209 protein-coding genes, 2 tRNA genes and 11 pseudogenes (2 of these 222 cut by a window edge) are annotated in these 224,827 nt (G+C 67.1%); 107 read left to right on the top strand and 115 right to left on the bottom strand.

Features of this window, described 5'->3' with window-relative positions; translation table 11 throughout:
• From trbG to EZH22_RS12090, 10 genes are all read right to left on the bottom strand, one after another.
• On the bottom strand, positions 1-586 hold the 5' portion of the coding sequence (trbG, locus tag EZH22_RS12135; RefSeq protein WP_203195860.1) for a P-type conjugative transfer protein TrbG. It extends 467 nt beyond the left edge of the window; the window shows 586 of its 1,053 coding nt (coding positions 1-586); it begins with the start codon at positions 584-586; its stop codon lies off the left edge, out of view.
• Positions 583-1,272: a conjugal transfer protein TrbF gene (trbF, locus tag EZH22_RS12130; RefSeq protein WP_203195859.1), complete on the bottom strand. Its 690-nt coding sequence runs from the start codon at positions 1,270-1,272 to the stop codon at positions 583-585. The genes trbG and trbF overlap by 4 nt, the downstream gene beginning before the upstream one ends.
• The gene (trbL, locus tag EZH22_RS12125) at positions 1,269-2,549 is read right to left on the bottom strand and encodes a P-type conjugative transfer protein TrbL (RefSeq protein WP_203195858.1); all 1,281 of its coding nucleotides are present in this window, start codon (positions 2,547-2,549) and stop codon (positions 1,269-1,271) included. Before trbL ends, trbF begins: the two co-directional genes overlap by 4 nt.
• The gene (gene trbK-alt / locus EZH22_RS12120; RefSeq protein ID WP_203195857.1) at positions 2,546-2,806 is read right to left on the bottom strand and encodes a putative entry exclusion protein TrbK-alt; all 261 of its coding nucleotides are present in this window, start codon (positions 2,804-2,806) and stop codon (positions 2,546-2,548) included. The genes trbL and trbK-alt overlap by 4 nt, the downstream gene beginning before the upstream one ends.
• A 9-nt stretch (positions 2,807-2,815) precedes the next feature.
• The gene (gene trbJ / locus EZH22_RS12115; protein WP_203195856.1) at positions 2,816-3,550 is read right to left on the bottom strand and encodes a P-type conjugative transfer protein TrbJ; all 735 of its coding nucleotides are present in this window, start codon (positions 3,548-3,550) and stop codon (positions 2,816-2,818) included.
• On the bottom strand, positions 3,547-5,976 hold the full coding sequence (gene trbE / locus EZH22_RS12110) for a conjugal transfer protein TrbE (RefSeq protein ID WP_203195855.1): 2,430 nt from the start codon (positions 5,974-5,976) through the stop codon (positions 3,547-3,549). The genes trbJ and trbE overlap by 4 nt, the downstream gene beginning before the upstream one ends.
• A gap of 10 nt (positions 5,977-5,986) precedes the next feature.
• Complete coding sequence (locus tag EZH22_RS12105; protein ID WP_203195854.1) at positions 5,987-6,259, bottom strand: VirB3 family type IV secretion system protein; 273 nt, start codon at positions 6,257-6,259, stop codon at positions 5,987-5,989.
• Entirely contained in the window at positions 6,259-6,588 is a 330-nt protein-coding gene (locus EZH22_RS12100) for a TrbC/VirB2 family protein (protein WP_203195853.1), read from the bottom strand. Before EZH22_RS12100 ends, EZH22_RS12105 begins: the two co-directional genes overlap by 1 nt.
• Positions 6,588-7,574: a P-type conjugative transfer ATPase TrbB gene (gene trbB, locus EZH22_RS12095; protein ID WP_203195852.1), complete on the bottom strand. Its 987-nt coding sequence runs from the start codon at positions 7,572-7,574 to the stop codon at positions 6,588-6,590. Before trbB ends, EZH22_RS12100 begins: the two co-directional genes overlap by 1 nt.
• 78 nt (positions 7,575-7,652) lie before the next feature.
• Positions 7,653-7,817 (bottom strand): hypothetical protein, encoded by a 165-nt coding sequence (locus tag EZH22_RS12090; protein WP_203195851.1) that lies wholly within the window; start codon positions 7,815-7,817, stop codon positions 7,653-7,655.
• A gap of 105 nt (positions 7,818-7,922) precedes the next feature.
• On the opposite strand from EZH22_RS12090, the gene EZH22_RS12085 reads away from it, so the two are divergent.
• The 3 genes from EZH22_RS12085 (at position 7,923) to EZH22_RS12075 (ending at position 11,262) form a co-directional block, all read left to right on the top strand.
• Positions 7,923-8,633 carry a hypothetical protein gene (locus EZH22_RS12085; RefSeq protein WP_203195850.1) on the top strand — a complete coding sequence of 237 codons (711 nt, stop codon included), beginning with the start codon at positions 7,923-7,925 and terminating at the stop codon, positions 8,631-8,633.
• Positions 8,634-8,671: 38 nt separating this feature from the next.
• Complete coding sequence (locus EZH22_RS12080; RefSeq protein ID WP_203195849.1) at positions 8,672-9,874, top strand: helix-turn-helix domain-containing protein; 1,203 nt, start codon at positions 8,672-8,674, stop codon at positions 9,872-9,874.
• Between the two features lie 278 nt (positions 9,875-10,152).
• On the top strand, positions 10,153-11,262 hold the full coding sequence (locus tag EZH22_RS12075) for a DUF3800 domain-containing protein (protein ID WP_203195848.1): 1,110 nt from the start codon (positions 10,153-10,155) through the stop codon (positions 11,260-11,262).
• A gap of 118 nt (positions 11,263-11,380) precedes the next feature.
• Here EZH22_RS12075 and dgt read toward each other — a convergent pair whose 3' ends face one another.
• The 8 genes from dgt to EZH22_RS12035 form a co-directional block, all read right to left on the bottom strand.
• On the bottom strand, positions 11,381-12,778 hold the full coding sequence (gene dgt, locus EZH22_RS12070) for a dGTP triphosphohydrolase (protein ID WP_203195847.1): 1,398 nt from the start codon (positions 12,776-12,778) through the stop codon (positions 11,381-11,383).
• 5 nt (positions 12,779-12,783) lie between these two features.
• Positions 12,784-12,972 (bottom strand): hypothetical protein, encoded by a 189-nt coding sequence (locus tag EZH22_RS12065; protein WP_203195846.1) that lies wholly within the window; start codon positions 12,970-12,972, stop codon positions 12,784-12,786.
• Between the two features lie 96 nt (positions 12,973-13,068).
• Positions 13,069-14,469: a hypothetical protein gene (locus EZH22_RS12060; protein WP_203195845.1), complete on the bottom strand. Its 1,401-nt coding sequence runs from the start codon at positions 14,467-14,469 to the stop codon at positions 13,069-13,071.
• Positions 14,470-14,624: 155 nt separating this feature from the next.
• On the bottom strand, positions 14,625-15,236 hold the full coding sequence (locus tag EZH22_RS12055; RefSeq protein WP_203195844.1) for a nitroreductase family protein: 612 nt from the start codon (positions 15,234-15,236) through the stop codon (positions 14,625-14,627).
• Positions 15,237-15,276: 40 nt separating this feature from the next.
• Complete coding sequence (locus tag EZH22_RS12050) at positions 15,277-15,843, bottom strand: 7-cyano-7-deazaguanine synthase (RefSeq protein WP_231711439.1); 567 nt, start codon at positions 15,841-15,843, stop codon at positions 15,277-15,279.
• Between the two features lie 23 nt (positions 15,844-15,866).
• Complete coding sequence (locus tag EZH22_RS12045) at positions 15,867-17,060, bottom strand: PfkB family carbohydrate kinase (RefSeq protein WP_203195842.1); 1,194 nt, start codon at positions 17,058-17,060, stop codon at positions 15,867-15,869.
• Positions 17,057-17,281: a hypothetical protein gene (locus tag EZH22_RS12040; protein WP_203195841.1), complete on the bottom strand. Its 225-nt coding sequence runs from the start codon at positions 17,279-17,281 to the stop codon at positions 17,057-17,059. The genes EZH22_RS12045 and EZH22_RS12040 overlap by 4 nt, the downstream gene beginning before the upstream one ends.
• Positions 17,282-17,516: 235 nt before the next feature.
• On the bottom strand, positions 17,517-18,332 hold the full coding sequence (locus EZH22_RS12035) for an endonuclease III domain-containing protein (RefSeq protein ID WP_203195840.1): 816 nt from the start codon (positions 18,330-18,332) through the stop codon (positions 17,517-17,519).
• Positions 18,333-18,360: 28 nt separating this feature from the next.
• Here EZH22_RS12035 and EZH22_RS32870 point away from each other — a divergent pair, with 28 nt between their 5' ends.
• Positions 18,361-18,723, top strand: a complete 363-nt coding sequence (locus EZH22_RS32870) for a helix-turn-helix domain-containing protein (RefSeq protein WP_408647696.1) — start codon at positions 18,361-18,363, stop codon at positions 18,721-18,723.
• A gap of 179 nt (positions 18,724-18,902) precedes the next feature.
• Here EZH22_RS32870 and EZH22_RS12025 read toward each other — a convergent pair whose 3' ends face one another.
• The 14 genes and pseudogenes from EZH22_RS12025 to EZH22_RS11970 all read right to left on the bottom strand — a co-directional run bounded on the left by EZH22_RS12025 (position 18,903) and on the right by EZH22_RS11970 (position 30,413).
• Positions 18,903-19,331 (bottom strand): CopG family transcriptional regulator, encoded by a 429-nt coding sequence (locus EZH22_RS12025; RefSeq protein WP_203195838.1) that lies wholly within the window; start codon positions 19,329-19,331, stop codon positions 18,903-18,905.
• A 5-nt stretch (positions 19,332-19,336) separates the two neighbouring features.
• On the bottom strand, positions 19,337-21,316 hold the full coding sequence (locus tag EZH22_RS12020) for a conjugal transfer protein TraG (protein WP_203195837.1): 1,980 nt from the start codon (positions 21,314-21,316) through the stop codon (positions 19,337-19,339).
• 23 nt (positions 21,317-21,339) lie between these two features.
• The gene (locus tag EZH22_RS12015; protein WP_203195836.1) at positions 21,340-23,079 is read right to left on the bottom strand and encodes a relaxase/mobilization nuclease domain-containing protein; all 1,740 of its coding nucleotides are present in this window, start codon (positions 23,077-23,079) and stop codon (positions 21,340-21,342) included.
• A 555-nt stretch (positions 23,080-23,634) separates the two neighbouring features.
• Entirely contained in the window at positions 23,635-24,723 is a 1,089-nt protein-coding gene (locus EZH22_RS12010; protein ID WP_203195835.1) for an IS110 family RNA-guided transposase, read from the bottom strand.
• 190 nt (positions 24,724-24,913) lie between these two features.
• Positions 24,914-25,615 (bottom strand): lytic transglycosylase domain-containing protein, encoded by a 702-nt coding sequence (locus EZH22_RS12005; protein ID WP_231711438.1) that lies wholly within the window; start codon positions 25,613-25,615, stop codon positions 24,914-24,916.
• Positions 25,616-25,733: 118 nt separating this feature from the next.
• Positions 25,734-26,279, bottom strand: a complete 546-nt coding sequence (locus EZH22_RS12000) for a S26 family signal peptidase (RefSeq protein WP_203195833.1) — start codon at positions 26,277-26,279, stop codon at positions 25,734-25,736.
• Positions 26,276-26,806: a DUF2840 domain-containing protein gene (locus EZH22_RS11995; protein WP_203195832.1), complete on the bottom strand. Its 531-nt coding sequence runs from the start codon at positions 26,804-26,806 to the stop codon at positions 26,276-26,278. The genes EZH22_RS12000 and EZH22_RS11995 overlap by 4 nt, the downstream gene beginning before the upstream one ends.
• Positions 26,803-27,057 carry a ribbon-helix-helix protein gene (locus EZH22_RS11990; protein WP_203195831.1) on the bottom strand — a complete coding sequence of 85 codons (255 nt, stop codon included), beginning with the start codon at positions 27,055-27,057 and terminating at the stop codon, positions 26,803-26,805. The genes EZH22_RS11995 and EZH22_RS11990 overlap by 4 nt, the downstream gene beginning before the upstream one ends.
• Positions 27,054-27,707, bottom strand: coding sequence for a ParA family partition ATPase (gene parA / locus EZH22_RS11985; protein ID WP_203195830.1), 654 nt, complete (start codon positions 27,705-27,707; stop codon positions 27,054-27,056). Before parA ends, EZH22_RS11990 begins: the two co-directional genes overlap by 4 nt.
• Positions 27,704-28,824: pseudogene (locus EZH22_RS11980) on the bottom strand (replication initiator protein A). Before EZH22_RS11980 ends, parA begins: the two are co-directional and overlap by 4 nt.
• 14 nt (positions 28,825-28,838) lie before the next feature.
• Positions 28,839-29,116, bottom strand: a pseudogene (locus tag EZH22_RS31750) (helix-turn-helix transcriptional regulator).
• A 140-nt stretch (positions 29,117-29,256) separates the two neighbouring features.
• Complete coding sequence (locus tag EZH22_RS11975; RefSeq protein WP_231711437.1) at positions 29,257-29,724, bottom strand: DUF2285 domain-containing protein; 468 nt, start codon at positions 29,722-29,724, stop codon at positions 29,257-29,259.
• A complete protein-coding gene (locus EZH22_RS31745) occupies positions 29,675-30,025 on the bottom strand; it encodes a transcriptional regulator domain-containing protein (RefSeq protein WP_231711436.1) in 351 nt (116 codons plus the stop codon). Before EZH22_RS31745 ends, EZH22_RS11975 begins: the two co-directional genes overlap by 50 nt.
• Positions 30,026-30,152: 127 nt before the next feature.
• A complete protein-coding gene (locus EZH22_RS11970; protein WP_203195828.1) occupies positions 30,153-30,413 on the bottom strand; it encodes a DUF2285 domain-containing protein in 261 nt (86 codons plus the stop codon).
• Between the two features lie 131 nt (positions 30,414-30,544).
• Here EZH22_RS11970 and EZH22_RS11965 point away from each other — a divergent pair, with 131 nt between their 5' ends.
• Complete coding sequence (locus EZH22_RS11965; protein WP_203195827.1) at positions 30,545-30,793, top strand: helix-turn-helix domain-containing protein; 249 nt, start codon at positions 30,545-30,547, stop codon at positions 30,791-30,793.
• A gap of 74 nt (positions 30,794-30,867) precedes the next feature.
• Here EZH22_RS11965 and EZH22_RS11960 read toward each other — a convergent pair whose 3' ends face one another.
• From EZH22_RS11960 to EZH22_RS11950, 3 genes are all read right to left on the bottom strand, one after another.
• Positions 30,868-31,194: a DUF736 domain-containing protein gene (locus tag EZH22_RS11960; RefSeq protein ID WP_203195826.1), complete on the bottom strand. Its 327-nt coding sequence runs from the start codon at positions 31,192-31,194 to the stop codon at positions 30,868-30,870.
• Between the two features lie 617 nt (positions 31,195-31,811).
• On the bottom strand, positions 31,812-32,246 hold the full coding sequence (locus EZH22_RS11955; protein WP_203195825.1) for a hypothetical protein: 435 nt from the start codon (positions 32,244-32,246) through the stop codon (positions 31,812-31,814).
• Positions 32,247-32,380: 134 nt separating this feature from the next.
• Positions 32,381-32,548 (bottom strand): hypothetical protein, encoded by a 168-nt coding sequence (locus tag EZH22_RS11950; protein WP_203195824.1) that lies wholly within the window; start codon positions 32,546-32,548, stop codon positions 32,381-32,383.
• A gap of 308 nt (positions 32,549-32,856) precedes the next feature.
• Between EZH22_RS11950 and EZH22_RS11945 the strand changes: the two genes are divergently transcribed.
• Positions 32,857-33,225: an MmcQ/YjbR family DNA-binding protein gene (locus tag EZH22_RS11945; protein ID WP_203195823.1), complete on the top strand. Its 369-nt coding sequence runs from the start codon at positions 32,857-32,859 to the stop codon at positions 33,223-33,225.
• Positions 33,226-33,288: 63 nt separating this feature from the next.
• Here the strand turns inward: EZH22_RS11945 and EZH22_RS11940 are convergent, their stop codons facing one another.
• The 4 genes from EZH22_RS11940 to EZH22_RS11925 form a co-directional block, all read right to left on the bottom strand.
• Positions 33,289-34,209, bottom strand: coding sequence for a DUF2493 domain-containing protein (locus EZH22_RS11940; protein ID WP_203195822.1), 921 nt, complete (start codon positions 34,207-34,209; stop codon positions 33,289-33,291).
• 315 nt (positions 34,210-34,524) lie between these two features.
• Complete coding sequence (locus EZH22_RS11935) at positions 34,525-35,574, bottom strand: DUF7146 domain-containing protein (protein WP_408647695.1); 1,050 nt, start codon at positions 35,572-35,574, stop codon at positions 34,525-34,527.
• 65 nt (positions 35,575-35,639) lie between these two features.
• A complete protein-coding gene (locus EZH22_RS11930) occupies positions 35,640-37,709 on the bottom strand; it encodes a ParB/RepB/Spo0J family partition protein (RefSeq protein WP_203195821.1) in 2,070 nt (689 codons plus the stop codon).
• 180 nt (positions 37,710-37,889) lie between these two features.
• A complete protein-coding gene (locus EZH22_RS11925; RefSeq protein ID WP_203195820.1) occupies positions 37,890-39,086 on the bottom strand; it encodes a DUF932 domain-containing protein in 1,197 nt (398 codons plus the stop codon).
• Positions 39,087-39,573: 487 nt separating this feature from the next.
• On the opposite strand from EZH22_RS11925, the gene EZH22_RS11920 reads away from it, so the two are divergent.
• The gene (locus tag EZH22_RS11920) at positions 39,574-41,925 is read left to right on the top strand and encodes a tetratricopeptide repeat protein (protein ID WP_203195819.1); all 2,352 of its coding nucleotides are present in this window, start codon (positions 39,574-39,576) and stop codon (positions 41,923-41,925) included.
• A 141-nt stretch (positions 41,926-42,066) separates the two neighbouring features.
• Here the strand turns inward: EZH22_RS11920 and EZH22_RS11915 are convergent.
• A pseudogene (locus EZH22_RS11915) lies at positions 42,067-42,671 on the bottom strand (IS3 family transposase); the annotation flags it as partial.
• Between the two features lie 285 nt (positions 42,672-42,956).
• Positions 42,957-43,841, bottom strand: a complete 885-nt coding sequence (locus EZH22_RS11910; protein WP_203195818.1) for a hypothetical protein — start codon at positions 43,839-43,841, stop codon at positions 42,957-42,959.
• 54 nt (positions 43,842-43,895) lie between these two features.
• Between EZH22_RS11910 and EZH22_RS11905 the strand changes: the two genes are divergently transcribed.
• A complete protein-coding gene (locus EZH22_RS11905) occupies positions 43,896-45,368 on the top strand; it encodes an LA2681 family HEPN domain-containing protein (RefSeq protein ID WP_203195817.1) in 1,473 nt (490 codons plus the stop codon).
• A 411-nt stretch (positions 45,369-45,779) separates the two neighbouring features.
• Here EZH22_RS11905 and EZH22_RS11900 read toward each other — a convergent pair whose 3' ends face one another.
• From EZH22_RS11900 to EZH22_RS11885, 4 genes are all read right to left on the bottom strand, one after another.
• Complete coding sequence (locus EZH22_RS11900) at positions 45,780-47,267, bottom strand: UvrD-helicase domain-containing protein (RefSeq protein WP_203195816.1); 1,488 nt, start codon at positions 47,265-47,267, stop codon at positions 45,780-45,782.
• Between the two features lie 232 nt (positions 47,268-47,499).
• Complete coding sequence (locus EZH22_RS11895; RefSeq protein WP_203195815.1) at positions 47,500-49,233, bottom strand: ATP-dependent nuclease; 1,734 nt, start codon at positions 49,231-49,233, stop codon at positions 47,500-47,502.
• A 17-nt stretch (positions 49,234-49,250) separates the two neighbouring features.
• Positions 49,251-50,417 (bottom strand): hypothetical protein, encoded by a 1,167-nt coding sequence (locus EZH22_RS11890; protein WP_203195814.1) that lies wholly within the window; start codon positions 50,415-50,417, stop codon positions 49,251-49,253.
• A 524-nt stretch (positions 50,418-50,941) separates the two neighbouring features.
• Positions 50,942-51,018: transfer RNA gene (locus tag EZH22_RS11885), tRNA-Arg, on the bottom strand.
• Between the two features lie 842 nt (positions 51,019-51,860).
• Here EZH22_RS11885 and EZH22_RS11880 point away from each other — a divergent pair.
• Positions 51,861-52,580 carry a HugZ family pyridoxamine 5'-phosphate oxidase gene (locus EZH22_RS11880; RefSeq protein ID WP_203195813.1) on the top strand — a complete coding sequence of 240 codons (720 nt, stop codon included), beginning with the start codon at positions 51,861-51,863 and terminating at the stop codon, positions 52,578-52,580.
• Positions 52,581-52,785: 205 nt separating this feature from the next.
• Positions 52,786-54,399 carry a phosphoenolpyruvate carboxykinase gene (locus EZH22_RS11875; RefSeq protein ID WP_203195812.1) on the top strand — a complete coding sequence of 538 codons (1,614 nt, stop codon included), beginning with the start codon at positions 52,786-52,788 and terminating at the stop codon, positions 54,397-54,399.
• Positions 54,400-54,486: 87 nt separating this feature from the next.
• Here EZH22_RS11875 and EZH22_RS11870 read toward each other — a convergent pair whose 3' ends face one another.
• Complete coding sequence (locus EZH22_RS11870; RefSeq protein WP_203195811.1) at positions 54,487-54,903, bottom strand: MucR family transcriptional regulator; 417 nt, start codon at positions 54,901-54,903, stop codon at positions 54,487-54,489.
• 547 nt (positions 54,904-55,450) lie between these two features.
• Between EZH22_RS11870 and msrB the strand changes: the two genes are divergently transcribed.
• From msrB to rsmA, 8 genes are all read left to right on the top strand, one after another.
• Entirely contained in the window at positions 55,451-55,906 is a 456-nt protein-coding gene (gene msrB, locus EZH22_RS11865) for a peptide-methionine (R)-S-oxide reductase MsrB (protein ID WP_203195810.1), read from the top strand.
• Positions 55,896-57,992, top strand: coding sequence for a S9 family peptidase (locus EZH22_RS11860; protein ID WP_203195809.1), 2,097 nt, complete (start codon positions 55,896-55,898; stop codon positions 57,990-57,992). The genes msrB and EZH22_RS11860 overlap by 11 nt, the downstream gene beginning before the upstream one ends.
• Before the next feature lie 210 nt (positions 57,993-58,202).
• Positions 58,203-59,378: an LPS export ABC transporter permease LptF gene (gene lptF / locus EZH22_RS11855; RefSeq protein ID WP_203195808.1), complete on the top strand. Its 1,176-nt coding sequence runs from the start codon at positions 58,203-58,205 to the stop codon at positions 59,376-59,378.
• Positions 59,375-60,475, top strand: coding sequence for an LPS export ABC transporter permease LptG (gene lptG / locus EZH22_RS11850; protein WP_203195807.1), 1,101 nt, complete (start codon positions 59,375-59,377; stop codon positions 60,473-60,475). Before lptF ends, lptG begins: the two co-directional genes overlap by 4 nt.
• A gap of 74 nt (positions 60,476-60,549) precedes the next feature.
• A complete protein-coding gene (locus tag EZH22_RS11845) occupies positions 60,550-63,027 on the top strand; it encodes an LPS-assembly protein LptD (RefSeq protein WP_203195806.1) in 2,478 nt (825 codons plus the stop codon).
• A gap of 496 nt (positions 63,028-63,523) precedes the next feature.
• The gene (locus EZH22_RS11840) at positions 63,524-64,432 is read left to right on the top strand and encodes a SurA N-terminal domain-containing protein (protein WP_203195805.1); all 909 of its coding nucleotides are present in this window, start codon (positions 63,524-63,526) and stop codon (positions 64,430-64,432) included.
• Entirely contained in the window at positions 64,432-65,580 is a 1,149-nt protein-coding gene (pdxA, locus tag EZH22_RS11835; RefSeq protein WP_231711435.1) for a 4-hydroxythreonine-4-phosphate dehydrogenase PdxA, read from the top strand. Before EZH22_RS11840 ends, pdxA begins: the two co-directional genes overlap by 1 nt.
• Positions 65,577-66,443: a 16S rRNA (adenine(1518)-N(6)/adenine(1519)-N(6))-dimethyltransferase RsmA gene (rsmA, locus tag EZH22_RS11830; protein ID WP_203195804.1), complete on the top strand. Its 867-nt coding sequence runs from the start codon at positions 65,577-65,579 to the stop codon at positions 66,441-66,443. The genes pdxA and rsmA overlap by 4 nt, the downstream gene beginning before the upstream one ends.
• A 298-nt stretch (positions 66,444-66,741) precedes the next feature.
• Here the strand turns inward: rsmA and EZH22_RS11825 are convergent, their stop codons facing one another.
• The 3 genes from EZH22_RS11825 to EZH22_RS11815 form a co-directional block, all read right to left on the bottom strand.
• On the bottom strand, positions 66,742-67,104 hold the full coding sequence (locus EZH22_RS11825) for a RidA family protein (protein WP_231711434.1): 363 nt from the start codon (positions 67,102-67,104) through the stop codon (positions 66,742-66,744).
• A gap of 70 nt (positions 67,105-67,174) precedes the next feature.
• A complete protein-coding gene (locus EZH22_RS11820; protein ID WP_231711433.1) occupies positions 67,175-68,590 on the bottom strand; it encodes a pyridoxal phosphate-dependent aminotransferase in 1,416 nt (471 codons plus the stop codon).
• 122 nt (positions 68,591-68,712) lie between these two features.
• Positions 68,713-69,717, bottom strand: a complete 1,005-nt coding sequence (locus EZH22_RS11815; protein ID WP_203195802.1) for an aminopeptidase — start codon at positions 69,715-69,717, stop codon at positions 68,713-68,715.
• A 335-nt stretch (positions 69,718-70,052) separates the two neighbouring features.
• Between EZH22_RS11815 and EZH22_RS11810 the strand changes: the two genes are divergently transcribed.
• The 6 genes from EZH22_RS11810 to EZH22_RS11785 all read left to right on the top strand — a co-directional run bounded on the left by EZH22_RS11810 (position 70,053) and on the right by EZH22_RS11785 (position 77,685).
• Entirely contained in the window at positions 70,053-72,149 is a 2,097-nt protein-coding gene (locus EZH22_RS11810) for a hydantoinase/oxoprolinase family protein (protein ID WP_203195801.1), read from the top strand.
• Between the two features lie 2 nt (positions 72,150-72,151).
• Positions 72,152-73,687 carry a hydantoinase B/oxoprolinase family protein gene (locus EZH22_RS11805; protein ID WP_203195800.1) on the top strand — a complete coding sequence of 512 codons (1,536 nt, stop codon included), beginning with the start codon at positions 72,152-72,154 and terminating at the stop codon, positions 73,685-73,687.
• A 68-nt stretch (positions 73,688-73,755) separates the two neighbouring features.
• Positions 73,756-74,706, top strand: a complete 951-nt coding sequence (locus EZH22_RS11800; protein WP_203195799.1) for a Bug family tripartite tricarboxylate transporter substrate binding protein — start codon at positions 73,756-73,758, stop codon at positions 74,704-74,706.
• A 65-nt stretch (positions 74,707-74,771) separates the two neighbouring features.
• The gene (locus tag EZH22_RS11795; RefSeq protein WP_203195798.1) at positions 74,772-75,215 is read left to right on the top strand and encodes a tripartite tricarboxylate transporter TctB family protein; all 444 of its coding nucleotides are present in this window, start codon (positions 74,772-74,774) and stop codon (positions 75,213-75,215) included.
• On the top strand, positions 75,203-76,708 hold the full coding sequence (locus EZH22_RS11790) for a tripartite tricarboxylate transporter permease (RefSeq protein ID WP_203195797.1): 1,506 nt from the start codon (positions 75,203-75,205) through the stop codon (positions 76,706-76,708). The genes EZH22_RS11795 and EZH22_RS11790 overlap by 13 nt, the downstream gene beginning before the upstream one ends.
• An 83-nt stretch (positions 76,709-76,791) precedes the next feature.
• The gene (locus tag EZH22_RS11785; protein WP_203195796.1) at positions 76,792-77,685 is read left to right on the top strand and encodes a GntR family transcriptional regulator; all 894 of its coding nucleotides are present in this window, start codon (positions 76,792-76,794) and stop codon (positions 77,683-77,685) included.
• A gap of 182 nt (positions 77,686-77,867) precedes the next feature.
• Here EZH22_RS11785 and EZH22_RS11780 read toward each other — a convergent pair whose 3' ends face one another.
• Both EZH22_RS11780 and EZH22_RS11775 read right to left on the bottom strand, forming a co-directional pair.
• Positions 77,868-79,097 (bottom strand): ABC transporter substrate-binding protein, encoded by a 1,230-nt coding sequence (locus EZH22_RS11780; protein ID WP_203195795.1) that lies wholly within the window; start codon positions 79,095-79,097, stop codon positions 77,868-77,870.
• A 191-nt stretch (positions 79,098-79,288) separates the two neighbouring features.
• Positions 79,289-79,969, bottom strand: coding sequence for a TetR/AcrR family transcriptional regulator (locus tag EZH22_RS11775; protein ID WP_203195794.1), 681 nt, complete (start codon positions 79,967-79,969; stop codon positions 79,289-79,291).
• A 136-nt stretch (positions 79,970-80,105) separates the two neighbouring features.
• Here EZH22_RS11775 and EZH22_RS11770 point away from each other — a divergent pair, with 136 nt between their 5' ends.
• The 5 genes from EZH22_RS11770 to EZH22_RS11750 all read left to right on the top strand — a co-directional run bounded on the left by EZH22_RS11770 (position 80,106) and on the right by EZH22_RS11750 (position 84,904).
• Positions 80,106-80,774, top strand: a complete 669-nt coding sequence (locus tag EZH22_RS11770) for an alpha/beta hydrolase (RefSeq protein WP_203195793.1) — start codon at positions 80,106-80,108, stop codon at positions 80,772-80,774.
• Positions 80,771-81,022, top strand: coding sequence for an alpha/beta hydrolase family protein (locus EZH22_RS11765; RefSeq protein WP_203195792.1), 252 nt, complete (start codon positions 80,771-80,773; stop codon positions 81,020-81,022). Before EZH22_RS11770 ends, EZH22_RS11765 begins: the two co-directional genes overlap by 4 nt.
• A 194-nt stretch (positions 81,023-81,216) precedes the next feature.
• Positions 81,217-82,011, top strand: coding sequence for an enoyl-CoA hydratase/isomerase family protein (locus tag EZH22_RS11760; RefSeq protein WP_231711432.1), 795 nt, complete (start codon positions 81,217-81,219; stop codon positions 82,009-82,011).
• Between the two features lie 21 nt (positions 82,012-82,032).
• Positions 82,033-83,196, top strand: coding sequence for an acyl-CoA dehydrogenase family protein (locus EZH22_RS11755; RefSeq protein WP_203195791.1), 1,164 nt, complete (start codon positions 82,033-82,035; stop codon positions 83,194-83,196).
• Between the two features lie 76 nt (positions 83,197-83,272).
• Entirely contained in the window at positions 83,273-84,904 is a 1,632-nt protein-coding gene (locus tag EZH22_RS11750) for a class I adenylate-forming enzyme family protein (RefSeq protein WP_203195790.1), read from the top strand.
• A 138-nt stretch (positions 84,905-85,042) separates the two neighbouring features.
• On the opposite strand, the gene EZH22_RS11745 is transcribed toward EZH22_RS11750, so the two are convergent.
• On the bottom strand, positions 85,043-86,716 hold the full coding sequence (locus EZH22_RS11745; RefSeq protein ID WP_203195789.1) for an electron transfer flavoprotein-ubiquinone oxidoreductase: 1,674 nt from the start codon (positions 86,714-86,716) through the stop codon (positions 85,043-85,045).
• A gap of 208 nt (positions 86,717-86,924) precedes the next feature.
• Between EZH22_RS11745 and EZH22_RS11740 the strand changes: the two genes are divergently transcribed.
• From EZH22_RS11740 to EZH22_RS11735, 3 genes are all read left to right on the top strand, one after another.
• Positions 86,925-87,305 carry an ester cyclase gene (locus EZH22_RS11740; RefSeq protein ID WP_203195788.1) on the top strand — a complete coding sequence of 127 codons (381 nt, stop codon included), beginning with the start codon at positions 86,925-86,927 and terminating at the stop codon, positions 87,303-87,305.
• Between the two features lie 123 nt (positions 87,306-87,428).
• A complete protein-coding gene (locus EZH22_RS32865; protein WP_408647694.1) occupies positions 87,429-87,683 on the top strand; it encodes a hypothetical protein in 255 nt (84 codons plus the stop codon).
• Positions 87,684-87,709: 26 nt separating this feature from the next.
• On the top strand, positions 87,710-88,297 hold the full coding sequence (locus EZH22_RS11735) for a uracil-DNA glycosylase (protein ID WP_408647693.1): 588 nt from the start codon (positions 87,710-87,712) through the stop codon (positions 88,295-88,297).
• A gap of 217 nt (positions 88,298-88,514) precedes the next feature.
• On the opposite strand, the gene EZH22_RS11730 is transcribed toward EZH22_RS11735, so the two are convergent.
• Both EZH22_RS11730 and pyk read right to left on the bottom strand, forming a co-directional pair.
• Positions 88,515-88,982 (bottom strand): CYTH domain-containing protein, encoded by a 468-nt coding sequence (locus EZH22_RS11730; RefSeq protein ID WP_203195787.1) that lies wholly within the window; start codon positions 88,980-88,982, stop codon positions 88,515-88,517.
• A gap of 180 nt (positions 88,983-89,162) precedes the next feature.
• Positions 89,163-90,680, bottom strand: coding sequence for a pyruvate kinase (pyk, locus tag EZH22_RS11725; protein ID WP_203195786.1), 1,518 nt, complete (start codon positions 90,678-90,680; stop codon positions 89,163-89,165).
• A 317-nt stretch (positions 90,681-90,997) separates the two neighbouring features.
• On the opposite strand from pyk, the gene EZH22_RS11720 reads away from it, so the two are divergent.
• The 5 genes and pseudogenes from EZH22_RS11720 (at position 90,998) to EZH22_RS11700 (ending at position 96,253) form a co-directional block, all read left to right on the top strand.
• Positions 90,998-91,342: a gamma-butyrobetaine hydroxylase-like domain-containing protein gene (locus EZH22_RS11720; RefSeq protein WP_203195785.1), complete on the top strand. Its 345-nt coding sequence runs from the start codon at positions 90,998-91,000 to the stop codon at positions 91,340-91,342.
• A complete protein-coding gene (locus tag EZH22_RS11715; protein WP_203195784.1) occupies positions 91,339-93,075 on the top strand; it encodes a fumarate reductase/succinate dehydrogenase flavoprotein subunit in 1,737 nt (578 codons plus the stop codon). Before EZH22_RS11720 ends, EZH22_RS11715 begins: the two co-directional genes overlap by 4 nt.
• A gap of 33 nt (positions 93,076-93,108) precedes the next feature.
• On the top strand, positions 93,109-93,342 hold the full coding sequence (locus EZH22_RS11710; protein WP_012114793.1) for a 4Fe-4S dicluster domain-containing protein: 234 nt from the start codon (positions 93,109-93,111) through the stop codon (positions 93,340-93,342).
• Between the two features lie 8 nt (positions 93,343-93,350).
• Positions 93,351-94,325, top strand: coding sequence for a HEAT repeat domain-containing protein (locus tag EZH22_RS11705; RefSeq protein ID WP_203195783.1), 975 nt, complete (start codon positions 93,351-93,353; stop codon positions 94,323-94,325).
• 309 nt (positions 94,326-94,634) lie between these two features.
• A pseudogene (locus tag EZH22_RS11700) lies at positions 94,635-96,253 on the top strand (alpha-amylase family glycosyl hydrolase).
• 3 nt (positions 96,254-96,256) lie between these two features.
• Here EZH22_RS11700 and EZH22_RS11695 read toward each other — a convergent pair.
• Together EZH22_RS11695 and EZH22_RS11690 are read right to left on the bottom strand one after the other, a co-directional pair.
• A complete protein-coding gene (locus tag EZH22_RS11695) occupies positions 96,257-98,116 on the bottom strand; it encodes a TRAP transporter large permease (RefSeq protein WP_203195782.1) in 1,860 nt (619 codons plus the stop codon).
• 258 nt (positions 98,117-98,374) lie between these two features.
• Positions 98,375-99,394: a TRAP transporter substrate-binding protein gene (locus tag EZH22_RS11690; RefSeq protein WP_203195781.1), complete on the bottom strand. Its 1,020-nt coding sequence runs from the start codon at positions 99,392-99,394 to the stop codon at positions 98,375-98,377.
• 213 nt (positions 99,395-99,607) lie between these two features.
• Here EZH22_RS11690 and EZH22_RS11685 point away from each other — a divergent pair, with 213 nt between their 5' ends.
• The 4 genes and pseudogenes from EZH22_RS11685 (at position 99,608) to glpK (ending at position 105,326) form a co-directional block, all read left to right on the top strand.
• On the top strand, positions 99,608-100,498 hold the full coding sequence (locus EZH22_RS11685; protein WP_203195780.1) for an IclR family transcriptional regulator: 891 nt from the start codon (positions 99,608-99,610) through the stop codon (positions 100,496-100,498).
• Between the two features lie 58 nt (positions 100,499-100,556).
• The gene (locus EZH22_RS11680) at positions 100,557-102,212 is read left to right on the top strand and encodes an acyl-CoA synthetase (protein ID WP_203195779.1); all 1,656 of its coding nucleotides are present in this window, start codon (positions 100,557-100,559) and stop codon (positions 102,210-102,212) included.
• 93 nt (positions 102,213-102,305) lie between these two features.
• A pseudogene (gene glpD / locus EZH22_RS11675) lies at positions 102,306-103,813 on the top strand (glycerol-3-phosphate dehydrogenase).
• Positions 103,814-103,839: 26 nt separating this feature from the next.
• Positions 103,840-105,326, top strand: a pseudogene (gene glpK / locus EZH22_RS11670) (glycerol kinase GlpK).
• 3 nt (positions 105,327-105,329) lie between these two features.
• Here glpK and EZH22_RS11665 read toward each other — a convergent pair.
• From EZH22_RS11665 to EZH22_RS11650, 5 genes and pseudogenes are all read right to left on the bottom strand, one after another.
• Positions 105,330-107,112: pseudogene (locus tag EZH22_RS11665) on the bottom strand (TRAP transporter large permease).
• Between the two features lie 641 nt (positions 107,113-107,753).
• The gene (locus EZH22_RS11660; protein ID WP_231711431.1) at positions 107,754-108,932 is read right to left on the bottom strand and encodes an ABC transporter substrate-binding protein; all 1,179 of its coding nucleotides are present in this window, start codon (positions 108,930-108,932) and stop codon (positions 107,754-107,756) included.
• Between the two features lie 60 nt (positions 108,933-108,992).
• Positions 108,993-110,438: a dihydroxy-acid dehydratase domain-containing protein gene (locus tag EZH22_RS11655; RefSeq protein ID WP_231711430.1), complete on the bottom strand. Its 1,446-nt coding sequence runs from the start codon at positions 110,436-110,438 to the stop codon at positions 108,993-108,995.
• Entirely contained in the window at positions 110,363-110,704 is a 342-nt protein-coding gene (locus EZH22_RS31740; RefSeq protein WP_231711429.1) for a dihydroxy-acid dehydratase, read from the bottom strand. Before EZH22_RS31740 ends, EZH22_RS11655 begins: the two co-directional genes overlap by 76 nt.
• A 14-nt stretch (positions 110,705-110,718) precedes the next feature.
• Positions 110,719-112,047: an FAD-dependent oxidoreductase gene (locus EZH22_RS11650; RefSeq protein WP_203195777.1), complete on the bottom strand. Its 1,329-nt coding sequence runs from the start codon at positions 112,045-112,047 to the stop codon at positions 110,719-110,721.
• A 127-nt stretch (positions 112,048-112,174) separates the two neighbouring features.
• On the opposite strand from EZH22_RS11650, the gene EZH22_RS11645 reads away from it, so the two are divergent.
• Positions 112,175-113,209, top strand: coding sequence for a LacI family DNA-binding transcriptional regulator (locus EZH22_RS11645; RefSeq protein ID WP_203195776.1), 1,035 nt, complete (start codon positions 112,175-112,177; stop codon positions 113,207-113,209).
• 3 nt (positions 113,210-113,212) lie between these two features.
• Here EZH22_RS11645 and EZH22_RS11640 read toward each other — a convergent pair.
• From EZH22_RS11640 to EZH22_RS11630, 3 genes and pseudogenes are all read right to left on the bottom strand, one after another.
• Positions 113,213-114,513: pseudogene (locus tag EZH22_RS11640) on the bottom strand (RsmB/NOP family class I SAM-dependent RNA methyltransferase).
• Positions 114,510-115,172, bottom strand: a complete 663-nt coding sequence (locus EZH22_RS11635; protein WP_203195775.1) for a 5'-methylthioadenosine/S-adenosylhomocysteine nucleosidase — start codon at positions 115,170-115,172, stop codon at positions 114,510-114,512. The pseudogene EZH22_RS11640 and the gene EZH22_RS11635 overlap by 4 nt, the downstream one beginning before the upstream one ends.
• A gap of 81 nt (positions 115,173-115,253) precedes the next feature.
• Positions 115,254-115,598 carry a hypothetical protein gene (locus EZH22_RS11630; protein WP_203195774.1) on the bottom strand — a complete coding sequence of 115 codons (345 nt, stop codon included), beginning with the start codon at positions 115,596-115,598 and terminating at the stop codon, positions 115,254-115,256.
• A gap of 131 nt (positions 115,599-115,729) precedes the next feature.
• Between EZH22_RS11630 and EZH22_RS11625 the strand changes: the two genes are divergently transcribed.
• Positions 115,730-116,224, top strand: a complete 495-nt coding sequence (locus EZH22_RS11625; protein ID WP_203195773.1) for a low affinity iron permease family protein — start codon at positions 115,730-115,732, stop codon at positions 116,222-116,224.
• A 40-nt stretch (positions 116,225-116,264) separates the two neighbouring features.
• Here EZH22_RS11625 and EZH22_RS11620 read toward each other — a convergent pair whose 3' ends face one another.
• On the bottom strand, positions 116,265-117,992 hold the full coding sequence (locus tag EZH22_RS11620) for an O-linked N-acetylglucosamine transferase, SPINDLY family protein (RefSeq protein WP_203195772.1): 1,728 nt from the start codon (positions 117,990-117,992) through the stop codon (positions 116,265-116,267).
• Positions 117,993-118,311: 319 nt separating this feature from the next.
• On the opposite strand from EZH22_RS11620, the gene EZH22_RS11615 reads away from it, so the two are divergent.
• Complete coding sequence (locus EZH22_RS11615; protein WP_203195771.1) at positions 118,312-118,842, top strand: gamma carbonic anhydrase family protein; 531 nt, start codon at positions 118,312-118,314, stop codon at positions 118,840-118,842.
• 175 nt (positions 118,843-119,017) lie between these two features.
• On the opposite strand, the gene EZH22_RS11610 is transcribed toward EZH22_RS11615, so the two are convergent.
• The gene (locus EZH22_RS11610; protein WP_203195770.1) at positions 119,018-119,677 is read right to left on the bottom strand and encodes a transglutaminase-like cysteine peptidase; all 660 of its coding nucleotides are present in this window, start codon (positions 119,675-119,677) and stop codon (positions 119,018-119,020) included.
• 242 nt (positions 119,678-119,919) lie between these two features.
• Here EZH22_RS11610 and EZH22_RS11605 point away from each other — a divergent pair, with 242 nt between their 5' ends.
• Together EZH22_RS11605 and EZH22_RS11600 are read left to right on the top strand one after the other, a co-directional pair.
• Positions 119,920-120,669, top strand: coding sequence for a rhomboid family intramembrane serine protease (locus EZH22_RS11605; protein WP_231711428.1), 750 nt, complete (start codon positions 119,920-119,922; stop codon positions 120,667-120,669).
• 175 nt (positions 120,670-120,844) lie between these two features.
• Positions 120,845-121,276: a CBS domain-containing protein gene (locus tag EZH22_RS11600; RefSeq protein ID WP_203195769.1), complete on the top strand. Its 432-nt coding sequence runs from the start codon at positions 120,845-120,847 to the stop codon at positions 121,274-121,276.
• 130 nt (positions 121,277-121,406) lie between these two features.
• On the opposite strand, the gene EZH22_RS11595 is transcribed toward EZH22_RS11600, so the two are convergent.
• The 3 genes from EZH22_RS11595 to EZH22_RS11585 all read right to left on the bottom strand — a co-directional run bounded on the left by EZH22_RS11595 (position 121,407) and on the right by EZH22_RS11585 (position 123,895).
• Entirely contained in the window at positions 121,407-122,045 is a 639-nt protein-coding gene (locus tag EZH22_RS11595; RefSeq protein WP_203195768.1) for a peroxiredoxin, read from the bottom strand.
• A 170-nt stretch (positions 122,046-122,215) separates the two neighbouring features.
• Complete coding sequence (pncB, locus tag EZH22_RS11590) at positions 122,216-123,508, bottom strand: nicotinate phosphoribosyltransferase (RefSeq protein WP_203195767.1); 1,293 nt, start codon at positions 123,506-123,508, stop codon at positions 122,216-122,218.
• A gap of 153 nt (positions 123,509-123,661) precedes the next feature.
• Positions 123,662-123,895 (bottom strand): YARHG domain-containing protein, encoded by a 234-nt coding sequence (locus EZH22_RS11585; protein ID WP_203195766.1) that lies wholly within the window; start codon positions 123,893-123,895, stop codon positions 123,662-123,664.
• Between the two features lie 267 nt (positions 123,896-124,162).
• Here EZH22_RS11585 and gcl point away from each other — a divergent pair, with 267 nt between their 5' ends.
• From gcl to EZH22_RS11570, 3 genes are all read left to right on the top strand, one after another.
• Entirely contained in the window at positions 124,163-125,938 is a 1,776-nt protein-coding gene (gene gcl, locus EZH22_RS11580) for a glyoxylate carboligase (RefSeq protein ID WP_203195765.1), read from the top strand.
• Positions 125,939-126,145: 207 nt separating this feature from the next.
• A complete protein-coding gene (gene hyi, locus EZH22_RS11575) occupies positions 126,146-126,925 on the top strand; it encodes a hydroxypyruvate isomerase (protein WP_203195764.1) in 780 nt (259 codons plus the stop codon).
• An 80-nt stretch (positions 126,926-127,005) separates the two neighbouring features.
• On the top strand, positions 127,006-127,884 hold the full coding sequence (locus tag EZH22_RS11570) for a 2-hydroxy-3-oxopropionate reductase (RefSeq protein WP_203195763.1): 879 nt from the start codon (positions 127,006-127,008) through the stop codon (positions 127,882-127,884).
• A 293-nt stretch (positions 127,885-128,177) separates the two neighbouring features.
• On the opposite strand, the gene typA is transcribed toward EZH22_RS11570, so the two are convergent.
• The gene (typA, locus tag EZH22_RS11565; RefSeq protein WP_203195762.1) at positions 128,178-130,007 is read right to left on the bottom strand and encodes a translational GTPase TypA; all 1,830 of its coding nucleotides are present in this window, start codon (positions 130,005-130,007) and stop codon (positions 128,178-128,180) included.
• A 192-nt stretch (positions 130,008-130,199) separates the two neighbouring features.
• Here typA and EZH22_RS11560 point away from each other — a divergent pair, with 192 nt between their 5' ends.
• Together EZH22_RS11560 and EZH22_RS11555 are read left to right on the top strand one after the other, a co-directional pair.
• On the top strand, positions 130,200-130,637 hold the full coding sequence (locus EZH22_RS11560; RefSeq protein ID WP_231711427.1) for a potassium channel family protein: 438 nt from the start codon (positions 130,200-130,202) through the stop codon (positions 130,635-130,637).
• A gap of 49 nt (positions 130,638-130,686) precedes the next feature.
• Positions 130,687-132,048 (top strand): PP2C family protein-serine/threonine phosphatase, encoded by a 1,362-nt coding sequence (locus EZH22_RS11555; protein WP_203195760.1) that lies wholly within the window; start codon positions 130,687-130,689, stop codon positions 132,046-132,048.
• An 86-nt stretch (positions 132,049-132,134) separates the two neighbouring features.
• Here the strand turns inward: EZH22_RS11555 and EZH22_RS11550 are convergent, their stop codons facing one another.
• Positions 132,135-132,635: a cupin domain-containing protein gene (locus EZH22_RS11550; protein ID WP_203195759.1), complete on the bottom strand. Its 501-nt coding sequence runs from the start codon at positions 132,633-132,635 to the stop codon at positions 132,135-132,137.
• 438 nt (positions 132,636-133,073) lie between these two features.
• Here EZH22_RS11550 and EZH22_RS11545 point away from each other — a divergent pair, with 438 nt between their 5' ends.
• Both EZH22_RS11545 and EZH22_RS11540 read left to right on the top strand, forming a co-directional pair.
• A complete protein-coding gene (locus tag EZH22_RS11545; RefSeq protein WP_203195758.1) occupies positions 133,074-133,679 on the top strand; it encodes a hypothetical protein in 606 nt (201 codons plus the stop codon).
• A 266-nt stretch (positions 133,680-133,945) separates the two neighbouring features.
• A pseudogene (locus EZH22_RS11540) lies at positions 133,946-136,896 on the top strand (EAL domain-containing protein).
• A gap of 12 nt (positions 136,897-136,908) precedes the next feature.
• On the opposite strand, the gene EZH22_RS32610 reads toward EZH22_RS11540, so the two are convergent.
• The 5 genes from EZH22_RS32610 to EZH22_RS11515 form a co-directional block, all read right to left on the bottom strand.
• Complete coding sequence (locus EZH22_RS32610; RefSeq protein ID WP_203195757.1) at positions 136,909-137,598, bottom strand: YcgN family cysteine cluster protein; 690 nt, start codon at positions 137,596-137,598, stop codon at positions 136,909-136,911.
• 36 nt (positions 137,599-137,634) lie between these two features.
• Positions 137,635-138,075 carry a hypothetical protein gene (locus EZH22_RS11530; RefSeq protein WP_203195756.1) on the bottom strand — a complete coding sequence of 147 codons (441 nt, stop codon included), beginning with the start codon at positions 138,073-138,075 and terminating at the stop codon, positions 137,635-137,637.
• A gap of 147 nt (positions 138,076-138,222) precedes the next feature.
• Positions 138,223-138,732 (bottom strand): hypothetical protein, encoded by a 510-nt coding sequence (locus EZH22_RS11525; RefSeq protein WP_203195755.1) that lies wholly within the window; start codon positions 138,730-138,732, stop codon positions 138,223-138,225.
• 272 nt (positions 138,733-139,004) lie between these two features.
• The gene (locus tag EZH22_RS11520; RefSeq protein WP_231711426.1) at positions 139,005-140,327 is read right to left on the bottom strand and encodes a GGDEF domain-containing protein; all 1,323 of its coding nucleotides are present in this window, start codon (positions 140,325-140,327) and stop codon (positions 139,005-139,007) included.
• An 88-nt stretch (positions 140,328-140,415) separates the two neighbouring features.
• Positions 140,416-140,817: a hypothetical protein gene (locus tag EZH22_RS11515; protein WP_203195754.1), complete on the bottom strand. Its 402-nt coding sequence runs from the start codon at positions 140,815-140,817 to the stop codon at positions 140,416-140,418.
• A 109-nt stretch (positions 140,818-140,926) separates the two neighbouring features.
• Here EZH22_RS11515 and EZH22_RS11510 point away from each other — a divergent pair, with 109 nt between their 5' ends.
• Entirely contained in the window at positions 140,927-141,841 is a 915-nt protein-coding gene (locus EZH22_RS11510; protein ID WP_231711425.1) for a diacylglycerol/lipid kinase family protein, read from the top strand.
• 15 nt (positions 141,842-141,856) lie between these two features.
• On the opposite strand, the gene EZH22_RS11505 is transcribed toward EZH22_RS11510, so the two are convergent.
• Positions 141,857-142,393, bottom strand: a complete 537-nt coding sequence (locus tag EZH22_RS11505) for an adenine phosphoribosyltransferase (RefSeq protein WP_203195752.1) — start codon at positions 142,391-142,393, stop codon at positions 141,857-141,859.
• Between the two features lie 205 nt (positions 142,394-142,598).
• Here EZH22_RS11505 and EZH22_RS11500 point away from each other — a divergent pair, with 205 nt between their 5' ends.
• On the top strand, positions 142,599-143,003 hold the full coding sequence (locus tag EZH22_RS11500; protein ID WP_203195751.1) for a VOC family protein: 405 nt from the start codon (positions 142,599-142,601) through the stop codon (positions 143,001-143,003).
• A gap of 132 nt (positions 143,004-143,135) precedes the next feature.
• Here EZH22_RS11500 and EZH22_RS11495 read toward each other — a convergent pair whose 3' ends face one another.
• From EZH22_RS11495 to petA, 3 genes are read right to left on the bottom strand one after another with little or no spacing between them, the layout of a single operon-like run.
• The gene (locus EZH22_RS11495) at positions 143,136-143,984 is read right to left on the bottom strand and encodes a cytochrome c1 (RefSeq protein ID WP_203195750.1); all 849 of its coding nucleotides are present in this window, start codon (positions 143,982-143,984) and stop codon (positions 143,136-143,138) included.
• 22 nt (positions 143,985-144,006) lie between these two features.
• Positions 144,007-145,281, bottom strand: a complete 1,275-nt coding sequence (locus tag EZH22_RS11490; protein ID WP_203195749.1) for a cytochrome b — start codon at positions 145,279-145,281, stop codon at positions 144,007-144,009.
• A gap of 36 nt (positions 145,282-145,317) precedes the next feature.
• Positions 145,318-145,845 carry a ubiquinol-cytochrome c reductase iron-sulfur subunit gene (gene petA, locus EZH22_RS11485; protein ID WP_203195748.1) on the bottom strand — a complete coding sequence of 176 codons (528 nt, stop codon included), beginning with the start codon at positions 145,843-145,845 and terminating at the stop codon, positions 145,318-145,320.
• A gap of 431 nt (positions 145,846-146,276) precedes the next feature.
• On the opposite strand from petA, the gene EZH22_RS11480 reads away from it, so the two are divergent.
• The 5 genes and pseudogenes from EZH22_RS11480 (at position 146,277) to EZH22_RS11460 (ending at position 150,399) form a co-directional block, all read left to right on the top strand.
• On the top strand, positions 146,277-147,515 hold the full coding sequence (locus EZH22_RS11480; protein WP_203195747.1) for a glycoside hydrolase family 64 protein: 1,239 nt from the start codon (positions 146,277-146,279) through the stop codon (positions 147,513-147,515).
• 41 nt (positions 147,516-147,556) lie between these two features.
• Positions 147,557-148,021 carry a tRNA (cytidine(34)-2'-O)-methyltransferase gene (locus EZH22_RS11475; protein WP_203195746.1) on the top strand — a complete coding sequence of 155 codons (465 nt, stop codon included), beginning with the start codon at positions 147,557-147,559 and terminating at the stop codon, positions 148,019-148,021.
• 71 nt (positions 148,022-148,092) lie between these two features.
• A pseudogene (gene hemF / locus EZH22_RS11470) lies at positions 148,093-149,105 on the top strand (oxygen-dependent coproporphyrinogen oxidase).
• 116 nt (positions 149,106-149,221) lie between these two features.
• Entirely contained in the window at positions 149,222-150,124 is a 903-nt protein-coding gene (locus tag EZH22_RS11465) for a hypothetical protein (RefSeq protein ID WP_203195745.1), read from the top strand.
• 56 nt (positions 150,125-150,180) lie between these two features.
• Entirely contained in the window at positions 150,181-150,399 is a 219-nt protein-coding gene (locus EZH22_RS11460) for a YodC family protein (RefSeq protein WP_203195744.1), read from the top strand.
• Between the two features lie 10 nt (positions 150,400-150,409).
• On the opposite strand, the gene EZH22_RS11455 is transcribed toward EZH22_RS11460, so the two are convergent.
• The 4 genes from EZH22_RS11455 to EZH22_RS11440 are packed head-to-tail and all read right to left on the bottom strand — an operon-like array spanning position 150,410 to position 153,214.
• Entirely contained in the window at positions 150,410-151,630 is a 1,221-nt protein-coding gene (locus EZH22_RS11455) for a CCA tRNA nucleotidyltransferase (RefSeq protein ID WP_203195743.1), read from the bottom strand.
• Positions 151,627-151,887, bottom strand: coding sequence for a DUF6111 family protein (locus EZH22_RS11450; RefSeq protein ID WP_203195742.1), 261 nt, complete (start codon positions 151,885-151,887; stop codon positions 151,627-151,629). The genes EZH22_RS11455 and EZH22_RS11450 overlap by 4 nt, the downstream gene beginning before the upstream one ends.
• A complete protein-coding gene (locus EZH22_RS11445; protein ID WP_203195741.1) occupies positions 151,887-152,582 on the bottom strand; it encodes a CoA pyrophosphatase in 696 nt (231 codons plus the stop codon). The genes EZH22_RS11450 and EZH22_RS11445 overlap by 1 nt, the downstream gene beginning before the upstream one ends.
• On the bottom strand, positions 152,579-153,214 hold the full coding sequence (locus EZH22_RS11440) for a DUF1285 domain-containing protein (RefSeq protein WP_203195740.1): 636 nt from the start codon (positions 153,212-153,214) through the stop codon (positions 152,579-152,581). Before EZH22_RS11440 ends, EZH22_RS11445 begins: the two co-directional genes overlap by 4 nt.
• Positions 153,215-153,525: 311 nt before the next feature.
• Here EZH22_RS11440 and EZH22_RS11435 point away from each other — a divergent pair, with 311 nt between their 5' ends.
• The 5 genes from EZH22_RS11435 (at position 153,526) to EZH22_RS32860 (ending at position 161,103) form a co-directional block, all read left to right on the top strand.
• Positions 153,526-154,491 carry an AAA family ATPase gene (locus EZH22_RS11435; RefSeq protein WP_408647729.1) on the top strand — a complete coding sequence of 322 codons (966 nt, stop codon included), beginning with the start codon at positions 153,526-153,528 and terminating at the stop codon, positions 154,489-154,491.
• A complete protein-coding gene (locus tag EZH22_RS11430) occupies positions 154,488-155,447 on the top strand; it encodes a DUF58 domain-containing protein (RefSeq protein WP_408647692.1) in 960 nt (319 codons plus the stop codon). Before EZH22_RS11435 ends, EZH22_RS11430 begins: the two co-directional genes overlap by 4 nt.
• Positions 155,447-158,293 (top strand): DUF4159 domain-containing protein, encoded by a 2,847-nt coding sequence (locus EZH22_RS11425; RefSeq protein WP_203195738.1) that lies wholly within the window; start codon positions 155,447-155,449, stop codon positions 158,291-158,293. The genes EZH22_RS11430 and EZH22_RS11425 overlap by 1 nt, the downstream gene beginning before the upstream one ends.
• A 34-nt stretch (positions 158,294-158,327) precedes the next feature.
• Complete coding sequence (locus EZH22_RS11420) at positions 158,328-160,394, top strand: hypothetical protein (protein ID WP_203195737.1); 2,067 nt, start codon at positions 158,328-158,330, stop codon at positions 160,392-160,394.
• Positions 160,395-160,671: 277 nt separating this feature from the next.
• Positions 160,672-161,103, top strand: a complete 432-nt coding sequence (locus EZH22_RS32860) for a trypsin-like serine protease (protein ID WP_203195736.1) — start codon at positions 160,672-160,674, stop codon at positions 161,101-161,103.
• Between the two features lie 384 nt (positions 161,104-161,487).
• Here the strand turns inward: EZH22_RS32860 and EZH22_RS11410 are convergent, their stop codons facing one another.
• The 3 genes from EZH22_RS11410 to EZH22_RS11400 are packed head-to-tail and all read right to left on the bottom strand — an operon-like array spanning position 161,488 to position 164,401.
• Positions 161,488-162,306, bottom strand: coding sequence for an ABC transporter permease (locus EZH22_RS11410; protein ID WP_203195735.1), 819 nt, complete (start codon positions 162,304-162,306; stop codon positions 161,488-161,490).
• Positions 162,303-163,220 (bottom strand): ABC transporter permease subunit, encoded by a 918-nt coding sequence (locus tag EZH22_RS11405; RefSeq protein ID WP_203195734.1) that lies wholly within the window; start codon positions 163,218-163,220, stop codon positions 162,303-162,305. Before EZH22_RS11405 ends, EZH22_RS11410 begins: the two co-directional genes overlap by 4 nt.
• Positions 163,221-163,234: 14 nt before the next feature.
• Positions 163,235-164,401, bottom strand: coding sequence for an ABC transporter ATP-binding protein (locus EZH22_RS11400; RefSeq protein ID WP_203195733.1), 1,167 nt, complete (start codon positions 164,399-164,401; stop codon positions 163,235-163,237).
• A 335-nt stretch (positions 164,402-164,736) separates the two neighbouring features.
• On the opposite strand from EZH22_RS11400, the gene EZH22_RS11395 reads away from it, so the two are divergent.
• The 24 genes from EZH22_RS11395 to EZH22_RS11280 all read left to right on the top strand — a co-directional run bounded on the left by EZH22_RS11395 (position 164,737) and on the right by EZH22_RS11280 (position 180,972).
• Positions 164,737-164,811, top strand: a tRNA-Thr gene (locus EZH22_RS11395).
• Positions 164,812-164,901: 90 nt separating this feature from the next.
• Positions 164,902-166,416, top strand: a complete 1,515-nt coding sequence (locus EZH22_RS11390; protein ID WP_203195732.1) for a DUF6538 domain-containing protein — start codon at positions 164,902-164,904, stop codon at positions 166,414-166,416.
• A gap of 210 nt (positions 166,417-166,626) precedes the next feature.
• Positions 166,627-167,898 carry a phage portal protein gene (locus EZH22_RS11385; RefSeq protein WP_203195731.1) on the top strand — a complete coding sequence of 424 codons (1,272 nt, stop codon included), beginning with the start codon at positions 166,627-166,629 and terminating at the stop codon, positions 167,896-167,898.
• Positions 167,876-168,094: a hypothetical protein gene (locus tag EZH22_RS11380; RefSeq protein ID WP_203195730.1), complete on the top strand. Its 219-nt coding sequence runs from the start codon at positions 167,876-167,878 to the stop codon at positions 168,092-168,094. The genes EZH22_RS11385 and EZH22_RS11380 overlap by 23 nt, the downstream gene beginning before the upstream one ends.
• Positions 168,091-168,426 (top strand): gene transfer agent family protein, encoded by a 336-nt coding sequence (locus EZH22_RS11375; protein ID WP_203195729.1) that lies wholly within the window; start codon positions 168,091-168,093, stop codon positions 168,424-168,426. The genes EZH22_RS11380 and EZH22_RS11375 overlap by 4 nt, the downstream gene beginning before the upstream one ends.
• Entirely contained in the window at positions 168,419-168,670 is a 252-nt protein-coding gene (locus tag EZH22_RS11370) for a hypothetical protein (RefSeq protein ID WP_203195728.1), read from the top strand. The genes EZH22_RS11375 and EZH22_RS11370 overlap by 8 nt, the downstream gene beginning before the upstream one ends.
• Positions 168,657-169,163 (top strand): HK97 family phage prohead protease, encoded by a 507-nt coding sequence (locus EZH22_RS11365; RefSeq protein WP_203195727.1) that lies wholly within the window; start codon positions 168,657-168,659, stop codon positions 169,161-169,163. Before EZH22_RS11370 ends, EZH22_RS11365 begins: the two co-directional genes overlap by 14 nt.
• A gap of 10 nt (positions 169,164-169,173) precedes the next feature.
• Positions 169,174-170,331, top strand: a complete 1,158-nt coding sequence (locus tag EZH22_RS11360) for a phage major capsid protein (protein ID WP_203195726.1) — start codon at positions 169,174-169,176, stop codon at positions 170,329-170,331.
• Between the two features lie 16 nt (positions 170,332-170,347).
• Positions 170,348-170,734 carry a hypothetical protein gene (locus EZH22_RS11355; RefSeq protein ID WP_203195725.1) on the top strand — a complete coding sequence of 129 codons (387 nt, stop codon included), beginning with the start codon at positions 170,348-170,350 and terminating at the stop codon, positions 170,732-170,734.
• A complete protein-coding gene (locus tag EZH22_RS11350) occupies positions 170,734-171,063 on the top strand; it encodes a hypothetical protein (protein ID WP_203195724.1) in 330 nt (109 codons plus the stop codon). The genes EZH22_RS11355 and EZH22_RS11350 overlap by 1 nt, the downstream gene beginning before the upstream one ends.
• A 163-nt stretch (positions 171,064-171,226) precedes the next feature.
• A complete protein-coding gene (locus EZH22_RS11345; RefSeq protein WP_203195723.1) occupies positions 171,227-171,802 on the top strand; it encodes a phage tail assembly chaperone in 576 nt (191 codons plus the stop codon).
• Between the two features lie 139 nt (positions 171,803-171,941).
• Positions 171,942-173,303 carry an HNH endonuclease gene (locus EZH22_RS32605; RefSeq protein WP_203195722.1) on the top strand — a complete coding sequence of 454 codons (1,362 nt, stop codon included), beginning with the start codon at positions 171,942-171,944 and terminating at the stop codon, positions 173,301-173,303.
• Positions 173,304-173,436: 133 nt separating this feature from the next.
• Positions 173,437-173,736 carry a head-tail connector protein gene (locus EZH22_RS11335; protein ID WP_203195721.1) on the top strand — a complete coding sequence of 100 codons (300 nt, stop codon included), beginning with the start codon at positions 173,437-173,439 and terminating at the stop codon, positions 173,734-173,736.
• Positions 173,733-174,125: an HK97-gp10 family putative phage morphogenesis protein gene (locus EZH22_RS11330; protein WP_203195720.1), complete on the top strand. Its 393-nt coding sequence runs from the start codon at positions 173,733-173,735 to the stop codon at positions 174,123-174,125. The genes EZH22_RS11335 and EZH22_RS11330 overlap by 4 nt, the downstream gene beginning before the upstream one ends.
• Positions 174,122-174,556 (top strand): tail completion protein gp17, encoded by a 435-nt coding sequence (gp17, locus tag EZH22_RS11325; protein ID WP_203195719.1) that lies wholly within the window; start codon positions 174,122-174,124, stop codon positions 174,554-174,556. Before EZH22_RS11330 ends, gp17 begins: the two co-directional genes overlap by 4 nt.
• Positions 174,549-174,881 (top strand): phage head completion protein, encoded by a 333-nt coding sequence (locus tag EZH22_RS11320; protein ID WP_203195718.1) that lies wholly within the window; start codon positions 174,549-174,551, stop codon positions 174,879-174,881. Before gp17 ends, EZH22_RS11320 begins: the two co-directional genes overlap by 8 nt.
• Positions 174,878-175,252: a phage terminase small subunit P27 family gene (locus EZH22_RS11315; protein WP_203195717.1), complete on the top strand. Its 375-nt coding sequence runs from the start codon at positions 174,878-174,880 to the stop codon at positions 175,250-175,252. The genes EZH22_RS11320 and EZH22_RS11315 overlap by 4 nt, the downstream gene beginning before the upstream one ends.
• Positions 175,218-176,825 carry a terminase large subunit gene (locus EZH22_RS11310; protein ID WP_203195716.1) on the top strand — a complete coding sequence of 536 codons (1,608 nt, stop codon included), beginning with the start codon at positions 175,218-175,220 and terminating at the stop codon, positions 176,823-176,825. The genes EZH22_RS11315 and EZH22_RS11310 overlap by 35 nt, the downstream gene beginning before the upstream one ends.
• Complete coding sequence (locus EZH22_RS11305; protein ID WP_203195715.1) at positions 176,826-178,829, top strand: tape measure protein; 2,004 nt, start codon at positions 176,826-176,828, stop codon at positions 178,827-178,829.
• A gap of 189 nt (positions 178,830-179,018) precedes the next feature.
• Positions 179,019-179,624, top strand: a complete 606-nt coding sequence (locus tag EZH22_RS11300; protein ID WP_203195714.1) for a hypothetical protein — start codon at positions 179,019-179,021, stop codon at positions 179,622-179,624.
• A 282-nt stretch (positions 179,625-179,906) separates the two neighbouring features.
• Positions 179,907-180,146, top strand: coding sequence for a hypothetical protein (locus EZH22_RS11295; RefSeq protein ID WP_203195713.1), 240 nt, complete (start codon positions 179,907-179,909; stop codon positions 180,144-180,146).
• A 91-nt stretch (positions 180,147-180,237) separates the two neighbouring features.
• Positions 180,238-180,477 carry a hypothetical protein gene (locus tag EZH22_RS11290; protein WP_203195712.1) on the top strand — a complete coding sequence of 80 codons (240 nt, stop codon included), beginning with the start codon at positions 180,238-180,240 and terminating at the stop codon, positions 180,475-180,477.
• Positions 180,474-180,632 (top strand): hypothetical protein, encoded by a 159-nt coding sequence (locus EZH22_RS11285; protein ID WP_203195711.1) that lies wholly within the window; start codon positions 180,474-180,476, stop codon positions 180,630-180,632. The genes EZH22_RS11290 and EZH22_RS11285 overlap by 4 nt, the downstream gene beginning before the upstream one ends.
• A gap of 58 nt (positions 180,633-180,690) precedes the next feature.
• Positions 180,691-180,972 carry a hypothetical protein gene (locus tag EZH22_RS11280; protein WP_203195710.1) on the top strand — a complete coding sequence of 94 codons (282 nt, stop codon included), beginning with the start codon at positions 180,691-180,693 and terminating at the stop codon, positions 180,970-180,972.
• A gap of 193 nt (positions 180,973-181,165) precedes the next feature.
• Here EZH22_RS11280 and EZH22_RS11275 read toward each other — a convergent pair whose 3' ends face one another.
• Positions 181,166-182,017, bottom strand: a complete 852-nt coding sequence (locus tag EZH22_RS11275) for a hypothetical protein (RefSeq protein WP_203195709.1) — start codon at positions 182,015-182,017, stop codon at positions 181,166-181,168.
• A 380-nt stretch (positions 182,018-182,397) separates the two neighbouring features.
• Here EZH22_RS11275 and EZH22_RS11270 point away from each other — a divergent pair, with 380 nt between their 5' ends.
• Positions 182,398-182,682: an HdeA/HdeB family chaperone gene (locus EZH22_RS11270; protein WP_203195708.1), complete on the top strand. Its 285-nt coding sequence runs from the start codon at positions 182,398-182,400 to the stop codon at positions 182,680-182,682.
• Between the two features lie 95 nt (positions 182,683-182,777).
• Entirely contained in the window at positions 182,778-183,593 is an 816-nt protein-coding gene (locus tag EZH22_RS11265) for a WYL domain-containing protein (RefSeq protein ID WP_203195707.1), read from the top strand.
• A 67-nt stretch (positions 183,594-183,660) separates the two neighbouring features.
• Here the strand turns inward: EZH22_RS11265 and EZH22_RS11260 are convergent, their stop codons facing one another.
• The 8 genes from EZH22_RS11260 to EZH22_RS11230 all read right to left on the bottom strand — a co-directional run bounded on the left by EZH22_RS11260 (position 183,661) and on the right by EZH22_RS11230 (position 193,181).
• Entirely contained in the window at positions 183,661-184,314 is a 654-nt protein-coding gene (locus tag EZH22_RS11260; protein ID WP_203195706.1) for an NUDIX domain-containing protein, read from the bottom strand.
• The gene (locus EZH22_RS11255; protein ID WP_203195705.1) at positions 184,311-185,942 is read right to left on the bottom strand and encodes an ABC transporter ATP-binding protein; all 1,632 of its coding nucleotides are present in this window, start codon (positions 185,940-185,942) and stop codon (positions 184,311-184,313) included. The genes EZH22_RS11260 and EZH22_RS11255 overlap by 4 nt, the downstream gene beginning before the upstream one ends.
• Positions 185,943-185,953: 11 nt before the next feature.
• Positions 185,954-187,102 carry an ABC transporter permease gene (locus tag EZH22_RS11250; RefSeq protein WP_231711522.1) on the bottom strand — a complete coding sequence of 383 codons (1,149 nt, stop codon included), beginning with the start codon at positions 187,100-187,102 and terminating at the stop codon, positions 185,954-185,956.
• A 63-nt stretch (positions 187,103-187,165) separates the two neighbouring features.
• The gene (locus tag EZH22_RS11245; RefSeq protein WP_203195703.1) at positions 187,166-188,281 is read right to left on the bottom strand and encodes a microcin C ABC transporter permease YejB; all 1,116 of its coding nucleotides are present in this window, start codon (positions 188,279-188,281) and stop codon (positions 187,166-187,168) included.
• 46 nt (positions 188,282-188,327) lie between these two features.
• Positions 188,328-188,882, bottom strand: coding sequence for a periplasmic substrate-binding domain-containing protein (locus EZH22_RS32600; RefSeq protein WP_333473724.1), 555 nt, complete (start codon positions 188,880-188,882; stop codon positions 188,328-188,330).
• Positions 188,883-188,917: 35 nt separating this feature from the next.
• A complete protein-coding gene (locus EZH22_RS11240; protein WP_333473723.1) occupies positions 188,918-190,264 on the bottom strand; it encodes an extracellular solute-binding protein in 1,347 nt (448 codons plus the stop codon).
• Complete coding sequence (locus EZH22_RS11235; protein ID WP_408647691.1) at positions 190,261-192,267, bottom strand: extracellular solute-binding protein; 2,007 nt, start codon at positions 192,265-192,267, stop codon at positions 190,261-190,263. The genes EZH22_RS11240 and EZH22_RS11235 overlap by 4 nt, the downstream gene beginning before the upstream one ends.
• Positions 192,268-192,629: 362 nt before the next feature.
• Positions 192,630-193,181 (bottom strand): c-type cytochrome, encoded by a 552-nt coding sequence (locus EZH22_RS11230; RefSeq protein WP_203195702.1) that lies wholly within the window; start codon positions 193,179-193,181, stop codon positions 192,630-192,632.
• Between the two features lie 222 nt (positions 193,182-193,403).
• Between EZH22_RS11230 and EZH22_RS11225 the strand changes: the two are divergent.
• Together EZH22_RS11225 and EZH22_RS11220 are read left to right on the top strand one after the other, a co-directional pair.
• Positions 193,404-194,161 (top strand): annotated as a pseudogene (locus EZH22_RS11225) (3-deoxy-manno-octulosonate cytidylyltransferase).
• 8 nt (positions 194,162-194,169) lie between these two features.
• Entirely contained in the window at positions 194,170-195,030 is an 861-nt protein-coding gene (locus EZH22_RS11220; protein WP_203195701.1) for a prephenate dehydratase, read from the top strand.
• Between the two features lie 27 nt (positions 195,031-195,057).
• On the opposite strand, the gene EZH22_RS11215 is transcribed toward EZH22_RS11220, so the two are convergent.
• From EZH22_RS11215 to EZH22_RS11205, 3 genes are all read right to left on the bottom strand, one after another.
• A complete protein-coding gene (locus EZH22_RS11215) occupies positions 195,058-196,866 on the bottom strand; it encodes a solute carrier family 23 protein (RefSeq protein ID WP_203195700.1) in 1,809 nt (602 codons plus the stop codon).
• Entirely contained in the window at positions 196,859-197,794 is a 936-nt protein-coding gene (gene nudC, locus EZH22_RS11210; protein WP_203195699.1) for an NAD(+) diphosphatase, read from the bottom strand. The genes EZH22_RS11215 and nudC overlap by 8 nt, the downstream gene beginning before the upstream one ends.
• A gap of 132 nt (positions 197,795-197,926) precedes the next feature.
• Positions 197,927-198,352, bottom strand: a complete 426-nt coding sequence (locus EZH22_RS11205; protein WP_203195698.1) for an HIT family protein — start codon at positions 198,350-198,352, stop codon at positions 197,927-197,929.
• A 348-nt stretch (positions 198,353-198,700) separates the two neighbouring features.
• Between EZH22_RS11205 and EZH22_RS11200 the strand changes: the two genes are divergently transcribed.
• From EZH22_RS11200 to EZH22_RS11175, 6 genes are all read left to right on the top strand, one after another.
• Positions 198,701-199,960 (top strand): aspartate kinase, encoded by a 1,260-nt coding sequence (locus EZH22_RS11200; RefSeq protein WP_203195697.1) that lies wholly within the window; start codon positions 198,701-198,703, stop codon positions 199,958-199,960.
• 77 nt (positions 199,961-200,037) lie between these two features.
• Positions 200,038-202,305 carry a phosphoenolpyruvate--protein phosphotransferase gene (gene ptsP, locus EZH22_RS11195; protein ID WP_203195696.1) on the top strand — a complete coding sequence of 756 codons (2,268 nt, stop codon included), beginning with the start codon at positions 200,038-200,040 and terminating at the stop codon, positions 202,303-202,305.
• 95 nt (positions 202,306-202,400) lie between these two features.
• On the top strand, positions 202,401-203,483 hold the full coding sequence (gene prfA / locus EZH22_RS11190) for a peptide chain release factor 1 (protein ID WP_203195695.1): 1,083 nt from the start codon (positions 202,401-202,403) through the stop codon (positions 203,481-203,483).
• Between the two features lie 20 nt (positions 203,484-203,503).
• Positions 203,504-204,364, top strand: coding sequence for a peptide chain release factor N(5)-glutamine methyltransferase (gene prmC, locus EZH22_RS11185; RefSeq protein WP_203195694.1), 861 nt, complete (start codon positions 203,504-203,506; stop codon positions 204,362-204,364).
• Between the two features lie 542 nt (positions 204,365-204,906).
• Positions 204,907-205,749: a DUF4167 domain-containing protein gene (locus EZH22_RS11180; protein ID WP_203195693.1), complete on the top strand. Its 843-nt coding sequence runs from the start codon at positions 204,907-204,909 to the stop codon at positions 205,747-205,749.
• 53 nt (positions 205,750-205,802) lie between these two features.
• The gene (locus tag EZH22_RS11175) at positions 205,803-205,973 is read left to right on the top strand and encodes a hypothetical protein (RefSeq protein ID WP_203195692.1); all 171 of its coding nucleotides are present in this window, start codon (positions 205,803-205,805) and stop codon (positions 205,971-205,973) included.
• A 74-nt stretch (positions 205,974-206,047) separates the two neighbouring features.
• On the opposite strand, the gene EZH22_RS11170 is transcribed toward EZH22_RS11175, so the two are convergent.
• Complete coding sequence (locus tag EZH22_RS11170) at positions 206,048-206,662, bottom strand: DNA-3-methyladenine glycosylase I (protein WP_231711424.1); 615 nt, start codon at positions 206,660-206,662, stop codon at positions 206,048-206,050.
• A 21-nt stretch (positions 206,663-206,683) separates the two neighbouring features.
• Positions 206,684-207,562 (bottom strand): CAF17-like 4Fe-4S cluster assembly/insertion protein YgfZ, encoded by an 879-nt coding sequence (ygfZ, locus tag EZH22_RS11165; RefSeq protein WP_203195691.1) that lies wholly within the window; start codon positions 207,560-207,562, stop codon positions 206,684-206,686.
• 75 nt (positions 207,563-207,637) lie between these two features.
• On the opposite strand from ygfZ, the gene EZH22_RS11160 reads away from it, so the two are divergent.
• Positions 207,638-208,978 (top strand): dihydroorotase, encoded by a 1,341-nt coding sequence (locus EZH22_RS11160; protein ID WP_203195690.1) that lies wholly within the window; start codon positions 207,638-207,640, stop codon positions 208,976-208,978.
• 6 nt (positions 208,979-208,984) lie between these two features.
• On the opposite strand, the gene EZH22_RS11155 is transcribed toward EZH22_RS11160, so the two are convergent.
• The 3 genes from EZH22_RS11155 to EZH22_RS11145 all read right to left on the bottom strand — a co-directional run bounded on the left by EZH22_RS11155 (position 208,985) and on the right by EZH22_RS11145 (position 211,775).
• Positions 208,985-210,373 carry an ATP-binding protein gene (locus EZH22_RS11155; RefSeq protein WP_408647690.1) on the bottom strand — a complete coding sequence of 463 codons (1,389 nt, stop codon included), beginning with the start codon at positions 210,371-210,373 and terminating at the stop codon, positions 208,985-208,987.
• Complete coding sequence (locus tag EZH22_RS11150; protein WP_203195689.1) at positions 210,370-211,083, bottom strand: response regulator; 714 nt, start codon at positions 211,081-211,083, stop codon at positions 210,370-210,372. The genes EZH22_RS11155 and EZH22_RS11150 overlap by 4 nt, the downstream gene beginning before the upstream one ends.
• A 119-nt stretch (positions 211,084-211,202) precedes the next feature.
• Positions 211,203-211,775: a MarR family winged helix-turn-helix transcriptional regulator gene (locus EZH22_RS11145; RefSeq protein WP_203195688.1), complete on the bottom strand. Its 573-nt coding sequence runs from the start codon at positions 211,773-211,775 to the stop codon at positions 211,203-211,205.
• Positions 211,776-211,988: 213 nt separating this feature from the next.
• Between EZH22_RS11145 and EZH22_RS11140 the strand changes: the two genes are divergently transcribed.
• Positions 211,989-212,882 (top strand): branched-chain amino acid aminotransferase, encoded by an 894-nt coding sequence (locus EZH22_RS11140; protein WP_203195687.1) that lies wholly within the window; start codon positions 211,989-211,991, stop codon positions 212,880-212,882.
• A 156-nt stretch (positions 212,883-213,038) separates the two neighbouring features.
• Here EZH22_RS11140 and EZH22_RS11135 read toward each other — a convergent pair whose 3' ends face one another.
• From EZH22_RS11135 to irrA, 4 genes are all read right to left on the bottom strand, one after another.
• Positions 213,039-213,431 carry a hypothetical protein gene (locus tag EZH22_RS11135; RefSeq protein ID WP_203195686.1) on the bottom strand — a complete coding sequence of 131 codons (393 nt, stop codon included), beginning with the start codon at positions 213,429-213,431 and terminating at the stop codon, positions 213,039-213,041.
• Entirely contained in the window at positions 213,431-213,694 is a 264-nt protein-coding gene (locus EZH22_RS11130) for a hypothetical protein (RefSeq protein ID WP_203195685.1), read from the bottom strand. Before EZH22_RS11130 ends, EZH22_RS11135 begins: the two co-directional genes overlap by 1 nt.
• A gap of 66 nt (positions 213,695-213,760) precedes the next feature.
• Positions 213,761-214,597 (bottom strand): pyrroline-5-carboxylate reductase, encoded by an 837-nt coding sequence (proC, locus tag EZH22_RS11125; protein ID WP_203195684.1) that lies wholly within the window; start codon positions 214,595-214,597, stop codon positions 213,761-213,763.
• Between the two features lie 384 nt (positions 214,598-214,981).
• Entirely contained in the window at positions 214,982-215,518 is a 537-nt protein-coding gene (gene irrA, locus EZH22_RS11120; RefSeq protein WP_269902917.1) for an iron response transcriptional regulator IrrA, read from the bottom strand.
• A 264-nt stretch (positions 215,519-215,782) separates the two neighbouring features.
• Between irrA and EZH22_RS11115 the strand changes: the two genes are divergently transcribed.
• Positions 215,783-216,313: a disulfide bond formation protein B gene (locus tag EZH22_RS11115; protein ID WP_333473722.1), complete on the top strand. Its 531-nt coding sequence runs from the start codon at positions 215,783-215,785 to the stop codon at positions 216,311-216,313.
• Between the two features lie 8 nt (positions 216,314-216,321).
• Here the strand turns inward: EZH22_RS11115 and EZH22_RS11110 are convergent, their stop codons facing one another.
• The 3 genes from EZH22_RS11110 to EZH22_RS11100 form a co-directional block, all read right to left on the bottom strand.
• Complete coding sequence (locus tag EZH22_RS11110) at positions 216,322-216,879, bottom strand: HNH endonuclease (protein WP_203195682.1); 558 nt, start codon at positions 216,877-216,879, stop codon at positions 216,322-216,324.
• Between the two features lie 137 nt (positions 216,880-217,016).
• Positions 217,017-217,718, bottom strand: coding sequence for an alpha/beta hydrolase (locus tag EZH22_RS11105; RefSeq protein ID WP_203195681.1), 702 nt, complete (start codon positions 217,716-217,718; stop codon positions 217,017-217,019).
• Between the two features lie 47 nt (positions 217,719-217,765).
• Positions 217,766-218,416: a DNA-3-methyladenine glycosylase family protein gene (locus EZH22_RS11100; protein WP_203195680.1), complete on the bottom strand. Its 651-nt coding sequence runs from the start codon at positions 218,414-218,416 to the stop codon at positions 217,766-217,768.
• Positions 218,417-218,553: 137 nt separating this feature from the next.
• Between EZH22_RS11100 and gluQRS the strand changes: the two genes are divergently transcribed.
• A complete protein-coding gene (gene gluQRS, locus EZH22_RS11095; protein WP_203195679.1) occupies positions 218,554-219,468 on the top strand; it encodes a tRNA glutamyl-Q(34) synthetase GluQRS in 915 nt (304 codons plus the stop codon).
• On the opposite strand, the gene EZH22_RS11090 is transcribed toward gluQRS, so the two are convergent.
• Both EZH22_RS11090 and EZH22_RS11085 read right to left on the bottom strand, forming a co-directional pair.
• The gene (locus EZH22_RS11090) at positions 219,447-220,388 is read right to left on the bottom strand and encodes an AEC family transporter (protein ID WP_203195678.1); all 942 of its coding nucleotides are present in this window, start codon (positions 220,386-220,388) and stop codon (positions 219,447-219,449) included. The genes gluQRS and EZH22_RS11090 overlap by 22 nt on opposite strands.
• 10 nt (positions 220,389-220,398) lie before the next feature.
• Positions 220,399-220,710 carry a hypothetical protein gene (locus EZH22_RS11085; protein WP_203195677.1) on the bottom strand — a complete coding sequence of 104 codons (312 nt, stop codon included), beginning with the start codon at positions 220,708-220,710 and terminating at the stop codon, positions 220,399-220,401.
• Between the two features lie 476 nt (positions 220,711-221,186).
• Between EZH22_RS11085 and EZH22_RS11080 the strand changes: the two genes are divergently transcribed.
• Together EZH22_RS11080 and EZH22_RS11075 are read left to right on the top strand one after the other, a co-directional pair.
• Complete coding sequence (locus tag EZH22_RS11080; RefSeq protein WP_203196849.1) at positions 221,187-221,381, top strand: hypothetical protein; 195 nt, start codon at positions 221,187-221,189, stop codon at positions 221,379-221,381.
• Positions 221,382-221,419: 38 nt separating this feature from the next.
• Positions 221,420-222,019 (top strand): SCO family protein, encoded by a 600-nt coding sequence (locus tag EZH22_RS11075; RefSeq protein WP_203195676.1) that lies wholly within the window; start codon positions 221,420-221,422, stop codon positions 222,017-222,019.
• Here the strand turns inward: EZH22_RS11075 and EZH22_RS11070 are convergent.
• Complete coding sequence (locus tag EZH22_RS11070; protein WP_203195675.1) at positions 221,964-223,067, bottom strand: glycosyltransferase family 2 protein; 1,104 nt, start codon at positions 223,065-223,067, stop codon at positions 221,964-221,966. The genes EZH22_RS11075 and EZH22_RS11070 overlap by 56 nt on opposite strands.
• A 146-nt stretch (positions 223,068-223,213) precedes the next feature.
• Between EZH22_RS11070 and EZH22_RS11065 the strand changes: the two genes are divergently transcribed.
• Positions 223,214-223,720: a hypothetical protein gene (locus EZH22_RS11065; protein ID WP_203195674.1), complete on the top strand. Its 507-nt coding sequence runs from the start codon at positions 223,214-223,216 to the stop codon at positions 223,718-223,720.
• 196 nt (positions 223,721-223,916) lie between these two features.
• Here EZH22_RS11065 and EZH22_RS11060 read toward each other — a convergent pair whose 3' ends face one another.
• Positions 223,917-224,195 (bottom strand): DUF6471 domain-containing protein, encoded by a 279-nt coding sequence (locus tag EZH22_RS11060; protein WP_231711423.1) that lies wholly within the window; start codon positions 224,193-224,195, stop codon positions 223,917-223,919.
• Positions 224,196-224,301: 106 nt separating this feature from the next.
• On the opposite strand from EZH22_RS11060, the gene EZH22_RS11055 reads away from it, so the two are divergent.
• Positions 224,302-224,827, top strand: partial view of an IS1595 family transposase gene (locus EZH22_RS11055; RefSeq protein ID WP_203195673.1) — the 5' portion only. It continues 431 nt past the right edge of the window; the window shows 526 of its 957 coding nt (coding positions 1-526); it begins with the start codon at positions 224,302-224,304; its stop codon lies off the right edge, out of view.

Raw genomic sequence — 224,827 nt, 5'->3', positions numbered from 1 at the left:
GGTTGGTGACGAGGTCCGATCGCGTGGGCTTGACTAGGATGTGGACCTGCTTCCCGCCCCCTGCTCCGCTCTCCGTATCACCGATGATCCAGCGCACGGTGTCGCCGGCAGCTACAGGCCCTGAGCCCACCAGTTGCTCGCCGGGCTGCAGGGCGATGTCGGTGACCTGTCCGGGCGCGGCATAGACCTGATAGAGGGCGCCCTCCACGAAGGGATAGACCTGCATGGAGTTGATGAAGCCATTGCGCACCGGCTGGACCCGGGCGGCGGCATTGGCCTGATTGACCCGGGAGGCAGGGTCAGCGGCTTCGGGCTCCGCCTTGCCATCCTTTCCCACCGGCTTCAGCTGGCCCGGCAGCGGCAAAGGCTTCGGCAGCTCGACGATGCGCACCGGCCCCGGCGGCTCGGCCTTGAAGACGGCGGGCGGCGCATCGTCATATTCGATCTCCGGCGGCTTCTCGAAGGTGGCACAGCCGGCGAGCGCGGAAGTGCAAATGAGGAGAAGCGGCAAGCCGGACTTACGGAAAGCCAGAAAGGAGAGGCCCCGGAAAGCCGGCCTCCCGGAATTGCGGATGGCCGTCGTCATTGTGCGAGTTCCTTCGACCAGTTGATGGCGTTGACGTAGATCCCAAGCGGATTGGCCCGGAGGCGCTCGGCGTCCCGCGGCGCCTGCACCACGACGGTGAGGATGGCGCTCCAGCGGACAGTGTCGGCGAGGCTGCCGTCCTGGTAGCAGCGCTCGGTCCAGGCAATGCGGAAGGAGTCCGGCGAGGCGCGGATCACGCTCGAGACCTCCACCGCGACCTGTTGCTTGCCGACCCGGGCGAAGGGATCGTTAGCCCGGGCATAGTCGTTGAGGGCGACTGCTCCGGCCTGCGTCGTATAGGCATAGGCCCTAAGCCAGTTCTGCCGGACAATGACGGGATCGGCGGAGATGCTGCGCACCTCCTCGATGAAGCGGGCGAGGTGGAAGGCGATCTGGGGATCGGAGGGGCGATAGTCCGAGGTGGCGGGTGCCACCGCCTGCGCCTGCCCGAGCTTGTCCACCTCAACGACCCACGGCACCACCGAGCCGCTCAGGGCCTGCCATGCCACGGCCCCGGAGAGGCCGGCGGACAAAGTGAGGCAGCCGAAGGCCATGAGACGCCAGTTCTTGGCCTGGACGCGGGCGGAGCCGATGCGGTCGTCCCAGACCTGGGCCGCGCGCTGATAGGGCGTCTCGGGTTCGGGGGAGCGGCCGTAATGGACGGCGGGTCGCTTGAAGGGCGTCATGAGCGATCACTTTCGGAGAGGGAGATGGTGGAGCCGCCGCCATGGCTGTCGCCAGACCGCACCGCATGGATCGCGGTCTGGATGCCGTGGGTTACCTGCTGAGAGCGGCGCATGCGCCTCGCCCAATCAGGAACATCATTGGAAGAGGCCGGAGCGCTCGACGAGGTGGCAGCGGCTCCGGAGGACTGCCGCGCGGCGGCTGAACCGCGCAAGGGAGAGGTTGCGTCAGTGGCTCCGGCGCGCGCAACGCCGCCCAGACCTCCTGCGACGCCGGACAACCCAGACTGGCCGGCGGCGCCGGCGCCGTAAGCGGATGCAGCACCTCCGGCGAGGCTGGCTCCGGCTCGTGCCGCCGCGGCTGTTCCCGACAGGGCAGCACCAGCCCCCCGCATTGCCATGCCCGCTGCGCCGGCTCCCGCAAGCGCCGCACCTCCTGCGGCGAGGCCGGTCCCGACGGCAGCGCCTGCACCGAGCTGCGGCGCACCCGTGATCAGTCCCGTGGCGATCCCGGGTCCGAAGATGCCGAGACCGAGGAGCGCCAGCGCTGCCAGCACGGCGGACAGGGCCTGGCTGATGGTCGGCTGGGCATCGCCATAGGAGGTGGTGAATTGAGAGAACAGCCCCGAGCCGATGCCGACGATGACGGCCAGCACCATCACCTTCACGCCGGAGGCCACGATGTTGCCGAGCACCTTCTCGGCGAGGAACGCGGTCTTGCCGAAGAAGGCGAAGGGGATGAGGACGAAGCCGGCGAGCGTCGTTAGCTTGAACTCGATGAGGGTGACGAACAGTTGCACCGCCAGAATGAAGAAGGCGATCAGGATCAGGAGCCAGGAGACCAGCAGCACGGTGATCTGCACGGCATTGACGAAGAGCGCTACGGGTCCGGTGAGCTGGCTCGCGGCATCCAGCAGCGGCTGGCCGGCGGTGAGCCCCACTTCCGCCAGTCGCCCCGGCCGCAGGAACTCCGCAGTGCTGATGGTCGACCCGCCTGCCTTGAGGCCGAGCCCGGCGAAGCTCTCGAACACGATCTTCGCGAGCGCGTTGAAGTTGCCGATGATCCAGGCGAAGAAGCCGATGGCCAGCGTCTTCCTCACCAGCCGGCGCATCACATCCTCGTCGGCGCCCCAGGCCCAGAACAGGCCAGCGAGGGTGATGTCGAGGGCGATCAGGATGGAGGAGAGACCCGTCACCTCCCCCTTGATCAGGCCGAAACCGGAATCGATGTAGCTGGTGAAGGTGTTGAGGAAGGTATCGATGACGCCCATGTCATTCATGGCGTTGCTCCGTCCACGAGCTTGCCGAAGAAGCGGCGGCGGTTCGCCTCCCAGAGCGCGGCGCAGCGCGGATCGATGGGATCGGCCTGCTCAAGCGTGGCGCAGCTCTTCAGGTCGGCCGAGGAGACGTTTCCTGCCTTCACGCTGATCACAGTGACCGACTCCGTTTCCCGGCCTGAGGAGACGGCAAGGGCTGCGATCACCGCGCCCACAAGGCCGGCGACGACGAGGGTTCTGAGCGCGGTGCCCTGATCCATGGCCGCCCCTCAGTTCCCGCGGAACATGGTGACGGTGGCGGGCTGGTAGCTCGTCCGGGTGGAGAAGCGCCGGTAGCGCTCCTGCCCCTCCGAGACCGCCGTCGCCCGTTCGGCCTCGGACAGGGCCTGCGCCCGTCCATTGGCGGCCACCACCGCAGTGAGGTCGGAGAGCTGCTGGGCCTGGAGCGCCTGGAGCTGGTTGCCCGCCTGCATGGCCTGCAGTGCGCCGCTCGCCGCCTGGCTCTGCCCGACCAGCGTCGAGGCCTGCGAGCGCCCGGTATCGAGGTTGCCGACGACACCCGCCTGCACCCGCAGCGCATCCTGGAGGCCGGCCAGCGTGGTCTCCCAGCGGCTCTTCGCCTGGGTGACAAGAGCGGCGTCCGAGGTGCTCAGGGAGACCGAGCCATATTGGCCCTGGAAGGCGCGATCGATGGCAGTGACGTCATAGGCGATCTTCTGGGCCTGCCCGAGCAGTTGCTGGGTCCGCTGGGTCGACTGCTGGAGCGCGCTGAGAGAGGAATATGGCAGGCTCGCGAGATTGCGGGCCTGGTTGATCAGCATCTGCGCTTCGTTCTGCAGCGAGGTGATCTGGTTGGTGACCTGCTGCAGGGCGCGTGCTGCCTGAAGGAGGTTCTGCGCATAGTTCGAGGGGTCGTAGACCACATATTGCGCGGCGGCAGGCGCCAGCGGACAGACGAGGAACGGCGCGGCGAGGAGCGCCACACGCAAAGAGCGGCGGATCATGAGCGTGTCTCCAGATTGTCGAGTTTAGGGATGAGGTCGGCGGCCCAGCCGAGGCCGCGATGGCGTAGCCAGGCCGCGAAGAAGCCATCGCGCCCGTGCTCTGCAAAAACCTGCGAGAGCGCAGCCTGATCGGTCTTGGACGCGGCGGCGCACAAAGCGAGCGCCACCTGCGACAGGCCGAGCTCGAACAGGCGGTTGCCGCGCCGGGATTGGCAGCAATAGTCCCGCTTCGGCGTCGCTCGGGCGAGGATCTCGATCTGCCGGTCATTGAGGCCGAAGCGGCGATAGATGGCGGTGATCTGGGGCTCGACCGCCCGCTCGTTGGGCAGCAACAGGCGGGTCTGGCAGCTCTCGATGATGGCAGGAGCGATGGCCGAGCCGTCGATGTCCGAGAGGGATTGGGTGGCGAACACCACGCTGGCGTTCTTCTTGCGCAGGGTCTTGAGCCATTCCCTGAGCTGTCCGGCGAAGCCCGGGTCATCGAGGGCCAGCCATCCCTCGTCGATGATGAGAAGGGTTGGCGATCCGTCGAGCCGGTCCTCGATGCGGTGGAAGAGATAGGAGAGGACCGCCGGGGCCGCACTCGTGCCAATCAGTCCCTCGGTCTCAAAGGCCTGGACGGAGGCCTGCCCCAGATGCTCGGCTTCGGCATCGAGCAGCCGGCCATGGGCACCGCTGATGCAATAGGGTCGCAAGGCCTGCTTCAGCGCATTTGATTGGAGGAGGACGGCAAGGCCCGTCAGGGTGCGTTCCTCGACCGGCGCGGAAGCCAGCGAGGACAGCGCCGACCAGATATGCTCCTTCACCTCCGGAGTGATGGGGACACCCTCGCGCGTGAGGATCGCCACGATCCAGTCCGCCGCCCAGCTGCGCTCGGAGAGTTCATCCACGCGGGCGAGCGGCTGGAGCGCGATGCTCTCCTCGGCAAGGCTTCCGCCCAGATCGTGCCAGTCGCCACCCATGGCGAGGGCGGCGGCCCGGATGCTGCCGCCGAAGTCGAAGGCGAACACCTGAGATCCGGCATAGCGCCGGAACTGCAGAGCCATGAGCGCCAGCAGCACGGACTTGCCCGCGCCGGTCGGTCCCACCACCAGGGTGTGGCCCACATCCCCCACGTGGAGCGAGAAGCGGAACGGGGTCGACCCCTCCGTCTTCCCGTAGAACAGCGGCGGGGCGTTGAAATGCGCGTCCTGTTCGTCTCCGGCCCACACCGCCGAGAGCGGGATCATATGCGCGAGGTTCATGGTGGAGACCGGCGGCTGGCGGACATTGGCATAGACGTGCCCCGGCAGGCTGCCGAGCCAGGCATCCACGGCGTTGATGGTCTCGACCATGGCCGTGAAGTCCCGGCCCTGGATCACCTTCTCCACCAGCCGGAGCTTCTCGTCGGCGAAACGGGGATCAGCATCCCAGACGGTTACCGTGGCGGTGACATAGACGATGCCGGCATGGTCGGCGCCGAGCTCCTGCAAGGCCAGGTCGGCGTCCTCCGCCTTGTTAGCGGCATCGGAATCCACCAGCACCGAAGCCTCGTTGGTCATCACCTCCTTGAGGATGGCGGCGATGGACTTGCGTTTGGCGAACCATTGCCGACGGATCTTCGTGAGAAGTCGGGTCGCGTCAGTCTTGTCGAGGAGGATGGCGCGGGTCGACCAGCGATAGGGAAAGGCCAGTCGGTTGAGGTCGTCGAGGATCCCCGGCGTCGTCGCCGTGGGAAAACCCACGATGGTGAGGACACGCAAGTGCTCCGCGCCCAACATGGGCTCCAGCCCGCCGGTGAGTGGCTGGTCGGCGAGGAGCGCATCGAGGTACATGGGCGTCTCGGGGACACGGACCCGCTGGCGCCGGGTCGAGACGCAGCCGTGCAGATAGGTCAGGGTCTCGGCGTCATCAAGCCAGTGGCAATCTGGCATGAAGGCTTCGACCAGCCGGAGCACGCGGTCTGTCCGATCGACGAAGCCACTCAGTGCTTCGCGTGGATCGACACCCTCGCGCCCTCGCCCCTCATAGAGCCAGCTCTCCACCCGTGCGGCATCCTCCGCCGGTGGGAGCCAGATGAAGGTGAGGAAGTAGCTCGACTCGAAGTGGCTGCCGGCTTCGGCGAACCCCGCCTTCCGCTCGGCATCCACCAATGCGGAGGCGGGATCGGGGAAGAGGCTCTCGGGATAAGCGCCCGCCTCCTCCCGTTGGGCTTCCACGAACAGCGCCCAGCCGGAGCCGAGGCGGCGGAAGGCGCTGTTGAGGCGACCTGCCACGGCCACTAGCTCGGCTGGCACGGCCGAGTCGAGGTCCGGCCCCCGGAAGCGCGCTGTGCGCTGGAAGCTGCCGTCCTTGTTGAGGACGATGCCAGGGCCGACCAGGGCCGCCCACGGCAAATAGTCCACGAGCCGGCTCCCACGTCGGCGATACTCGGCGAGGTTCATCATGATCGCCCCCTCAGACCGACAGGTGGGAGGGGATGCGCAGATGCCGGCGCACCACGTCGACGAAGAGCGGATCCCGCTTGGCGGCCCAGACGGCGGCGAGGTGGCCAATCGCCCAGAGCGCGAGGCCCACGAGCCAGAGCCTCAAGCCCAGTCCGACGGCACCGGCGAGCGTGCCGTTGAAGATGGCGAGGGCCCGCGGCGCCCCGCCGAGCAGGATCGGCTCGCTGAGCGCCCGATGCGCCGGGACGCAGAAGCCCGGCACGTCGCCGGTGTCCCCGGCCATCAGACCAGCGCTCCGCCGCTGAAGGAGAAGAAAGAGAGGAAGAAGCTGGAAGCGGCGAAGGCGATGGAGAGGCCGAACACGATTTGGATCAGCCGGCGGAACCCGCCGGAGGTGTCGCCAAAGGCGAGAGCCAGGCCGGTCGAGATGATGATGATCACCGCGATGATCTTGGCGACGGGCCCCTGGATGGACTCCAGGATGGACTGCAAAGGGGTCTCCCAAGGCATCGAGGAGCCGGAGGCATGGGCGGCGGACACCGCGCAGGCGAAGGCGAGTGCAGAAGCACCAGCTCGCAGCAGGCGGCGATCAATGGAAGTGCGGATCGGCATCACAGGCAGGTTCCTTCGTCGGTCGGAGGGAAGGCGGGAGAGAGCCGGTAATCGCCGTCGGGGCCGAGGCCTTCGACGCGGGCGAGCTCGGTGAGCCGGCGCGCGGCACCGCGGCCGGACAACACAGCGATGAGGTTGATGGTCTCTGCGATCAGGGCACGCGGGACGGTGACGACGGCTTCCTGAATGAGCTGCTCCAGCCGTCGCAGGGCGCCCATGGCGCTGCCGGCATGGATGGTGCCGATGCCACCGGGATGGCCCGTGCCCCACGCCTTCAGGAGATCCAGGGCCTCGGCCCCACGCACCTCGCCGATGGGGATCCGATCAGGTCGCAGGCGGAGCGAGGAGCGCACGAGGTCGGAGAGCGAGGCGACTCCGTCCTTGGTGCGCATGGCCACGAGATTGGGCGCGGCGCACTGGAGCTCGCGGGTGTCCTCGATCAGGATGACCCGCTCGGAAGTCTTGGCCACTTCGGCCAGGAGGGCATTGGTGAGGGTGGTCTTGCCGGTGGAGGTGCCGCCGGCCACCAGGATGTTGGCGCAGGAGGCAACACAGTGACGGAGGACTTCGGCCTGCCCTGCCGACATGATGCCGGCGGCGACATAGTCGTCGAGGGTGAACACGGCGACGGCGGGCTTGCGGATGGCGAAGGTTGGTGCGGCGACGACAGGTGGGAGCAGGCCCTCGAACCGCTCTCCCGTTCCGGGCAGTTCGGCAGAGATCCGAGGCGCTCCGGCGTGGACCTCGATGCCGATGTGGTGTGCGACGAGGCGGATGATACGCTCACCATCGCCGGCACTTAGCCGCTCGCCTGTGGCGGCGAGCCCCTCGGACAGTCGGTCGACCCAGAGGTGCCCATCGGGGTTGAGCATGATCTCGACGACGGAAGGGTCTTCGAGAAGGCGGGAGATTACGGGCCCGAGAGCGGTGCGCAGCATGCGCGCGCCGCGCGTCAGGCTCTCCGAACTGTAAGCTGAAGCCGCCATTTCATCCCCGACTTGGCCGGGAGCGATGCAGGGGCTTCCCGGACGGGGATGATTAAAGAAGGGGGAATTGGGGGAGATTCAACAACAGAACACAGGCATCGCGGCGCGGCGTGCAAAGACAGGCAAAAGCGGGCGCCCTGCTTTGATGCCCTTGCCGGGCAATGTGGGCTGCCATTCTCCCGAAGAAAATTGCGAGCCGCTTTTGGGTTCACAAAGCAGCGTCGCGTTGCCAGCATCGCGCATGTTGTCCTCGCTCGAAATTTCCACATACGCAGGCACAGCGCACTTGCATTGCGCAATTTCTTGGGGCCTAATTCGGTCAAGACGCAAATGCATGGACTGGTTCGGATGATCGAATCGACAACGCTTCGCCTACTTCGCCTCACCCTGACGAAGGATTTCCTTCTGAGCCTTGAAGACGCCCTTCGGGCCGAAGCGATGAAGGCCCATGGGGTCGTCCGCGATCATTCAGGCTTGAAGGATCGGCGCCGCGCACGGGGGGCAGAAGGGCAACTGCGCTTCCGCATGATGGAAGAGCGTTTTGAGGAGATTTGCCAAGAATATGGTGGTCAGCTCCTGGACGGCGGGATCGTTCCAGATACCGACCTTAAGGTGTTTCAGCCGTTCTTCAGATTTGTGACTGGCAGTCAGGGCTTCATATTCGGTCTTGCCGCGATTCCGGAGCCGAATGCGCTTCCCCCGAAGAACAAGTCTCGCCTTGCGGGCGTGCGTGTGAACTATCACTTGCAACCTGGGCTTTTCGATACTGGTGCGCCGAAGGACGGCGACATTTTCGTCCTGCTGCTGGTCGCGCGCGACCGAGATAGAGCGGGCTTCATCGATGAGATGGCGATCGGCATTATTGATGCTCGCTATCAGAGCTTCGTTCTCTATGAGCCTCTCGGCAGGTTCATGAGCGGTCAGGACGACAAGCCGGCTCCCCCAGCTCCACCGCCGGAGCCCCCGACTTCAGGGGTAATCCTCAAGAAGGGCGTGGCACCTTATGTCCCTCCGGAGCTTCCGGAGGATGACGAAAAGAAGGATACGGGAACGAGGTAGCCTGCCCTCAGATTCGGGGACGGGGGGACGAGACGGACATGCGCGTAGGGACACCCGGATTTGTGCCGGCCCGGCTTGAAGAAGCCCGGGCCGCACGCCGTATTAAGACCCAGAAGGATCTCGCTGAACGGCTAAACGTCGCTGCGAGCACGGTGAGCCGTTGGCAGAAGGGTGAGATTGCGCCCGATGCCAACGCTCTGGCAGAAATCGCTGTAGCCTTTGGCGTCCGGCGAGAGTTTTTCCTGCGCCCCATTTGCGTGTCCGATCGGCCGATGTTTCATCGTGCACTTTCGAGCACGTACGTGCCCGACCTCAAATTTCAGAGGTCGCAGATGAGCTGGCTCCAGGAGGTCAGCTCTATCTTGCAGCACTATGTGGATTTTCCGCACGTCGATATACCTGATGTACTCGCTGGAGCCTCCTGGAGACAGCTGCGCACGGAGGATATCGAGCAGATTGCGCTTGAGCTGCGCCGCCACTGGAAACTCGGCGAAGGTCCGTGCGGAGATATCATCTCCCTGCTTGAGCGAGTCGGTGTCATTGTCGGCACGATTGAAATGGGCACGGCTCGGCTCGACGGACTTTGCAGCTGGTCCCCTGTCGACGGGCGCCCACATATTTTGCTCGCCACTGACAAGATGTCATTTCCTCGGCGTCAGATGGATGGAGCACATGAACTGGCGCATGCAGTATTGCATCAAAACGTCAGTGAAGATGAGTTCAATGACAGCCTGAAGGACATCGAGGCTCAGGCGTTTCGGCTCGCAAGCGCCTTCTTGATGCCTTCGACATCATACCCGTTGGAAGTGCGACGCCCCTCGCTGGCCAACCTTCTAAACCTGAAGGAGCGTTGGCGTGTATCCATCAAGGCGCAGATTCGTCGACTCGCAGACCTTCAAATTATACCTCGAGACTATGTGACGGATCTCTATAAGCTGCATTCTGCGCGCGGTTGGACGAAGGAAGAGCCTCTGGACAGAGAGTGGCCCCTCACGCAGCCACGGACTCTGAGGGAGGCCCTCAATCTGCTTGTGAATGCGGGAGGGCGTACCAAAGCAGACCTGTTGGCGGTCGAGTTCACGATGTCGCCAACCGATATCGAGCGGCTGACTGCATTGCCGTCTGGATGGTTCAAGGAGAAGGCTGGCGAGTTGGTGCAGTTGAAAAATGGCCACTCCCGTTCACGTGAGGCGCCCTCAGAGGCCGGTGTTGTCATTCCCTTCCCGCAGAAGCTTGGCTGAGGTGAAGTCTCCAAGGCCACATCGTGGCTAGCTGATTGCCTGCCTGGACGTGACGAATCTGTGGCCGCCAGGTCGCCGAGGCCCTGGCGGCAGCCTGTATGGAGGCCCTCCGCCTGAAGGCAACGTCAAGCATCGGCAAAAAGGCGAGCCCTTCGCTCGATGCAGCCGACCCTGGCGCTTCGCCCTAGGGCGTTCCGTTCAGCATTGTGGACAGATGGGTTGAGCGGAAGGCTCCATGAGTGGCGATCACGGACGTCGGTATGGTTTGGGAGCAAGAAATGATCGACGTTGACGACCTGCGCCGCGCGGACATCGCGCTACACGGCCTGACTGGCGTGGATGAGGTTTACACTCTCTACTACGACGAAACCGGCAACGACCGACGTCTCCACGTGCGGCCTGACGGCCTCAATGTGCAGAATCTGAAGACCTTCGTCCTGGGCGGCATTGGCCATCCTGGCCCTCCGCGTCCGATCGACCTGACCGATCTGCGCAAAACCATCCGCATGCAGCCGGCGACACCTGAAATGAAATTTAAGCACGTTGGCGAGGGCGACTTCCTGAAAGTGCTCGAAGAGCACAGAATCGCGACCTTCATCGACTGGCTATCAGCGCAGGAGCTATTCATACACTACACTGCCTTGGATCCCCTCTACTGGTCAGTGGTCGACATCGTCGACTCGATCATCGCCGAGGGCGATAAAGCACCCTTAGCCGCGTTCGCAGCTAACCTGAAGGATGACCTTTACAGAATTCTACGGCGCGACGAAGCCGGCCTGATCGATCTCTATCGCCGGTACGACTATCCCAATGTCGGCAGGGATCGCCGCAGGCCGTTCGTGGCTGAACTTCGGGCCCGGCTGGAAAAGGCCGAGCACCTCATGCCCGAGTTCAACTATCAAATGCTCAAGGGGACTCTGCAGCTCGGCGAGCGGCTCGATCGCCTCCCCTTCCTAGAGGACGAGGTGCCCAACGTCCTTATCGACCACTACGCTCATTTCTTCATCCAGCGGCTATGCCTACTGAAAAACGCCGCTCATGTTCTCGACGTCGAGCCCGAGATCGAAAAGCGCCTGGCGCAGCTGCCCTTCGTGTCCGCAGGGAGGCCGTTCACGAATCATCGCTTCGCCGTCTCGCACCACGAACCAGGTGTCCAGGTTTCCGATGTGGTGGTCGGGCTGATCGGTCGGCTCTTCACTTTCGTCAATCGGACCGAACTGTCCGATCTCCGGCGGATCCGTAAAGCGCTGTCGCAGCGACAAGCCCACGTCGTCAAGGGCTTGGCTGAGCTGGTCGACCGCTCGATCGCGGCCAGTCCAGCCTTCATCCACACCGTCGTGAGCCTGGAAGACCGGCGTCGCGCCGAATTCTTCCTAGATGGACGCTAACGCCACGGACGACCGCGCGCCTCGGCTTGGCAGGTCATTGAGAGCCTCCACCAGTTCATGCAGGGACGCTTGTCTTTGTCAATCCAGGCGATGACTAACATGACTGTTCGGAAGGCACTTAAATGGGCTTAAACATGCTCTCTGCGGCATCAGAGTTAAGACGGGCCCAGAACTCCATGGCATAACGATCTGTCATGCCGGCGACAAAATCGCATACAGTTCGAGCCTTTATCTTCTTGTTACCAGTTGCGTTCACGATTTCTCTTACATCGGGCGGCATCAGAAGGTCGCCCTTCTCGCTCATCAGCGCATCGAAGATGTCGGCTACCAAATCCGACCCGCGATATTCTCCCAGCTTGACGCGCGGAGAATAGATGGCGGCGGCAAAAGTGTACTGCTTGAGCACCTCCTTCCGGAGAGCCAACTTCGTCGGCAGTTTGACGGAACTCAGGGCTGGGCACTCCTTATGCACAGTGAGTTCGACGCCGGTTATGAAGTTATGGACGAGTTCCGACGACAGCTTTGTCCTGCTGTACCCGTCCTCGCCCAATTTCTTGGACGAAACATAGATTTCGGTGAACGAGCGGAGCAGGCGGTCCCTCTCGCTCTCGTCCTTGATCGCCTCGGCGCCGTTGTCGTCCTTTACAAATTCGGAGAATATATCGAGGAAGACGTCGAGTACATCGCTAACTGGGACGTTGTATCCCAATTGCTTTGAAACTGCCTTGGCTACAATGGTCAGGAGCTTGTCTTCGGATGCTAGAATCTCGGCCGGCGACAGGATGCCGACCTTCAAGCAATCCTCCAAATCATAGACCGAATAGGCGATGTCATCGGCTAGATCCATGATCGAACACTCGATCGTCTTAAACAACTCGTCCGGGTGCAGCCGATACCCATCGAGTATGGAGTGTTTTACCCTTCGAACAATGATCTTCTCGGACGCGTAATAACCTTTGACGAGATCGTCCTTGTCTGTTCGCGTGGCAGGGATCTCGCGGTCATATTTGAGCGCCGACGCAATCGTCCGGTGACAGAGATTGTATCCAGCGCGGTTGTCCCCACCGACCGGTTTGAGGTACCGCTTCTTCTTCTCTAGGCGGGTGACGATGCGCAACGTCTGTGCGTTGCCCTCGAACCCGCCGTATCGGAGCATAGCCTTGTCGAGGGCCTTCTCGCCGTTGTGGCCGAACGGCGGATGGCCGATGTCGTGGATCAGGCCCGCAGTAGCGCAAAGTCGACCGTCGACTCCCTTTCCTCCGAGGTCTTTCGCGTGGTCATGATTCAACCGCTCGGCAATGCCCTGTGCGATCTGCGCGACTTCAAGCGAATGCGTAAGGCGGTTACGAAAGAAATCCGATTCCCGGCTGGGAAAAACCTGCGTTTTTCCCTGGAGGCGTCGGAAACTCGCGCTGTGGATCACCCGACCATAATCGCGGGAGAACTCGTCCCGCCAGTCCTTTTCCTGGCCGTCCGGCCCATCCACTTCGCGCCGAAAATCCACATCGCGGTACATGGGGCTCACCGACCTCCGGCGACCTTGGCCTTGGCCCTCACCTGCGCCTTCGGAACGGCGGTCCCGTCCGCGGTAGCGTCAGCCTGGTCACTCGCCTGCTTCTCGCGCTCGCGACGGATACGCATCGCCTCCCGAAGCGTGCCGAGACGGCTCTTGGCGTTTTCTCTGGCTTCTATAACGGCAGCGAATGCCATAGTGGGTCCCTCCAGGTAAATGTTCCGAGTCGCCGAGGCGGGAGTTGTTTCCTCAAGCTGCCGTGGCAGCAAGGCCCGTCTTCTGAATTCGTTGAATTATCCCGTACCGAAACGCGTCGGGATCCCTGCCTTGCGTACCAAGTCGGCGATGTGGCTTGTCAAACCGACGGGGCCGTCGATGACGATGCCAGCCCCCGTGGGTAAATCGTTGACGAGCTTCCGTAGGACCTCAAGACCGTCCGCTGTCCGGAAGGTCACCCAATGACTAGCGTCGCCGGGAACGACAACCGAGGCCGAGGATCTGGTCCCGCCACGGTGCAACTGGACGAGCCACGCCTTGTGCCCGTCGAAGACCCATTCGAAACGCACGTCGCCAACGCGATTCCGAAGAAGCCTGTGGAGTGCCAAGACGGCGGCCTTTACATGGGGTGGCAAATCCGCGGGCTGCGCTGCGCCGAGCATGAGCTTGTCGCCCGTTCCCTTCACGCCTTCGATCACCACCGATCCGTCGGCGACCTCAATGGCTGCGCCGGACCAAGCGGCCGGGATCCCCGACTGGGAGAGGACGGACGCAACCGCCTTGTGCTCGGAATCCTCCTGCGACATTAAGAGGAACGGATCCTTCCACCCGCGGAAGGTGCTGAACTTCCCGGGCTGCTGCTCCGTCGGGCACGTCCGCAGCCAGATTTCGTTCGATCCCGTGGGTTCACCGAACGTAAATGGGGCCACGCGGCGCCCAATCACCGTAGTTCGAGGGACGGGCATACCGGCGGCATGGGCCACGAGCAATCCGTAGGCTTTGTCGCCGATCATCCGGGAGAAATCGTTCGGCCAGCGGGCATCGGCCAGCCGAGCCGGAAACGCTTCGGCCTCGCCCAACTCCCAGTACAAGACCGGTGTCTGCCTGTACCCGCGCGCCTTAGGGTGAAGGCTGAATTCGATCCGGCTCCTAGTCGCGAAATCGAAGTCGGGACTGGCTCCATAGACTGTCGAGAATACCGTCTCTGCCCAATCGCGCGGCAACGTAGCGAAGCCGCTCTTCTCAACGCCACGCGGGGTCGTATCCGGCCCGAACTCCACGATTTCGCCCATGGCGACTCCGGAGACGCCACCGTCCGAGACGTCAATTGTCTCGTTGGCGATCATGAAGAGACCTTCGGCGGACAAACGCGCCAATGCCGATAGGACGTCGTCGGTCGTTTGAAGCCCATAGATGAACTCACGACTCTGGGGGCGTTCCTCGTCAAAGCTGCGAACGTTCACCGAGCCTTCTGCGCTCTTCTGGAAGAGTGCGCGCACAGCATCCGCAGGGCTGGCGAAGCGGGAATTCGGAGACGCGTCGGCGAGTCGCGAGAATTGCTGAACCGGGCCTTTCGGCGAGGGAGCGAAGCTAACGAACTGCGCGACGTTGAACCGATCCGCCAACCGATCGAGAGAGACGTCCTTACGAAATGGGGACGCTCTTTCGCTGGCCGGAGAATTTCCGCTCGCGCCCATCAATCGCCTTCGCTATCGAATCAAATTGCCTCGTCGACATCCTTACCGAAGCAGGGTACCCGTCGCGACGACAAAGTTACAAGAATCCGAACGGATTTTCCATCGCGGACGAGACTCGTTCGGATTCCCGCCAAATTTCCGCAAGGCCGAAATTTTTATCCGCTCGATAACTGCAGCGCGCCGGCCGCGATCCAATCGCCTGTCAGGCCCGCGGCGTTCACGATGGCGTCGCCACGACGGCCGAGAATGACGGCGTTTACCGAAAGCGCGGTTGCGATGAGCGACAGGATCGCGCTCATCGCACCGGCATCGCGCCACATCAACGTCTCCCAGCCATCGTAGCAATCCGCGTAGAGCCGCCCGTCGGCGACGAGCTGGATCGTCGCGCCGCTGTCCGCACCGGTCAGTTCGTGCACGCTCCTACGGTTCAACTCCCGAGCCTCCGACAGGTCCGTCGGCGCGCGCAGAGCATGCGCCTCGCCGTCGTAGAGACCGCCAACGGTCAAACCGGCGCCGATCACGAGAAGGCGGAGCGTATGGAGGCCGCCGGCAGACGGGGCCGTTCGGCTCTCCCATTGCCCGAACCGTCCGTCCGGGCGACGCTCCCGCAACTGCGTCGAATGTCGCAAGAGTGCGGCCAGCTTCGGTTCGGGAAGATCGCCGCCCGTGCGCGACCGGCGCTGCCCAAGTACCTGGAAGAAGTCGCGGTCCGGCGCCTCGACTTGACGGGGCCAAGCGGTGACGATTGGCCAGTCGGGCAACGACATCCTGCGCTTCGTCCCGAGTAGCCGAGGCTCAGGTTCGCGGTCAGTAGGCATCGCCCGTCAACTCACTGGTGACCTCGTAGTGCTTCACGCATCCCCGGCATACGCCACAGGCTAGGTTTCCGATATGGCATGAATGCGCCCAGGCGAGGACCGACTGAGGGATCCCGGAGATCTTGATCAAAGCCGAGGTCGTCAGACCGATGGCAGGGGCCGTGACCCGAATGCCCCCTTCCTGCATATGCATCAAACAGTCGATCGAGTTGAAAAAGGAGAGCCTGCCGTCAGCATGGACCTCGTCGGAGGCAACCGATCCGACCATCAGCTCCGTCACCCCGATGGCTACCGCTCTCATGCCGACCAAGGTCAGCAGCAGCTGATTGCGAAACGGCCACCATTCCGGGGCGGGCGCTAGATCGAGCGCGTCGGTTCCCGCCATGTGCCCCGATCCCAAAGACGAGCAATCGACGGAGATGATCTCCTGCCGGATGCTCAGCAGCGACGCCACCTGACCCGCCGCAGCAATCTCCGCCTCGGCGGCGGCCTGGCCGTAATTGACGGTGAAGGCCACCTCCGGCCGCTTCCAGTAAGCCAGTGCAATCGAGTCCATCCCTCCCGAGAGCAGTATCCCTTTCATGGCAGAGCCCATACGGCGCGATAGATCGCCGAAACGAGATCGTCGGCCACTTGGCAGCCCGAGCCGATCGTCATCTTCATGTCCTCCGGTCGGATATTCTGGGCTAGCGCGACCACAGGCTTTCCGCGGGCTACTGCGTAGCCGATCTCGAAGATCGTCCCCGCATCGCCACCATTTAGCACGGCGAGCACCACGTCGCACCCGTCGAGACCGGCAAGATCGGCCTTGGCGACCTTGTGGGCCGGGCCGCGCCCCACGTCGTGCAGTGGCGAAAACACGTCGACGCCCATGTGCAGGAGCTGAGATCGGATTTCTTCGATCATCCAAAGCTCACCTAGATTGAAGAATGGGCCAGCAATGTAGATCCGCCCCTTGCCGGGTACGATCGGCCGATCGACGATCCGGCGGAGCTCGGCTTCCGGGGGGACGGCCAGCGACCGTGTCGATACGTAAAAACTGACGGACCGGGAAGCGAGGTCGGCCGCTTCCTCTGGGGACTTGTCCTCGATCGCCCAATGCAGCGTGAACGCTGCCGAGAAGACGTCCCCCGAGCCAATCTTCCAGACGCTGTCACTCCGGTAGGCGGGAATGACACCGCGCGACTTGCGGGTGGCTACGATGGCTCCTTTGCCGCCCTGCTTCAGGACGACGACCTCTGCCTCGTGATCCGAGATGAGAGCATCAATAATCTCGTCTGGGGCGGTCTTACTCGTCAGTCGGCTCGCTTCGAGACTGTTGAGAATCAGGGCTAATTGTTGCGCCGACGAGCCGTTACGATGGAACGGTTGGGGGGAGAAGGCCGACTGCGGATCGTAGACGGCGCGTCGGGCCGTGACCTTTGCGCTGCCTTCCATCATGCCGAACCTCAGCACGACGTCATCCTGCACCTCGAAGGAGGCGTGTTCCTCGATCAGCTCGCGCCGCGGAACGATACGCGGGTCGGCCAACGAATGCAGATAGTCGAACGATATCCCCAGCCCGGGGACCTTGGGTCCCGCGATGGCGAAACGATAGACGGCCGCCAGATTCGCGAAACCGTCCTCCAGACCCTCAGCTCGGTAGGTATGCAGCGCAACGTCCGAAACCGTACTCGCGATTACGGCCGCTGCGCGTCCACCCGATCCGTAAACGTCATCCCAGAACGGTTCGAGGCACCGCTCCGCATAGACGCCGCCTGCTACCGCAATCACTTGCGCTCAATCCTGACTACAACCGACCCACCCGAGCGCTGGATGACTTCGGCGGAATAGCTGTTGCCTTGGTCGATGCATGCGATGAGCGCTAAGTGACCGCGATGGGTCAGCGATCCCGCCGCCGAGCCGGCAAGCGTCCGGACTTCCAGCACGCGATGCGGCTGGACGCCGGTCAGCACGACGTCGAGGATGTCGCCGACGGACAAGGCGTTGACCACTGCAGGCTTGGGGCTGTTGATCGGCGCATCCTGAACAATGGCACAAGGATCGGTGCCGGTTCCGCCTGCTCCACCCCCACCTCCTGCTCCCAACGTACCCGATGACCCGACCGGGACAACATTGACGTTGTCGTTCCTGCTACCGCCGCTTCCCGACACAAGCCCCTCCACCGGTCATCGCCAAGCATGAAAACCTCCGGAGATTTATAGTGTCAACCCGCAAGGGTTGTCCCCGTCAGATTGCGAGCGATAGTTGCGTGGGCAATTGCGAGTGAGACTTCTCTAAACGCCTCCCGGCAGTGCGTCCGGGTAACTGCCGCATCGTGTTCCACATTACGGAATCCAGTATCGAAGGGGCAGTTCTGATTGCTCGGGCGAACCTCAGGTAGGCTGCCTCCAATGCGAGATAATGGCGCTCGGCTGTCAAATTGGGCTCGAAGATGCCCAGTGATCGTCCTGCCCTGTGAATGTGAACGTCGAGGATCGCCACCTCGTCACTCTGCCGTAAATTCCGAACAACCCACGAGGCCGTCTTCGGGCCTATGCCGCGCAGCGTCATGAGCTCGTCGCGCAATGCAGCGTCCGCGAGTGAACGATCAATCTCGGACAATGCCCGGAAGGCGGCCGTCACATAGCCGGCCTTTTGCTTGGCGAAGCGGTAGCGAACAATACGTCCGCCGACGGTGAGCGGCGTCGAGAGCGCTTCCATGACAGACTCGTGATCGGTCAATGCATCGGGCGATGCATGCAACGTTTCTCGGAGCCTCTCGTAGGCGGCCAGGCCGACCTCGGCCGGTATCCCATACCCACCGAGCATGCAGGCAAGTAGTTCCTCTTCGAGGGTATTTCCAAGGCGGTAGTGGTTGGGAGCGTCTAGCGCCCACATCCAAGCCTGGGCAGCCCAATAGGCCGGGGTCATCGGCGTGTCCGCCTCGCCCCAACGGAAATTCCACCCATCGACGATCTCGTCGGCGGCGGGCAGGTCCAGACTATGCAGTCGATCGCCCGATAAGGAAAGGATCCGCTGGCTTGATGTACCGGATGTATGCATATATTCATTCTATTATGCATTCGAGTATATGGCAATGAGTGAGCTTCTCTCTTCCGTCGAGGAACGACGTCTCAGAGCCGGACTGAGCCAGCGATCCGTGGCCCGGGCTATCGGGATTTCGCAGCCTCACTACAGCAAGGTCGTAGGCGGCTTGGTTCGCCTGCCAAAGGGACTTGAGGATCGGCTCGCGGCGTGGCTCGCGGCCCAGGAGCACGATCCGGTCGAGGGCCGAACGGGGGTCGGGATTGAGGCATCGAGGATCAGGGAGCTTGCAGCGTCCATCGAAGCGCAGCTCCGGGAGTTGAATCGCTTGCTAGGTGTGTCGAGTGGCGCTCGAAACAAGCGGGTCCCGTCGGCGACGCGGCGCAGGCCGGACAAGGCCATCAGCTGAGTGATAGCAATGAGACTGACTGCCAGCCTCTTCCCTCGTCGGGGTAAGTTGGGCGTCGACTATCGATAACGGCTCGCTGAAGCTATCTTCCACACAGCATAAGCTCTCGGCCTCCGCAGTCGCTCAATGTCAGCTCTCCGGCAAGGCGCGAACTTTCGCTCCTGGCGCGAGAGCCCCTCTTATGATCTCGAATCGCTCCCCTCCTCAGAAACCTCATGCGCCAGCGTCGGCCCCTTCGCGAGCCGCCGCCCCAGCGCCGCAACGAACGCCTCATACCGCTCCCCCGCCTTGGCTCGGGCCGCCTGGGCCGCGGGCTCCGGCAGCGCCGGCGTGGTGGCCAGCCAGAACCGCACGAACACTGCCAGCGTCTCGACAGAGATGCCGAGGTCCCGCTCCAGCCGGGCCATCCGTCGGTCCAACTGATCGAGGCGCTTGGCGATTGCAGCTTCCCGCTGTTCCGCGGCGTCCGACGACAGGAAGGACGCGATGGCCGCCTCGGCGATCAGGGACTGAGGCTGGCCGCGCCGCGCGGCATAGTCGGCCAGCAGCCCCATCGTCGCGGGATCAAGATAGACCGAGATCTGGGCCTTCTTCTTGCGCGGGGCCATCACCGTCACAGCTCCATGCCATCATTGGGATCGAGCGAGACCTGACGCGCGACGCCCTGCATGACGCCCGTCATACGACTGGTCCGGGCCACGTCGTCTTCAGTCTCATCGACCAGATCGATCTCGAACTCGTTCCGCGATGGGCGCGGCACCTCAACCGGCTCAACCCGCGCCAGCTCCGGCTGCTGGCGGTGTTCTGACCCGGTGGTGTCTTCATCGTCACCGCCCTCCACCATCAGGCTGAGCTGTGACGGCACGGGCAGAGGGAGGACGGTCCAGTCGTCGGGCAGGCGATCGCGAGGTGCCGAAAGCTCCGGTGGGTGCAGTACCCGCTCCTTGAACCGCCCATCCTCATAATAGCGCGCCTTCTTCGCCCGGATCGGCAGCGTGCCAGCCACCATGACGATCTCATCGGCGGGCGGGAGCTGCATCACCTCACCAGGGGTGAGCAGCGGGCGGGCTGTCTCCGAGCGGGAGACCATGAGGTGGCCAAGCCAGGGGGAGAGCCGGTGACCGGCATAGTTCTTCATCGCCTTCATCTCGGTGGCGGTGCCGAGGGCATCGGAGACGCGTTTGGCGGTGCGCTCGTCATTGGTGGCGAAGCTCACCCGCACATGGCAGTTGTCGAGGATGGAATTGTTCGGCCCGTAAGCCTTCTCGATCTGGTTCAGGGACTGGGCGATGAGGAAGCTCTTCAGCCCGTAGCCCGCCATGAAGGCAAGCGCCGACTCGAAGAAGTCGAGCCGTCCGAGCGCGGGGAACTCGTCCAGCATGAGGAGCAGCCGGTGACGGCCGGCCTTCGCGTGAAGGTCCTCGGTGAGGCGACGTCCCACCTGGTTGAGGATCAGCCGGATGAGTGGCTTGGTCCGGTTGATGTCCGAGGGCGGCACGACGAGGTAGAGGCTGGTCGGGCGGGTACCCGTCACCAAGTCGGTGATGCGCCAGTCGCAGCGTCGCGTCACCTCGGCCACCACGGGATCGCGGTAGAGCCCGAGGAAGGACATGGCAGTAGAGAGCACGCCGGAGCGCTCGTTTTCCGATTTGTTGAGAAGCTCGCGCGCGGCACTGGCGATGACAGGATGGGGCCCCGCCTCCCCCAGGTGCGCCGTCGTCATCATAGCGGCGAGGGTCGTCTCGATGGGCCGCCGGGGATCGGAAAGGAAGGCGGCGACACCGGCCAGGGTCTTGTCCCGCTCGGCATAGAGCACATGGAGGATGGCGCCCACGAGGAGGGCGTGGCTGGTCTTCTCCCAGTGGTTGCGCTTTTCCAGGGAGCCTTCCGGGTCCACCAGGATGTCGGCGATGTTCTGGACGTCGCGCACCTCCCATTCCCCGCGTCGGACCTCCAAAAGGGGATTGTAGGCGCAGGACCGCACATTGGTAGGGTCGAACAGCAGCACGCGCCCGTGCCTCGCCCGGAAACCGGCGGTGAGCTGCCAGTTCTCGCCCTTGATGTCATGGACGATGGCCGAGCCCGGCCAAGTGAGCAGCGAGGGGACGACGAGGCCGACGCCCTTGCCGGACCGGGTCGGGGCGAAGCACAGGACATGCTCCGGTCCGTCATGGCGCAGATAGTCCCCTCCGTGGCGACCCAGCACGACTCCGTCAGGACCGAGCAGCCCGGCTGCGCGGATCTCGTCCGGCTCGGCCCAGCGGGCAGAGCCATAGGTCTCGACGCGCCTTGCCTCCCGCGCCCGCCAAACCGAGAGGCCGATGGCGGCGGCGATGGACAGGAACCCGCCAGAGGCGGCGATGATCGCCCCCTCAACGAAGATGCCCGGCGCATAGGCGTCGTAGAAATACCACCACCAGAAGAAAGCGGGCGGAGGGTAGACGGCCCAGGGCCCCATCAGGAACCAGGGCGGTCCCAGTTGGTCCTGGAAGCCCAGCCGCCAGGCCACGACCTGCGTGGCGCCCCAGGTGGTGGCGAGCACGATGGCGAGGACAAGGAGGATCTGGCCCCAAAGGATCTTGGTCGCGGACATGCGGTGCTCCAGTGATTAGCAAGTTAGAGGCCGAGGCCCCGCTTGCGGCCGAAGGACCAGTCGATGCCGCCGTCTGAGCGGGCGACGCCGGAGATGTGCTTGCCGAGCTGCTTCTCGAGGGACGGCGTCCAGGGCACGAGCTGGAAGCCGAGGCCGTCGTCGATCATGGCGAAGCGGCCAGAGGCGAGCGCGAAGCGCTGGCGATAGGTGCCGGAGACATAGTGTCCCGATCCTGATCGGTTGAACGGCTGCCCGGTCTCGGTGGAGAGCTTCTCGCCCAGCGCGTCCACTTCCCGCCGGCGCAAAGTCTCGATCAGGTCCCGGGCGAAGGTGACACGCTGGCCATGGCGCTCGGCCAGCCCCTCCCGGACCAGTTGGTCCGAGCGACGCTCCATGGCCTCGCGCACCTCCGCGCCGAAGCCGCCGCCCGAGAGGGATGCCGGCGCTCGGGAAAGCGCCTGCCGGTCAAGCCAGGTGGCGCCCGAGGCCGTGACCTGGCGTTCGATGTCGAGGTCGGAGCGGACGGCCAGCGCGACCCGCTGCTGGCCCCGCCCATCTTCGAACCTCCGGAGCTCCACGATGGAGCCGGAAGCGCCGTCTCCAGCCGCATCGAGGTCTGACAGCCGGATGTGGTGGGTGCGGCCGTCGACGCCGTCCACGACAGCATAGGCGGTCCCCTTCAGCTCATCATCGAGACCTCGATCGACGAGACGGCCGATGACGGGAGCGTCCAAACTCTCGCCAGCGAGCACATAACTTGCGGTGCCCCGCTCGATGCCTTGGGCAGTGAGAGCCCGATGCATCCGCTTGATGATGTCGCCGCGCTCGCCGAGGGCCCGCAACGTCGCCTCGGCCTTCTCGCCGATGACCCATTGGCCGGGGCCGGTCTCATCAGCAAGGCCGAGGGCCTGGAGCTTGCGCAGTCGTCCAACCTTCATCGGCAGGAAAGCGTCCGGCCCGCCATCAGCATCGCGCGCCACGTCAATGATGCCGGCCTCGCGCTGGTCCCGAACCAACTGGCGATCGAGCTGGGTCCAGCCTTCCGCCTCGACCTGCCGCTCAACGGCGCGGTGGATGTCGAGGTCGGTGCGTGGCCCCAGTTCCTGGGTGACCAAGCCCCGCGCGCGGGCGCGCATGCCCTCCTTGATGTAGTCGCGGGAGATGACGAGGTCCTGGCCATCATCGGTCCGGCCCCGCATCAATATGTGCAGGTGGGGATTGTCCGTGTTCCAATGGTCGACGCCGATCCAATCCAGCTTCGTGCCGAGGTCCTTCTCCATTTGCCCCGCGAGGTCGCGGGCGAAGGACCTGAGGTCGGCCATGTCCGCTGCATCCTCGGGCGAGACGATGAAGCGGAAATGGTGCCTGTCGTCGGCGCACCGCTCGGCGAAGGCGCGGCCGTCCCCCTCCTCGGCGCTCGGCCCGAACAGGCGGGCCTTCTCCCCGTCCCGGGTCACGCCTTCCCGGCGCAGATAACTGAGGTGAGCCGAGAGCGGCACTGCCCGCGCCGTATGCCGAACCACGCGGGTCTTGATGACGACGACGCGCGAGCACCCGGTGAGGAACCGATTGGCGACGATGCTCGCCGCCCTGCCGCGGCCAAAGCGCGAGCGGACACCGGAGGAGATGCGTCCGGATCGGGAGACATGCCCACCGGCCTTCTGGGCTGCCGCGAGGGCCTGGGCGATGAAGGGGCGGGCGCGCTGGGTGCGGGTCGAGCGGATCCGGCCAGGCCGGATGCGGAAGTCGTGCTCATCGGGCATGGCGCGCCCCCGCAAGGTGCGAGAAGGCAAACGAGATCAGAGACTTGAGCGTTCGACGCACATTGCCGATCTGCGGCGCAATGTGTGTTTGGTCGCGAATTTCCCAATAGAAACAACCGCCCAACCGCAGCGCACCCTGCGCCCTTTTATCTCGCCCTCCTAATCGGTCGTATTTCCACTGCTCTTGCGGACATCGTCGCTCATCCTTCCTGATGCGAGAATATACTATGCTGTTCGCCACGGCACGCCTCCGCTCGCGGGCTTCAAGTTCCGATGCGCCTTGCACTCCTCCGCGCTCTGCGACGGGGTGTTCCGGCTGCACGTCGGCAGCGCTCGAACCGTCGCGGCGCACTTTTCCATCGGATTGACGGAGCATCGTCACAGGCAATCGAGCGCGGTCCGGCCGTCTTCCGATCGGCACGGCCGCAGGCAAGATAACGTGCGTTCCGTCGGTCCTGGTCTGCATCGGTCCTCATCCGCCGAGGGCGGATCTCCGTGTTCAGAATGACGTCCGTCAGTTGCGGGCGCGCTGCATGTCTCGTGTCAGCAAGTTGCTCATCGGTACGCTCCCAGGAGCTTGCGATCCTTGGTGTGCGCCCGCTGGGCGGCGTCGGCAGTGCTCGCTGCCGGATCGCCGAGATAGAAGGTGCCGTCGCTCCACATGGCGTGCATGATGACGGCGAGTTTGCGGGCCACGGCGACGCATGCTTTGCGGTGGCAGGAGCGCTTGGCGATCTCCTGGCCCCAGGCCTTCACCTTGTCCTTGCCCTTGAAGCGGGTCAGCAGTCCCGATGCCGCCTCGTAGAGCGCGCGGCGCACATCGGGGTCCCCAGCCTTTGAGATGCGCCCCTGCACGTCGATCGATGTGCCCGACTGCCATCGCCTGGACGTCAGCCCGAAATAGGCGGCAACGTCACGCGAGCGGCGGAAGCGGGACGGGTCGTCGATCGCCGTCATGAAGCTGAGCGCCGTCACCGGCCCGACGCCGGGGATCGCCATAAAGCGCCGGCACAGCTCGCTTTGCGCCACCAGCTTCACGACGAGATCGTGCAGCCGGCAATACTCCTTCCACAGCGCGGCGCGCGCCGACAGCATGGCGTCCATCAGTTCGCTGGACAGCGGATCTTCGGCCACGGCCTCCCTCACGGCCTGGTCGAACTTGCCGCGCGAGGTGCCACCGAGCTTGATCCCGAAACTCTTCAGCGAGTGGCGGATGGCGTTCTCGAGATCGAGGAACTTGCGCTTCAGGTTGCGTCGATGCGTCAGCAGCAGACGCATCCGGTAGCAGCCTTCCGTCTTCACATGAGCCTGGCGGAACCAGCCGGTGCGCATGATGTGGGCGATCCCGAGGGCGTCCGCTGCGTCGGTCTTGTTGCGCTGGGCCGACATTGCGGCACGCACATGCTGCGTCTCCAGGCAGATCGCCGGCAGGCCGAGCCTCTTGAGCTCGGGATGCAGCCAGGGCGACAGCGAGCCGGCCTCGTGGCCGACACGCTTCAACCGCCCAACGAAGGGCTTCAGCACCGCCAGCAATGCCTCCGGCTCGGTCGCCACCTTCACCGTCAGATGTACTTCACCGCGGTCATCGACGACGCACACCGCCGTCTCCTCGATGGCCACATCCAGCCCGCAAAAGAAGTCCATCACCCGCCTCCTGCGTTGCGTAACGCGGGAGATTTTACCGGGCGGCGAAGCTGTTGGTGGTGTGCTCTTCGGCAGGGAACCGTCCTGCCGATTACGGGCGGCAATCGATCGGTTGTTTCCTGCGTCTCCTCTCCGGACCTGCGACCGACCACGAGAGAGCCCGACAGGATGCGAATGAGCCCAATCCCGGTCATGGCGCGCCTCCCGTGCCGCCGCGAGCAACGAACAGCCCATCAGACTGCGGAACGATGGCCGAGACATCGCGCACGTCAGGCACCGGTTGTGCACGATCGGGTGGCGCCGAATCTGCGGCCGTCACGCGGATCGGCGGCACGGCGAAGATCGAAGATCGGGCCCAGGACGGCATCTCGAGCGGCAGTAGAGCGGACAGCTTCCGCGCGTCACGCTCGGTTTCACGGTGCGCGATGTCTGGCGCCAGCTTGTCGGTATATGCGCGGGTCTTCGGAGGCAGCGGGTGCCCCTTCCGAGACGCCTCATCGCGGGCTGGCTCCGCATTGTAAGCGGCAAGGAAGCCGGGATTGCCGTTGCGATCGAACAGCTCTCGCAGATGGGCTGCGCCGGCCATGATGTTGTCGTGCGGGTCGAACGGGTCGTCACCGAGACCGTAATGGATGCGCAGCTCGGCCCAGGTCGCGGGCATGATCTGCATCGGTCCCATGGCACCTTTTGCCGACGTCGGGCGTGGGTCCCCATCGCGTTCCGCGCGCATCACGCTTCGGATCCAGGCCGCGGGAATGTCGAAACGCTCGGCAGCCTCCGCGATGAAATCCGCATAGCGATCCACCGGCGACGGCGCCTTCTGGAGCGCCTGAGCCTCCGCCAGGAGGGCGGCCGTCGGGCAGACCCATGTCATCCCGGAAAGGAGGAGCATGACGGCGGCACGGTACCGCGGGCACAGGCGCACGGGTCGGCGCATAACAGGCAAAGTCATTCTGGTCCGCGGCATGGCGGCCTCTCGAAGCGGATGAGGTTTGAAGGCTCGGTGAGGCTCAGCGCGTCGGCGCACGCCAGACGAAGTGACCGTCGCTGGCCTCGTCGGTGTAGAGCGGTGTTGCGCGGCCGATGACGGCGCTCGTCGGGATCGGTCCGAAATACCGGCCATCAAAGCTGTCCCGCACGTCGAAATTCATGAGGAAGAGCTCGCCCTCCGTGAGGCGATGGCAACCGCGCCAGACGGGCAGCAGGCGACCCATCCCGTCGCGATCGAGCGCATCACCGAAGAACACGCCATCTACCGTGATGTCGCGGCCGGTGCGGCAGACGTCCTGCCCCGGAAGCGCGGCGACACGCTTCATCAAGGGCACGCCGGAGCCCACATAGCCGCGCTCCACCATGAAGCGGGCGAGCGGTGCCGGCGGCGTGACGGCAAGCAGATCGGAGACCTCGAGTGCGCCCGTGGGCTCAACGGCATAGAGTCCGATGGGCGCGCTGGCGGAGACGTTCCAGACCAGCTTCAGCGGCGTCGGAACGAAGGACGCGGCCGCGACCCCCATCACCGAGAAATACGTCACCATGACATAGCCGAAGCGGGTCATTGTTCGCACTCCCGCCGCTTGAGCCAGGCCTGATGACGCTCCAGTGTGTAAAGACGTGGCATGTGGCCGACCGTGAGACGATTGTGCACGTGCCGCCAATGGTCCGGCGCGACGTCGGCGCCATGGATGTGGAGCGCTTCGACGGCATCGATGTGCTGGAGCACTTTCTCCACTTTCGGCCAGCCATCCGCACGCAACAGGATCTCCCCGCCGGGGCGCACGAAGGGCAGCGTCTGGAAGCCTTCACCCGGCGCGACGGCACGCACGATGTCGATGCGCGAGACCACGGTGCCGAAGTCGTTCGACGCCCAGCGCATGAAAGCGAAGATGCTGCCGGGCACAAAGGAGACGACGCGCCGGCTGCCGTCGATGGTCTGCGCATGAGCCGGCCGGCCAAATCGGATCCAGTTCTCGATGCGCTTCTCGATCCAAGTGAGCTCCACATGGGTGAGCGGGTCTGCGGTCGGCACAGCGGGTGAGGGGGCGACGGATTTGGGAACGGAGGATGGCACCGGCTGGGTCATCATGAGGCCTCTCCTGATGTCGGGGGAAACTCACGGGCGAGGAGCTCGCGGAGCATGTCCGCGACGGTCTGGCCGCGCCCGAAGGCGGCGATCTTGATGCGCCCGCGCAGGTCGGGCGTGATGTCGATGGTCAGCCGCGCGGTGAACCCGTCGGCACTGCCATTGCTGCTGGATCGCGCCTCCGCCGCCTTGATCCACTGCTCGGGATCGGCCGGACGGGCCGCGAAGCCCTTGCGGGTCGGGCGCTCGCTCATGGCGCGGGCTTTCCGCACGGGATGCTGGCGATCTCCGTGGCGAGCGCCGCCATCTCGCGTGCCGCAGGCCCGTCCGCGTCGAGCTCGCTGACGAGCTGACCGGATTGCGCCGAGGCGGCGAAGGCGACGCGCTGGCCGATGGTGCTCATGAGCACCGGAGGATCATGATCCGCCAGCGTTTCGGCGGTCTCTCGGGCGAGCACGGTGCGGGCGCCGCAGCGGTTCAGCACAAAGCGTGCGGCAAGCTCGGGCCGGTAGATACGCGCCTCCTTCAGGAGGGCCAGCATCTCGGCGGACGCCCACCCATCGAAGGGCGAAGGCTGCACGGGGATCAGCACCAGGTCGGCGGCGAGGAGCGCCGAGCGCATCAGGCCGGCGACGCGCGGCGGCCCATCGATCACCACGTGGTCGGCGTCGCGTGCGAGCTCGGGTGCTTCCCGATGCAGCGTGTCACGAGCGAGGCCGACGACGCCGAAGAGCCGTTTGCTACCCTCTCGGGCCCGCTGCTCAGACCAGTCGAGGGCCGAGCCTTGGGGGTCCGCGTCGACGAGCGTGACGCGCTTGCCGCGACTGGCCCATGCACCGGCGAGATGCAGCGCGAGCGTCGTCTTGCCGACGCCGCCCTTCTGATTGAGCAACGCGACGATCATCGGGAAGCTCCCGACGGACGGGAGGCAGCTGAGAGAGGCTTTCCGACCTGGACTGCGTCTTTACGGAAAGCCGGAAGCTGTCGATCCTTCGATGGCACCGGTGCGGAGCGGCTATGCACATCGGCTTCGCGCGCAGAAAAGTTAGAATCTACGTTAGACTCTAAGTTAAGGGCACGATTTTTGCTGTCGTCTCCAGGCTTTAGGCCCTGTTTCGGTTCCCGATAGCACGAGTGGTGGGTTCCTGATGGCACGTGCCCTGGGGTTCCCGATAGCACGAGCGGATTCACAGTCCGTCCACGGGCGGGCTCGAAGGCCAGCAGCGTGCGGGCGCGCCCGTCGAGCTCCAGGAACAAGGTGTAGCCGGGCAGCGGCTGGCGGCGGATGATGTCGCGCAGCTCGAAGGCGAAGCGCTTGAAGGGCGACAGGCTGCCGGATTTAAGATGCAGGTGGCGGAAGTCGAAGCGCCAGCCATCCCGTTGGTGGCCGCCATGCTTGCGCACCAGCCGGTAGAGCCAACGGTCGAGCCCACCCGTCAGCTCGAAATACGCCCGGTCGATGGTGAGGACGAGCGCGTCCTCCACGATGGCGCAATAGAACCAGTCGGGCACGATGAGCTCGATGCCGGCGGGCCTGCCATCGCGGTCCGTGCGCTCCTTCCATTCGTTGATCCAGGAGAAGCGGTGACGCCGGCCCTCCGCCCGTTGGCGGATGGAAGTGGACACGGTGGTGGATTGCAGGCGGTCGAGGGCGGCCTTCAGGCGCCGATAGTCCCCAGAGAAGTGCCCCGGCCCACGAACCTGAGAATCTCGTACGGCGTCGCCGCCATGAAGCGTGAGGTGCGCAGGCCGGCATCGCGGGCCTCCACGATCTGGCTGGCCGCCCAGATGAGGATGTCGGCATCCCAGATAGTGGCCATGCCGTGGTCGGGCACCGCCTCGACCCGGATGGCGATCTCGCCCGCGGCAAAATCGATGGGGGCGACCCGGTGGGTCTTTGCGAGGGAGAAGAAGGGATAGGCCATGAGATCCTGCGCATCGCGGGGCGCGAAGGCGCCGGGGAGTGCGCGGAAGAGCTCGAGCTGTCCGCCGGGCCGGGGGGAGCGCTGCCACGTCGCCATGACGAAGCGGCCGCTCAGCGCGCAAGGCTGCCTGGCAGGGCGCCAGGCAAGGCGTGACGCTTGGCCGGCAGGATGGAGCCACGCGGGTCGGAGGTGGAGGTGACGGCGCCACGAGCAACCCAGGCCTGCAGGTCCTCGACGGAATAGACGACGCGCCCGCCGAGCTTGCGATAAGCGGGACCGGTCCCGTAGGTGCGGTGCTTCTCGAGGGTCCGGGGGACAGGCTGAGGAAGACGGCGGCTTCCTTGGTGCGCAGATAGCGCGGTGGCAGCGGGGCAGCGTCGGGGCGCATGGATCGAACCTCCGTGAGCGATCTCGGGCCGCTGGTCATCAGCGGCGGATGGCGCTCACGGTGGCGAAGGGCGTCCGTCGTGGGGGATGGGGAAGTTGAGGAGGCCGAAAATCCCCACCCCTGCTGCCGTGGCGGCGCGGCTATGGTCGTCGGCGATGACGCAGGAGCTTGAGATATCCGCCGCCGATCAGAGCGAGCCCGCCCTTGACGAGGCCGATGACCCGATCGCGCAGCGACGAGGTCTTCCAGGGTTCGGCCATGACGCGCCTCTCGCCATAGAGGGCCATGGCAACGTCGCGATAGCTGGCGTCGTTGGTCCTTCCATCGGCCGCCAGCATCATGGCGCGCAGGCGGAGCCTTTGCTGCGCGGTGATCCGGGTATCGGAGGGCACGGGGCGCTCTTCGACGCGGCGCCAGAAGCGGGCAAAGGCTTCCACGCGGCCTGTCGTGTCCGCATCAAGCGGAATCACTGCTGCCAATGGTGCACCAGCATGGGCCCCTGGCAGGAACAGCAATTGGCTGGCGTGATCGGCGGGGTGAAGGATCGCGTGTCGCCCTTCAGCGCTGGCGCGTAACGCCATACGACCGTCGAAGGATGGAGAAGACATACCGGAAAGGAATTCCGGCCGTTGGACGAAGAGCAGGACGGCCGGGTCGACGATTGGTGACCACAGGACGTCCTGCTCCATGGCGGACAGCGCGGGCCGGGCGGCGAAATCGCAGCCCCAACCGCTGCTCCACCTCCCGGGGGAGCGGTTCGGCGTCAGTGCCGGCCTTCACGAGGGACTGGTAGTGCTCCTGGTAGGACGTATCCCGGCGCAGGCATTCCCAGGCGAGCCCCTCAACGGACAGCTCGTCGAAATACGCGTAGCTGGCGGGCTCTCGCCAGCGCGAAGTATCGGGCCTCATCGCTCATCTCCGAATCAGAGAGTGTGCGTCGCAGGCGGGGACAATCAGGGATTGAAGGCAGTTCGGGAAGTCGGCTAAGGGGCATCACGTGATGCGCTGGCGGCATCACCTCGAGCGAGCCGAAGCGTCAGATTGGGCGCTCCAGAAGATCCTTGTAGCCGCTGGAAGCGACCCACCGCGCCCGCTCCAGATGGCTGTCATGGACATGACGGGCCCGTTCGGGCTCCCCGACAGGATCGATGCCGAACAGCACTGAGACGGCCTCCTGCCAGTCGGCGCCATCGGCCGAAGCATCGAGGAGGCGCGCATAGAGCTTGATGTGCGCCCGGTCATAGTCCGTCAGCGCGGGACCGGTCGGTGCGGTGTCCTCGAACGTCTCGGTCACCATGTTTGTCCGCGATCCTTTCCAACACCGGGCTTTCGCCTGAACCCTACACGCCTTTCGACGTGCCGGCTGCCGCCTCGAATGTAGAGAATACTCCGTGGTGAAATACTCAACAAGGCGGTGCTCTCTCGATCATGGAGATCCGAGAGGTGTTCGCCCGGAATTTGAAGGCTGCGAGGCTCGCCAAAGGCTTGTCGCAGGAAGAGCTCGCCCATAGAGCCGGGATCGACCGCACCTACATCAGTTCATTGGAACGATGCGTCTACAACGCCAGTATCGACGTCGTGGATCGATTGGCGTCCGCCCTTGAGCTTGATGCCGCCGAATTGCTGAAACGGCCCGCAGCGGATGTTCCAATCGAGCCGGGAACTCTGATCCAGTGAGACCTGGGGCAAGGCTGCGATCTGCTCGATCGATGTGAAAGCCCCGGCCGTTGGGCCGGGGCCTTGGGCGAGGCTCACTCGCCGCGGCGCCCGCTGGGGCGGGACCAGATGAGCGAGAAGGTGTCGCCGTCCTCGTCGTCGAAGAGGTTGGCGTAGATCGGGGCGGTGAAGCTCGGATCGTCGAGCTTGAGGCCCAGATAGTCTCGGCCCTCGTTGGAGCGCTTGGACCAGGCGGCGCCGATCTCGGCACGGCCCACCAGGACCCGATGGCTGGGGGCGTTCTCGCCGCTGGCGCGCTGGTCGGGGACGATGCGCACGCCCTTGGCCTGGACACTGAGGGTGACGATCTCGCCGGTGAACTCGTTGGTGCCGGTCTTCTTGAAGGTGCCGATGGTCGCCATTTGAAGTCTCCTGGATTTCTGTCTCGAGCCCGCACCATCGCGGCCTCGATGGGGATCGAGAGGCCACAGGCGATCGACGCCGCACCCCGCCCGGACCCAACGGGGCGCAGGGGCCGAAGCGCAGCGGAGGATGGCAGCTAGGCGACTTTCTTGATCCGCGAGGAATGGGCGATCCGGGCCCCCTTGGGGTGGTCGCACAGGGGAAGAAAGTCGATCGGCGCCATTGCGGCAGAGGCGATCGAGGCGCAGCCGTCCTGCGGCCAGATCCGCCTATTGAAGAGGCCGCTTCGGTGCGCTCGGACCGACAGAGATCGACGTAAGAGACGGTGGCGAGGCTCGTGCACACCCCTAGGACCGGCACGTGTTCGCTGGATCGAGAGGCTCCCCCAGGTCGGGGCGCAACGCGTATCCTCCGGTTCCTCCCAGCTGAGAAGTCGCTCCCTCCCGAGTCCCTTGGACGATCGAATGGCGCCGCCTTCGCGGCACGCATCGATGGTTCGACGACCACGCTGATGAGGTTTCGTCCGGAGATCAACGTCTCGGCGTTCCCAGACACGATGGCGACGATGGACGCACCAAACGTTACCCTGCATCGTCCGTACGGCTTGAGAGAGCGGTCAGAGCCCTACAGGTCCCCGCCCGGACGGTTCGGGCAGAGTCGCGAGCCGCACGAACGTCACGATTCCGACGGCAATCGCGCCTGCCCCCGAGAAGATGAGCTGCCAAGTCTGTGAGGGCAGGACGTGCTTCACGATGCCATAGGTCGCGGCATAGCCGGCCACGACCGCCGGGGCGACGAAGGCGAACGCGACGAGGAGCTTCAGCCAGAGCGGTCGCGCGACGATGAGCAGGAATTGGCCGATGGCAAATATGGCTCCGGCGGCGATGAGGCCGACGACGATGGCACCGATCCAGCCTGCACCGGTGCCATAGGCCCAACTGACGGCAGTTAGCCCCAAAAGGAACGGCAAGGCGAACACCGCGAGCGTAAACAGCAACCAGCAGAAGATGCCGATGGCGGCGAGACATCCGAGGATGGAAAAGATGATCATGGTGGTGGTCTCCGCGCAAAGAAGCTGAGGGGCGCGCCTCCACCACCACCGCGGCGCGACAAGAATCATAGCCGAGCTACACCACTCCGGAAGCGGAAATCATCGCGATCTCCGCTCACCGAAGCCAGCGCCGGTCAGGCGGCAAAAGGATCGATCTCGCACAAGATCGCGGCAGCATCGCCGTCGAACTCATGGGCGGGCGTGACCGAGAGGCTGCCGTCGCCCGCTTGGAAGATGACGATGGCGACCATCAAGGTGGTGGCGAGGCTGAAAGCGAAGGCGTGAGCGTCGTTGAGGGACATGGGTCCGGCTCCTGTTCGAAGCGGAGGGCCATCCCCCGCTGACAGGCGCCCGACGGGTCGGGCCGGAAGCCGCAATCACCGCGACGGCCTCGCCCGGAGCGGCGGCACGCAACGCGTCGCCGACCCTTCACGGGTTGATGGCCAGGCGATCGGGCGGACCAAGGATCAGCGCACGAAAGGCAGGGGATGGCCCTGCGGGCACAGGAAGACGCATCCGGACGACGCTCCTGCCGCCCTGGGCTATGCTCGCTGCACGTTCGATGACCAATGCCAGGCAGAGCGACAACACACGCAGGGCGACCACGCGCATGACCTATGAGGAGTTCAACGCTTTCTGCGCATCGCTACCGGCCGCGACCCACGTGATGCAATGGGGCGGATCGCACGTCTGGAAGGTCGGTGGCAAGGTGTTTGCGATCGGCGGCTGGCAGGAGGATGTCGAGGCCCGCTTCACGTTCAAGGTCAGCGACCTGTCCTATGAGGTGCTGCAAGAGCAGCCGGGCCTGCGCCCGGCCCCCTATCTCGCCTCGCGCGGCCTGAAATGGATCCAGCACTACGCGGAACCCGGCCTGTCGGACGCCGAGCTGCGCGACTATATCCGGCAGTCCCATCGGATCGTGTCCCAAGGTCTGTCGAAGAAGATGCGCGCCGCCTTGGGACTTCCCGTGGCGGAATAGCGATCGAGCAAGCACGGCGAAACAACACGCGCGCGCTGTCGAACAATCGAAGACCGGTGGCGCTCACGCGCCACCGAACCTTGAGACCGGAATGCCGAGCTTCTTCGCCTTGTCGGCGAGGTTCTGCTGGATGCCGGTGCCGGGGAAGATCATGACGCCGATGGGCAGCACCTCCAGCATCTGGTCGTTGCGCTTGAAGGGGGCGGCGCGGCCGTGCCGCGTCCAATCGGGGGCAAATCCGATCTGCGGCACTTTGCGATGATCCGCCCAGCGCGATGCGATCTTCTCGGCGCCCTTGGGTGACTTGCCGTGCATCAGCACCATGTCCGGATGCTTGGCGTGTACCTTGTCCAGTGCATCCCAGATGAGCCGGTGGTCGTTGAAATCGAGCCCGCCGGTGAAGGCCACCTTCGGCCCGAGCGGCAGGAGCACCTCCCGCTCGGCACGCTTCTTCGCCATCAGGAAATCGCGGCTGTCGATCACCGCCGCGGTCAGGGCCTTGTGGTTGACCATGGAACCCGCGCGTGGACGCCAGGGTGTTCCCGTGTGCCGCTCGTAGTGGTCGGCCGCTTCGTCGCGCATCAGCTCAAGGGCATCGCGGCGCTCGATGAGCGTCTGTCCCTTGGCGATGAGGCGCTCCAGCTCGACGGACTTCACCTCGCTGCCATCCTGCTCCTGCTGGGACCGGCGTTGCGCCTGCTCGTTGTCGTCGAGGTGGTGCTCGATCCGGCTGGTGGCGCGGTGGAAGAGATGCACAGTCGACCAGAGCAGATCACCGAGGTCGGGCTCGAGGCGGGTGTCGCCGAGGGTGGCGATGAGAGCGTCGAAGATATCGACGACGGCGCCGGCGAGATGAAGGCCTTCGGGCAGCGGCCGGTGATCGGGCTCGTCCTGACTGAGCGAGTAGCCATGGAGCTGAAGCTCCCTGAGGACATGATCGGTCGGGGAAGAGGCGTGGTGGGGTTCGTCGTCATTCTCGCTCATGGGATGCTTCCTCGCTTGGACCGCGACCGTCGCGGCCTTCATGGCGGCGGCAGCCCATGAGCGGGACGGGCCTGCACCTAAGGCGCAGCCGAGGGCCGAAGCGTCAGCGCAGGATGGCGAAGGCCGGCGATTTTGCTTCGCGATGGAACGCGCCTCCCAGCGCGCTCGCGCGAAGGGAGGCGCGCCGGAAAATCGTCGGCCTTGCCATTGCCGGGCCGGCCCGCTTGTGGGCCCGATCGCCCTCTGGAAGGCCGAGGCGCGGTCCTTCACGGCGGAACGTATCCGAGCGACACGACGCGATCTGCTCCGTCTCGGCTATGCCGCCAATGCCAGAAAGCGATCCACGTCCTGGGGCGCGAGCTGGATCCTTACCTGTACGTGAAGCGCATCGATGCCGAAAGCGCGGAGATCCTCGTTGAAGTCGCCGAGCTGGGGCGACAGCACGATCGCCTCGATGCCCAACCCATTGGCCCGATCGATTAGGCTGTCCCGCGCGGCGTCTCCCGCCCGATCGTTGTCGCGTGCAATATAGAGGCGCCGGAGCGTGTCTGGGAAAAAGAGCGCGGAGAGATGTGATGCCGAAAGCGCGGCTACCATCGGCATCCCAGGCAGGACACAGCGAAGCGAAAGCACGGTCTCGATGCCTTCGCCGACCGCCATGACGTCGTCCGGAGTGCCAAAGCGAACCGCGTTGCCGAGGAGATGCCCCATGGCCCGCCGGGGGGTGTCGATGGGCGCCTTGCCGAGGTGGATGGTGTGGAAGCCTTGCGGGTCGAGCCAGGTGCGGTGGGCGCCGGTGATCTTCCCGCCAAGATCGGTGACGGCGGCGACCATGGCGGCCCACGCCTCGGTGGGCGCACCCGCGTCGGGCCGGTAGTAGCAGCGCGGATGAAAGCGCAGGCTCCCGGTTTCGTGCAGAGCCGTGATGCCGCGGTTCCGCAGATACGTTTCTGCGAGCGTGCCCGAAATCGGCTGCGCCATGGCGATCAGCCACCGTGCCCTTTCTGCCGTGCCCGCTGGTGAAGAAGGGGCGGCTCGGTCGGATGGCTTTGGCTCAGATCGAGGGAGAGCAAGGAAGGCTCGCGCCTCTTCTGCGACGTCGGCGAAGTCGACGAGGCCCAGCGCTTCGCGGATCACATCAAGCAGATCGCCGTGCTCGCCCGTGGCAGCGTCCGTCCATTTGCCCGCCGGGCCCTTGTTGGAGCCCCTGAGCCGGACGAACATGGAGCGCCCGGGCGAATTGCGGACATCGCCGACCTGCCAATAGTGGCCTTGTCGGCGCCCGTTCGAAAGATAATGGCGGCAGACCGCCTCGGCGCGCTCGGCGAGGCGCCGTGCCAGATCATGTGCGCGATCCGCCATCATGATCTCCTTCAAAGGAAAAGGCCCGCCGTCGCCGGCGGGCCAGTCGTGCAGGGGGAGGCTGCTTGTTATTCGGCCGCGATCGCAGGGGGAGCGTCGTCAGCCCCCTCATTCTGTGACGAGGGCGCCTCATCGGCCATGGCCGTTTCGCCGCCGTCTGCCGTCGTTTCATCGCCAGCAGCGGCGCTCGCCGGCGCATGGCCCGGAGTGCGCAACGGCTCGGGCAGCCAGCCGGTGTCCGCGAGCAGGGTCTCGGCGTCCTTCGCCATGTCGCCCTTCTTGAGGTGGGCGATCCGCTCGGCGGGGCGCGCACCCTTCGCTTCCGTGACCGCCTGCAGGATGCGGGCCTTGGTCACGCGGCCGAGGAACGTGTCCACGGTTGGCCGCCACCCGGCGGCCACCATGTCGAGGCCCACTGCCTCGGCCAGCCGGTCCGCGTGGGCGAGCGTCCTCGGCTTGCGGTTCCAGGCTTCGTGGACCGCGTTGACCGAGAGGCTGACCACATGGGCGAACAGGGACGCCTGACGGTGCCCGTCCCAATTCTGGAGCGCGCCCCAGAGATCGGCTGACTCCTTGGGCAACGCTTTCGCCCAGGCATCATGGCGCGCGCGGATCGCCTCGGCGGCCGCACTGTCGTTCAACCCTGGGGCCTGCGCGCTGAAGCCGACGCTCTTGAGCTCCAGCTCCAGGCAGCTGTCCGTGCCATAGTGGTAGAAGGCATTCAGGGTGAGGGCATGGAGCGCCGCGAAGAAGGCGACGTCCGGCTGCTCGCCGAGCGCCTGGCGCAGGCCCAGGGTCCGATGGGCCGTCAGCTCCGTCATCAGCCGGTCGGAGATGGGCGACAGGCCCTCGTCCTCCTCTGGCTCTGGAGCTTCGGCATCGGCGCAGGCGGGCGGGTCACCGTCATTGACCGGTGCACCGGCCTCGCAGGTCTCCCCATTCTCGACTTCTGCTTCGACCGGCGCCTCGTCCTCGGGACGAACGTAGCCGCGCTCAACGCGCAGACGGCCGTCATGGGCGATGCTGACGAACGCGCCGGCCCGCGCGACATCGGCAGGTTCGAACGCGAACGGCCGCTCATCCAGATCCTCCATGGCTGTCTCCAGCGCGCCAAGGCGCTCGTCCACCTCGTCCGGCAGTTCGTCGGCGTCCTGGTGTTCATCGGAGAGGCGGTCATATTCCGCCTGCAAGGTGTCGCGCTCCCCCTGCTCCTCGGCCGTCAACGGAACCGCCTCGCCGCGCAGCTGGCGCTGGCCGAAGGTGTGGCCATAGGCGAAGTCCGGCGCCACCTCGACCCACTTCCAGCCTTCCGCCGCGATGGCGTCGGATTCGGCCTTGAGCTTGTCGACCACCATCCGGTCGACGAGCGCGGCGTCCTGCAGCCAGCCGCCATCGTCGCCCTGGAACAGGTCGCGCAAGACCGTGCCGCCGGCCTCCACATAAGCGTCGAGGCCGATGAACCGGGCCCGCTTGTCGGAGGCACGAACCGTGCTCTCCGTCAGCATCCGCCGGATGACATGGGGCTGCTTGTCGTAAGACTGCTGCAGGCGCTCGAACACCTGCTCCTGGCGCTCATGGTCGCCCGACACCGTGAAGGCCATGAGCTGGTCCAGGGTCATGCCGTCTTCGGCATAGATGTCGAGGAGCCTGGGCGAGACCGAGGCGAGCTTCAGCCGCTGCCTGACCACCTGGACGGGGACGAAGAAGGTTGCGGCGATCTCCTCCTCGGACTGGCCCTTCTCCCGCAGGGCGAGGAAGGCGCGGAACTGATCGAGCGGGTGCAGCGGTGCGCGCTGGACGTTCTCGGCGAGTGAGTCCTCCTCGGCGAGGCCACCCTCGCGCACGACGCAAGGCACCAGCGTGGTCCTGGCGAGGCGCTTGCGCTTCACCAGCAGCTCCAGCGCGCGGTAGCGCCGCCCGCCGGCAGGGATCTCGTACATGCCGGTCTCGACGCCGTCCGCGTCGAGGACGGGCCGGACACTCAAGCCCTGAAGGAGGCCGCGCCGGGCGATGTCCTCGGCGAGTTCCTCGATGGAGACGCCGGCCTTCACGCGCCGGACGTTGGCCTGGCTCAACAGGAGCTTATTGAAGGGAATATCGCGCGAGGGCGACAGGGTGATCTTCTTCGCGACAGCCATGGGATCGATCTCCACGACGGGCAGCCGGAACTCTCTTTCCGCCTCCAAACCCGTCACGTCACAAAGCGCCGCCCTCTTCCTCTGAGGGCGGCGCCGCAAAACCGACGATCCGGAAAGCCGGGAGAGCGGGACAGCGCAAAGCCGGAGACACGGAACAGCGTATCTCCGGCTTTGCGGAGATCAGGCGGCCCGGTCCAGAAGCTTCTTGGCCCGCGCCTCCAGATCGAGACGGGCATCCTGGTGGGGCTTGTCGCGCGCGACGGCGGTGATGCCCTGGACGAAGTCGAACACGTTCTCGGGCGGTCGGCCCTCTTCGGCGAGCACGGCCTCGATGATCTTCGCCGTCTCCGCTTTGGAGAAGCCGCGCTTGCGCAGGAAGTCGCTGCGGTCCTCGTCCGAGCGCGCCACGATCTTCTCCCGCGCCGCCTTGATGCCGTTGACGAAGGGGAGAGCGGAGGAGTTGGCGAAACGCTCGAGGGCGGGCGCCGCCTCATGGGCGAAGCGGGATGCGGCGTACTTGGAGTGGCGGATGGTGATCTCCTCGAAATCCTCCACGCCCCACAGATTGCGGTTCTGGCACACGGCCCGCAGATAAAAGCTGGCAATGCCGAGCGTCTTCGCCCCCACCTCGGAATTCCAGCAGTAGAAGCCACGGAAGAAGAGGTCGGGCGAGCCGTCCGGCAATCGACCCGCCTCGATGGGATTGAGGTCGTCCACCAGGAACAGGAAGACGTCCCGATCCGAGGCGTAAAGGGTCGTCGTGTCCTTGGTGATGTCGACCCGCGGACTGTAGATGCCGGTGGACCAGTCGAGGACGCCCGGCACCTTCCAGCGGGTGTCCCCCGTGCCATTGCCGGCAATGCGTTGCACGGCGGCGACCAGCTCATGGTCGTAGATCCGGCCGTATTCGGGACCGGTGACGGCACGCAGCTCGACCCGCCCGTCCTCGATCTCGAGCGTCTTGACTTGCTCCGCCCGATGAGAGGTGAGGCCATATTGCAGGTTGATGCCAGCCAGCGGCGCGGGAAGCTGGCGCAGATAGGCTGCCGGCGCCCCGACCAGGCTCGCGAGCTGGCCAAAGCTCCAATGGGTGGGCGCGACAGGCCCGTCCGATCCGGGAAGCATCAGCGCCAAGCGCTCGGCATCGTCGCGGCTCGCCTCGACCCGGATTGCCGCGCTCTCCACCGTCCGGGTCCGGCTACGCTCGGCGCGACCGCGCACGGCCGCATGGAGGTCCGACAAGGACAAATATCGCTCGTCATCCGGCCGGGAGAACCACTCTGAGGACACGCGGCCGATCCGCTCGCCACGGCTCACATCCACCTTGTAGGCGCCAGCACCAGCGGGCACCGCATCCAGAGTCACCACCTGGGTCATGGGAACCAACCTCCATGACGGGCGCCGGAAGACTTTCCTCCCTGCCCTCAACCCGTCATGACAATTCGAACCCAACTCTCACTCTTGAAAGCGGGCGCCGCGCCAACGTCAGACGAAGGGCACTGATTGAGGCAGGCGTCCACGTTCGGAGAAACCTAACTGGGCTGGAAGCGCCAACTACAGACATTGACGTTTTTTTCAGGAAGCTGACGTTCGCCTGCTCGCAGTGCGAGCTTTGGATGTCGAGCTATTCTCGGCTTCGCTGGGTCAGCTGCCTCAAAGCCGCTGTTTGGCTTTCGCGCCGATCTCGTCCATCAGAGCATGGTCTTGCAAGTGATGCTGCCACTCACCAAATTAGGGCTAAACTTGCTACTTACCAACGTACGGCCTTATGGCAGACACTGACGAGCCGGAGCCTGAACCCATCGTCTTGCGCCTCGCCATTCGGGACGTCTCCGCGGACGGGGCGCCATCGCTCATAAGAGTGGTGACGATCGACAGTGGCACCGGGATCACTTTGGAGATGTCTCCCTCGGACCCGCGGGGCGAGGTGATCGAACGGTGCGCCCAGGAGGTGGCGTCCACCGCGGCGGCTGACGTGGACCTACCCCTGCCGCAACGTTTCGAGGCCTTCGTCTCAAGATTGTCGACCGCGCTTGCGGCCACGGGGTTGAACGTCGACCGCTTGCCCGACGCGGACTTCGCAATGCGATTCGAGCTCGACTTCGAAACGGGCCTGATCGTGGGACGGCACGAGACCTTAAGCCCGTTCGCTGTCGCGGACGAAGGCGTTCCTGGCAGATTGATGTCCGCGGTGAGGGACGCCTTCTCGAAGGACCGAGGGCTTGCAGCGTCCATCACGGAGAAGACGGAGCGAGGCGACCATGGCGGAGCAGCTGCAACCGCCCTTAGCGAGGAAGCGCGGGCTGCGGCAGTCCTGAGTCGTTCACCCCACCTCCTAGATGCCATGCTGCGGATCGACCGCGAGGCGCTCGCGGACAACGTCCGGAACGAACTGCTGCTCCGCATGGCCCTTTTGGCGGGATTGCAGGGCCGTCATTTGGATGCGGGTAATGCAGCTGAGGAATTGCTTGCAAGAGATGGAGACCTCGACGAACAAGTCCGTTTCGGTCTCCAGAACCTGAGCGCGATCGCGGCCTTGCATCGTGGCGAGAAGGAATTCGCCCTGTCGACTTGGCGTGCCCTGCTTCGAAGCGGCGACCGCATCGACGCGGGCGAGCGGGCCTGGGTGTGGCGGAACTTGAGCATGGCCCTCGATCCCGGCGGCGCGGAAGCCCTGCAGGCCGCGGAGTGTTCCGTCGATGCCTTCCTCGAAGCGGGAAACAACCGCCAGGCTGCCATCAGCCTGAAGCAGCTTTCGCGGCTGCAGGAGGATGTGGAACCGGGCTCAGCGATCGCGCAACACGAGAGGATGCTCGCTTTGCTGGATCGCAAGGGCATTTTGAACGGCGAGATGCGGGCCGACATCCTTCACCGGAAGGCGCGCAAGCTGCTCGACCTAAGAGACCTCGACGAGGCGCATTCTTCGGCCATGAAGGCCGTGGCGCTGAGGCGTGGGTTGGTGGGCGCGGAGGAGCAGTTGATCGCGTCCCTCCATCTCGCCGTTATCACAGCCGAGCAGATGGGAGATTGTGACGCTGCCGAACGGTTGCGCGCCGAAGCGCGCACTTTGGAAAAGGAAAGTGGATCGGTCCACTTCGCGTTCGCCCGCAGGGTCGCGGCGCTCATGGACGCATTCGATGCGACTGAGGCGTCGGCCCTCGTGAAAGAAGCTGAGGAGAACGGCGATCCCGATCTGATCGCTGGCGCCGGCACTGCCGCGATCATCAAGGATCCCGGACCTTCGCCTTTGCAGAAGCTCGGCAGACTAGAAGCGCTATTGCGGAAGCTAGAGAGGCTTGGCGCGCGCAAAGGCACGATGCACCCGGTCAAACTGGCCATCGCCCAGATCCTGCGGGACGAGGGCGAGTACCAGCGGTCGGCCGCGTGGTACCGGACGATTATCGCGGACGCTCCGCTCGACGTCGTAGCGCACCAGAGTCTCGTCGACGTGCTCTGGAAGGCTGAGGACTGGGGTGCAGCTGCCATCGCACTCCGGGGGCAGTTGGACCGCTTCGGCGAAGCGCCGAACCGCCTCTTCGCCTACGGCCGCTCACTGTTCGAAGCCGGCGACATGAGTGGGGCTGTCTTGGCCTTGAGCAAGGCCTGCACGTTGCTAGACGAGACGTCCGAGCTCCGCGCGACGGCGATGGAGTTGCGCGAGCGCGCTTTCGCGCTCGGGGCCACTATTCTTCCGGAGGTGCCTCAGATTAGCCCGGCCATTCCGGTGACGCTCGCCGAGGTGGATCGAGCGCTGCAATCGTTCGCTCACTTTATCTCCTCCGCAAAGCGCATGGAGTTCTGGCAGCGTCCGAAGGGCACGAAGAACCACAAGTGGATCAATCGGCCAGAAGCGCGTGGCCAGACGCTGCTCCACACCTTCGTCCAGGCGGTCTTCGGAGAGCGGGTCGAGGTATTCGAGGAACTCGCGACGGGCGCTGGCCGCTTGGATCTGCTCCTTCGGTTTGCGGGCGGCCTGTCGGTGATCATCGAGCTGAAGATGTGCGGAGCGCCTTACACGACGGCGTATGCTATCAGCGGCGAGGATCAGATCCACCACTACATGGAGAACCGGAGAGTGTACGTCGGCTTCTTAGTCGTGTTCGATGGTCGAGCCCGGGACGCAGGAAATCCGCTCTTGACCGCATCGGAAAAGCTGAAGGGGTCCGTGACGGAGATCCTCATTGACGTCCGGCCGACGGTCGGGGGCTTTGCGTGACGGGGCGCGCTGCCTCCTGAAGCTGCATCGTGCATGACGTTGCCCCCAAGTTTTATCCAGCCGTGAGTTTGTCCTGACGGTTGTGTTGAAGCGCTCCCCAATTCTAGGCCAACCGGAACTGGAAAATTCCGGGGTTAGGGCTCATGCCGGCGAGGATGCCGGAGAGACATTCATGAGCGCGATGGGCGGCTTGTTGCCGATCGCGCTGTGCGGGCGAACCTCGTTGTAGTCCCTACGCCAAGCCTCCATTTTCACCCTCGCGTCGTCAAGGCTCATGAACCAGTGGGCGTTCAAACATTCGGCCCGGAACTTGCCGTTGAACGACTCGATGAAGCCGTTGTCGGTCGGCCTGCCAGGCCGGGAGAAGTCGAGCACGACACCCCTCTGGTAGGCCCACAGGTCGAGGTCCCGGGACACGAACTCGGAGCCTTGGTCGACCCGAATGCTCTGCGGATAGCGGTGCTCCGGCAGATCCGCTCGAGTGTCGCCACCACGTCCTCGCCCCGGTAGCTGAACCGGGGATCGACCGCCGGCGAGAACCGCGTGAAGGTGTCGACGATGGTCAGGACCCGGATCTTCCGGCCCGTGGCGAGCTGGTCGTGGACGAAGTCCATCGCCCAGGTCTCATTGCCGCGCGTCGCCGGACGACGGTCGTCGCGCAGCTTCGCCTTCACCCCTCGCTTCGGCACCTTGTTCCGCAACTGAAGGCCCAAGTCCCTGTAAAGGCGATAGATCCGCTTCGGATTGGCCGGCCGGCGGTCTCGGCCTCGATCCGCCATCGCGTCAGCAACTGGTCCAGTGCCACAGGATCGAGATCCAGCTTCTTCTGAGGCCGGAGCGCGATGCCTGGCAATGTGCCGGCGACCAGCCAGCTGACGTTACTCAATTCAATCACCGCGACCAATGCAGACTCTTGGTCAAAGGCCACAAGGGAACGGCTCAAATCATCAACCTGCTTCGTCGGCCTGCCTCCGTTGGATGAAGAAGCGGCGATGCTCTCACCATCATCACCGGCCCCATAGCCTCTTCCCCTACGCCCTGGCGCTACCCACGCAGTGCGGACAGGTGGGATCGGCGGTTCGCTCCGTGCGGTGGTGCATGAATGGGTTCTTCAGCACCCTGGGATGCGAGTGTCCGACCACCATCTCGGCAGGAATGTCCCGTCGCAAGATCACCGAGAAATCGAGGGCCGGCGAGAAGGTCTCACCCATCACGAAAACCCGGGTCCACTCCTGCAGCAGATGCCGGGCGAATTCTCGACGCGTTTCCTCCGGTACCCAGTCAAAGGGAAGGTCGACTTCCACCACGGTCGGCGTCCCATACCGCTTCAACGCGCGGTGAGCGCCCGAGCCGAGCAGGCACTGAAGCCACTCGCTACCAAAGAGGAGGTAGTGGCCGCTATGGTCGAGCTGCGGCCGCTCATCGGCGCAGACATAGAGCCGTCCGGTGTCGCGCTCTCGATCGTCGAACCCGGCGATTATCGCCTCGATCTTCTGGCGCATCCATGCCAGGTCATCATCCTCGGCCACCAACCGGCGCGCCAGCGCTTCGAGCTCCGCCGGGTCGTTGCGCCGCAATCCCTCTCGATGGAAGACGCCAGCGTCCGGCACGCGGCAGCCATGGAAGGTCAGTAGCTTCGCCTTCGCTAGGTCATCGGCCAACCCCTCGATCAAAGTCTCCACGCTCGGCTGTACATGGCGCTCGAGAGCGTCCAGCCAGCCGCTGTCGTCCCAGCAGAGATCGAGCTTTCGCTTTTGGAGACGGGCCTTGCCGCCCGGCCGCCACTCTCTTTCGAGCCACGTCTCCAAGGCGCCGAACCAGGTGGTGCGGTCCTGCCAATGGACCCGGCGGCCCCGCCAGACTTCGGCAGAAGGCGTCGGCGCCTCGACGTCGGAAAGATCTGATTCGCCGTCCATGACTCATGGTATCGCAGACGCGATGCGCGTCACGACATGCCCGAGAGAACAACTATGGCAGACTTCGAGAACAGCCCCGATCTCACCAAGCTGATGACCATCGACCCGACGTGCCTGTCCGACAACGATGCGATGACCTTGGCCGCCCTGTTGGTGGACCTCAGTACCGAAGCCGCGAGAGCCGGAGGCTTGGACCGAGCTGAGGCCGTGCTAACGAGTTTAGAGGTGCGTGATCTCGACCCGGCCCATCGTGCGCGCTGGCACTATTTCACCGCCAACCTCTGGAGCACTCGACGGCATCAATCGCTGACCCACCAGACCTGGACCTGGCGTTCGAACGAAATCGACCAGGAACTGCTGGCGCTCCGGCGCGCGGTGGCGAGCGAGGGCTTCGAAAGTCTCGGCCTGATCCAGCGCGCCCAGGCGCTTACCAACCTGGGCAACATCCTCAACCACATCGGCCGGTTCGTCGAAGCCATTGAGGCATGGGACCGAGCGCTCGCCCTGGTCCCGAACATGGCCATGGCCAACGGCAACCGCGGCATCGGCCTTTCCCACTATGCCGCCGGCCTGCATGACCCCGGCCACAACTATGTCCTTGCTGCCGCCGCGCACCAGGCCTTCCGCCGTGCGATCGACCCCAATGCCATCATCGAGAGCGATGGGCTCGAACCCGCCCTGGACTACTTCGCGAAACACGCCCAGGCACTCGACGCGTACCTGACCGCCAACCCCGTCGAAGTGGACCTTCATGGCCATTCCCTGGGCCGAGGACGTCGCGAACGCGAATATCGCCGCTGGTGTCTGGCCCGTCGACTCTTCATCAACCCACTAAATGACGCCGCCCCCTTCGAGATCGCGGCGCGCGACGTGATGATGCTGCCTTCCATCACGGTCGTCGGCTTGGACGGCGGCCCCGGTCCGCCGCCGGTTATCGCCTACTTCAACCTGATGAAGCAGGAGTACGCGGCGGCCCGTTTCGCTTGCTGGGAGGGTCTAACTGCCAGCGGCGTCCACTTCGCCGACCGCGGCGTGCAAGTCTACAACACCCTGGACTATCCGGCCGTCGGCTTCGCAGTCGAGCGTCTGAAGATGGCGTTCCGCGGTGCATATTCGATCTTCGACAAGGTTGCCTTCTGCCTCAACACCTACCTGGGTCTCGGCCATCCGGAGCGGCAGGTCAGCTTCCGGAACCTCTGGTTCGTGAAGGGCAGGGGCAAGGCGCTCCATCCCAACCTCGACGGGCTCGCCAACTGGCCGCTCCGCGGGCTCTTCTGGCTGTCGAAAGACGTGTTCGAGAACGACTTCAAGGACGTCACCGAGCCGGACGCCCAGGCGATCTACGAGCTACGCAACCACCTGGAGCACAAGTTCGTCAGCGTCCACGACATGTTTCTACGAGCTGTCTCGATCTCACCCTCCCCAAGACAGCGCCCGGCATCTTTGACCTCTCCTTCGAAGACCTCGCCGCCCGCACCGGCCGCCAACTCAAGCTCGCTCGGGCCGCGATCATGTACCTCACGCTAGCGATCCACGCCGAGGAGCGGCGGCGGGAAGCCGAGCGGCCGCCCGGCGCGAGCTTCCCCATATCGCTCGACACTTGGGACGACGCCTGGAAGCGGCGAGACTGAACCCATGGCCAAACCACTCGTCGATTCCGCCGCGATCCGCTCTTTCTTCGCCTGGAGTGTCTGGAATTCGGCCGGCATACGGTACGTGCCTGCAGGGGTGCGTTTTCCAAAAGCCCCCTCGATTCGGTGAATACGGACGAACGATAGGTTGTGCACGCTATCCGGACCTGGTGCGAGGACATCGCTCCGGCGTTTGCTCGTAAACCGCAGGATATCGCCCGATAATGAGCGTCCTCGAGTTCTACCACCTCCTGCGTCGACGCCCGATCGCCCAAGGAATTCTTACGGTGATGCGTTGCATCGACTCCTACGACTGCTTCTCTGATCGCTTTGGAATCGGAACACGCGTCACAAGCCCGACCGCTTCCAGTGCAGCGCGCGATGCCTCGAATTCGGCGGCGGGCACGCCCACCCACAAGAGGTCTCGAGGTCGAGTGACTGCGACATAGCCGATGCGGCCGATCTCGGTCGCCGTGCCGGCCAACATCCCGTCGAGATGGGCCTTGGTGACCACATACAAAACTGCGTCCAGGGTCTCGCCCTTGGCACCGTGAACGGTGTCGACCCGAAGTGGCTTGATTGCATCGGCCTTCACGGCTGAGACAGGCGCCGGCGGCAACGCCTTGCTGCTCAGCCGCATGGCGAGATTTGCGGCGGGTTGGAGTCCGGAGGCCGCCGTGATCAGGTCAAGCAATGTCGTTACGCTTGATCGAAGCGCGGGAAGCCACTCGGTGTCGGCCCGAAGGTGTGCGCCGGGTAAGCCGTCACCGGACCGAACGAAATTCCAGACGAGCCGCCGGAGCGGACGCAGCTCCGGATAGCGTCGAGGGTCGGCTAGGTGACTGGCCAGGCCTTCTGGTGGGTTTCCCAGCAGCGAGTGCTCCAGAGCCTCGGCAACGAGCCGGAAAGTTTGGTGGAAATCGCCCTTGACGTCGCGCATGGCAGCCGCCTTGGCAAGGGTCTTCACTGCGCCCGATCCGACAGAATTGCCGCCCCCGGAGATGGTCTCGACGAGAGCCGATGCTCGGCAGAGCACAGCGCAGCGATCCGCGTCGAGACCGCAAGCAGTTATTGCGTCGCGGAAGGCCGCGATCAGGGTCTCGATACCGTTCTCCGCGTAAGGCACGGCATAGGCCCCGGCAGGCGGCGCGCGATCCTCGCGGTGGGTCTCGCCCGTCTCCCCGGAGAGCTTGCGGGCGACGGCCGTGATCGATGGGATCGATCGATAGTTGCGAGTTAACGAAAACGGCGAAGTCGAGTGGCCGCGAAGATAGGTACCGTCCGCGCCAGCGTATTCGTAGATGCCTTGGTGGGGGTCGCCGACCAGCGTCACGGACGAACCGGCCCTGGCGAGCAGGGTCAAGATCGCCTGCTGGGCCGAGCCGACATCCTGAGCCTCGTCGATTAGGATCTCCGGATAGCGATGAGAGAAGGCCTTGAGCAGTTCGCGCTCGGCGGCCAACGTGCGGCAGCACCAGTAGCGTCCGAGCTCGTGCGTATATGCTCCGACCTTGCCGAGCCGCTGCACGAGATCGACGGTTTTGGTCTTGTCGAGAGATCGCTCGTTGCCGAATACGTCCGTAAAGAACTCGAACCGCGACTGCACCACCTTGGTGCGAATCTTGTCGACAGTAACCGGCGGGCTCCCTTTGGAGAGGGGCGGCAGCCGAAAACCCGTTAGAAAGGGCTCCGTTCCCGACACGAGGAAGGCCGCCCTCGGCGCTTGCATCACCCGATAGGCATGGGGGCGAATGATGTTGGCGGTGATGAAACCGTCGATAGTGTCGATTTCCACGCCGGAGCCAATCGAGACCGCCTCAGACTCGCACAGCTTGGCGAAGTCGCTCCGGAAGGTGTCGACTGCGATGTTGGAGAATGACAATAATGCGACGCGGCCGGGGCGGCGGCTCAGACGGCGGCGCAGCGGTGAACAGCCGTCTGCGTTTTGCCGCTGCCGGCGCAGGCAAGCACAGATAGCGGTCCCAAATCCGCAGCTATGACAGCAGCCTGTTGGGCGGAGAGCTTGCTCATGCCTCCGGCACCTGACAGGCATGGGCGATGGCGTCTAAAATATACTTCGGGACCTTGTGGCTCGCCGCAGAGTTGACCAGCGCTTGAGCGAGCGCCTGTCCAAAGCGCCCCTTCTGCACGTTGTTCTGAGCGCGCTCGAACATGCCGGTGAACAAGGCCTTGGCCTTTGCAGCTGCATCGCCAGCCCCGCCGACCGTCGTCGTCAAGTCGGCGCCAATCTGCGGATGGATGTCCCTCAACGCCGCAAGCATTGTCGAGACATTTTCGGGTTCCAGCGCCAAGTCGTACTCCAACGTCTTCTGCCCGTGGAACACGCGGACCAGACTGTCCTGCAGCTTCTTCATCTTGGCCGTGTTATCCGAGACCGTCACCACATCGTCCGCGGCGGGATAGAGCGCCTTGCCGTCCTGGTCGACCGGGTCGGCGTCGGTGATGACCGCAACAGGTATCTTCAGTGCTTTCTCCCCGAACAGCGGAAGGAAGCAGTCGAAATTCAGGCCCTCGACGCTGATCAGGCTTACCCCGTGGTCGCGCAGTTTGTAGCCGGCGCGCTCGGCGAGTACGCTGACCAGCATGAGTTCCGCCGCGCCTTCGACGAGGATAATCCGCCGGGCGAAGAAGATCTCGGCCCGGGTGACGTCTAGGTAGCGTTGCAGCTTCTCGCGTTTACCCTTGTCGAAGGCGATGGCGCGCGGCTGAAACGCCTCGACATGCCCCCCATGGTCGACGAGGCAGACCAAGGTGTTGAGTTCGGCGATGCTGGCGAAGTTCGGCGAGTGGCTTGTGACGAATATCTGCACCGGCTTTTCGCCGTCGACAGTCTTCTGAATGTCCGACAGGTAGCGCAGCAACACAGCCTGCAGCTGAGGATGCAGATGTGCCTCCGGCTCTTCAATAATCAGGCCACGGTAGGAGGCGTCGGTGTTCTTTGCCATCTCACTCAGAACGACCGCCATGAAGATCAAGTTGTTGAACCCGAGGCCGTTCTGGTCGATCTCGAACTGATCGACTGAGATTGATAGGCGCGCGGCCAAGCGCTGGAAGTCGCTGGCGCTAAGTCCGATCTCCAGGGCCTGCGCGAGCTGTTCGCCGAGCATTGACGCATGGCGGCCGGCGATGGCCTTCTGGGTTTTTTTGATGGGGTCTTGCGCCTTCAGCGACTTGTCGAGCTCGACCAATGCAGTGTTGACCGCCTCGCGCCCCTCGTCGTCCGTCAGGATCTGGAGCAGGCGGGCAAGTTGGCTGCCGCGGCTGGGCCGCAGGCCTTGGGAGGCATCGCGCAGCGCTGGTAGGTAGACGCCGCGTAGGTGCTCCGCCATTTCTGTCGTCAGCCCATTCTCGCGATGCTCGCCGCACCAGCGCTTGGCCTGCAGTCGCCCACCTTTGTCAGGCTCGCCGTAGCCGACTGAGAAATGAGCTTGCATGGCGCCGTCCGGACCAGGCCGGATCGCGGCCATGAACTCGGCTTCGTCGTCCAGGTTGAGATTGGCGAAGATGAATTCGAAGAGGATGCCCCCCGACGGTTCCCCAGCTTTTGGGTGATGTATGTCCTCGATGTTCAGACGCGGATAGGGCTCATCGATGCCGCCGAGCAGCGCCCGCAGGGCGTCGACGACAGCGGTTTTCCCGGCGTTGTTCGGGCCCACGAGAATGTTCAAGCCCTTCTGGAACTCGAAGGTGACGTCCTCGAGTTTGCGGAAATTCACGATCCGCAACTTAGCGAGATGCACGCGAGTCCTCCAAACAACTACCGGGCGATGTTGATCTCGTCGACGGCTGGAAGCCAAGCCGCGAACACTTCGCCTGTGGCTATCCAGCGGAAACCAAAGGGCGTCGCCATCAACGTGGCCGCGACATGGTCGACGGCTTCGAGCTCAGTATCCCAAAGACCATGTTCCTCGATCTCGGCGATGAGACCGTCGAATTGATCAGCGTCCGTCAAGGCGACGATTAAAGGCTCGAATCCGGCCGTTGTGGTCGCGGTCAGCAGGTCAGGTGCGATATCCAATCCTGGCCCTAGATACGCCGCGACCATTTTCCCGCCCAGCCGGTCGTTGATCCGGCTCTGGCGCTGATAAGCGGCGTCAACCTGAGGACCGGGCGCGCTTCCCGATATCGAGAACACGCCCTCATCGGAAAGCTCGATCGTCCATGGCATGGGCGGGTTGGCGCTGAAACGGCCGACAATTGTCCGTGCAGGTCGATAAGACTCGACCACTCGCCGTTGGAACTCGTTTAGGAGCTCGAAGAACCAAATAGCGATCTGCAATGCCGCAAGAAGCTGCTCGTAACTGACCACGATCGGCTGGCCGCCGTTCCGCCGCCTCAGCCTGAGCCCGCCCTGCACCATGATGTAGTCGGCATGAGCCATTGCGTTGCGGACATCGTCTCGGAACGCTAGTTCGAGAACGCGCGCCAGACCCGGCATACCGATTGCTGCCGCGGTCTCGGCTAGGCGGCGGAACATCGCGTTGGCGTTTGGACCAATAACTGCTCGAGGCTGATGGCGGACTCGCACCAAGTCCTGGAAAGGCCACATATTCCAAGGCTTGAGTTGCGCGATCAGCATCGTGTTCAGCAAGCCCTCATAGACACCGCCGGCTTCTGCAAGCTGAGCATAGAGGCAGAGCACCTGCCGGAGCTCCGCCCGATTCAGGGGGGCGCCCTTGCTGCCGAGCGCCTTCAGCTCTCCGAACACTTCGTGGGCTGTGACTGCCGTATTCCAGCCTGCGTCCTGCATGCCCCGGAACTCGGCGGACGTTGCCGCCGCAGTGTCGATCTCATTGATACGCCCCGCAAACGCGAACAGGTATGTCAGCTGCGTGTTGAGCGCCCGCAGATATGCTTCCGATTCCATCGACTCAGGCCTGTCAGCGCAATGACACGGATCGTAACCGAGAATGATCTCGGCCATCATAGATCCTTCAGATGAGCGCCCGCCAGCAGACATTCCCATTGTCAGCTAAAGGTCATTCCCAGCGGAGTCCGTCAGGCGCCAACGCGCCAGGAGGGGACGTTGGCTCGTTTCCTGCTAGCCGACATTTGATGGGGATAGCGCAACGAGCCGGTTGCGGTGCTACGGTCCCAATGTACCATCATCGGTCTCGCACAATGGCTGACCGACAGTACAGCTATGAAGACGCGGCGCTCAAATGATCGAGATATGATCGAGATCCAGTCGATCCGATGTCAGGTAGCTAGCCGCTGATAGGCTCTCCAAAGCCACCGCACGGCCTACCGACCTCGTGGCACGGAAGAGACCGTGGGAGCCAGGGGCGCCAAGCCGCGCGTCTCATACGTTGTCGAATTTTGGAGAAAACAGGATTCGAATGCAGGTAGGAGCCGCTTTTGACCCTGCCAAGGCGGCCAATCAGCTTTCAGCGCGAGGACAAAAACGTGCTCCTGCCACTCAAACGCTAATACAATTTTTAATTGAAATGGCGCACCCGACACGATTCGAACGTGTGGCCTCCGCCTTCGGAGGGCGGCGCTCTATCCAGCTGAGCTACGGGTGCCTGCTGCTTACGCAGTGCTTACTCGGATTTCCTGCGAAAGTTAAGTTCCACGAGCCAACCCTCACAAGCCATTGAATTCAAAAACTCTTTTTTCACACTTTTCACATCGGCCGGCTTGACACGTGCCTTCGGAGGGCGGCGCTCTATCCAGCTGAGCTACGGGTGCCTGCTGCTTACGCAGTGCTTACTCGGATTTCCTGCGAAAGTTAAGTTCCACGAGCCAACCCTCACAAGCCATTGAATTCAAAAACTCTTTTTTCACACTTTTCACATCGGCCGGCTTGACACGTGCCTTCGGAGGGCGACGCTCTATCCAGCTGAGCTACGGGTGCCTGCTGCTTGCGCAGTGCTTACTCGGATTTCCTGCGAAAGTGAAGCCCTCGGCCCACGCTCGCAAGTCGTTGAATTCAAAAACGCTTTTCTTCACACTTTTCGCACCAGCCGGCTTGACACGTGCCTTCGAGGGCGACGCTCCATCCAGCTGAGCTACGGGCGCACGGCGCCGGGACGCCGGTTCGGTCTTCATATCGGATGCTTCGGCGGGCGGCAACTGCCCGTGCTCGCGATACCCCCGGCGCAGTCGCAGGCCCGTCCGCGCCCGCGCATGGCCCGCGCATGGCCCGGGTGACGGCCCGGGTGACGACCCATTGCGCGCAGAGCTGAACGCCCCTGCCCCGCGCACGAAAGCCGCAGGCGCCGATGCTTGCATAAGACCACGCTCCGCCCCAACCTGCCGCTCCGCGACGCGCAAGCCAGATCCGCCCGGACGAAGCCGGGCGCGTCATCGCCACGCCGATCGCCCGCGCCCACAGGCCGGGCCACTCGAACTGGAAGACGATGCGATGACCGACCCCGCCGCCGTGACCGCCGTCCGCCGCCTCATCCGCGAAGCCCGCTTCGGCGCCCTGGCGACGCTGGAGGCCGAAGGCGGCCCCTATGCATCGCTGGTGGCGATCGGCACCGATCCCGATGGCCGGCCGACCCTGCTCATCTCCCGCCTCGCCCGCCATACCCGCAACATCGCCGGCGACGCCCGCGTGTCGCTCCTCGTCTCGGCGGCCGGGGCGGCCGATCCGCTCGACGCGCCGCGCGCGAGCCTCGTCGGCCGAATCGCGCCGGCGGACGAGGCCCAGGTGCGCACCCGCTATCTCGCCCGCCACGCCGCCGCGGCCGGCTATGTGGATTTCAAGGACTTCTCCTTCTTCCGCGTGGAGATCGAGAGCGCCCACCTGGTGGAGGGCTTCGGCCGCATCGTCGACGTGCCCGGCGCCGAGCTCGTCACCGCCTGGGACGATGCGGCGGAGCTTGCATCCGGGCAGGACGGCGTGATCGCCCACATGAATGCCGACCATTCCGACGCCGTCGCCCTGTACGCCACGGTCCTGCTCGGCGCCCCCGAAGGCGCATGGCGCATGGTGTCGGTGGACCCCGAGGGGTGCGAGATCTCTTGCGGTGACCTGATACGGCGCCTCGACTTTTCGCAGCGCAACACAAGTCTTTCCGCAGTGCGCAAAGAGCTGGTCGCGCTGGTGCACGCAGCCCGCGAGCAGAAGACCGGCTGAACTTAAACGTTTCGCCGGTGTTTCCTTGTCGAACATCTGCCGTTAGCCTGCTGCGCCGGCGGCAGGGTGCGGTTAAGATGCCCGCGCCGGCGCGCGCCCCGAAGTCCCTGGAACGGGTCCGCGGGCTGGCGCGTTCGCTGCGTGCCAAGGTTTTGGCCTTACCTTGTGCCGGCGAAGCCGGCGGGAACATCAGGAGGGGACATCCGTGCTCGAAACCGGTCACCGGAACAGCGCCTGCGGCGCCGACAGCTTCGGGTTGAAGCATCTGACGGCGGTTCATTGGAACCTGCTCGAACCCGAGCTCTACGAGCATGCGCTGGCGCACCGGGAAGCCCGCCTGTCCTCCGGCGGCGCGCTGGTGGCGCAGACCGGCGCCCATACCGGCCGCAGCCCCAAGGACAAGTTCGTGCTCCGCGACGCCACCACCGAGAACGAGGTCTGGTGGGACAATAACGGCGCCATCTCGCCGGAGCAGTTCGAGACGCTCTACCAGGACTTCCTGAAGGCCGCCGAGGACAAGACCCTGTTCGCGCAGGATCTGTATGGCGGCGCCGACCCGAGCTGCAACATCAAGGTGCGCGTCTACACCGAGCTCGCCTGGCACTCGCTGTTTATCCGCACCATGCTGCGCCGGCCCGAGCGCGCCGAGCTCGACGGCTTCTTGCCGCAGATGACCATCATCGACCTGCCGTCCTTCAAGGCCGACCCCGCCCGCCACGGCGTGCGCTCGGAGACGGTGATCGCGGTGGACTTCGCCCGTGGCATCGTGCTCATCGGCAATTCGTCCTATGCGGGCGAGATGAAGAAGTCGGTGTTCACCGCCCTCAACTACATCCTGCCGAAAAAGGGCATCATGCCCATGCACTGCTCGGCGAACGTAGGCGCGGCCGGCGACGTATGCCTGTTCTTCGGGCTGTCGGGCACCGGCAAGACCACCCTTTCCGCCGATCCCAACCGCACCCTCCTCGGCGATGACGAGCACGGCTGGAGCCCCGAGGGCGTGTTCAACTTCGAGGGCGGCTGCTACGCCAAGACCATCCGCCTGTCCGCCGAGGCGGAGCCGGAGATCTTCTCGGCCTCCAACCGCTTCGGCACCGTGCTGGAGAATGTGGTCCTCGACCCGGTCACCCATGTGCCGGACTTCGACGATGGCAGCCTCACGGAGAACACCCGCTCCTGCTATCCGCTGGCCTTCATCCCCAATGCGAGCCCCACCGGCCGCGCCGGCCAGCCGAAGAACGTGGTGATGCTCACCTGCGACGCCTTCGGGGTGCTGCCGCCCATCGCGCGGCTCTCGCCGGCCCAGGCCATGTACCATTTCCTCTCCGGCTACACCGCCAAGGTGGCGGGCACGGAGAAGGGCGTGAAGGACCCGGAGGCCACCTTCTCCACCTGCTTCGGCGCCCCGTTCATGCCGCGGCATCCGTCCGTCTACGGCAATTTGCTGCGCGACCTCATCGCCGAGCACGGCGTGGACTGCTGGCTGGTGAACACCGGCTGGACCGGCGGCAAGTTCGGCACCGGCCGGCGCATGCCCATCAAGGTCACGCGCACGCTGCTCACCGCCGTGCTCGACGGCTCGCTGAAGACGGCGTCGTTCCGCACCGATCCCTATTTCGGCTTCCAGGTGCCGACCTCCGTGCCCGGCATCGAGCCGCACATCCTCTATCCGTCCAAGACCTGGGCGGACAAGGCGGAGTTCGACGCCACGGCGCGCCGGCTGGTGAGCATGTTCCGGGATAATTTCACGCGGTTCGAGAGCCACGTGGATGCCGCCGTGCGCGATGCCCAGCCGCAGGTTCGCATCGCCGCCGAATAGGGCCCTTCCGGGGCCGATGGGAGCCGACACGAAAAAGCCCGGCGCCGAAGCGCCGGGCTTTTTGGCTTTCGGCGGGGCCGGGCGCGCTCAGGCGCCGCGGCGGCGCTGCTGGCCGAGGCCCATCTGCTTGGCGAGGGAGGAGCGCGCCGCGGCGTAGTTGGGGGCGACCATGGGATAGTCGGCCGGCAGGCCCCACTTTTCGCGGTACTGCTCCGGGGTCATGTCGTAGTGGGTGCGCAGGTGGCGCTTCAGGGATTTGAACTTCTTGCCGTCTTCCAGGCAGATGATGAAATCCGCCATGACGGACTTCTTGATGGGGACGGCGGGCTTCAACGGTTCGGCCGCCGCTTCCGCCGGGCCGACCGAAAGGCGCTGCAGCGCGGCGTGAACATCGTTGATGAGCGCGGGCAGGTCGGCCGTGGCAACCGTATTGTTGCTCACATAGGCCGAAACGATGTCCGTCGCGAGCTCGATGAAAGGGGTCGTTTCCGGGATTTCGCTCATGGGACGTGCTTTGCTTGGTTCGTGAAATTTCGCCGAGGAGACCCGGGCGGAGCATCATTCATCCGGCCGGCGACATGGCTGGCCGGAGAGAGCAATGTTTTCTATCTGAAAAGAAAGCAGGTCCACCCCGCGTCTCGCTGACGCGGCCGCACCCTGCTCCCAGCCACCCGTGAATCTTGCACCTCTTGCCCGACACAAGCCTCGCAGCAAATCGATGCCTGAGGTGCTTTGACTGTATTAGTTTCCGCAAGCCAAAATTGCAACCAGCATTTCCGCCGGCACCATCTCTTCTTCGCTGCTCTTGGAAGGACGGCGCGGCCGGCAGCCGGATCCTCGCCGCACGGCGGCCCGCCACCGAGAGCGCGATCCGCGCGAATTGAACCGATTTGCCCGGCGAACCGCCCTCCGGCCCCAAGACGGATAAGGCGGCCCGACCAGCGCGCGATGCGCACCGGCCGGCGCGGGCTCTGACGGGATCGCACCGCCGCCTTGCCGTTGCCATGGGGAGTTCCTACCTGTCTACGATATCCGAACCGGGGACCTATCCATGCCCAACCCTGCCCCTTCTCCCGCAGTGCCGCCGGCGGACCAGGCCAAGGTCGTGAAGAGCGAGGCCGAGTGGCGCTCCTGCCTCACCCCCGAGCAGTTCAGGATCGCCCGCGAGCGCGGCACCGAGCGCGCCTTCACCGGCCCCTACTGGGACGAGAAGCGTCCCGGCCTTTATTCCTGCGTCGCCTGCGGCACCCCGCTGTTCCGCTCGGAGGCCAAGTATGAATCCGGCACCGGCTGGCCGAGCTTCTTCTCGCCGGTCTCGCCCGAGGCGGTGGTGACGCACGAAGATACCTCCCACGGCATGCGCCGCATCGAGGTGCGCTGCGCCAACTGCGACAGCCATCTCGGCCACGTCTTCCCGGACGGGCCGGCGCCCACGGGGCTGCGCTTCTGCATGAACGGCACCGCCCTGTCCCTCTCGCCCGACGACGGGGACGCCCGTGGCGCCTGAGCCACCCCGCGCGCCGCGCCGCCCTTCGAGCCGCACCGTCCACGCTGTCACCCTCGCCGACGACTATGCCTGGCTGCGCGCCGACAATTGGCGCGCGGTCATGCGCGACCCGGCCGTGCTCGACGCCGACATCCGCGCCTATCTGGAGGCGGAGAACGCCTATGCGGACGACTTCCTGGCGCCCCTCGGCGGGCTGAAGGGCGACCTGGTCGCGGAGATGCGCGGGCGGATCAAGGAGGATGACGCCTCCGTTCCCACCCCCGACGGTCCGTTCGCCTATTATTCGCGCCACCGCGAGGGCGGCCAGCATCCGCTCGCCTGCCGCAAGGCGCTGCCGGACGGGCCGGAGGCCGTGCTCCTGGACGGCGACAGGGAGGCGGAGGGCAAGGCCTATTTCCATTTCGGCGGCTGGCATCACAGCCGCGACCACCGGCGCCTTGCCTTCTCGGCGGACACCTCCGGCGCCGAGCTCTACACCATCCGCGTCCGCGACCTCGGCACCGGCGCCGACCTGCCGGACGTGATCGAGGAGAGCACCGGCGACCTCCTGTGGAGCGCCGACGCGCGTGCCCTCTATTATATCCGGCGCGACGCCGAGCACCGCCCGTCCAAGGTCTTCCGCCACGTGCTGGGTACCGATGCGGCGGACGACGTGCTCGTCTACGAGGAGCCGGACAAGGGCTTCTTCGTCTCCCTCGGCGAGACCCAGTCGCACGCCTTCGGGCTGGTTTCCTGCGGCGACCACGAGACCTCGGAAGTCCATCTGCTGGACCTCGCCGACCCGGACGCCCGGCCGCGCTGCGTCGCCCCGCGCACGCCCGGCGTGCGCTACGAGGTGGAGCACCACCCCGATCTCGACGGGCAGGACAGCCTTGTCATCCTCACCAACGCCGATGGCGCCGAGGACTTCAAGCTGGTCACCGCCCCCACCGCCATGCCCGGCCGGGCGCACTGGCGCGATCTCGTGCCCCACCAGGCCGGGCGGATGATTCTCTCCCACAGCGTCTTCTCCGGCCACATGGCGCGGCTCGAGCGGGAGGCGGGGCTGCCGCGCATCGTCATCCGCGCCCTCGCCGGCGGCGGCGAGCACGCCATCGCCTTCGACGAGGAGGCCTACGCCCTCGGCCTCCATCCCGGCTTCGCCTTCGACACCACCGAGGTGCGCTTCACCTACGCCTCCATGACCACCCCCTCGGAGGTGTGGTCCTACGACATGGCGAGCCGGGCACGCGTCTTGCTGAAGCGGCAGGAGGTGCCCTCGGGCCACGACCCGGCCGACTACGTGACCCGCCGCATCTTCGCCCGGGCGGCGGACGGGGAGAGCGTGCCGGTCTCCCTTCTCTACCGTCGGGACACGCCGCTCGACGGCGTCGCGCCGCTGCTCCTGTACGGCTACGGCGCCTACGGCATCACCATTCCGGCCGGCTTTGCCACCAACCGCCTGTCGCTGGTCGACCGCGGCTTCGTCTATGCCATCGCCCATGTGCGCGGCGGCACGGACAAGGGCTGGCGCTGGTATGCGGACGGCAAGCTCGCCCACAAGACCAACACCTTCACCGACTTCATCGCCGCCGCCGAGCATCTGGTGGCGCAGGGCTTCACCCGCCCCGACCGCATCGTCGCCCATGGCGGGTCGGCCGGCGGCATGCTGATGGGGGCGGTGGCCAACCTGCGGCCCGATCTGTTCGCCGGCATGGTCGCCGAGGTGCCGTTCGTGGACGTGCTGACCACCATGCTCGACGACACCCTGCCCCTCACCCCGCCGGAATGGCCCGAATGGGGCAATCCCATCGCCGACGCGGACGCGTTCCGGCGGATCCTCGCCTATTCGCCCGTGGATAACGTGCGCCCGCAGGGCTACCCCTCCATCTTCGCCCTGGCGGGACTGACCGACCCGCGCGTCACCTATTGGGAGCCGGCCAAATGGGTGGCGCGGCTGCGGGTGGCGGACACCGGCGGGCAGCCGATTCTCCTGCGCACGAACATGGACGCCGGCCATGGCGGCGCGGCGGGGCGCTTCGACCGGCTGGACGAGGTGGCCCTGGTCTACCTGTTCGCGCTGAAGACCGTGGGGCTGGCGGGCTGAGGCCCGCCGGCGGCGGATCGATGCCGGCACGCCCTTCCCCGCACGCGGGGGCGGGCCTCCTTCGCGCCCGGCCATGGCCGCCGGCCTCGGAACGACGCCCTGCCATGACCCTAGGTCATTTGCGCGCCGCCCCGCTTCCGGCTATCCAGTGCGCGCCTCCCTGCGGAGGCATGCGCGAGAGGGGCGGCTCCACGCACTGAGGCAGCTTTGATGGGCCGTCTGGATCGCTACATCTTCTCAACGGCTGCGGTCGCGTTCGTCGGTGTCGTGGTGGTGCTCGCGGGCATGATCTGGGCAACCCAGGCCCTACGCCAGCTCGACCTCGTCACCAGCCAGGGCCAGACCATCATCGCCTTCGTGGCGATCACCAGCCTCACCATGCCCACCCTGGTGCTGGTGATCGCGCCCGCGGCGCTGTTCATCGCCACCGCCTACACCCTGATGAAACTGAACGGCGACAGCGAGATCGTCGTCATGGCGGCGGCCGGCATGAGCCACTGGCGGCTGCTGCGGCCGCTCACCCTGCTCGCCGTGCTGGTCTCGCTCTTCTGCGCCCTGCTCGCCATCCAGGTGGTGCCGGCGAGCCTTGCCACCTTCCGCGAGCAGGTGACGAAGGTGCGCGCGGACGTGGTGTCCTTCGTCGCCCAGCCCGGGCGCTTCGTGAACCTGTCCCAGGGCCTGGTGTTCCACGTGCGCGAGCGCGCCGCCAACGGGGTGATGCGCGGCATCTTCATCAACGACGCGCGCGAGAAGGAAATCTCCACCTACCTCGCCGACCGCGGCCAGATCATCGACAACGACGCCGGCATCTTCCTGGTGCTGGAGAACGGCTCGATCCACCGGCGCGGCGGCGACGACGACAAGAAGAAGTCGTCCAATTCCTCGGTGGTGGAGTTCCAGCGCTACGCCTTCGACCTGTCCTCCCTGGCGCCCGACAGCAAGGGCCAGGACATCAAGCCGGTGGAGCGACCCATCGCCTACGTGCTCAACCCGCCGGCCAGCGACATGTATGTGCGCTTCTTTCCCGGCCGCTACCGAGAGGAATTGCACAAGCGGCTGTCGGCCGGGCTCTATCCGTTCGCCTTCTTCGCCATCGCCGCCTGCGCCCTCGCCCGCCCGCGGACCACGCGCCAGAGCCGCGGCGCGGCGCTCACCGCCATCATTCCCGCCATGGGCCTGGTGCAGATCGGCAACTTCGCCATCGCCGGCCAGCTGAAGACGCAGGTCGCGGCGGTGGTGCTCATCTATGCCCTGCCCATCGTCACCATCATCATCTGCGCCCTGATCCTGCAGGGCATCATCCGCATCTCGCCGCCGCAGGCGCTGACGAACCTCGCGGAGAGCATCAGGCAGCGCTTCGCGCGGCGGGCGGCGGCCTCCTCATGATCGGGCGCATCCTCGGCCTGTACTTCGCCCGCCGGTTCGCGAGCGCGGTGGCGGTCATCTTCCTCTCCTGCGTCACGCTCATCATGCTCGTGGACTTCCTCGAGATGGCGCGGCGCACCGCCGAGCGCGAGCAGGTGACGGTGAGCCTGCTCGCCCTCGTCACCCTCTACCGCGCGCCGGCCTTCACCGAGCAGCTGCTGCCCTTCGCGGTGCTGTTCGGCGCCATCGGCACCTTCGTGATGCTCTCCCGCCAGCTTGAGCTGGTGGTGGCGCGCGCGGTGGGGCTGTCGGTCTGGCAATTCATCACCCCGCCGGTGCTGGCCGCCTTCCTCATCGGCGTCTTCGCCACCTGCGTGTTCAATCCGGTCTCCGCCGATTTCAAGGAGCGCGCCAACCAGATCGAGGGCGAGATCTTCGCCTCCAACCCGGTGGCGGCGGCCTCGCTGACCCAGGCCAAGAAGGAGTTCTGGGTGCGCCAGCAGAGCCTGGACGGCCAGGCCATCATCCAGGCCCAGGCCTCCCGCCTGGGCGGCCGGACGCTGTCCGGGGTGGTGGTGTTCGCCTTCGACAAGGCCGACCGGCTCGTAGAGCGCGTGGAGGCCAAAACTGCAACCTTGAGCGATGGTGCATGGATTCTTACCGACGCCCGGGTGCTGGTTCCGGGCTTCGACGTGCAGTCCTATAGTACCTACCTCATTGCCACGAATCTCGATCCGCGGCAGGTCCAGGAGTCGCTGATCGCCCCTGAAACCGTGTCGTTTTGGCAACTTCCCGCGGCTATTCGCAGTGCAGAACAATCCGGCTTCGGCGCGGAAAAATACCGCCTCCAGCTGCAGAGCCTTCTGGCACGGCCGTTTCTTCTGGTGGCAATGGTCCTGATTGCCGCGGTGGTGGGCCTGCGGGTGTTCCGCTTCGGCGGGGTCGGCCAGACGATTCTCGGTGGCGTGCTGGCGGGCTTTCTGCTTTATGTTGGGACAAAGCTCGCCGAGGATCTCGGGGAGGCAGGAATCGTTCATCCTGTTGCTGCAGCATGGTTTCCTGCGGTGACGGGGATTTTGCTGGGGGTATTGGTTCTGTTGCATCGGGAGGACGGATGACGGTTGGGCTCCCCCCCGTCGGAGACAGGATCGGACAAGGCCCGCGCACCGGCGTGCGCGGGAACGGCCGGTTCATGCCTGCGACCGCCCTCGTTCTCGGCATCGCCCTGGCCGCCACCGCGCTTGCCGGCGCGACGCCTGCTGCGGCGCAAAATTCCGGCGTCGTGGGCTCGACCAATTCGGGCACGTTCGGCGCGCAGCCCTCGGGCGCGTTCGGCGCCAACGTGCTGAACGCCCGCAAGCTCGACCCGAACCAGAAGATGCTGGTGACCGCCGACCAGCTCGAATACGACTACCAGAAGGACACCGTCGCGGCGGTCGGCACGGTCCAGATCTATTATGACGGCTCGACCCTCGAGGCGAACCGCGTGGTGCTCGACCGCAAGGCGAACACCATGTTCGCCCAGGGCAACGTCCGGCTGAAGGACAAGGACGGCAAGATCGTCACCGCCGAGACCCTGCAGCTGACCCAGGACTTCAAGCAGGGCTTCATCGATTCCCTGCGCCTCGACACCCCCGACAAGACCCATTTCTCCGCCGCCCGCGCCGACCGCACGGAAGGCAATGTCACCGTGTTCCAGAACGGTACCTACACCGCCTGCGAACCCTGCAAGGACGACCCGTCGAAGCCGCCGCTGTGGCAGATCAAGGCCAAGAAGATCATCCACAACGAAGATCAGCAGATGATCTACTACCAGGATGCCTGGGTGGAATTCTTCGGCATGCCGGTGGCCTACTTCCCGTATCTGTCCTCGCCGGACCCGACGGTGAAGCGCAAGACCGGCTTCCTGATGCCGGAATTCTTCTCCTCGACCCAGATCGGCCAGGCGGTCGCGCTTCCGTTCTTCTGGAACATCGCGCCCGACCGCGACCTGACGCTGACCCCCGGCTTCGTCACCCAGCAGGGCCTGCTGATGCAGGGCGAATGGCGCCAGCGCCTGGCCAACGGCAGCTACACCATCAGCGCCGCCGGCATCTCGCAGGAGAACAAGCAGGATTTCATCACCACCTCCAACGGGGTGACCGAGGTCCTGCCCGGCTATCGCGACAACCGCGGTGCCATCCAGTCCACCGGCGCCTTCGCGCTCAACCAGTTCTGGACCTTCGGCTGGGATGCGACCGTCGCCTCCGACCGCACCTTCCTGCGCGACTACAACCTGATAGGCGACACGGTCACCACCAAGACCTCCACCGCCTACCTCACCGGCCAGGGCGACCGCTCCTATTTCGACGTGCGCGGCCTCTATTTCCTCGGCCTCGCCGTCACCGACGACCAGGATCGCCAGCCGGTCGTGGGAACGCTCAACTACAACAAGGTGTTCGAGAAGTCCTTCTGGGGCGGCGAGACCACCTTCAAGACCAATTTCACCAGCCTGACCCGCCAGGAAGCCGACTTCATCGGCATGTCGGCAGTGGATTCCAGCATCGGCGCCGTGGGCATTCCCACCGGCGCGTGCACCATCGCCAACCCCACCTCCAGGGAATGCCTGCTGCGCGGCGCGCCCGGCGATTATACGCGCCTGTCGGCGGACCTGTCCTGGCGCAAGACCATCACCGACTCGCTCGGCCAGCAATGGACGCCCTTCGCCAGCGCCCGGGTGGACGTGGCCTCGGTGAATGTCAGCCAGCTGCCGTTCAACTACGCCTATGGCCCGACCTTCCCCGGGCAGAACCCGCTCCAGCCGGGCAGCGACGACCTCATCCGCGCCATGCCGGCGGTGGGCCTCGACTACAAATATCCGTTCATCTCGGCGGAGAGCTGGGGCACGCAGACCATCGAGCCGCGCGCCCAGGTCATCATCCGCCCGAACGAGGCCGATATCGGCAAGTTCCCGAACGAGGACGCGCAGAGCCTAGTGTTCGACGATACCAACCTGTTCGAGATGAACAAGTATTCCGGCTATGACCGGGTCGAGGGCGGCAGCCGCCTCAATCTCGGCGTCACCTATTCCGCCGCCATCAACGGCGCCGGCCTGTTCACCGCGGTGGTCGGCCAGTCCTACAACCTGTTCGGCAAGAATTCCTACGCCTATGGCGACATGGCCAATACCGGCCTCGAATCGGGCCTGGAGACCAGCGCCTCGGACTACATCGCCAAGTTCGGCTATTCGCCCACCAAGAACCTCGAGATCGTCACCCGCTTCCGCTTCGACGAATCGAGCTTCTCCATGCAGCGCTTCGAGCTGCAGGGGCGGGCCGAGATCGACCGCTTCAACGTGGCCGTCACCTATGGCCGCTACGAGCCGCAGCCGCTGCTCGGCTTTTACGACACGCGCGAGGGTATCTACACCAACGCGTCGTACAAATTTAACGACAATTGGGCGGTGCGCGGCGCCGTCCGCTACGATTTCGCCGGCGGCGAGGTGGACTACACCCTGCTCGGCCTGAGCTATATCGACGACTGCTTCACCCTGGCCCTCAACTACATCTCCGACTACACCCTGAACGGGCCGTCCGCGCCGCCGGTGAGCAAGGTGATGTTCCGCATCGGGCTGCGGACCCTGGGCGAGGGCGGGTTCTCCACCTCCTTCGGATCGGAAAACTCGCAATAGCCTGCCGCCACCACGCCGGGCGCCCATCGCGCGGCGTGGTGTTCATTCGGGTGGAGCGCGGCCCGCCGCTCTCGACCCCTCCGCTCGCGGCCACTCCGCTCACGGTTTCGTGCTCACGGCACCCTGCTCACGAGCTGGTGTTGGCCACCTCCTTGTCCGCGGCCTTCTCGTCCGCCGCCTCCTTGTCCGCCACCTCTTAATCCGCGGCCCCTTGTTCGCGTCTCTTGTTCGCGGCCTCTTGCTCACCGCCTCCTGTTCGTGCGTGTTGTCCGCCAGCGGCGCCCGCCGGCGGATCGCGGGCTTGGCCCGGCCGCCGGCTCCGCGCTATGGTCGTGCGCGCCTTCCGCAGGAAGAGGTCCTGAGGCAGCCGCACGGCCGTGCCGGCCTGCCGCGACCGGCACGCACGGTCATGTGGCCCATGCCCGAGGGAGGGCGGGGGCCGCATTGCCGCCACAGGAGGCGAACACAAGTCGTCGCGCGACCTTCGGACTGGATCATGCCCTTTCGCCACTCGTTCCTTTTCGCCTTCACGCTCCTCCTCACCGCCCTCGGCGCCGGCGCGCCCGCGCGCGCGCAGCAGATCCTCGTGATCGTGAACGGCGACCCCATCACCAGCTATGATGTGACCCAGCGCCAACGCCTGTTCGAGGTGTCGGAGCGCAAGACCATCAACCCCAAGCAGGCGCTGGACGACCTCATCGAGGAGCGGATCAAGATCCAGCAGGCCTTGCGGCTGAAGATCGACGTGGACAAGGAGGAGATCGACCGCATCTACGCCACCATGGCGAAGGGGCGCGGGCTGACCCCTCAGGAGATGAGCGAGACGCTGAAGCGGGTCGGCCTCGACGACCGCATCTTCAAGCAGCGCCTGGTGGCCAATTATGTCTGGGACCAGTATGTGCGCTCGCGCTCGGTCACGGTGAACGTGCGCGATGCCGAGGTCTTCGCGGCCCTGCAGAAGCGGGGCGAGACCCAGCTGGTCTCCACCGAATACACCCTGGTGCCCATCATCTTCACCGTGCCGCGCAATTCGAACGCCCACGGCGCCCGTCTCCAGGAGGCCACCGGCGTGCGCGGCCGCTTCACCGACTGCGAGGCCGGCATCGCCATGGTGAAGGGCATGAAGGAGGTGGTGGTGCGCCAGCCCGTCTCGCGCCTCTCCTCGGAAATGCCGGCCCAGCTCCGGCAGATTCTCGACAAGACCGAGATCGGCCGCCTCACCCCGCCGGAAGTCGGCCAGTCGGGGGTGGAGACGTTCGCCATGTGCGGCAAGCGCGAGGTGCGCGGGGAAAGCTCGCAGAAGCGCGAGATCAAGGACGAGATCGCGACCGCGCAGTTCGCCGCCGAATCGAAGCGCTTCATGAACGACCTGAAGAAGCAGTCGCTGATCGAATATCGCCGTTGATGGCCATGCCCAGACCTTCGCCGACCCCTTCGCCTGCCCCTTCGCCCGCCGCCCTTTCCGCGCACAGGTCCGGCCCCAGATCCGCCCCCCTGGTCCTGTCCCTCGGCGAGCCGGCCGGCATCGGCCCCGACATCGCCCTCGCCGCCTGGGCGCGCCGCGCCGCCGTCGAGGTGCCGCCCTTCCTGGTGGCGGGGGATCTGGATGTGCTCGCCGCGCGGGCGCGCCAGCTCGGCCTCGCGGTGCCGCTGGTCGCGGCGGCGCCGGAGGAGGCGGCCGGGCGCTTCGGCGAGGCCCTGCCCGTGTTCCCCGCCGGCCCCTCCGCCACCGCCACGCCGGGCCGTCCCGACGCCAGCTCGGCCCCCTGCGTCCTCGCCAGCCTCGATGCGGCGCTCGGCCTCGTCACATCCGGCCGCGCCGCCGCTTTGGTCACGAATCCGCTGGCGAAATCGGTGATGTATGCCGCCGGCTTCGCCTTCCCCGGCCACACCGAATATCTGGCCGCCCGCGCCGCGGCCGCCGGCCTGCCCGCGCCGTATCCGGTGATGATGATCTGGTCGCCGCTGCTCGCCGTGGTGCCGGCCACCATCCACATTCCCTATCGCGACGTGCCCCGGCAGCTCACCTACGACCTCCTGGTGGAGACCGGGCGCATCGTGGCGCGCGACATGGTGCGGCGCTTCGGCATCGCCCGGCCGCGCCTCGCCTTCTGCGGCCTCAATCCCCATGCGGGCGAGGACGGCACCCTCGGCAGCGAGGACGAGAACGTGGTGCGGCCGGCCGTCGCCGCCCTGCGCCGCGAAGGCATCGAGGCCACGGGGCCCCTGCCCGCCGACACCCTGTTCCACCCCGAGGCGCGCGCCGGCTACGACGTGGCGGTGGGCATGTATCACGACCAGGTGCTCATCCCGGCCAAGACCCTCGCCTTCCACGAGGGGGTGAACGTGACCCTCGGCCTGCCCTTCATCCGCACCTCGCCGGACCACGGCACGGCCTTCGCCATCGCCGGCACCGGCCGCGCCGATCCGTCGAGCCTGATGGCGGCCCTGCGGCTGGCCCGGCGCCTCGCCGACGCGGAAGACGGGCTGCGCCGTCAGGATGGGCCCGATCAGGAGAGCCGCGACCAGGGCCGCAGGGCGGTCCCGGCGTGAGCGCCCTCGACGACCTGCCGCCGCTGCGCGACGTCATCCGCCGCCACGGCCTCTCGGCGCAGAAGTCGCTGGGGCAGAACTTCCTCCTGGATCTCAACCTCACCGGCCGCATCGCCCGCGCCTCCGGGCCGCTGGAGGAGGCGACCGTGGTGGAGGTGGGTCCGGGACCCGGCGGGCTCACCCGCGCGCTGCTGGCCCTGGGCGCCCGCCGCGTCATCGCCATCGAGCGCGATTCCCGCTGCCTCGAAGCGCTGGCGGAAGTGTCCGCCCACTATCCCGGCCGGCTGGAGGTGATCGCCGGCGACGCGCTGAAGGTGGATGTGCGCCCCCTCATCGGCGACGGCGAGGCGCGGATCGTCGCCAACCTGCCCTACAATATCGCGACGCTGCTGCTGGTGGGCTGGCTCTCCAGCGAGCCCTGGCCGGCGTGGTTCTCCTCGCTCACCCTCATGTTCCAGAAGGAGGTGGCGGAGCGCATCGTCGCCGCGCCGGGGTCCAAGGCCTACGGCCGCCTCGCCGTGCTGGCGGGCTGGCGCACCACGGCGCGCATCGCCTTCGACGTCGCCCCCTCCGCCTTCGTGCCGCCGCCGAAGGTCACCTCCTCGGTGGTGCATCTCGTGCCGCGCGCCAGCCCCCTGCCCTGCGCCCTGTCGAACCTGGAGAAGGTGACCGAGGCCGCCTTCGGCCAACGCCGCAAGATGCTGCGCCAGAGCCTGAAGTCGCTGGGCGTGGACACCGCCGCCCTGCTGGCGACCGCCGGGGTGGAGGAGACCGCCCGCGCCGAGGAGATCGACGTGGCCGGCTTCGTCGCGCTGGCGAACACGTTTGCCGCCCTGCGCACCGGCGCCCGCCCCGCCGCCTGAGCGCGGGAGTGTCCGGCGCGCCACCCCCGCCCCGAAGGCGGCGGAGCGCCTTTCCGCGTCGCGGTGAAATAGGGATCAGCCTCCCGGCCCTTGGCCTGGAAGGCGGAATCAGGGCGCCCCTTCTGGAAAACCAGATTACCGCCGCCATGGACGAGCACCGGGCTCCGTGCCGGATGCCGTTCGAAAGTGCCCGCGAAGACGAGGCGCGTCACCGCGAGCGTCGTCTCGCCAGGCCAGCCGACCCGCAACCCGGCAGGGGCGCGAGCCGCGCCGAGCACGCATTACGAATAATTCCCCTTCATTTCTCGACGACGGCCACGAGCTGGATCTCCACGCAGGCATTCCCCGGTAAGGTCGCGACGCCAATGGCGGCCCGACTGCCGATTCCGGCCTGGCCGAGTTCCCGGTGAAGGTAAGCGGACGCGAAGTCCGCGATCCGGGAATGCGCTTCAAAATCATCGGCGGCCGCGATGAAGACCGTCAGGCTCAGAACGGCGGCGATTCTCTCCGGGTCCTGGATCACGCTGCGCGCCGCCGCGAGGGCGTTTGCACAGGCCAACTCGACCATGTCCCGATAGAAGTCTGGCGGATGCCGGGACGAGACTTGTCCCGACGCAACGAGTTTTCCGTCGCGGCGGGGCGTCATGCCGGACGTGAACACGAGGGATTCGTGGCGCCGCGCAAGAACGTAGTTTCCCTGCGGGCGGATCTCGGCCGAAGGCGCCGCGCCGTCACCCCTCATAGCGGGCGACCAGTTCAATCATGCGGTCGACCGCGGCGGCGGCGGCCGCATGATCCTGCGAAAAGTTCAAGCGGATGAAGGCATTCAGGTTGGGACCAAATTCGGTTCCCGGCGTGACGATCACCGAAGCCTGGAAGCGCAGCGCTTTCACGAAATCGGCCGGCGCGAGGGAAAGGCGTGGAAGCTTCGGAAAAAGATAGCTTCCCGCGTCGGGGGTCCTCGCCGCAAGACCGGCCCCCCACAACCTTTCGAGCAGGTCGTTCCGGATCGCCTGATGCAGCGCGATGCGCTTCTCCATCCAGCCCTTCGGTTCGGCAAGCCAGCCGCGGAGCACGGACTGATTGTAGCCCGAGGCGCGCAGCGAAACGATCGCCTGCAGCTTCTCCATGCGCTCGATGATCCGCGGCGACCCGAAAGCCACCCCGAGTCGGTATCCGCTGAGCGACTCCGTCTTGGACGGCCCCATGATCGTGATGACCCTGTCGGGGTCCACCTCGACGGCCCGCAGATGTGTGTAGGTGGTGCCGGAATAGCGCAGCCGCGAATAGAGCTGGTCTACGATCACGGTCGCCCCGTAGCGCTCGGCGAGCGCGGCGATGGCGCGGATCTCGGCGTCCGAATAGACGGCGCCGGTGGGGTTGTTGGGATTGGAAAACACGAAGGCCCTTGCGCCCCTTTTAAAGGCATCCTCCAGGTCTCCCAGATCCAGCCCGGCGCCATCGGCCTTTTCGAGGAACGCCAGGCGAACAGGCATGATCTCGCCGTCGAGGAAGCGCACGAGCTTGCGATTGGCGAAATAATCGGGCTCGACGATGGCGACCTTCTCGCCTGCCCCCACCACGGACGCCACGGCCAGAAACAGGGCGCCCTGGCTGCCCGGCGTCAGGATGAGGTCCGTGTCCGCCGAAACCGGGGCCCCGGTGAAGGCCGCCAGCCGCGAGGCGAGGCCGGCGCGGATGTCGGCGCTGCCTCGATACTCGGTATAGGCCTGCCTGCCGCCGGCGTGGACGCCTGCGACAAAGGCATCCAGCGTTCCCGGCGCCGGCAGGAACGCGTCCACGTCGCCGTGGGAAAAATCCACCTCGCGGCCGGGGATCGGATCGCCCGAGAACACCGGCTGCGCCGCCGCCCGCTCACGGACTTCTTGGCCAGGGGCGTTGTCCGTCGCAAGGGAGGCGAACTTGCTTTCCATTTTATCCATATCGGAGCTTTCCCGCCTTGGAGCGCGATCCGGGCGACTTGAATCCATTCGCCCGGTGAAGCGCCCTCCAAATCGTTGATGGAGAACGCGCGACCCGATCAGCCTGCGATGCAGGCCGATCGGCGCGTGCTCCAGGTTCTTCCACGGCTTTCGAGGCCCGCCGCGACAGCCGGTCCGGCTCCGGTCCGGGTGCGGCGCCGGCAAGGCGCCCCCGCGGCGAAAGCCCGGAGCGGCGGGCCGGATCCGTGTTCCGCCCGGCCGCGGCGCGCCTCGAAAGCACGACGCATGAAGGCCTGCCCCAGGTTGGTGGGGGGGCAGGTGACGGGTTACGCGCGGCCGCTGTGAATGACGTCCGCTTCCGGCAGGAGCCACTTGCCATCCCGAAGGACGATTTCACCATCGAGCGACAGCGTCGGCTTCCACATCAGGGAATCGAAGTGCGTCAAGGTCTTCACCTCGCCGCCAAGAAGCACGCTCGTGCCGATGCCGATATGGGCGGTGCCGTAAACGCCCTCGTCGTGCAGCATGACGCCTTCCATCGGGCAATGGGGGTTCAGGCCGAAGGAAATCTGGGCGATGTTGTAGACGGCGGGGTCGCCCTGCCGCGCCAGCAGCTGGTCAAGAAAATCGGCCTGATAGCCGCCCGAGATCTTGGTGACGCGCCCGTTGGCCACGTCGAAGCGGATCGGCTCCTTCACGAGCCCCACGCCATAATAGGGGATGCTCGCATCGACGATGATGACGCCCTCGGAGGAGCCTTCGATGGGCGAGGAGCTGCATTCGATATTGGGCACGGTGGTGAAGTCGCCGGGCTTGCGGACCAGGCCGCAGTGCGGGTTGGACGGGCGGCCCTTGAGGCTGAGGCGCAGATCGGTGCCCGCGGGTGTCGTCAGGTGAACCTTGTCGCAGTTCGCGAGCAATTCCCCGATCTTGAAGCAGAGCGGCCGGATCGCCTCGAAATCGGCATTGATGCCGCCGGTCACCAGCATGTTCGGATTGAACTGGGACAACATGATGCCGCGCGCGCCGTTGCCGATGGCGGTGCGTGTCGCATAGGTGTGGGTGATCGACTGCTTGACCGGGGTAAAGAGCACGTCGGCGGCCTGCATCGCCGCCGCGACGGTCTTCGTGGGCTCCTCGCCGTCGATGGAGCGCGGCGGCATGACGACGATGTTCACCGCATCCGTCCGCTCCAGCGCGGCGGCGGCGACGGCCTCGGCAACGCGGTGTCCCGCGAAGTCGGTCACGATCACGACCTCTTCGCCCGGCTGCACATTGGCGCACGTTCCCACCAGCTTCCGGGCGCCCTTCAACATCAGCAGATTGTCCATTGAACTCTCCTTTGGGGTCCATTCGCTCCATGGAGCGACCCACCCGCATGGGGCGCACGGCGACGCCTCATCCGGGGCCCGTCCTCGGGAATATTGTTTTATATACATATATCGTACAATTCGAAAAAGCCCTCCGGAAAGAAAATTTTCGGCCCGCCCCACCGCCTGCAAGCGGCCGTTCGCCCATATTCCTGCATATTCAATGCGCAGCATGTGGCTAAATGCAGTGCAGCATGGGATTTTGCCGAAAAAGTCGCCCGCTCGCTGTTGCGACCAATTGTTTTTTGTTTATCATTTGAACGATGATGCCGACGTTAAGTCGCGAGGAGCGAGGAATGGGGTTCCGCATAGCCGTCGATATCGGCGGCACGTTCACGGATGGAGTCATCGAGATTGTCCCGGAAGGACAGATCTTCCTGGCGAAGCGGCTGACGACGCACGACAATCCGGGGGAGGCGCTGTCCGCCGTCGTCGAGGATCTGCTCGCGGCCGTGGGACATGGTGATGCCGCCTGCGCCGCGCCGAAGGTCGAGAGCGTGGTTCACGGCAGCACCCTCGTCACCAATGCGCTGATCGAGCGCAAGGGCGCGTCGACCGCGCTGGTCGCGACCGCCGGCACCGCGGACATTCTCGATATCCGCCGCGAGGTTCGCTACGACCTCTATGACCTCAACCTCGAGATGCCGCCCCCGCTCGTTCCCCGCGAGCTGAGGTTCGAGATCGGCGAGCGCATCGCCGCCGACGGAACCGTGGTGGCGCGGCCGCAGGGCGAAGAACTGGCGCAAGTCGTATCGCAGATCCGGGCGTCCGGCGTGGCGTCGGTCGCGGTCGCGCTGCTGCATTCCTGCGTCAACGCGGAAAACGAGAATGAGATCGGCCGCGCCCTTCGGGAAGCGCTGCCGGGCGTGTCCGTCAGCCTCTCCTCGCGGGTGGCCTGCGAGATCCGCGAATACGAGCGCACGACCACCACCACCGCGAACGCCTACGTGCAGCCCCTCGTCAAAGCCTATCTCGAGGAGCTCGAAGCCCGCCTCAGGCGCTCGGGCGTCGACGCGGCGCTGCGCGTTATGCTCTCGAGTGGTGGAACGACAACCGCATCGGTGGCGGCGGACATTCCGATCGCGGCGGTGGAATCCGGTCCCGCCGGAGGGGTCCTCAGCGCGGCCAATGCGGGCCGCGCCTCGGGCTTCTCCGACGTGCTCGCATTCGACATGGGGGGAACCACGGCCAAGGTCTGCACCGTCACGGGTGGGGAACCCAGCGTGGTGCATATGTTCGAAACCGCCCGGGTGCGCCGCTTCAAGAAGGGCAGCGGCCTTTCGCTGCTGGTGGCGAGCATCGACCTGATCGAGATCGGATCGGGCGGCGGCAGCATTGCGCGTGCGTCCGAACTCGGCCTCCTGACGGTGGGTCCCGAAAGCGCCGGCTCCTACCCCGGGCCCGCCTGCTACGGACTCGGCGGCACCGAGCCGGCCGTCACCGATGCGGACCTCGTCCTTGGCTATCTCAATCCGGGCTATTTCCTCGGCGGGCGGATGCGGCTCGACCTTGATGCGGCACATCGCGCCCTGGGGACCCTCGGAGAACGGCTCGGGCTTAGCGCCGAGGCGACGGCCAAGGGCATCTTCAATGTGGTGAACGAGGCGATGTCGGGCGCCGCGCGGGTCCACATCGCCGAAAAGGCGCAGGATCCGCGGCAGTTCACCCTCGTCGCCACCGGCGGCGCCGGCCCGATGCACGCGGTCGAGATCGCGCGCAAGCTTCGGGTGCCGCGCGTGCTGTTTCCCATCGCGGCGGGCACCGGCTCGTGCCTCGGCTTCCTCGCCGCGCCCATGCGGGTCGAGCGCTCCTGGTCGCGTCCGGCGCGGCTGGATGGCCTCGACTGGGATGAGATCCGGGCCGCGGTCGCGGCCATGCGCGGCACGGCAGGCGAGGAAATCTCGGTCGGCCTTCCGGCGTCCGAGACGGTCGACTGGCAGCTGCTCGTGGAGATGCGGTATCTCGGCCAGGGCGCGAATGTGACGGTGCGGTTTCCTTATCGCGAGCCCGGCGCCGACTTCGCGGCGGACCTCGTCGCGGCCTTCCACAAGAGATACGACGAGATTTACGGCGGCGTCCTTCCGGCCGGCATACCGGAAACGGTCACCTGGCGCGTCGTCGGATCGACCCGGCAGGGCGTGCGCGACTTCGTCTGGCCGTCCCGTGCCGGACCGCAGGCCAGCGTCGCTCCGAAGGCCCGCCGCCCCATCTTCTGCACGGCCGATGACGCCATGCGTGAAGTTCCCGTCTATGAGCGATACGCGCTGCCAAAACGAACAGTCCTGACGGGACCGCTCATTCTCGAAGAAGAGGAATCGACGATCGTCGTCCCCGTGGCGGCGCGTGTGGAAGTGCTGGAGAACCTCAGTGTTCTCGTGACGCTCGAGGCATGACTATGAGCAATATAGATCCCGTTACATTGGAAATACTCTGGACCCGCCTGGTCAGCCTGGTGGATGAGGCAGCGGCAACCCTGGTGAGAACGTCTTTCTCCAGCATCGTCCGCGAGTCCAACGACTATGCGGTTGTCTTGCTCGATCGGGATTGCCAGTTGCTCGCGCAGTCCAGCCAGAGCATTCCGTCCTTCATCTGCACTCTCCCGAACACCATTCGCCGCTTCCTCGATGTCTTCCCCCGCGAAACCTTGCGGCCGGGAGACGTCATGATCACCAACGACCCCTGGCTCGGCACCGGCCACCTGCCCGACATCAACGTCGCCATGCCCATATTCCGTGGCGAGGAGCTCGTCGGCTTTTCCGGCACGGTGGCGCATGCTGCGGACATCGGCGGGCGGCTGCGATCGCCCAGCACCGCCGAGCTGTTCGAGGAAGGCTTGAGGATTCCCCGTTCGAAGCTCATCTCCAACGGGTCGGTGAATGAGACGCTGGTGGCCATCATCAGGGACAACGTCCGCGTGCCCGACCAGGTCATCGGCGACCTCTGGGCCCAGGTCGCGGCGAACAGAATGCTGGGGCAGCGCCTGCTCGACACCCTGGAGGAAACGCGCTGCGACCTGCAGGTCGTCGGCAGCGAGATGCAGGCGCGCTCGGAGCTCGCCATGCGCAGCGCGATCGAAGCTGTGCCCGACGGCGTGCATGAAAACGAAATCAGCGTGGACGGGTTCGTCGAGCCGGTCACGATCCGCTGCCGCGTGGAGATCATCGGCGACCGCGTCAACGTGGATTTCGCCGGCTCCTCGCCCCAGCTTCCGCGCGCGATCAATGTCGTTCCGATCTATACCTTCGCCTATTCGGCCTACACCCTGAAGTGCGTCTTCTCTCCGACCGTGCCGAACAATGACGGCTCGTTCAGGGCGATCAAAGTTTCCGCCCCCCTGGGATCGATCCTCAATCCGCGCTTCCCCGCGGCCGTGAGCGCGCGCGCCATGACGGGCCACCTCATCCCGCCCGCCATCATGGGCGCGCTCGTCGGCATCGTTCCCGACAAGGTTTGCGCCGCGCCCGGTTCGCCGCTCTGGTGCGTCCACCTCGCCGGCGCCAACGGCGGAAAGCGCTTCGCATCGACTTTCTTCCTGAACGGCGGACAGGGAGCGACCTCGCAGGCCGACGGGCTGCCGACGCTCAGCTTCCCGAGCAACCTTTCGAATACGCCCATCGAGGTGGTGGAGACACAGGCTCCGGTTCGAATCCTGCGCCGCGCGCTGCGTGGGGGAACCGGGGGAGACGGCCGCCACCGGGGCGGCGACGGACAGGTTTTCGAAATGCTGATGCTTGGCGATGAGCCGATCACGGCGTCCTTCATGGCCGATCGCCTGAAGACGCCCGCACCCGGCCTGCTGGGCGGCGGGATGGGAGCGGTGGGGCGCGTTCTCCTCGATGGCGCGCCCATCGATCCGCGCGAAATCCAGACGATCCAGCCCGGTGCGACGCTGACGCTTGAAACGCCGGGCGGCGGGGGCTTCGGAGCCTGATCCAGACGGCCGATCGCCTGAACTCAGGCCAATCACAACCCAACAAGCACAAACCAGAGGGACTTAGAATGCGTATCGTGACACGGACAGCCTCTGTTGCTGTTGCGCTCGTCTTCTGGGCCGGCGCGGCCGGCGCCCAGGAATGGACGCCGGACAAGCCCATCCAGATCGTCGTCGGCTTCGCCCCGGGAGGGGGAAGCGATCAGGCGGCCCGCAACATCGCGGCCGCCGCGCAGGGCGATTTTCCGGTTCCGCTCGTGGTCGAGAACAAGCCCGGCGCGGCGGGCGTGCTCGCCGCCCAGACGGTCGCCAATACCAAGCCCGACGGCTACACCCTGCTCGTGGCGGGCGGATCGGAAACGACATCCGTGCCCGCCCATCGCGCCGTGCCGTATGACCCGGCGAAGGACTTCACCTCCATCATTCGCCTGACCAACAACCCCTTCTTCATCATCGTGAAGGCCGACTCCCCGTTCAAGACCGTGCAAGACATCGTCGCGGCCGCGAAGGAGAAGCCCGGAAAGATCTCCCTCGCCAATACCGGCATCGGCGGCCTGCCCCATTCCATCGGCGGCATGATCGAGAAGGCGGCGGGCGTCCGCCTGAAGGAGGTGCCGTTCCAGGGCGGCGCGCCGATCATGCAGGCGCTGCTTGGCGGGCAGGTGGACGTGGCGATGGGCGCCACCGAGGAAATCCAGGGCCAGGTGGAGGCGGGAACGATCCGCGTGCTCGCCGGCAGCGGCGAGGAGCGCTCAAGCCATTATCCCGCCGTGCCCACGCTGAAAGAACTGGGCTACGACGTTGTCGCGACCAATATGAAGGGCCTCGTCGGTCCGGCGGGACTGCCGCCGCAGGTCGTCAAGTATTTGCACGACAAGTTTCATGCCGCCATGGAAAGGGCGGTCTGGCGCAAGTTCGCGGATGCCGTGGGCGAACCGTCGAACTACACGGATGCGGCCGGCTTCGCAGCAGCGCAGAAGAGCCAGCTCGATCGCGTCCGCGCCACCATGAAGCCCTGACGCCCGAAGGCTAGCGTCCCCGGCCCCCGGGTCCGGGACGCTTCCGGATTGACCACGAGGCGCGCATGCAAATGAATCGCGATGTCATCGCCGGGTCCTTTGTCGTCCTGGTTGGCGCGACGGCCCTTCTTATGGTCTCGCACCTGCCGTTCGACGGAGAGGGGCCGTCCAGCTCGTCCTTCTTTCCCCGCCTCGTCGCCTGGATGATCCTTGGGGTGGGCGCCTTCATTGTGCTGGACGGGTTGCGAACACAGGTCGCCATGCCCCGTTGGCGGCCTCGCCCCATCGGGGCGTTGGTGGCGGGCATCCTGGCGTTTAGCCTGCTGGTCGAACCCGGCGGCCTCGTCCTTGCCGCGGGCGCCTGCGCCCTGTTGGGCTCGTTTGCGACACCTTTTCCCGACCTGAGGAAGCGAGTGGCGACCGCCGTCGTGGTCACCGCTCTGGCGGTCCTGGTCTTCAAGGTTTTTCTCAAGCTGAACCTCTCTGTGTGGCCGACATGGATCTCCTGAACAACCTCGTCTACGGCATGAGCGTCGCGCTCGCTCTGGATAACCTCGGCTATTGCCTTCTTGGCGCAACGCTCGGCACGCTGATCGGGGTGCTGCCCGGCATCGGTCCGCTGGCGACCTTTGCGATCCTTCTGCCGATCTCCTTCTATTTGCCGGCGGTCGGCGCAATCATCATGCTGGCCGGCGTCTATTACGGCGCGCAGTATGGTGGATCCATCACATCCATTCTCGTCAATATTCCCGGTGAGGCGTCGACGGTGGTGACCTGCCTCGACGGTCACAAGATGGCGTTGCAGGGGCGCGCCGGGTCGGCTCTGGCGATCGCGGCGCTCGCCTCCCTGTTCGCCGGCTGCGTCGTGACCCTCGTCGTCGCGGTCGCCGGCCCCACCCTGGTGAAGGTGGCCCTGCTGTTCGGGCCGGAGGAATATGTCGCGCTTCTCACCTTGGGCCTCGTGTCCTCGGTGCTGCTGTCCGGCGGCTCCATCGCGAAATCGATCGCGATGGCCCTGATCGGCCTGCTGCTCAGCCTCGTCGGCATGGACGTCAACACCGGAACCGAGCGCTTCACCTTCGGCATTCTCGAACTTTCCGACGGGATTGGATTCACGGCGGTCTCGATCGGACTTTTCGGCATCGCCGAGATCGCCACCAGCATCGAGGAAACCGGCGGCGCGGGACGCAGGATCGAGAAAATTCGTCGCCTATGGCCCACGGCGGACGACTTTCGCCGCTCGATCGCCCCCGTGCTGCGCGGCACCGCGCTCGGCACCATCCTCGGCATTCTGCCGGGCGGCGGCGGAACCATCGCCGCCTTCGGCGCCTACAGCCTCGAACGCAAGGTGTCCCGCCGTCCCGGCATGTTCGGGCGTGGCGCCATTGAAGGCGTTGCTGGCCCGGAGGCGGCGAACAATGCGGCGGCGCAGGCAAACTTCATTCCCATGCTCAGCCTGGGAATCCCGCCCAATGCGCTCATGGCCCTGATGCTGGGCGCGATGATCACGCACGGGATCACACCCGGGCCACAAGTCATGGTCAAGCAGCCGGAGCTCTTCTGGGGGCTCATCGCCAGCATGTGGGTCGGCAATTTTATCCTGGTGATCCTCAACCTTCCCCTGATCGGCATATGGGTTTCACTGCTGCGCATCCGGTATATCTACATGTTTCCCGGCATATTGGTGCTCACCGCCATCGGGTCCTTCGCGGAGAGCAATCGCGTCTTCGATGTTTACATCCTTATAGCTTTTGCCCTGCTTGGATACGCGGTCAAGAAACTGAACTTCCCGGTAGCCCCGCTGCTGCTGGGGCTGGTTCTCGGCGGCGCGTTCGATGAACAGCTGCGCCGGGCGCTGCTCCTGTCGGATGGCGACTGGATGACCTTCGTCCATCATCCCATCGCCCTGGGGCTGCTCATATTGACCGCCCTGCTCGCCCTGCTTATCGCTATGCCGAACATCCGACACGCAAGAGACGAGGCGCTTGCGGGGGAGGATTGAGCGAGCAACGCTGGGCGAGCCGCGCTGCTCGCCCAGCGTCCAATCGCTTTTCGCATTCCGGTGTCTGGGGATGGTGCGCACGTATGCGTGAAAAAAAGATCAGCCGGGTGCAGGAGGAGCTGGCCGCCAAGATCATCGACTTCATCCGGCGGGAGAACTTGCCGGCGGGCTATCACCTGACCGAATCTCAGCTGGTGGATGAGTTCGGCGTGTCCCGCTCTCCCATTCGCGCCGCCTTGACGGTGCTGGCCGAGAAAGGCGTCGTGACAGCAACCCCCAACCGGGGGCACTACCTGGCCCAGGGCGCCGAGGCGTTGGCCGATCTGGAGCTCGACGGTTCGCCTTCCGACGTGGCGCTCTATGACCGCATCGCCAGGGACCGGATGCGGGACAAGGTGCCTGAGCAGTTCACCGAAGCCGCATTCATGCGCCGCTACCGGGTGTCTCGAGCCCAGCTCGTGCGGACCCTGACGCGCTTGACGCAGGATGGCCTCGTGCAGCGGGGAAACGGGCATCGCTGGGTTTTCCTGGCGGTGCTCAACTCCGCCGAGGCCTATGATGCAAGTTATCGCTTCCGCGCGCTGATCGAGCCGGCCGGATTGCTGGAGCCGACCTTCAAGCTGGATGAAGCCCTGCTCGATCGCAGCCGCCATGCCCATGAACAGATCCTGAAACTCGCCAAGGCGGGGGATTTGAAGGGACGCGACGTTTTTGAGGTGAATGCCGAATTTCACGAGATCTTGGCTTCGATGTCGGGCAACCCCTTCATTCTCCAAGGCGTCCGCCAGCAAAACCGCCTTCGCAGACTGAGCGAATATTATGCCTATGATGATAGCGACCGGATCGAGATCTTAATTCAAGAACACTTCAAAATCATGGATGTCTTGCGGTCAGGAGATCGCGAATGGGCGGCGACCCTGCTTCGCCGGCACCTGGAGATCGCCCGCCGCCTTCCGCCGCCCTTCGATAACAGCTAGAGCGCTTTCGGGCGACGTGAAGACCGCCTCGCGTGAAGAAGGCCCGATCGCGCAAGGACACCGGGGCGCCGCCCCGATGTCCGTGAAACGGGGAAATGCTCCAGAGCGCGATCCGGGCAAATTTGTACCGGCAGAACCGAGAGGCCTGACGCGTCAGGCCTCTGCAAGCCCGCCATCCCTTGTCAGCCCCGCCCCTTGAGAGCCGGGCAGGCGCTTTCCGACATGGGCTTGAACGCCTCGCTGCCGGGTATGACCTTCAGCACGTTGTATACATCCCAGTCGGACGTCGATTCATTGGGCATCTTCACCTGGAGAAGATACGTGTCGTGCACGAGGCGGCCATCCGGGCGCAATGTGGCGTTGCGCACAATGTCGTCCGCGATGGGAAGCTCGCGCATCTTGGAGGTGACCACCTTGGGATCAACCGATTTCGACGCGACCACCGCCTTGAGATAGTGATAGGTTGCCGAGTATGCCCCCGCGTGGCTTATGGAAGGCATGCGGCGGTCGGGCCAGTGCTCTGCGTAGCGGGCGGACCAGCTGCGGGTCCTGTCATCGTAATTCCAGTAGAAGCTCTCGGTCAGCTGCGTGCCGCCCGCCGATTTCAGTCCGAGCGCCTTGACGTCCTGCAGGGTAAGAAACAGCGCCACCGCTTTCTGGCCGCCCTGCCAAAGGCCGAACTCCGTCGCCTGACGAATAGAGGCGACGGCGTAGGGACCCGCATTGGCGAACGCGACATAATTCGCCCCGGACGCCTGCGCCTTCAGCAGGAACGACGAAAAGTCATGCTCCTGAAAGGGGTGTCGGACCGACCCGACGACTTTCGCGCCTTGCGCATTTATGATCTCCGTGCCGTCCTTCTGCAGGGAGTGACCAAACGCGTAGTCCGCGGCCAGGAAGAACCAGCTGGTGCCTTGCTTCGCCAAAGGTTTGACGGCGCCCGCGACCTGACTGTAGGTATCCCACATCCACTGAACGGATGTGTTCGGCGAGCAGTCTTCATTCGTCAGGGCGTTGACCCCGCCCGGAAACAGCACGGTGAAACTCTGGCGCTCGCGCGCCAGCGACTGAACGGCAAGCTGGATCGACGCAACGACCACGTCTCCGATGACATTCACCCCTTCCGTGTCGACCCATTTTCGGGCGATGCTCAAGGCGACGTCGGGCTTGTTCTGGTGATCTGCCGCGATAACTTCGATCTGCATTCCATTGCATTCGGCCTTGAGGCAGTCGTCGACCGCCATCTGGGTTCCGATGATCGACCCCCTCCCGGCGAAATCCGAAAACGGACCCGACAGGTCGCTCAGCACCCCGATCTTCACGGTCATCGGCCCGTCGGCTGCCACCGCCGGGCCCTGGCTCACAGTGGCCACGGCAAGGAGTCCCGCGAGGGAAACGGCTCTGATCCGCATGCTTCCATCCCCATTTTTCTTTGCGCGCCTGCCGCCGGTCCCGCTTCAGGCGGCACGTCGAGCAGGCACCCAATTCGTGACCCGCCGTCTTTCGGACGGAAATGATTAGGTCGACCGACCAAATAATCAACCTCTCACGGTGTCAACAGAAAAGTGCGTGACGGAGACCTAATTCGCGGCGATTTGAGGCGTCACCCCTCCCGCCCCGCATGCGCATCGCCGCCATCGGCGCCGAGCCGGTCGAACCCCGCGGAAATGAACGGCAGCATGATGTCGAACATTCGCGTCAAGTCGGTCGAGGGAAGGGCGCCGTTGGAAAGGTTGTCGGTACGCCGGGTCTCAGCCGCGATGCTGAGCATGGCGCTGACCATAAAGGTAAACGCCGCCACGATTTTTTCTCTCGGACATCCCGGCAGGGTGCGCTGGAACTCGCTCAAGAAAACCGTCGCCACGGGGTCGTAGTAGGTGCCGATCAGGCTCGCCCAGCGGGCTGAATTCGCGACTCCCGATATGAGCTTCGTATAACTTGCCCAGCCCGGGTCCTCGCTGCGCGACAGATCCAGGAACGGCCATGTATAAGCATAGACGATGCGCTCGGCCGGGACCGGATTCGGCATGCATTTCCGCCTCTCCGCATGAAGAAGCTCGAGGCGCAGCCGCCCGATCTCCGTCGAGCGGCGCGAAATGAGGGTCTCGTAAAGGGCCTCCTTGCTCTGAAAGTGATAGGAAACCAGACCCGTCCGTGTTCCGGCATCTATCGCGATGTCGCGCAAGGACGTTGCATCATAGCCGCGGGCCGCGAACAAATGTTCCGCCGCGTTCAGGATACGCTCTCGGGTCGGAAGAGCCGGCACACCTTTCACTTTCTTCACGTCGCGACAACTCCAGGAGGCTTGGCGCCCCACAATCCTTCATCGTCAAAGGCGCCGCAAGCCATTGACAGGGCCGCCGCGCCTTCATAATAAATTGGTCGGTCGACCAGTTTATATCGCAGGGAGGATCGGCGACATGCAGGCCGGGAGGAAAGTTCAGTTTCGCAGCGGCGGCTACACCCTGAGCGGCGTGCTCGTGCTGCCCGAGGGGGTCAGCTCGCCCGCGCCTCTCGTCATCATGGGAGGCGGCTGGTGCTACGTGAAGGAGATCGTGCTTCCGCACTATGCCGCCGGCATCGTCGAGGCGGGCGCCGCCGTGCTCATGTTCGACTACCGGAACCTCGGCGAAAGCAGCGGCGACCGTCGTCAGCACCTCGACCCCTGGGAGCAGATCGAGGACTACCGCAACGCCATCACCTTTGCCGAGACCCTGCCCGAGATCGACAGCCAACGGATCGGCGTCTGGGGCATCAGCTACGCTGGCGGCCACGTCATCGCGCTGGCCGCGATCGACAGCCGCGTGAAGATGGCGGTCTCCAACATCCCGGTCGTGAACGGCTTTGAAACCATGAGGCGGAATCACGGATCAACGCACTTTGCCGCGCTGGAGGAGCTTTTCCTCGACGATCGCCGGAAGAGGGCGACGGGCGAGGGCGGCAGACTCCCGATGTCGTCGCTGACACCGGAGACCGAGCTATCCACCTGGCCCTTCCCCGTTGTGCATCAGGTGTTTCTTGAGATCAAGGAGCGCGAGGCCCCAATCACGAGCATTGGAGCACGATCGAGAGCACAGAAATTCTTTTGAGTTACAATATAGAATATTTCGCTAAGCGCATTTACGATAAGCCCATACTATTCGTTGTCGCCGAGGGCGACTCGATCACGCTGTGGGACCTGGAGATCGCAACGTTTCATTCCGTGCCATCCGCGCGCAAGGAATTGGCGGTCATTCCCAAGGTTTCGCACATGAGCCTTTACGCAAAGCAGGACCATCTGACGCGCGCTGGCGCGGCGGGCGCCGCCTTCATCAAGAAGCATCTGGTGGACGCCTAGAGCGCGCGCCGCCGGCTGGCGCCGCCATGCAATCCGAGGGGTCCACGCCTCACGACGCGATCGGGTGATGCCGGAGAGACGTCCGCGCGCGCACCGGACATCCGCCAAGCGACGCGCAGAAAGGCCGCTTGTGTCTCCCGGGGCCGGATCACGGGCCGGACGCATGCAAGAGCCAACACCGAACGGAGGAAACCGTGCAGTACGAAAAGTTCAAAGCGTTGAAGCTTTCGCATGACGGTGGCGTTCTCACCATCACCATGGACTGCCCCGAGAAGCTGAACGCGGTCGGTGAGCGGATGCATGAGGAGCTGGCCGAGATCTTCACCGTCGCGGCGCTCGATCCTGAGACCGATGTCATCGTGCTGACGGGTGCCGGACGCGCCTTCTCGGCCGGCGGCGACATCGAATGGATGCAGAAGATGATCGATCTCGACGGCGCCTTCGAGAAGACCGCCGCCGAGGGCCGGCGCATCGTCTTCTCGATGCTCGATTGCGAGAAGCCCATCATCGCGAAGGTGAATGGCCACGCCGCGGGCCTCGGGGCGACGCTCGCGCTCTTCTGCGACGTCATCTTCGCGTCGGAAGCCGCCAAGATCGGGGACCCTCATGTCTCGGTCGGCTTCGTCGCCGGCGACGGCGGCGCGGTCATCTGGCCTCAGCTCGTCGGCTATGCCCGGGCGAAGGAATACCTGATGACCGGAGACCTCCTGCCTGCAAGCGAGGCGGCCGCGATCGGCCTCATCAACCATGCCGTGCCCGCCGGGGAGCTCGACGCCCGCGTCGATGCCTTCGTGGCGCGCCTGCAGGCAGGGGCGAAGAAATCCATTCGATGGAGCAAGATGTCCGTCAATATCGGTTTGAAACAGATGGCGCATGCCATCATGGACACCTCGCTTTCCCTGGAGGCGCTCTCGAACAAAACTTCAGATCACCAGGAAGCGGTGAACGCATTTCGCGAAAAGCGCCCGCCGGTCTTCACCGGCCGTTGACTGGATGCAAAGGGTCGCGCGATGAACCTCGAAGAACCCGAACATATCGCGATGATACGCGACACCGTCCGTCGCTTTGTCGAGACGGAGATGCCGCGCGACCAGGCCCGCAGATGGGACAAGGAAAACCACTTTCCGCGTCACGTTTTCGACCGGCTTGCCGGGCTGGGGATGATGGGGCTCACGGTGGACGAGGAGTATGGCGGCGCGGGGCGGGACATTCCTGCCTGCATGGTCGTCATCGAGGAGCTGTCGCGCCGAAGCATGGCGGTGGCGGTCCCCTACATCATGTGTGCGTGCTATGCGGGGATGAACCTTGCCGAATGCGCCTCGCCCGAGCAGAAGGCGGAGCTTCTGCCGAAGGTCGCGGCCGGCCAGCTCCTTTTCGCCTATGGCTGGTCCGAGCCGGATGTCGGCGCGGACCTCGCCTCGGTGAGAACCAGCGCGGTTCGTGACGGAGACGCCGTCATCATTTCCGGCGCCAAGCGCTTCTGCTCGGGCGCCGCCCTCTCCGACTACATCTTCACCCTGGTGCGCACCGGCCCGGCCAACGAGCGGTACCACAACCTCTCGCTCATCCTCGTTCCTCCGAACGCGCCCGGCGTAAGCATCACGCAGATCGACTGCATGGGCATGAAGGGAGCCGGAACAACGGATGTCCTGCTCTGCGACGTGCGTGTGCCGCTCGCGAACGTCATCGGCGGCGCGGCGGGCTGGAACCGCGGGTGGGACTTCATCGTGGGATCGGGCCTCGACGTGGAAAAGCTCGAAGTCGCCGCCATGGCATTGGGCATCGCCGCCGCTGCCTATGACGACTCCTGGAATTATGTTCAGGAGCGCGCCCAGTTTGGCCGCCGCATCTGCTCCAATCAGTCCGTCCGTCACCTGCTCGCGGACATGCGGACGGCCCTGCATGGCTCGAGGCTCATGATGGCCCATGCGTCCCAGCTGGCCCAGGACAACAAGACGTGCAGGCTGGAGACCGCCATGACCAAGCTGCACGTCTGCGAGGTCGGTCGCAGGGTCGCCCTGGATGCCCAGACCATCTTCGGCGCCTATGGCTACGCCAAGGAATACGACGTCGAACGGTATGTTCGCGAAAGCCTGCTGATGCCGATCATTGGAGGATCGGCGGCGATTCAGCGAAATAACATCGTGAACTGGATGGGCCTTCCGAAGGCATAGCAGGCGCCGGCGGGCCGACTTCTTTCGCGCCCGCCGTGTGTCGGCAAGTCTCACGCCCGGTACCAAGAGGAACATCATGGGTACCCACTCCTTCACCTTGCCGCTGCCGGAGTCCATCGCGTGGCGCACGCCGCTCGCCCTGCTTGACCGCAATGGTGCCCTGTACCCCGACAAGCTCGCCCTGGTGGCTCCCAGCCTCGCCCCGACGGGCGAGGCGCGCCTGACCTATGGAGCGCTCGCCCGGCGGGTGGATCAGGCTGCGGCAGCCCTGCGGGAAGCCGGCCTGGCGAGCGGAGATCATCTGGGCATCCTGATGACGAACACCGCCGCCGCCGAATATGTCACGACGGCATTGGGGGCCATGCGCGCCGGCGCCATCGTCGTGCCCCTGAATGCGCGGTTTGCGCTTCCGGAACTTTGCGCCGCGATCGCGGACATGGAATGCACGTTTCTTGTCCACGAGGCCTCCCATGACGCTGCGGCCGGCCATCTTGCGGAGGCATTTCCGGCGCTCTCGGGCCGGGTGATCAGGATCGGCGTCGACGGGGACTGGGCCGCGCGCCTCGACCGGGCTCGGGTGAGGCCTGAAGAGTTCCCGCGGGTGCAGGAGAACGATGTGGCGGATATCTTGCTGACATCCGGAACCACGGGCCGCCCCAAAGGCGTAATGCTCACCCATGCCAATGCGGTGGCGACCGGAATCGCGGTTGCCGGCGCCCTCTCCCTGGGACCTGAAGACACGTACCAGAGCCCCTTTCCCCTGTTCACGTCGTCGGGCTTCCACTTCAACATCATGGCGACGCTGTGGGCGGGCGCGACACTGGTCATCGAGCCGGCGGTCGATGTGGAAGCGACGCTGGCGCGCATGACACGGGAGCGAACAACGGTCTATTGCGCGGTACCGGCGATCTACATCTTCATGCTGGACGCTTTCGACCCCGGGCGGCACGACGTTTCCGCCATGCGGGTGTTCGATTATGGCGGCGCCCCGATGGCGCGGGAGGTCATTCGGCGCCTCGCCGAGGCATTCCCGCATGTCGAGCTGCGCCAGACCTACGGCCTCACCGAAGCCGGGCCGACGGGCACCTTCCTCGCCGGCCGCGACGCGCTGCGCAAAATCGGCTCGGTCGGCATGGGAATGCCCCTGTGTACGGTCGACGTCGCCCGTCCGGACGGCAGCCGCGCCGACGACGATGAAATGGGCGAGCTGGTGATGCGTGGTCCCGCGGTGTCCCAGGGCTATTATAAAAATCCGAAGGCGACCGCCGCGACGTTTCACGATGGCTGGCTATGGACCGGCGACTATGGGCGGCGCGATGCGGAGGGATATCTCTATTACATGGATCGTAGGAAGGACGTCATCATCCGGGGTGGTTTCAACATCACCTCGACGGAAGTGGAGAATGCGATCTTCGAGCATCCCGGCGTCAAGGAGGTGGCGGTGGTGGGAATTCCGCACCAGAAGCTCGGCGAAGACCTGTGCGCCTTCATCGTGCCGAAAACATCCAATCCCGCGACGGATGAGCTCTCCGCCTTCGTGGCCGAACGAATTGCGGACTTCAAGGTGCCCCGACGCTGGATTTTCGTGAGCGAGCTGCCGCGCAACCCGACCGGCAAGATCCAGAAGCACCTCCTCCGCGCGCGCGCCGAGCTGCAATTGGGGATCAATGCCGGATCAGGTGGTTCCGGAAGCGTGGACAGGACCTAGCCCGGCTTCGGCCAAGTCGGATGGCATCATGCGCGCCCGGGCGGCTTCCCGCGTCCGAACGCTTGCGATTTAACCCCCGGACGGCGCGAAAGTCGCGGAGCCCCGAATCCGGGGCTGCGACACCGCGCCGTTCACCGCTCACATGTTGGGATAGTTCGGCCCGCCACCGCCCTCGGGGGCGGTCCAGGTGATGTTCTGGTTGGGGTCCTTGATGTCGCAGGTCTTGCAGTGCACGCAGTTCTGCGCGTTGATCTGGAAGCGCGGCGCGTCCGCCCCCTCCTCCACCCACTCGTACACGCCGGCCGGGCAATAGCGGTTGGACGGGCCGGCATAGATGTCGTGTTCGGAGGACTTCTGCAGCGCCATGTCCTTCACCACGAGGTGAACCTGCTGGTCCTCCTCGTGGTTGGTGTTGGAGATGAACACCGAGGACAATTTGTCGAAGGTCAGCACCCCGTCCGGCTTGGGATAGGCGATCTTCTTGCAGTCCTTGGCCGGCTTCAGGGACGCGGCATCGCTCTTGCCGTGCTTCAGCGTGCCGAAGAGCGAGAAGCCGAAGGTGTTGGTCCACATGTCCAGCGCGCCGAGCGGGATGCCGATGAAGGTGCCGAAGCGCGACCACAGGGGCTTCATGTTGCGGACCTTCTTCAGGTCCTGCCCCACCAGCGAGGTGCGCCACGACGCCTCGTAGCTGGCAAGCTCGTCGTGGCTGCGGTCGGCGGCGATGGCATCGACGAGGTGGTCGGCCGCCTGCATGCCGGAGAGCACCGCATTGTGGCTGCCCTTGATGCGCGGCACGTTGACGAAGCCGGCGGCGCAGCCTACCAGCACGCCGCCGGGGAAGGCGAGCTTGGGCACGCTCTGCCAGCCGCCCTCGGTGATGGCGCGCGCGCCATAGGCGATGCGCTTGCCACCCTCGAAGGTGTCGCGGAAGAAGGGATGGGTCTTGAAGCGCTGGAACTCGTCGAAGGGCGAGAGCCAGGGGTTCTGGTAGTTGAGGTGGACCACGAAGCCCACCACCACCTGCTCGTCCTCGATATGATAGAGGAAGGCGCCGCCGCCGGTCTTGCTGTCCAGCGGCCAGCCGAAGGCGTGCTGCACCAGACCCGGCTTGTGGTGCTCCTTCTTCACCTTCCACAGCTCTTTCAGGCCGATGCCGAACTTGGGCACGTCGCGCCCCGCATCGAGGCCGAACCTGGCGATGAGCTGCTTGGTGAGGTGGCCGCGCGCGCCCTCGGCGAACACGGTGTAGCGCCCGCGCAATTCCATGCCGCGGGTGAACTCGCCCTTGGGCGCGCCGTGCTTGTCGACCCCCATGTCGCCGGTGGCGATGCCGATGACCGCGCCCTTGTCGTCATAGAGGATCTCGTCGGCGGCAAATCCGGGATAGATCTCCACCCCCAGCTCCTCGGCCTTCTTCGCCAGAAAGCGGCAGACATTGCCCAGCGAGCCGACGAAGTTGCCGTGGTTGTTCATCAGCGGCGGCATGGCGAAATTGGGCAGGCGGAAGCCGCCGGCCGGGCCGAGAAGATAAAAGGCGTCGTCGTTGACCTTTACCGACAGCGGCGTTTCCGCATCCTCGCGCCAGCCGGGCACCAGCGCGTCGAGGCCGACCGGATCGATGACCGCGCCGGAGAGGATGTGGGCGCCCACCTCCGAGCCCTTCTCCACCACCACCACGGAGATTTCGGACCCGCGCTCGGCCGCCTGCTGCTTCAGGCGGATGGCGGTGGCGAGGCCGGCGGGGCCCCCGCCCACCACCACCACGTCATAATCCATGCCCTCGCGTTCAGGCAGTTCCGCCGCGCTCATGCCTCAAGCTCCCGTGTCTGTCCTTCATTCCTTGCTTGGACTTTTTCCACGGTTGCGCCGCAATGACAATGAGGCACGGGCGCGGCCGTGCCTCCGGCCCCCGCCGCGATGCGGGAGAAAAAGGGCCGCCCCGGCCGGGCGCCGGCGGCACGTTTACCGTCCCGGCGCTTTGGCGTAGCGTGCCCGGCCCCAGCGCGGAGAGCCGTCCATGTCGCCCACCGAAGTCCGCGATTTCGCCCAGCGGCTGATGCGGGAGGTCTGGGAGCCGTACGACCACACCGCGCTCGCGCGCTTCTACCACCCGGACATGATCGGCCATCACCGCGCGCAGACCCTGACGCTCGACGACGTGCGCAGCAGGCTGCAATGGGATGTCCAGAATTTCGGCGCTTCCTCCTACGACATTCGCGACATCGTCGCCGACGAGGACAAGTTCGCGATCCGCTTCATCTTCTCGTGCTCGCTCCTGAAGGCGGGCACCGCGTTCCGCACCGAGGTCACCTATTTCTACCACCTGCGGGACGGGCGGATCAGCGCGTTCTGGCTGCTGTCGGACACCGACTTCGACTACAGGCAGCATCCGGAATGACCGGCGCGGGCGGTTCGGCCTTCGGGGCAATCCGCCGCAGGCGGAACTGATGCAACCCTCTCGCCGCACACGCCACCGAGCAAATGGATGCAATTTGCCCGGACCGCGCTCTAGGATGCGGCCATGACCGCGCCGCCCGAAAACCTCGCCGACATCCTCGCCTTCCATCTGGAGGCGGGTGTGGACGTGGCCCTGGGTGAAGCGCCGGTGGACCGCTTCGCCGAGAGCGCGGCGGAGCCGGCGCGCGCCCGCAGGCCTCCGGCCGCACCCGCCGCCGCGTCCCCCCGCCGGGCGACCCCGCCGTGCGCCCGCAGGCCCCCGCCGCGCGCGCCGCGCCGCGCCCCGCCCCGCCGGCGGCGCCGACCGCCGGCGCCCTGATCACCCAGGCGCCGGATGCGGCGGTGATGTCGGCGCGCGAGCTCGCCCGCGGCGCCGCCACCCTCGACGAGCTGCGCGCCATCCTCGATGGATTCGAGGGCTGCGCCCTGAAGCGCACCGCGACCCGCCTGGTCTTCGCCGACGGCAACCCGCAGGCGCGGGTGATGTTCGTGGGCGAGGCGCCGGGCCGCGACGAGGACCAGCAGGGCCTGCCGTTCGTCGGCCGCTCCGGCAAGCTGCTCGACCTCATGATGGGCGCCATCGGCCTCGACCGCTCCAGCGCCTACATCGCCAATGTCATTCCCTGGCGCCCGCCGGGCAACCGCACGCCGACGCCGCAGGAAACCGCGGTGTGCCGGCCCTTCATCGCCCGCCAGATCGAGCTGGCGGACCCGGATATCCTGGTCTGCCTCGGCGGGCCGTCGGCCCAGGCGCTGCTCGCCACCACCGAGGGCATCACCAAGCTGCGCGGGCGCTTCATGCCCTACGAAACCGGCAGCCGCACCATAAGGGCCATCGCCACCTTCCACCCGGCCTACCTGCTGCGCACGCCCCTCGGCAAGCGCCTCGCCTGGCGCGACATGCTGGCGGTGGAGGGGGCACTGAAGGGCTGAGGGCGGCCGGGAGGCGGAGGGGAACCGTTCTGCACCGCCGTCATGCCCCGGCTCGCCGGGGCATCCACCCCCTCGCCGCGCCGCCTTGAAAAGCCGGACGCCGGCCCCGCCGCGGGGCAGATCCCCGGGGCGAGCCGGGGGATGCCGGTCCACGGGGGATGCGGTTCGGGCAAAGGCCGTTCGGCGGAAAAAGGTTGAGGGCGGCCGGGCCGGCCCCTCAGGAGCCGTTCCCCAGCGGCGCGTTGACCAAGGCGGAATTGCGGTAGCGCGGATCGTAGGTCACTTCCTCGCCCACCCAGTCGGGCAGGGACACGATTTCATCCGGGCCGTTCAGTTCCACCTCGGCCACCACCAGCCCGTCATTCTCGCCCGCGAATACGTCGATGGTCCACACCTTGCCGGCGTGCTCGGCGGTGTAGCGCGTCTTCTCGATGAGCGGGCGGGCGCAGAGCGTCTCCAGCATCATCTCGGCGTCGCCGAGGGGGATGGAATATTCGAACTCGGCCCGCGACAGGCCCTCGGTCTTGCTCTTCACCGTGATGAACGCCTCGGCCCCGGCGATGCGGATGCGCACCGTGGTGTCCACGCCGAGGCACAGATAGCCCTGCCGGATGCTGCAGGCGTCGGCGCCTTCGCGCCACGCGCCGGAAGTGACAAGGAACTTGCGCTCGATTTCTAGGGGCATGGGCGAGCCGGCTGACCTATGGGTCAGGCAGCTTATCCCCGTGGACCCCGCCGCCGTCCAGCCCGCCGGGAGTATCGAGGTGTGTCGTCGGGCGAAGAAATCGGTTTCAGGCCGAACCTGCGGCAAGACGCAGCGGCGGCAGCGGGGGGCGCCCGCCGGCCGCCGCGCGTCGCCTGAAACTCAGGCGTGCACTTTTCCCTTCGGCACCTTCACCGCTTCCGCGTCCACGTCGTGGCGCGACGGCGGATTGGTGGCGCCGATGGTGGTGATGCGCATGATGTTGGTGGTGCCCGGCTTGGCGAAGGGCACGCCCGCCGTGATGGCGAGCCGGTCCCCCGGCTGGCCGAGGCCATGCTCCACCGCCGTGCGCACCGCCGTGTCCACCATCTCGCCGAAGGAGTGGATGTCCTCCTTCATGTGCACCGCATGGACGCCGTAGGACAAGGCCAGGCGCCGCGCCGTCTCGATCTTCGGGGTAAGGCCGAGAATGGGGATCGCCGGCCGCTCGCGGGCGGCGCGCAGGCCGGTGGTGCCGGACAGGGTGAAGGCGACGAAGGCCGTGGCATCCACCGCCATGGCCGCCTGGTAGGTGGCCTTGGTCACCGCGTCGCCGATGGACTTGCCCCATTCCGACTGGGTGGCGTCCAGCACCTTGCGGTAGCCGGGATCGCGCTCCACGTGGCGGATGATGTCGTCCATGAAGGTCACCGCCTCCACCGGGAACTGGCCCGCCGCGGTCTCGGCGGAGAGCATGACGCAGTCGGCGCCCTCATAGACGGCGGTGGCCACGTCCGACACCTCGGCGCGGGTGGGGACCGGCGCGGTGATCATGGATTCCAGCATCTGGGTGGCCACGATCACCGGGCGGCCGTACTTGCGCGCCTCGGCGATCATGCGCTTCTGCAGGGCCGGCACCTCGGCCAGCGACATTTCCACGCCAAGGTCGCCGCGCGCCACCATGATGGCGTCGGAAAGCTCCACCAGCTCGGTGAGGTGCTCCACCGCCGCCGGCTTCTCCATCTTCAGCATGACCGCGGCGCGGTCCTTGATGAGGCCGCGCGCCTCGTGGATGTCCTCCGGGCGCTGCACGAACGAGAGGGCGATCCACTCCACCCCCGCCGCGCAGGCGAACTCCAGGTCCTTGCGGTCCTTCTCGGTCAGCGGGGAGAGCGGCAGCACCACGTCGGGGATGTTGAAGCCCTTGTTGTTGGAAAGCTTGGTGCCGGCCACCACCTGGGCCTCGATGAAGCCGTCCCCCTTCTTGATGACCTTCAGGCGCACCTTGCCGTCGTCGCACAGCACGGTGGAGCCCACGGTGAGGGCCTCGAGGATGTCCGGATGTGGGATCGGCACCCGCGTCTCGTCGCCGGGCCGGTCCACGTCGGCATCGAAATGCAGGATGTCGCCGGGCTTGAGGGCGATGGCGCCGTCCTTGAACCGGCCGATGCGCAGCTTGGGGCCCTGCATGTCGGCGATGACGCCGATGGGCCGGTTCATCTCCTTCTCCAGCCGCCGGATGCGGTCCAGCACCACCCCGTGGTCGGCCTGGGTGCCGTGGCTGAAATTGAGGCGGAACACGTCCACGCCCGCCAGGAACAGGGCCTTGAGCTTCTCCTCGCTGTTGGAGGCCGGGCCGACGGTGGCGACGATCTTGGTGGCCCGCTGGCGCTTGAGGATGGGTGGACGCTTGCTCGGCATGGGGCTTTTCCTCCGGTCCCGCGTTGTGTCACGCGGTGTCGTGCGTCTGTAGGGCGCGCTCCCGGGGAATCGATTCCCCGGAGGCGGATCCGGCTCTAGCGGCATCATGCGCGCGCTTCGTGTACGCATAAAGTCGCATAAGCGGCAGCAAGACTGCCCCATGGCGCGGCGCCCCGCACCCCTCGCGCGCGACAAAGCTCCTTTAACGCCGCGCGGCCCCTGGCCGGCGAGGGCGCCGCGCCCGGCCCGTTTCTGGAAGTGCTCCAGCCAGCAACTAGTTGCTATCGGCATCCCCCGCCGCGATGTCCAATCGCCCCATGATGTCGTCTGCCCCCACCCGTCCCGTGCCCGAGATCGAGGAGATCCGCCTCGACAGGGACAAAGGCCGCCTCACCCTCGCCTTCGCCGGCGGACGGGCGGACCTTTCGGCGCCGCGGCTGCGCGCCGCCTGCCGCTGCGCCGCCTGCCTCGCCGCGCGGGCGCAGGGGCGCTTCACCGCGGACTTCTCCGGCATCACCCTCGCCGGCGTCGCCCCCTTCGGGGCGCACGGCCTGAACCTGACCTTTTCCGATGGCCACGCGCGCGGGGTCTACCCCTTCGCCTACCTCCTCGCCCTCGCGGCGGATGGGGCCGCAACCGACCTTCCAGAGGTGACCTCATGAGCGAGACTGGACCTGAGATCGTCGAGACCGACATCCTCGTCATCGGCGGCGGCACCGGCGGCCCCATGGCCGCCATCAAGGCCAAGGAGAAGAATCCCGGCCTCAAGGTGGTGCTGATGGAGAAGGCCAACGTGAAGCGCTCCGGCGCGGTCTCCATGGGCATGGACGGGCTGAACAACGCCGTCATCCCCGGCTACGCCACCCCCGAGCAGTATGTGAAGGAGATCACCGTCGCCAATGACGGCATCGTCCACCAGAAGGCGGTGATGGCCTATGCCACGGGCTCCTACCCGATGATCCAGTACCTGGATTCCATCGGCGTGAAGTTCGAGAAGGACGGCTCCGGCGAGTACAACGTGCGCAAGGTTCACCACATGGGCACCTATGTGCTGCCCATGCCCGAGGGCCACCACGTCAAGAAGGCGCTCTACCGCCAGCTGCGCCGCCACCAGGTGCTGGTGACCAACCGCTACATGGCCACCCGCCTGCTGAATGCACCGGACGGCCGCATCGCCGGCGCCATCGGGGTGAACACCCGCACCGGCGAGTTCCTGGTGGTGCGGGCCAAGTCGGTCATCCTCGCCTGCGGCGCCGCCGGGCGGCTGGGGCTTCCCGCTTCCGGCTACCTGTTCGGCACCTACGAGAACCCGGCCAATTGCGGCGACGGCTATGCCATGGCCTACCATGCGGGCGCGGGCCTCGCGAACCTCGAATGCTACCAGATCAACCCGCTCATCAAGGACTATAACGGCCCGGCCTGCGCCTACGTCACCGGCCCGTTCGGCGGCTACACCGCCAACAACAAGGGCGAGCGCTTCATCGAGTGCGACTACTGGTCGGGCCAGATGATGAAGGAGTTCTACTCGGAGCTGCAGAGCGGCAACGGCCCGGTCTTCCTCAACATGACGCACCTGGCCGAGGAGACCATCTCCGAGATCGAGACCATCCTGCACTCCAACGAGCGGCCCTCGCGCGGGCGCTTCCACGAGAAGCGCGGCACCAATTACCGCGAGAAGATGGTGGAGATGCACATCTCCGAGATCGGCTTCTGCTCCGGCCACTCGGCCTCGGGGGTGTGGGTGGACGAGAACGCCCGCACCACGGTGGCCGGCCTCTACGCCGCCGGCGACATGGCGAGCGTGCCGCACAATTACATGCTCGGCGCCTTCGTGAACGGCGGCATCGCCGGCCAGGACGCGGCCGACTACTGCGCCTCCACCGACCTGCCCGCCTACGACCCGGCGGACGTCATCGCCGAGCAGGAGCGGGTGCTCGCCCCCACCCGCCGCGACGACGGCCTCACGCCGAACGAGATGGAATACAAGACCCGCCGCCTGGTGAACGACTATCTCCAGCCGCCGAAGGTGACCGCCAAGTACAAGATCGCCCAGATGCGCTTTGCCGAGATCCGCGACGACCTCAACGCCCTGTGCGTGAAGGACCCGCACGAATTGATGCGGGCGCTGGAGCTGCAATCCATCCTCGATTGCGCCGACATGGCGGCGGCCGCCTCGCTCTACCGCACCGAGAGCCGCTGGGGCCTCTACCACTGGCGCGTGGACCACCCGGCCACCGACAACGAGAACTGGTTCTGCCACACCCTCCTCTACAAGGACGAGATGGGCCGCATGGCCCACAGGAAGCGCGCCGTGGACCCTTATGTGGTCGACATCCCCGAGGAAGAGATGGGCGCCTACCACCAGCTGCGCACCCCGGCGCTGGCCGCCGAGTGATCCCGCCGAATCCCGATTTCCGGAGCCTGCCCCATGCCGTTCGCCAACCACCCCACCTCCGTCCCGGTCACCGTGGACGACGAGAAGTGCATCGCCGAGAAGGGCTGCCGCGTCTGCATCGACGTGTGCCCGCTGGACGTGCTCGCCATCAACCCGGCCTCCGGCAAGGCGCACATGAAATATGACGAGTGCTGGTACTGCATGCCGTGCGAGGTGGACTGCCCCACCGGCGCGGTGAAGGTCGAAATCCCCTATCTGCTGCGGTGAGGCGCGCCATGCCCATCTTCGACGACTTCGACGACGATTTCGACGCCGTGGCCGAGCGCGCCCGTGACCCCGATGCCGGCATCCGCCGGGTGGCCATGCTGGGCCTCGCCGAGAGCGTGGACCCCGGCGCGGTGGACCTGCTGCTGGTCGGCCTGAAGGACACGGATGCCGATGTGCGCGAGGCCGCCGCCAAGGCGCTGGACGAGCATGCCGGCCTGCCCGCCGCCCTCGGCCTCATCGACGCGCTGGACGATGCGGCGGAGGCGGTGCGCCTCGCCGCCGCCGAGAGCCTCGCCGACAAGAAGGAGCCGGCCTCCGCCCCGCGCCTGATCGCGCGGGCGCAGGAAAACACCGGCCCGCAAAGCGCCTTCGTACGCACCGCCGCCTTGCGCGCCCTGCGCGACATGCAGGACCCCGCCGCCATGCCGGTGGCGCTGGCCGCCCTCACCGATCCGGAGATCGCCGTGCGCCGCGAGGCCCTCGGCGTGCTCGGCTATCTGAAGGCCGACGCGGCCCTGCCGGCGCTGCTGCTCGCCGCCACCGACCCGGAAGCGGCGGTGCGCCGGGCGGTGATGGCCGCGCTGGTGTTCGTGAAGAGCGGCACCGCCGGGGTGCCGGCCCTCATCGCCGGGCTCAAGGACGCCCACTGGCAGGTGCGCGAGGAAGCCGCCTTCTCCATCGGCAAGGCCAAGCTGCCGGAGGCGGTGGACCCGCTGATGCGCGCCGCCAACGACGATGCCTGGCAGGTGCAGGCCAAGGCGGTGAACGCGCTGGGCAAGCTCAAGGCCCGCGCGGCGGTGCCGGTGGTGGCCGATGCCCTCGGCCATGACCTCAGCAACGTGCGCAAGGAGGCCGCCGCCGCCCTGGGCGAGATCGCCGATCCCTCAGCCGTGGGCGCGCTGGAAGCCGCCTTCGACGATCCCGATCCCGACGTGCGCAAGCTGGTGCGCTGGGCGCTGGAGCGCTGCCGCGCGGCGGCGTGAGACGGCGGGGGACGGCTTCGGCCCCCTTCCGGCGACCGGGTCCTGAACCGGGGCCCTCGGTTCCCCCGACCCCCGTCATGCCCTCAAGCACCCGTCATGCCCGGCCGCCGGGGCACTGTTCCGCAAAGCCGCTCCCGGCCCAGCCGCGTGGATGGCCGGGACAAGCGCGGCCATGACGATGGTGAAAGACGGCCCGCCGCGCGCCCTCGGGGCGCACAAGGGGCACCCCCGTCATGAAACCGAACCAAGCCCCTGGCACTTCTTCAACCGAAGCCGGCGCGCACGCGCCGGCGAAGGGGAGGAACGCGCATGGCCAACGGAACGGCGACGCAAACGACCGGGCCGCTCTGGTGGCAATCCGGCGTGGTCTACCAGATCTATCCCCGCTCCTTCCAGGACACCGACGGCGACGGCGTGGGCGACCTGTCCGGCATCCTCTCCCGCCTCGATTATCTCGCGGATCTCGGCATCGACGCCATCTGGATCTCGCCCCTCTATCCCTCGCCCATGGCGGACTTCGGCTATGACGTGGCCGACCACACCGCCATCCATCCGCTGTTCGGCACGCTGGCCGATTTCGACGCGCTGGTGGCCGGCGCCCATGCGCGCGGGCTGAGGATCATCCTGGATTTCGTGCCCAACCACACCTCGGATCAGCACCCGTGGTTCGTGGACGCGCGCGCCGGCCGCGGCAGCGCGAAGCGCGACTGGTACATCTGGCGCGATCCCGGCCCGGACGGCGGGCCGCCCAACAACTGGCTCTCCGAATTCGGCGGCAGCGCCTGGGAATTGGATGCGGCGAGCGGGCAATATTACTACCATGCCTTCCTGAAGGCGCAGCCGGACCTCAACTGGCGCAACCCGGACGTGGTCGCGGCCATGCACGGCGTGCTGCGCTTCTGGCTCGATCGCGGGGTGGATGGCTTCCGCATCGACGCGCTCTGGCATGTGATCAAGGACGACGCCTTCCGCGACAACCCGCTGAACCCGGATTTCCGCGAAGGCATGAACCCCCATGCCCGCCTCACCCAGCTTTATACCGGCGACCGGCCGGAAGTGATGGAGGTGATCAAGGGCTTCCGCGCCCTCGCCGATTCGTATCCCGGGCGCGTGCTCATCGGCGAGGCCTACCTGCCGCTCCACCGCATCGCCGCCTATTACGGCGAGGACGGCAAGGGCGTGCATCTGCCGTTCAACTTCACCCTGCTGGCCGCACCCTGGACCGCAGGCGAGCTCGGGCCGCTGATCGCCGCCTACGAGGCGGTCATTCCCGAGGGGGGCTGGCCCAACTGGGTGCTCTCCAACCACGACCGCCCGCGCGTCGCCGGCCGCCTCGGGCCGGACCAGGCGCGCGTCGCCGCCATGCTGCTGCTCACCCTGCGCGGCACGCCCACCCTCTATTACGGCGACGAGATCGGCATGACCCAGGTGGCGATCCCCCGGAGCGGGTGCAGGACCCGTTCGAGAAGAACGTGCCGGGCCTCGGCCTCGGCCGCGACGGGGCGCGCACGCCCATGCAATGGGATGGCGGCCCCTTCGCCGGCTTCTCCACCGTGGAGCCGTGGCTGCCGCTGGCGGACGACTATACCGAGCTCAACGTGCGGGCCGAGCAGCACGAGCCCGGCTCCATGCTGGCGCTGACGCGGGCGCTTCTGGCGCTGCGCCGGGCCCATCCGGCGCTGAGCACCGGATCGTGGCTGCCGCTGGCCGCCGCCGGCGACCTCCTCGCCTATCTCCGGCAGGGCGACGGCGAGACCTTCCTGGTGGCGCTGAACCTCGGGGGCGAGCCGTTGAGCGCGGCCTTTCCCGAGGCGGCGGCGAAGGGCCGCGTGCGGCTCTCCACCTTCTGCGACCGCCGGGAGGAGGCGGTGGGCCAGACCATCGACCTGAGGCCCAACGAGGGGGTGGTGGTGGGGCTGACGGGCTGATCCCTAAAGCATGCCGATGGAGATCCACGGCACCGCCGCCACCACGATCAGCCCCACGAACAGGGCCACCAGATACGGCCAGATGGCGCCGATGGCGGCGTCCGGCGAGACGTTGCCGATCTTGCAGGCGAGGTAGAAGCCGATGCCGATGGGCGGCGTCATCAGCCCGATGTTCATGGCGGTGACGATGACCATGGAATAGTGCACGTCATTGATGCCGAGCTGCCGGGCGATGGGGTACATGAGCGGCGCCATGAGCACGATGGCGGGCAGGCCTTCCAGGATGCAGCCCAGCACCAGGAACACCACGATGCTCACGGCCAGGAAGCCGATCCACCCGCCCGGCAGCCCGGCCATGAAGGCGGCCAGCGCGCTGGCGATGCCGGCCTGGGTGATGGCCCAGGCCATGGCCACCGCGCAGGCCAGGATGACCAGGATCGCCCCGGTGAGGGCCGCCGTCTCCACCAGCATGGAATAGAAGGTGCGCCGCGAGATGCCGCCATAGAGCACCATGCCCACGAACAGGGCGTAGACGACGGCGATGGTCGACACCTCGGTGGTGGTGGCGACACCACCCGACACCGCGCTGCGGATCAGGAACGGCAGAACCAGCGCCGGCGCGGCCACGAGCAGGGTCCGCCACACGACACCGACACTGGGACGACGCACCCCCGTCATGTCCTCGTCGCGTGCCTTGATGCGGGCGAGCGCGGCCAGCACCGCCAGCAGCACCATGGCGACGATGAAGCCGGAGGTGAACAGCGCCGCGATCGACACCCCCGCCACGGAACCCAGCACGATCAACACGATGGAGGGAGGTACCGTGTCCGCCATGGCGGCGCCGGTGGCCAGCAGCGCGATCATCTCCTTCGGCTGGTGCCCGCGCCGCTTCATCTCCGGGAACAGGGCCGGAGCAACGGTGGCCATGTCCGAGACCTTGGACCCGGAAATGCCTGAAACGACGAACAAAGATCCCAGAAGCACGTAGGACATGCCCGCCTTCACATGGCCGAGCAGGGAGGCCAGGAAGTCGACGATCGCCTTGCCCATCCCGGTATGGTCGAGGATACAGCCGAGCAGCACGAACACTGGAACGGACAGGAGAATGAGGCTGCTCATGCCCTCGTCCATGCGGCCGATCATCACCATCAGCGGCACATGGGTGGCGAAGGCGAGATAGCAGACCGTGCCGATGCCGAAGCAGAAGGCGATGGGCACCCCGGCGGCCAGCGCCGCCACCACAAAACCCACCAGGAACAACACGATAGCGCCATTTCCGGCCTTCGCCAGCATGGGGCTCGCGAGCCACAGGGCCGCGAGCACCGCGGCGATGAAACCAAGGCAGATGGCGAGGTCGCGCACGCTCGAGCGCCGCACCGCATGGGCCACCGCCAGCGCCGCCATGGCGCAGATGCCCACCGGCAGGGCCGCGGCGCGCAGGCTGCCGGGAATGCCCAGGGCGGGCAGGGTGATGAAGCTCTCCTCCACCGCATAATCGTAGGCGGGATAGGCGATGGCGAGGAGGAAGGCGGCGACCAGCAGCAGGGCGAAGGTCTCGACGAACCGCTCCGCCCGGGGCGGCAACGCCTTCAGGAACAAGGTGAGGCGCAGATGCTCGTTGCGGTCGATGGCGATGACCGAGCCCAGCATGGCGAGCCAGATGAAGCAGATGGACGCCACCTCGTCGCCCCAGATGATGGGGAAGGCGAAGATGTAGCGCGACAGCGCCCCGGCGAGCAGCAGGCTCACCACCACCAGCAGCAGCAGGGCGGCGACGGCTTCCACCGGCCGCATGAAGCGCGAGCCCGCGCGCGCGCCTTGGCCGGCGGCGGCGAGGGCGAGCGTGTCTTCGGCGGTGGCCATGGCAGCGTTTCCGTTACGGTATTTCGAGCGCGCAGCGCTCCCTCGAGGCGTGGACGCGGATGCATTTTTTGAAGGTCATACCCCGGCGCGGCCGGCGCATCCACCCGTGCCGTGCACGGCGCCCGGGCCCCCCGGCCCCGGCCACGCCGGCGCGTGTCCGGACAACAGGGCGGCCCGAAGGGTCTTCGCAATGCCGAACGCGCAAGGTTGCGCGTCCGCTGGCCGTCGCGTGCGCGAGAAGCGGCAGCGATCCCTCGCTCAGGACAGCTTGCCGGTGTATTTCTCGAGGATGGCCCAGGCCTCGTCGCCGTACTTGCCCTTCCATTCGGCGTAGAAGCCCGCCTTGCGCAGCTGGTCGCGGAAGCTGTCGACCTTGGGCTCGTTGAAGGCGAGGCCCTTCTCGCCCAGTTCCTTGCGCAGCGTGTTGTTGAGGGCGAACACGTCCTCGCGCTGCTTCAGGCCGGCCTCGTTGATGTTCTTCGCCACGACGGCCCGCAGGTCCTCCGGCAGGCGCTCGAACGCCCGGCGGTTGGCGAGGAACCAGAAGCCGTCCCACATGTGGTTGGTGAGGGAGCAGTATTTCTGCACCTCGTAGAGCTTCGCCGTGGCGATGATGGCGAGCGGATTCTCCTGCGCGTCCACGGTGCGGGTCTGCAGCGCGGTATAGACCTCGGCGAAGTTGAGGCTCGCCGGCGCGCTATCGAACGCCTTGAACATGGAGGTCCACAAAGGCGACACCGGCACGCGGATCTTCAGCCCCTTGAGGTCGGCCGCGGTCTCGATCGGCTTGGTGGAGGTGGTGATCTGGCGGAAGCCGTTGTCCCAGATCTTGTCCATGGCGACGATGCCGGCCTTGGAGATCTGCCCGCGCACATAGGCGCCGAGCTCGCCGTCCATGGCCTTCCACACGGTCGCATAGTCCGGGAAGGCGAAGCCGATGCCGCTCACCGAGGCGTTGGGCACCAGGGTGGAGAGAATGAGCGGGGAGAGGGTGAAGAACTCGATCCCGCCCGAGCGCAGCTGGCTCAGCATGTCGGTGTCGCCGCCGAGCTGGCTGGAGGGGAAGATCTTGATCTCCACCTTGCCGCCCGTCTCGGCCTTGATCTTGTCCGCCATCTCGTTGGCGCGCACGTTCATGGGGTGCGTGATGGGCAGGTTGTTGGCGTACTTGTAGGAGAACTCGGCGCTCTGCGCCCGCGCGACGAAGGGAGCGAACACGCCTCCCGCCAGCGCGCCGGCGGCGCTCGCCTGCAAAAGGGTGCGACGGGTCAGCGACATGCTCACGGCTCCTCCTTGTGCGGTCCATTCGGACCTGTTTCCTCACGCGGGTCCAATATATGGACCTCTTTTCCCGGCGCCCATGCTGGCCCGCTTGTGGGATTTTCGCAAGGGGGGTAAGGTCATGGCAGACGCTGCGCTGCGGCGATCTCAACGAAATCAAGAGCTAGGTCCACATACTGGATCATGGGAGAGCGCGTGGGACGGCCACCAATGCCCCCGCATGCCCGGGCCGGCATTCGACCCCGGACAGTCGCCGGGGCCACCGCCGAAGCCGCCGGCGGGGGAACGCAGAGCATCGAGCGCGCCGTCGCGCTTCTCCTGCTGGTGGGCCGCGCCGCGCCGGACGGCGCCCGGCTCGCCGACCTCGTGGCGCAATCGGCCCTGCCCAAGCCCACGGTGCGGCGGGTGCTGCTCGCCCTCGTGCGCACCGGCCTCCTCGATCAGGACGAGACGACCCGCCGCTATCATGTGGGGCCCGAGGCCTACCTGCTCGGCACGCTGGCCGGCTCGCGCTACGGCATCCACGCCCTCGCCCTCGAACGCCTGTCGCGCATCGCCCGCGCCACCGGCGATTCCGTCTTTCTCTCGGTGCCGCGCGGCACCCTTTCCGTGTGCCTCCACCGCGAGGAGGGCACCTATCCCATCCGCACCCACGCCTTGCAGGCCGGCGACCGGCACCCGCTGGGCATCGGCGCCGGGGGCCTCGCCATTCTCGCCGCGCTGCCCGACGCGGAGATCGAGCGCAGCCTCGCCGCCAACGCCGAGGCACTCGCCAGCCATTATCCCGGCCATACCGCGCCGATGCTGCGGGAGGCGGTGGCCGTCACCCGTGCCCGCGGCTATGCGCTCAATCCGGGCCTGTACGTGGCCGGCTCCTGGGGCATCGGCGTCGTCGTACGGGGGCCGGACGGCCGCCCCGCCGGGGCGCTCTCCCTCGCCGCCATCGAGAGCCGTCTTTCGGCCGACCGGCAGCGGGAGCTGGTGCCGCTGCTGAAGCGGGAGGCCGAAGCCCTGGAAGCTGCCCTCGGCCGCCGTGCGTCGCCGGAACGCCCGGCTCCCGTCCACCCCGCCGGCCGCGCCGTCGCGAAGGCCGATCCCTGATGCCCGTCTCCCATGCCATCGCCGCGCCAGCGTGCCGGCGCCTCTGCCCGGAGTGACCATGTCCGTCGACCTGCCCTCCCCCTCCCTGCCCTCCCCGGCATCCCCCGAAGGCGGGGTCGCCCGCTCCAGCCGGCGGGTGATGAACCTCTCCCATTTCCTGCGTCAGGCGGCGCGCCGCTTCCCCACGCACATCGGCTTCGTGGACGGGCCGCGCACCACCACCTGGGCGCAGATGGACGCGCGGGTGGACGCCATGGCGGCGGCGCTGGCCGAGCGCGGGATCGGCAAGGGCGACCGCATCCTCGTGCAGTCGAAGAACTGCCTTGAAATGTTCGAGAGCATGTTCGCCGCCTTCCGCCTCGGGGCGGTATGGGTGCCCACCAATTTCCGCCAGACGCCGGGGGAGGTCGCCTATCTCGCCTCCGCCTCCGGAGCCACCGCGATGATCTGCCATCGCGACTTTCCCGAGCATGTCGCCGCCGTGCGCGAGGCGACGCCGTCGGTGGAGACGGTCATCGCCATTGGCGAGGCGGATTTCGGCCCCGACTATGACGGCCTCGTCTCCGGCTGGCTGGGCCGAAAGGCGCCGGTGGCGGACGTGGAGCACGACGACCCGTGCTGGTTCTTCTTCACCTCCGGCACCACCGGAAGACCGAAGGCGGCGGTGCTCACCCACGGCCAGATGGCGTTCGTGGTGACCAACCACCTGTGCGACCTGATGCCCGGCACCACGCAGGCCGACGCCTCCCTGGTGGTGGCACCTCTGTCCCACGGGGCCGGCGTGCACCAGCTGGCGCAGGTGGCGCGCGCGGTGAAGACCATCCTCATGCCCTCCGAGCGGTTCGACGCGGGAGAGGCCTGGCGGCTGGTGGAGGAATGGCGCGTCACCAACATGTTCACCGTGCCCACCATCACCAAGCTGCTGGCCGAGCACCCGGCGGTGAACCAGTACGACCATTCATCGCTGCGCTACGTCATCTATGCCGGCGCCCCCATGTACAGGGAGGATCAGAAGCGGGCGCTCAAGGCTCTGGGCAAGGTCCTGGTGCAGTATTTCGGCCTCGGCGAGGTCACCGGCAACATCACCGTCCTGCCGCCCGCCCTGCACGATCCCGAGGACGGGCCAAGCGTGAAGCTCGGCACCTGCGGATTCGAGCGCACCGGCATGCAGGTCCAGATCCAGGACGCGGAAGGCCGGGAGGTCGCCCCCCTCGAGACCGGCGAGATCTGCGTGTGCGGGCCCGCCGTCTTCGCCGGCTACTACGACAACCCGGAGGCCAACGCGAAGTCGTTCCGCGACGGCTGGTTCCGCACCGGCGACCTCGGCCACATGGACGCGGAGGGCTTCGTCTACATCACCGGGCGCGCCTCGGACATGTACATTTCCGGCGGCTCCAACGTCTATCCGCGCGAGGTGGAGGAGAAGATGCTGACCCATCCCGCCGTCGCCGAGGTGGCCATCCTCGGCGTGCCGGACCGCATGTGGGGCGAGGTGGGCGTCGCCGTCTGCGTGCTGCGGGAGGGCGCATCCGTCACCGAGGAGGAGCTGATCCAGTTCCTCGACGGCAAGGTCGCCCGCTACAAGCTGCCGCGGCGCATCCATTTCTGGGACGCGCTGCCCAGGAGCGCCTACGGCAAGATCACCAAGAAGATGGTGCGCGAGGCGCTGGCCGAACGCGGCCTCCTGGAAACCGATGAGGCGCGCTCCGCCTGAGGCCGGGCGTCGCCGCCGTTGACGTTGCCGCAGGGCAAGCCATCGTCGTCTTTCGGCGGCGCAGTGATTCCGGCGCGCCGCAGGGAGGCCGAAGTGGACGACACCGCGCGGATCTTCGACCTCGCCATCGTCGGCGGCGGCATCAACGGCTGCGGCATCGCCCGCGATGCCGCAGGCCGCGGCCTGTCGGTGGTGCTGTTCGAGAAGGCGGACCTTGCGTCGGGAACCTCCTCCGCCTCCACCAAGCTGATCCACGGCGGGCTGCGCTATCTCGAATATTACGAGTTCCGCCTGGTGCGCGAAGCGCTCGCGGAGCGCGAGGTGCTGTGGGGCATCGCCCCACACATCGTCTGGCCGCTGCGCTTCGTGCTGCCGCAACATCCGGGCCTGAGGCCTGCCTGGCTGCTGCGCCTCGGCCTGTTCATCTACGACCACCTCGGCGGCCGACGCCTGCTGCCGCCCACCCGCAGTCTCGATCTCACCCGCGACGCGGCCGGCGCGGCACTGCGTCCGGACCTCACGCACGGCTTCGAATATTCCGACTGCTGGGTGGAGGATTCCCGACTGGTGGTGCTGAACGCCCGTGATGCGGCGGAGCGCGGCGCCTCCATCCGCCCGCGCACCCGCGTCGCCGGCGCCCGTCGCGAGGGGGCCTGTGGGAGATCGACACCGCGACGGACGGCCGGCATGAGCGCGTCTCCGCCCGCGTGCTGGTGGATGCCGCCGGCCCCTGGGCGGGCGATGTGCTGGACGCCCTGAAGGTGAAGACGCCGGCGCATCTGCGCCTGGTGCAGGGCAGCCACATCGTGGTGCCGCGCCTCTACGCGCACGATCGCTGCTACATCTTCCAGAATGCCGACGGACGCATCGTCTTTGCCATTCCCTACGAGGGCGAGTTCACCCTCATCGGCACCACCGACCGGGACTATCACGGCCGGCCCGAGGACGTGGCGGCGAGCCCGGAGGAGATCGCCTATCTGTGCGCGGCGGCAAGCGAGTATTTCGCCGCTGCCATCACCCCCGCGCAGGTGGTGTGGACCTATTCCGGCGTGCGCGCCCTGTTCGACGACGGCGCCGGCAACGCGCAGGCGGCGACGCGCGACTACGTGCTTGAGCTCGACGCCCCGGACGACGGCGCCGCGCCGCTCCTTTCCGTCTTTGGCGGCAAGATCACCACCTACCGGCGCCTCGCCGAGGCCGCCCTCCACCGCCTCGCCCCGCATCTGCCGCCCCTGGGTCCGGCCTTCACCGCCACCGCGCCGCTGCCCGGCGGAGACTTTCCGCGGCAGGGCTTCGAGGATCTGGTGCGGGCGCTGCGCGCGCGCTTTCCCGTCCTCGACCCGGCCTTGCTGCGCCGGCTGGCCCGCGCCTACGGCACCTCCGCCTTCCGCCTGCTCGACGGGGTGAGGGACGAGGACGATCTCGGCGACTGGTTCGGCGCGCATCTGTGCACGCGGGAGGTGGACCATCTCATGGACCACGAATGGGCCGCGACCGCCGACGACGTGCTGTGGCGCCGTTCGAAGCTCGGCCTGCGCACGTCGCCGCCGGAGGCCGCCGCCCTCGCGGCCTACATGCAGGCCCGGCGCACGCGCCGGTGAGACCAAAAATCCCCCGGGAGGACCCATTGGCCGCCTACATCCTCGCCATCGACCAGGGCACCACCTCGTCCCGCGCCTTGCTGGTGCGCCCGGACGGGTCCGTCGCGGCGCTCGCGCAGGAGGAGCTGCCGCAACACTTCCCCGCCTCGGGCCAGGTGGAGCAGGAGGCGGAAGACATCTTCGGCACCGTGCTCAGATGCTGCCGCGCGGTGCTGGACAAGACCGGCGCGGGGGCGTCCGACATCGCCGCCATCGGTATCACCAACCAGCGCGAGACGACGCTGGTGTGGGAGCGGGCCACCGGCCGCGCCATCCACCGCGCCATCGTCTGGCAGGACCGGCGCACGGCCGACCTGTGCGCGCGGCTGGAGGCGGAGGGCCACGGGACGCTGGTGCGCGCCCGCACCGGCCTCGTCATCGACCCGTATTTCTCCGCCACCAAGATCGCCCACATCCTCGACGCCGTTCCCGGTGCCAGAAAGCGTGCAGAGCGGGGGAACTCGCCTTCGGCACGGTGGATTCGTTCCTGCTGTTCCGCCTCACCGGCGGGCGCGTCCACGCCACCGACGCCACCAATGCCTCGCGCACCATGCTGTTCGACATCCACGCGGGCGCCTGGGACGACGACCTGCTCGCCCTGTTCAGCGTGCCGCGCGCCTTGCTGCCCGAGGTCCGGGACTGCGCCGCCGCGTTCGGAACGACCGATCCGGCCGTGTTCGGCGCGGCGGTCCCGGTGCGCGGCATCGCCGGCGACCAGCAGGCGGCCATGGTCGGGCAGGCGTGCTTCGCGCCCGGCATGGTCAAGTCCACCTACGGCACCGGCTGCTTTGCCCTGCTCAATACGGGCGCGACGCCGGTCGCCTCGAACAACCGGCTCCTGACCACCATCGCCTACCAGATCGACGGACGGCGCACCTATGCGCTGGAAGGTTCCATCTTCGTCGCCGGGGCGGCGGTACAGTGGCTGCGCGACGGCCTGAAGATCATCGCTCATGCCCGGGACTGCGACCCCCTCGCATCGGCGGCGGACGCGGGACAGGACGTGATCCTGGTGCCGGCCTTCGTCGGGCTCGGCGCGCCCTACTGGCGGCCGGACGTGCGCGGCGCCCTGTTCGGTCTCACCCGCGCCACCGGCCCCGCGGAACTGGCGCGGGCGGCGCTGGAAAGCGTGTGCTTCCAGACCTGCGACCTCATCGACGCCATGCGCGCCGACTGGCCCGGCGACGACAATGACACGGTGCTGCGGGTGGATGGCGGCATGGTGGCGTCCGACTTCACCATGCAGCGCCTCGCCGACCTCCTCGGCGCCCCGGTGGACCGGCCGGCGGAGAAGGAAACCACCGTTCTCGGCGCGGCCTATCTCGCCGGACTGACGTCCGGCTTCTTCCCCCCGCCGGACGCTTTTGCCGCTCAATGGCGGCTCGACCGCCGCTTCACCCCGGCCATGCCGGACGAGGCCCGCGCCCGGCGCCTTTCGGCATGGCGCGCGGCGGTCGGATCGCTTCTCGGCTGAGGCTCAGCGCAGGAAGCCGACGGAGATCCACGGCACGGCGGCGACCACGATGGTGCCGAGGAGCAGCGCCAGCATGTAGGCGAGGATCGGCCGCATGCCCTCCGCCGGCTCCACCCGGCCGATGACGCAGGCGGCGTAGTAGCCCACGCCGAACGGCGGCGCGAACAGGCCGATGCCCATGGCGAGGATTACCACCATGGCGTAGTGCACCTCATGGATGCCCACCGCCCGCGCGATGGGAAACAGCAGCGGCCCGAACAGCACGATGGCCGGGATGCCCTCCAGCACCGAGCCCAGCACCACGAAGGCGACGATGGACACCGCCATGAAGGTCACCGCCCCGCCCGGCAGGCCCTTCATGGCCTCGGCGAGGGCATGGGAGAAGCCGGACTGGGTGAGCCCCCACGCCATGCCGGTGGCAGTGCCGATGATCAGCAGGATCGCCCCCGACAGGCACGCCGTGTCCACCAGCATGGGCTTGAGACGGCGCCAGTCGAACTGGCGGTAGACCAAGAGGCCCGCCAGCACCGAATAGACGATGCCGATGGTGGAGACCTCGGTGGCGGTGGCCACCCCTTCCACCACGGCGGCGCGGATGACGAAGGGCAGCGCGAGGGCCGGCAGGGCGATGAGCAGGGTGCGCCGGATCTCCGCCCCGGGTGCCCGGCGCACCTGGCTGAGATCCTCCCCGCGATAGCGGTGCCACACCACGAAGCCCAGCGTGAGCGCCAGCACCGCGCTGGGCAACAGGCCGCCGGTGAACAAAGCGGCGATGGACACGCCCGTCACCGAGCCGATGGTGATGAGCACCAGGCTCGGCGGAATGGTCTCGGTCTGCGCTCCGGTGGCAGCGAGCAGCGCCACGAGGTCGCCGGGCTTGGCGCCGCGCGCCTTCATCTCGGGAAACAGCACCGGGGCCACCGCCGCCATGTCCGCCGCCTTCGCCCCGGAGATGCCGGAGACCAGGTACATGGCGCCGATGAGCACGTAATGCAGGCCGCCGCGCACATGGCCGAGCAGGCTCGCCAGAAACGCCACCATGGCCTTCGCCATGCCCGTCATCTCGATGAGCAGGCCGAGGAAGACGAACAGCGGCACGGCCAGCAGGATGATGTGACTCATGCCCTCGTCCATGCGCCCGACCAGCACCGTCAGCGGCGTGCGGGTGGTGAGCGCCAGGTAGCCGAAGATGGCGAGGCCGAAGGCGACGGCGATGGGGATGCCCGCGAGCACGCAGACCGCGACGATGCCGACGAAGAAGATCAGCAGGTTGTAGTTGCCGAGCTGCCGGAACAGCGGCTCCGCCAGCCAGAAGGCGACGCAGACAGCCGCGACCGTCGCCAGCGCAGCCAGGGCGGTGCGCGCGCTGCCGCCGCGCGCGAGACGCAGCAGCCCGAACGCGATCATCAGGCAAAGGCCCACCGGCAAGGCCGCCGCGCGCCAGATGTTCGGGATCTCCAGCGCCGGTGTGGTGATGAAGATCTCGTCATACGCATAGTCGAGGGCGGACGGGATGAGGAAGACGAGGAAGGCCAGGGCCGCGCCGGTGGCCACCACGTCGAGGAAGGCCCGCGGGGGACGGCGCCCCGGCGACGAGCGCGGTCATGCGCATGTGCTCGTTGCGGCGGAAGGCGACCACCGCGCCGAGCATGGCCAGCCACAGGAAGAGCAGGGAGGCGAGTTCGTCGGACCAGACGAGGGGCCGGTGCACGACGAAGCGCGCCACCACGCCGGCGAACAGGATCACCACCTCCGCGGCGACGAGCAGCGCCACCGCCAGCTCCACGCACCCGCCGAGGCCCGCATCGAGCGCCGCGACGAGGCGGCCGAGCCACGAGGGAGGAGCGCCGGAGGCACTTTCGTCAGGGGCGAGGGAGGGATGGAGGCGAGGCTGGTCTATGGTCACGATGGGCGCGTCCCGAGGGCACAGCCGGAAGCGGGACACGTCGGCGGCGCCAGGCGGAGGGTGTGAACTGACGCTGCGGAAAGGCGTTGCTGCGGGCGATCGAAGAGCTGAACCCTGGCGAAACCGATGGCCTTCGGGAGCGAGGCGGCCACAGGCCGGCCGCGACGGCCCAACGTCATGTTCACCCTCCGGGAACTTGCGTTCCGGCAGCGCTTCCGAGCGGTGGTCCAGAAGCTGGACCTTATTGGTTATCCCGGCTGGAATGGCGTGCCGGCGCGACGGGCCCGCGCCACAGGCAACCGGTTCAGCCCGGGCCGCTAATGAGCGACGTCCGACCCTGCTTGTCAACCGCCGGAGACCGGGGCGCCGGTGCCCCCGGCTCAACCAGTCCACGTGCTGGACCGATCATCCATGGAAAGGGCGGCCCGGCCCGGCGGGCGCGAAAGCACGCCGCCGCCCGTCGGATCAAGGCCGGGCGGCGGTGTCTCACGCGGCGCCGACAGCGCCGATGACGGCGACGGCTACTTCACCAGCAGACAATTGCTCGCCTCGAGCGGGCGGAAGGCCTGGGCCGCGGGCACGGTGGCGATGAGCTTGTAGTAGTCGTACGCCCCCTTCGATTCGGACGGCGCCTTCACCTCGAACAGGTACATGTCGTGGATGGCCCGCCCGTCCTTGCGCACCGCGCCTTTGCCGAACAGGGCGTCGTCGGTGGGAATGGCCTTCATGGCCTCCACCACCTTGGTCCCGTCCTTGGCGCTGCCGACCTTCTCCACCGCCTTCAGATAGTGCAGCAGCCCGGCATAGACGCCCGCATGCACCATGTTGGGATAGCGCCCGCCGTTCTGTTCGGCGAAGCGCCTGGCGAAGGCGCGGGTGCTGTCGTTGAGGTCCCAGTAGAACGCCTCCGACAGCAGCAGCCCCTGGGCGGTTTCCAGACCCAGGGCGCTGATGTCGTTGAGCACCATGAGCATGGCGACGAGCTTCTGCCCACCCTTGACGATGCCAAACTCGGCCGCCTGCTTCACCGCGTTGATGGTGTCGGCGCCGGCGCTGCCGAGGCCGATCACCTTGGCGCCGGAGGCCTGGCCCTGCAGCAGGAAGGAGGACAGGTCGGAAGTGCCGAGCGGATGCTTCACCGTGCCCAGCACCTTGCCGCCGGCCGACTTGATGGCCTCGGAGGCATCGCGCTCCAGCGCATGGCCGAAGGCGTAGTCCACCGTGATGAAGTACCAGGTGTTGGCGCCGGACTTGGTCACCGCGTTGCCCACGGTATTGGCCTGGGCCCAGGTGTCGTAGGTCCAGTGCACGGTGTTGGGCGAACAGTCCTTGCCGGTGAGGTCGGAGGTGCCGCCGCCGGAGATGATGAGCGCCTTGTTCTTCTGCCGGGCGATGGAGCTCACCCCCAGCGCCACGGCGGAATTGGGCACGTCCAGCACCGCGTCGACACCATCGGTGTCGAACCACTGTCGGGCGATGTTCACGCCGACGTCGGCCTTGTTCTGGTGATCGGCGGCGATGAGCTCGATGGGCATGCCCGCGACCTTGCCGCCGAAGTCGGCGATGGCCATCTTCGCGGCGATCACCGAGCCCGGCCCGGCGAAGTCCGACTGAACGCCGGACTGGTCGTTGAGCACGCCCACCTTCACGCTCTCTGCCCGCGCCGTCGTCGCGACCAGTACGGCAAGTGCCGTTGCCATCAGGCTTTTCCGCATTCCTCCCTCCCCGTTTCTTTCGATTTTTGCGACACGCGATCGGCCTCAGGCCCCCGGCGGCCTGAGCACCGCACCCTTCGACAGAGGCTGGACCAGCGCCGCATACTGGCCGAGCCAGCCCCTGACCTTGCTGTGGTCCGGTGCCTTCCAGACGGTCCGGCGGGCGGCCAGCTCCGCCTCCGACACGTCGAGGTCCACCCGACGCGTCGTGATGTCGATGACGATCATGTCGCCGCTGGCGACGAGGGCGAGCGGACCGCCCTCGGCGGCCTCGGGCATGACCTGGCCGATGGTGATGCCGCTGTTGAGCCCGGACAGTTCCCCGTCGGTCACCACCGCCACGCCGCCGCCGAGGCCGGCGCCCACCAGGGCAGCCATGAAGCTGGCCGCGAACACCGTGCCCGGGCCGCCGCGGGGGCCGAGGCCGCGCAGCACCACCACGTCGCCGGCGGCGATGGAATGGGTCTCCAGCGCCTTGATGGCGGTGTTCTCATCCTCGAACACCCGGGCGCGGCCGGAGAAGCGGCGCACGTGCGCCGGCACCGCCGAGATCTTCACCACCGCGCCATCGGGGGCGAGGCTGCCGCGCAGGATGGCGAGGCCCGGCTCGGCGCGGAAGGGATCGGCCAGCGGGCGGATGAAGCGCCGGTCCGGCTCCGGCGCCTCGGCGAGGAGCTCGGCGAGGGGACGGCCCGAGACCGTCACCACCGAGGTGTCGAGCACCCCGGCCAGCTCCCGCATCACCCCCCGGCAGCCGCCGGCGGCATCGAGGTCCTCGATGCGGTGCGGGCCGTTGGGGCGCACGGTGGTGAGCTGGGGGATATCGGCCACCGCCTCCAGTTCCGCCACCACGTCGAAATCCATCTCCGCCTCGGAGGCCACCGCCGCCAGGTGCCGCACGCAGTTCACCGAGCATCCGGTGGCCACGGCGACGCGCAAGGCGTTGCGGAAGGCGGCGGGGGTGAGGATGTCGCGCGGGCGCAGGTCGCGGTTGACGAGGTCGACGATGGCGGCGCCGGAGCGGGCGGCATTGGCCATCAGCGCCTGCGAGCCGGCGCGGATGGGGGCGCTGCGCGGCAGGGCCATGCCCAGCGCCTCGGCGAGGACGTGCATGGTGTTGGCGGTGGCGAGGCCCGCGCACACGCCGGGCCCGGTGATGGCGCTGCAGGTCATGGCGGTGAGGTCGGCCAGGGAGATGGCGCCGGACTTCAGCGCGCCGACGCTCTTGTAGACCTCCTCGATGTCCACCTCCTTGCCGGCGCAATGGCCGCCGAGCTGGTAGCCGCACGGCACCACGATGGAGGGGATGTTGAGGCGCGCCGCCGCCATGAGCTGGCCCGGCGTGGTCTTGTCGCAGGAGGCGAGCAGCACCATGCCGTCGAGCTCGGCGCCCTCCACCTGCACTTCCACGTCGTTCACCAGCAGGTCGCGGCTGGGCATGAGGTAGCGCGCCTGCCGCCCGGCGCTGGTGACGAAGTCGGACGGCGCCACCGTGCGGATCTCGAAGGGCAGCCCCCGGCCTCGCGGATCGCCGCCTCCACCACGCGGCACACATCGTCGAGATGGGCGTAGCAGACCGACAGCTTGCTGGAGCTGTTGACGATGGCGATCTTCGGCTTCAGCAGGTCCGCCTCGCTGTAGCCCATGGCGAGCCACTGGGCGCGGCGCACGGCCCAGCGGGTGGTCCCCGGCTCGAAATTGCTGCGCAGGCGGGGGGTCGCGGCTGGCCCGGTGGCGGGTGATTTGGGCTCGGACATGTGGGGGTCTCGCGTCAGGTGAGCTGGGCGCCGAGGGCGTTGAGGGCGGCGCGGATGTCGGCGCCGGAGGGCGCGGCAGCCGTGGGGTCGTCGCACAGATGGTCGGCGACGAGGCCCACCGCCTGCCCGTAGCCGAAGCACTGGGCGGTGACGCGGGCCGAGGCCATGGCCTCGTGCTCGGCGGAGAGGCAGCGCCCGGCCATGAGAAGGCCGGTGCCCGTGGCCGGCAGGAAGCAGCCGAGCGGCACCTCGTAATAGTCGTCGAGGATCCAGTGGAGCTTCGGCTTCTCGCCCGAATGCAGCTCGATGGGCCAGGGCGAGCGGCAAATGCCGTCCGGCCGCTTGCGGGCGGAGGTGACATCATCATTGGCGAGGCGCTCGCGGCCGACAATCTGCCAGCTCTGGCGGATGCCCACCTGCACGCCGGTGTCGTTCACGAACGACGCCTCGCAGCCCTCGATATGGTCGCGGATGAAGCGGGCATATTCGCGCACCTGCAGGCGCCCCTCGATCTCCGCCTCGCTGAGGTCGGCGGCGCGGGTGGCGTCCAGCTCGCGGCCGTCGCGGCCGACGATGCGGGTGGCGTTGCACAGCAGCTCGCCGGGGCGCGGCGTGGGAAAGAGGAAGATCTTGGCGCGCGGCAGCGTGTAGGCGCCCGATGCGTTCAGATCGGAGATGAGATGCGACACGCGCTCGCCGAGAATGGAATCCGGCCCGTGGGCGGCCAGGAAGCGGGGCATGTCCACGCCGAGCACGCGGAAGATCATGGTGGGGTTCTGGATGGCGCCATCCTTCCCCTTGGTGAGGGCCCGGCCCGCCATGGCGGCCACGTCGGCGTCGCCGGAGGCGTCCACGGTCAGCTTCGCGCGGACCTCGATCGGCCCCTGCTTGGTGAACACCTCCACCCCCGCCACGTGATCCCCCTCGGCGATCACGCCGGTGACCGTGGCGTGGTAGAGCACGCGCACGCGGCCCTCGGCGGAAAGCAGGTGGTCGGAGGCCTCGCGCCAGACCAGCGGGTCGTGCACGCGCACGAAGGTCCTGCCGTACTGGACGGGATCGGTGAGGCCGCCCTTGGCCTCCATCACGGCGAGGAACTCGTCGACGAAGCCGTGCACCACCTGCTCGGGCCCGGCGTTGCGCCGCTCCGAGGCGGTGTAGAGGCCGCAGATGGTGCCGGAGAGGCCCGCCACGGCGGCGCCGCCCGAGAAGCCGTAGCGCTCGAGCAGCAGCACGGAGCGGCCCCGGCGGGCGGCGGCGATGGCGGCGGCAAGGCCGGCGGCGCCGCCCCCGACCACCAGAACGTCCGTCGACAGAACCTCCCTGGGCCTGGCGTCGCGCATGTTCCGTCCCTGCATGTGTTGATTGTTCGGATTATAATGTTAGCGCTAACTTGATAGCGCTAACACATTCCCTTTGTCAAGCGGCCGGAACGCCATATCTTCTGGGGAATCGCGGACGAGGGGGATCATGCGGCAGCGGCGGACGGGACGGGGCGGCGGCGCCACCATGGAAGACGTGGCGCAGGTGGCGGGTGTCTCGGCCATGACCGTCTCCCGCGTGCTGCGCCAGCCGGAGCTGGTGAACAAGGACCTCAGGGCCAAGGTGGAAGCCGCCATCCGCGAGACCGGCTACATCTACAATCTCGTTGCCTCCAGCCTCGCCTCGCAGCGCAGCGGCACCATCGCCCTCATCCTGCCGACGGTGGCGAGCTCCATCTTCTCCGACAGCGTCAAGGGCGTGTCGGACGTCTGCCGCGAGCGTTCGGTGCAGATGATCATGGCCGAGACCAACTACGTGCCGGCCGAGGAGGAGCGGGTGATCGAAGCCCTGCTGCGCCGGCGGCCGGACGGCTTCGTCATCGTCGGCGTGTCCCACACCCGCGCCACCCGTGACATGCTGGAGAAGTCCGGCGTCCCCGTGGTCGAGACCTGGGACGCGACCGCCACCCCCATCGACAGCCTGGTGAGCCTCTCCAACTTCGACGCCATGCAGGCGATGACGCAGGCGCTGGTGGCGGAGGGCTACCGGCGCATCGCCTTCGTCGGCACCGCCACCCGCGACCACCGCGCCCTCATGCGCGCCAGGGGATATGAAGCCGGCATGGCCGCAGCCGGCCTGCCCATCCCGGATATTCTCGCGGCCGGCGATGTGACCAGCATGGGGTCAGGCGCGGCGATCGCCGAGGAGATCATGGCCCGCGGCGACCGGCCGGAGGCAGTGGTCTTCCTCAACGACGTGCTCGCCGCCGGCGCGCTCCTCGCGTTCCAGCGCAAGGGGCTGAGGGTGCCGGAGGACATCGCCGTCGCCGGCTTCGGGGGCTTCGACTTCGCCCGCCACCTCATCCCGTCGCTCACCACCGTGGACATTCCGCGCCAGGAGATCGGCCGGCGTGCGGCGCAGATCCTCCTCGACCGCATCGAGGGCAAGGCGCCCGCGGGCACCCTGCATGCGGTCGGCTTCGAGGTGGCGCTGCGGGAGAGCACCCGGCGGGTGCCGCGCTGAGCCTCAGCCCGCCCGGCGCAGCACGCTCACGAAGAAGCCGTCGGTTCCGGTCCGGCGGGGGGTCATGGTCAGCCCCTCGCGGGTCGTCAGCGCCGCACCGGCCAGCGCCGCGCCCTGCGGGCCCAGGGCCAGCACCGTCTCGTTCGGCGGCACGATGGCGAAGTCCGGGCGCTTGGACAGCAGCGCGCGCACCTGCGCGCCGTTCTCCTCGTCGAGCAGCGAGCAGGTGACATAAGCGAGCCGCCCGCCCGGCCGCACGTAGCGGGCCGCCTCCTCCAGGATCTTCGACTGCTCCGACGTGCGCTGGGCGAGCGCGCCGGGGCGCACCCGCCACTTGGCGTCGGGGTTGCGCCGCCAGGTGCCGGTGCCGGTGCACGGCGCATCCACGAGCACGAGATCCATATGCCCTTCGAGGTCGTGCAGCACGTCCTCGGCGCCGCGCGGGCTCCTCACCTGCACGTTGCGCACGCCGGCACGGGCGAGGCGCTCATGCATGGGCTTCAGCCGGCGGATGTCGGAATCGTGGGCGTAGAGCTGGCCCTTGTTGTCCATGAGGGCGGCGAATTCCAGGGTCTTGCCCCCGGCCCCGGCGCACAGGTCCAGCACCTGCGTGCCCGGCAACGGCCGGGCGAGGATGGCGGCGAGCTGCGAGGCCTCGTCCTGCACCTCCACCTCGCCCCTCAGGAAGGCCGGCTCGGCGGTGACCGGCGGCGCCTTGCCCTCGGAATCCAGGTGGATGCGCAAGGCCAGCGGCGAGAAGCGGCCGGGCTCGGGTTGAGATGGGCCAGCGCCGCGCGCACCGCCTCCGGTTCCCCCTTCAGGGTGTTGACCCGAAGGTCGAGGGGTGCGCGGGCCGCCAGCGCCGCGCCCTCGGCCACCGCGTCCTCGCCGAAGACGTGGCGCAGCGAGGCGTGCAGCCACTGGGGATAGTCGCCGCGCACGAACGGCGGCGCCCCGCGCAGGTCCGGATCGGCGAGGCACGCGCGCTCGGCGTCGGTGAGCGGGGCGGGGGCGAAGCGGCCGCCGTCGGCGAGGGCCGAGATGGCGGCCAGGTCGAGGCCGCGCATGAGGGCGAGCATGCCGAGCACCAGCGCGCGCGGCTCCTCCGAGCCCATCACATGGGCCGCCGATGCGCGCCGGCGCAGGGTGTCGTAGACCAGCCCGGCGATGGCGGCGCGGTCGCCTGAGCCGGCGAAGCGGTGGCCGAGGCCCCAGTCCTTCAGTGCATCCCCCGCCGGGCGGCGGCGGGCGGCGATGTCGGCGAGCACCTCGATGGCGGCGGAAATCCGGGCGGCGGGGGTCATGGGCGCTCCGCCGGGGCGGCGAGCCCCTCCCCTTCGAGCTGGCGGGCGAACACGTCGAGGGCGGCAGCGAGCTTTTCGTCGATCACGTGGAGATATTCCGTCCAGTCCTCGTAGCGGGCGAGCTCGGCCTTGCCGTCGCTGATGCCGCGCAGGCCCATGAGGGGCAGGTGATGGCGCCGCGCGGCGCGCAGCACGGCGAAGCTCTCCATGTCCACCATGTCCTCGGCGATGGCATCATAGGCCGCGCCCGAGATGATGGCGCCGCCGGTGGAGAGCGAGGCCTCCGGCACCCCCTTGATGCGGTGGGGCAGCTCAATGACCGCCGGCTCGTCGAGGAAGGGGGTGCGGCCCTTCTCGAAGCCCAGCGCGGAGGCGTCCATGTCGCGATAGGCGACGCGCGCCACCTGGTACACTTGCGCATGGTCCAGCCGGCGCGAGCCGGCCGAGCCGAGGGTGAAGACGAGCTGCGGCAGCTGCCCGCGATGGGCGAGGATGGCGAGCGCCCGCGCCGTCTCCACCGCCGCCTCCACCGGGCCGACGCCGGTGATGAGGGGGTCGATGCGGGACTTGAGGTGCGGGCCGTATTCCTGGCTGGTGGCCATCACGAAAAGAATGCTGTGGCCGCCGACGGGCAGGATGTGGCGGGCGGGATCGTCCATAGGAACCCCTGAGGCGCAAAGCGCCACTCCTCGGCCGCCCCGCCCCTCCTGTCAACCGTCACGCTGGCCGGGGCCGGGCGCTCAGATGTTGAGGAGGATGGAGAGGGCGAACAGCGCCCACATGGCGGCGAGCACCGCGAGGCTCGCGAGGTCCAGGCTGAAATGCCCGCGCGCCCGTGCCGACAGGAGGTGCGGGAAGGCGGCGGCCAGCCGCAGCAGGACGAAGACCCAGGCGAGGACCACGAACAGCACGTCGGCCTTGCGGGTGAAGAAGGTGAGGGTGGTGAGCGCGTAGAACAGCAGCGCGGCGAGGCCCGCGCGCACGCCCTCCGCCGTCACCTCCGGCGCGCGGATGCCCCGCAGCAGCACGGCGAGCACCAGCGCCACGTGCACGAACAGGGGAAGAAGGATCATCTGCACCGACATGGGACTTCTCCGTCGCGCATGAGGCCGCCGAAGCGCGAGCCTTGCCACGGGCGGGAACCGCGGGCGCGGCCGATCGTTCCCGATGCGAGCGGATGGGAGCCGAGCCAGCCCCCGCCAGCGGAGGCGATGCGATGCGGGCGCCACAGGCAACGCCGATCAAGGAGCTGAGGGCGCAGGTGGAACAGGGACGGGCACCGCGCCCGCTGTTCACCCGCCTGTCCCAGCAGGTGTCCCGCTATGCGGGCAAGCCCGCCACCTTCGTCGGCGCCATGGGCGTGATCGTGGCGTGGGGACTGACCGGGCCGCTGTTCGGCTTCAACGACACCTGGCAGCTCATCATCAACACCTCCACCACCATCGTCACCTTCCTGATGGTCTTCCTCATCCAGAACAGCCAGAACCGCGACACCGCGGCGCTGCAGATCAAGCTCGACGAGCTGATCGCCCGCCTCGACGGGCCACGCGAGGTGCTGCTCGACCTGGAGGACCTCGACGAGGAGGCGCTGGAACGCCTGCGGCTCGAATACGCCCTCCTCGCCGACAAGGCCCGAGCCCGGGGGGACGCCGGCGCCCGGCCGGAGCCCGCCAGCCCGGCGCCGGACACCACCGGCAGGCGCACGCCCTGACCCAAGCGAAGATCGCGCAGAGCCAAAGCCGGCGTCCCGCTCAGGCGCGCGGCAACGGCTCGACGGCGAAGGCCTCCGGCGGCAGGCCGGCGCGGAAGCGGCCGGCCATGGCCTCGAACGCCCGCTCCAGATGGCGGGCATAGCGGTCGATGTCGAACAAGGGCGAGGTGGCCCGCGCCGCGGCGATGCGCGCCCGCGCCGCCGCCAGCGCCGCCGGATCGCGGGCGAGCCCTATGGCGCGCGCCTCGAACGCGGCCGGATCGGTGGTGACGAGGTCGGCGCAGTCCATCTGCGCCATCAGGCTCGCGGCCACGCGGGAGGCGAAGGAGCGCCCGGCGCGCGTCACGATGGGAACGCCCATGCGCAGCGCGTCGCTGGCGGTGGTGTGGGCGGTGTAGGGGAAGGTGTCGAGGAACAGGTCGGCCAGCACCACCCGCGCCAGATGGTCGGCGAGCGGCGCCATCCCCGCGAAGACGAGACGGGCCGGGTCGATGCCCCGCGCCGCCGCCTCCCGCCGCAGGTTGTCGGGGCCGTCCTTGCGACCCTCCAGCATCCACAGCACCGAGCCCGGCACGGCGGACAGGATGCGCATGTGGGCCGAGAAGGTGTCGGGATCGAGCTTGGCGGCGCCGTTGAAGGCGCAGAACACGAACCCGTCCTCCGGCAGCCCCGCGTCGGCACGGCTCGGGCGCGGGCCGACCGGCAGATCGGGATCGTTCGGCTGGTAGGTGTCCGGCAGGTGCACGATCTTCTCGCTGAAGAACGGCGCCTCGGAGAAGGGCAGCACCCCGGGATCGGCGATCACGTAGTCGAAGAACGGCGCGCCGCTGGTGGAGGGATAGCCGAGATAGCCCACCTGGACCGGCGCCGGGCGGTGGGCGAACACGGCCATGCGCTCGCCCATGGTGTGGCCCATCAGGTCCACGAGGATGTCGACGCCGAGCGCCGCCACCTCGCGGGCGATGTCCTCGGCACCCGCCTTCTCCAAGTCGAGGAAGCGGTCCACCGCCCCTTCCACCGCGCGCCGGTGCGCGGAGCCGTCGTCCGGGCCGATGGAGACGGCGGTCACCTCGAACCGGCTGCGGTCATGGCGGGCGAAGAGCCGGCTGATGAGATGCGTGGTGGCGTGGTTGCGGAAATCGGCGGAGAGATAGGCGAGGCGGATCGGGCCCGAGGCCGCGCGCCGCGCGGAATGATCGAAGGCGAGCGGCTGCCTCGGCATCTTTTCGGCGGCCACCATGCGGCGCGCCGCGGACAGATGCAGCCCGGGCTCGTCGAGATAGAGGGCGAGGAAAGGCAGGACGGGCGCCCCCTCCCCCATGGCCGACCGGCGCACGGCGGCCAAAAGCGCGGCGTGGTCGCGCCAGTTCCAGGCGCCGCGCCGGGCGGGGAAAAGGACGTTGGCGGCCAAAGGCAGCGTGGGATCGAGGGCGAAGGCGCGCTCCATGGCGACGACGCACGCGTCCTTCTGCTCCAGCGCGCCATGAGCCAGGGCGAGGTTGTACCAGGCCTTGGCATCGCCGGGCCGGCGCGCCAGCGCCTTCCGGTAGAGCTCGACGGCCTCGGGCTCGCGGCCCTGGCGCGCCCGCACGATGCCCAGCAGGTGCAGCACGTCCGCGTGGTCCGGAACCACCTTCAGGATCTTGCGATAGAGCCGCGCGGCCTCTTCATACTGCTCGCGCAGCTGATGCTGGTAGCCGTCCTGGAGCAGCCTGGCGAGGGCGGTGGGCAGCGGCGGCGGCGCGCCGGGAGGCGGGGAAGGAGGCATGGCGTGAGGCGAAGAACCCGTCTCTGGATGGTGAGCGAAAACCAGCGCGCAGAGAAGCCGACATCGCCCCTCGCTTCAATGCCCTTGTCCACCGCGGGCCATCGCGGGCCATCGCGGGCCATCGCGCGCCGCAGACGCCGACCGCGCCGCCGGCGGCGCGGCACGGTGATCTCCCCGCGCGCGGAATCCCCCGGCGCGCGGAAGGGGCGGGCGTGCTCTAGCATGTGGCCGGCAATGGCGATAGGCAGGGGTCAACGGAAGCCGGCCGTCAGCGTCGCAAGGGGCGGCCGCGCCGGACTCCGCGTTCGGAGGAGCCTCTATGCCCATCTATTCCATCGACGGAATCGCCCCCGAGTTTCCCGCGTCCGGCAATTACTGGATCGCACCGGATGCGGTGATCATCGGACGGGTCGTTCTGAAGGAGGGAGCGAGCGTGTGGTTCGGCGCCATCCTGCGCGGCGACAACGAGCCCATCGTGGTGGGCGAAGGCTCCAACATCCAGGAAAACAGCGTCCTTCACACCGATCCGGGCTTCCCGCTCACCCTGGGCACCAATGTGACGGTGGGGCACATGGCCATGCTGCATGGCTGCACGGTGGGCGACAATAGCCTCATCGGCATGGGCGCGACGGTGCTCAACGGCGCCCGGATCGCCGACAACTGCCTCGTGGGCTCCATGGCGCTGGTGACGGAGGGCAAGGCCTTCGAGCCCTATTCCCTCATCGTCGGCACCCCGGCCAAGGCGGTGCGCACGCTCGATGCCGAGGCGGCGACCCGCCTGACCCGCACGGCGGAGCACTACCAGCACAATTACCAGCGCTACGCCAAGGGCCTGAAGCGCATCGACTGAACGCACCGACTGGGTGCACCAACTGGATGCACCGGCGAAGCGCCCGCGCCCATCCGGAAAACCGCACGCTCGCGGCAATCTCGAGCGCCCGGAATGCGAACGGGCTGGAACCGCGGCGTCGGTTCCAGCCCGTCCTCGCAACCGGCGGGCCTGGGCCCGGCCGATCGGAAAGCTGTCAGCGGCCGGTGCCGGCCACCGCCGGCGGCACGGCCGTCTCGCCGAGCGAAACCCAGGCCGACGGAGACGCCTGCGACTGCCGCTTGACGAAGCGGTAGCCGGTATCCTTCCAGGACACGATCTCCGCCTCCTGGTTGTCGAGGATGAGATCACCCCGGTCGGTGATGACGGTGAGCACCGCGTGCCCGTCGCCCTCATGGTCGCGCACCACGGTGATGAGCAGGACCGAGGACGGCCAGCCCATGTTGATCAGCCGCCGCCGCTTCTCGAGCACATAGTCCTCGCAATCGCCGCGCCCGTCGTCGGGATAGGCCCAGCGCTCGGTCTCGCCGAAATGGTCGAGGTCGGTCTCCGGCTGGATGGCCTCGTTCACGGTGCGGTTGACGCGCTCCAGCTCCGCGTTGCGCTGGGCGTCGAGCCGCATCGCCAGCGGGCCGTTGCCCATGACATCGCATTCATGGGGGCTCTGGCTGCAGAAGCGCACGAACCCCATGGGGGCCGTGGTGGCGCGCCCATCCATCAGGTGGCGGGGCGCGAAAGCCGGCGAAAGATTGGCAAAGCGGGTCTCCTGCGCCCCGACGCCCGACGCGCCCGCGGCCATCAGCAGCAGGACGGCAATCAGGGACAGGATAGGCCGTTGCAGGATTTGCTTCGACATGGCGGGGGGTCCGAAGGCGGGGTCCAACCGGGTTAATGAAATGATAATGCCCGATCACCGCCGTATTTGCGCCGTCAACCTTCGATTAACCTTAACGCGTCCGGTCGCCGGATACCCACAACCCGTGCGGCGTTTTGTCGGGGCCGCGCGCGGGCGAGCGGCTGTGCGCCGCGCCACCCGAGCTCCCGCCGCGGTCACGGTTTTCCCTTGCCGCGTCCCGCGCCTCTGCCTATGTGCACAGCGTGCCCCACCCTCTTCCTCCCGCCTTCGGCGTGCCGCACCGGCAACCCATCTTCAACGTGCCCGGCGCGGTGGCGGCGATGACGCTCGTGCTCGTCGGCGTGCACGCCGTGCGCACCCTGGTCCTGTCCGACGACGCGGACATCGAGGTGCTCACCTATTTCGCCTTCATCCCCGCCCGCTACGGCCTGCCGGACACCATGTTCTATCTGCCCGGCGGCTGGGGCCCGAAGGTGTGGTCGGTGGTGACCTACGCGCTGCTCCATGCCAACTGGATGCACCTCATCGTTAATCTCGTCTGGCTGCTCGCCTTCGGCACGCCGGTGGCGCGGCGGTTCGGCTCCGTGCGATTCACCGTGTTCTGCGCGGTGACGGCGGCGGCGGGAGCGGGCGCGCACTACTTCACCCATCCGGACGCGCTGGTGCCCCTCATCGGCGCCTCGGCGGCGGTGTCCGGCGCCATGGCGGCCGCGGTGCGGTTCGCGTTCGCGCCCGGCGCGGCGCTCTCGGGCGCGCGCAGCATCTTCGCCGACCACCTGCCCGCCGGCTCGCTGGCGCAGAACTTCCGCGACACCCGCGTGCTGACCTTCGTCGGCGCCTGGTTCGCGCTCAACCTGTTGTTCGCGTTCGGCATCTCCATGCCGGGCGCGGACGGCGCGGAGATCGCCTGGCAGGCCCATGTGGGCGGCTTCGTCGCCGGGCTGCTGCTGTTCTCGCTGTTCGACCCGGTGCCGCGCAGCCGGACCGCCTGACGCCCCGCCGCCGCAGGCCGCGCCGGCACATCCTTGCACGGGATGAATGCAACGTCGGGTACGCCTGCGCCCTTGCGTCACAGGACAATGCGGGGGATCATTCCTCTTTCGGAGACATTCCAGAAAAAGCCGCCCGGCGGAGGCGGCCCCTGGATCCGCGAAGGGAGTGTACGCCATGACCGTCAGCGTCATCCTCAGCCGCAAGGGCAACGATATCGTCACCATCGCACAGGACGCCAGCCTCGGTGACGCGGTGGCGCGCCTTGCGGAGAATCGCATCGGCGCCATCGTGGTGGTGGATCCCCAGATGGGCGTCGAGGGCATCATCTCCGAGCGCGACGTGGTGCGCCTCATCGGCGAGCGCGGCATCGCGGTGCTCGACGAGCCGTTGAGCGCGATCATGACGCGGGCGGTGGTGACCTGCACGCCGGACGAGACCGTTCCCGTGATCATGGAGCGTATGACGCGCGGGCGCTTCCGTCACGTTCCGGTGGTGTCGGGCGACCGGCTGGTCGGCATCATCTCCATCGGCGACGTGGTGAAGTTCCGGGTGGAGGAGATGGAGCGCGAGAGCGCGCAGCTGCGCGACTACATCATGTCGGCCTGATAAAAATCCGGCCGGCGCTACGCCGGCCGGATGGTCCTGGTTCCAGACTCGTCGGGACGGGGATGCGGGTGCGGAGCCCCCCGAAGAGAAGCCCCCGCAGGGAAGGCCCCGGCGGAGGTCCCGCTCCGGTTCACGCCCCCGGCTGGCGCACCACGCGCAGATAGGGCTTCACCGTCTTCCAGCCGTCCGGAAACTTCGCCTTCGCCGCATCGTCGGTGAGGGAGGGGACGATGATGACGTCCTCGCCGTGCTTCCAGTCCACCGGCGTGGCCACCGAGTGCTTGGCGGTGAGTTGGAGGCTGTCCACCACCCGCAGGATCTCGGTGAAGTTGCGCCCGGTGGAAGCCGGGTAGGTGAGGGACAGCTTCAGCTTCTTGTCCGGGCCGATGACGAACACCGAGCGCACGGTGGCGGTGTCGCTCGCGTTCGGGTGGATGAGGTCGTAGAGGTCGGAAACCTTCTTGTCCGCGTCGGCGATGAGCGGGAAGTTCAAGGTGGCGCCGGTGGCGTCCTTGATGTCGCCGACCCAGGCCGGGTGGTTCTCGATGGTGTCCACCGACAGGCCGATCAGCTTCACGCCGCGCTTTTCGAACTCACCCTTGAGGTGGGAGGCCTGGCCCAGCTCGGTGGTGCACACCGGGGTGAAGTTCTTCGGGTGGGAGAACAGGATGCCCCAGCTGTCGCCGAGCCATTCGTGAAACTTGATCGGGCCTTCCGTGGTCTGGGCCTCGAAATCGGGAACCACGTCGCCAAGCCGCAGCGTTGCCATTTTGATCTCCAAAATCACATGCAAATAAAGTGTATAATTTCATTATACCGCAAAATCGATGCACTTAAAGGACAATCACGCGTCCACACTCACGCGTCCTTTGGTGCAAGAGCGGCGCGCGGACGCCAGCCGGCGCCGCGACGGCAGCGGCGGGGCCCGGCGGGAGCGGGTCAGACGACGGCGCGGCGGGCCACCTGCTCGCCCACCTCGAACACGCGCTTGTAGCGCTCGATCTCGGCGGCGGGCCCCATGGCCTTGGTCGGGTTGTCGGAGAGCTTCACCGCCGCCCGCCCGTTGGCCGAGATGACCTTGCAGACGATGGAGATGGGATCCAGCGCCCCATGCGCGGCGAGGCCGCGGAAATCGTTGGTGAGCAGCGTGCCCCAGCCGAAGCCGAGGCGGATGCGGCCCTTGAAGGCGTGATGGATGCGCGCCACCTCGTCCGCGTCGAGGGCGTCGGAGAAGATGGCGAGCTTGTCCCGCGGGTCCTGCCCCCGGGTCCGCCACCAGGCGATGGCCTCCTCGCCGCCCTCCACCGGGTCCTTGCTGTCGATGCGGATGCCGGTCCAGTGGGCCACCCAATCGGGGGCGTGGGCGAGGAAGCCGCTGGTCCCATAGGTGTCGGGCAGGATGACGCGCAGGTTGCCGTCATAATCCTCCTGCCAGTCGGCCAGCACCTGGTAGGGCGCCCAGCGCAGCTCCTGCTCGTTGCGGGCGAGCGCGGCATAGACCATGGGCAGTTCGTGGGCGTTGGTGCCCGTGGCCTCCACCTCGCGACGCATGGCGATGAGGCAGTTGGAGGTGCCGAGGAAGCCCTCCCCCAGCCCTTCGATGAGCGCCTGAACGCACCAGTCCTGCCACAGGAAGCCGTGGCGCCGGCGGGTGCCGAAATCGGCGATGTTCACCGGCGCGAGGGTCTTGAGGAATTCCACCTTCTCCCACACCCGCGCCATGGCGCGGGCATAGAGGATCTGCAGCTCGAACTTGCCCATGTCCTTGAGCACCGCGCGCGAGCGCAGCTCGTTGATGATGGCGAGCGCCGGGATCTCCCACATGGTGGTCTCGACCCACGGCCCCTCGAAGCTGAGCTCGTACTGCCCGTCCCACTTTTCCAGGTGATAGGCGGGGAAGCGGAAGCCCTCGAGCCAGGCGATGTAGTCCGGCGAGAACATCTGCCGCTTGCCGTAGAACATGTTGCCGCGCAGCCAGGTGCTCTCCCCCCGCGTGAGGGAGAGCGAGCGCACATGGTCGAGCTGCTCGCGGAGCGCCCCGATGTCGATGATGTCGGCGAGCCGGATCCGGGTCGAGCGGTTGTGGATGCCGAAGGTGACCCGCGTCGTGCGGTGGCGGTTGAAGATCGTCTGTCCCATCAGCAGCTTGTAGAAATCCGTGTCGAGCACGGACCGCACGATGGGGTCGATCTTCCAGGTGTGGTTGTAGACGCGCGTGGCGATGTCGGTCATGGGCGTCTTGGCGGTGTTGTCGGGGGCGCCTGAAGGCGCAATCCCGGTGGGCGTCCGGAAGGGACGCCCCCGGTGGGGCGGGCGGTCCACCTATACCATGTCTTCACGCGATGCGATCCATTCGCAGGGATTTCCGCGCGGCGGCGGCCGGTGTCACCGGCACCCCTTGCGCGCCTCCCAGGCCTTCACCTGGTCCACGTAGCGCTGCTGGTCGGGGGTGAGCTGGCCGTAGGGCGCATAGCAGCGCTCGCCGAAGGTGGCGATGGCATCCTTGGTCTTGAAGCAATAGCCCTGCTCGGCATAGACGGCGTTGCGCTGGACCCACAGCGCCCGGCACGACAATTCGCCCAGCGCCTGCGCGCCCGCCCCCGGCGCGAACGCCATCATCCCCGTCGCGATGCCGGCCGCGGCGGCCGCACAGCGAACCCGACCGCGAACCCGTTCCGCCCCCAGCATCGGCGCGCCCTCTCCAAGCTTGTGACGCCGCACCGTAGCATTCCCTCCGGCGATGGAGAATGACGCCGGCGCACGATTATTTCTCCCAGGGCATCAATGTCATTCCGGTTCTTCCCATAGAAGCGAAGACGGCCGGGGCGTATCCCATATGCAAGTCAAAAAAGACCCCAAGTCGAATAAGAGCCGAGGAGGAATGCCATGGCCCGCATGCGTGCCGTCGACGCCGCCGTCCGCGTCCTGGAGAAGGAAGGCATCAGCTGCACCTTCGGAGTACCCGGCGCCGCCATCAACCCGCTCTATTCCGCCTTGAAGGCGCGCGGCTCCGTCCGCCACGTGCTGGCGCGCCACGTGGAGGGCGCCTCCCACATGGCGGAGGGCTACACCCGCGCCGTGGCCGGCAATATCGGCGTGTGCATCGGCACCTCCGGCCCCGCCGGCACCGACATGATCACCGGCCTCTATTCGGCCTCCGCCGATTCCATCCCGATCCTGTGCATCACCGGCCAGGCGCCGCGGGCCCGGCTCTACAAGGAAGACTTCCAGGCGGTGGACATTGAGTCCATCGCCAAGCCGGTCACCAAATGGGCGGTGACCGTGCGCGAGCCGGCCCTCGTGCCCATGGTGTTCCAGCAGGCCTTCCACGCGATGCGCTCCGGCCGCCCCGGCCCGGTGCTCATCGACCTGCCCATCGACGTGCAGCTGGCCGAGATCGAGTTCGACGAGGAGACCTACGCCCCCCTGCCGGTCTACAAGCCCGCCGCAACGCCGGCGCAGATCGACAAGGCCATGGAGATGATCGTCTCCGCCGAGCGGCCGCTGATCGTGGCCGGCGGCGGCATCATCAATGCCGATGCCTCCGGCCTGCTGGTGGAGTTCGCCGAGCTGACCGGCATCCCGGTCATCCCCACCCTCATGGGCTGGGGTACCATTCCCGACGACCATCCGCTGATGGCCGGCATGTGCGGCCTGCAGACCTCGCACCGCTATGGCAACGCCAATCTCCTGGCGTCCGACTTCGTGGTCGGCATCGGCAACCGCTGGGCCAACCGCCATACCGGCTCGGTGGACGTCTACACGACGGGCCGCCGGTTCATCCACGTGGACATCGAGCCCACCCAGATCGGCCGGGTGTTCGGGCCGGACTTCGGCATCGTCTCCGACGCCAGGGCCGCCCTGGAGCTGTTCGTGATCGCGGCGAAGGCGCTGAAGGCGCAGGGCCGGCTGCCGGACTGGTCGGCCTGGGCGCAGGACTGCCTCGGCCGCAAGCAGACCATGCTGCGCAAGTCGCACTTCGACGTGGTGCCGCTGAAGCCGCAGCGCGTCTACGAGGAGATGAACGAGGCGCTGGGCCGCGACGTGGTCTACGTCACCACCATCGGCCTGTCGCAGATCGCCGGCGCGCAGTTCCTGCACGTCTACAATCCGCGCCACTGGATCAATTGCGGCCAGGCCGGCCCGCTGGGCTGGACCCTGCCGGCGGCCCTCGGCGTGCGCGCGGCCCGGCCCGAGGCCAAGATCGTGGCGCTCTCGGGGGACTACGACTTCCAGTTCCTCATCGAGGAGCTGGCGGTGGGCGCGCAGCACAAGCTGCCCTACCTGCACGTGGTGGTGAACAATTCCTATCTCGGCCTCATCCGCCAGGCCCAACGCGGCTTCAACATGGACTTCGAGGTGAGCCTCGCCTTCGACAACATCAATTCGGAAGAGATCGGCGCCTATGGCGTGGACCATGTGGCGGTGGCCGAGGGCCTGGGTTGCAAGGCGATCCGCGTGCGCACGCCCAACGAGTTCAAGGAAGCCTTCGCCTCGGCCGAGAAGCTCATGGCCGAGCATCAGGTGCCGGTGGTGATCGAATTCATCCTGGAGCGCGTGACCAACATCGCCATGGGCCTGGAGATCAACGCCGTCAACGAGTTCGAGGAAATCCTCGACGTTCCCCTCGCCGAGGCCCGTGCCCTCGAGCCGGCGGAATAAGCGGGCGCGGCGCGCCGCCGCTCGCCGGCGGCTTCCCCATCCACAGGACGTCATCCCCCGGCTTGTCCGGGGGATTGCCTTCGCCGCAGGAGCGCCTTCCGAAGAAAACCGTGGATGCCCCCGACAAGCCGGGGCATGACGGTGGCGAAGGCGCGGCATCCTGCGCCCCCTTGAAAAAAGCCCAAGGCTCAGCCCGCGGAGAGACGCATGCCCAAGTTCGCCGCCAATCTCACCATGCTGTGGAACGAGATCGACTTCCTCGACCGGTTTGAAAAGGCGGCGAAGGCCGGCTTCAAGGGGGTCGAATACCTGTTCCCCTACGCCTACGACAAGGAAGTGCTGGCCGAGAAGCTGGCCGCCCACGGCCTCGTCCAGGCCCTGCACAACCTGCCGGCCGGCGACTGGGCCGGCGGCGAGCGCGGCATCGCCTGCCTGCCGGGGCGCGAGGGCGAGTTCCAGGACAGCGTGGGCAAGGGCATCGAGTATGCGAAGGCCCTCAACACCAAGGCCATCAACTGCCTTGCCGGGCTGACACCGAAGGACGTTCCGGCGGACAAGGTGCACGAGACGCTGGTGAAGAACCTGAAGTTCGCCGCCGCCGAGCTGAAGAAGGCCGGCATCCCCTTCGTGGTGGAGGCGATCAACACGCGGGACATCCCCGGCTTCCACCTGACCCATACGAAGCAGACCCTGGCGCTGCTCGACGAGGTGGGCGCGGACGACATTTTCTTCCAGTACGACATCTACCACATGCAGATCATGGAGGGGGACCTCACCCCCACCGTCCGCGCCAACATCTCCCGCATCAAGCACATCCAGCTCGCCGACAATCCGGGCCGTGGCGAGCCGGGCACGGGGGAGATCAACTATCCCTTCCTGTTCAAGGCCATCGACGACACCGGCTATGACGGCTGGATCGGCTGCGAATACAAGCCGAAGACCACCACCGATGCGGGCCTCGGCTGGTTCGCCCCCTACAAGGGCTGAACGTCCGACGCTTGACGCCGTCAGGTGCGCCCGCCCCTCGGGCCGCCCTTCAGAACGAAGCCTCTTCAGGAGAAACGCACATGAACGTCGGTTTCATCGGCCTCGGCATCATGGGCCGTCCCATGGCGGGCCACCTCATCGACGCCGGGCACACCCTGTTCGTCCACAACCGCTCGAAGCCGGCGCAGGAGCTGCTCGACAAGGGCGCGGTGGAAGCCTCCTCCCCGGCCGAGGTGGCGCGCAAGGCCGACATCATCATCACCATGGTCCCGGACACGCCGGACGTGGAGAAGGTGCTGTTCGGACCCGTCGGCGTCGCCGAGGGAATTTCCGCCGGCAAGGTGGTGGTGGACATGAGCTCCATCTCCCCGGTGGCCACCAAGGACTTCGCCGCCCGCATCGCGGAGAAGGGCGGCGACTATCTCGATGCCCCGGTCTCCGGCGGCGAGGTGGGCGCCAAGGCCGCCTCCCTCACCATCATGGTCGGCGGCGCGGACGCCACCTTCGAGGCGGTGAAGCCGCTGTTCGAGAAGATGGGCAAGAACATCACCCTGGTGGGCGGCGTCGGCGCCGGCCAGACCGCCAAGGTGGCCAACCAGATCATCGTCGCCCTCACCATCGAGGCGGTGGCGGAAGGCCTGCTCTTCGCCTCCAAGGCGGGCGCCGACCCGGCCAAGGTGCGCCAGGCGCTGATGGGCGGCCTCGCCACCTCCCGCATCCTGGAAGTGCACGGGGAGCGCATGATCAAGCGCACCTTCGATCCGGGCTTCCGCATCGAGCTGCACCAGAAGGACCTGAACCTCGCCCTGCAGAGCGCCCGCGCCATCGGCGTGAGCCTGCCCAACACCGCCAACGCGCAGGAATTGTTCAACGCCTGCGTCGCCCATGGCGGGGCGAAGTGGGACCATTCGGCGCTGGTGAAGGCGCTGGAGCTTCTGGCCGGCCACGACGTGGCGTGATCTGCCAAGGCACGCGGGATGAAAGGCGGCGCCGGGCGTGCGCGCTTCTCCCCTCTCCCCTTGCGGGAGAGGGGCTGGGGGTGAGGCGAGGGTCTGTCGGCAAGGAGCCCCCACGCCGGGACAAAGGGCGAAACACCCCTCACCCCGGCCCTCTCCCGCAAGGGGAGAGGGGGCCTAGCGCTCCGAACAGCCTGCCGCTCGCCGGCTTGAAACGCAGAAGGCCGGGAGAGGGAGTGCCCCTCGCCCGGCCTTCTGCGTTCAACTGAGACCGGCGGCCCGGAAGGGCCTCGCGATCACGCCATCTCGGTCTCGCGCTTGCGCTCCTCGCGCTTGCGGTCGTTGGGATCGAGCCAGCGCTTGCGCAGGCGGATGGACTTGGGCGTCACCTCCACCAGCTCGTCGTCCTGGATCCAGGCGAGCGCGCGCTCCAGCGTCATGCGGATGGGTGGGGTCAGGCGCACCGCCTCGTCCTTGGAGGTGGTGCGGATGTTGGTGAGCTTCTTGCCCTTCAGCACGTTCACTTCCAGGTCGTTGTCCCGGTTGTGGATGCCCACCAGCATGCCCTGATACACCTTCCAGCCCGGCTCGATGATCATCGGGCCGCGGTCTTCCAGGTTCCACAGGGCATAGGCCACCGCCTCGCCGGCCTCGTTGGCGATCAGCACGCCGTTCACCCGGCCGGCGATCTCGCCCTTGTAGGGGGCGTATTCGTGGAACAGCCGGTTCATGATCGCGGTGCCGCGGGTGTCGGTGAGCAGCTCCGACTGGTAGCCGATGAGGCCGCGGGTGGGGGCGTAGAACACCAGGCGCTGGCGATTGCCGCCGGAGGGGCGCATCTCCACCATTTCCGCGCGCCGCTCGCTCATCTTCTGCACGACGGTGCCGGAATATTCCTCGTCCACGTCGATGAGGACTTCCTCGATGGGCTCCAGCGCCTGGCCGGTGGCCTCGTCCTTCTGGAACACCACGCGCGGCCGCGACACGGCGAGCTCGAAGCCCTCGCGGCGCATGGTCTCGATCAGCACCGCGAGCTGGAGTTCGCCGCGGCCCGAGACGAAGAAGGAGTCCTTCTCGCTGGATTCCTCGATCTTCAGCGCCACGTTGCCTTCCGCCTCGCGCAGCAGGCGGTCGCGGATGACGCGGCTCGTCACCTTGTCGCCCTCGGTGCCCGCCAGCGGACTATCGTTGACGATGAAGGTCATGGTGACGGTGGGCGGATCGATGGGCTGGGCCGCCATGGGCTGCGTCACTTCGAGCGCGCAGAAGGTGTCGGCCACCGTGCCCTTGGACAGGCCGGCGATGGCGACGATATCGCCCTGCACGCCCTCCTCGATGGGCTGGCGCTCGATGCCGCGGAAGGCGAGGATCTTGGAGACCCGGCCCTGCTCCACCAGCGAGCCGTCCTGCGCCAGCACCTTGATGGCCTGGTTCGGCTTGATGGAGCCGGAGGTGATGCGCCCGGTGATCATGCGGCCGAGGAAGGGGTTGGCTTCCAGCAGCGTGCCGATCATGCGGAACGGGCCGTCGTCCACGGTGGGCTCGGGCACATGCTTCAGCACCAGGTCGAACAGGGGCGCCATGCCCTGGTCGGACGGGCCTTCCGGGCTCTCGGCCATCCAGCCGTTGCGGCCGGAACCGTAAAGGATGGGGAAGTCGAGCTGCTCGTCGGTGGCGTCGAGCGCCGCGAACAGGTCGAACACCTCGTTGATCACCTCGGTGGCGCGGGCGTCGGAGCGGTCCACCTTGTTGATGGCCACGATGGGCTTGAGGCCGATCTTCAGCGCCTTGCCGACCACGAACTTGGTCTGCGGCATGGGGCCTTCGGCGGCGTCCACCAGCACGATGGCGCCGTCCACCATGTTCAGGATGCGCTCCACCTCGCCGCCGAAATCGGCGTGGCCGGGGGTGTCCACGATGTTGATGCGCGTGTCCTTCCAGACCACCGAGGTGGCCTTGGCCAGGATGGTGATGCCGCGCTCCTTCTCCAGGTCGTTGGAGTCCATCACGCGCTCGGCCACGCGCTGATTCTCGCGATAAGACCCCGACTGCTTGAGCAGCTCGTCCACCAGCGTGGTCTTGCCGTGGTCGACGTGGGCGATGATGGCGATGTTGCGCAGCTTCATGGTCGTCCAGCACAAAAACGCGGGTCCGAATAGCTCGGGCCCGCCGGGAAAGGGATTATTGCGGCGCAAAATACACACAAACCGATCAAGATCAATGCGCGCCGCCAAAACCGGCCCGAATAGGCCGCCGCCTCTTGCCCGCAAACCGGGCCTGGGCGATCGATGGACGGGCCGCAGCGGGAGAGTGGGTCGTTGTTCTGGTTCCTGGACGAAGAGTTCCTGGTCGGGGCGTTGGCCAGCCTCGGCACCATCACCATCCAGGCGCTGGTGACGGTGCTCGCGATCAGGATCGCGCATATATCGGCCCGCCACCTGTCGCCGCGCCGCAGGATCATGACGCTGATCATCGTCATGGGCGCGTCGGGCACGCTGCTGACGCTGGCGCACTTCCTGGAGGTCGCCGTCTGGGCCTTCTTCTATGGGGTCCTGGGCGTGATCCAGGAGAAGGATGCCTATTATTTCGCCTTCGTGAACTTCACCACGCTCGGCTACGGCGACATGCTGCCCGAGCACCGCTGGCGCGTGCTCGGGCCCATCACCGCGGCGAACGGCATGCTCCTGTTCGGCTGGTCCACGGCGGTGATGTTCGCCGTGCTCGCGCGGGCCCTTCGCATCCTGCGTTTGCAGTAAGGGCGTCGCGGCGACCTGCGCTATAGTGCCGGCGCCGCGAGGACAACCCATGAAGCCGCTGACGCAACGACACGAGGAGGCCCTCCCCCTCGGCCCGCACGAGGCCGTGGATGCGGCGCGGATCATGGCACGGCATGCCTATTTCGCCGATTTTCCCGAGGATGCCCTCGTCGCGCTGGTCGCCGAAGGGGAAGTGATCACCGCCCTCCCGGGCACGCGCCTGATCCGCCGGGGCGACCGCGGCACCTTCGCCCTCCTGGTACTGGAGGGCGCGGCGGTGGTCACCATCGACACGCCCTACGAGCATGTGGAGCTGGCGCGGCATGAGGCTCCGGCGGTCATCGGCGAGATCGCGGCCTTCACCGGCGTCGCCCGCACCGCCCACGTGGACGCGCTCACCCCCCTGCGCGCCGTGCGGCTGTCGTCGCAGGCGCTGGATGCGGCGGGGCGCGCCCATCCCGGGCTGCTCTCGGCGGTGATGCGGCAGTTCGGCCGGCGCTTCGAGACCTTCAACCGCGCCTTCGGCTTCTACGCCAATGCCCTCAACGCCCTGGAGCGGCGGGACTTCGACCTGCACCTCCTCGACGAGCTGCAAAATCCCCTGCCCGAGCTGGTGGACTTCTCGCACTCGTTCCGCCGGCTCGCCCAGGCGATCATGACCCGGGCCGCCGAGCGGCGGGAGATGGCCAACGCCGCCGCCATCCAACGCGCCATGCTGCCGCCGCCGCTTTCCGCCGCGGCCCTGGGCGGGCGGGCGGACATCTGCGCCGCCATGCGCCCGGCGAAGGACGTGGGCGGCGACTTCTACGATTATTTCCTCATCGACCAGCGGCGCCTCGTGGTGAGCCTCGGCGACGTGGCGGGCAAGGGCACCCCGGCCGCCCTGTTCATGAGCGCCACCCAGACGGCGCTGCGCATGGTGCTGCGGAACGAGCCGGACCTCGCCCGGGCGCTGGCCGCGGTGAACGACCTTTTGTGCGCCACCAACAGCGAGGACATGTTCGTCACCGTCTTCTGCGGGGTGCTGGATCTCGATACCGGCGCGTTCGCCTACTGCAGTTGCGGCCATACGGACTGCATGATCCTGCGTGCCGACGGCACCATCGATCGTCCGGCGGCCACCGGCATGGCGCTGGCCATCATGGAAGGCGCGAAGACCCGCGCCGCCACCACCCGGCTGGCCCCGGGCGACCGGCTGTTCCTGTTCTCCGATGGCCTCACCGACGCCATCGACCCCGGCGAAGCGGTGTTCGGCGAGGCGCGCCTCGAGGCTGCCGCCGCGGCGGCGCGCCAGCTGCCCGCCGGCGCCTTCATCCCGACTTTGCTCGATGCGGTGGCGGCCTATTCGGGCACCGCGCCGCAGTTCGACGACATGACCGCCCTCGCCCTCACCTATGCCGGCGGCGCCTGAGGCCCACGCCCACCAGCCGCCGGAAGGGACCCGCGGCTCATCCCCTCATGCGGTCGGCGGCCCGAAACGGCGGGCGGGAGACCCGCTCAGGTCTCGCCCTCCCAGTAGCCGACGCGGCTGTCGCTGCGGAAGGTGCCCTCGAAGCGCCGCGCGGCCTTGTTGCCGCCGGGGGCGGCGCCGGCAAAGACCGTGACCTTGCCGCTGTCGGGATATTCCATCACGTCCGGCTCGTTCATGGTGCTCACCGCCAGGTAGCGCAGCGGCCCCGCGTCGTCGGCGATGAGCTGGTGGGCGGTCTCGGGACCACCGGCGGGACAGACCACCACGTCGCCCTCCGCCACCGCGAACGTCTCCGCGCCGAAGCGCAGGCGCCCGGCCCCGGAGAGGATGACGAAGAGCTCGTCATTGGCATGATGGCAGTGCAGGGGCCACGCCTTCCGGCCTGCCGGCACCTCCACGTAGCGCGCCCCGAGGCGCCGGGCCCCGAGCGGGGCGGCAATGGACGCCAGATGCGCCTCGAAGCCGGCGCCGGCGACCTGCGGGGTCAGCGCCAGGTCCTTCAGCTTCACGATGGGGGATTTCGCCATGGGCACCCTTTCTTCTTGGCTTCTTCCGCCGCGTTCCGCCGCGAAACAACAGCGTCGCGCGCCGCGGCGCAACCGAGAAGGCGTCGCCGCCCCCTCCAACAGGCCCGACACACCGACTTCACCACCACAGCGCGCATCCGCCGGCGCCTCGCCCCGAGGACGTGGGCGCCGGATCCATCTCCTGCCTCGCCTTCGTCACGACCGGTTCAGGCCGACGCTCTGGCCTCCGGCCCCGGCAGGCCGCGCCATCGGCCGCCTGCCGCGGGACAGGCCGGGGCATATCCTCATGCGTGCATTCCGAGCCACGTTCGCGCCCTGGCGGCGGCAGCATGGTGACGGATGCTTAAGCGTCCTGCCGCGCGAGCGGGCAGCCGCTTTTGTGTTTGCGGAAGCTTTTTGCTAAGAGGGCGGCTCTCTTGACGTGTTTGGAGCTGCGTGATGGAAAGTCCGCGCGTGTACGTCTATCAGTTCGCCAGTGGCGCCCAGTGGGCCACGGGCGACAGCGTGGAGTCCTATCTCCGCCGCCTTCTCGATGTCGATTTCGCCCAGTCGCTGCGTGCCGACCGCCTCGCCGCGGTGACCGCCTTCCTCGACGAGGCCTTTCAGCTGGCGCATACCCTGGGCTGGAGCGGCACCGCCCGCGACCTGCCGCAGATGTTCTCCCTGCCGGGCATGCCCGCCGAAGAGGCGGTCTACATGATCGCCTGGGAACAGGATGACGGGATCGCCTACATCGCGTCCCCCTATCCCCTGCCCTGGCTCGACGCCAAGGCCACCCGCACCACCGATTCCGACCACGCGGTGCCGGTCGAGGAGGCGCGTCCCGTCGTCGCCCGGCCGCAGCCCCCGGTCGCCCCGCACGTTCCTCCCCCGGTGCATGCCCACGCGCCGGCGCAGGCGCTGGAGGCGGTGGCCGCCCAGGTGGAGGAAGAGGTGCTCGACCCCTTCTCCGAATATGTGCGCCGCGAGGAAGCCGCGCGGCTCGCGCGTGAACCCGCCCCCCTCGCCGGGGACGACCGCGACCCGGCCCGTCGCTTCTTCTGACGTTGCGGGAGGCGCCCGGCCGCCCCGAATGCGCGCCCCCGGGCGCGCATTTTCGTTTGGGAACCCCGCGCATGCGTCCGTGGTGCCGCCTTGCTCCGGCCTCGCCGCTTGGCTAGATGATTCCATTCTCGGCGGGCCCGGGCGGATTCACGCGCCCGCCCGCTTCGGATAAGCTGGAGTTCGATGCCGTTGGTTCATGTGCGTCTCGTTCGCGCGCATCGCGCATGCGGCATGGTGCTTTCGTGATCGAAACTCGGCCCGGCCCCATGCCGGGTGCGGAGACCAGGAATTTGCGGTCGTTCCTCGCTGGCGCCCTCGCCTTGTCGGTGCTCCTCCTCCTCGCCGTCCTCCTGCCCAACGGCGACGCGCGGGCCATGGAGGCCATCGCCCTGCGCCTCGACGCCAAGGTCACCGACCTCTTGCCGGCGGTGGAGCGCCAGGCCACCGACGACGGGCGCTTCCAGCTCTCCGCCGCGCCCGATGCCGAAGGCGTGGTACGCCGCATCGAGGTGCCGACCTCCGACGGGCGCAGCCATGCCGACTGGATCGCCTTTGCCCTGTCCAACAACACCGACGAGCAGGTGGACCGGCTGATCGTCGCGCCGCACTACCGCATGTCGGGCTCCGGACTGTTCTGGCCCGATCTCGGCAACCGCCGCATCGTCGCCATCACCGCCAGCCAGGGCTTCAAGCCGGAGCGGCAGACCGCACCGGACGCCGACGTCTTCCTCATCACCATCGACCCCGGCTCCACCGTGTCCTTCGTGGCCGAGCTCGGCGGCCCGAACCTGCCGCAGCTCCAGCTGTGGGAGCCCGACGCCTACAAGGACCGGGTGAACGCCTTCACCCTCTACCACGGCATCGTCATCGGCATCGCCGGCCTGCTCGCCTTGTTCCTCACCATCCTGTTCGTGGTGAAGGGATCGGTGATGTTCCCGGCGGCGGCGGCCCTCGCCTGGGCGGTGCTCGGCTATATCGGGCTCGACTTCGCCTTCTGGTCGAAGGTGTTCGGCCTCTCCCCCCTGGCCGAGCAGTTCTGGCGGGCGGCGGGCGAGGCGGTCCTGACCGCGACGCTGCTGGTGTTCCTGTTCGCCTATCTCAACCTCAACCGCTGGCATGTGCGCTATGTGCACGTGGCGGCGGGCTGGCTCACCTTTCTCGCCGCGCTGGTGGTGGTGGCGCTGCTCGACGCGCCGGTGGCGGCGGGGATCGCCCGCCTGTCCCTGCTGTCGGTGGCGGTGGCCGGCTTCATCGTGGTGATCTGGCTGTCGCAGCATGGCTTCGACCGCGCCGTGCTCATCATCCCCACCTGGTCGCTGCTGCTGGTATGGGTGCTGATGGCCGGGCTCACCGTGGCCGGGCTCGTCACCAACGACCTCGCCGCCCCGGCCCTGTCCGGCGGCCTGGTGCTGATCGTGATGCTCATCGGCTTCACCGTGATGCAGCACGCCTTCGCCGGCATCGGCGGCATCCAGGGCTCCACCTCCGAGCTGGAGCGCCGCGCTTTGGCGCTGGCCGGGTCCGGCCTCATCGTGTGGGACTGGGATGTGGACACGGACCGCATCTACACCTCCCCGAGGCCGAGGAGGCGCTGGGCCTCAGGCGCCATTCGCTGGAGACCGAGGCCGCCGGCTGGCTGGAAGTGCTGCATCCCGCCGACCGCGACCGCTTCCGCGCGACGCTCGACGGCATCATCGACCAGCGCCGCGGCCGCATCGACCAGGACTTCCGCCTCCGGGCCATCGACGGCCACTACCTCACCTTCAACCTCAAGGCACGCCCGGTGGTGGGCACCGACGGCGAGGTGGTGCGCTGCATCGGCACCCTCACCGACGTGACCGGCGAGCGCATCGCCGCCGAGCGGTTGCTGCACGACGCGGTGCGCGACAACCTCACCGGCCTGCCCAACCGCGAGCTGTTCCTCGATCGCCTGAACCAGGCCCTGACCATGGCCCGCCTCGACGAGAAGGTGAAGCCGACGGTGATGGTGATCGACCTCGACCGCTTCAAGCAGCTCAACGTGCAGGTGGGCATGGCGGTGGCCGATTCCATCCTGCTCACCGTGGCCCGCCGCCTCATGCGCCTGCTGAAGCCGCAGGACACGCTGGCGCGCATCTCCGGCGACCAGTTCGGCATGATCCTCCTGTCGGAGCGCGACGCCGAGCGCATCACCACCTTCGCCGACACCCTGCGCCGCTCGCTGCGCGCGCCCATCGCCTTCGCCGACCGGGAGGTGTTCGTTACCGCCTCCATCGGCCTCGTGCTGTCGGGTCCAGACCAGACCAAGCGCGACGAGGTGCTCAAGGACGCCGAGCTCGCCATGTACTACGCCAAGCGCATCGGTGGCGACCGCATCGAGGTGTTCCGCCCCGCCATGCGCCAGCAGAAGATCGACCGCGTGGTGCTGGAGGGCGAGCTGCGCGAGGCGCTGGAGAAGGACCAGATCTCGGTGCGCTACCAGCCCATCGTCCGCCTCGGCGACCGGGCCATCGGTGGCTTCGAAGCCTATATGCGCTGGAACCACCCGCGCCTCGGCGAGCTGGCGGCGTCCGAGTTCCTGCTGCTGGCCGAAGAAACCGGCCTCATCCTCGACCTCGGCCTGTTCGTGCTCGACCGCGCGGCGCGCCAGCTCGGCCAGTGGCAGCGCCTGCTGCGCGTCGACCCGCCGCTGTTCATGCATGTGAACGTCTCGTCCCGGCAATTGCTGCGGCACGACCTGATCCAGGACCTGAAATCCGTCCTCGCCCGCAACACGGTCGCCCCCGGCTCGCTCAAGCTGGAAGTGACCGAGAGCCTGGTGATGGAAAATCCGGAATACGCCGCCGTGGTGCTGGGGCGCATGCGCGAGCTGGGCGCCGGCCTGTGCCTCGATGATTTCGGCACCGGCTATTCCTCCCTCGCCTATCTCCAGCGCTTTCCCTTCGACTGCGTGAAGATCGACCCGCGCTTCGTGCGCGACACCGCCAAGGGCCCGGCCCGGGCCGCCCGGCCGGTGATCGTCGGCGCCATGATCGACCTCGCCCACGACTTGGGCATGGACGTGATGGCGGAGGGGCTCGAAAAGGAAGTCGAGGCGAGCGAGATGACGCGCTTCGGCTGCGAATACGGCCAGGGCGTCGTCTTCGGCGAGCCTTTGACCGCCGACGAGTGCCGCGCCCTGATCGAGCCCGCGCCGACGGAGACCCGCGGCAAGAAGCGCTCGACCGCCGCCGAGTAGCCGGCGTCGGGACTATCCGGCCTGATCCGCCTTGCCGGGCCGCGGCGGCATCGCCGGCTCCCCGGCTTCCGGGATCGGCCTTGCTGTGATCGCTTCCCCAGCCCCGCGCGGGGCGCGGGCCTTCGGCCCACCCGCCGCCGCACCCGCCCCCTTGCGCGCCTGCCGGGCGCCGCGCGGCCAGCGCGCCGGCCAGGAGACGATGCGGTCCACCAGCTCGAACAGCCCGAACTGCGTCTCCAGCCCCGCGACCTTGCCCGTCACCGCCACCCCCGCGGCAGCGACGCTCGCCGGGTCCCCGGAGACGAGGGGATGCCAGAAGGGAAGGTCCTCCCCATCCCGCACCAGGCGATAGGCGCAGGTGGGCGGCAGCCAGCCGATGTCCTCCACCGTCTCCGGCGTCAGCCGCACGCAGTCGCTCACCTGCTCCGAGCGGTTCTCGTAATCGGTGCAGCGGCAGGTCCCGGCGTCGAACAGGCGGCAGGCGACATCGGTATAGGCGATGGCCTCCGTCTCCTCGTCCTCCAGCTTCACCAGGCAGCAGCGGCCGCAGCCGTCGCACAGGCTCTCCCATTGCGCCGCGCTCATGGCGGCGAGCGGCGTGGTGCGCCAGAAGGGCGCGGCCGGGGCGGGCACGGCTTCGGGCGACGCGGCATCGGGCGACGCGGCGCGCGGACGGCCGGGGCGGCGGACGGGTGGGGTCATGGTTTCCTCTACCACAGGGGCCCGCACCGCGCCCGCTCAATCCCACATGAGGATCATCTCGTAGACCTCAGGATCGGCGGTCCGCATCGCCTCCAGGTCGGAGCGGAGTTCGCGTTCACCCTCCAGTTCCTCCGGATAGGCCCCCTCCCGGGGCTGGAAGCGCAGCAGCAGGCGGCAGGGCCTGTGCTGCAGCTTGCCGTCCTCCCAGCCGATGGTCGTGCCGCCGTAATCCCAGCCGAAACCGTAGAGGAGGAACGGCTTGCCGTTGGCCGCCTCCACCGCCTGCAGCCGGGAGCCGACGGCGAGCCCCTCGGGCGTGCGCCAGGGCCCTTTCGAGGAAACGGAGATCTGCGCCGGCCGGCGCCGGCGCGCTTCGTCCAGCCAGACGATCTCGACCCGCCGGGCCGCATCGTGCTGGAACACCACGGTCGCCTTCACCGTCTCGCCCTCGGGGGCGGGAATGGTCTTGAACACCACGTTCCGCGCGCCGAAGTGGCGGACAAGCGCCGCATGGCTCGTCTTCTGCGTGAAGGGGCCGGCGCAGTCGAAGGGCGGGGGGGGGCTTCCGCGCAGCCGAAGCCTCCCCCGCCGCCAGGAGGATGGCGAGCCCCGCAAAAGCAGGCGTCAGCCGACCGAGCATGCCACCTTGCCCCTGAGGGTGATTTCCTTGCCGGGTTTCCCCTCCTGTCCCGCGTCGAGGAGAGTGAGCAGATAGCGGCCGCCGAATTCGCCATCGTCGTCGCCGCGCCCGCCGCGGGTCTGGACCACCAGTTCCACGGAACCGTGCGGCCCTTCCGTCCGCTCGTGATACAGGCGCAACTTCAGCTCCTTGCCATAAAGCCAGTGATGGGCGAGCGCCGCCCCATCCAGCTCGAGCCGGGCGAAATCCTCCGACACCCCCTTCGCCTTCACGATGAGGACGGCGCGAAAGTTGCTGAACCCCTCCGCAAGACCATGCGAAACCACCGAATGGGCCTCGAAGGATACGGACTTGTCGTCGGCGTTGCAGTCCAGCGTCGCCGTGGCGAAGGCGGGAGGCGGCGCCCCGAGAAGCCCTGCCGCCACGACACCGCCGGCCGCCAGAAGAAGGCGCCACGGCCTTCCGGCGGCACCGCCCCACGCGCCACTCGACATGGACTCCCCCTCCCTCACGATCGCTTCCGCTGCGGCAGAGTTTAAGGCGAAACGCGGTGGAGAGAAATCGTCGCGATGGGGATCCGGAGGATGCGGATCAGGATTTGGTGTGGGAGTGGGTGTAGTGGTCCGCCCAGGCGAGCACGAGGGCGAAGCCCCCGAAGGCGAGGACCACGCCGGTGACGACGATGGCGATTTCAGCAGGCATTTCAATCTCCCGGAGTGTTTTCCGGAAGGTTAGGCAGCCCCTGCGCGGTCCACGTTGATCTGGATCAAGCCCCGCCGTCGCGCTCGACGATCACGCAGTTGCGGCCGGCCGCCTTCGCCGCATAGACCATCGCGTCGGCGCGCTGGAGCAGCTCCAGCATGTCTTCCTCCGGCCGGCCCTCCGCGACCCCGAAGCTCGCCGTCACGTTCACGTGCAGCGGCAGCGCGGTGAAGCGGGTGATGTCCATCTCGGCCCGCACCCGCTCGGCGAACAGGGACGCGCCGGCCTTGTTGCTGCGCGCCAGCAGCACCACGAACTCCTCGCCGCCCAGCCGCGCCGCCACGTCATGGTGGCCGACCTCGGCGGCGAGCAGCTTTCCGAACGCCTGCAGCACCCTGTCGCCGGCCAGATGCCCGTAGGTGTCGTTGATGGACTTGAAATGGTCGAGGTCGCAATAGACCACGCAGAACGGTGCCAGGCTGCGGTCCGCCATCCGCTCCGCCGCCAGCTGGTCGAAGCCCCGGCGGTTGGCGAGGCCGGTGAGCGGATCGACGGCGCCCTGGCGCTTGAGGTCTTCGATCACGTCCAGGGCGATGGTCGCGAGCAGGATGATGGCGACGGCGAAGGCGCTGACCAGCATGGTGAAGTTGAGCACCTGCCAGAAGGGACTTTCCCGGAAGGCGGCGGCGAGCGCCTGCGTGTCCGCGCCGGCCTGGCGCATCTGGTCCAGCTCATAAATGCGGCTCGACACGCGCATGGTCAGGATCGTCCGCACGAAGAAATGCAGGCCGAACAGCACGATGGTCCAGAACAGCACCTGCTCGCGCCACGGCCGCCTGCGGATGACGCCGATCTGCGCCGCGGCGACGAGGAAAATCAGGCCATAGCCGAAATTCTGCACATAGATGCGCGCGACGAGATTCCGGTCGAAATAGAAGAAATAGTACAGGAGGAGCAGGATGCACCCGGCAACGCTGAAAAGCAGGGGTCCGGCACCGCTCTTTTCAAACCGCGCGAGCACTCCCTCCACCAGGCAGAAGATGGAGAATGTGTAGATGATGGCCGAAACCATGGTGTTCTGGCCAATATCGGGCGGGATCTGCAGGATCTGCGAGAGCGCCGCCGCGGCATAGGCGACGAAGGCGGCGGCGAAATACAGGACATGGCGGCGCTCCTTCTGGTACAACCACACCAGCAGGAATACGATGGCGACGATCAGCGAAACCGTGGGACCCGTGAAGATGTAGAGGCGCCCTTCGGACATGTCTGATCCCGCGTCTCCCCCTTCGCCCTCCGCATGGGGCCGACCGTCCGCGCTGCGGTCGCCGCCGATGGCGCGGGCGACGCGAGAGGAGCGGACCGCCAGCGGCGACACCGAACGTGCCACCCTCCGCTACCCTAGCGCACTTGGAACGCGGCCCTGGGAAAGTCAAGCGCCGGCAAGGGCTAACCGCGACGCCCAGCGGCCGAAAACTCTACTTTCGGTAGGCCCATAGCCTTAGCTCGCGCTTGAGTTGACGGAAGTCGTAGAAGGTGAAGCCGAGGACGATGATGGCGACCGCGGCCAGGACCAGCGACACGCCGGAGGACCATCCGATCGCCGAGGCGCTGAAATCGTAGACAAGATAGCCGAGCAGCGCCGTCACCATCACCGCGGCCGCGTAATAGATGCGGGTGTCGAGGCGCGCCAGCAGCATGCCCACCGCCACCCAGATGACCACCGCGAGGAGAATCGCCCAGCCCAGGCCGAGGCCGAACTGGCGCGCCACGAAATGGCCTCCGGCCCCGCACAGGACGATGGAGGTGACAAGCAGCAGAAGGCCCGCGCGCAGGCGCAGGATGGAGGATGTCTTTGCTCCCGAAGGGGCAGCGGCCATGATTCGTATCCTCGGAGGGGGTTCCGCCGGCCCGCCCGGCTCCCTGCTGCGGGAACCGTCCGGCCGCGCGGAAGCTTGAGCCGATCTGGAGGGCGCCACGATGCAGCGAATGCGGGTCGTACTCAATGCCAAAGCCGGAACGGTCCGCGACCTGGGGCCGGAGCGGGTCCGCCGGACCGTGGACGGCGCCCTCGCCCGGCACGATCTGGACGTGGAGGTGGTGGTGGAGGAAGGCGAGGCCCTCGCCCGGGCCATCGCTTCGGCCCCGCGGGAGGGCTACGACACCGTGGTGGTGGGCGCGGGCGACGGCACCGTGTCCTACGCCGCCTCGGTCCTCGCCAATACCGAGGTGACCCTCGGCGTGCTGCCGCTCGGCACCATGAACCTGCTCGCCTACGATATCGGCCTGCCGCGCGATCTCCCCGGGGCGCTGGCGGCCTTGCACGACGCCCGGCCCATGCGTGTCGACGTGGGCACGCTGAACGGCCGGCCCTTCCACGGCGTCTCCGGCGTCGGCTTCTTCAGCCAGATGGCCCTCGCCCGCGAGCAGGTGCGGGAGCGGCAGGGGCGCGTCGTCGGCTGGTTCCTCGCCCTCGGCAAGGCACTGATGCGCTCCGGGCGCTTCTCGCTCGAGGTGGAGGTGGCCGGCGCCCGCGAGCCCATCGAGGCCTATGCCGCCCTCGTCACCGTCAACCCCTTCGACGCACCGGGCTGGCACCGCTCCCGGCTCGACGGCGGGCTGCTCGAGGTCCTGGTCGCCGAGGAGCGGGGCACGCTGGCGCGCCTGAAGACCGGGGCGGAGGTGCTGGTGAACGCGTGGCGGGACAAGCCGGGCATCCATGCCTTTACCGCCCAGCGCGTGACCATCCATGCCCGGCGCCGCCGGGCATGGGTGGCGACCGACGGGGAAGTGGAGCGCGAAACCCTGCCCCTGCGCTACGCCATCGCGCCCGGCGCCCTCAAGCTGCTGGTGCCGCGGGACGCCATCCAGTGGCGCACACGGCAGTCGGAAGATGTGACCTGAAGCCCGGCCCGCCGTTCAATGACCGGGAAAGTCGACCAGGGTGCGCACCGCGACCCCGGCCTGCCGCAGTTTCTGCGAGCCCCCGAGGTCGGGCAGGTCGACGATGAAGCAGGCGGCCTCCACCACCGCGCCGCAGGTCTGGAGCAGCTTCACCGCGCCGAGGGCCGTGCCGCCGGTGGCGACGAGGTCGTCCACCAGCAGCACCCTTTGGCCGGGGACGATGGCGTCCACGTGCATCTCGATCTCGTCCTCGCCGTATTCGAGGGCGTAGGCCATGCGCACGGTCTGGTGGGGGAGCTTGCCTTTCTTGCGGATGGGGACGAAGCCGGCCGAAAGCTGGTGCGCCACCGCCCCGCCGAGGATGAAGCCCCGCGCCTCGATGCCCGCCACCTTGTCGATCTTCGCCCCGGCCCAGGGCTGCACCAGCTCATCCACCGCCCGACGGAAGGCGCGGGCGTCGCCGAGCAGGGTGGTGATGTCGCGGAACAGGATGCCCGGCTTGGGATAATCGGCAATGGTGCGGATGCTGGCGGCGAAGTCGGCAGGGGTCATGGCGGGCTCCGGGGAAGGCCTGCGTTTCCATAGAGCGTTTCGCCGCGCCACGGAATCAGGGAAACACCCCCGGTCCGCGCGAGGTCGCGGGGCCCGCCGCCAGCCGTCGCCGCTGCGCGCGCAAACCCATCGGGGTGGATCCGCGGGAGGAAAAGCACGTTCATGCCATGTCGTCCGCTTCAAGGGCGATGCCCGGGAGGAGCCGATGACCGACAGCAGCAGGGCGCGAAGCCCGATTTTCCCCGCTTTGCGCTACGCCGACGGACATGCCGCCATCGCCTGGCTGGAGCGCGCCTTCGGGTTCGCGCCCCAGGCGGTCCATGACGGGCCCGACGGCGCGCTCGCCCACGCCGAGCTGACGAGCGGCGACGGCCTCGTCATGCTCGGCTCCGGCAGCGCCGATCCCGCCAACCCCTGGAGCACCACGCCCATGGGGCTTTATGTGCGGGTGGACGACATCGACGCCCATTATGCGCGGGCGCAGGCGGCGGGGGCCGAGATCGTCCGGCCGCTGGCGCAGACCTCCTACGGCGCGCGCGAATATTCGGCGCGCGACCCCGGCGGGCACCTGTGGAGCTTCGGCACCTACGATCCGTGGGCCGGGAAATAGCGGCTGCAGCCGCCCGGCCATATGGGCCGGCGCCAAAGCGGGCGACACGGTGCGCGCCGAGGCGCCTGTCCGGATGAGGCCGACATGAAAAAGGGCCCCGGAGGGCCCTTCATCGCGGGGAAATCCGTTCCCTCAGTGATCGACCTTCGACCAGATCTTCTTCTTGGTGAAGTAGAGCAGGCCCGACAGGACGATGAGGAAGATCATCACCTGGAAGCCGATGCGCTTGCGCGAATCGAGGTGGGGCTCGGCCATCCACATCATGAAGGCGGAGACGTCGCTCGCATACTGGTCGACCGTCTGCGGCGCGCCGTCGGTGTATTCCACCTGGCCGTCGCTGATCGGCTTCGGCATGGCGATCTGGTTGCCCGGAAAATACTTATTGTACTGCAAGCCGGGCTGCAGGTGCACATCGGCGGGCGCATCGGCGTAGCCGGTAAGCAGCGCGTGGATGTAGTCCACGCCATGCTCCTGGTATTGGATGAACGCGTCGGTGATGAAGCCCGGGAAACCCACGTGATAGGAGCGGGCCTTGGCCAGCACGGAGAAGTCCGGCGGCAGCGCCCCGCCGTTCGCGGCGCGGGCGGCGTTGTCGTTGGGGAACGGCGCCGGCCAGTGGTCGGAGAGGCGGCCGGGACGCTGGAACATGTCGCCCGAATCGTTCGGCCCGTCGGTGATCTGGTACTCGCCCGCCACCTGCTTGGCCTGGGCCTCGGTGAAGCGCGGGCCGCCCTCCTGGGTGAGGTTGCGGAAGTACAGGTAGTTCGCGGAGTGGCACGCCGCGCACACTTCCTTGAACACCTTGAACCCGCGCTGGAGCTGGGCCGGGTCATACATGCCGAACGGGCCGGCGAACGACCAGGACAGACGGTGCGGGCGGTTGTCGTGGCCGCCGCCTTCCGCGGCGAGCGCCGGCGCACCGGCCCCCGCGAGGAGGAACGCCGCCGCGACGGCACCGAAGAGACTGCTACGAATGGTCATTGCTGTTCTCTCCGCGCCCGGCTCAATGGGTCCCGGGGCCAGCCGCCCCGGCGACCGCCGCACCGCCCTTGGCCCCCTTGGCGAGGACGGCATCCGCGATGGAGGCCGGCAGCGGCTTGGGACGCTCGAACAGGCCGAGCAGCGGCAGGATGATGAGGAAGTGGATGAAATAGTAGGCCGTGAAGATGCGCGAGACGATCACGTAGCCGCCCTCGGCCGGCTGCGAGCCGAGATAGCCGAGGCCGACCGCCACCACCACGAAGACCCAGAAGAACTGACGGAACAGCGGACGGTACTTGGCCGAGCGCACCTTGGAGGTATCCAGCCAGGGCAGGAAGGCCAGCACCACGATGGCCCCGAACATGGCGAGCACGCCACCGAGCTTGTCCGGGATCGAGCGCAGGATCGCGTAGAACGGCAGGTAGTACCATTCGGGCACGATGTGCGCCGGCGTCGAGAGCGGATTGGCCGGGATGTAGTTGTCCGAGTGGCCGAGATAGTTCGGGATGTAGAAGATGAACCAGGAGAAGAAGATCAGGAACACCACCATGGCGAAGGTGTCCTTGATGGTCGCGTAGGGGGTGAAGGGCACCGTGTCCTTGGCCACGCTCTTGATGTCGAGGCCGTCCGGATTGTTCTGGCCCACGTGGTGCAGCGCCCAGATATGGAGGCCGACCACGCCCGCGATCATGAAGGGCAGCAGGTAGTGCAGGGAGAAGAAGCGGTTCAGCGTGGGATCACCCACCGAATAGCCGCCCCACAGCCACTGCACGATGGTCTCGCCGACCCAGGGGATGGCCGAGAACAGGTTGGTGATGACGGTGGCGCCCCAGAAGGACATCTGCCCCCACGGCAGCACGTAGCCCATGAAGCCCGTCGCCATCATCAGCAGGTAGATGATCACGCCGAGAATCCACAGCACCTCGCGCGGCGCCTTGTAGGACCCGTAATACATGCCGCGGAACATGTGGATGTAAACCGCGATGAAGAACATCGACGCGCCGTTGGCGTGGATGTAGCGGATGAGCCAGCCGTAGCTCACGTCGCGCATGATGTGCTCGACGCGGGCGAAGGCCACCGGCCCGTAGGCCACGTAGTGCATGGCGAGCACCACGCCGGAAACGATCTGGCAGACCAGCATGAAGGTCAGGATCGCGCCGAAGGTCCACATGTAGTTGAGGTTCTTCGGCACCGGATAGGCGACCGCCGAAGAATGAATCAGCCCAACGATCGGCAAGCGGCTCTCGAACCACTGCGCGACCTTCCCCTTGGGCTGGTAAGTGGAATGTCCTTCCATGGGTCCAACCTTTTTGAAAGCGGCGACGATCGAGCCTCAGCCGATCACGATCTTGCTGTCGGAGACGAAATTGTAGGGCGGGAGCGCAAGGTTGAGCGGCGCCGGTCCCTGCCGGATGCGGCCGGACGTGTCGTAGACCGAGCCGTGGCAGGGGCAGAACCAGCCGTTGTACTGGCCCTGGTGACCGAGCGGCACGCAGCCGAGATGGGTGCAGATGCCGATCACCACCAGCCACTGGTCCTTGCCCGCCTTCACGCGGTCCTGGTCGGGCTGCGGGTCCGGCAGCGCCGAGAGGGGCACGTCCTGCGCCGCCTTGATCTCCGCCGGAGTGCGGTGGGAAATGAAAATGGGCTTGCCGCGCCACTGCACGGTGACGATCTGGCCTTCCGCGATGGGCGAGATGTCCACTTCCGTGGTGGAGAGCGCGAGCACCGAGGCGTCAGGCTGCAGCTGGGAGATGAAGGGCCACACCATGGCGGCGGCCCCGACCGCGCCCACGGCGCCGGTCGCGATATAGAGGAAGTCCCGACGCGTCGTCGTGTCCGACGTCTCCGTATGTGCCACGGCGCAGTCCCCGATCTGTTGTCCTCGCAGCGCGCGCCCCGAACCCCCTTGGAGCGCAAGCCGCACACAGACGCGGCGGCCGCGTGGACCCGCGAGCCGCCACTTTCAAGCGCCTCTAATTGCACCCCCGACCCATCTTGTCCAGATCATGGCGATGCGGCACGCGGTCCTGTTCCACGACGTTTTCGGGTCCAGGCACTCCCGCCGGCACGTCTACGGCCTGTGTGGCATGGCGCGGGGCCGGAGGCATCCGTCCGGAAGGCTCGCAGGCAACCCAATGGTCAAGGTCAAGCATTGCTCCGGCCGAAGCCGCGCGCTAGCGTGCCTGCGCGCTTAGTGCCTGCGTTCGCATTACCTTAGGTCGGCTCCGCCCGGACCCCGAAAAGCGGGAACAAACCGGCGTTACGGGCCAGCCAATGCAGGGGGGACACATGCATACGCGGATCTTGGGAGCAACCGTCCTCGCGGCGGTAGCTGCCTGTACGGGCCTTGCGCCTGCGGCGAACGCCCAGACACTCCCGGTCACGATTGTCAACAAGACCGGCATCAAGGGCAAGATGTATATTACTGTCCTTGGCCGGAGTCCGCGGGATCCGACCGTTCATATCTACAGCGATGCGAACGGGAACATTAAACAATTCGCGGTCAACCCGACGCCGACGGACTACGGTTTTTCGACAACGGCGCAGAGCTATAGTTTCAAGATCCCGCAGATCAACTCTGGGCGGATTTACGTTTCCTTCTGCGCCCCCGCCTGGACGACCGCCAGCAAGACCGGCGATACGCCCCCGCAGATCGCCCCCAACACCCCGGCCACCTGGGTGCCCACCGACAAGAACTTCTACACCGTCCTGGACTTCGCCGAATTCGACTGGGTCCCGTCCGGCGGCACCACGTCGATGGATATCGACACGACCCAGGTGGACGCCCTGAGCATCCCCATGACGCTGTCCCTCAGCGGCACGCCCGGCGGGAAGGCGACGACGCTCACATCCGGCTTCAAGGACGCATCCACCAGCACCCTCGTGCTGCCGGGGCTGGCCAAGGCCCCGTGGAACAAACTTGTCGTCTACGACAGCAAGAAGCGTCCTATTCGCATCCTCGTACCGGAAAAGGCGATGGTGCTGCCGACCTCGCATCCCAATTATTTCCCCAACAATTACCTCGACAACTATATCAGCCAGGTTTTCGCGACCTTCGCGAAGCCCGGTAAAACGTTCACGATCAAGGGGGACAATGGCGCCCTCTATACCGGGACGGTGCAGAACAACCAGATCGTCCTGAAGCCCAACAATGGGAACCCGGCCAACGTCTTCAACAAGCCGAGCTCGACCTATGTCTGGCAGAACGGCGCACCGCCCGCGAGCGGTCCCGCCGGGCCGGTGCCAAGCCTGCAAAAATACATCCAGGCGGCGTTCCTGCGCTCGACCTTCCTCAACACCACCACGAATTCCCTCTCCACGTGCCAGGGCGTCATCCCCTACACGCTGCCGCCGCAGAACCTTTACTCCAGCACCATCCACGCCTTCTCCATCAACCAGGGTGCCTACACCTTCGCCTATGACGACGTATGCGCCCGCAGCAGCAACATCGCCTTGACCAACCCCACATCGGTGACCTTGACGCTGCTGCCGCTGAGCCCCACCATGTCGACCATGACCTGCAACTGAGGGGCGGTCCTGCGGGCTCGGCATCCGCCGCGGCCCGCAGCATGACCTTGCGCATTGCCCTGTATTGTCCCGACATCGCGCAGAATGCCGGCACCATCCTGCGCGTCGGCGCCTGCTTCGGCGTGGAGGTCCACATCATCGAGCCCGCGGGCTTTCCCGTGGGTGATGCGGGCTTCCGGCGCGCCGGCATGGACTATATCGACCAGGTGACCTGGCGGCGGCATGTTTCGTTCGCGACCTTCGACGCCGAGCGGCGGACCGAGGGCCGGCGCCTTGTGCTGTTCACCACCACCGGTGCGACGCCACTGCCCGACTTCCGCTTCCACCCCGGTGACCTGCTGCTGTTCGGGCGGGAATCGGCCGGAGTGCCCGAGGCGGTGCACGCGGCGGCGGACGCGCGGGTTCGCATTCCCATCCGGGCGGAGGCGCGCTCCCTCAACGTGGCGGTGAGCGCGGGCATCGCGCTGGCCGAGGCGCTGCGGCAGACCGGCGGCCTGCCCGGCTGATGCGCCGGCTTTCTTCCGCCGCACCGAGGCGGTAGAAGCCCGCGCCACACGCCAAGAACGCGCCACGCGAAATGCGCCACGCGACAAGAGCGAACGAAGCGGAGCCTTCCATGTCCACCGCTGCCACCCCCGATGCCGTCCCTCCCGCCGCGGAAGCGGCCGGCGCCGGTTCCGCCCATCCGCCGACCGGCGATGCCCTGCTCGACGCGCGCCGTGCCGAGGCGCGGGCCTGGTTCGAGACCCTCCAGGGCCGCATCATCGCGGCCTTCGAGGCGCTGGAGGACAAGGCCGACCCGGCGCTCTACGCCGGCGACGCCGGCCGCTTCGAGCGCACCGCCTGGGCGCGCACCGACCATACGGGCGCGCCGGGCGGCGGCGGCACCATGGCGCTCATGCGCGGGCGGCTGTTCGAGAAGGTGGGCGTGCACACCTCCACCGTGTTCGGCGAGTTCGCCCCGGAATTCCGCGGCCAGATCCCCGGCGCCGCCGAGGACCCGCGCTTCTGGGCATCCGGCATCTCGCTCATCGCCCACATGGCGAACCCGCATGTGCCGGCGGTGCACATGAACACGCGCTTCGTGGTCACCACCAAGGCCTGGTTCGGCGGCGGCGCGGACCTCACCCCCGTGCTCTCCCGGCGCCGGACCCAGGAGGACGCGGACACCCTCGCCTTCCACGCCGCCATGCAGGCCGCCTGCGCGGCGCACAAGGTGGCGGAATACGAGCGCTACAAGGCGTGGTGCGACGACTACTTCTTCCTGAAGCATCGGGGCGAGATGCGCGGCATCGGCGGCATCTTCTACGACTATCTCGACAGCGCCGGCGCCGGGACGGGCACATGGGCGGACGACTTCGCCTTCACCCGCGAGGTGGGCCTCGCCTTCCTCGACGCCTATCCGCGGATCGTCGCCGCCAACATGGCCACCCCCTGGACCGCCGAGGACCGCGAGGAACAGCTGGTGCGGCGCGGGCGCTACGTGGAGTTCAACCTGCTCTACGACCGCGGCACCATCTTCGGCTTGAAGACCGGGGGAACGTGGATTCCATCCTTTCCTCCATGCCGCCCGTGGTGAAGTGGCCGTAAAGCCCTCGGCCCGGACGCAGGCCGCAGTCCCGCGCCTGAATATCCCCGTTCGGGGGATGCAACCTGAGGCCGCATATGCGCAATATGCGTGATGCGTGCGGCATCGGGGGGACACAATGGCAACGCAACTCGACGGGCAGGAGCGGCCTCGGACATTCCGGATCGAACTGGTTCAGCCGCCGTCGCCGAAGAAGACATTCGCCGACAGGCTCAAGGACATCGGCGTCATCGGGATCGTCGGGGCCTTGTTGGCAGCGCTGTTTGGCACTGTCTTCCAATATTCGAGATGGCTTGTCGAACAGCAACTGGCTCGCAATGCCGACGATTTCAAAATCGCCACGCATACATTCAACACGCTGGCGGCGGATCTGGCGAAGGCGCAGACCCTCCAGGAGACGCTGTTCTTCACTTACGACAGCGCGACAAGCCCCGCAAATCCGCAGCAGTTGAAGTTTTTGCGCAAGCGCGGCGCCGATATCTATCCCTTGTACGAGGAACAGCGGCTGGCCTTGCGGCAGAAGATGGATTCCCTGCTGTTCGACGTCCAGCGTCACCTCGACTGGGCATCCGACCCGAAATCCCGCGACTTCACGGCCGCCACGGGCGGCTCCCGTGATCCGTTAAGCTACGGCAAGCTCAAGCGGGCCGACTTTGACTGCCTGAGTAAAAGAAGCATGCCTCATTTCCCCGATGAAAAGCTCCTCGGCGTTGAAAAATTCGATTCATTCGATGTGGACTGGCGCAGCATAAAGCATCATCTCATCGTGTATAATTATTGCTTCCGTCAAATACATGATCAGATCGAGGCCGTCCGCGTGTGGGCCGGACTCTCTGGTGATGCAGACATGCAGGCCGCGGCGCTCGACATCGAAAAGCTGAAGCAAAAACTCGACAACAACGTCCAGCGCCTCAACGGCATCTCCATGCTGGGCCTCATACAGGTGGAACGCGTGCGCGAGCTCAACACGCCGCCGGGCGTCCTGAACTTTCTGCGGCTGGCTGTGACGGGATCGTCATGATCCCCGGCTAAGCCTCTCCGCAGCGCAGCCCTCGTCCGCTGCGGGGAGAGACAGCCATGGCCTTCGCACCCGGCGACATCGTCCAGCTCAAGTCCGGCAGCCCCGCCCTCACCGTCGTCTCGACGGCGGGTGAGGGCGTGTCGGTCATCTGGTTCGCGGAGGAGCTGAGCGAGTTCCGGGACCGGGTGTTGCCGGCCGTCGCCCTCGACAAGCTCGAAGTCGCCGATTTCGACGAGGAAGACGACGAGGACGAGGACGAGGCGGACGAGGACTGAGCCAATCTGGTCAGCCTTGCCGTGCCGCCTTCTCCAGCAGGGCTGAGACCGCTGGTTCCCCGGTGGGAAAGCCGGCGTCGATCCAGGCCTGCTCCGCCCAGCGCAGCGCCGCGCCCAGCCCCGGGCCCGGCTTGAGGCCCCGCGCGATGAGGTCGGCGGCGGTGAAGGGCGGGCGCGGGAGGTCCCATGTCGCCGCGGCCTCGACGACCCGCGCCGCGGCGGCGGGATCGCAGCGCCCGTGCGCGGCCGCCAGCAACACCCGGTCACGCCCCGCCTCGACGCCCCCGGCGTAGAGGAAGGCCTTCACCGACTGGACGTCCGGCAAGGGCGGCACCGGCCCGGCGAGGGCGAAGAGACGCCGCGTCTCCGCATTGGACAGGCGCAGATGCGCGCGCAGCCGCTCGACATCGACGCTGACGCGCAGCGCCAGCGCCGCGAGGCGACGCGTGGGGTCGGGCCGCAGGCCGAGGGACGCCTCCAGCCCGGCCAGCCGGGCGAAGGCTTTCACGTCGCCGATGCCGCCGAGCAGCATCTGCAGCAAGCCGCTCTCGCTCATGGTGGCAAGGGTCGGGGCGGCGCCGGGCGCCACCAGCAGCTTCATCGTCTCCGCGCGAATGCGCTCCCGCGACAGGCCGAGCAGCCCGGCGCGCAGGCGGACGGCCGCGCTCAGGGCGGTCGGGTCCACCTCGCCCACGCCATAGGAGGCGTGGAAGCGGAACAGGCGCAGGATGCGCAGATAGTCCTCGCGAATGCGGGCCTGCGCGTCGCCGATGAAGCGCACCCGCCGCGCCGCGAGGTCAGAAAGGCCGCCCACGAGGTCCACCACCGTGCCGTCCGCCGTGGCGTAGAGGGCATTGAGGGTGAAGTCGCGCCGCTCGGCGTCATGCCGCCAGTCCCGCCCGAAGCGCACCACTGCGCGCCGCCCGTCCGTTTCCATGTCCTCGCGAAGGGTGGTGACCTCGAAGGCGTGGTGCCCGGCGACCACCGTCACCGTGCCGTGCGCGATGCCGGTGGGCACCGGCTTCATGCCGGCCCGGCGCGCGCGCTCGACCACCTCCTGCGGCAGGGCCGTGGTGGCGATGTCCACGTCGATCACCGGCAGGTTGAGCAGGCTGTTGCGCACGGCGCCGCCGACCACCCGCGCCTCCTCGTCGCCGGCGTTCAGCAGGCCCAGCACCTCGGCGAGGCCGGGCGTGGCCCAGAAGGCGGCCCCCGCGATCGAGGAGGTCATTCGAAATGGCCCGGCACGAAGACGCCGTCCCTGGTCTGCGCCGGCACGTAGCGGCTGCCCGGCGGGGCCGTCCGGCCGTGCTCGAACAGGAACAGCCCGACGACGGCCAGCGCCACCGCCGCCGTGGCCACCCCGGCGAGGGCCTTCGCCGACCAGTGCTCCGGCACCACCGAGCCCTTGGTGGCGAACAAAAGCGCCGCGTAGAGCACGAACGGCGTGAGAAACAGGCCGAGCTCGATGACAACGCTGCGCAGCATCAGGCGTAGACCCTCTCGTAAAGCATGCGGAGCATGCCGGCGGTGGCGCCCCAGATGTTTCGACCCTCATACGGCATGGCATAGAAGTGACGCAGCGTGCCCTGCCATTCGCGCGACTGGCGCTCGTGGTTGCGCGGGCTCATGAGGAAGGACAGCGGCACCTCGAACGCCTCCTCGACCTCGGCCGGGTTGAGGGTGAGGCGGTAGGCGGGATCCACGAGGCCCACCACGGGCACGATCCAGAAGCCGGTGCCAGAGAGATAGCCGTCCAGGTAGCCGAGGGGCTCCACGAGGCCGGCCTCAAGCCCTACCTCTTCCCGCGCCTCGCGCAGAGCGGCGTCCAGCTCGTCGCGATCGCCGGGATCGACCCGGCCACCGGGAAAGGCGATCTGCCCCGCATGGTGGCTCAGGTGCGGCGAGCGCAGGGTGAGGAGCACCGCCGGCTCGGGGCGCGCCACCACCGGAACCAGTACGGCGGCATGGCGCGGCGGCTTCGACGGCACGAGGCTCTGCTGCTCCGACTGCAAGGCGTGGTCGCCATTGAGGCCCGGAAAGGCCGCTTCCGAATAATAAGGCGGCGGGGCGGACGCGAGCCGCGCGCGGGCGCGGGCCATGAACGTTTCGAGGCTGAACGCGCCCGTGCCGGGCGCCTCCTCGCCGGGCGCCGCATCGGCCGCTTCGGACACACGCGTCATTCGCTGAGACCCAGGCCGGCGGCCGGCAGGATGGCGTAGAAGCGGCCGGCGGAGGCAACTCCGAACATGGGGACGCCGCCCTCCTCGCGCACCTCCCCCTCTTCCATCAGGTCGAGATGCACGGCGCGGGTGAGGCGCGCCTCCAGCCCGTGGCGTACGTGCAGATAGGGCACCACCTCGCCCTCCCCGGCGCCCGGCGCGAAGCGCAGGTCGTGGCCGGGGCCGCAGCGCACCAGGTCGTCGAGATTGGTGCGGAAAACAAGGGTGCGCCCGTTCGGGGTGCGGCCCTCCGCCGCATCCTCCACCGCCATCTCCACGGCGAGGAAGGGGGCGTCGTCTACCGTGATACCGATCTTCTCCACCGGCGTCTTCAGCACGAAGCGCGCGCCCTCCCGCGCCAGCACCGAGGCGAACAGGCGCACCAGCGCCGGGCGGGCGATGGGCGTGCCCATGTAGAACCAGGAGCCGTCGGCCTTGATGCGGATGTCGATGTCGCCACAATCGGGGGGATTCCAGCGGTCCACCGGCGCCGGCCCACGCCCGCCCGCGGCCCGCACGGCGTCCATCAGCGCATCAAGCCGGCCCGGCGCGGGCCCGCCCGGCGGAGGTGGAGCGGCGTTGGTTCCGGCCATCTCGTTGTCCCTCCCTGTGCGTTGTCGCCTGCCGCGCCGCGCGAACCCGTCGCAGGCCTCGCGATGACGTGAGCACCGTCCCCAGCCGGCACCACCGCGCAGGGTTCGACGCAGTGCAATCTTATCGTAAGCTCTGTGTCCGGGTGGCGTGTCGTTTGCAAGGCCTCATCCGGGGAGTGGGGCCGGATCCGCGTCGGGGCGTTTTATTGCCGCTTTTCGCGGCAAGCCTGTCCCGAAGGCGCGAGCCCGGGCGTTTGGGCGTTAAGGAGATGCAGATGTCGGCTGCCGGCGAGACGTTCGACCTCGACGAAATGATCATCCGCAATGCGGAAGCCGCCGCGGCCCATGTGAAAGGTGCGCGTACCGCCATCTCCGCCGTCATCTTCGGCCAGGAGGCGGTGGTCGAGCGAGCGCTCATCACCATCCTGGCCGGCGGCCACGCTCTGCTCGTGGGTGTGCCGGGCCTCGCCAAGACCAAGCTGGTGGAAACCATGGGCACGGTGCTGGGCCTCGATGCCCGCCGCGTCCAGTTCACGCCGGACCTGATGCCCTCCGACATCCTCGGCGCCGAGGTGCTGGAGGAGGCCGCCGGCGGACGGCGGGCCTTCCGCTTCATCAAGGGCCCCATCTTCGCCCAGCTGCTGATGGCGGACGAGATCAACCGCGCCTCGCCGCGCACCCAGTCCGCCCTGCTCCAGGCCATGCAGGAATACCATGTGACGGTGGCCGGCGAGCGGCACGATCTGCCCCGGCCCTTCCACGTGCTCGCCACCCAGAACCCGCTGGAGCAGGAGGGGACCTATCCCCTGCCCGAGGCGCAGCTCGACCGCTTCCTGATGGAGATCGACGTGGACTATCCGGACCGCGACGCGGAGCGGAAGATCCTGTTCGAGACCACCTCGGCCGAGGAGCAGAAGCCCCGCGCCGCCATGAGCGTGGACGACCTCGTCGCCGCCCAGCGGCTGGTGCGCCGCCTGCCGGTGGGCGAATCGGTGGTGGAGGCGATCCTCACGCTCGTGCGTTCCGCCCGTCCCGGCGCCGAGGGTCCCGAGCAGCGCTACATCGCCTGGGGCCCCGGCCCGCGCGCCAGCCAGGCGCTGATGCTCGCCGTGCGCGCCCGCGCGCTCCTTGACGGGCGCTATGCGCCCTCCGTGGACGATGTGGTGGCCCTCGCCGAGCCGGTGCTGAAGCACCGCATGGCCCTCACCTTCGCCGCGCGGGCGGAAGGGGAGAGCATCACCCACATCATCCGTCGCCTCACCGAGCGGCTCGGGTGAGCGCCGGCCAGCCGCAGGTGCCGGACGCGGCGCACCGCTCCGTCGAGCAGGCCGCCCTTGCCGCCGCGGACCTTGCCGCCGCCATGCCGCGCCTGGTTCTGGAGGCGCGGCGCATCGCGCTCACCGTGCAGCACGGACTGCACGGGCGCCGGCGCGCCGGCTCGGGCGAGAATTTCTGGCAGTACCGCCGCTTCATCGACGGCGAGCCCGCCAACCGCGTGGACTGGCGGCGCTCGGCGCGCGACGACCATCTTTATGTGCGCGAGCGCGAATGGGAGGCGGCCCACACGGTGTGGATCTGGCCCGATCTGTCCCCGTCCATGGACTATGCCTCCCGCGGGCAGGCACCGAAGCGCGAGCGCGCCCTCATCATCGCCTTCGCTTTGGCCGAGCTGCTGGTCAAGGGCGGCGAGCGCGTGGGCATGCCGGAGATGATGCGCCCGTCCGCCAACCGCCGCATCGCCGAGCGCATGGCCGAATCGGTGGTGCTCGCCCCGCGCCTGCCGGCCAGCCTGCCGCCGCCCTTCGCCCCCTCGCCCTTGTCGGAGATCGTGCTGCTCGGCGACTTCTGGAGCCCGGCGTCGGAGGTGGCGGAGCGCATCGAGCTGCTCGCGGCCTCCGGGGCGCAGGGCCATCTGGTGCAGATCGTGGATCCGGCGGAGGAGACCTTCCCCTTCTCCGGCCGCATTGAGTTCCGCGAACCGGAGAGCGGCGACCGGCTCACCGTCGGCCGGGCGGAAAGCTGGCGCGCCGACTATGACCTGAAGCTGGTGGAGCACCGCGCCCGCATCCGCGCCGCCGCCGAGCGGCTGGGCTGGAGCTTCACCGTGCACCGTACCGACCGCCCGGCGAGCGAGCTGCTGCTCGCCCTCCATATGCGCATGGGCGCCGGCGGCACCGCGTCCGCCGCGCCCAAGGGCGGCGGACGCGCCTTTGTCTCGCGAGGTCCCGCCTGATGTTCGGCCTCCCCCTCGCCTTTTCCGCCCCACTGCTGCTCACGGCCTTCCTCGCTTTGCCGCTGCTGTGGTTCCTGCTGCGCGTGGTGCCGCCGAAGCCGCGCGAAATGGCCTTCCCGCCCATGCGCCTGCTCCTCGGCATCGCGCCCAAGGAAGAGAGCGCGGCGCGCACGCCGTGGTGGCTCACCGCGCTGCGGCTGCTGCTGGCGGCGCTCATCATCCTCGCCGCGGCCGGACCCATCTGGAACCCGCCGGCGGCGGCGCCCGCGCGCGGCGGGCCGCTGGTGCTGATCATCGACCAGGGCTGGCCGGCGGCGGCGAGCTGGGACGCCCGGCGCAACGCCGCCGGCGCGCTGATCGACGAAGCGGAAACCAACGGGCGCGGCGTCGCCCTCATTCCCACCGGCGACGTGCCGCGGGACGCCACCCTCCTCACCCCCGCCGCCGCCCGCGATCGCCTGCGCTCGCTGGAGCCGGTGCCCTACGGGCCGGCCCGCCGCGAGGCCCTGGCGCTGGCCCAGCGGGTGCTCGGCGGCGAGCCGGAGGCCGGCATCGTGTTCATCTGCGATGGCGTGGACCTCGGCGCCGACCCGGACCTCGCCCAGGGCTTCGCCGCCCTCGGCGGCGCCGGCCGGCTGCTGGTGGTGGGCGGTGGCGTCGCCGCCCCCCTCGCCTTGGCCGGGGCGGACAACGGCGCCGAGGCGCTCACCGTGAAGGTGCTGCGCCCGGACGGCGGCGCTCCCCGCGCCGGGCAGGTGGCGGCGCGGGACATGCGCGGCCTCTCCCTCGGCGAGGTCCCCTTCACCTTCCCCGAGGGCTCGAGCGAGACGGAAGCCCGCTTCGACATGCCGGTGGAAATCCGCAACGAGGTGGCGCGGCTGGAGATTTCCGGCGAGCACTCGGCCGGTGCGGTGCAGCTCCTCGACAAAAGGTGGCGGCGGAGGACCGTCGGCATCGTCTCGGGCACCAGCACGGACACCGGCCAGCCCCTGCTCGCGCCGACCTACTACCTCTCCCGCGCCCTCGGGCCGTTCGCCGACCTGAGGGTGGCCGAGAGCGGGTCGGCGACGGAGAACATCAATCGCTTCCTGGAGCAGCGCCTGCCGGTGCTGGTGCTGACCGACGTGGGCACCATCCCGCCCGCCACCCGCACCCGCCTCGCCCGCTTCGTGGAGGAGGGCGGCGTGCTCATCCGCTTCGCCGGCCCGCGCCTCGCCAACGCGCAGGACGACCTGTTGCCAGTGAAGCTGCGGCGGGGCGGACGCGTGCTCGGCGGCTCCCTGTCGTGGGAGACGCCGCAGAAGCTCGGCGCCCTCACCCCCGAAGGGCCGTTCCGCGACGTGCGCCTGCCCGACGACGTGACGGTGAACCGGCAGGTGCTGGCCGAGCCGGACGGGACGCTGGGCGAACGCACCTGGGCGACGCTGGCCGACGGCACCCCCCTGGTCACCGGTGTACGGCGGGGCAAGGGCGCGCTGGTGCTGTTCCATGTGACCGGCGACACGTCCTGGTCCAACCTGCCCCTGTCCGGCACCTTCGTGGAAATGCTGCGCCGCGTGATCGCCCTGTCCGATGCCCCGCCCCCGGCCGAGGCCGCGCCGGCCGACGCCGCCGCCCGCGCCGCCAACCGGCCGGACGTGGCCGCCCTGCCCCCGGCACGGGTGCTGGACGGCTTCGGCACCTTCCGGCCCGCCGACCCGACCGTGCATGCCCTGCCCTCCAATTATGCCGGCCGCGCCGGCGCCGACCATCCCCCCGGTTTCTACGGCCCGCCCGACGGGCTCCTGGCGGTGAACGCGCTTTTGCCGGACGACCGGCCGAAGCGCCTCGACCTTTCCGCCCTCGGCGGCCGGGTGGAGCCGCTGCAGGACAGCGCGCCGCGCGACCTGCGCGGCAGCATTCTCGTCGGCGCCATGGGGCTGCTGCTGCTGGACGCGCTCGCCGTGCTGTTCCTCGCCGGCGGCCTGTCGCGCATGGGCGGCCCCGGGGCCGGGAGCGGCGTGAAGCGCGGCGCCGCCGCGGCCGTTCTCGTGGCCTTCGTCCTCGGTGCCGGCCTCGCCGCGGGGCCCGCCCCCGCCCGCGCCGACGATGCCGACTTCGCCCTCAAGGCCACGGTGCAGACGCGCTTCGCCTATGTGGCCACCGGCATTGGCGAGGTGGACGACATCTCCCGCGCCGGCCTCGACGGCCTCGCCACCTTCCTCGGCCAGCGCACGGCGCTGCAGGCGGGCGAGGCCATGGGGGTGGATATCGCCAAGGACGAGCTGGCCTTCTTCCCCCTGCTCTACTGGCCGATCCTGCCCGACACGCAGGTGCCGCCTCCGGCCGTGCTCGCCCGCATCGACGCCTACATGAAGCAGGGCGGAACGGTGATCTTCGACACCCGCGACGCCATCGAATCGGGCGGGGCCCCGGGCGCGCCGCTCACCGCGGCGGGCGCCCGGCTGAAGGAGATCCTCTCCCGCCTCGACATTCCCGAGCTGGAGCCGGTGCCGCGCGACCACGTGCTCACCAAGGCCTTCTACCTGCTCAAGGACTTCCCAGGCCGCTTCACCGGCGGCACGACCTGGGTGGAGGCCCTGCCCACCGCCCGCGACGACGACGCGGACCGCCCGGCCCGCGCCGGCGACGGCGTCTCCCCCGTCATCATCACCTCCAACGACCTGGCCGGCGCCTGGGCGGTCTCGCGCAACGGCGATCCGCTGCTGCCCCTCACCCCCGGCGAGCCGCGCCAGCGCGAGATCGCCTTCCGCGCCGGGGCCAACATGGTGATGTATGTGCTGACCGGAAACTACAAGGCGGACCAGGTGCACGTGCCGGCCCTGCTGGAAAGGCTCGGGCAATGAGGCCGCATCGCCGACCGCGCGCGGGTGACCGGGCATGAGCTACGGCCTCACCTTCTCCCCGTTCGTCTCCCTCCCGGTGCTCATCGCCATCGCGGCGGTGGCGCTGGTGCTGGCGGGGCTCCTGCTGTTCTCCCGCACCCGCGGCGCCGTGTTCCGCGCCCTGGCGCTGGCGGTCGGCCTGCTGGCCCTGTCGAACCCCTCCTTCACCCGCGAGGAGCGCGAGCCCCTGAGCTCGGTGGTGGCGGTGGTGGTGGACCGCAGCGCCAGCCAGTCCTTCGGCGACCGCACGCAGCAGACGGAGGCCGCCCGCGCCGCCCTCACCGCCCGCCTCGGCCAGCTCTCCGGGGTCGAGGTCCGCACCATCGACGCCGACAGCGGCGACGGCTCGGCGGACGGCACGCGCCTGTTCTCGGCCCTCTCGGCGGGCCTTGCCGACGTGCCGCCGGAGCGCGTCGCCGGCGCCATCATGATCACCGACGGGCGGGTGCACGACACGCCCGAAAAGCCCCAGGCCCTCGGCTTCTCCGCGCCCATCCACGCGCTGATCACCGGCCGCGCCGGCGAGCGCGACCGGCGGGTGGCGCTGGAGAAGACGCCGCGCTTCGGCATCGTCGGCCAGAAGCAGACCATCACCTACAGGGTCACCGACGAAGGCACCGCCGCCGACGCCCGCGTGCCCGTCACCATCCGCCGCGACGGCGAGGTCATCGCCCGGCCCATCGTCACCACCGGGCGCAGCGCCAGCGTGGAGGTGGACATCACCCATGCCGGCGCCAACATCGTCGAGTTCGAGGTGCCGCCGCTGGCCGGCGAGCTGACGCCGGTGAACAACCGCACCGCCGTCTCCATCGACGGCGTGCGCGACAAGCTGCGCGTGCTCCTCGTCTCCGGCGAGCCCAACGTGGGCGAGCGCACCTGGCGGAACCTTTTGAAGAGCGACGCCAACGTGGACCTCGTCCACTTCACCATCCTGCGCCCGCCGGAGAAGCAGGACGGCACGCCCATCAACGAACTGTCGCTCATCGCCTTCCCGACGCGCGAACTGTTCCAGACCAAGATCAAGGATTTCGACCTCATCATCTTCGACCGCTACTCCCAGCAGGGGGTGCTGCCGCAGGTCTATTTCGACAACATCGTGCGCTACGTCCGCGCCGGCGGCGCGGTGCTGGTGGCGGCCGGCACCGACTTCATCGACACGGGCTCGCTCTACAACACGCCGCTGGAAGAGATCCTGCCGGGCGTGCCGAGAGGCGAGGCGACGGAAGGCGCGTTCCACGCCCGCCTCACCGACCCCGGCAAGCGCCATCCGGTCACCCGCGCCCTGCCGGGCTCGGAGAGCGATCCGCCCCACTGGAGCCGCTTCTTCCGGGTGATCGACGCCCAGGCCCGCTCCGGCACCAGCCTGATGAGCGCCCCCGGCGACAAGCCGGTGCTGCTGGTGGACCGGGTCGGCGAGGGCCGCGTCGCCCTCCTGCTGTCGGACCACATCTGGCTGTGGGCGCGCGGCTACGAGGGCGGCGGCCCGCACATCGACCTTCTGCGCCGCCTCTCCCACTGGCTCATGAAGGAGCCGGATCTGGAGGAGGAGCGGCTGAAGCTCACCGTCTCCGGCCGCGACCTGGTGGTGGAACGCCAGACCATGGGCGAGAGCGTGCCCCAGGCCACCGTCACCACCCCCTCGGGCGCCCTGCGCACCCTCACCCTCGCCCAGGTGGAGCCGGGCCTGTGGCGCGCCTCCACGCCCGCCGACGAGCTCGGCCTGTGGCGCGCCGCCAACGGCACGCTCACCGCCCTGGCCAATATCGGCCCGCTGAACCCCAAGGAGTTCGCCGAGGTGACCAGCACCCGCGACGTGCTCGCCCCGGTGGCGGCGGCCACGGGGGGCGGCGTGTGGCGGCTGTCGGAGCTCGGCGGATCGGTGCCGCGGGTGGTGCAGGTCTCCTCCTCCGACCGGCTCGCCGGGGAGGACTGGATGGGGCTTCGCACCCGCGACGTCTCGGTGGTGCGCGGCATCGGGCTGTTCCCGCTGTTCGCCGGCCTCTCGGGCCTGCTGTTGCTCCTCGGCGCCCTCACCGCCGCCTGGGTGCGCGAGGGGCGGTAGGGCCGGCGGAGGCCTGCCCTTCCACACCGGCGCTTCGCGTCGGCTCTGCCTGCCGGCGACCTCCGGCCTACCGCGTCTGGGCACGCTGCTGGGGACGCCGCGCTGGCCGTTGGACGGGCTGCACGCATGTACCGGCCCCAGGGCGACCGGCACGCATCGGACCTTGCGGGCTCGCGGATGCTGCGCGACCTCTCGCGGCCTAACAACTAACCCGTTTGGGTATTGCGCGAAGGGGAAAGCGACCTAACTTTTCGGAAACTTGGCACCGGGACGCATCATGAGTAGAATTCGTTCAGGAAGGCTGGGACTTTTTCGCTCCAGGTTCGCGCCGGCAATTGCTTTCTGCTATTTCTTTCTTTTCTGTCCCGAATCTGCACATGCGATCATCAGAGGCGCAAGAGTCGACCCCAAAAGCGCGATATCCAACGAAATCCAAAGGATAGGTGGAACAATACAAGAGAAAAAGGGTGGAAAATGGATTGATGTAGCGCACAGGACGCGCACGGGTCTCCTGGTGGACAGTCGCACCATCCTGACCGCGCGACACTGCATTGAATTATCCGATGAAAATTGGCGGATCAGATTATCAGTCTACTTTCAAAACCCGAATGGCAGCGAAACCAAAGCGACCGTAGTATCACCGACCCCGCCATTGATTTGGCGGCATTCACCATTGATCGGCCAGCACCCGCAAATGCAAAAGAAATAACATCTTCATTAATTTGGGGGAATATGAGCGCCCAAAAAATATATATCTGCGGATATGGAAGGATAGAGGGCAAAGACACTCCACCTTCCAAAAAACTATATCACACATTTACTGAAATTTAATACTATAAATATGATGATATCTATTTTAGAACCAGACAATCTGACGGCCGAGGCGCATGCCAAGGAGATTCAGGATAGCTTGCGTATGTTGAAGAAATGGATTTTATAAATTAATAGGCGAACTTTCAAACACTGCATTTATAGAGCCCGGAAAACTTTGCAGCTGGCGCGCCAAATACATCAATATAAATTTTATAATATTTTGGCTAAGGCAAATCAAAAATCAATCAAACAATTAGCCCCCTTGCCCCGACTGATTCACCTACCCCTTCATCGCCGCCCGCTCTTCGGCCTCGCGCTGGCTCTCCGCCCGCTTGGTCACGATGGAGGCGATGATCACCACCACCGTCACGATGGCGATGAGGATGGTGCAGACCGCGTTGATCTCCGGCGTCACGCCTAGGCGCACCTGCGAATAGATGCGCATGGGCAGGGTCGTCGCCCCCGGCCCCGTGGTGAAGCTGGCGATCACCAGATCATCCAGCGACAGGGTGAAGGCCAGCATGAAGCCGGATACCACCGCCGGCAGGATGAGCGGCAGGGTGATCTTGAAGAAGGTCTGGAACGGCGGGCACCCGAGGTCGAGGGCCGCCTCCTCCAGCGTGCGGTCGAAGGTGACGAGGCGCGATTGCACCACCACCGCCACGAAGCACATGGTAAAGGTGATGTGCGCGAGCAGCACCGTCCAGAAGCCGCGATCGAAGTTCACCGCCACGAACAGCAGTAGCAAAGAGAGGCCGGTGATCACCTCCGGCATGACGAGGGGCGCGTAGATCATGCCCGAGAACAGCGTGCGCCCGCCGAAGCGGCCATAGCGGGTGAGGGCGAGGGCAGCCATGGTGCCAAGCACGGTGGCCACCAGCGACGAAAAGAAGGCGATGCGCAGCGTCACCCAGGCGGCATCGATGAGCTGCTCGTTCTCCAGCAGCGACCAGTACCACCGTGTGGAAAAGCCGCCCCACACGGTGACGAGCCGTGAATCATTGAAGGAATAGATCACCAGCAGCAGGATCGGGATGTAGAGGAAGGCGAAGCCGAGCACGATGGCCGTGACGTTGAACCAGGTGAGGCCCTTTTTCATCGTCCCGCCTCCAGCTCGCGCTGCTGGATGTTCTGGTAGATCACGATGGGCACCACCAGCACCAGCAGCAGCAGCACCGCCACCGCGGATGAGACCGTCCAGGAGCGGTTGACGGTGAACTCCGTCCACAAGGACTTGCCGATCATCAGCGTGTCGGAGCCGCCGAGCAGATCCGGGATCACGAACTCGCCCACCGCCGGGATGAAGCAGAGCAGCGCGCCTGCCGCCACGCCCGGCAGGGACAGCGGAAAGGTGATGGTCCAGAACGCCTTGGAGGGCGGGCAGCCGAGGTCGGCGGCGGCTTCCAGAAGCGTCAGGTCCAGCTTCTCCAGCGCCGAATAGAGCGGCAGCACCATGAACGGCAGGTAGGAATAGACGATGCCGATATAGACGGCGAGGTTGGTGTTGAGGATCTCCAGCGGCGTGTCGATCACGCCCAGGGCCATCAGGGCCTGGTTGAGCAGCCCCTCCGGCGAGAGGATGCCGATCCACGCATAGACGCGGATGAGGAAGGAGGTCCAGAAGGGCAGGATCACCAGCATCAGCAGGGTCGGCTGGATGGAGCGCGGCGCCCGCGCCATGGCGTAGGCGATGGGATAGCCCACCACCAGCAGCAGGATGGTGGAAATGGACGCGATCACCAGGCTCGAGCCGTAGGCCTCCAGGAACTCGTTGGAGAAATCGAGCACGTAGCCGTAGTTGGCGAAGCTCAGGCCCGACAGGAACTGGGTGATGCCGGCCCAGCCCTGGGAAAGATCGAGCTGCGGCTCGTAGGGCGGCTGGGCCACCACGTCCTGCGACAGGGAGATCTTGAAGACGATGAGGAACGGCGCCAGGAACAGCGCCAGCAGCCACAGATAGGGCACCGCGATCACGAACCAGCGGCCCCCGCCCTTTTCACCCGCCATGGCCATGTGCGCCTCCAGGGTTAGCGGGTGAGCAGGACGCCGGCATGGGGCGCGAACGTCACCCACACCTTGTCGTCCCAGCTGATGGGCCGCGCCACCACGCGCGACAGGTTCGGCTGCGAGACCTTGATGCGGGTGCCGCAGGGCAGCTCCACATGGTAGATGGAGAGGTCGCCCAGATAGCCGATGTCCCAGATTTCGCCCTGGAAGCAGTTTTCGGCCAGGTCAGCCGGCGGATCGAGGGAGATGCGCAGCTTCTCCGGGCGGATGGCGAGGCAGGCGGGATCGCCCGCCTTGGCCGCGACGCCCTGCGTCACCACCAGCGGGAAGCGCGTCACCGAGGAGGTGAGGTGCGTCTCGTCCGGGCCGGCCTCGGTGATGGTGCCCTCGATGAGGTTCACCTCGCCGATGAAGTCCGCCACGTAGCGGGTGGCGGGCTGCTCGTAGATCTCCGAGGGCGGGGCCACCTGCACGAGGACGCCGTGATTCATCACGGCGATGCGGTCGGCCACCGTCATCGCCTCCTCCTGGTCGTGGGTCACGATCAGGAAGGTCATGCCCAGGTCCATCTGCAGGTCCATGAGCTCGAACTGGGTCTCCTCGCGCAGCTTCTTGTCGAGGGCGCCGAGCGGCTCGTCGAGCAGCAGCACCTTGGGGCGCTTGGCGAGGGAGCGGGCGAGGGCCACCCGCTGGCGCTGGCCGCCGGAGAGCTGGTGCGGCTTCCTCTTGGCGAACTTCTCCAGCTTGACGAGGGTCAGCATCTCCTCGACGCGGGCGTCGATGTCGGCCTTCGACATCTTGTCCTGCTTGAGGCCGAAGGCGATGTTGTCCTGGACGTTCATGTGCGGGAACAGGGCGTAGGACTGGAACATCATGTTCACTGGCCGCCGGTAGGGCGGCACGCCCACGAGGTCTTCTCCCGCCAGGGTAATGCGGCCCTGCGAGGGCTCGTCGAAGCCGGCGAGCATGCGCATGAGCGTGGTCTTGCCGCAGCCGGACGGGCCGAGGAGCGCGAAAAACTCGCGCTCGTAGATGTCGAGGCTCACATGATCCACGGCGGTGAAATCGCCGAAGCGCTTCACCACGTTCTCGAAGCGGATCAAGGGTTTCTTCGTCGGGTCCGCCCATGGGGCGAACGTGCGCCGGACGGCGCCGATGGTTTCCTTGCGCGCCTTGTCCGCAGCCATCCTGTCCCCCGTTCCGGCTTGGTGATCTGGAGGCTAGCTGCGGAACGCGCCACGCTCAAGACGTGTGCACGCGCAAAATTGCGCCGCGAGGCGCCCAGGGCCGCAGCAGGCTTGCCGGACGCGCCGATCGGAGGGAGGGGACAGCCCGGCACCGCCCCACGCACCGGCGGACGGGGAGGCGGCGGCGTGCAGTTATATGTTCATGGCCGTCCCCCTCCGGCCGGATCGAAGGACCGCCCCCTTGCACCCGCCGTCCGCTTGTGGCAGAGGAGGCCGCCTGACGACGGAAGACGACGTCGCCGCGGGGCGATGGATCATTTCCCGCCCGCCGGCGCGCTGCGGTAGCTCAGTGGTAGAGCACTCCCTTGGTAAGGGAGAGGTCGAGAGTTCAATCCTCTCTCGCAGCACCATCCCAAAGCGTTGCAAACGCTAGAAACCCTTGCAAATCCTCACCTCTTGTCCAAAGCTCCGTCCAACGACTGTCCAAAATCGAGGCGGACATGGCTGCGAAGACCCCACACGTACGGCAACGGGGCACCACCTTTTTCGTGCGCATCGGCGTACCGAAGGAGCTTCGGGAGATCGTCGGCAAGAGCGAGCTTCACGAGTCGCTAGGGGGCAATCGGCGAGAAGCCGAGCGCCGATCCCATGCGGTGCTCGCGCGATTTCACGGCATCCTAGACGAGGCGCGCCTGAAGCTCGCCCAAGGCACGGACGCCCCTCCCCGGCTCTCCCGCGCCTTGGACACGCCCAGCCTCGCGCGGCACCACTACCAATCAGAGTTGGACCTAGACGCGGCGCTTCGCGATGCCGGAGCCTTCGCATCGTCCGGCTTCGATCCGGCCGTCTATGAGCGCATCTTTGCTCCGGCCTATATGGCCGCGCTGCGGGAAGTCGCATCCGGCGCAGCACCAGACGACAAGATCGCGGCGACCATCGGATGGGCGATAGACGCCCACGCCCGTGTCAAGCTGGTGAAGGCCGAACCCGGCACCCCCGAATGGCGCGCCATCGCCCGCACGCTGGCAGGGGTGCAGATCGAAGTCATGAAGCGCACTAGCGAGCGCAACGCGGGCGAACCTGAAGCCGAGCCCGCTCACCCTGCACTGAAGCCTGATGCCCAGCCCGCCCCTGCCCCACGCGAGCGTGTCCGCATTCTCGATCTGTTGGACGGCTACCTAGCCGAGCTTCGCGCGTCCGGCCGTGGCGCCGAAGCGGAGAAGCGTTGGACGCCCGGCTTTAAGGCGTTCATCAAGCACCTCGGACACGACGACGCTAGCCGCCTCACGAAGGCGGATGTGGTCGCGTGGAAAGACGCCTTGCTCGCCACCATGTCGCCGAAGACGGTTCGTGACACGAACATCGCGGCCCTTCGCGCCGTGTTTCAGTGGGCAGTCGATAACGACCGCCTGAAGACGAACCCGGCGCGCGAGGTGAAGGTGCGCGTTTTGAAAAAGGTGCAGAACCGGGAGAAGGGCTTCACGCTCAAGGAAGCCAACGCCATTCTGAAGGCCGCGCGCGACCATAAGCCCAAGCCCTCCGACAACCCCAGGACGCGCGAGTCGGTGCCCATGACGGCGGCGAAAAGGTGGGTGCCGTGGCTCTGCGCCCATACCGGCGCCCGCGTCGCTGAAATGACCCAGCTCCGCAAACAAGACGTGCGGGAAGAGAACGGCATCGCCTTTGTGCGCATCGCACCGGAGGCCGGCAGCGTGAAGACGGGGCAATATCGCGACGCGCCGCTGCATCCCCAACTGATCGAAATGGGCTTTCTGGATTTCGTGAAGGCGGCACCAGACGGCCCGCTCTTCTATCTCGACAATCCAGACCGCACCGGGAAATCGCACCCCTCAAAGCAGATCGCCGGCCGGCTCGCCATGTGGGTGCGGGCGCTGAACGTCGTTTCGCGTGAGGTAGACCCTAATCATGGATGGCGCCATCGGCTGAAGACAGTAGCGCGGGAGCTTGGGCTAGATGCGCGTGTGATCGACAAGATTCAGGGGCACGCAGCGTGAACAGCCGGCGAAGATTATGGCGACGTGACCTTGAAGGCTGCTTATGCGGCCATCCGCCAAATGCCCCATTACACAGCGAAGGTTGACGACGAAGGCGAGAAAACGGCCACCTAAACAGAGATTTTCCGAAAATCTGAGGTGGAAAGGCTATATCACGCAGATTTGCCGTGCTATTCTAATGGGGAATAGATACGGGTTTCACTATAGCCAATGGGAATTTTCGATCTTTTTCGTCGAAATCGTGAGGCCGCCGATGAGGTGAAGGCGGCCCCGAGCCGCCCGGCGCCCTCTCCCCTGACATCCACCGATGCCGCTTGGCTCTGGCAGTTGATCGGCGCGCCGGCCTCCGATGCTGGCACCCTTCAGGTAACGGTCAATGAAGAGACGGCAATGAATTGCACCGCCGTGCGGGCGGCAGTTCAAGCCATCGCCGAAGCTGTTGGGCAGTTGCCGCTTGTCACGTACAAGCGCGGTGAAGACGGCGCCAAGGATCGCGCCACCGATCATCCGATTTATAGCGTCCTACGCAATCGCGTGTCCGAAATCCATTCGGCACAGTGGTTCAAAGAACAGCTTACCCGCGACGCTCTTCTCTACGGCAACGGCTACGCCCTGATCAATCGCTCCGGCGACTATGTGGAGCTTTGGCGCCTCTCGCCTGCCGCCGTCACGGTCGAACTCGATCAGATCACATGGGCGCCCGTGTATAAGGTGCGCCACGGCGACAACCGCGAAACCATCTATCAGCCCTCCGAAATCTTCCACCTCATGGGGCCGAGCCTGAACGGCTATTCCGGCGCCTCTCCGATCCAGCAGGGCAAAGGCGCCATCGAATTGGCGATGCTCCTCGAAGAGCACGGCAAGGCCCTTTTTCGCAATCGTGCCCGGCCGGACGGCCTGTTCTCGCTTGAAACTAGCAACAAGGAAGCGACGACAGCCAACCGCGACGGCCTCAAGACTGCCCTTGCCGGCCGGAACAACTATTCGGCTCTCATTGGCGTCGGAATCGCCAAGTACATTCCGATCAGCTTCACCTCTGTCGACTCTCAATTCCTTGAACTTCGGCGCTTCTCTGTCACCGAGATCGCCCGGCTTTTCCGCGTTCCGCCGCACATGCTCTTTGACCTTGAGCGCGGGACGTGGGCGAACACCTCCGAAATGGGCGCCGAATTCTTGACGTATAGCCTTCGGCCTTGGCTGGCGCGTTGGGAAAACGAAGTCGCGATGAAGCTCTTTAGCGAAGCCGAGCGCGACACCTACTTCGCTGAATTCCTCGCCGATGACCTCACGCGCATGGATATCGCCGCGCGTGCCGACGCCTACGGCAAGCTCATTACCGCCCGCGTGCTCAATCCCAATGAGGCCCGCGCGCGCGAGAACCTGCCGCCCTACGCGGACGGCAAGGCGTTCGTGAACCCGAACACCACCTCTTCCACATCCCCGGACAATCGGAACAACGATGGACTTCCCGGTAATGCTTAATCACGCCAAGGTCGCGGCCGACTTTGCGCAGGCCAACGGCCCGTTCTCAATCGCCCTGCGCCGGCTGAACGCCCTCGGTATCAACGGCCGCCCCCGGCGCGGCGTGCCCGTGGTGCTGGACCTCGACACCCTCGGCACCTCTCCCGCGTGGAATGCCGACGACCTGGCCCCCGCACATTCGGAGGCCGGCAAGTGACGACGACCCGGATTCACCGCTTCCTTGGCGATGACGAATATTCCTTCGATCTGGCGCCGCAGGTTGTGCAGTTGGAGAAGCGCCTTGACCTCGGCATCGGCGAGATTTCGCAGCGTGTCGTTTCCGGCCGCTTCCATCACCGCGACCTGATCGAGATCATCCGGTTTGCCCTGATCGGCGCCGGCACCTCCCCGGAGGCCGCGAAAAACATGATCGAGATTTTCGTTGATGGCGCGCCGTTGAAGCCGGCTCACACCCTCGCAGTCGAAATCCTCTCTGCGGCATGGGATGGCGAAGCCGAGCCCGAGCCGGAGGTGAACGCCGATGAGTGAAACCCCGGCGCTGCAAATCGATAGTGGCGCCATCGATCGGATGTTTGATGGCCCGGTGTTCCTCGCCTTCAAAGCGCTCTGCGAAGAGCTTTTGAGCGACCGTGACAAGCATCACGAAGCTTTCGCCCATGATCCGAGTGGTGGACTCGAAATCGTCATCACTCCCGCTTGGAAGCGCGAGATCATCGTTGAGCTTCTAAACTCTCTCGATCTTGAGCCGGAGCACCAGCATGAACCGGCTTGAGATCAAATCCACCTTCACCGTTGACGATACCGGCGCCATCGAAGGCGTTGCATGGCCCTTCGGCACGCCCGACCGCGTGGGCGACGTGATCGAAAAGGGCGCCTTCGCCAGCGTGCGCACGCCCCTGCCGATCCTGTTCGGCCACGACCCGAACGACGCCATCGGCGTTTGGGAGAGCGCAGCCGAGACCGCCACCGGCTTTGTCGTGAAAGGTCGCCTTCTGGTGGAGGACATGCCCCGCGCCCGTGAGGTGCGGGCGCTGGTGCGCTCCGGCGCCGTCTCTGGCCTTTCGATCGGCTTCAGCACCCGCAAGGCCGCGCCCCGCGTCGGCGCCCGTGGGCGGATCATTTCCGCCCTGGACCTCGTGGAAGTCTCGCTTGTGACCGTGCCCAGCCATCCCGGCGCGCGCGTCACGTCCGCCAAATCCGCCGCGTCGGTGCTCGCCATCGCCGAGGCCATCACCCGAGCCGCCTCGGCTCTTCGCTCTCACTGAAGGAAACCCCGTGTCCCTGCATTTTCCGACCATCGAACTGAAGGACGCCGATCCCGTTGACGCTGTGACGGCGGCCCTCGACGAACTCACCAAGTCCGTTGATGACCGCCTGAAGGCCATCGAGACCAAGAGCGCCAATGTCGCCGATGCCGGCGAGCTCTCCGAAGTGAAGGCCACGCTCGCCAAGATAGAGGCCAAGCTGTCCCGCCCCGGCATCATCACCGACCGCAAGGCCGACGCAGGCGAGATCGAGCGTAAGGCATTCGCGTCCTACCTTCGCCACGGCAACGCGGCCTCGGCCGACGAACTGAAGGCCCTCACGGTTTCGACCGACACCGCTGGCGGCTACTTTGCCCCGCATGAGGTGTCCGCCGAATTCATTCGCGATCTGGTGGAATTCTCCCCCATCCGCGCACTCGCCAGCGTGCGCACCACGGGCGCCCCCAGCGTCACCTATCCCAAGCGCACCGGCACCACCAACGCGAAGTGGAAGGGTGAGAACCAGCCTTCCGAGGGTTCGGAGCCCAGCTTTGGGCAGGCCGAAATCGTCATCCGCGAGATGACGACCCACGTCGATATTTCCAACCAGCTTCTCACCGATGGTCCGCAGGCCCTCGCCGAGGTGAATCTCGCGCTCGCGGAAGACTTCGGCGTGAAGGAAGGGCTTGCCTTCCTGCATGGCGACGGCGTGCTCGCTCCGGCCGGCATCATGAATGATGCGGGCATTCAGCACACCCTGAACGGGCACGCGACGAACCTTTCCGCCGACGCTCTGATTTCGCTCATGTACGACATGCCTGCCGCTTACCGCCAGCGCGGGACGTGGATCATGAACAGCAGGGTTCTCGCCACCATCCGCAAGATCAAGGATGGTGCCGGCAACTACCTGTGGCAGCCCGCCTATTCCGCCAGCACGCCCGAAACGATCCTCGGTCGGCCCGTGGTGGAAGCCGTGGATATGGCGGACGCAGAAGCCGACGCCTTCCCGATCCTCTTTGGCGACTTCGCCACCGCCTATCGCATCGTGGACCGCCTCGCGCTCTCCACCTTCTCGAATCCCTACCTTCTCGCCACCGAAGGCATGACCCGCATCCATGCGACCCGCCGTGTCGGCGCTGGCGTGGTGCAGGCCAAGGCCCTGCGCAAGCTGAAGATGGCGACGGCCTGAACAGGAGACACTGACAATGCGTGACCTCATGAACAACGTGGGCGTGGTTCAGGCCATCGGCCCCGCCGTGCTTTCCGCCACCGCCACCGGCCCGGCCCTCGACCTCCTCGGCTTCAACAGCGCCGTGCTGGTGCTGAACACCGGAGCCGTTGCCGGCTCCGGCAACTTCACCGCGAAGCTTCAGGAGAGCGACACCACCACGCCCGGCGACTTCACCGACGTTGCCGCCTCGGACCTGCATGGCGCTTTCCCGGCGAGCCTGTCGGCCGACGCGGTGCTGAAGGTGGGATATCGCGGCCACAAGCGCTACGTCCGCGCCGTCATCACCAAGAACAGCGGCACCAGCATTGCGGCTGGCGCCGTGCTGGTGAAGGGCGACGCCGCTTCGCGTCCGGTGGCCTGATGGCGCGCGTTGAAATCTCGTTTTGCGAGCTCGGCAATCGCTCGGCTGAGGGTATGTCGGCCGGCATCGCCCTTGGCGAAAAGACGAAGACAGAGGTTGTCACCAGCGGCGCGACCTCTGTCGCCACTTCGACGGCGAGCGACGCGCCGGACGGCTTCGGATTCGTGAACATCTGGAGCAACGCTGACGTGTGGGTGGTGACGGGCGCTGCACCCGTCGCGGCCGTCCCCGCGAGCGGTCAAATCCGTAACGGATGGCGCGTCGGCGGCTACATGCCCACGGCCTTTGCCGTGCGACGTGGCGACCGCGTCGCGGTCATCACCATCTGAGGCAGCCACGATGTTTATGTTCCGCTGCATTTTCCAACTGAGCGTAATCCGGCGACGGCCTGAATCTACAAGGCCGCCGGCCGGTTACGCCTTTCTCGCGGATGACAATGGCGCCCTTCTAACGGACGACGATGGCGCCCTCATTCTCGTTAAGGCGTGAGCTATGCGCCTTCTGAACGAAGAGACAACCTTGAAGCTGGACGGGTTCACCGTCCGGCTTCGGCCCTCCCTGCGGTGCGCGCTCGCCATCGCAGAGGAGCACGGCCCGGAGCCCGCCGATTTCTGCGGCAAGCTCTTCAAGGGACACCTCGGCATCGTCGCCGATCTGTTCGCCTACGGCATCGAAGATGGCGAACAGCGCGCCCGTGCGCTTGCGTGGCTGACTGGCTCCGGCCCGCTCCGCAAACGCATGGAAGCCGTTTCCCTGCCGCTCTATCGGTTCACCCTGCGGCTTGCCGGCGCCGATCCCGACGCCCGCGCCAGCACCTCGCGCGAGCCGAGCCGGCCCGTCGCCTTCAACAAAGCCCTCGCCGAACTGTTCGGCTTCGCGACCGGCATCCTGCATTGGAGCCCCGATGCGGCGTGGCGCGCGACGCCCCATGAGATCGCCCAGGCAATGCGTGTCTGGCGGAAGGCACAACCCGGCTATGAGCCGAACGACGATGAACGCGCCGAAGCCGCCTTGAGCAACACGTTTGATCGCCAAGCCTTTGAAACACTTAAGAACATGACGGCTTAGAGGGGGCGGCATTTGACGGCGACGTGACCAGCCGAACAGCGGAAAGCCCGCCTCTCTGCCCCCTGCCACGCGCAAGAGAGAGTCAAGGCGGGCGCGGTCACACCCTTTCTCAAAAACGGAACGCGTTACGGATTTCAAGATGGCAGAGGCGGCACCAAGGCGTTGCAGTTGTGGGAAAATCGTCCCCTATGGCGTGAAATGCGAATGTCAGATCGCCCGCGACCGCGCCCGCAAAGCCGCCTCTGATCGGAACCGCCCTTCCGCGCGAGATCGCGGCTATTCCAGCAAATGGGACCGCGCCCGCGCCGGCTTCCTCGCCAAGCACCCCCTGTGCCGCTGCGGAGCGAAGGCCACCATCGTTGACCATATCCGGCCCCATCGTGGCGACGTGAACCTGTTCTGGGACCGGAAGAACTGGCAACCGCTTTGCGTTCGGTGCCATTCCAGCGCCAAGCAGTCCGAAGAGCACCGCAGCGGCAGCAATGCGCTCGCGCACCCCTTCATTGATAAGCCGCCCACCTGCCCCGTCACTATCGTTGCAGGCGCACCCGGCTCCGGCAAAAGCACCTACGTCGCCGAACGTGCCGGCCCCGATGACATCATCATCGATATGCCGACCATCATGGCGAAGCTGGCAAAGGCGCCGCTCTATCAGGCACCCGCCAGCTACGCCCGCGACGCTCTTGAGATCAGAAACAAGGCCCTGAAGCTGCTAGGCGAGCCCAACGGCTACCGCCGCGCATGGTTCATCACTGCCGACCCCGATCCGGCCGCCCGTGCCACATGGTGCCGCAAGCTGAAGGCCAGCGTCGTCATCATGCCGGCGACCCTAGAAGAGTGCATCGCCAACATTGAGGCCGACCCTCGCCGCGCCCATTGCAAGGCGAAGCACATCGAACTCGCCAAAGAGTGGTTTGCGAAGAACCGCCAAGACCTGAAGGCCACGGCGTCGGCCTTCGTGAAGTGGCGCGCACAGAACACCACCACGTCGAACTCCGATGATGATCGACTGTTCGCACATGGCTTCGATTACGACGCCGAAGACGAATCCATCGTCTATGAGCGCGCCATTGATGACGCCCTGATCCGCGCCGACAAGGATAACGACGGCCTCGAATTCTGGACCGCGCACGAGCCCCGCGAGCCGAAGGTTAAGCCCGTGCCAGCGCCGACGAAGAAAGAGCCCAAGGCACCTAAGCCGGCGAAGGCACCTAAGCCGCCCAAGGCGCCGAAACCCCCTAAGCCCCCTAAGCCGCCTAAGCCCCCAAAACAGCCCAAGCCGCCGAAGGAACCGAAACCCCGCAAACCACGCCCTGAGACGCTTGGCAAAACCTACACGTTCAACGGCCTCACCATGACGCTAACGCAGTGGGCGCAGCACCTAGGCGTGAAACGTAGCGCGCTGCAAACGAGAGTAAGGCGAGGCTACCCAATAGAACGCGTGCTCACGATAGAGCAATACCGATCGCAGAACGACAGAAGAAAGCCAAACCTGACATGATGACGTGGATACTCACGCCCATGTACTGTACAATATATGCAGCCGGGGGTGGTTAAAGACTTCTCTCGACTGCTTAGGGACCGGCGCGGGCAGACACGCGCGAGTCTCTGTCAAATTGGAGTTTTATGGTTAGATGGCCGTTACGTTGAATGATCTGAAGGAACACCTTCGCCTTTCCAGTGGCGATGAAGACGCCGTGTTGAGCCGTCAGCTTGCCGTCGCATCGGTCATGATCGGGCAAAAGGTGGGCGGACTCGATCAGTTCAACGGCAGCATCCCGGCTCCGATTGATCTGGCGATTCTGATGTACGCCGCGCACCTCTACAGCAACCGGGAGGCCACCACCTACGGGACGCAGGTTTATTCCCTGCCGCTTGGCGTGGAAGACCTGATTTCGGCTTGGTCCTTCCCCGTGCCGCTGGCAATCCGATGAGCATGGCCGATCAATTTCGCGCCTTCATTGCCGCCAAGGAAGAGGCCATCAGGGCAGAAGCCCTGAAGGCACAGGAGGCCAGCGCCAAGGAATTCGCCCGCGAGGTGCGCCGGAAGGTGCCAAAGCAGTCCGGCGACCTGCGCAAGAGCATCGTCGTCACCGGCCCCGGACAGCGCACCCCCGCCTATTCCCGTGGTGGAGCGCGCACCGTCCCCGCGAACACGTTCGTCGTGACCGCAGGCAATGAGCGCACTCGGTACGGCCATATCGTGGAATTCGGCTCCCGGAAGATGACCGGCCGACACTTCTGGTGGCCGACGCTGCGGCGCCTCCGCAGCAAGTTTCGCAACCGCCGCAAGGCCGCGCTGCGGAGGGCGATCAAGCGATGAGCCTCGATCCCGTTCTAGCCCTTACCAAGATGGTCGCGGAACGCCTTCTGGCGTCGCCGGAATTCACCGATCTGTGCCCGCCAGAACGGTTCGTTGATTCCTATTCGGAGCCCGATGCCGGCCCGCTGGTGCAGATCGGCAACGCGGATTGGACCCCGCCCGACCATTACGAGACGTGGCACCACAAGGTGTTTCTAGACCTCGATGTTTGGACTCGCGACGAAGACAACGCGGTTCTCTGTCGCCAGATCACAGGCGCCATTGCCCGCACCCTCTCCGGTGCGACATGGGCGCCTTGGCGTGGTGACGGCTGGATCGTTCATGGCCTTGGCGTGAGCGTCACCAGCGACCGCGACGCCAGCGAACAAGACCTCGCCCACGCGACCGTTGCGCTTGATGCGGTCATGCAGGAGGTGGCGACCGATGCGTGATGTAGCCGTGCGCGCTGGCGCCCTCTTGGAAAAGCTCACCATTGAACGCGGCGAGGCCGCGACCGGTGCCTATCGCAATCAGGTGACTGTCTGGACGCCGCGCTTCGATATTCGCGCCGAACTCCTCGAAGACGTTCGGGAGGAAGAGCCCACGGAAGCCGGCTCCCGGATCACCATCAAGGCCAGCTTTCTCATTCGCTATGTGGCCGATCTGAAGATGACCGACCGGCTGATTTGGGGCGGCGAGCGCTTCAACATCGTCGGCCTGAAGGTGCTCGGCAGGCGGCAGGCCATCCAGATCGACGCGAAGAGGATCGGCCCGTGAAAGGAAGGAAGCCCAGCACCATCGCCAGCACAGCCGGCGCCCTGACGAAAGCCCCGGCCCCGCCCGCGTGGCTCTCCCCGGACGCGAAAAAGGAATGGAAGCGCTGCATCCGGCCGCTGATCGAGCGTCGCATTCTCACGCAATCCGACCTAGGCCAGCTTGAAAACTACTGCATCGCGCAAGGCCGCGCCCGTGAGATCGAGCGCACGTTGCAGGCCGCGTTCAGCCTGCCCCTGTGCCGCGCACAGGACAAGGCGTTGGCGACGGCGCGCCAGATCGCGGCGGAACTCGGACTGACGCCCATGAGCCGCAGCCGCCCCACCATGATTGAAGACGATGATTCCGAAGACTCATCCGACCTGGCTCTTTGATAGCAGCCCAATTCCCGACCCCTTTGGATATGGCGCGCGTGCGGTGCGCTTCCTAAAGGCGCTACGGCACCCGGAAAGCACCTCACCCGGCAACTCCTTTCAGGTGGACCCGTGGCTAGAGCGGCTTGTGCTCGCCATCTATGGCCCGCGCCATCCTAACGGGACCCGCATCGTAAAACGGGTTCCCATGCTCCTGCCTCGCGGCAACCGGAAAACGACCCTCTGCGCTGCCCTCGCGCTACTGCATACCCTTGGACCTGAGCGGAAGCCGTTTAGTGAGGTTATTGCTGCGGCTGCAGATCGCAAACAGGCCGCGCTTGTTCACAAACAAGCCGTCGATATTATCCGGATGGATAAGCGGCTCATAAATGTGAGTAAATTGCTCGATTATCGGCACAAGATCATTTCGAAAAAGCATGGTACATTTTTCGAAGCGATCGCGAGTGATGGGAAAACGCAGCACGGGCGTAGCCCATCCCTAATCATTTGTGACGAACTTCATAGCTGGGAAACGCTCAAGCTGTGGAATGCTCTAGAGAGTGCGATCGTTAAGAAAGACCCACTGGTCATCCTCGCATCGACGGCAGGAGCGGGACGCGAGCATATCGCGTGGGCTCAGTATGAGCAGGCCCGGCGCATCGCTCGCGGCGACGAGGTGAATCAGACCGTTCTCCCGGTGCTTTTCGAGGCCAGCGCCGACGAAGATTGGAAGGACGAACGGGTATGGTTCCGCGTGAACCCCGGCCTTTCATGCGTGCCGCCCTATCAGTCGATTTCCGCCATGCGGGATCAGGCGAAGCAGGCTGAAAGCGTCCCCAGCACCAAGGCCAATTTCCTTCAGTACAACCTGAACGTTTGGGCCGACAATTCGGCCGCCCCGTTCGTTGACATGGGCGTGTATGACAAGGGCGCCGATGAGATCGATTTCAAGGCGCTGAAGGCCGAACCGTGCTGGCTCGGAATCGACCTTTCGCAGGTTTATGACATGACCTGCATTGTCGCCGCTTGGCGTGACGGAAAAGGCGGATACTTGGTCCGGCCTTGGTTCTTCCTTCCCGAAGAACAGCTTATGAAGCGCGCCACGGCAGGCTATCGCGAGTGGACGGATGCCGGCTTCATTGAGAAGTCGCCCGGCAATGCGATTGACTATGAGTTTTTCCATCGACGGCTTGTGGAAATCTGCGGCGAGCTGAACGTGCAACAGATCGGCGTTGATCCGAAGGGCGCCAATCCCACGCTCGCGACGCTGACAAATCAGGGCTTGCCGGTATTCCAGTTCTCGCAGGCAAACGGCAGCATGTGCCCGGCCGTGCATGAGCTAGAGCGCGCCATCGTTGCCGGACAGTTTCAGCATGGCGGCAACCCCGTCCTGCGCTGGTGCTTTGAGAACGTCCACACCGTGAAGACGGCAGACGGCTACAAACGATTCCACAAGGGCAAGTCTGAACTGAAAATCGACGGCGCCGTTGCTGCGGCCATGGCCGTAAAGCTCGCATTTGACAGCGAGTTGCCCGGCCGCGCCATCGATGATGCTGAATTCATTCGCGACTTCTACAAAGATCAGGCGGCATAAATGGCAGAGAACGACGGCAAACTCGAAATTGGCTTTAGCGTCGATAATTCGACGTTGGAACGCGGATTCAGGCGCTCGCAACAGGTTGCCGATCAGTCCCTAGGCAACATCGAAAAGCGCGCGGATCGGGCGAAATCCCGCATTGAAAAGAGCATGGCAGAGGCCAGCAGCAAGGCCAGCAAGAGCCTTGCCGATATCGGGAGCGGCGACACCTTCGCGGCAGCGGCGGCGCGCCTTAGCGGCGTGGTCGCGGCGGCGTTCGGAGGCCGCGCCATCGTGAACAACCTGAATCAGTGGCAATCCCTGAACAATGCGCTGAAGGTTGCCGGCCTTTCGGGTGCGGACCTCACGAACACCCTTGATCGGCTCTTTGTTGCGGCCCAGCGGCAGAACGTGCCGCTTGAATCGCTGGTGACGCTGTTCGGCAGGGCGACGCAATCGGCCAAGGAACTTGGCGCCACGCGTGACGAACTGATTCAGTTCTCCGAGGATATCGCCACCGCGTTGCGCGTCGCCGGCACCTCGCCGGAACAGGCATCCGGTGCGCTCCTTCAGTTGTCGCAGTTGCTCGGCTCCTCGCGCGTTCAGGCGGAGGAATTCAACAGCGTGAACGAGGCCGCCCGGCCGATCCTGCAGGCGGTTGCGCGCGGGATTGAAGAGGCCGCAGGTTCCGTCAGCAAGCTCAAGGCTCTGGTGACTGACGGGAAGATCAGCAACGTCGCGTTTTTCAGGGGCTTTCAGGCTGGCGTCGGCGAGCTTCGCGAACAGGCGGCATCGGCCGAAACGACCATTGAACAGGCCACGACCAAAATCCTGAATGCGATTTTGAAAATGACGGGCGAGGTGGACAAGTCGGCCGGCTTCTCCAAGGCGCTTGTGGCCGAACTCGACAGCATGACCGAGGGCTTTCAAAAGGCGACCGACCCCATCAAGGAGGTTGTCGGCCTTCTGCAAAAGCTCGCCGATCTTCAGAAGTACATTTCCGACAACGGCCTGAACCTCGGCAAGAAGCTGAATCAGGCGATCTTCGGCACAGACACCGTTACGGAATATCTGTTCCCGCCCGCCCCGAAGCTCGCCGGCAGTGGCGGCATCGGCTCCGACCCTGATCGGAATTACCGGCCGCAGGAGAAGGCGAAGCCCATCAAGGCGGCGGATTTCCCCGTTGTGGGCGGGAAGGACGGCAAGGAGTCGATTGACCAATATGAGCGCGCGACCCGCGCCATGAACGAACAAACGCGCGTGCTTCAGATCGAAGCTGCGGCCGTTGGCCGGAGCACCTTTGAGAAGCAGAAGGCGTTGGACGTTGAACGGCTCCTGAACGCCGCGCGTGAGGCTGGAAAGACCATCACGCCGCAGCTTCGCGCCGAGATCGAAGCCGAGGCCGACGCGCACGCCCGCGCAGCGCAGGAGCTTCAGAACGCCGAACACAAGATGGAGGCGAACCGGGAGCTACAGCAGGAAGTCGGGAGCCAGTTGTCGGACTCGATCCATGGGCTTGTGACCGGCGCCCGCTCCCTGAATGACGTGCTCGCCGATGTGCTCGACAACCTGATTAAGCTGGCGCTTCAGGCTGCGATTTTGGGCACCGGCCCCCTTGCCGGCATGTTCGGCACCAGCGGGGGCGGCGGTATCGTCGGCGCCGTGTTCGGGGGCGCCCGCGCTGGTGGTGGCGATGTGGAGCGCGGCAAGTCCTATCTGGTGGGCGAGAAGGGACCGGAGCTTTTCACGCCCGGCAAGTCGGGCGGCATCGTTCCCCATGATGTACTGCGCTCGATCCGGCCGCCAACGGTCAACGTTCAGGCGGCACAGCCTGCGGCGCCGGCCATCACCTTCGCGCCCGTGGTGAACGTCACCGGGGGCGGCGGTTCGCTCTCGGAAAACCGAGCGCTATCAGACGAAATGGTTACGGGACTGCGCAATTTGCTCCGGGAGGAAATGTTCGAGTTCGTGCGGCAGCAGCAGCGCCCGAGAGGCATTCTGCATCGCGATCAGTACCGATAGCAAAAAGCGCCCGGCTCACTCGCCGCTATAATACCCGGTTGGTGGCGCTCACGGGTTCCGCGTAGCGCCATCGAAAAGAAAAGCCCCCGCGAAGGTTCTCGACTTCGCGGGGGAGGGCATCGTCAGCAGTCACAGAGTTAACGCGGAGGAGCGACCGCGCCAGTCAAAGCATGGGGAAACAGCTTCGACATGACAGAGTATAGCAGCAATCTCGCCGGAGTGCGCGAGAACTACGAAATTTTTCGCGAGTTTTGGGACCGCCGCGAACAGCAACACCGCGACCGAAAGCAACACAACGCGCAAATCAACAAGGAAGCCCGCCAGCGCCTTTCGGCAGATCGCCGGAAGGAGGCAACCCGCGCGCGTGTGGAACGCCACCGTGCGGCGCTGAAACCGATCTGGACGCGCCAGCCGGTGGACCTAGACCGCCTGCGATGCGAGATGCAAGCGCTTCGCCTTTGGCTGGCACAGGACGGCAGGCCGCAGCGGAAATTGCGCAAGCGGGCAAAGGAGATCGGCGCCGCGCGCGCGCTCTACGCCGCGCACCTTGCGGAGACGGGGAAGGCTCCGACGCATCGGGAAATGGCTGAAGCCATGGCCGCACGAACCGGGAAGGCTTGGACCGTCCGGCAAGGCCAGACCGCGCTCGGATGGCTAGAAGCGTTGGAGCAAGCCGGAGTGTGGGAGCGTTACAGGATTTCACCGGTTAGGCAAACCGGTGAAGGAAGCCGGGAGGGTGTTTTCATTGAATCACAGCCGGTTAGCCACAAGCCGGAGGATGCTTTTGGTTTCTAACCGGTGAAATACTGTAACGCGTTTCTCAAGTATATAAGGACTCTTTAGATTCTAAGAGTCTTCTAGATTCCTGAGCGGCGTTACACATTTTCACCGGTTAGAACTCTCCGGCTCCCGAGGCACCTGCGGCGAACCCTAGGGACTTCCGGCCCGCTTAAGTCAATTTTGATTTAACTCCCCGGCTGCTTAAATCAAGATTGACTGAAGTTTTTCTTTGTTTTACAAGCTATTACGTCTGGTGTACGTTGCGATTCTCTCGATCAAACGCAGGGAATACACCAGATGACGAACATCTATCTTCCGGATCATGTTCACGCGCAGATCGTGCAGCGCCTGGCGGCTCTTCTCCCGGAGCCTTTTGCCAGCCGTCTGGACTCCCGTGACGTGGCCGCGTTCCTCGCCGAACACGCTGGCATCGTTCCGGCGTCCATCGCCCGCTTTGAGGCCCGCGATCATTTCGAGGAAGCGAACCCCTTGCCGGCTGGTGGCGAGCGTTGGGCAGCAATGGTCCCGGCCCGGTAATTCGACATCACGGATTCGTGAACGAAATCGAACGAGCGCATCGATCCGGCCGCTATGAATGTCCTGTCAGTGAAACGACGCAGGACGACCCATGCTCAAAGACCTCTCAACAGACGAACGGCGCGCGTACTTCCGCGCGTCGCAGGCCCGTTACATCGCTCAACTGTCGCCAGACCTGAGACGGCGCCGTTGGCGCGAGGATCAACGCAGGCGCCGCGCCAAGATGCGTGCGGCGAACCTCAGAGCACTTGAGAAACGTATCGAGAGGCTTCCTGAGCCCGATGTTGATCGGCTTCTGAACGTGCTCGATCCGGCCGGCGCGCACCCATGAGCGAGAAAGCGACGAAGGCAGAGCCTGACGCGGATGCGGCTCTTCGCGCCGACCTCGCCGAGATCGCGAACGCCGATCCGAAGGCCCTTCAACCTGATCGGCCGCCCGACCTCTCAGACGAGGAGCTAGACGCGCTCCTCGCCGAGCTCGACTGACCCCAGGGCGCCAAGTGACGCCCTCCAAACTCCCAATCTCACGCAAAGGACCTGTTAAATGACCTACCTGATCGATGACGAAGCCCTGCACAACCTGCGGCCGGTGTCCGCCGAAGATGCCTCAGCGATCGCTCGGAAGCTTCGCCAGCGCGAACCCCTCCCCGGCACCTTCGATGTGCGGGAGGACCGTGCCGGTATCCGCGTCGCTCGCTCGGAGGGCGACGATCTGCCCTTCACCGGCACGGCAGGCGACGGCGGCGATAGCGGGACCGTGTACATCCTGACCGATGGCGCCCGGTGCTACACATATGAGGATGGAGTTCGTTTCATCGAGCCGTAATTCTGCACCAGCAAGGCGGCACCTCCCCGGTGCCGCCTTTTTCAGCTTGAGAATGTTCCCTATTTGTCCATTGGTCAGGCATGGCACGCCCGGCGACCATCCTCCACCTCAAAGCGCGAGACGTGCCCGCGTGCCTGAAGTGTGACGCTTGCGGTCGGCGTGGGCTGGTGGACTGGCCTCTTCTGGCGCCACCTCAGCCCAAATCCTTTATATCGTAATATCTCCAAACATCGTTGTGCTTCAAATTCAGTGTTGATAAATAAACCGCTGCGTAGTCGTTAACTATTCCAGATCTATTTCGCCAGATAAGTAATTTGAAAATATAATTCGCCAGATATCCAATTGCAATAATCGCTCCAAACATCGAAAACAGCGCGACAAGCGCCATTCCGCCGAGAACAGGTTTGCTATAATTATTTTCAAAATATTTAATTACATTATCATCAATTGAAAAAGCTCCAAAAAAATCGGTCAACACAGCAGAAAGAGCAAAAATGGATGCCAAAAATGCGCCGATGTATCGCATAATGTCAATCGTAAAGAATTCACGACGAACCATCTCTTTTACTTTTGTTGATATATACAAAGTCGGCATGAAATTTTTCTCTCTATAATATACGCAAAATACAATCGCTTCGCCGGGTCTAAGCAAATTCAGCCTAAAGGACCCGTCTTTCATCTCTTTTATATCAACTAGACTATCCTTTTTTACAATTGAAACCCTTACAATATGCTCTTCCTCGCCTTCAGCGTCCCGTTTAATTTGTATATCTGAAATAAAATCGCTATACTCGATCGCCGACGACCCTTTATTCCACAATAAATAGTATCTTTTTTCTAAATAGTCGTAAATTTCTCCATCGACGGACGATTTAACGTCAGAAGACGTAGAAAGTCGAATAGGTTCCGTAACGCAAAAACCAATGATCTTTGTAACAAGGCTCTTTTTATAATAGTGCCGAGCAAGCCATATAGATAATATGCCGACTACAAGGCCAATGATCCCCAGCGCGCGATCAAACCCCATCGACGAAAAATCAAGCATTTCCCTAGCCCAGAAGCCCATCCCTAGCGAACTGTACCCATACCTTTCGTAACTGCAAGGACGGCAAAGAGGGCGAGACGGACGCAGATCAAACCTAAAATAACATAACATCCATGTTAATTGTCCAAAACCTTCCCGTCCAAGCGTCCAAAATACCTCCGTTCATATTTTTTCTTCATTGTTTTCAATATATTATCCCGTTCATTTTTGAATTCAATCCTCTCTCGCAGCACCATCCCAAAGATCCCTCCGTTTCCCATCGACTCGGCCGCCAGAAACCGTGCCTCACGGCCCGGTTGCACGTGGCCGGTGTTTCGGGGCCGTGCTAGGTTTAATTCAACGTCGCCGCCATTCCGCAGAGCGACGCTAAGGGGGGCACCATGAAACACGCCCTGGCTCTCATCCTTCTCGTCGGCGCCTGCGTTCCCGCCGCCGCCGAGAAGTGGGACCTCTCCACCATGACCTGCCAGCAGTTCATCTCCAGCGACAAGCCGACCATCACGGTCATCCTGTCCTGGCTCGATGGCTACTATAAGGATGACGACGCGCCGCCGGTGATCGACACCGACCGGTTCGTGGCCAATGCGGGCAAGCTCGGCGAATACTGCGCCGCCAATCCCCAGCTCGGCCTCATCACGGCAGCCGACCACCTGTTCGACGATTGACCGGGCGGGCATCCCGCCCCACCGGGGCGCTAGATCGCGGCGGCACAGCCGGCTACAAGAGCGGGGCAGACCTGCCTGCCCCGGGTGACCGCGCCATGAACGCCATCACGTCGCTGAAGACCTTCCTCGCCGACCGCGTGGAGCTGTTCGGCGCGCCGCTCTATGCCTCGGCCGGACGCCTGAGCGTCCCCGCCGACGATCCCCACGACGAGCTCGCCGCGGGCCATGGCGAAGACCACGACCCGGCGGACGGGCAGTCCTTCGCCATCGACTATGTGGACCACGCCGGCAACGAGAGCCATCGCCGGATCTCGGTGTGGGCCGTGCAGCGCAATGTGGAAGGCGTGCCCATCCTCATCGCCAAGTGCCACGAGCGGCAGGCGACGCGGGCCTTCCGGGTGGACCGCATCACCGCCATCACCGACCTGGACGGCGCGCGGCGCGAGCCGCTCTCGCGCTTCTTCTTCGAGACCTTCGGCTTCGTATGGCCGAAGAACGCCATCATCGTGCCGCCGGACGAGCCCGCCGACGTGCGGTGGGACCGGATCCGCACCATCACCCGCAAGACGGGGGTGGTGCTGCTCGCGGCGCTCGCCCTCGCCGATGGGGAAATGGGCGCGGCGGAAGCCGAGGAAGTGGTCTTCTTCTGCGAACGCGCCTGCAGCGCCGAGGGGCTCGACCTCACCGGGGCGGAGCGCGAGCGGCTCGCGGCCTATGTGGGTCGCCTGCGCCCGACCACGGAGGCGATCGACGGTGCCCTCGACACCCTGTTCGAGAGCGGGAACGAGGCCATCGCCACCGTGCTGAAGGCGGGCCTGCGGGTGGTCAAGGCGGACGGCTCGCTCCGTGCGGAGGAGGCCGAACTGCTCGATACCTATTGCTACGCCCTCACCGGGCGGCACCTGCTGTAGACCGCCCTCGCGGAGCCGATGCGGCGGCGCATGGGAAGGCGCGCCCTCCCGGCACGCGGCGACATCTTCACGCCGTCGCCGCCCCGGCCAGGGTCGCCACCCCCGCCAGGAGCGCGGGCAGGCGGTGGCGGTTCAATGCCAGCCATTGCAGCGCAATGATCACATAGCCATTGATCATTCGCCCCGCCTCGACCGCGGCGAGGGCGTCATCCAGCTTCACCGCGAACGGATAGGTGCGCTCCGTCTCGGCCTCCGCCCCGGCCTGCTGCGGAAGAGCGGCGGAATCGAGGAGGCCGAGGAAGAGCACGGCGAACTCGTCGCTCACCCCCGGCGAAGGCACGAAGCGGAGCATGGGGATCAGCGCCCGCGGCACCACCCCCGCCTCCTCCCCGCATTCGCGCAGGGCCGCGGCCTCGTAGCCCTCCCCCTGCTCGACGATGCCGGCGACGATCTCCACCATGTCGCCCCGGTTGTGGACGAGATGGGCACCGAAGCGGAACTGGCGGATGAGCACCACGAGCTCCCGCTCCGGGTCGTAGCCGAGCACTCCCACCACGCTGCCGGCGCGGATGATGTCGCGGGACTGCACGTCGCTGGACCCGTCTTCGTGGTGGAGCACGATGCGGTAGCGCTCGTAGGGACGAAAGCCCCTTGCCAGCAGCTCGGGGCCTTCCACGTCCGCCCGCGCGGGACGATCCTCGGGGAGGTCGGTCCGTGTCACTGGCGCACCACGCCCTGCCCGGCGGTCTCGAGGTCGAAGGCGGCGGCGAAGAGGGCGCGGGTGTAGGCCTCCCTCGGCCGCTCGAACACCTCGCGGGCCGCCCCCTCCTCCACCATCTTGCCGTCGCGCATGACGAGGATGCGGCTGGCCAGCGCCGAGACCACGCGCAAATCGTGCGAGATGAACATGAAGGTGAGGTCGCGCTTCCTCTGGAGGGCGCGCAGCAGGTCCACGATCTGCGCCTGCACGATCATGTCGAGGGCGCTGGTGGGCTCGTCCAGCACCACGAAGGAGGGTTCGAGCGCCATGGCGCGGGCGATGGAGATGCGCTGGCGCTGGCCACCGGAGAATTCGTGCGGATAGCGGTGCCGGCTCGAAGTGTCGAGCCCCACGTCGGCCAGCGCCGCCACCACCCGCGCATCCCGCTCGGCCGCCGAGAGCCCGCGCTGGTGGACGAGCAGGCCCTCCCCGACGATGTCCGCCACCGACATGCGCGGCGAGAGCGCACCATAGGGATCCTGGAACACGATCTGCATGTCCGAGCGCAGGGGCCGCATGCCCTTGAAGGACAGGCCGTCGATGCGCCGGCCGAGGAAGGTCACCGGCCCCTTGGATGAAATGAGCCGCAGCAGCGCGAGGCCGAGCGTGGTCTTGCCCGAGCCGGATTCGCCCACCACCCCCAGCGTCTCGCCGCGGCGGATGGCGATGGAGACACCGTCCACCGCCTTCACGAACCCCACCGTCTTGCGCAGGATGCCGCGCTTGATGGGAAAATGCACCTTGAGGTCGCTCGCCTCCACCACGATGGGCGCATCCGGCGAAGTGGGGGCGGGATCGGGCTTCGGCTCCGCTTTCAGCAGGGCCTTGGTGTAGGGATGGCGCGGATGGAGGAAGGTCTCCTCCGCCCCGCCCTGCTCCACGATCTCGCCCCGCTGCATGACGCAGACCCGGTCGGCGATCTTGCGCACGATGTGCAGGTCGTGGGTGATGAACAGCATGGCCATGCCGAGGCGCGCCTGCAACTCCTTCAGCAGCTTGAGGATCTGCGCCTGCACGGTGACGTCGAGGGCGGTGGTGGGCTCGTCGGCGATGAGCAGGTCCGGCTCGTTGGCCAGCGCCATGGCGATCATCACCCGCTGGCGCTGGCCGCCGGAGAGCTGGTGCGGATAGGCGGAAAGGCGCGTCTCCGGCTGTGGAATGCCCACCTCGGCCAGAAGCTCCAGCGTCCGCGCCCGCGCGGCGGCCGCGCCCATGCCGCGATGGAGGGTGAGCATCTCCCCCACCTGCTGCTCGATGGTGTGCAGCGGGTTGAGCGAGCTCATGGGCTCCTGGAACACCATGGTGATGCGGTTGCCGCGCACGGCGCGCAAGTCCCGCTCGGGCACGGTGAGCAGGTCCTTCCCCTCGAACAGGATCCGCCCCGAGGGATGGCTGGCGGCGGGATAGTTCAGCAGCTTCAGGATGGAGAGCGCCGTGACCGACTTGCCGGAGCCGGATTCGCCCACCAGCGCCAGCGTCTCCCCCTTGGCGAGCTGGAAGGAGACGTTCTTCACCGCCAGAGCCGTCTCGCCATCCCGGCGGAAGGCGACGGAGAGGTCTTCGACGGCAAGGAGGGGAAGGGTGGCCATGTCTCGATCCCTCACGTGAAGGTCTTGCGCGGATCGAAGGCGTCGCGCACCGCCTCGCCGATGAAGATGAGCAGGCTGAGCATGACGGCCACGGTGAAGAATCCGGTCAGCCCGAGCCAGGGCGCCTGGATGTTGCTCTTGCCCTGCGAGAGCAGCTCTCCGAGCGAGGGCGAGCCCGGCGGCAGGCCGAAGCCGAGGAAGTCCAGCGCCGTCAGCGTCATCACCGACGAGGACAGGATGAAGGGCAGCATGGTCAGCGTCGCCACCATGGCGTTGGGCAGCATGTGCCGCGTCATGATGGTGAGGTTGCCGACGCCCAGCGCCCGGGCCGCCTGCACATATTCGAAATTGCGCGCGCGCAGGAATTCCGCCCGCACCAGCCCCACCAGCGACACCCAGGAGAACAAAAGCAGGATGCCGAGCAGCACCCAGAAGCCCGGCACCAGCACGGAGGAGATGATGAGCAAAAGATAGAGCGAGGGAATGGCCGTCCAGATCTCGATGAAGCGCTGGAACAGGAGGTCCACCCAGCCGCCGAAATAGCCCTGCACCGCCCCAGCGGCGACGCCGACCACGGACGAGATCACCGTCAGGATCAGGCCGAACAGCACCGAGATGCGGAAGCCGTAGATGAGCCGCGCCACCACGTCCCGGCCCTGGTCGTCGGTGCCGAGCCAGTTGTATTCGAGCCCCGAACAGCCGGCGACGCCCTTCTTCAGCGCCACCGCCTTGCACTGCGCCTCGGTGAGCATCCAGGTGGGCGGAGAGGGCGCGGGGGTGGGCAGGTCCAGATTGTGGGTGGAATAGGAGAAGTGGATGGGCGGCCAGATCATCCACCCGCCCTTCTCGGCGATCAGCTTCTGGAGGAAGGGGTCGCGATAGTCCGCGTCCGTCTCGAAGTCGCCGCCGAATGTGGTCTCCGGATAGGCCCGCACCACGGGGAAGTACCAGCCGCCGTCATAGGAGACGAAGACCGGCTTGTCGTTGGCGATGAATTCCGCTCCGAGGCTGACGACGAACAGCACCATGAACACGATGAACGACCAGTAGCCGCGCCGGTTGGCGCGAAAGTTGGACAGGCGCCGCCGGTTGAGCGGCGAGAGCGCGAAGCGCCCCGCCGGCCGGGTCTCGCCCGGCGGCTGGAGCTGTCCGTGGGGCAGGTCGCGGGCCGCGGGCACATCGGTGGGCTCGCCCGGCTGGAGCAGGGGCACGGCGTCCACGGCTCACACCTCCCGCGTCTCGAAGTCGATGCGCGGATCGACCAGCATGTAGGTGACGTCCGAGACGAGGCCCACCACGAGGCCGGCCAGGGAGAAGATGTAGAGGGTGGCGAACACCACCGGATAGTCGCGGTTGAGCACGCTCTCGAAGCCCAGGAGCCCGAGCCCGTCGAGGGAGAAGATGGTCTCGATGAGCAGCGACCCGGCGAAGAAGGCGGAGATGAAGGCGCCGGGAAAGCCGGCGATCACAATGAGCATGGCGTTGCGGAACACATGGCCGTAGAGCACCCGCCGCTCGCCGAGGCCCTTCATGCGGGCCGTGGTCACGTACTGCTTGCGGATCTCCTCGAGGAACGAGTTCTTGGTGAGCAGCGTCATGGTGGCGAACGCCCCGAGCACCATGGAGGTGAGCGGCAGCACCAGGTGCCACGCATAGTCGACGATGCGCTCGGGCCAGCTCATCTGCCAGAAATTCTCCGAAGTGAGCCCGCGCAGGGGGAACAGATCGAGGAAAGAGCCGCCCGCGAACAGGATGATGAGCAGGATGGCGAACAGGAAGGAGGGGATGGCGTAGCCGATGATGATCACCGCCGAGGTCCACATGTCGAAGCGCGAGCCGTCGCGCATGGCCTTGGAGATGCCGAGGGGAATCGAGATCGCATAGGTCAGCAGCGTCATCCACAGGCCGAGCGAGATGGAGACCGGCAGCTTCTCGGCGATCAGGTCGAGCACCCGGATGTCGCGGAAGTAGGAGCGGCCGAAATCGAAGGTGGCATAGTCCGTGATCATCTTCAGGAAGCGCTCATGCGCGGGCTTGTCGAAGCCGAACTGCTTTTCCAGCTGCTTGATGAAGGCAGGGTCGAGGCCCTGCGCGCCGCGATACTTGGAGGCGACGGCATCCATCGCCCCTCCCGCCTGCGCCGCCGCGGCGCCGCCGGAGAAGTCCCCTCCCCCACCGGAGATCCGCGCCGTCGCCGACACGTCCTGCCCGGTGAGCTGGGCGATCACCCGCTCCACCGGGCCGCCGGGCGCGAACTGGATGACCACGAACGAGACGAACATGATGCCGAGAATGGTCGGCACCATGAGGGCGATGCGGCGAAGAATGTAAGCGAGCATTACGTCTCCCGATCCGGCACGACGGTGCCGCCGCAGCCGGTCCGCGTCAACCGCCCCGCGGGGCGTCCTGAGCCTTCTCCTGCGCCTTTTCCTGGGACCGGCTCCACCAGGTGTCACGCACCCCGAGGTCGTAGCGGGGCTTCACGGCCGGACGGTCGAACTGGTCCCAATAGGCGATGCGGAAGGCGCCGGAATACCATTGAGGTATCCAGTAGCGCCCTGCCCGCAGCACCCGGTCGAGGGCCCGGCAGGCAGTGACCAGGGTCGCCGGGTCCGGCGCGGCGATGGCGGTGGCGATGAGCGCGTCCACCACCGGATCGGCGATGCCGGCGATGTTGTTGGAACCGCGGGTCCGCGCCGCTTCCGTGGAGAAATAGGAGTGCAGCTCGCGGCCCGGATAGGGGGAGAACCCGTAGCGCTTGACGATGATGTCGAAGTCGAAATTCTGCACCCGCATCTCGTACTGCGCGGGATCCACCAGCCGGAACGAGCCCTCGATGCCCACCCGCTTCAGGTGGCCGATGAAGCGGGAGGTGTGCCGCTCGATGGAACTCTCGGCGTCGAGGAACTCGATGGTGAAGGGCTCGCCCCGGCCGTCCACCAGGCGCCCCTGCTGGATCGTGTAGCCCGCGTCCTTCAGCAGGTCGAGGGCCTGCCGACGCAGGGCGCGGTCCTCCCCCGAGCCATCGGTGGCGGGGGCACGTAGACCTCGTCGAACACTTCTTCCGGCACGCGGTCGCGGAAGGGCTCGAGCAGCTTCAGCTCCTCCGGGGAGGGCTTGCCCACCGCCATCATGTCCGAATTCTGGAAGAACGACACCGTGCGGTTGTAGCTGTCGTACATGAGGTTACGGCGCGTCCAGTCGAAATCGAACAGCAGCCCGATGGCCTCGCGCACGCGCCGGTCGAAGAACTTGGCCCGCCGCGTGTTGAAGAACCAGCCCTGAACGCCGGAAAAGGACTCGTCCGGCAGCGTCTCCAGCTTGACCTTGCCCTCGCGGACCGCGGGAAAATCATACTGGGTCGCCCATTCGCGGGCGGTGAACTCCTCGCGGAAGAGGTAGACCTTGGCCTTGAACGCTTCCAGGGCGGGAATGCGCTCGCGGAAATATTCGTAGCGCACGGTGTCGAAGTTGAAGCGCCCCTTCATCACCGGCAGGTCGCGGCCCCAATAGTCCGGCACGCGACGGTATTCCACGAAGCGGCCCTGCTCGAAGCGCTCCACCTTGTAGGGCCCGGAGCCCACCGGCGGGGTGAGGAACGAGCGGGCGAACGGATATTTCGCCAGATGGGCCTTGGAAAAGACGGGCATGCCCGCCGCCACCAGCGGCACGTCCCGCGCCCGGCCGGCGCGGAAGCGCAGCACCACCTCGCGCGGGCCCTCCGCCTCTGCCGCGAGGAGGTCGGACAAAGCGAGGCGGATATTGCCGTGGCCCTCGCTCTTCAGAGCGTCGAACGAGGCGGCCACGTCGTCCGCGGTCACCGGCGCGCCGTCGTGAAAATGCGCCTCGGGACGCAGGCGAAAGCGATAGGTGAGCCCGTCGTCGGCGATCACCACCGACGAGGCGAGGCAGCCGTACATGCCGCCGCGCTCGTCCTCGGCGGGGGTCATCAGCGTGTCGAACAGCAGCTCGACGCCCTGCGCCCCGTTGCCCTGCTGATTGTAGGCATTGAAGCTGTCGAAGGTGCCGAAGGCCTGATTGTACATGGTGCCGCGCACCGCCGTGGAAAACGGACCGCCCTTCGGTGCGGCGGGGTTCACATAGTCGAAATGGGTGAAGCCCGGCGGATACTTGAGGTCGCCGAAGACGGACAGGCCATGCCGCTCCACGGCGCCGGAGACGGCGCCGTCGGCCTCGGCGGCGGCCGCATCGGCCGGCTTCGGCGGGCTCGCACGCGTCTGGCCCATGGCGCGGGCGCCGGGCAGCACAAGGCCGGCGGAGGCGGCGCCAAGGCGCAGCAGGGTGCGGCGGGAGAGGGTCATTTCGTGCCGCCGCCGATCTTGGCCGCCTTCGCCGCATCAAACCACCAGATGGTCGGGAAGGCGAAGGAATAAGCCGGCAGGTCCTTGGGATGAGAGAAGCGATCCCAGCGCGCCGTGCGGGTGGCGTTCAGCGTCCATGCCGGAATGATGTACTCGTTCCATAGCAGCACGCGGTCGAGGGCGTGGGTGGCGGCCACGAGGTCGGCGCGGTCGGTGGCGTAGATCACCTTGTCGACCAGCGCGTCCACCGCGGCATCCTTGACGCCGCCATAGTTGCGCGAGCCCTCCCGATCGGCGGCGTCGGAGCCGAAATAGTCGCGCTGTTCATTCCCCGGCGACAGCGACTGGCCCCAGCCGGAGACGATCATGTCGAAGTCCCGCGCCCGCAGCCGGTTGATGTACTGGGACGAATCCACGAGCCGCACACTCACGCTCATGCCGAGCCGCTCCAGCGCCGGCTTGTAGAACACCACCACGCGTTCCATGGCCGGGCTGGCGATGAGGAACTCCAGGGTGAAGGGCTCGCCCTTGGCGTTGACGAGCTTGCGGTTCTTCACCTCCCACCCCGCCTCCTTCAGCAGGCGCACCGCCTCGCGCAGGTTGCTCCGGCGGCTCTCCTCCGAGCCGTTCTCCGGATTGGTGTAGGTGGCGGTGAACACCTCCTTCGGCACCTTGTCCTTGAGGGCGTCGAGAATATCGCGCTCGCGCCCCTCCGGCAGGCCGGTGGCGGCAAGCTCGGTGCCGAAGAAGAAGGAGTTGATGCGCTTGTACTGGTCGAAGAAGAGGGTGTGGTTCATACCCTCGAAATCGAGCGCGTAGTTCATCGCCCGGCGCACGCGCGGATCCTTGAACTTGTCGCGGCGCAGGTTGGGGATGAACGCCTGCACCGTGGCCGAGGCGCGGTTCTCGAACATCTGGAGGATGACGCGCCCGTCCGTCCGGGCCGGGAAGTCATAGGCGGTCGCCCAGTTCTTCGCGGAGGATTCGGAGCGGAAATCATACTGGTCGGCCTTGAAAGCTTCGAGCATCACCGTGTCGTCACGGAAATACTCGTAGCGTATCTCGTCGAAATTGTCGCGCCCCACATTCACCGGCAGGTTGCGCCCCCAATAGTCCTTCACCCGCTCGTAGGTGATGGAGCGGCCGGCGACGAAGCCCTTGATGCGGTAGGCGCCGGAGCCGAGCGGCACTTCGAGGGTGCCCTGGCCGATGTCGCGCGGCTTGCCGGCGGCATCCGTCGCGGTCCACCAGTGCTTGGGCAGGATGGCGAGCTGGCCGACGATCTGCGGCAGCTCGCGGTTGCCCGCCTGGTCGAAGGTGAAGGTCACCTCGCGCGCGCCGGTCTTCTCGGCCTTCACCACGTGGCTGTAGTAGAATTTCTGGGTGGGGTTGTTGGCGGTCAGCGCCTCGAACGAGAAGACGACGTCCTCGGGCGTGATCGGGGCGCCGTCGTGCCACCGTGCGTTGGCCCGCAGCCGGTAGGTGACGGAGGAGAAATCCGCCGGGTGGCTCACCCCCTCGGCGATCAGGCCGTACTCGCTCGCCACCTCGTCGTACGAGCTCGTCATCAGCGTATCGTAGATGAGCTCGACACCGGCGGCGGGGGTGCCGCGGGGCACCACGAAGTTGAAGGTATCGAAGGTGCCGTCGTCCGCCAGCCGCAGCAGGCCGCCCTTGGGCGCGTCCGGATTGACGTAGTCGAAGTGCTTGAAATCGGCCGGATACTTCACCGCGCCCATGAGCGAGAGGCCATGGCGGAAGATCGGGCCGGAGGCCGCTTCGGGCTTCGTCGCGTCAGGGGTGACCGCTTCGGTCTTGGCCGCTTCGGTCTTGGCCAGCTCGATCTTGGCCGGCTCGATCTTGGCCGGCTCGGACTTTGCCTCCGCCTGCGCCTGCGAGGCCGGGGCGGCCTGGCTCGGCGCCTGCGCCGCGGCGGGGGTCGCAAGGCAGGACCAGACCACAGCGGCGAGGAGCGGAACAAGGCGGACGGGCGGCACGGGCATCGGCGTCTCCGGTAGAAGATCCAGGCGAGGACCGGGATAGCCGATTATGGCACCGTTCGCGACGGCAGAAACATGGCGGCCCGTCCAGCGGCGACGCCGGCCGGCGGGCGCCGGACGGGCACGCCGCCCCGGCGCGGGACAGGGACGCAAAGAAAAAGGCCGGTCTTCGGGGACCGGCCTTCCGTAACGGGCGTCGCAAGGGCAACGATGACAATGGCGTGAAAGGGCGCGGCGCCTGGAAGGCGTCGACCGGTGAAGGTCCCCGCCCATTGCCCCGGCCCGGCGGTGCCCCGCCTCGGCCGGCGTAATCCATCCGCGCGCACACTCAAGCTCACGCGGTTCGCGGCGTCCTCACTTCATCCTCACTTGGCCGCCGCCGCCGTCGGCAGGGGCTTGGGGCTATGGGAGAGCGAGTTGAGGTAGGCGATGAGATCCGCCCGCTCGGCTTCCTTCGGAATGCCGGCGAAGGCCATGGCGGTGCCGGGCACCGCGGCTTTCGGGTTGGTGAGGAAGGTGTTGAGGGCCTGGGGCGTCCAGTCGCCGCCCTTCGCCTTCATCGCCGCGGAATAGGCGAAGCCCGCCACCGAGGCGACGGGACGGCCGACGATGCCGTAGAGATCCGGCCCCACCTTGGCGCCCGCGCCTTCCTGGAAGTTGTGGCAGGCGGCGCACTTCTTGGCGGCCGAGGCGCCCTTCTCGACGGAGGCGGTGGCGAACAGCTGCTCGATCGGCACTTCGGCGGCCTTGGCCGGCGTGGCGGCGCCGCCGCCACCTTCCTGCACCACGATGTCGAAGCCGGGCTTGGCAGGCGCCTCGGGCGTGAACAGAATTTCGGAAACGATTCCGAGACCGAGGGTGAGCACCAGGGTGCCCAGAACCGCACCTGCGATCTTGTTTAATTCAAAAGAATCCATCGGCGCTTCGCCCCTCGGAGCCCTTGATCTTCGCCGGCCTCGGCGCAGGAAATAAAGCGTGCGGCCGGGCTTGCAAGCATGTCGATGAGCGGCGCGCAGGAGGCCCGCGCACCGCCGGCGACACTAAGCACTTTGACCGTAACGAGGCAACCCGTATAAGGCGCGCCCCAATGCCACTCCCCATGCCGGGGGCCGGCGCTGCCGACAAGGACCCGCCGCACCATGTCCCTGAGCCGCGTGCTCGTGCTCATTCCCGCGCGCATGGCCGCGACGCGCCTGCCCGGCAAGCCGCTCGCCGACGTGGGCGGCCGGCCCATGATTGTCGAGGTGGCGCGGCGTGCGGTCGCAGCCGGCATCGGCCGGGTGGCGGTGGCCACCGACGCCGCGGAAATCGCCGCCGCGGTCACCGCCGCCGGATTCGCCGCGGTGATGACCCGTCCCGACCATCCTTCCGGCTCCGATCGCATCCACGAGGCCCTCGGCGTGCTCGACCCCGACGGCGCGGTGGAGGTGGTGGTGAACGTGCAGGGGGACCTGCCCACCATCGATCCCGCCACCATCCGCCGGGCGCTGGCCCCCTGGCCGACCCGGCCGTGGACATCGCGACCCTCGCCGCCGAGATCCGCGAGGCGCACGAGCGCACCGATCCCAACGTGGTCAAGGTGGTGGGCTCGCCGATCGCGCCCGATGTGTTGCGGGCGCTCTATTTCACCCGCGCCACGGCGCCCTCCGGGGAAGGGCCGCTCTATCACCATATCGGGCTCTACGCCTATCGCCGGGCCGCGCTGGCCCGGTTCGTGGCGCTGCCGCCCTCGCCGCTGGAAAAGCGGGAGAAGCTGGAGCAGCTGCGGGCGCTGGAAGCCGGCATGCGCATCGACGTGGCGGTGGTGGATGCGGTACCGCTCGGCGTGGACACGCCCGCCCACCTCGAGCGGGCGCGTGAGATTCTCTTGCAGAAACAGGCGCAGCACAGGCCATGAAGGCACCCATGATCCGCCGCATCACCTTTCAGGGCGAGCCCGGCGCCAATTCGCACATCGCCTGCCGCGAGGCGTTCCCGGATTTCGAGGCGGTGCCCTGCGCCACCTTCGAGGACGCCTTCGCCGGCGTCGAGGGTGGCGCCGCCGGCTATGCCATGATCCCCATCGAGAATTCGGTGGCGGGGCGGGTGGCGGACATCCACCACCTCATGCCGCGGTCCAGCCTGAACATCGTGGGCGAGTATTTCCTGCCCCTCTCCCACCAGCTCATGGGCGTGAAGGGAGCCAGCCTCGCCACCATCAAGACCGCCCAGAGCCACGTGATGGCCCTCGGCCAGTGCCGCAAGGTCATCCGCACCCTCAACCTCACGCCGGTGATCGGCGCCGACACGGCCGGCTCGGCCCGCGAGATCGCGGAAGCGCGCGACGTGACCCGCGCCGCCATCGCCTCGCGCCTTGCCGCGGAGATCTACGGGCTCGACATCCTCGCCGAGAACATCGAGGACGAGGCGCACAACACCACGCGCTTCATCATCCTTTCCCGCGACGGGGACTGGGCGACGGCCGGCAACGGGCCGGTGATCACCACCTTCGTGTTCCGCGTGCGCAACGTGCCGGCGGCCCTCTACAAGGCGCTCGGCGGCTTCGCCACCAACGGCGTGAACATGACCAAGCTCGAATCCTACCAGATGGACGGGCACTTCACCGCCACCCAGTTCTATGCCGACGTGGACGGCCACCCGGACGACCGGCCGGTGAAGCTGGCCCTGGAGGAGCTCGCCTTCTTCTCGCGCGAGCTGCGCATTCTCGGCGTCTACCCCGCCCATCCCTACCGGGCGAGCCTGCCGAGCTCGGAAGAGACCTACTGAGCCGAGGCCGCCCGGGCCGCCCCCGGCTCAGTGGTCGAAGCGCAGGGAAATGCGCGCCTTTCCGCCGACGCTGCCGAAGCGTACGTCGTCGGACAGGCGCTTCAGCATCCAGGCGGCGAAGGATGCCTGCTCCTTCGCATCCCCGAGCAGGGCCTCCGGCGACGGCCGCTGCTTGGGCGGCTCCACCACCTCGCCCTCATAGACGATGAACACGTCGAGATGGGTCTCGTCGAAACGGGCGCGCAGCTCGATGGGGCCCTCGGCGATGCCGCTGTCGGCCACCAGCTCCAGCGCCTGGGCCACCGTGGGGATGGCGGCGGCGATGACGTCCCGGCGCGCGCCCCAGTCGTCGCCGTGCCGTTCCAGGAAGTCCCGCGCATAGGGAAAGGCGTGGGCGCTGTCCGGCACGATCTCCCCCGCCTCCTGCGCGATGCCGATGCGGAACAGCAGGTTGAGGACGATGGCGCAGATGGCCCCGGCCGACAACGGCGTGGAGAAGAGCGGCTGCAGCACTGGCGGAAGCTGCGTCACCAGCGGCAGGAGGGCCACCGAGAGCCCGGCCAGCACCGACAGGCCCACCACGAACACCCGCCGCTCGCTGAGGCGTCGGGAGGTGACGAGATCCATGCCGGCCACCACCAGGTAAGCGGACGTGTAGAGCAGGATACCGCCGATCACCGGCGAGGGGATGAGGGTGAGCGCAACGATGGCCTTCGGCAGGAAGGCGATGGCGAAGATCATCACCCCGGCGAGCACGCCGATGACCCTCGCCGTTGACTGGGTGGCGAAGGCAAGGCCCACCGAGGACGAGGACAGCCCGGCCTGGAAGCCGGTGGTGAGGCCGTTCAGGATGTTGCCGATGCCGCAGGTGGTCACCGCCCGCTGCACCGCCGGCATGTCGGCGCGCCGCCAGTCGGCATCGTTCATCTTCTCCAGCGAGACCATGACCGAGAGCACGTCCACGAGGTTCATCAGCACCAGGAGCGCCATCAGCGGGAACAGGGACGGGGCGAAGCTGAACGATGGCAGGGTGAGCGTGGGCAGGGCGACCAAAGGCGCCGCGGCGATCGCCGCCTCGGCATTGGGGTGCCCCACCCCGAGGAAGAGCGCGAGCGCCCAGCCGATGCCGGCGCCGGCGAAGACGGCGAACAGCTTCAGCCGTCGCGGCGCGAACACGGTGACGGCGACGATGATGCCCACCGTGGCGAGGCTGGCGATGGAGGCGTTCTCCCCGACCCCCGGCCCGTGATCAAGGCCAAGCGCCCGCCGGAGCGCCGGGCTGGCGAGGGACACGCCCAGCATGCTCACCGCCACGCCGCACACCTCGGGCGGCAGCAGCACGCGCAACGGCCGCACCAGGCGCGCCACGAACAGCTGGCAGATGCCCACCAGCAGCGTGGTCATTGCCATGAGGCCGAGCCCGCCCAGCGACAGCGCCTGCACCGCGAGCGGGATCGCCCCGGGGGCGGGAATGTGCACGGCCAGGTACCCCGAGCCGATGCGCGTGCGCAGGCACTGGATGACGGTGGCAATGCCGATGCTCATGGCACAGGCCGAGAGCATGGAGGACATCTGGTCGGCGGGCAGCCGGGCCTCGGTGGCCGCCAGCACCGGATAGATCAGGAAGGTGACCGCCAGCATGGCGTGCTGGGCGGCGAGCGGCACGAGGGCCGCCGGGGGAACGGCGTCATCGAGGCCGTAGACCAGCGAGGACGGGCGGCGCGGCGGACGGGTCCCGCGCCGGGGATCGGGAAAGAGGCGATTGCGGATCCGCCGCAGCAGGGCCAAGGGCCGGTGTTCCGGCCGGAGCGGCTCGGTCGCGGCCCGATCAGGCATGGATGCCTTCGACGAAGGCGCGGATGAGGTGGTGCGCGATGGCGACGGGCGGCGGCACGAACAGGCCGTCCGGATGGGTGCGGGCGAGCATCAGCGCCACCTCGTCCCGGTCGAACCAGCGCGCGTCTTCCAGCTCGTTGCGGTCGATGACGATGTCCCGGCTCGTCGCCTGCGCGAGGCAGCCGATCATCAGCGACATGGGGAAGGGCCAGGGCTGGCAGGTGCGGTAGGTGACCCGCCCGGTGGCGATGCCCGCCTCCTCCAGCGTCTCGCGCCGCACCGCCTCCTCGATGCTCTCCCCCGGCTCGACGAATCCGGCGAGGCAGGACCACATGCCGGGCGCGAAATGCGGCTGGCGGCCGAGCAGGCACCGGTCGCCCGCCGCCGTCAGCATGATCACCACCGGATCGGTGCGCGGGAAGTGCTGGGTCCCGCAGGAGGGGCAATCCCGCCGCCACCCCTGGTCCACGATGCGGCTGGCCTGGCCGCAATTGGCGCAGAAGCCGTGCCGGCCGTGCCAGGCGAGCAGCGCCTTGCCACTGGCGACCGGCCCCAGATGGTCCGCCGCCACCAGCCCGCCCACCGCGATGGAACGCAGGTCCAGAACCTTCAGCCCCTCGCCTTCCAGTATCTCCCTGAGGCCGGGATCGAAGGAAAAGGCGAAGCGCGGCGCGCCGTCCGCAAGTCCGAGGAAGAGCGGCTCCCCCCGCCCCCGCGCCCGGGCTTCCCCGTGCAGGAACAGCGGGTCGAACGGGGCTTCCGCGCCCTTCATCGCCACCAATTCGCCGCCGAGCAGATAGAAGCGCGCGGCCGGGTCCGCGATGAGGTCGCCGGCGGTGGCGCGCAGATGGGCCGCACGGTCGAGGGGACTGCCGACATAGCCGAGGGCCGGCCATGCGCCGAGTTCGGGACGGATGATGACGGACATGAAGCGGGGCTGATCCTGAAGCGGGGCTGACCCTGGAAGAACAACGCGCGCCGCCGGCGCGCCGATGCTGACGGGACGGTCGCATGCGGGCAGCGGGGAGGCAAGGCGTGCCGGTCGGGTCGGCGCGCCACGCTACGTTGGGGAAAGACGGTCCCGCAGGGCGGCAAGCCGGGCGGCGCGCGCGCCCGGCTCCAGGGGCTCGCGGATGCCGGCGCCGAACGCCGGCCCCGGCCATGCGGCATCGCCCGGATTGCGGCCGATCACGTGCACATGGAGCTGCGGCACCATGTTGCCCAGCGCCGCCACGTTGAGCTTGGCGCAGCCCGACACCGCCTTTACCGCCTGCGAGACCGCGGCGATCTCCTCCATCAGGCGCGGGCGGTCGGCCGGATCGAGATCGATGATCTCCACGGCCCCCGGCCGGCGCGGCACCAGGACCACCCAGAAGAAGCGGGCGTCATCCACAAGGTAAAGGTGGCACAGGACAAGCCCGCCCACGGCGGTGCCGTCGGCAGCGAGGCGAGGATCGAGGCGGAAGGGATCAGGATCGCGGGTCATGCCCGCTTCATGGCCGAGGCCACCGGGCCGGGCAAGAGCGAGGGCGCGGCAAGACCCGTCGCGGACTTGTTCCCCGCCCCTCCCCGCCCGACTTGCGCGCGGATGGTTGCCCCGGCGCACGGTTGCCGCTATGGAGGCGCCCCAACAAGCCGCGCGACCTCATGCGAACCCGTGCGGCAGGACGTATTGGCAATGTTCCGCTCGGCCACTTCCACTCGCCTCGTCCCGCGCGCCACAGCGCGCCGCATGGAGCCAAGCCGGCGAAAATGACGCCGGCCTGGGCCCGCCGCCGCGCGGGCCGCCAACGCGTCTCCCGAAGGGTTTTCCAGGCGAAGAAAGGCACGAGCGATGGCTCGGCTGGTGATGAAGTTCGGCGGCACCTCGGTCGCCAATATCGATCGCATCCGCAACGTGGCGCGCCATGTGAAGCGCGAAGTGGCGGCCGGCTATAAGGTGGCGGTGGTGGTTTCGGCCATGTCCGGCAAGACCAACGAGCTGGTGGGCTGGTGCAAGGACGCCTCCGCCCTTTACGACACGCGCGAATATGACGCGGTCGTCGCCTCCGGCGAGCAGGTGACCTCGGGGCTGCTCGCCATCGCGCTGCAGGAAGTGGGCATCGACGCCCGCTCCTGGCAGGGCTGGCAGATCCCCATCTCCACCGACGACGCCCACGGCACCGCCCGCATCCTCGACATCGACGGGGAGAAGCTCGGGGCCGCCGTCGACGGTGGCGAGGTGGCGGTGATCGCCGGTTTCCAGGGGGTCCACCTGCCCACCGGCCGCCTCACCACGCTCGGCCGCGGCGGTTCGGACACCTCCGCCGTGGCGGTCGCGGCCGCCCTCAAGGCGGAGCGGTGCGACATCTATACGGACGTGGACGGCGTCTACACCACCGACCCGCGGGTGGTGCCCAAGGCCCGCCGGCTCGACCGCATCGCCTTCGAGGAAATGCTGGAAATGGCCTCCCTGGGGGCCAAGGTGCTGCAGGTGCGCTCCGTGGAGCTCGCCATGGTGCATAATGTGCGCACCTTCGTGCGCTCCAGCCTCGTCGACCCCGACGCCCCGGAAATGGGCGAGGTGGAGAAGGCCGGAACGCTCATCTGCGACGAGGAGGAGATCGTGGCAAGCCAGATGGAATCGCAGGTGGTCACCGGCATCGCCTTCTCCAAGGACGAAGCCCAGGTCTCCATCCGCCGGGTGGCCGACAAGCCCGGCATCGCCGCCGCCGTGTTCGGGCCGCTGGCGGAAAGCCACATCAACGTGGACATGATCGTGCAGAACGTGTCGGCCGATGGCTACACCGACATCACCTTCACCGTGCCCACCGCCGACTTCGAACGGGCCAAGGCGGTGATCGAGAAGGCGAGGGATTCCATCGCCTTCCAGTCGCTGGAGGGCGCGAGCGACGTGACCAAGGTCTCGGTGATCGGCATCGGCATGCGCTCGCACGCCGGCGTTGCCGCGCAGGCGTTCGAGGCCCTCGCCGGCAAGGGGATCAACATCCGGGCGATCACCACGTCGGAGATCAAGATCTCCTTCCTGATCGATGCGGCTTATACCGAACTTGCGGTTCGGACTCTCCATTCGCTATACGGGCTCGACAGCTGAGGGCGGACCGCGGGGCGCGCCGTTCGTTCGAGAGCCCCGCGGGACTTGAGCCCGCCGACACTTTAAGGATGCGGCCGATGCGTGGCGCGCTCGGCGGTCCGCGCGTTTTGCTCCGGCGCCTCCGCGAGGTGATGGCGGAGCCGGTCAGCGCGCAGGACCGCCTCGACAAGATCGTGGTGCTGATCGCCGCCAACATGGTGGCGGAGGTCTGCTCGGTCTATGTGCTGCGTGTGGACCAGACCCTCGAGCTTTATGCCACCGAGGGCCTGAACCGGGATGCAGTTCATCTTACCGTCATGCGGGTGGACGAAGGCCTGGTCGGCCACGTCGCCCGCGAGGCGGAATCCCTCGCCTTGTCCGACGCCCAGGCCCACCCCGAATTCGCCTACCGGCCGGAAACCGGGGAAGAGGTCTACAATTCCTTCCTCGGCGTGCCGATCCTGCGCGCCGGCAACACGCTGGGCGTGCTGGTGGTGCAGAACCGGGCGCGGCGCACCTACACGGAAGAGGAGATCGAGGCGCTCCAGACCACCGCCATGGTGCTGGCGGAGATGATCGCCTCGGGCGAGCTCACCGCGCTGGCCAAGCCCGGCGCCGAGCCCGCCATCCGCCGGCCGCTGCACCTGAAGGGGGTGGCGCTGGCCGACGGGCTGGGCCTCGGCCACGTGGTCCTGCACGAGCCGCGCGTCAAGGTGACCAACGTCATCGCCGACGACGTGGTGAAGGAGACCGCCCGGCTCGATGCCGCCATCGGCAAGCTCCGGCATTCCATCGACGTCATGCTGGAGGATGACGGCCTCGCCAAGGCCGGCGAGCATCGCGACATCCTCGAGGCCTACCGCATGTTCGCCCACGACCGCGGCTGGATGCACAAGATGCGCGAGGCCGTGCTCTCCGGCCTCACCGCCGAGGGCGCGGTGGAGCGGGTGCAGTCGGATACCCGCGCCCGCATGATGCGCGCCTCCGACCCCTATCTGCGCGAGCGCCTGCACGACCTGGACGACCTGGCCAACCGCCTGCTGCGCGAGCTGACCGGCCGCAACCGCGGCCCGGAGCGCGAGGCGCTGCCGGAGAACGCCATTCTCGTCGCCCGCAACATGAGCCCGGCGGCGCTCCTCGACTATGACCGCTCGCGCATCCGCGGCCTGGTCCTGGAGGAAGGCGGCACCACCAGCCACGTCACCATCGTCGCGCGGGCGCTGGGCATCGCCGCCGTCGGGCAGGTGGAGAATGCCGCGGGCCTTGCCGACCCCGGCGACCCGATGATCGTGGACGGGCAGGCGGGCGAGGTGCATCTGCGCCCGCCCGGCGACGTGGAGGAGGCCTATGCGGAGAAGGTGCGCTTCCGCGCCCGCCGCCAGGCCCAGTACGCCGCCTTGCGCACCCGCCCCTCCGTCACCAAGGACGGGGTGCACGTGGACCTGCACCTCAATGCCGGCCTGCTGGTGGACCTGCCGCACATCGCCGAGACGGGCGCGGCGGGCATCGGCCTGTTCCGCACCGAGCTGCAGTTCATGATCGCCTCGGCCTTTCCGCGCATCTCCGAGCAGTTGAAGCTCTACCGCGCGGTGCTGGACGCGGCCGGAGACCGGCCCGTCACTTTCCGCACCCTCGACATCGGCGGCGACAAGGTGCTGCCCTATATGCGCACGGTGGAGGAAGAGAACCCGGCCCTGGGCTGGCGCGCCATCCGCCTCGGCCTCGACCGGCCGGGCCTGCTGCGCAGCCAGGTGCGAGCGCTGTTGCGCGCCGGGTCGGGACGCGAGCTGCGCCTCATGTTCCCCATGGTGGCGGCCGTGGACGAGTTCGACCGCGCCCGCGCCATCGTCGAGCGCGAGCTGACCCACCTGCGCAAGCATGGCCATGGCTTGCCGGAAAAGGTGTTCGTCGGAGCCATGGTGGAGGTGCCCTCGCTCCTCTTCCAGCTGGACGAGATCCTGTCGCGCGCCGACTTCCTGTCGGTGGGCTCCAACGATCTGGTGCAGTTCCTGTATGCGGCCGACCGCTCCAACGTGCGGGTGGCGGACCGGTTCGACCCCCTGTCTCCCCCGGCGCTGCGGGCGTTCCGCATGGTGGCGGAGGCGGGCCTGCGCCACGGCAAGCCGGTGACGCTCTGCGGCGAGCTCGCCTCGCGACCGCTGGAGGCGGTGGCGCTCGCCGCGCTGGGCTACCGGGCGCTGTCGGTGTCGCCGGCGGCCATCGGCCCGGTGAAGGCGATGATGCTGGAGCTGGACGTCTCCGCCGCCCGCCGCATCCTCCTGCCCATGCTGGAGGACCATTCCGGAACGGCCGATCCGCGCGCCGCCCTCACCGCCTTCGCCAAGGCGAGCGGCCTGCCGCTCTAGAGCACGCGCCGATCGGATCGCGCCCTGGGCACAGCCTTGAACGCGTTCTTGGAACGCAAGACCGGGTATCCACTTTTGCTGAAAACGCTTTGGTCATGACCGTGCTGCCCACCGCCAAGCTCGACCAGCTGGTCGCGCGCCATGCCGAGATCGAGGCCGCCCTGTCCGCCGGCGCGGAGGGCGAGGAATATGTGCGCCTCGGCCGTGAATTCTCCGACCTCTCCCCGGTGGTGGAGCAGGTGCGCGCCCTGCGCGGCGCCGAGCATGACCTGGAAGGGGCGCACGAGCTCCTCGCCGAATCCGCCGCGGATCCCGAGATGCGGTCGCTGGCCGAGGCGGAGGTGGAACGGCTCGAGGATCGGATCGGCGAGCTCGCCACCGCCGTCCGCCTCGCCCTGCTGCCCAAGGACGCCATGGACGAGCGCGGCGTCATCCTGGAGGTGCGCGCCGGCACCGGCGGCGACGAGGCGGCCCTGTTCGCCGGCGACTTGTACCGCATGTACACGCGCTACGCTGCCGAGAAGGGCTGGAGCGTGGAGGTGCTCGCCGAGAGCGAGGGTACCATGGGCGGCTTCAAGGAAATCGTCGCCGCGGTGCACGGGCGCGGCGCCTACGCGCGGCTGAAGTTCGAGAGTGGCGTGCACCGGGTGCAGCGCGTCCCCGCCACCGAGGCGGGCGGGCGCATCCACACCTCCGCCGCCACCGTCGCCGTCCTGCCGGAGGCGGAGGAGGTGGACGTGGACATCAACGAGGCCGACCTGCGCATCGACGTGTACCGCGCCCAGGGCGCCGGCGGCCAGCACGTGAACAAGACGGAAAGCGCGGTGCGCATCACCCACCTGCCCACCAACACCGTGGTGGCGGTGCAGGACGAGCGCTCCCAGCACCGCAACAAGGCCAGGGCCATGGCCCTGCTGCGCGCCCGCCTCCTCGACGACGAGCGCCAGAAGAAGGAAGCCGGCCGGGCCGCCGAGCGCAAGGGGCAGGTGGGGTCCGGCGACCGCTCCGAGCGCATCCGCACCTACAACTTCCCGCAGGGCCGCGTCAGCGACCACCGCATCAACCTCACCCTCTACAAGCTGGAGGAGGTGATGGCCGGCACGGCGCTCGACGAGATCATCGATCCGCTGCTCACTGAGCACCAGGCCGCCTTGCTCGCGGCCGCCGAGGAGGCGTGACGCCGTGCGCGGCCTCCCCCGTGTCTGACGCCCCCGCCATCGCGATCCTGCGCCGCCGGATGACGACGGCGCTGGCGGCCGCGGGCTGCCAGACGCCCGACCTCGATGCGCGCCTGCTCCTGGCCCACGCCCTCGCCACCGACCCCGGCGACCTGTTCACGCGGGGCGAAGAACCGGTGCCGGCGGCGGCCGAGGCGGCGGCCGAAGCCTTCCTCGCCCGCCGCGCCGCCGGCGAGCCGGTGGGACGGATCCTCGGCCACCGCGCCTTCTGGAGCCTCGACCTCCTGCTCTCGCCGGACACGCTGGAGCCGCGCCCGGACACGGAAACCGTGGTGGAGGCGGCCCTCGACATGTTCCCGGATGTCGCCGTGCCGCTCCGAATCCTCGATCTGGGCACCGGGACAGGCGCAATTCTCGCCGCCTTGCTGCTGGAGCGCCCCCGCGCGACCGGCATCGGCCTCGACCGCTCCGAGGGCGCGGCGCGCACGGCCCGGGACAATCTCGCCCGGGCCGGCCTCACCCCGCGCGCATCGGTGCTGGTGGGCGACTGGGGGGCGGCGCTGGCGGGCGGCTTCGACCTCGTGGTCTCCAACCCGCCCTACATCACCGCCGGGGAGATGGCGGGCCTGTCGCGCGAGGTGCGCCTGTTCGATCCGGCGCTGGCCCTGGTGGCGGGCGAGGACGGCCTCGACGCCTACCGCGCCATCGCCGCCGGCCTGCCCCGTCTGCTGCGCCCCGGCGGCGGCGCGGTGCTCGAACTGGGCGCGGGGCAGGAGGCGAGCGTCGCGGCGCTCCTCCGCGCCCGGGGACTTGCGGTGTGCGGCCCGGCCCGGCGGGACCTCGGCGGCGTGCCGCGCGCCCTCGCCGCCCGGATCGCCTGAGGCGCCCAAAGGTGTGGCCCGGCTGCATCGGCCGGGGCGCGGAGCGTGCAGGTGCGAAAAAAGCGCTTGGAACATCAGACCGAAATCGCTAGTGTCAATCTCAGGAATCGAACCGAGGCGTCGGCCCCGAGGGGTCGAGGCGGGCTTCCGAAATCTCAAACGGATATTTCGGTCGCTGGGGATGTGAGATCCACAGGCGCGCATATGCTGCGCCGGGATCCCATCCTGAGGTGAGATCGCTTCACGGTGTTGAACGCATGCGGGCCGGGAAGCCACGCTGCGTCTCGTGGAATTGGGCGGCCGTGCTGGGGGGCGCGGAACTGGGCTCTATGGTCAAACTGATCCAGACTTCTTGATCGACGCCTTTCGTGAACAGCGCGAACGCCGATGCAGGCGGGGTTCGCGAAGCTGACGTTCATCCCCTGCGAGGCACAGTGCGCGCCGCCCGGGCCCCACATCCCGGCGGGATGCGGATTTGACCGGCGCTGAGCGTCCGGGCGCACACGGCGGCGTGAACGCCGGGCGAGTAGAGATCGATCCACATGAGAAATGGTCAGCAGAAGCGTTTGCGCGGCCGCAACAACAACAACCGGCGCAGCTCGAACCCCCTGACACGGGTGTACGAGTCCAACGGGCCGGATGTGAAGGTGCGTGGAACGGCCCACCACGTTGCGGAAAAATACCAGCAGCTCGCCCGCGACGCCCAATCCTCCGGTGACCCGGTGGCGGCGGAGAACTACCTGCAGCACGCCGAGCATTATCTTCGCCTCATCGCCTCCCTCCAGGGCCAGTTCGCGCCCCCGCCCGGCTTCGGCCGCGACGACGAGGCGGACGACGACGACATGGACGACATCGGCGGCCTGGATGCGCCCCAGCCCTATGGTCGCGGCGAGCAGCCCTACCAACCGCGCGAGCAGCGCGACGACCGCCCGCAACGCGACGACCGCCAGCAGCGCGACAACCGCCAGGGTGGCTTCCGCCGCAACCGCGACGATGACAATGGCGAGGGCTACCAGCCCCGCGAGGCGCGGGAGCCCAGGGAGCAGCGCGAGCCCCGTGAACAGCGCGAGTCCAGGGAGCAACGCGAGCCGCGCGAGCAGCGGGAGTTCAGGGAGCCGCGCGAGCCCAGGGAGCAGGCGCGCGAGCCCCGCGAACAGCGTGAGCCGCGGGAGTTCCGCCGCCGCAATCGCGACGACAACAACGCCGAGGGCTTCGCGCCGCGGGCTCCGCGCCAGCCGCGCGTCGAAGAGGCGGAGCAGCCCCGTGCGCCCCGCCCCGCCCGCGAGGCCGCTCCCCCCGCGACCTTCCCCTCCGCGATCTGCCCCCGCGCGAGGAAGAGCAGGATCTGGGCCTGCCCTCCTTCATCACCGGCACGCCGGCCGTGACCAAGGAGCGCGCCGCCCCCGAGCCCCGTCAGGAACCCCGTCCGGAGCCTCGGGTGGAACCTCGGGTGGAAGCCGAAGCTCCCCGCGAGGAGGTGGCTGAAGCCGCCGAGGCGACGGGCGCCCCGCGTGGACGCCGTCGCCGCTTCCGCACCCGCACCGACCGGGCCGAGGAGGGCGGCGAGCAGCCGGCCGCTCCCGAGCAGCCCGCTTTGTTCAACGAATAGGCCGGCACGCCCGGTCCCAATCAAAGAAACCCCGCCTCACGGCGGGGTTTCTTTTTGCCCGAAGGGGTATCGCCTCACGCCTTGGCGCAATGGCACCCGGCCAGGTGGTCGTCCACCAGGCCACAGGCCTGCATGGCCGCATAGACGATGGTGGGGCCGACGAACTTGAAGCCGAGCCCCTTGAGCCGCTTGGAGAGCGCCCGCGATTGCGCCGTCTCGGCGGGGATGTCGGCGATGCGCTGCGGCCGGTTCCGCCTCGTATTCCCGTCCACCGCCTCCCACATGAAGTCGGAGAAGGCGATTCCCCTGTCCCGCAGGTCCAGGTAGGCGCGGGCGGAGAGGACCGCGCCCTCCACCTTGGCCCGGTTGCGCACGATGCCGGCATCCTGCATCAGCGCCTCCACCTTGGCCGCGTCGTAGCGGGCCACGGCCTCGGGGTCGAAGCCGTCGAAGGCGCGGCGGAAATTCTCCCGCTTGCGCAGGATGGTGATCCAGGAGAGCCCGGCCTGGAAGCCGTCCAGCAGCAGCTTCTCGAACAGGGCCCGGCTGTCATGCTCGGGCACCCCCCATTCGTCGTCGTGATAGGCCATGTAGAACGGGTCGGTGCCGCACCAGAAGCAACGCGTCACACCATCCGCGTGCAGGATGGTCGGCGCCCGCACCGGCCTTGCCGCGACTTCGTCCATCATCCCCCCTCGGTTTCCCTGAACTCAGTTCCCCTGGAACTTGCGGTCCAGCTCGCTCACCTTCTTCTCCCAATCCATGGAGAAGCTGGCCCAGTCGGGCCGGCGCAGTTCCACCGCCACGTCGCCGGCCATGAGCGGCACGTTCTCGGCCTTCGCGTCGGAAGTCCGGTCCAGGCGGACCGTGGCGATGCCGCGCCCCTCGGTGACCGACGAGATCAGCCCCACGCTCTTGTCCCCGGCCGTGATCTGCTGCCCCGCTTGCAGCGGCTGCGGGAACAGCACCTCCACCAGCCGGTTGCGCGGGGTGGAGCGGTGCTCCATGCGGCTCACCACCTCCTGGCCCACATAGCAGCCCTTCTTGAAGTCCACGCCTCCGAGCTGGTCCATGTCGGCCTCGTGAGGGAAGGTGTCGCCATAGGTGAAGTCGGGACCGCCCTTGGGGATGCCCAGCGCGATGCGCTGCGCCTCGTAGGGGGCCGCATCGGAGGAAAGGGCCTCCGCCGCCGCGCGGGGCAGCACCAGCCGCCCACCCAGGGCGGCAACGCGGGGATCGCCATAAAGCGCGCCCTCGGGCACCTCGGCCACCTCGCCGAACACGGCGGCCACCGCGAGGCCGTCCGCCGTCTCGAAGGCCACCTTGGCCCGCAGGCGATGGAAGACGAGGCGCTTCAACAGGTCCTCCGCCCGCTCGGCGGGAACGTCGAACAGGAAGGCGTCCTCGCTTTCGCTATAGAACAGGAAGTCGGAGATGATCTTGCCCTGCGGGGTCAGAAGCGCGCCGTAGCGGGCCTCCCCCTTCGCCATGGTGGCGACGTTGCAGGTGATGACGCCGTGGAGGAATTTGGACGCATCGGGGCCTGAAGCGCGAATGAGCACACGATCGGTCAAATGAATGACGGGCATGGGGGCCGTCCTTGTCAGAAAAATAAAAACCAGATTTAAGGCCGCGAGCCCATCTCCAGCAAGAGCGAGTGCCAAATGTCTCCAACCTTCGACCTCCTGCTGAAGGGCGGCGCCGTCGCCACGCCCGCCGGCATCCAGGTTGCGGACATCGGCGTTTCCGGCGGACGCATCCGCGCCATCGGCACCCTCGGCGCCGCGAGCGCGGGCGAGGTGGTGGATGCCACGGGCCTGCACGTGCTGCCCGGGGTCATCGATACCCAGGTGCATTTCCGCGAGCCGGGCCTGGAGCAGAAGGAAGACCTGGAGACAGGCTCGCTTGCCGCCGTCATGGGCGGGGTGACGGGCGTGTTCGAGATGCCCAACACCATCCCCCAGACCACCTCCGCCGCGGCGCTGGCGGACAAGGTGGCGCGGGCGACCGCCCGCATGCATTGCGACTTCGCCTTCTATGTGGGCGGCACCCACGACAATGTGAAGGACCTGCCCGAGCTGGAGCGCCTGCCGGGCGCGGCGGGCATCAAGGTTTTCATCGGCTCGTCCACCGGTTCGCTGCTGGTGGCGGACGACAATGGCGTGCGCAACATCCTCAAGGTGATCCGCCGCCGCGCCGCCTTCCACTGCGAGGACGAGCCCCGCCTGCAGGAGAGGAAGCCCCTGCGGGTGCCGGGCGATGCCTCCTCCCACCCGGTGTGGCGTGACGAGATCGCCGCGCTCACCGCCACGCGCCGCCTCGTCACCCTCGCCCGCGAGACCGGCGCCCGCGTGCACGTGCTGCATGTCACCTCGGCGGAGGAGATGGAATTCCTGGCCGATGCCCGCGACGTGGCCTCGGTGGAGGTGACGCCCCATCACCTCACCATGGCGGCGCCCGAATGCTACGAGCGCCTCGGCACCCTGGCGCAGATGAACCCGCCGGTGCGCGGCGCGCGCCATCGCGACGCCCTGTGGGCGGCGCTGGCGAGCGGCGTGGTGGACGTGCTGGGATCCGACCATGCCCCCCATACGCTGGAGGAGAAGGCCAAGCCCTATCCCGAAAGCCCCTCGGGCATGACCGGCGTGCAGACCACGGTGCCCCTGATGCTCGACCACGTGGCTGCCGGGCGCCTGACGCTGGAGCGCTTCGTGGACCTCACCAGCGCCGGCCCGGCGCGGCTGTTCGGCATCGCCGGCAAGGGGCGCATCGCCGTGGGCTACGACGCGGACTTCACGGTGGTGGACCTGAAGCGCCGCGCCACCATCACCGCCGCCTGGATCGCCTCCCGCGCCAAGTGGACCCCCTACGATGGCAAGGAGGTGACCGGCTGGCCCGTGGGCACCTTCGTGCGCGGCCGCAAGGTGATGTGGGAAGGCGAGCTCACTGGCCCCGCCTCCGGCGCGCCCATCCGCTTCCTGGAGACGCTGGCGCCGCAGGACTGAGGGACTCTACACCGGGACGCGCACGCTGGCCCGCAGGCCGCCCATGGGGCTGTCGGCGAGCAGCACCTCGCCGCCATGGGCGCGGGCGATGTCGCGGGCGATGGCGAGGCCGAGCCCGGACCCGCCGTCGTCCTGGTTGCGCGCGTCATCGAGACGCAGGAACGGGCGGAATACTTCCTCCCGCTTCTCCTCGGGAATGCCGGGGCCGTCGTCGTCCACGGTCACGATCAGCCAGCGGGCGTCGCGCGTGCCGGTGATGGCGACGCGCCTGGCGTGGCGCACCGCATTGTTCACCAGATTGCCGATGCAGCGCTTGAGCTGGTCACCCTTCACCTCCACCAGCGGCGGCCCCATGAAGCTCGCCTCGGCGGTGGCGCCGTCGCGCTCGGCATTGAGGCGCAGGTCCTCGATCACCTGCCCCATGTCGGTGAGAGCCGCCTGCTCGCCGGGGTCGCCGCGGGCGAAGGCGAGATAGGCTTCCAGCATGCCCTGGAGCTCGTCCACGTCCTTCTTCAGCGCCTCGGTGTCGGCGCCATCGGGCAGGAAGGCCAGCTCCAGCTTGAAGCGGGTGAGGATGGTGCGCATGTCGTGGGAGACGCCCGCGAGCATGGTGGTGCGCTGCTCGATCTGCCGCTCGATGCGCCGTTTCATCTCCAGGAAGGCCACCGCCGCCCGCCGCACCTCGCGCGCGCCGCGGGGGCGGAAATTCTCCACGTCCCGCCCCTTGCCGAAGGCCTCGGCGGCGTCGGCCAGGTTCTCGATGGGGCGGATCTGGTTGCGCAGGAACAGGATGGCCACGGTGAGCAGCACCAGCGAGGTGCCCACCATCCAGAGCAGGAAGATGTGCGAGTTGGAGGCGTAGGCGGCATTGCGCGGGGCGAAGACGAGGAGCACCGCGTCCTCCATCTTGATGCGCACCTCGATGAGGTTGGAGCGGCCCACCGTGTCGATCCAGAACGGTTCCTTCACCCGCGCGCCGATCTCCCGGGACAGGGCGCTGTCGAGCACCGAGAAGAACGGCTTCGGCCCCGGCGGCGGCAGGGGCGCGGGGGGCAGCACGTCCACCTTGAGGCGCAGGTTGCGCCAGGCGATGGAGCGCAGGGCGGAGAAGTCCTTGTCCCGCGGCAGCACGCCGTAGAGCGCCACCACCGCCGAGATGTCCTGGCTGACGGCGGCGGAGAGGCGGCGCGTGACCGTGCTGTAGTGGCGCTCCATGAACACGAAGGCCACCACGGACTGGAGAATCACCATGGGGGTGACGATGATGAGCAGCGAGCGCGGATAGAGGCCCTTGGGCGTCACCCGGTTGAACCAGGCGGCGAAGCGGGTGTTGGCCTCCTTCAGCCAGCCTCCGACCAGCCTGAATCCCGAGGGGCCGCTTTCCGCCACGCTCAAGGCGTCACCACCAGGCGATAGCCGATGCCGCGCACCGTCTGGAGATGCATGGGATTGGCGGGATCGCGCTCCAGCTTGCGGCGCAGGCGGTTCACCTGCACGTCGACGGCGCGCTCGCTGGCCGCTCCGCCGCCGGCGAGGGCAAGGCGCGGAACCGTTTCTCCCGGCTCCTCGGCCAGGGCGCGCAGCATGTCGCGCTCACGCTCGGTGATGCGCACCATCTCGCCGCCGCGGCTGAGCTCGCCGCGCTCCAGGTGGAAGCTGAACTCGCCGAAGCGCACACTCTCGATCGCCTTCTGCGCCGGCGGTAGCGCCCGCTTCAGGATGGAGCCGATGCGCAGCAGCAGCTCGCGCGGCTCGAACGGCTTGGCGAGATAGTCGTCCACCCCCGCCTCCAGGCCGGTGATGCGGTCGGCCGTCTCCGAGCGGGCGGTGAGCATGAGGATGGGCACCGCGGATGAGCGGCGCAGGTCGCGGGCGAGGTCGAGCCCGCTCTCCCCCGGCATCATCACGTCCAGCACCAGCAGGTCGAAAGTGAGCCCGTCGAGCCGCCCCCGCGCCTCGGCGGCGGAGGCGGCGGTGGTGACGCGATAGCCGTTCTCGGTGAGGAAGCGCGAGAGCAGGGTGCGGATGCGGCTGTCGTCGTCGACGACGAGAAGGTGGGGCGCATCGTCGGCGAGCGCCACGGAGACGGGCGCGGCATCAGCCATGACGGCACCCGTGCCGGCGTGCCGGTGCCGGAGGTCCTTCGACGAGAGGACGATCGATGTTGAAGGTCTGCATGGCCTCGTCTTCGCACACTCCACGCGCCGCGTCAGCGGCCACCGCCTCACGCGGCGTCCGGCGGCCTCGACGCGGGACGGGACCGCGCGGCCCTGTCGGCGCGCTGGATCAGCCGTTCCACCGCCACCCGATCCTCCGGGTCGATCATGGCGAGAAGAAAGCGGCGCACGGCCTCACGCCCGTCCGGTCCGCTCGCCTCCAGGGCGGTGGCGATGCGCCGGCTCTGCAGGCCGACGAACTCGCACGCCAGCGCCTCGCCCTTGGAGGTGGGAAAGAGCAGGCGCTGCCGGCGGTCGGAAGACCCCGCCCGGCTCTCGACGAAGCCCTCGTCCACCAGCTCGCGCAGCACCCGGCCGAGGCTCTGCTTGGTGATGCGCAGGATGTCGAGCAGGTCGGTGACGCGCATGCCCGGGTGCCGGTTCACGAAGTGGATCACCCGATGGTGCGCCCGGCCAAAGCCGATGGGGGCGAGGATCTCGTCCGGATCGCCGACGAAATCGCGGTAGGCGAAGAACAGAAGCTCGACGAAATCCACGAGCGGGAGGGCGCCGGGGGCCTCGCCGGTGGCGGGGCGCTCGGCGGCGGGACCAGGCAGGATGAGAGAGTTTATGTCAGCCATGTTGACTTTTTTCGTTTTGATCGTTACTCAAAGCACCCGTCAGACGAAATGATCGGTCGCGAGATGAGGTTCTTCGGATCGATCGTTTCGTGCCTTTGCCAGCTTCTTTAGCAGGCGTAAAGATATCTCCATGCGTTCCCGCTGCAAAGGCGCTGCGGAGCGAATGGGGGAAAGCCGCGCGAACGACGCGGCCGGAACAAGGAGTTCGAGATCATGAGCGCTCAGGGTACCCCCTTCGATCAGCGTGACGGCTGGATTTGGTACGATGGCGTGTTCGTGCCGTGGGCCGATGCCAAGCTGCACGTCCTGTCCCACGGCCTGCATTATGCCAGCACCGTGTTCGAGGGCGAGCGCGCCTATGGCGGCCAGATCTTCAAGAGCGCCGAGCATTCCGAGCGCCTGCGCCTGTCGGCGGAGATGCTGGACTTCACCATTCCCTATTCCATCGGCGAGATCGACGCCGCCAAGAAGGCGACGCTGGAGAAGAATGGCCTCGTGGATGCCTATGTGCGCCCGGTGGCGTGGCGCGGCAGCGAGATGATGGGCGTGTCGGCCCAGAACAACACCATCCACCTCGCCATCGGCGTGTGGGAGTGGCCGAGCTATTTCGATCCCGAGCAGCGCCTGAAGGGCCTGCGGCTCGACCTTGCCGAGTTCCGCCGGCCCGATCCGGCCACCATCCCCTGCAAGGCCAAGGCCGCCGGCCTCTACATGATCTGCACCATCTCCAAGCACAAGGCGGAACGCCGGGGATTCGCCGACGCCATGATGCTGGACTATCGCGGCTACGTGGCCGAGTGCACCGGCGCCAACATCTTCTTCGTCAAGGACGGCGTGATCCACACGCCCACGCCGGACGCCTTCCTGGACGGCATCACCCGCCGCACGGTCATCGACATCGCTCGTCGCCACGGCATGGAAGTCGTGGAGCGCCACATCAGGCCGGAGGAGCTGTCCTCCTTCAGCGAATGCTTCGTCACCGGCACGGCGGCGGAAGTGACCCCGGTGGGCGCCATCGCCGACTGGAGCTTCATCCCCTCGGGCATCACCCACCAGCTGATGGATTCCTATTCCGCCGAGGTGCGCCCGAAGCAGAAGGCGGCCTGAGGCCGCCGCAGGGAATCGGCGGAGGCCTCTCCTCCGTTCCCGCCCTGCCTGCCAACGCTCATCCCCCGGCTCGTCCGGGGGATCCACCTGCCTGAAAGCGACGACGGCTCACCGCCGGCCTCCGGTCACGTTCGCCGAACCTCCCCGCGCGCCACCTCACCCCTCCTCGGCCGCGGGCGCCCCTGCCCGCTCCGCCGAGGCCCGCCGCTTGCGCCAGGGCAGGACGATGTAGGCGATATCGTCCAGCATGCCGAGCAGCTTGGCCCCGCCGGCGAGTTCCCGGTCGAGGGCCGCCATGGTGGGCGCAAGGCCGGGATCTTCATCCTCGAGCCAGACATCGATCACGCGCGCGAAGAGCAGCGCCAGCCCCTTGGCCCTGACGCTGCCCGAAAGGCCGGTGCAATCGATGCCGGCCGCCGCCAGCATCCAGCGCTGGGAGGCCTCCGACAGCCGCAGCAGACGCAGGGCCAGCGCCGGATCGGTCCGCGCCGACCGCCGCAGGCCGCGCACCGCCGCCTTGTGGGGCTCCAGCGCATCGAGCCGGCGCATCAGCACCTCGAACAGGCGCTCCTTCGGCCCCTCGCCGGCGAAATCCTCCGCATCCGGCCCCCTTCCGCCAGCACGTGCCGGTCGGTGGCGCGGAAAAAGGCGGCGAGAAGATCACCCGTCGAGGCAAAGGACGCGCGCATCTCGGCGAGGGACACGGCGCAATGGGCCGCCACGTCGGTGAGGGCGATTCGGGCGTCGGGGCGCTCGGCGAGAAGCTCCAGGTAGGCGCGCAGGCAGGCGTCTCGGGTGGTCTCGGAGGTCATGGCCGCTCCTCGCGCGTAAAGCCGGCGGCGCCGGCCTGCGACCGGCGCAGGGCATCGGACCGGCCGTCAGCCGGCCAATTCTTTGCCCCGTTTGGTCGCCGCCGCAACCGCCTCCACCATCAGCGGGCCGAAGCCCTTGCCGGCATCCATCAGCACGGCGAGGGCCGCGGCCGTGGTGCCGCCCGGGGAGGTGACGTTCTGGCGCAGGGTTGCCGCCGGCAGGTCGGACTGGTCCATGAGGGCACCGGCGCCGGACACGGTGGCGCGGGCGATGCGGGCGGAAAGCTCGGCCGGCAGTCCCGCCGCGACCCCGGCCTGGGCCAGCACCTCGGCAAGCAGGAAGGCGTAGGCCGGACCCGAGCCGGAGACGGCGGTGGCCGCATCCATGAGCGCCTCGTCGCCGATCCATTCCACGATGCCGATGGCGCCGAGCAGCGCCGTGGCCAGCTCGCGCTGGGCGGCGGTGACGGTCGGTCCGGCCACCGCGACGCTCACCCCGCGCCCGATGGCGGCGGGGGTGTTGGGAATGGCGCGCACGATGGCGGCCTGGGCGCCGAGGATGCCGGCCATGGTGCCGAGAGTGCGCCCGGCCATGATCGACACCACTACCGTGCCCGCCCGCACCAGGGGCGCCACCGGCGGCAGGGCCTCGGGCGCCACCTGCGGCTTCACCGCCAGCAGCAGCACGGCGGGGGCGGGGAGCGATGCGAGCGCCGGATTGACCAGGACGCCCCGCCCGGCGAGGGCGGCGGCGGTTTCCGCCGGCAGGTTCGGATCAAGGACCACGGCCTTGTCGGCGGGAAGGCCGAGCTTCAGCCAGCCCTCCAGCATGGCGCCGCCCATCTTGCCGGCACCGAGCAGCACCACGGGGCCCGACAGGGATTTCAACACGCTTTCACTCATCTCCGCCTCGCAGAACCGGCCGCCAATGGCGCATGACCTGAATAGAGGAGGTTGGCGGGCGAGGAAACCGGCAGGCGCGGTTCGCCCGAGGCAGCGCCGCGCGGCCCGGCGTGCGCCGGCCGGGGGAGAACGACGGAGATCTGGCGGGAAGGGGCAGATGGCTCGTGGATGGCCGGAGGCGAACCCGGCGGAAATCTCCGCGTCTCACCCGTCTGCGGCAATCGGACGGTCGTCCGGGCTCGCCACGGGGCACGCTCTCACGCCGATGCCGCCACAGCCGACCAGACTCTTCCCGGCGACGGAGGGAGAACGGGCGCAGCCCAAACCCATCCCGCACCCTCAAGCAACAGCCTTGGTTCGCAGCGCGCTTGGTCGCAGCGGGTGTCAGCCGCGATTCGTACCCTTGCGGCGCAGGCGCACCACCACGTCGACGCGGGCCACCTCGTAGCCTTCCGGCGGCTCGGGCAGCAGGCTCACCGCCACGTCCGTGGCCGGAATGTCGACCAAGTCGTTCTGGCCTTCGAGGTAGAAATGGTGGTGGTCGGAGGCGTTGGTATCGAAATAGGTCTTGGATCCGTCGACCGCCACTTCGCGCAGGAGGCTCACCTCGGTGAACTGGTGCAGCGTGTTGTAGACCGTGGCGAGGGACACCGGGAAGCGGGCCTTGATGGCCTCCTCGTGGAGGATTTCCGCGGTGACGTGACGATCACCCTTGGCGAAGAGCAGCCAGCCGAGGGCGAGGCGCTGGCGCGTGGGGCGAAGGCCCACTTCCTTCAGCATCTCGCGTACGTCATGGAAGGGGCAGCCCGTGCGACGCGCCGTGCTGATGTCCCGCAACTGAGCGACGGGGAGGACCGGCTCGTCGTGGATATCATGGCCCGCGTTGAACGGGGCACCGAATGTGGAGCGGGAGCGGGGCATCTCGTTCATTTCGGCTGCAATCTTCGTAGCTATGACCAAAATATGCCGCCGCCGGAGAAACGCAATGCGAATGCCTCCGAAGACGACTAGCAAATTTATACCCCATGCCGCACCGCAGCGCCATACGGATGCCCCTGAGTAAGAACAGTTCCAAGGTGTTCGGCCACCGCCCGCCCCCTGCTCACCCTCCACCGGGATCCGGGTCACATGCACGGCATCGTCCGCCGGGGGCATGGACAAAGCCGTCGGCGGGGAGCTATCGCCTTGCGCGTCGAATCCCGCCGCCGTCCGGAAGAGGCCTTTTCCTTGCCCCTGCGTCATCCTCAAACCGCATCGCTGCTGGTGGTGGCGGGCGCCGTCTTCGCCCTGGCGGCCGCATGGTATTTCCAGCTGGTGGTTGGCCTTGTCCCCTGCCCGCTCTGCCTCGACCAGCGCCTGCCCTATTACGCCGCTGTTCCCATAGGCTTGCTGGCGTTCGCGGCGGCGCGCGGCGGGCGTTCGGGCGTGGCGCGGGTGCTGCTCGGGGTGCTGTGCCTGGCCATGGTCTGGAATGCCGGCCTCGCCGTCTATCACGCTGGCATCGAGTGGCACTTCTGGCCCGGCCCCACCACCTGCACCGGCACGCCGGTCCTGTCGGACGACATTCTCTCCTCGCTCAGGACCGCCAAGGTGCCGCGCTGCGACGAGGCCGCATGGCGCCTCTTCGGCATCTCCATGGCCGGGTGGAACGCGCTGATCGCCGCGGGCCTTGCGGTCGTCGCCTTCCTCGGCGCGACAACCGGTCGCAAAGCCTGAGCGTCGGCTCAGGGATCCAGCTCGGTATCCCAGTAGAGATAATCCATCCAGCTTTGGTGGAGATAGTTGGGTGGGAAGTGGCGGCCGTTCTGGTGCAGATCGTGCACGGACGGCTGGAAGGGCATCTGCGCCGGCCACATGCCCGCATCGCCCGGCATATGGCCGCCCTTGCGCAAATTGCAGGGGGAGCAGGCGGCAACCACGTTTTCCCAGGTGGTCTGGCCACCCTTCGAGCGGGGGATGAGATGGTCGAAGGTGAGGTCGTCGCGAGAGCCGCAATACTGGCAGGAGAAGCGGTCGCGGAGAAAGACGTTGAAGCGGGTGAAGGCCGGTTGTCGTGTGGGCTTGACGAAAGTCCGTAGCGAAACAACGCTGGGCAGCCTGATCTCGAAGCCCGGACTTCGCACCGCCTTGTCGTAATATTCGACGATGTTCACCCGATCGAGGAAGACCGCCTTGATCGCATCCTGCCAGCTCCAGACCGACAGCGGATAGTAGCTCAAGGGGCGGTAATCCGCATTGAGCACGAGCGCTGGCCAAGCCCCGGGTGACAAAGCAGTGGTCAAGAGACCCAACTCCTCGTCTTGCTCACCGAATCGCACCTAGCGATCCCGTGCGCGGGCGATACTCTATATGCAGCGTGTCATTCTTGTGAAGCGGGCCGCCAATCCACCCCGCGCACCTGCGGATACTGGACGCCGGCTCAGGTCCGTCGCCGGCCCAGGAATTCCGCAAGGAAAGCCCCGCCATGGGCAAGGCCCGCATCGTCGATGCCGTGGCCCAGACCCGGGCTCAGATGCCATTCCAGCGGCACCCCCGCTTCGGCGAGCCCGCGCGCGGAAGCAAACAGCGCCTCGGCCGGGACGACCTCGTCCTCGGTGCCGTGCACCAGCAGCACCGGCGGCCGCGCGGGGAGCACCATGTCGCCCCGCCCGCCGGCCGCCTCCGCCCACATGCCGGAATAGGACACCACCGCCGCCGGCGCCACGACGGCGGTGGTGGCGATTTTCAGCGCCATCATGGCCCCCTGGCTGAAGCCCACCAGAGCGAGGCGTTCGGGCGGCAGGTCATATTTGGCGAGTTCCGCCGCCAGGAATTCCCGCAGAATGGGCGCGGCCCCCTCCGTCCCGCGGGTCAGCTCGTGCGGATCGCGGAAGGTGAGCGGGAACCACTGGCGCCCCATGGGCGCACCCTCGCAGGGATCGGGCGCGTGGGGCGAGACGAAGGCGGCGCCGGGCAGGAGGTCGGCCCAGGCCTTGCCGATGTCGATGAGGTCCCGGCCGTCGGCGCCGTAACCGTGCAGCAGCACCACCAGCGCATCGGGATCGCCGCCGTGGTGGGGGCGCAGGCTCGGGCCTTCGAGGATGGGATCGTCGAGGGAGACACCGTCGAGGGGAAAGCGCATGGCGGTCACCAGAAATGCGGGGCGCCGCAGGGAGCGAACCGGGCCGGTCAGGCCGGCGCGCCCTGCCGCGCCCGCCGCGCGCCATAATAGGCCCAGAGCAGGTGCGCCGCCACGCCGCGCAGGGGCCGCCAGTCCTCGGCGATCGCCTTCAGCCCGATCGGCGTGCACCGGCCGCCCAGATCGAAGGCGTCGCCCAGGGCCACCTGCAAGGCGAGGTCGCCATGGGGAAAGGCATCGGCGCGGCCGAGGCAGAACAGGAGATAGATGTCGGCGGTCCACAGCCCGATGCCCGGCAGGCGGGTGAGTGCCTCCGCCGCCGCGTCGGCCGGCAGGCCGGCCAGCCGGTCGAGGTCCTCTTCCCCCGCCGCGAGCGCCCGCGCGATGCCGGTCAGGGTGCGGATCTTCGGTGCGGACAGGCCGGCGGCGCGCAGCGCCTCGGGGGTCGCCGCGAGCATGGCCTCAACGCTGGGCGGGCCACCGAGGGTCAGCTCCAGCCGGCCGAAGATGGCGCGGGCGGAGGCCACCGACAATTGCTGCGCCACCACCACCGCGGCGAGCCCGGCAAAGCCCGGCGGACGGCGCCGCAGCGCCGGGCGGCCGGCCACCGCCACCAGCGGGGCGAGGCGCGGATCGAGGCCGACCAAGTCGTCGAGCGCGCGGTCGAACACCGCCTGGTCGGAAAGATGTGGCTCCTTCATCCTGCCCTCCCGAGGCAGCGCTGGGCGGCGCCGGCCGCCGCGCTGGCGGTCCGACCGCAACTCTTTGGTCCGGTGGATCAACTTTTCGCACCGGATGGGTACCATCCGTTGCCGTTGATCCCCTAGATGTTCCGCTCATGTGCGTGCCCGCCGTCCCCTTCGTGTGCCGATTCGCGCCGAGCCCCAATGGCCGGCTGCACCTCGGCCACGCCTTCTCCGCCCTGATGAACGCCGAGGCGGCGCGGCGCATGGGCGGCACCTTCCTGTTGCGCATGGAGGATATCGACGCCACCCGATGTCGCCCGGAATACGAGCAGGGCATTCTCCAGGACCTCGCCTGGCTCGGCGTCGCCCCGGACGCGCCGCCGCGCCGCCAGTCGGCGCATTTTGCCGATTATGCCGCCGCCCTCGCCCGGCTCGACGCCATGGGCCTCGTCTATCCCGCCTTCGAGAGCCGCTCCGACATCGCCCGCGCCGTCATCGAGGCGGAAGCCCGCACCGGCCGGCCCGCCCCGCGCGATCCCGACGGCGCGCCCCTCTTCCCCTTCCCCCGCGCGGTCCTCACGGACGCGGAGCGCGCGTCCCGGCGCGTGGGGGGCACCCCTTTCGTGGTCCGGCTGGACATGGCCGCGGCGCTGGCAGCGGCCGCAGGCGACCGGCCGCTCGCCTGGCCGGAAGCGCGGGATACGCCCGAGGGGCCGCGCGAGACGGTGGCCGCCGACGCCGCGGCCTGGGGCGACGTGGTGCTGGCGCGCAAGGAGGTGCCCACCTCCTACCACCTCTCGGTGGTGGTGGACGACGCGGCGCAGGGCATCACCCACGTCATCCGGGGCATGGACCTCTATCACGCCACGTCCGTGCACGTGCTGCTGCAGCGCCTCCTCGGCCTGCCCACGCCGGTCTACCACCACCATCGGCTGATCCTCGACGCGAGTGGGCACAAGCTGTCGAAGAGCAACGCCGCCACCAGCCTCGCCGCCCTGCGCGCCGGCGGGGCGACACCGCAGGAGATCCGGCGGCGCCTGGGCCTTCAGCCCACGCCCAGCACGTAGAGCCAGAAGGCCACGCTCACCACCGCCAGCCCGGTGGACATGGACACCGCGCTGGTGGAGGTGCCCACGCCGATGCCGTAGCGCTGGGCCAGGAGATAGCCGTTGATGCCGCTGGGCATAGCGGCGAACAGCACCGCCACGCCGGCCCAGACCGGCGGCATGGTGAAGACGAAGGTCAAGGCGAGCACCGCCGCCGGGTGAACGAGCAGCTTCAGCACGCAGATGAGCGCCGATGGGGCGATGTCGCCCCCCGCCATGCCATAGCGCTTCAGCGACAGGCCGAGGGAGATGAGCGCACAGGGCGTGGCGGCGGCCGCGAGGAGATCCACCATCTGCTTGGGGACGCCGACGGCCTGGATGTCGAGCACGCGCGCCAGGGCCCCGGCGTAGATCCCGACCAGGATGGGGTTGAAGGCCAGCGCCTTCACCAGCTTCACCAGGGTGCCGCGGGAGAATCCGGCGCTGCCCTCGAGCAGGACGGTGGCCGCCACCAGCATGACCGGCAGGTGGATGGCGATGAGAAGGAAGAGCGGCACCGCCCCCTCCGGCCCATAGGCCTTGAGGATCAGCGGCACGCCGACGAACACGGTGTTGGCCTGTCCGGCGGCGAAGCCGTGGATCACCGCTTCCTGCCGGCCGCGGCCGAACAGCCTCTCCGCCGCCAGCATGGCGAGGCCGAAGACGAAGAAGGCGCCGACGAAATAGGAGATCCAGTAGCCCCAGGGCTGCGCCTGCGGCAGCTGCGACTCGCTCAGCGTCTTGAAGATCAGCACCGGTACCGACAGGGAGAACACGAACTCCGCGAGGCCGTCCGTCGCCCGTTCGCTGACGAGACCGATCCGGGCGGACAGGTAACCCACCGCCACCATGCCGAAAACCGGCAGGACGATGATGGCGATGTCGGCAAGCGTGTTCAGCATGAGGGCTCCGTCAGGCCGCGGCGCCAAGCGCGCCCGCGATCGGCGCCGCGGCGGGCGCGAGGGCGGCATCGCGCACGCACACCAGGGTGGACAGGCGCATGTGCAGGCGCGTGGCGAGATCCGCGGTCGCGGTGAATTCGAGCTCCACCGCGCAGGCCTCCGCGGTGGAGGCACAGTCGATGCGGTGCGGCAGCACATCGTGGATCACGAACGGCTCGAGCAGACGCAGCAGGGAATTGGGATCGGGCTCCGCCTCGACGACGAGACGGTAGAGCCCGGCGCCGGCCGTAGCGGCGCCGTCAGGGAAGGGGACGTGGGACATGGGGAGTGATTTCCGGAACAGAACGCGCAGATGCGCCGCAAGCGGTGCGAACAAAGGCCGCAGGGCCCCGTTTGGGTCGCGCCGCTGGACAGCCTCCGGAACGGCGCGTCAGTTGACCCGGCCGACCCCGTCGACCGGGCGGGGAATTCGCCGCTTGGCCACGAAGTGGCGCAGGCTATCGTTTCCGGGCTCCAGCATGGCCCGAACCTAGGACGGAGGCGGATTGGCGTCAACGCCCGGACAAATCGGTTTAGCCGCCGTTTGCAAAGCGCGTCCGGGCCTGCATCGGAACGCTGCCTCGCTTTCCGGCCATCCCCCCACCCCCGGCACGGCGCCTCAAGCAGGCCGCGGCCGCGATTCTTGCGGCTGCGCAGCCCGCAACTTGCCGCTTTCCATGCCCGGCCGGGGCGAGATTGGAATTTACCGCCGGTCCGCGCTAGTCTTGCGCCATGGGGAGCTGGCCCGGCGAGTTTGAAATGGCGCACATTCACCATCCGCAGGTGGTCGAGGCGCCGCGCACCGCGGAGCGGAACGCGGCGGGGCGGGTGGCGCTGGCTGTCCTCGCTCTGTTCGCGGGAGCCCTGTTCGCAGCGGCGGCGCTCCTGTGGCAACGCTACGGCGCCACCGTCTTCTTCGACATCCTGAACGCAGGCATCGCATCCTGCCTCTGATCCCGCCTGGAGCCGCGCCGGACGGGCGCAGGAGAGCCATGTCCCAACGCAGCAGATTGATCGTCCTGTTCTCGGCGTTCGCCGCCGGCGCCCTCGTGCTCGTCACCGCCGTCACCATGCTCATGCCGGCGCCGGTGCCGAAAATCACCAGCACCGGCACGGCGCAGGTCGGCGGGCCATTCAGCCTCGTGGACCAGGACGGCGCCCCGGTGACGCAGGCCATTCTTGCGGGCAAGCCGAGCCTGATCTTCTTCGGCTTCACCCATTGCCCGGACGTTTGCCCTACCGCCCTGTTCGAGATGTCGGAGATCTTCGCCGCCCTCGGCCCCGACGCGAACAAGGTGCAGGCCTTCTTCGTCACGGTCGACCCGGAGCGCGACACGCCGTCGGTGATGAAGTCCTACCTCGCGAGCTTCGCGCCCCAGTTGAAGGGGCTCACCGGCACGCCGGAGGCGGTGGACGCCATGAAGAAGGAATATCGGGTCTATTCCCGCAAGGTGCCGCTTTCCGGTGGCGACTACACCATGGACCACACGGCGGTGGTCTATCTCATGGACAAGACCGGGGCGTTCGTCGCGCCGTTCAATTCCAAGCGGCCGCCGGCCGACGCTGCGGCGGAGCTGAAGCGCTACTTCTGAACGCATCGTTGGCCGGCTCCCGTGCCGGCTCCCTTGCCGGCCCGCGGCGCCGGCCGAGGCCGTGCTCGGTCTTGCGCCAGAAATGCGGTCGCCGCACCAGCTCCCCCACCGCCCGCCAGGCGGCCACCGACAGCAGCAGCCAGTAGGCCGGGATGGTGAGGATGATCCACCAGCGCACGGGCAGCCCCCGGCGCCGGAGCCCCGCGACCGCCGTCACCGCCGAGCCGGCATAGCCCGCAGCCAGGGTCGAATAGGTGAGCGCGGAGGTGAGAACCTCCGCCAGCGTGTCGCAGGGCAGCCCCACCACACCGCGCACCACGTCGCCGGCGAAGAGGGCGAGACAGAAGGGATGCACCAGGGCTGCCGCGAAGGGGCCGGCGGTGAGCACGCCGAGGGCGAGCGTGCCGCGGGCGCCGAGATCGCGCACCAGCACCCGCGGGCTGCGGCTGTGCACCAGCAGCGTCTGCGCCCAGCCCTTGAGCCAGCGCGTGCGCTGGCCGAGCCAGGCCTGCGACGTTACCGGCGCCTCCTCGTAGGTGGTGGAGGCGATGACCCGGGTGGCCCAGCCGGCGCGGGCGAGGCGGATGCCGAGGTCCGCATCCTCGGTGACGTTGAAGGGGTCCCAGGCACCCACCTCCTCCAGCACCCGGCGGCGGAAGTGGTTGGAGGTGCCGCCGAGCAGGATGGGCAGGCCGAGCGCGCTCAGCATGGGCATCAGCACGTCGAACTGGCCGGCATATTCGGCCGCGAAATGGCCGGAGATCCAGCTGTCCTCGCCATTGTCCACGCACAGCCGCGCCTGCACGCAGGCCACCGACGGCCCGCCGGCGCGGAAGGCCTCCAGCGCCCGGCGCAGCTGGTCCGGCTCGGGCAGGTCCTCCGCATCGTAGATGGCGACGAAGGTGCCGCGGGCGAAAGGCAGCGCCACGTCGAGCGCCTTCGGCTTGGTGCGTGGCCCGACCGGCGGCACCGCCAGCTCTTCCATATGCGGCGGAAGGCCCTCCGCGGCGATGGCGGCGCGGGTGCCGGCATCGTCCTCCTCCACCACCAGCTTGATGTCGAGCTTCTCGGGCGGATAGTCGCGGGATTAGGTAGCAGACGCACCAAAGGCCATACTTATCCCCATACTCGCACAAACGCGGAACATATGAGATGGGGTCTTGCGCGCGGCTGATTCATATGGTGATATGAGCCATGACACGGCTTGTTGACATCGCCGCCATTGAAGCGCGCCGCAAAGAGATTGCGGCAGAGCTAGAACGTCTCGAAAGGGAGATGGACGAGCTTGATATGGCGCTTCGCGTTTTCGGCAGGTTCTGGGTTCGGGATGATCCCCAGCCGACCGCGGACCCCGCCCCAGCTTCGGCGGACGCTGCGGCTAGGCTGGGACCTGCTCGCCCGGATGGTATCCCGAGCAATTATGACATGGCTGTCCAAGCTATCGGCGACGCAACCAAGGTGGGCCGAAAGGGGCTTACAGCCGCAGAGCTGGTGGAAGAGATCGGAAGGCGCTGGTGGCCCGGGGTGCAGGGGCCGCAGGTTCTTCCCATCATGTATCAGTTCGCGAAAAAAGGCCGACTGAACAAGGGAGATGACGGCTATTTCCGCCTCCCTACCATGGCCGAAACGAATGAGGCCCCTGCGAATGCAGAGGCCCCAATCAATCCTTCGCCCACGGAGGACCAGACCAGCGCTGAGTAGTCGCTGGGAAAGGAGAATAAGATGTACGAGTACCCGAGCTTCGGCGTTATCCGAACCGGCGCACCACCGCCGGGATCGGTTCCGATGCTATTGATACGTTGACACCTTATATCGGCGGCTGGCGCGAGCCCGTCGCCGACATTCATTTTGTACCGCTCTAGGCAAAAAATGTCAATGTCTCATATGCTTATGCACTTCATATGAGGGCAATTACACCGCAAGCCATTGTAAAAGAGTCACTTTTGTCACCCGTCCGATAACCGGACCTGCTGAACGCCGATGGCGTCGAAACACTGAAGCATGAATACCGCCGTGAACTTCCCCTTGAGAGCTTGTTGCGCACGTTTGGCTCGGATTCCTCGACGCCGATGGCGGCAAGCTTCTCAACCAGGTCCGCATAGGTCACGTTCCGGCGCTTCAACTCCGCCTTGAGCAGGCCCTTGACGCGGGCCTCCCAGTCTATCGCTTCCGCCATTGGCAATCCTCCGAACGATGATTGCCATCATATACGATACATTTGCCCTTGACTACAGTGCATAATGTCATCATATAGGATGCATACGCATCGGAAATGATGACAAATGGCCCAGCACTTCCTCCTCTCCGCCGCCGCCCGCACCCTCTCCCTGAAGAGCATCTATCAGGGCGGCGAGGAAAAGGCCTACAGCACGTTCTGCAAGGTTCGCTGGGCTGACAACGATGGCAAGCCGGTCTGCCCGCGCTGCGGTTGCGTTGAGGCCTACAGCATCACCACCCGCCGCAAGTTCAAGTGCGCTGGCTGCTATCACCAGTACAGCGTCACCAGCGGGACCATCTTCGCGTCGCGCAAGATGAGCTTCACGGATCTCCTCGCTGCCATCTGCATCTTCGTTAATTCGGCCAAGGGCATCTCTGCCCTTCAGCTTTCCCGCGACCTCGACTGTCAGCACAAGACGGCTTTCGTCCTTTCCCATAAGCTTCGGGAAGCCATGTCGGCCGAAGTCCATGCGCAGACCGTGGGCGAGAGCGTCGAGATTGATGGGGCTTACTTCGGCGGCCACATCCGCCCGGCGAACGTCAAGGAAGACCGCGTTGACCGCCGCCTTGCTCGGCACCAGACCGGCAAGC

The sequence above is a fragment of the Xanthobacter dioxanivorans genome, from assembly GCF_016807805.1.
GTDB lineage: Bacteria > Pseudomonadota > Alphaproteobacteria > Rhizobiales > Xanthobacteraceae > Xanthobacter > Xanthobacter dioxanivorans.
Note: the sequence above shows the minus strand (reverse complement) of the source record. Positions and strands in the feature narration are given on the sequence as shown.

Coding starts and splice junctions, on each gene's coding strand:
- trbF (WP_203195859.1), bottom strand. CDS start 1,272: ATGACGCCCTTCAAGCGACCCGCCGTCCATTACGGCCGCTCCCCCGAA.
- trbL (WP_203195858.1), bottom strand. CDS start 2,549: ATGAATGACATGGGCGTCATCGATACCTTCCTCAACACCTTCACCAGC.
- trbK-alt (WP_203195857.1), bottom strand. CDS start 2,806: ATGGATCAGGGCACCGCGCTCAGAACCCTCGTCGTCGCCGGCCTTGTG.
- trbJ (WP_203195856.1), bottom strand. CDS start 3,550: ATGATCCGCCGCTCTTTGCGTGTGGCGCTCCTCGCCGCGCCGTTCCTC.
- trbE (WP_203195855.1), bottom strand. CDS start 5,976: ATGATGAACCTCGCCGAGTATCGCCGACGTGGGAGCCGGCTCGTGGAC.
- EZH22_RS12105 (WP_203195854.1), bottom strand. CDS start 6,259: ATGGCCGGGGACACCGGCGACGTGCCGGGCTTCTGCGTCCCGGCGCAT.
- EZH22_RS12100 (WP_203195853.1), bottom strand. CDS start 6,588: ATGCCGATCCGCACTTCCATTGATCGCCGCCTGCTGCGAGCTGGTGCT.
- trbB (WP_203195852.1), bottom strand. CDS start 7,574: ATGGCGGCTTCAGCTTACAGTTCGGAGAGCCTGACGCGCGGCGCGCGC.
- EZH22_RS12090 (WP_203195851.1), bottom strand. CDS start 7,817: ATGCGCGATGCTGGCAACGCGACGCTGCTTTGTGAACCCAAAAGCGGC.
- EZH22_RS12085 (WP_203195850.1), top strand. CDS start 7,923: ATGATCGAATCGACAACGCTTCGCCTACTTCGCCTCACCCTGACGAAG.
- EZH22_RS12080 (WP_203195849.1), top strand. CDS start 8,672: ATGCGCGTAGGGACACCCGGATTTGTGCCGGCCCGGCTTGAAGAAGCC.
- EZH22_RS12075 (WP_203195848.1), top strand. CDS start 10,153: ATGATCGACGTTGACGACCTGCGCCGCGCGGACATCGCGCTACACGGC.
- dgt (WP_203195847.1), bottom strand. CDS start 12,778: ATGTACCGCGATGTGGATTTTCGGCGCGAAGTGGATGGGCCGGACGGC.
- EZH22_RS12065 (WP_203195846.1), bottom strand. CDS start 12,972: ATGGCATTCGCTGCCGTTATAGAAGCCAGAGAAAACGCCAAGAGCCGT.
- EZH22_RS12060 (WP_203195845.1), bottom strand. CDS start 14,469: ATGGGCGCGAGCGGAAATTCTCCGGCCAGCGAAAGAGCGTCCCCATTT.
- EZH22_RS12055 (WP_203195844.1), bottom strand. CDS start 15,236: ATGTCGTTGCCCGACTGGCCAATCGTCACCGCTTGGCCCCGTCAAGTC.
- EZH22_RS12050 (WP_231711439.1), bottom strand. CDS start 15,843: ATGGACTCGATTGCACTGGCTTACTGGAAGCGGCCGGAGGTGGCCTTC.
- EZH22_RS12035 (WP_203195840.1), bottom strand. CDS start 18,332: ATGCATACATCCGGTACATCAAGCCAGCGGATCCTTTCCTTATCGGGC.
- EZH22_RS32870 (WP_408647696.1), top strand. CDS start 18,361: ATGGCAATGAGTGAGCTTCTCTCTTCCGTCGAGGAACGACGTCTCAGA.
- EZH22_RS12025 (WP_203195838.1), bottom strand. CDS start 19,331: ATGGCCCCGCGCAAGAAGAAGGCCCAGATCTCGGTCTATCTTGATCCC.
- EZH22_RS12020 (WP_203195837.1), bottom strand. CDS start 21,316: ATGTCCGCGACCAAGATCCTTTGGGGCCAGATCCTCCTTGTCCTCGCC.
- EZH22_RS12015 (WP_203195836.1), bottom strand. CDS start 23,079: ATGCCCGATGAGCACGACTTCCGCATCCGGCCTGGCCGGATCCGCTCG.
- EZH22_RS12010 (WP_203195835.1), bottom strand. CDS start 24,723: ATGGACTTCTTTTGCGGGCTGGATGTGGCCATCGAGGAGACGGCGGTG.
- EZH22_RS12005 (WP_231711438.1), bottom strand. CDS start 25,615: ATGCTCCTCCTTTCCGGGATGACATGGGTCTGCCCGACGGCCGCCCTC.
- EZH22_RS12000 (WP_203195833.1), bottom strand. CDS start 26,279: ATGACCCGCTTCGGCTATGTCATGGTGACGTATTTCTCGGTGATGGGG.
- EZH22_RS11995 (WP_203195832.1), bottom strand. CDS start 26,806: ATGATGACCCAGCCGGTGCCATCCTCCGTTCCCAAATCCGTCGCCCCC.
- EZH22_RS11990 (WP_203195831.1), bottom strand. CDS start 27,057: ATGAGCGAGCGCCCGACCCGCAAGGGCTTCGCGGCCCGTCCGGCCGAT.
- parA (WP_203195830.1), bottom strand. CDS start 27,707: ATGATCGTCGCGTTGCTCAATCAGAAGGGCGGCGTCGGCAAGACGACG.
- EZH22_RS11975 (WP_231711437.1), bottom strand. CDS start 29,724: ATGTCTTCTCCATCCTTCGACGGTCGTATGGCGTTACGCGCCAGCGCT.
- EZH22_RS31745 (WP_231711436.1), bottom strand. CDS start 30,025: ATGAGGCCCGATACTTCGCGCTGGCGAGAGCCCGCCAGCTACGCGTAT.
- EZH22_RS11970 (WP_203195828.1), bottom strand. CDS start 30,413: ATGGTGACCGAGACGTTCGAGGACACCGCACCGACCGGTCCCGCGCTG.
- EZH22_RS11965 (WP_203195827.1), top strand. CDS start 30,545: ATGGAGATCCGAGAGGTGTTCGCCCGGAATTTGAAGGCTGCGAGGCTC.
- EZH22_RS11960 (WP_203195826.1), bottom strand. CDS start 31,194: ATGGCGACCATCGGCACCTTCAAGAAGACCGGCACCAACGAGTTCACC.
- EZH22_RS11955 (WP_203195825.1), bottom strand. CDS start 32,246: ATGATCATCTTTTCCATCCTCGGATGTCTCGCCGCCATCGGCATCTTC.
- EZH22_RS11950 (WP_203195824.1), bottom strand. CDS start 32,548: ATGTCCCTCAACGACGCTCACGCCTTCGCTTTCAGCCTCGCCACCACC.
- EZH22_RS11945 (WP_203195823.1), top strand. CDS start 32,857: ATGACCTATGAGGAGTTCAACGCTTTCTGCGCATCGCTACCGGCCGCG.
- EZH22_RS11940 (WP_203195822.1), bottom strand. CDS start 34,209: ATGAGCGAGAATGACGACGAACCCCACCACGCCTCTTCCCCGACCGAT.
- EZH22_RS11935 (WP_408647695.1), bottom strand. CDS start 35,574: ATGATGGCGGATCGCGCACATGATCTGGCACGGCGCCTCGCCGAGCGC.
- EZH22_RS11930 (WP_203195821.1), bottom strand. CDS start 37,709: ATGGCTGTCGCGAAGAAGATCACCCTGTCGCCCTCGCGCGATATTCCC.
- EZH22_RS11925 (WP_203195820.1), bottom strand. CDS start 39,086: ATGACCCAGGTGGTGACTCTGGATGCGGTGCCCGCTGGTGCTGGCGCC.
- EZH22_RS11910 (WP_203195818.1), bottom strand. CDS start 43,841: ATGGACGGCGAATCAGATCTTTCCGACGTCGAGGCGCCGACGCCTTCT.
- EZH22_RS11905 (WP_203195817.1), top strand. CDS start 43,896: ATGGCAGACTTCGAGAACAGCCCCGATCTCACCAAGCTGATGACCATC.
- EZH22_RS11890 (WP_203195814.1), bottom strand. CDS start 50,417: ATGGCCGAGATCATTCTCGGTTACGATCCGTGTCATTGCGCTGACAGG.
- EZH22_RS11880 (WP_203195813.1), top strand. CDS start 51,861: ATGACCGACCCCGCCGCCGTGACCGCCGTCCGCCGCCTCATCCGCGAA.
- EZH22_RS11870 (WP_203195811.1), bottom strand. CDS start 54,903: ATGAGCGAAATCCCGGAAACGACCCCTTTCATCGAGCTCGCGACGGAC.
- msrB (WP_203195810.1), top strand. CDS start 55,451: ATGCCCAACCCTGCCCCTTCTCCCGCAGTGCCGCCGGCGGACCAGGCC.
- lptF (WP_203195808.1), top strand. CDS start 58,203: ATGGGCCGTCTGGATCGCTACATCTTCTCAACGGCTGCGGTCGCGTTC.
- lptG (WP_203195807.1), top strand. CDS start 59,375: ATGATCGGGCGCATCCTCGGCCTGTACTTCGCCCGCCGGTTCGCGAGC.
- EZH22_RS11845 (WP_203195806.1), top strand. CDS start 60,550: ATGCCTGCGACCGCCCTCGTTCTCGGCATCGCCCTGGCCGCCACCGCG.
- EZH22_RS11840 (WP_203195805.1), top strand. CDS start 63,524: ATGCCCTTTCGCCACTCGTTCCTTTTCGCCTTCACGCTCCTCCTCACC.
- pdxA (WP_231711435.1), top strand. CDS start 64,432: ATGGCCATGCCCAGACCTTCGCCGACCCCTTCGCCTGCCCCTTCGCCC.
- EZH22_RS11815 (WP_203195802.1), bottom strand. CDS start 69,717: ATGGACAATCTGCTGATGTTGAAGGGCGCCCGGAAGCTGGTGGGAACG.
- EZH22_RS11810 (WP_203195801.1), top strand. CDS start 70,053: ATGGGGTTCCGCATAGCCGTCGATATCGGCGGCACGTTCACGGATGGA.
- EZH22_RS11805 (WP_203195800.1), top strand. CDS start 72,152: ATGAGCAATATAGATCCCGTTACATTGGAAATACTCTGGACCCGCCTG.
- EZH22_RS11800 (WP_203195799.1), top strand. CDS start 73,756: ATGCGTATCGTGACACGGACAGCCTCTGTTGCTGTTGCGCTCGTCTTC.
- EZH22_RS11795 (WP_203195798.1), top strand. CDS start 74,772: ATGCAAATGAATCGCGATGTCATCGCCGGGTCCTTTGTCGTCCTGGTT.
- EZH22_RS11790 (WP_203195797.1), top strand. CDS start 75,203: ATGGATCTCCTGAACAACCTCGTCTACGGCATGAGCGTCGCGCTCGCT.
- EZH22_RS11785 (WP_203195796.1), top strand. CDS start 76,792: ATGCGTGAAAAAAAGATCAGCCGGGTGCAGGAGGAGCTGGCCGCCAAG.
- EZH22_RS11780 (WP_203195795.1), bottom strand. CDS start 79,097: ATGCGGATCAGAGCCGTTTCCCTCGCGGGACTCCTTGCCGTGGCCACT.
- EZH22_RS11770 (WP_203195793.1), top strand. CDS start 80,106: ATGCAGGCCGGGAGGAAAGTTCAGTTTCGCAGCGGCGGCTACACCCTG.
- EZH22_RS11755 (WP_203195791.1), top strand. CDS start 82,033: ATGAACCTCGAAGAACCCGAACATATCGCGATGATACGCGACACCGTC.
- EZH22_RS11750 (WP_203195790.1), top strand. CDS start 83,273: ATGGGTACCCACTCCTTCACCTTGCCGCTGCCGGAGTCCATCGCGTGG.
- EZH22_RS11745 (WP_203195789.1), bottom strand. CDS start 86,716: ATGAGCGCGGCGGAACTGCCTGAACGCGAGGGCATGGATTATGACGTG.
- EZH22_RS11740 (WP_203195788.1), top strand. CDS start 86,925: ATGTCGCCCACCGAAGTCCGCGATTTCGCCCAGCGGCTGATGCGGGAG.
- EZH22_RS32865 (WP_408647694.1), top strand. CDS start 87,429: ATGACCGCGCCGCCCGAAAACCTCGCCGACATCCTCGCCTTCCATCTG.
- EZH22_RS11735 (WP_408647693.1), top strand. CDS start 87,710: ATGTCGGCGCGCGAGCTCGCCCGCGGCGCCGCCACCCTCGACGAGCTG.
- EZH22_RS11730 (WP_203195787.1), bottom strand. CDS start 88,982: ATGCCCCTAGAAATCGAGCGCAAGTTCCTTGTCACTTCCGGCGCGTGG.
- pyk (WP_203195786.1), bottom strand. CDS start 90,680: ATGCCGAGCAAGCGTCCACCCATCCTCAAGCGCCAGCGGGCCACCAAG.
- EZH22_RS11720 (WP_203195785.1), top strand. CDS start 90,998: ATGATGTCGTCTGCCCCCACCCGTCCCGTGCCCGAGATCGAGGAGATC.
- EZH22_RS11715 (WP_203195784.1), top strand. CDS start 91,339: ATGAGCGAGACTGGACCTGAGATCGTCGAGACCGACATCCTCGTCATC.
- EZH22_RS11710 (WP_012114793.1), top strand. CDS start 93,109: ATGCCGTTCGCCAACCACCCCACCTCCGTCCCGGTCACCGTGGACGAC.
- EZH22_RS11705 (WP_203195783.1), top strand. CDS start 93,351: ATGCCCATCTTCGACGACTTCGACGACGATTTCGACGCCGTGGCCGAG.
- EZH22_RS11695 (WP_203195782.1), bottom strand. CDS start 98,116: ATGGCCACCGCCGAAGACACGCTCGCCCTCGCCGCCGCCGGCCAAGGC.
- EZH22_RS11690 (WP_203195781.1), bottom strand. CDS start 99,394: ATGTCGCTGACCCGTCGCACCCTTTTGCAGGCGAGCGCCGCCGGCGCG.
- EZH22_RS11685 (WP_203195780.1), top strand. CDS start 99,608: ATGCCCCCGCATGCCCGGGCCGGCATTCGACCCCGGACAGTCGCCGGG.
- EZH22_RS11680 (WP_203195779.1), top strand. CDS start 100,557: ATGTCCGTCGACCTGCCCTCCCCCTCCCTGCCCTCCCCGGCATCCCCC.
- EZH22_RS11660 (WP_231711431.1), bottom strand. CDS start 108,932: ATGGCAACGGCACTTGCCGTACTGGTCGCGACGACGGCGCGGGCAGAG.
- EZH22_RS31740 (WP_231711429.1), bottom strand. CDS start 110,704: ATGTCCGAGCCCAAATCACCCGCCACCGGGCCAGCCGCGACCCCCCGC.
- EZH22_RS11650 (WP_203195777.1), bottom strand. CDS start 112,047: ATGCGCGACGCCAGGCCCAGGGAGGTTCTGTCGACGGACGTTCTGGTG.
- EZH22_RS11645 (WP_203195776.1), top strand. CDS start 112,175: ATGCGGCAGCGGCGGACGGGACGGGGCGGCGGCGCCACCATGGAAGAC.
- EZH22_RS11635 (WP_203195775.1), bottom strand. CDS start 115,172: ATGGACGATCCCGCCCGCCACATCCTGCCCGTCGGCGGCCACAGCATT.
- EZH22_RS11630 (WP_203195774.1), bottom strand. CDS start 115,598: ATGTCGGTGCAGATGATCCTTCTTCCCCTGTTCGTGCACGTGGCGCTG.
- EZH22_RS11625 (WP_203195773.1), top strand. CDS start 115,730: ATGCGGGCGCCACAGGCAACGCCGATCAAGGAGCTGAGGGCGCAGGTG.
- EZH22_RS11620 (WP_203195772.1), bottom strand. CDS start 117,992: ATGCCTCCTTCCCCGCCTCCCGGCGCGCCGCCGCCGCTGCCCACCGCC.
- EZH22_RS11615 (WP_203195771.1), top strand. CDS start 118,312: ATGCCCATCTATTCCATCGACGGAATCGCCCCCGAGTTTCCCGCGTCC.
- EZH22_RS11610 (WP_203195770.1), bottom strand. CDS start 119,677: ATGTCGAAGCAAATCCTGCAACGGCCTATCCTGTCCCTGATTGCCGTC.
- EZH22_RS11600 (WP_203195769.1), top strand. CDS start 120,845: ATGACCGTCAGCGTCATCCTCAGCCGCAAGGGCAACGATATCGTCACC.
- EZH22_RS11595 (WP_203195768.1), bottom strand. CDS start 122,045: ATGGCAACGCTGCGGCTTGGCGACGTGGTTCCCGATTTCGAGGCCCAG.
- pncB (WP_203195767.1), bottom strand. CDS start 123,508: ATGACCGACATCGCCACGCGCGTCTACAACCACACCTGGAAGATCGAC.
- EZH22_RS11585 (WP_203195766.1), bottom strand. CDS start 123,895: ATGATGGCGTTCGCGCCGGGGGCGGGCGCGCAGGCGCTGGGCGAATTG.
- gcl (WP_203195765.1), top strand. CDS start 124,163: ATGGCCCGCATGCGTGCCGTCGACGCCGCCGTCCGCGTCCTGGAGAAG.
- hyi (WP_203195764.1), top strand. CDS start 126,146: ATGCCCAAGTTCGCCGCCAATCTCACCATGCTGTGGAACGAGATCGAC.
- EZH22_RS11570 (WP_203195763.1), top strand. CDS start 127,006: ATGAACGTCGGTTTCATCGGCCTCGGCATCATGGGCCGTCCCATGGCG.
- typA (WP_203195762.1), bottom strand. CDS start 130,007: ATGAAGCTGCGCAACATCGCCATCATCGCCCACGTCGACCACGGCAAG.
- EZH22_RS11555 (WP_203195760.1), top strand. CDS start 130,687: ATGAAGCCGCTGACGCAACGACACGAGGAGGCCCTCCCCCTCGGCCCG.
- EZH22_RS11550 (WP_203195759.1), bottom strand. CDS start 132,635: ATGGCGAAATCCCCCATCGTGAAGCTGAAGGACCTGGCGCTGACCCCG.
- EZH22_RS11545 (WP_203195758.1), top strand. CDS start 133,074: ATGGAAAGTCCGCGCGTGTACGTCTATCAGTTCGCCAGTGGCGCCCAG.
- EZH22_RS32610 (WP_203195757.1), bottom strand. CDS start 137,598: ATGACCCCACCCGTCCGCCGCCCCGGCCGTCCGCGCGCCGCGTCGCCC.
- EZH22_RS11525 (WP_203195755.1), bottom strand. CDS start 138,732: ATGTCGAGTGGCGCGTGGGGCGGTGCCGCCGGAAGGCCGTGGCGCCTT.
- EZH22_RS11515 (WP_203195754.1), bottom strand. CDS start 140,817: ATGGCCGCTGCCCCTTCGGGAGCAAAGACATCCTCCATCCTGCGCCTG.
- EZH22_RS11510 (WP_231711425.1), top strand. CDS start 140,927: ATGCGGGTCGTACTCAATGCCAAAGCCGGAACGGTCCGCGACCTGGGG.
- EZH22_RS11505 (WP_203195752.1), bottom strand. CDS start 142,393: ATGACCCCTGCCGACTTCGCCGCCAGCATCCGCACCATTGCCGATTAT.
- EZH22_RS11500 (WP_203195751.1), top strand. CDS start 142,599: ATGACCGACAGCAGCAGGGCGCGAAGCCCGATTTTCCCCGCTTTGCGC.
- EZH22_RS11495 (WP_203195750.1), bottom strand. CDS start 143,984: ATGACCATTCGTAGCAGTCTCTTCGGTGCCGTCGCGGCGGCGTTCCTC.
- EZH22_RS11490 (WP_203195749.1), bottom strand. CDS start 145,281: ATGGAAGGACATTCCACTTACCAGCCCAAGGGGAAGGTCGCGCAGTGG.
- EZH22_RS11480 (WP_203195747.1), top strand. CDS start 146,277: ATGCATACGCGGATCTTGGGAGCAACCGTCCTCGCGGCGGTAGCTGCC.
- EZH22_RS11475 (WP_203195746.1), top strand. CDS start 147,557: ATGACCTTGCGCATTGCCCTGTATTGTCCCGACATCGCGCAGAATGCC.
- EZH22_RS11465 (WP_203195745.1), top strand. CDS start 149,222: ATGGCAACGCAACTCGACGGGCAGGAGCGGCCTCGGACATTCCGGATC.
- EZH22_RS11460 (WP_203195744.1), top strand. CDS start 150,181: ATGGCCTTCGCACCCGGCGACATCGTCCAGCTCAAGTCCGGCAGCCCC.
- EZH22_RS11455 (WP_203195743.1), bottom strand. CDS start 151,630: ATGACCTCCTCGATCGCGGGGGCCGCCTTCTGGGCCACGCCCGGCCTC.
- EZH22_RS11450 (WP_203195742.1), bottom strand. CDS start 151,887: ATGCTGCGCAGCGTTGTCATCGAGCTCGGCCTGTTTCTCACGCCGTTC.
- EZH22_RS11445 (WP_203195741.1), bottom strand. CDS start 152,582: ATGACGCGTGTGTCCGAAGCGGCCGATGCGGCGCCCGGCGAGGAGGCG.
- EZH22_RS11440 (WP_203195740.1), bottom strand. CDS start 153,214: ATGGCCGGAACCAACGCCGCTCCACCTCCGCCGGGCGGGCCCGCGCCG.
- EZH22_RS11435 (WP_408647729.1), top strand. CDS start 153,526: ATGATCATCCGCAATGCGGAAGCCGCCGCGGCCCATGTGAAAGGTGCG.
- EZH22_RS11425 (WP_203195738.1), top strand. CDS start 155,447: ATGTTCGGCCTCCCCCTCGCCTTTTCCGCCCCACTGCTGCTCACGGCC.
- EZH22_RS11420 (WP_203195737.1), top strand. CDS start 158,328: ATGAGCTACGGCCTCACCTTCTCCCCGTTCGTCTCCCTCCCGGTGCTC.
- EZH22_RS32860 (WP_203195736.1), top strand. CDS start 160,672: ATGAGTAGAATTCGTTCAGGAAGGCTGGGACTTTTTCGCTCCAGGTTC.
- EZH22_RS11410 (WP_203195735.1), bottom strand. CDS start 162,306: ATGAAAAAGGGCCTCACCTGGTTCAACGTCACGGCCATCGTGCTCGGC.
- EZH22_RS11405 (WP_203195734.1), bottom strand. CDS start 163,220: ATGGCCATGGCGGGTGAAAAGGGCGGGGGCCGCTGGTTCGTGATCGCG.
- EZH22_RS11400 (WP_203195733.1), bottom strand. CDS start 164,401: ATGGCTGCGGACAAGGCGCGCAAGGAAACCATCGGCGCCGTCCGGCGC.
- EZH22_RS11390 (WP_203195732.1), top strand. CDS start 164,902: ATGGCTGCGAAGACCCCACACGTACGGCAACGGGGCACCACCTTTTTC.
- EZH22_RS11385 (WP_203195731.1), top strand. CDS start 166,627: ATGGGAATTTTCGATCTTTTTCGTCGAAATCGTGAGGCCGCCGATGAG.
- EZH22_RS11380 (WP_203195730.1), top strand. CDS start 167,876: ATGGACTTCCCGGTAATGCTTAATCACGCCAAGGTCGCGGCCGACTTT.
- EZH22_RS11370 (WP_203195728.1), top strand. CDS start 168,419: ATGAGTGAAACCCCGGCGCTGCAAATCGATAGTGGCGCCATCGATCGG.
- EZH22_RS11365 (WP_203195727.1), top strand. CDS start 168,657: ATGAACCGGCTTGAGATCAAATCCACCTTCACCGTTGACGATACCGGC.
- EZH22_RS11355 (WP_203195725.1), top strand. CDS start 170,348: ATGCGTGACCTCATGAACAACGTGGGCGTGGTTCAGGCCATCGGCCCC.
- EZH22_RS11350 (WP_203195724.1), top strand. CDS start 170,734: ATGGCGCGCGTTGAAATCTCGTTTTGCGAGCTCGGCAATCGCTCGGCT.
- EZH22_RS11345 (WP_203195723.1), top strand. CDS start 171,227: ATGCGCCTTCTGAACGAAGAGACAACCTTGAAGCTGGACGGGTTCACC.
- EZH22_RS32605 (WP_203195722.1), top strand. CDS start 171,942: ATGGCAGAGGCGGCACCAAGGCGTTGCAGTTGTGGGAAAATCGTCCCC.
- EZH22_RS11335 (WP_203195721.1), top strand. CDS start 173,437: ATGGCCGTTACGTTGAATGATCTGAAGGAACACCTTCGCCTTTCCAGT.
- EZH22_RS11330 (WP_203195720.1), top strand. CDS start 173,733: ATGAGCATGGCCGATCAATTTCGCGCCTTCATTGCCGCCAAGGAAGAG.
- gp17 (WP_203195719.1), top strand. CDS start 174,122: ATGAGCCTCGATCCCGTTCTAGCCCTTACCAAGATGGTCGCGGAACGC.
- EZH22_RS11320 (WP_203195718.1), top strand. CDS start 174,549: ATGCGTGATGTAGCCGTGCGCGCTGGCGCCCTCTTGGAAAAGCTCACC.
- EZH22_RS11310 (WP_203195716.1), top strand. CDS start 175,218: ATGATTCCGAAGACTCATCCGACCTGGCTCTTTGATAGCAGCCCAATT.
- EZH22_RS11305 (WP_203195715.1), top strand. CDS start 176,826: ATGGCAGAGAACGACGGCAAACTCGAAATTGGCTTTAGCGTCGATAAT.
- EZH22_RS11300 (WP_203195714.1), top strand. CDS start 179,019: ATGACAGAGTATAGCAGCAATCTCGCCGGAGTGCGCGAGAACTACGAA.
- EZH22_RS11295 (WP_203195713.1), top strand. CDS start 179,907: ATGACGAACATCTATCTTCCGGATCATGTTCACGCGCAGATCGTGCAG.
- EZH22_RS11290 (WP_203195712.1), top strand. CDS start 180,238: ATGCTCAAAGACCTCTCAACAGACGAACGGCGCGCGTACTTCCGCGCG.
- EZH22_RS11285 (WP_203195711.1), top strand. CDS start 180,474: ATGAGCGAGAAAGCGACGAAGGCAGAGCCTGACGCGGATGCGGCTCTT.
- EZH22_RS11280 (WP_203195710.1), top strand. CDS start 180,691: ATGACCTACCTGATCGATGACGAAGCCCTGCACAACCTGCGGCCGGTG.
- EZH22_RS11275 (WP_203195709.1), bottom strand. CDS start 182,017: ATGCTTGATTTTTCGTCGATGGGGTTTGATCGCGCGCTGGGGATCATT.
- EZH22_RS11270 (WP_203195708.1), top strand. CDS start 182,398: ATGAAACACGCCCTGGCTCTCATCCTTCTCGTCGGCGCCTGCGTTCCC.
- EZH22_RS11265 (WP_203195707.1), top strand. CDS start 182,778: ATGAACGCCATCACGTCGCTGAAGACCTTCCTCGCCGACCGCGTGGAG.
- EZH22_RS11255 (WP_203195705.1), bottom strand. CDS start 185,942: ATGGCCACCCTTCCCCTCCTTGCCGTCGAAGACCTCTCCGTCGCCTTC.
- EZH22_RS11245 (WP_203195703.1), bottom strand. CDS start 188,281: ATGCTCGCTTACATTCTTCGCCGCATCGCCCTCATGGTGCCGACCATT.
- EZH22_RS11240 (WP_333473723.1), bottom strand. CDS start 190,264: ATGACCCTCTCCCGCCGCACCCTGCTGCGCCTTGGCGCCGCCTCCGCC.
- EZH22_RS11235 (WP_408647691.1), bottom strand. CDS start 192,267: ATGCCCGTGCCGCCCGTCCGCCTTGTTCCGCTCCTCGCCGCTGTGGTC.
- EZH22_RS11230 (WP_203195702.1), bottom strand. CDS start 193,181: ATGGATTCTTTTGAATTAAACAAGATCGCAGGTGCGGTTCTGGGCACC.
- EZH22_RS11220 (WP_203195701.1), top strand. CDS start 194,170: ATGATCCGCCGCATCACCTTTCAGGGCGAGCCCGGCGCCAATTCGCAC.
- EZH22_RS11215 (WP_203195700.1), bottom strand. CDS start 196,866: ATGCCTGATCGGGCCGCGACCGAGCCGCTCCGGCCGGAACACCGGCCC.
- nudC (WP_203195699.1), bottom strand. CDS start 197,794: ATGTCCGTCATCATCCGTCCCGAACTCGGCGCATGGCCGGCCCTCGGC.
- EZH22_RS11205 (WP_203195698.1), bottom strand. CDS start 198,352: ATGACCCGCGATCCTGATCCCTTCCGCCTCGATCCTCGCCTCGCTGCC.
- EZH22_RS11200 (WP_203195697.1), top strand. CDS start 198,701: ATGGCTCGGCTGGTGATGAAGTTCGGCGGCACCTCGGTCGCCAATATC.
- ptsP (WP_203195696.1), top strand. CDS start 200,038: ATGCGTGGCGCGCTCGGCGGTCCGCGCGTTTTGCTCCGGCGCCTCCGC.
- prfA (WP_203195695.1), top strand. CDS start 202,401: ATGACCGTGCTGCCCACCGCCAAGCTCGACCAGCTGGTCGCGCGCCAT.
- EZH22_RS11180 (WP_203195693.1), top strand. CDS start 204,907: ATGAGAAATGGTCAGCAGAAGCGTTTGCGCGGCCGCAACAACAACAAC.
- EZH22_RS11170 (WP_231711424.1), bottom strand. CDS start 206,662: ATGATGGACGAAGTCGCGGCAAGGCCGGTGCGGGCGCCGACCATCCTG.
- ygfZ (WP_203195691.1), bottom strand. CDS start 207,562: ATGCCCGTCATTCATTTGACCGATCGTGTGCTCATTCGCGCTTCAGGC.
- EZH22_RS11160 (WP_203195690.1), top strand. CDS start 207,638: ATGTCTCCAACCTTCGACCTCCTGCTGAAGGGCGGCGCCGTCGCCACG.
- EZH22_RS11150 (WP_203195689.1), bottom strand. CDS start 211,083: ATGGCTGATGCCGCGCCCGTCTCCGTGGCGCTCGCCGACGATGCGCCC.
- EZH22_RS11145 (WP_203195688.1), bottom strand. CDS start 211,775: ATGGCTGACATAAACTCTCTCATCCTGCCTGGTCCCGCCGCCGAGCGC.
- EZH22_RS11140 (WP_203195687.1), top strand. CDS start 211,989: ATGAGCGCTCAGGGTACCCCCTTCGATCAGCGTGACGGCTGGATTTGG.
- EZH22_RS11135 (WP_203195686.1), bottom strand. CDS start 213,431: ATGCGCCGGCTCGATGCGCTGGAGCCCCACAAGGCGGCGGTGCGCGGC.
- EZH22_RS11130 (WP_203195685.1), bottom strand. CDS start 213,694: ATGACCTCCGAGACCACCCGAGACGCCTGCCTGCGCGCCTACCTGGAG.
- proC (WP_203195684.1), bottom strand. CDS start 214,597: ATGAGTGAAAGCGTGTTGAAATCCCTGTCGGGCCCCGTGGTGCTGCTC.
- irrA (WP_269902917.1), bottom strand. CDS start 215,518: ATGCCCCGCTCCCGCTCCACATTCGGTGCCCCGTTCAACGCGGGCCAT.
- EZH22_RS11105 (WP_203195681.1), bottom strand. CDS start 217,718: ATGCGCTTTCCCCTCGACGGTGTCTCCCTCGACGATCCCATCCTCGAA.
- EZH22_RS11100 (WP_203195680.1), bottom strand. CDS start 218,416: ATGAAGGAGCCACATCTTTCCGACCAGGCGGTGTTCGACCGCGCGCTC.
- gluQRS (WP_203195679.1), top strand. CDS start 218,554: ATGTGCGTGCCCGCCGTCCCCTTCGTGTGCCGATTCGCGCCGAGCCCC.
- EZH22_RS11090 (WP_203195678.1), bottom strand. CDS start 220,388: ATGCTGAACACGCTTGCCGACATCGCCATCATCGTCCTGCCGGTTTTC.
- EZH22_RS11085 (WP_203195677.1), bottom strand. CDS start 220,710: ATGTCCCACGTCCCCTTCCCTGACGGCGCCGCTACGGCCGGCGCCGGG.
- EZH22_RS11080 (WP_203196849.1), top strand. CDS start 221,187: ATGGCGCACATTCACCATCCGCAGGTGGTCGAGGCGCCGCGCACCGCG.
- EZH22_RS11075 (WP_203195676.1), top strand. CDS start 221,420: ATGTCCCAACGCAGCAGATTGATCGTCCTGTTCTCGGCGTTCGCCGCC.
- EZH22_RS11065 (WP_203195674.1), top strand. CDS start 223,214: ATGACACGGCTTGTTGACATCGCCGCCATTGAAGCGCGCCGCAAAGAG.
- EZH22_RS11060 (WP_231711423.1), bottom strand. CDS start 224,195: ATGGCGGAAGCGATAGACTGGGAGGCCCGCGTCAAGGGCCTGCTCAAG.